At 67.9% G+C, this 230686-nt stretch carries 187 protein-coding genes, 5 pseudogenes and 1 riboswitch (1 of these 193 cut by a window edge); of the genes and pseudogenes, 92 read left to right on the plus strand and 100 right to left on the minus strand.

The window, feature by feature from the left end; genetic code table 11:
- Positions 1-761, minus strand: a 761-nt coding sequence (locus ACN9M6_RS03820) for an FAD-binding protein (RefSeq protein ID WP_419161603.1), incomplete at its 3' end; no start/stop codon positions are given.
- A 25-nt stretch (positions 762-786) separates the two neighbouring features.
- A complete protein-coding gene (locus ACN9M6_RS03825; protein WP_419161604.1) occupies positions 787-2490 on the minus strand; it encodes a DUF885 domain-containing protein in 1704 nt (567 codons plus the stop codon).
- A gap of 263 nt (positions 2491-2753) precedes the next feature.
- Between ACN9M6_RS03825 and ACN9M6_RS03830 the strand changes: the two genes are divergently transcribed.
- Together ACN9M6_RS03830 and ACN9M6_RS03835 are read left to right on the plus strand one after the other, a co-directional pair.
- A complete protein-coding gene (locus ACN9M6_RS03830; protein WP_419161605.1) occupies positions 2754-2942 on the plus strand; it encodes a hypothetical protein in 189 nt (62 codons plus the stop codon).
- Positions 2943-3224 carry an OsmC family protein gene (locus ACN9M6_RS03835; protein WP_419161606.1) on the plus strand — a complete coding sequence of 94 codons (282 nt, stop codon included), beginning with the start codon at positions 2943-2945 and terminating at the stop codon, positions 3222-3224.
- 41 nt (positions 3225-3265) lie between these two features.
- On the opposite strand, the gene ACN9M6_RS03840 is transcribed toward ACN9M6_RS03835, so the two are convergent.
- Together ACN9M6_RS03840 and ACN9M6_RS03845 are read right to left on the minus strand one after the other, a co-directional pair.
- Positions 3266-3469: an HNH endonuclease gene (locus ACN9M6_RS03840; protein WP_419162244.1), complete on the minus strand. Its 204-nt coding sequence runs from the start codon at positions 3467-3469 to the stop codon at positions 3266-3268.
- 346 nt (positions 3470-3815) lie between these two features.
- Positions 3816-3962, minus strand: coding sequence for an SEC-C metal-binding domain-containing protein (locus ACN9M6_RS03845; RefSeq protein WP_419161607.1), 147 nt, complete (start codon positions 3960-3962; stop codon positions 3816-3818).
- Between ACN9M6_RS03845 and ACN9M6_RS03850 the strand changes: the two genes are divergently transcribed.
- Genes ACN9M6_RS03850 through ACN9M6_RS03860 form a run of 3 tightly spaced genes read left to right on the plus strand, consistent with a single transcriptional unit; the run spans position 3907 to position 6156 of the window.
- Positions 3907-4212 (plus strand): type II toxin-antitoxin system Phd/YefM family antitoxin, encoded by a 306-nt coding sequence (locus ACN9M6_RS03850; protein WP_419161608.1) that lies wholly within the window; start codon positions 3907-3909, stop codon positions 4210-4212. The two genes, ACN9M6_RS03845 and ACN9M6_RS03850, sit on opposite strands and share 56 nt — an antisense overlap.
- A 4-nt stretch (positions 4213-4216) precedes the next feature.
- On the plus strand, positions 4217-4630 hold the full coding sequence (locus ACN9M6_RS03855) for a type II toxin-antitoxin system VapC family toxin (protein ID WP_419161609.1): 414 nt from the start codon (positions 4217-4219) through the stop codon (positions 4628-4630).
- Positions 4627-6156, plus strand: a complete 1530-nt coding sequence (locus ACN9M6_RS03860) for a solute:sodium symporter family transporter (RefSeq protein WP_419161610.1) — start codon at positions 4627-4629, stop codon at positions 6154-6156. The genes ACN9M6_RS03855 and ACN9M6_RS03860 overlap by 4 nt, the downstream gene beginning before the upstream one ends.
- A gap of 95 nt (positions 6157-6251) precedes the next feature.
- On the opposite strand, the gene trxB is transcribed toward ACN9M6_RS03860, so the two are convergent.
- The 4 genes from trxB to ACN9M6_RS03880 form a co-directional block, all read right to left on the minus strand.
- On the minus strand, positions 6252-7217 hold the full coding sequence (gene trxB, locus ACN9M6_RS03865) for a thioredoxin-disulfide reductase (RefSeq protein WP_419161611.1): 966 nt from the start codon (positions 7215-7217) through the stop codon (positions 6252-6254).
- A 230-nt stretch (positions 7218-7447) separates the two neighbouring features.
- Positions 7448-8023 (minus strand): hypothetical protein, encoded by a 576-nt coding sequence (locus ACN9M6_RS03870; protein ID WP_419161612.1) that lies wholly within the window; start codon positions 8021-8023, stop codon positions 7448-7450.
- Positions 8024-8363: 340 nt separating this feature from the next.
- Positions 8364-8639: a hypothetical protein gene (locus ACN9M6_RS03875; protein WP_419161613.1), complete on the minus strand. Its 276-nt coding sequence runs from the start codon at positions 8637-8639 to the stop codon at positions 8364-8366.
- Positions 8636-9910: a helix-turn-helix domain-containing protein gene (locus tag ACN9M6_RS03880; RefSeq protein WP_419161614.1), complete on the minus strand. Its 1275-nt coding sequence runs from the start codon at positions 9908-9910 to the stop codon at positions 8636-8638. The genes ACN9M6_RS03875 and ACN9M6_RS03880 overlap by 4 nt, the downstream gene beginning before the upstream one ends.
- A gap of 211 nt (positions 9911-10121) precedes the next feature.
- On the opposite strand from ACN9M6_RS03880, the gene ACN9M6_RS03885 reads away from it, so the two are divergent.
- The 9 genes and pseudogenes from ACN9M6_RS03885 to ACN9M6_RS03925 all read left to right on the plus strand — a co-directional run bounded on the left by ACN9M6_RS03885 (position 10122) and on the right by ACN9M6_RS03925 (position 20844).
- Positions 10122-10772: a hypothetical protein gene (locus tag ACN9M6_RS03885; protein ID WP_419161615.1), complete on the plus strand. Its 651-nt coding sequence runs from the start codon at positions 10122-10124 to the stop codon at positions 10770-10772.
- Positions 10773-11013: 241 nt separating this feature from the next.
- Positions 11014-14028, plus strand: a complete 3015-nt coding sequence (locus tag ACN9M6_RS03890; protein ID WP_419161616.1) for a tetratricopeptide repeat protein — start codon at positions 11014-11016, stop codon at positions 14026-14028.
- The gene (locus ACN9M6_RS03895) at positions 14025-15839 is read left to right on the plus strand and encodes a CRTAC1 family protein (protein WP_419161617.1); all 1815 of its coding nucleotides are present in this window, start codon (positions 14025-14027) and stop codon (positions 15837-15839) included. Before ACN9M6_RS03890 ends, ACN9M6_RS03895 begins: the two co-directional genes overlap by 4 nt.
- Before the next feature lie 38 nt (positions 15840-15877).
- Positions 15878-16843 (plus strand): annotated as a pseudogene (locus ACN9M6_RS03900) (tetratricopeptide repeat protein); the annotation flags it as partial.
- A pseudogene (locus ACN9M6_RS03905) lies at positions 16831-17082 on the plus strand (hypothetical protein); the annotation flags it as partial. The pseudogenes ACN9M6_RS03900 and ACN9M6_RS03905, both read left to right, overlap by 13 nt.
- Before the next feature lie 54 nt (positions 17083-17136).
- On the plus strand, positions 17137-19374 hold the full coding sequence (locus ACN9M6_RS03910; protein ID WP_419162245.1) for a CRTAC1 family protein: 2238 nt from the start codon (positions 17137-17139) through the stop codon (positions 19372-19374).
- A gap of 9 nt (positions 19375-19383) precedes the next feature.
- A pseudogene (locus ACN9M6_RS03915) lies at positions 19384-19503 on the plus strand (cupin domain-containing protein); the annotation flags it as partial.
- A 71-nt stretch (positions 19504-19574) separates the two neighbouring features.
- Complete coding sequence (locus tag ACN9M6_RS03920; RefSeq protein ID WP_419161618.1) at positions 19575-19730, plus strand: hypothetical protein; 156 nt, start codon at positions 19575-19577, stop codon at positions 19728-19730.
- Positions 19731-20139: 409 nt separating this feature from the next.
- Complete coding sequence (locus ACN9M6_RS03925) at positions 20140-20844, plus strand: hypothetical protein (protein ID WP_419161619.1); 705 nt, start codon at positions 20140-20142, stop codon at positions 20842-20844.
- A gap of 467 nt (positions 20845-21311) precedes the next feature.
- On the opposite strand, the gene ACN9M6_RS03930 is transcribed toward ACN9M6_RS03925, so the two are convergent.
- Genes ACN9M6_RS03930 through ACN9M6_RS03940 form a run of 3 tightly spaced genes read right to left on the minus strand, consistent with a single transcriptional unit; the run spans position 21312 to position 23496 of the window.
- Complete coding sequence (locus ACN9M6_RS03930; RefSeq protein WP_419161620.1) at positions 21312-21566, minus strand: hypothetical protein; 255 nt, start codon at positions 21564-21566, stop codon at positions 21312-21314.
- A 42-nt stretch (positions 21567-21608) separates the two neighbouring features.
- On the minus strand, positions 21609-21875 hold the full coding sequence (locus ACN9M6_RS03935) for a hypothetical protein (protein WP_419161621.1): 267 nt from the start codon (positions 21873-21875) through the stop codon (positions 21609-21611).
- Positions 21876-21930: 55 nt separating this feature from the next.
- Positions 21931-23496, minus strand: a complete 1566-nt coding sequence (locus tag ACN9M6_RS03940; protein WP_419161622.1) for an AAA family ATPase — start codon at positions 23494-23496, stop codon at positions 21931-21933.
- A 427-nt stretch (positions 23497-23923) separates the two neighbouring features.
- Here ACN9M6_RS03940 and ACN9M6_RS03945 point away from each other — a divergent pair, with 427 nt between their 5' ends.
- The 5 genes from ACN9M6_RS03945 to ACN9M6_RS03965 all read left to right on the plus strand — a co-directional run bounded on the left by ACN9M6_RS03945 (position 23924) and on the right by ACN9M6_RS03965 (position 25861).
- Positions 23924-24127, plus strand: coding sequence for a hypothetical protein (locus ACN9M6_RS03945; protein WP_419161623.1), 204 nt, complete (start codon positions 23924-23926; stop codon positions 24125-24127).
- A 157-nt stretch (positions 24128-24284) separates the two neighbouring features.
- A complete protein-coding gene (locus tag ACN9M6_RS03950) occupies positions 24285-24635 on the plus strand; it encodes a cupin domain-containing protein (protein ID WP_419162246.1) in 351 nt (116 codons plus the stop codon).
- A gap of 69 nt (positions 24636-24704) precedes the next feature.
- A complete protein-coding gene (locus ACN9M6_RS03955; protein ID WP_419161624.1) occupies positions 24705-25076 on the plus strand; it encodes a helix-turn-helix domain-containing protein in 372 nt (123 codons plus the stop codon).
- Between the two features lie 6 nt (positions 25077-25082).
- The gene (locus tag ACN9M6_RS03960; protein ID WP_419161625.1) at positions 25083-25490 is read left to right on the plus strand and encodes a TipAS antibiotic-recognition domain-containing protein; all 408 of its coding nucleotides are present in this window, start codon (positions 25083-25085) and stop codon (positions 25488-25490) included.
- 5 nt (positions 25491-25495) lie between these two features.
- Complete coding sequence (locus ACN9M6_RS03965) at positions 25496-25861, plus strand: type II toxin-antitoxin system VapC family toxin (RefSeq protein ID WP_419161626.1); 366 nt, start codon at positions 25496-25498, stop codon at positions 25859-25861.
- A gap of 24 nt (positions 25862-25885) precedes the next feature.
- Here ACN9M6_RS03965 and ACN9M6_RS03970 read toward each other — a convergent pair whose 3' ends face one another.
- The 5 genes from ACN9M6_RS03970 to ACN9M6_RS03990 form a co-directional block, all read right to left on the minus strand.
- Positions 25886-26473 (minus strand): Uma2 family endonuclease, encoded by a 588-nt coding sequence (locus ACN9M6_RS03970; protein WP_419161627.1) that lies wholly within the window; start codon positions 26471-26473, stop codon positions 25886-25888.
- A 112-nt stretch (positions 26474-26585) separates the two neighbouring features.
- Positions 26586-27179: a Uma2 family endonuclease gene (locus ACN9M6_RS03975; RefSeq protein ID WP_419161628.1), complete on the minus strand. Its 594-nt coding sequence runs from the start codon at positions 27177-27179 to the stop codon at positions 26586-26588.
- A gap of 99 nt (positions 27180-27278) precedes the next feature.
- Positions 27279-27638: an excalibur calcium-binding domain-containing protein gene (locus tag ACN9M6_RS03980; protein ID WP_419161629.1), complete on the minus strand. Its 360-nt coding sequence runs from the start codon at positions 27636-27638 to the stop codon at positions 27279-27281.
- Between the two features lie 227 nt (positions 27639-27865).
- Positions 27866-28453, minus strand: coding sequence for a Uma2 family endonuclease (locus ACN9M6_RS03985; RefSeq protein WP_419161630.1), 588 nt, complete (start codon positions 28451-28453; stop codon positions 27866-27868).
- 64 nt (positions 28454-28517) lie between these two features.
- The gene (locus ACN9M6_RS03990; protein ID WP_419161631.1) at positions 28518-29096 is read right to left on the minus strand and encodes a Uma2 family endonuclease; all 579 of its coding nucleotides are present in this window, start codon (positions 29094-29096) and stop codon (positions 28518-28520) included.
- 149 nt (positions 29097-29245) lie between these two features.
- Between ACN9M6_RS03990 and ACN9M6_RS03995 the strand changes: the two genes are divergently transcribed.
- Together ACN9M6_RS03995 and ACN9M6_RS04000 are read left to right on the plus strand one after the other, a co-directional pair.
- Positions 29246-32482 (plus strand): sialidase, encoded by a 3237-nt coding sequence (locus tag ACN9M6_RS03995; protein ID WP_419161632.1) that lies wholly within the window; start codon positions 29246-29248, stop codon positions 32480-32482.
- A 91-nt stretch (positions 32483-32573) separates the two neighbouring features.
- Positions 32574-34214, plus strand: coding sequence for an amidase (locus ACN9M6_RS04000; RefSeq protein WP_419161633.1), 1641 nt, complete (start codon positions 32574-32576; stop codon positions 34212-34214).
- Here the strand turns inward: ACN9M6_RS04000 and ACN9M6_RS04005 are convergent.
- Genes ACN9M6_RS04005 through ACN9M6_RS04025 form a run of 5 tightly spaced genes read right to left on the minus strand, consistent with a single transcriptional unit; the run spans position 34201 to position 38211 of the window.
- Entirely contained in the window at positions 34201-35034 is an 834-nt protein-coding gene (locus ACN9M6_RS04005; RefSeq protein ID WP_419161634.1) for a hypothetical protein, read from the minus strand. The two genes, ACN9M6_RS04000 and ACN9M6_RS04005, sit on opposite strands and share 14 nt — an antisense overlap.
- 35 nt (positions 35035-35069) lie before the next feature.
- Complete coding sequence (locus tag ACN9M6_RS04010) at positions 35070-35918, minus strand: DUF4097 family beta strand repeat-containing protein (protein ID WP_419161635.1); 849 nt, start codon at positions 35916-35918, stop codon at positions 35070-35072.
- Positions 35918-36670, minus strand: coding sequence for a zf-HC2 domain-containing protein (locus tag ACN9M6_RS04015; protein WP_419161636.1), 753 nt, complete (start codon positions 36668-36670; stop codon positions 35918-35920). The genes ACN9M6_RS04010 and ACN9M6_RS04015 overlap by 1 nt, the downstream gene beginning before the upstream one ends.
- 22 nt (positions 36671-36692) lie before the next feature.
- A complete protein-coding gene (locus ACN9M6_RS04020; protein WP_419161637.1) occupies positions 36693-37274 on the minus strand; it encodes an RNA polymerase sigma factor in 582 nt (193 codons plus the stop codon).
- A gap of 40 nt (positions 37275-37314) precedes the next feature.
- Entirely contained in the window at positions 37315-38211 is an 897-nt protein-coding gene (locus ACN9M6_RS04025; protein WP_419161638.1) for an EamA family transporter, read from the minus strand.
- 67 nt (positions 38212-38278) lie between these two features.
- On the opposite strand from ACN9M6_RS04025, the gene ACN9M6_RS04030 reads away from it, so the two are divergent.
- The 3 genes from ACN9M6_RS04030 to ACN9M6_RS04040 all read left to right on the plus strand — a co-directional run bounded on the left by ACN9M6_RS04030 (position 38279) and on the right by ACN9M6_RS04040 (position 42029).
- Positions 38279-39163: a cyclase family protein gene (locus tag ACN9M6_RS04030; RefSeq protein ID WP_419161639.1), complete on the plus strand. Its 885-nt coding sequence runs from the start codon at positions 38279-38281 to the stop codon at positions 39161-39163.
- A 77-nt stretch (positions 39164-39240) separates the two neighbouring features.
- Positions 39241-40977, plus strand: coding sequence for a gamma-glutamyltransferase (gene ggt / locus ACN9M6_RS04035; RefSeq protein WP_419161640.1), 1737 nt, complete (start codon positions 39241-39243; stop codon positions 40975-40977).
- A gap of 8 nt (positions 40978-40985) precedes the next feature.
- Positions 40986-42029 (plus strand): Fic family protein, encoded by a 1044-nt coding sequence (locus ACN9M6_RS04040; protein WP_419161641.1) that lies wholly within the window; start codon positions 40986-40988, stop codon positions 42027-42029.
- On the opposite strand, the gene ACN9M6_RS04045 is transcribed toward ACN9M6_RS04040, so the two are convergent.
- The 3 genes from ACN9M6_RS04045 to ACN9M6_RS04055 all read right to left on the minus strand — a co-directional run bounded on the left by ACN9M6_RS04045 (position 41989) and on the right by ACN9M6_RS04055 (position 45029).
- Positions 41989-42798: a hypothetical protein gene (locus ACN9M6_RS04045; RefSeq protein WP_419161642.1), complete on the minus strand. Its 810-nt coding sequence runs from the start codon at positions 42796-42798 to the stop codon at positions 41989-41991. The two genes, ACN9M6_RS04040 and ACN9M6_RS04045, sit on opposite strands and share 41 nt — an antisense overlap.
- Positions 42735-43310, minus strand: a complete 576-nt coding sequence (locus ACN9M6_RS04050; RefSeq protein ID WP_419161643.1) for a PadR family transcriptional regulator — start codon at positions 43308-43310, stop codon at positions 42735-42737. Before ACN9M6_RS04050 ends, ACN9M6_RS04045 begins: the two co-directional genes overlap by 64 nt.
- Before the next feature lie 72 nt (positions 43311-43382).
- Complete coding sequence (locus tag ACN9M6_RS04055; RefSeq protein WP_419162247.1) at positions 43383-45029, minus strand: N-acyl-D-amino-acid deacylase family protein; 1647 nt, start codon at positions 45027-45029, stop codon at positions 43383-43385.
- Between the two features lie 246 nt (positions 45030-45275).
- Here ACN9M6_RS04055 and ACN9M6_RS04060 point away from each other — a divergent pair, with 246 nt between their 5' ends.
- Together ACN9M6_RS04060 and ACN9M6_RS04065 are read left to right on the plus strand one after the other, a co-directional pair.
- Positions 45276-46121: a prohibitin family protein gene (locus ACN9M6_RS04060; protein WP_419161644.1), complete on the plus strand. Its 846-nt coding sequence runs from the start codon at positions 45276-45278 to the stop codon at positions 46119-46121.
- Positions 46122-46220: 99 nt separating this feature from the next.
- Positions 46221-47171: a PDZ domain-containing protein gene (locus ACN9M6_RS04065; RefSeq protein ID WP_419161645.1), complete on the plus strand. Its 951-nt coding sequence runs from the start codon at positions 46221-46223 to the stop codon at positions 47169-47171.
- On the opposite strand, the gene ACN9M6_RS04070 is transcribed toward ACN9M6_RS04065, so the two are convergent.
- Positions 47168-48241 carry a PA0069 family radical SAM protein gene (locus tag ACN9M6_RS04070; RefSeq protein ID WP_419161646.1) on the minus strand — a complete coding sequence of 358 codons (1074 nt, stop codon included), beginning with the start codon at positions 48239-48241 and terminating at the stop codon, positions 47168-47170. The genes ACN9M6_RS04065 and ACN9M6_RS04070 overlap by 4 nt on opposite strands.
- A gap of 97 nt (positions 48242-48338) precedes the next feature.
- Positions 48339-48962 (minus strand): hypothetical protein, encoded by a 624-nt coding sequence (locus ACN9M6_RS04075; protein WP_419161647.1) that lies wholly within the window; start codon positions 48960-48962, stop codon positions 48339-48341.
- Between the two features lie 141 nt (positions 48963-49103).
- Here ACN9M6_RS04075 and ACN9M6_RS04080 point away from each other — a divergent pair, with 141 nt between their 5' ends.
- Positions 49104-50873, plus strand: a complete 1770-nt coding sequence (locus ACN9M6_RS04080; RefSeq protein WP_419161648.1) for an amidohydrolase — start codon at positions 49104-49106, stop codon at positions 50871-50873.
- A gap of 2 nt (positions 50874-50875) precedes the next feature.
- On the opposite strand, the gene ACN9M6_RS04085 is transcribed toward ACN9M6_RS04080, so the two are convergent.
- From ACN9M6_RS04085 to ACN9M6_RS04110, 6 genes are all read right to left on the minus strand, one after another.
- Positions 50876-51931, minus strand: a complete 1056-nt coding sequence (locus tag ACN9M6_RS04085; RefSeq protein ID WP_419161649.1) for a hypothetical protein — start codon at positions 51929-51931, stop codon at positions 50876-50878.
- 116 nt (positions 51932-52047) lie between these two features.
- Positions 52048-52593: a hypothetical protein gene (locus tag ACN9M6_RS04090; RefSeq protein ID WP_419161650.1), complete on the minus strand. Its 546-nt coding sequence runs from the start codon at positions 52591-52593 to the stop codon at positions 52048-52050.
- A gap of 120 nt (positions 52594-52713) precedes the next feature.
- On the minus strand, positions 52714-54561 hold the full coding sequence (locus ACN9M6_RS04095) for a DUF4153 domain-containing protein (protein WP_419161651.1): 1848 nt from the start codon (positions 54559-54561) through the stop codon (positions 52714-52716).
- Positions 54558-55724: a pyridoxal phosphate-dependent aminotransferase gene (locus ACN9M6_RS04100; protein ID WP_419161652.1), complete on the minus strand. Its 1167-nt coding sequence runs from the start codon at positions 55722-55724 to the stop codon at positions 54558-54560. Before ACN9M6_RS04100 ends, ACN9M6_RS04095 begins: the two co-directional genes overlap by 4 nt.
- Entirely contained in the window at positions 55721-57652 is a 1932-nt protein-coding gene (locus ACN9M6_RS04105; protein WP_419161653.1) for a cation:proton antiporter, read from the minus strand. The genes ACN9M6_RS04100 and ACN9M6_RS04105 overlap by 4 nt, the downstream gene beginning before the upstream one ends.
- Entirely contained in the window at positions 57652-58569 is a 918-nt protein-coding gene (locus ACN9M6_RS04110) for a DUF3810 family protein (RefSeq protein ID WP_419161654.1), read from the minus strand. Before ACN9M6_RS04110 ends, ACN9M6_RS04105 begins: the two co-directional genes overlap by 1 nt.
- A gap of 118 nt (positions 58570-58687) precedes the next feature.
- Between ACN9M6_RS04110 and ACN9M6_RS04115 the strand changes: the two genes are divergently transcribed.
- Positions 58688-59197, plus strand: coding sequence for a hypothetical protein (locus ACN9M6_RS04115; protein WP_419161655.1), 510 nt, complete (start codon positions 58688-58690; stop codon positions 59195-59197).
- Positions 59198-59204: 7 nt separating this feature from the next.
- Here ACN9M6_RS04115 and ACN9M6_RS04120 read toward each other — a convergent pair whose 3' ends face one another.
- The 5 genes from ACN9M6_RS04120 to ACN9M6_RS04140 are packed head-to-tail and all read right to left on the minus strand — an operon-like array spanning position 59205 to position 62555.
- Positions 59205-60854, minus strand: coding sequence for a hypothetical protein (locus ACN9M6_RS04120; protein ID WP_419161656.1), 1650 nt, complete (start codon positions 60852-60854; stop codon positions 59205-59207).
- 45 nt (positions 60855-60899) lie between these two features.
- Positions 60900-61403 (minus strand): 2-amino-4-hydroxy-6-hydroxymethyldihydropteridine diphosphokinase, encoded by a 504-nt coding sequence (gene folK, locus ACN9M6_RS04125; RefSeq protein WP_419161657.1) that lies wholly within the window; start codon positions 61401-61403, stop codon positions 60900-60902.
- Positions 61400-61771, minus strand: coding sequence for a dihydroneopterin aldolase (gene folB / locus ACN9M6_RS04130; RefSeq protein ID WP_419161658.1), 372 nt, complete (start codon positions 61769-61771; stop codon positions 61400-61402). Before folB ends, folK begins: the two co-directional genes overlap by 4 nt.
- Positions 61771-62400, minus strand: a complete 630-nt coding sequence (locus ACN9M6_RS04135; protein ID WP_419162248.1) for an SDR family NAD(P)-dependent oxidoreductase — start codon at positions 62398-62400, stop codon at positions 61771-61773. The genes folB and ACN9M6_RS04135 overlap by 1 nt, the downstream gene beginning before the upstream one ends.
- Positions 62349-62555, minus strand: coding sequence for a hypothetical protein (locus ACN9M6_RS04140; protein ID WP_419162273.1), 207 nt, complete (start codon positions 62553-62555; stop codon positions 62349-62351). Before ACN9M6_RS04140 ends, ACN9M6_RS04135 begins: the two co-directional genes overlap by 52 nt.
- Before the next feature lie 143 nt (positions 62556-62698).
- On the opposite strand from ACN9M6_RS04140, the gene ACN9M6_RS04145 reads away from it, so the two are divergent.
- A complete protein-coding gene (locus ACN9M6_RS04145; protein ID WP_419161659.1) occupies positions 62699-63685 on the plus strand; it encodes an NADPH:quinone reductase in 987 nt (328 codons plus the stop codon).
- Between the two features lie 15 nt (positions 63686-63700).
- On the opposite strand, the gene ACN9M6_RS04150 is transcribed toward ACN9M6_RS04145, so the two are convergent.
- The 5 genes from ACN9M6_RS04150 to ACN9M6_RS04170 form a co-directional block, all read right to left on the minus strand.
- Positions 63701-65371 (minus strand): serine hydrolase domain-containing protein, encoded by a 1671-nt coding sequence (locus ACN9M6_RS04150; protein WP_419161660.1) that lies wholly within the window; start codon positions 65369-65371, stop codon positions 63701-63703.
- A gap of 279 nt (positions 65372-65650) precedes the next feature.
- The gene (locus ACN9M6_RS04155) at positions 65651-66856 is read right to left on the minus strand and encodes a CapA family protein (RefSeq protein WP_419161661.1); all 1206 of its coding nucleotides are present in this window, start codon (positions 66854-66856) and stop codon (positions 65651-65653) included.
- Entirely contained in the window at positions 66853-68343 is a 1491-nt protein-coding gene (locus ACN9M6_RS04160) for an amidohydrolase family protein (RefSeq protein WP_419161662.1), read from the minus strand. Before ACN9M6_RS04160 ends, ACN9M6_RS04155 begins: the two co-directional genes overlap by 4 nt.
- 6 nt (positions 68344-68349) lie before the next feature.
- Positions 68350-69297, minus strand: coding sequence for a M55 family metallopeptidase (locus ACN9M6_RS04165; protein ID WP_419161663.1), 948 nt, complete (start codon positions 69295-69297; stop codon positions 68350-68352).
- A complete protein-coding gene (locus ACN9M6_RS04170) occupies positions 69294-69899 on the minus strand; it encodes a HEAT repeat domain-containing protein (RefSeq protein WP_419161664.1) in 606 nt (201 codons plus the stop codon). Before ACN9M6_RS04170 ends, ACN9M6_RS04165 begins: the two co-directional genes overlap by 4 nt.
- A gap of 97 nt (positions 69900-69996) precedes the next feature.
- On the opposite strand from ACN9M6_RS04170, the gene ACN9M6_RS04175 reads away from it, so the two are divergent.
- Positions 69997-73302 (plus strand): PD-(D/E)XK nuclease family protein, encoded by a 3306-nt coding sequence (locus ACN9M6_RS04175; protein ID WP_419161665.1) that lies wholly within the window; start codon positions 69997-69999, stop codon positions 73300-73302.
- Positions 73299-76880 carry a UvrD-helicase domain-containing protein gene (locus ACN9M6_RS04180; RefSeq protein ID WP_419161666.1) on the plus strand — a complete coding sequence of 1194 codons (3582 nt, stop codon included), beginning with the start codon at positions 73299-73301 and terminating at the stop codon, positions 76878-76880. Before ACN9M6_RS04175 ends, ACN9M6_RS04180 begins: the two co-directional genes overlap by 4 nt.
- Before the next feature lie 18 nt (positions 76881-76898).
- Here ACN9M6_RS04180 and ACN9M6_RS04185 read toward each other — a convergent pair whose 3' ends face one another.
- The gene (locus ACN9M6_RS04185) at positions 76899-77483 is read right to left on the minus strand and encodes a hypothetical protein (protein ID WP_419161667.1); all 585 of its coding nucleotides are present in this window, start codon (positions 77481-77483) and stop codon (positions 76899-76901) included.
- Between the two features lie 192 nt (positions 77484-77675).
- Between ACN9M6_RS04185 and ACN9M6_RS04190 the strand changes: the two genes are divergently transcribed.
- From ACN9M6_RS04190 to ACN9M6_RS04220, 7 genes are all read left to right on the plus strand, one after another.
- Positions 77676-78680, plus strand: coding sequence for a M14 family zinc carboxypeptidase (locus tag ACN9M6_RS04190; RefSeq protein WP_419161668.1), 1005 nt, complete (start codon positions 77676-77678; stop codon positions 78678-78680).
- Between the two features lies 1 nt (position 78681).
- Positions 78682-80502 carry a M66 family metalloprotease gene (locus tag ACN9M6_RS04195; RefSeq protein WP_419161669.1) on the plus strand — a complete coding sequence of 607 codons (1821 nt, stop codon included), beginning with the start codon at positions 78682-78684 and terminating at the stop codon, positions 80500-80502.
- Positions 80499-81059, plus strand: coding sequence for a hypothetical protein (locus tag ACN9M6_RS04200; RefSeq protein WP_419161670.1), 561 nt, complete (start codon positions 80499-80501; stop codon positions 81057-81059). The genes ACN9M6_RS04195 and ACN9M6_RS04200 overlap by 4 nt, the downstream gene beginning before the upstream one ends.
- Positions 81060-81109: 50 nt before the next feature.
- Positions 81110-83065: a prolyl oligopeptidase family serine peptidase gene (locus tag ACN9M6_RS04205; RefSeq protein WP_419161671.1), complete on the plus strand. Its 1956-nt coding sequence runs from the start codon at positions 81110-81112 to the stop codon at positions 83063-83065.
- Entirely contained in the window at positions 83062-84831 is a 1770-nt protein-coding gene (locus ACN9M6_RS04210; protein ID WP_419161672.1) for an N-acyl-D-amino-acid deacylase family protein, read from the plus strand. Before ACN9M6_RS04205 ends, ACN9M6_RS04210 begins: the two co-directional genes overlap by 4 nt.
- A 16-nt stretch (positions 84832-84847) precedes the next feature.
- Positions 84848-86785: a prolyl oligopeptidase family serine peptidase gene (locus ACN9M6_RS04215; protein ID WP_419161673.1), complete on the plus strand. Its 1938-nt coding sequence runs from the start codon at positions 84848-84850 to the stop codon at positions 86783-86785.
- A gap of 107 nt (positions 86786-86892) precedes the next feature.
- Positions 86893-87099, plus strand: a complete 207-nt coding sequence (locus tag ACN9M6_RS04220) for a DUF5683 domain-containing protein (protein WP_419161674.1) — start codon at positions 86893-86895, stop codon at positions 87097-87099.
- Between the two features lie 56 nt (positions 87100-87155).
- On the opposite strand, the gene ACN9M6_RS04225 is transcribed toward ACN9M6_RS04220, so the two are convergent.
- The 5 genes from ACN9M6_RS04225 to ACN9M6_RS04245 form a co-directional block, all read right to left on the minus strand.
- Positions 87156-88892, minus strand: coding sequence for a serine hydrolase (locus tag ACN9M6_RS04225; protein ID WP_419161675.1), 1737 nt, complete (start codon positions 88890-88892; stop codon positions 87156-87158).
- A 19-nt stretch (positions 88893-88911) separates the two neighbouring features.
- Positions 88912-90516, minus strand: a complete 1605-nt coding sequence (locus ACN9M6_RS04230) for a pyrroloquinoline quinone-dependent dehydrogenase (RefSeq protein WP_419161676.1) — start codon at positions 90514-90516, stop codon at positions 88912-88914.
- Entirely contained in the window at positions 90513-91331 is an 819-nt protein-coding gene (locus tag ACN9M6_RS04235) for a c-type cytochrome (RefSeq protein ID WP_419161677.1), read from the minus strand. The genes ACN9M6_RS04230 and ACN9M6_RS04235 overlap by 4 nt, the downstream gene beginning before the upstream one ends.
- 62 nt (positions 91332-91393) lie before the next feature.
- On the minus strand, positions 91394-93484 hold the full coding sequence (locus ACN9M6_RS04240) for a prolyl oligopeptidase family serine peptidase (protein WP_419161678.1): 2091 nt from the start codon (positions 93482-93484) through the stop codon (positions 91394-91396).
- Entirely contained in the window at positions 93485-94099 is a 615-nt protein-coding gene (locus ACN9M6_RS04245) for a DUF6962 family protein (protein WP_419161679.1), read from the minus strand.
- A 206-nt stretch (positions 94100-94305) separates the two neighbouring features.
- Here ACN9M6_RS04245 and ACN9M6_RS04250 point away from each other — a divergent pair, with 206 nt between their 5' ends.
- From ACN9M6_RS04250 to ACN9M6_RS04275, 6 genes are all read left to right on the plus strand, one after another.
- Positions 94306-96159, plus strand: coding sequence for a prolyl oligopeptidase family serine peptidase (locus tag ACN9M6_RS04250; RefSeq protein WP_419161680.1), 1854 nt, complete (start codon positions 94306-94308; stop codon positions 96157-96159).
- Positions 96160-96280: 121 nt separating this feature from the next.
- Positions 96281-99532: a leucine-rich repeat domain-containing protein gene (locus tag ACN9M6_RS04255; protein ID WP_419161681.1), complete on the plus strand. Its 3252-nt coding sequence runs from the start codon at positions 96281-96283 to the stop codon at positions 99530-99532.
- 268 nt (positions 99533-99800) lie between these two features.
- Positions 99801-102818: an Ig-like domain-containing protein gene (locus ACN9M6_RS04260; protein ID WP_419161682.1), complete on the plus strand. Its 3018-nt coding sequence runs from the start codon at positions 99801-99803 to the stop codon at positions 102816-102818.
- Between the two features lie 81 nt (positions 102819-102899).
- Positions 102900-103313, plus strand: coding sequence for a hypothetical protein (locus ACN9M6_RS04265; RefSeq protein ID WP_419161683.1), 414 nt, complete (start codon positions 102900-102902; stop codon positions 103311-103313).
- 116 nt (positions 103314-103429) lie between these two features.
- Positions 103430-105952 carry a CehA/McbA family metallohydrolase gene (locus ACN9M6_RS04270; RefSeq protein WP_419161684.1) on the plus strand — a complete coding sequence of 841 codons (2523 nt, stop codon included), beginning with the start codon at positions 103430-103432 and terminating at the stop codon, positions 105950-105952.
- On the plus strand, positions 105949-106446 hold the full coding sequence (locus ACN9M6_RS04275) for a DNA mismatch repair protein MutT (protein ID WP_419161685.1): 498 nt from the start codon (positions 105949-105951) through the stop codon (positions 106444-106446). The genes ACN9M6_RS04270 and ACN9M6_RS04275 overlap by 4 nt, the downstream gene beginning before the upstream one ends.
- Here ACN9M6_RS04275 and ACN9M6_RS04280 read toward each other — a convergent pair.
- Positions 106436-107884, minus strand: a complete 1449-nt coding sequence (locus ACN9M6_RS04280; protein ID WP_419161686.1) for a sodium:solute symporter family transporter — start codon at positions 107882-107884, stop codon at positions 106436-106438. The two genes, ACN9M6_RS04275 and ACN9M6_RS04280, sit on opposite strands and share 11 nt — an antisense overlap.
- A 207-nt stretch (positions 107885-108091) precedes the next feature.
- Between ACN9M6_RS04280 and ACN9M6_RS04285 the strand changes: the two genes are divergently transcribed.
- From ACN9M6_RS04285 to ACN9M6_RS04295, 3 genes are all read left to right on the plus strand, one after another.
- Positions 108092-108619: a hypothetical protein gene (locus ACN9M6_RS04285; protein ID WP_419161687.1), complete on the plus strand. Its 528-nt coding sequence runs from the start codon at positions 108092-108094 to the stop codon at positions 108617-108619.
- A gap of 31 nt (positions 108620-108650) precedes the next feature.
- Entirely contained in the window at positions 108651-109946 is a 1296-nt protein-coding gene (locus ACN9M6_RS04290; RefSeq protein WP_419161688.1) for a pyridoxal phosphate-dependent decarboxylase family protein, read from the plus strand.
- Between the two features lie 76 nt (positions 109947-110022).
- Positions 110023-110370, plus strand: a complete 348-nt coding sequence (locus tag ACN9M6_RS04295; RefSeq protein ID WP_419161689.1) for a hypothetical protein — start codon at positions 110023-110025, stop codon at positions 110368-110370.
- Positions 110371-110379: 9 nt separating this feature from the next.
- Here ACN9M6_RS04295 and ACN9M6_RS04300 read toward each other — a convergent pair whose 3' ends face one another.
- From ACN9M6_RS04300 to ACN9M6_RS04310, 3 genes are read right to left on the minus strand one after another with little or no spacing between them, the layout of a single operon-like run.
- On the minus strand, positions 110380-111291 hold the full coding sequence (locus ACN9M6_RS04300; RefSeq protein WP_419162249.1) for a Kdo hydroxylase family protein: 912 nt from the start codon (positions 111289-111291) through the stop codon (positions 110380-110382).
- Positions 111288-111734 carry a RidA family protein gene (locus ACN9M6_RS04305; protein ID WP_419161690.1) on the minus strand — a complete coding sequence of 149 codons (447 nt, stop codon included), beginning with the start codon at positions 111732-111734 and terminating at the stop codon, positions 111288-111290. Before ACN9M6_RS04305 ends, ACN9M6_RS04300 begins: the two co-directional genes overlap by 4 nt.
- Positions 111735-111773: 39 nt before the next feature.
- The gene (locus tag ACN9M6_RS04310) at positions 111774-113891 is read right to left on the minus strand and encodes a PQQ-dependent dehydrogenase, methanol/ethanol family (protein ID WP_419161691.1); all 2118 of its coding nucleotides are present in this window, start codon (positions 113889-113891) and stop codon (positions 111774-111776) included.
- 163 nt (positions 113892-114054) lie between these two features.
- Between ACN9M6_RS04310 and ACN9M6_RS04315 the strand changes: the two genes are divergently transcribed.
- Complete coding sequence (locus ACN9M6_RS04315; protein ID WP_419161692.1) at positions 114055-114309, plus strand: type II toxin-antitoxin system Phd/YefM family antitoxin; 255 nt, start codon at positions 114055-114057, stop codon at positions 114307-114309.
- The gene (locus ACN9M6_RS04320; protein WP_419161693.1) at positions 114290-114727 is read left to right on the plus strand and encodes a type II toxin-antitoxin system VapC family toxin; all 438 of its coding nucleotides are present in this window, start codon (positions 114290-114292) and stop codon (positions 114725-114727) included. Before ACN9M6_RS04315 ends, ACN9M6_RS04320 begins: the two co-directional genes overlap by 20 nt.
- Here ACN9M6_RS04320 and ACN9M6_RS04325 read toward each other — a convergent pair.
- Both ACN9M6_RS04325 and ACN9M6_RS04330 read right to left on the minus strand, forming a co-directional pair.
- Positions 114724-115110 (minus strand): amidohydrolase family protein, encoded by a 387-nt coding sequence (locus ACN9M6_RS04325; RefSeq protein ID WP_419161694.1) that lies wholly within the window; start codon positions 115108-115110, stop codon positions 114724-114726. The two genes, ACN9M6_RS04320 and ACN9M6_RS04325, sit on opposite strands and share 4 nt — an antisense overlap.
- A complete protein-coding gene (locus tag ACN9M6_RS04330; protein WP_419161695.1) occupies positions 115004-116491 on the minus strand; it encodes an N-acyl-D-amino-acid deacylase family protein in 1488 nt (495 codons plus the stop codon). Before ACN9M6_RS04330 ends, ACN9M6_RS04325 begins: the two co-directional genes overlap by 107 nt.
- Before the next feature lie 137 nt (positions 116492-116628).
- Here ACN9M6_RS04330 and ACN9M6_RS04335 point away from each other — a divergent pair, with 137 nt between their 5' ends.
- The 6 genes from ACN9M6_RS04335 (at position 116629) to ACN9M6_RS04360 (ending at position 127767) form a co-directional block, all read left to right on the plus strand.
- On the plus strand, positions 116629-118665 hold the full coding sequence (locus tag ACN9M6_RS04335) for a prolyl oligopeptidase family serine peptidase (protein WP_419161696.1): 2037 nt from the start codon (positions 116629-116631) through the stop codon (positions 118663-118665).
- Between the two features lie 198 nt (positions 118666-118863).
- Complete coding sequence (locus ACN9M6_RS04340) at positions 118864-119271, plus strand: hypothetical protein (RefSeq protein WP_419161697.1); 408 nt, start codon at positions 118864-118866, stop codon at positions 119269-119271.
- Positions 119272-119292: 21 nt separating this feature from the next.
- Positions 119293-120516: a CaiB/BaiF CoA transferase family protein gene (locus ACN9M6_RS04345; RefSeq protein WP_419161698.1), complete on the plus strand. Its 1224-nt coding sequence runs from the start codon at positions 119293-119295 to the stop codon at positions 120514-120516.
- A gap of 183 nt (positions 120517-120699) precedes the next feature.
- Positions 120700-122982, plus strand: coding sequence for a tetratricopeptide repeat protein (locus ACN9M6_RS04350; protein WP_419161699.1), 2283 nt, complete (start codon positions 120700-120702; stop codon positions 122980-122982).
- Between the two features lie 268 nt (positions 122983-123250).
- Positions 123251-126571 (plus strand): amidohydrolase family protein, encoded by a 3321-nt coding sequence (locus tag ACN9M6_RS04355; RefSeq protein WP_419161700.1) that lies wholly within the window; start codon positions 123251-123253, stop codon positions 126569-126571.
- A gap of 83 nt (positions 126572-126654) precedes the next feature.
- The gene (locus ACN9M6_RS04360; protein ID WP_419161701.1) at positions 126655-127767 is read left to right on the plus strand and encodes a hypothetical protein; all 1113 of its coding nucleotides are present in this window, start codon (positions 126655-126657) and stop codon (positions 127765-127767) included.
- Positions 127768-127787: 20 nt separating this feature from the next.
- Here the strand turns inward: ACN9M6_RS04360 and ACN9M6_RS04365 are convergent, their stop codons facing one another.
- The gene (locus ACN9M6_RS04365; RefSeq protein ID WP_419161702.1) at positions 127788-129218 is read right to left on the minus strand and encodes a M24 family metallopeptidase; all 1431 of its coding nucleotides are present in this window, start codon (positions 129216-129218) and stop codon (positions 127788-127790) included.
- A gap of 103 nt (positions 129219-129321) precedes the next feature.
- On the opposite strand from ACN9M6_RS04365, the gene ACN9M6_RS04370 reads away from it, so the two are divergent.
- Positions 129322-130743 carry an amidohydrolase family protein gene (locus tag ACN9M6_RS04370; RefSeq protein WP_419161703.1) on the plus strand — a complete coding sequence of 474 codons (1422 nt, stop codon included), beginning with the start codon at positions 129322-129324 and terminating at the stop codon, positions 130741-130743.
- 9 nt (positions 130744-130752) lie between these two features.
- Here ACN9M6_RS04370 and ACN9M6_RS04375 read toward each other — a convergent pair whose 3' ends face one another.
- The 4 genes from ACN9M6_RS04375 to ACN9M6_RS04390 form a co-directional block, all read right to left on the minus strand.
- A complete protein-coding gene (locus ACN9M6_RS04375) occupies positions 130753-135012 on the minus strand; it encodes a hypothetical protein (RefSeq protein ID WP_419161704.1) in 4260 nt (1419 codons plus the stop codon).
- On the minus strand, positions 135009-136286 hold the full coding sequence (locus ACN9M6_RS04380) for an ATP-binding protein (protein WP_419161705.1): 1278 nt from the start codon (positions 136284-136286) through the stop codon (positions 135009-135011). The genes ACN9M6_RS04375 and ACN9M6_RS04380 overlap by 4 nt, the downstream gene beginning before the upstream one ends.
- Positions 136287-136352: 66 nt before the next feature.
- Positions 136353-137378: a YpdA family putative bacillithiol disulfide reductase gene (locus ACN9M6_RS04385; protein ID WP_419161706.1), complete on the minus strand. Its 1026-nt coding sequence runs from the start codon at positions 137376-137378 to the stop codon at positions 136353-136355.
- A 73-nt stretch (positions 137379-137451) separates the two neighbouring features.
- Positions 137452-137853, minus strand: coding sequence for a hypothetical protein (locus tag ACN9M6_RS04390; RefSeq protein ID WP_419161707.1), 402 nt, complete (start codon positions 137851-137853; stop codon positions 137452-137454).
- A gap of 211 nt (positions 137854-138064) precedes the next feature.
- Here ACN9M6_RS04390 and ACN9M6_RS04395 point away from each other — a divergent pair, with 211 nt between their 5' ends.
- The 3 genes from ACN9M6_RS04395 to ACN9M6_RS04405 all read left to right on the plus strand — a co-directional run bounded on the left by ACN9M6_RS04395 (position 138065) and on the right by ACN9M6_RS04405 (position 139589).
- Positions 138065-138847, plus strand: a complete 783-nt coding sequence (locus ACN9M6_RS04395; protein ID WP_419161708.1) for a class II aldolase/adducin family protein — start codon at positions 138065-138067, stop codon at positions 138845-138847.
- A gap of 138 nt (positions 138848-138985) precedes the next feature.
- Positions 138986-139189 (plus strand): hypothetical protein, encoded by a 204-nt coding sequence (locus ACN9M6_RS04400; RefSeq protein ID WP_419161709.1) that lies wholly within the window; start codon positions 138986-138988, stop codon positions 139187-139189.
- Entirely contained in the window at positions 139173-139589 is a 417-nt protein-coding gene (locus tag ACN9M6_RS04405; protein ID WP_419162250.1) for a type II toxin-antitoxin system VapC family toxin, read from the plus strand. Before ACN9M6_RS04400 ends, ACN9M6_RS04405 begins: the two co-directional genes overlap by 17 nt.
- Before the next feature lie 100 nt (positions 139590-139689).
- On the opposite strand, the pseudogene lhgO reads toward ACN9M6_RS04405, so the two are convergent.
- The 3 genes and pseudogenes from lhgO to ACN9M6_RS04420 all read right to left on the minus strand — a co-directional run bounded on the left by lhgO (position 139690) and on the right by ACN9M6_RS04420 (position 142542).
- Positions 139690-140642 (minus strand): annotated as a pseudogene (lhgO, locus tag ACN9M6_RS04410) (L-2-hydroxyglutarate oxidase).
- Positions 140603-141460: a hypothetical protein gene (locus ACN9M6_RS04415; protein ID WP_419161710.1), complete on the minus strand. Its 858-nt coding sequence runs from the start codon at positions 141458-141460 to the stop codon at positions 140603-140605. The pseudogene lhgO and the gene ACN9M6_RS04415 overlap by 40 nt, the downstream one beginning before the upstream one ends.
- Positions 141457-142542, minus strand: coding sequence for a hypothetical protein (locus tag ACN9M6_RS04420; RefSeq protein ID WP_419161711.1), 1086 nt, complete (start codon positions 142540-142542; stop codon positions 141457-141459). Before ACN9M6_RS04420 ends, ACN9M6_RS04415 begins: the two co-directional genes overlap by 4 nt.
- Before the next feature lie 427 nt (positions 142543-142969).
- On the opposite strand from ACN9M6_RS04420, the gene ACN9M6_RS04425 reads away from it, so the two are divergent.
- Positions 142970-143647 (plus strand): mechanosensitive ion channel family protein, encoded by a 678-nt coding sequence (locus ACN9M6_RS04425; RefSeq protein ID WP_419161712.1) that lies wholly within the window; start codon positions 142970-142972, stop codon positions 143645-143647.
- 48 nt (positions 143648-143695) lie between these two features.
- Here the strand turns inward: ACN9M6_RS04425 and ACN9M6_RS04430 are convergent, their stop codons facing one another.
- Genes ACN9M6_RS04430 through ACN9M6_RS04440 form a run of 3 tightly spaced genes read right to left on the minus strand, consistent with a single transcriptional unit; the run spans position 143696 to position 147901 of the window.
- On the minus strand, positions 143696-144898 hold the full coding sequence (locus ACN9M6_RS04430; protein WP_419161713.1) for a winged helix-turn-helix domain-containing protein: 1203 nt from the start codon (positions 144896-144898) through the stop codon (positions 143696-143698).
- The gene (locus ACN9M6_RS04435) at positions 144895-145725 is read right to left on the minus strand and encodes a hypothetical protein (RefSeq protein WP_419161714.1); all 831 of its coding nucleotides are present in this window, start codon (positions 145723-145725) and stop codon (positions 144895-144897) included. The genes ACN9M6_RS04430 and ACN9M6_RS04435 overlap by 4 nt, the downstream gene beginning before the upstream one ends.
- Positions 145712-147901, minus strand: a complete 2190-nt coding sequence (locus ACN9M6_RS04440; RefSeq protein ID WP_419161715.1) for a prolyl oligopeptidase family serine peptidase — start codon at positions 147899-147901, stop codon at positions 145712-145714. The genes ACN9M6_RS04435 and ACN9M6_RS04440 overlap by 14 nt, the downstream gene beginning before the upstream one ends.
- A gap of 154 nt (positions 147902-148055) precedes the next feature.
- On the opposite strand from ACN9M6_RS04440, the gene ACN9M6_RS04445 reads away from it, so the two are divergent.
- From ACN9M6_RS04445 to ACN9M6_RS04470, 6 genes are read left to right on the plus strand one after another with little or no spacing between them, the layout of a single operon-like run.
- Positions 148056-150077: a M1 family metallopeptidase gene (locus ACN9M6_RS04445; protein ID WP_419161716.1), complete on the plus strand. Its 2022-nt coding sequence runs from the start codon at positions 148056-148058 to the stop codon at positions 150075-150077.
- Between the two features lie 34 nt (positions 150078-150111).
- The gene (locus ACN9M6_RS04450; protein WP_419161717.1) at positions 150112-150372 is read left to right on the plus strand and encodes a hypothetical protein; all 261 of its coding nucleotides are present in this window, start codon (positions 150112-150114) and stop codon (positions 150370-150372) included.
- A complete protein-coding gene (locus ACN9M6_RS04455) occupies positions 150372-151307 on the plus strand; it encodes an ABC transporter ATP-binding protein (protein WP_419161718.1) in 936 nt (311 codons plus the stop codon). The genes ACN9M6_RS04450 and ACN9M6_RS04455 overlap by 1 nt, the downstream gene beginning before the upstream one ends.
- Positions 151304-152137, plus strand: a complete 834-nt coding sequence (locus ACN9M6_RS04460; protein WP_419161719.1) for a hypothetical protein — start codon at positions 151304-151306, stop codon at positions 152135-152137. Before ACN9M6_RS04455 ends, ACN9M6_RS04460 begins: the two co-directional genes overlap by 4 nt.
- A 56-nt stretch (positions 152138-152193) precedes the next feature.
- Positions 152194-152445, plus strand: a complete 252-nt coding sequence (locus ACN9M6_RS04465) for a hypothetical protein (RefSeq protein ID WP_419161720.1) — start codon at positions 152194-152196, stop codon at positions 152443-152445.
- Positions 152446-152453: 8 nt separating this feature from the next.
- The gene (locus tag ACN9M6_RS04470) at positions 152454-154208 is read left to right on the plus strand and encodes a stage II sporulation protein M (protein ID WP_419161721.1); all 1755 of its coding nucleotides are present in this window, start codon (positions 152454-152456) and stop codon (positions 154206-154208) included.
- On the opposite strand, the gene ACN9M6_RS04475 is transcribed toward ACN9M6_RS04470, so the two are convergent.
- The 6 genes from ACN9M6_RS04475 to ACN9M6_RS04500 form a co-directional block, all read right to left on the minus strand.
- On the minus strand, positions 154186-155355 hold the full coding sequence (locus tag ACN9M6_RS04475) for a DUF58 domain-containing protein (RefSeq protein WP_419161722.1): 1170 nt from the start codon (positions 155353-155355) through the stop codon (positions 154186-154188). The genes ACN9M6_RS04470 and ACN9M6_RS04475 overlap by 23 nt on opposite strands.
- Before the next feature lie 149 nt (positions 155356-155504).
- Positions 155505-156452, minus strand: a complete 948-nt coding sequence (locus ACN9M6_RS04480; protein WP_419161723.1) for an AAA family ATPase — start codon at positions 156450-156452, stop codon at positions 155505-155507.
- The gene (locus ACN9M6_RS04485; protein ID WP_419161724.1) at positions 156449-157693 is read right to left on the minus strand and encodes a DUF4350 domain-containing protein; all 1245 of its coding nucleotides are present in this window, start codon (positions 157691-157693) and stop codon (positions 156449-156451) included. The genes ACN9M6_RS04480 and ACN9M6_RS04485 overlap by 4 nt, the downstream gene beginning before the upstream one ends.
- A complete protein-coding gene (locus tag ACN9M6_RS04490; RefSeq protein WP_419161725.1) occupies positions 157690-158382 on the minus strand; it encodes a DUF4129 domain-containing protein in 693 nt (230 codons plus the stop codon). Before ACN9M6_RS04490 ends, ACN9M6_RS04485 begins: the two co-directional genes overlap by 4 nt.
- The gene (locus tag ACN9M6_RS04495; RefSeq protein ID WP_419161726.1) at positions 158379-159281 is read right to left on the minus strand and encodes a hypothetical protein; all 903 of its coding nucleotides are present in this window, start codon (positions 159279-159281) and stop codon (positions 158379-158381) included. Before ACN9M6_RS04495 ends, ACN9M6_RS04490 begins: the two co-directional genes overlap by 4 nt.
- A gap of 31 nt (positions 159282-159312) precedes the next feature.
- Positions 159313-160581, minus strand: coding sequence for an ATP-binding protein (locus tag ACN9M6_RS04500; protein WP_419161727.1), 1269 nt, complete (start codon positions 160579-160581; stop codon positions 159313-159315).
- Positions 160582-160769: 188 nt separating this feature from the next.
- Here ACN9M6_RS04500 and ACN9M6_RS04505 point away from each other — a divergent pair, with 188 nt between their 5' ends.
- Positions 160770-161813 carry a hypothetical protein gene (locus tag ACN9M6_RS04505; RefSeq protein WP_419161728.1) on the plus strand — a complete coding sequence of 348 codons (1044 nt, stop codon included), beginning with the start codon at positions 160770-160772 and terminating at the stop codon, positions 161811-161813.
- Here the strand turns inward: ACN9M6_RS04505 and ACN9M6_RS04510 are convergent.
- The 6 genes and pseudogenes from ACN9M6_RS04510 to ACN9M6_RS04535 form a co-directional block, all read right to left on the minus strand.
- Positions 161788-162285, minus strand: a complete 498-nt coding sequence (locus ACN9M6_RS04510) for a DinB family protein (protein ID WP_419161729.1) — start codon at positions 162283-162285, stop codon at positions 161788-161790. The two genes, ACN9M6_RS04505 and ACN9M6_RS04510, sit on opposite strands and share 26 nt — an antisense overlap.
- A complete protein-coding gene (locus ACN9M6_RS04515; RefSeq protein ID WP_419161730.1) occupies positions 162282-163679 on the minus strand; it encodes a hypothetical protein in 1398 nt (465 codons plus the stop codon). The genes ACN9M6_RS04510 and ACN9M6_RS04515 overlap by 4 nt, the downstream gene beginning before the upstream one ends.
- A gap of 8 nt (positions 163680-163687) precedes the next feature.
- Positions 163688-165646, minus strand: a complete 1959-nt coding sequence (locus tag ACN9M6_RS04520) for an alpha-amylase/4-alpha-glucanotransferase domain-containing protein (RefSeq protein WP_419161731.1) — start codon at positions 165644-165646, stop codon at positions 163688-163690.
- The gene (locus ACN9M6_RS04525; RefSeq protein ID WP_419161732.1) at positions 165643-167058 is read right to left on the minus strand and encodes a DUF3536 domain-containing protein; all 1416 of its coding nucleotides are present in this window, start codon (positions 167056-167058) and stop codon (positions 165643-165645) included. The genes ACN9M6_RS04520 and ACN9M6_RS04525 overlap by 4 nt, the downstream gene beginning before the upstream one ends.
- A 16-nt stretch (positions 167059-167074) precedes the next feature.
- Positions 167075-168337 carry a glycogen synthase gene (locus ACN9M6_RS04530; protein WP_419161733.1) on the minus strand — a complete coding sequence of 421 codons (1263 nt, stop codon included), beginning with the start codon at positions 168335-168337 and terminating at the stop codon, positions 167075-167077.
- Positions 168338-168416: 79 nt separating this feature from the next.
- Positions 168417-168596, minus strand: a pseudogene (locus ACN9M6_RS04535) (hypothetical protein); the annotation flags it as partial.
- A gap of 19 nt (positions 168597-168615) precedes the next feature.
- Here ACN9M6_RS04535 and ACN9M6_RS04540 point away from each other — a divergent pair.
- A complete protein-coding gene (locus ACN9M6_RS04540; protein WP_419162251.1) occupies positions 168616-169476 on the plus strand; it encodes an alpha-amylase family glycosyl hydrolase in 861 nt (286 codons plus the stop codon).
- Positions 169445-170605, plus strand: coding sequence for an alpha amylase C-terminal domain-containing protein (locus tag ACN9M6_RS04545; RefSeq protein ID WP_419162252.1), 1161 nt, complete (start codon positions 169445-169447; stop codon positions 170603-170605). Before ACN9M6_RS04540 ends, ACN9M6_RS04545 begins: the two co-directional genes overlap by 32 nt.
- Positions 170606-170628: 23 nt before the next feature.
- On the opposite strand, the gene ACN9M6_RS04550 is transcribed toward ACN9M6_RS04545, so the two are convergent.
- From ACN9M6_RS04550 to ACN9M6_RS04560, 3 genes are all read right to left on the minus strand, one after another.
- Positions 170629-174453 (minus strand): M66 family metalloprotease, encoded by a 3825-nt coding sequence (locus ACN9M6_RS04550; RefSeq protein WP_419161734.1) that lies wholly within the window; start codon positions 174451-174453, stop codon positions 170629-170631.
- A 157-nt stretch (positions 174454-174610) separates the two neighbouring features.
- Positions 174611-175828 (minus strand): ATP-grasp domain-containing protein, encoded by a 1218-nt coding sequence (locus ACN9M6_RS04555; RefSeq protein ID WP_419161735.1) that lies wholly within the window; start codon positions 175826-175828, stop codon positions 174611-174613.
- On the minus strand, positions 175825-177054 hold the full coding sequence (locus ACN9M6_RS04560; RefSeq protein ID WP_419161736.1) for an ATP-grasp domain-containing protein: 1230 nt from the start codon (positions 177052-177054) through the stop codon (positions 175825-175827). Before ACN9M6_RS04560 ends, ACN9M6_RS04555 begins: the two co-directional genes overlap by 4 nt.
- Before the next feature lie 92 nt (positions 177055-177146).
- Between ACN9M6_RS04560 and ACN9M6_RS04565 the strand changes: the two genes are divergently transcribed.
- The 7 genes from ACN9M6_RS04565 (at position 177147) to ACN9M6_RS04595 (ending at position 183457) form a co-directional block, all read left to right on the plus strand.
- On the plus strand, positions 177147-178388 hold the full coding sequence (locus tag ACN9M6_RS04565; protein ID WP_419161737.1) for an ATP-grasp domain-containing protein: 1242 nt from the start codon (positions 177147-177149) through the stop codon (positions 178386-178388).
- 7 nt (positions 178389-178395) lie between these two features.
- Positions 178396-179382, plus strand: a complete 987-nt coding sequence (locus ACN9M6_RS04570; RefSeq protein WP_419161738.1) for a Type 1 glutamine amidotransferase-like domain-containing protein — start codon at positions 178396-178398, stop codon at positions 179380-179382.
- An 8-nt stretch (positions 179383-179390) separates the two neighbouring features.
- Entirely contained in the window at positions 179391-180578 is a 1188-nt protein-coding gene (locus tag ACN9M6_RS04575; protein WP_419161739.1) for an alpha/beta hydrolase, read from the plus strand.
- Positions 180575-181846: an ATP-grasp domain-containing protein gene (locus ACN9M6_RS04580; RefSeq protein ID WP_419161740.1), complete on the plus strand. Its 1272-nt coding sequence runs from the start codon at positions 180575-180577 to the stop codon at positions 181844-181846. The genes ACN9M6_RS04575 and ACN9M6_RS04580 overlap by 4 nt, the downstream gene beginning before the upstream one ends.
- Complete coding sequence (locus ACN9M6_RS04585; protein WP_419161741.1) at positions 181843-182595, plus strand: esterase family protein; 753 nt, start codon at positions 181843-181845, stop codon at positions 182593-182595. The genes ACN9M6_RS04580 and ACN9M6_RS04585 overlap by 4 nt, the downstream gene beginning before the upstream one ends.
- A 263-nt stretch (positions 182596-182858) precedes the next feature.
- On the plus strand, positions 182859-183161 hold the full coding sequence (locus ACN9M6_RS04590) for a hypothetical protein (protein ID WP_419161742.1): 303 nt from the start codon (positions 182859-182861) through the stop codon (positions 183159-183161).
- An 11-nt stretch (positions 183162-183172) separates the two neighbouring features.
- Positions 183173-183457, plus strand: coding sequence for a hypothetical protein (locus ACN9M6_RS04595; RefSeq protein WP_419161743.1), 285 nt, complete (start codon positions 183173-183175; stop codon positions 183455-183457).
- 1001 nt (positions 183458-184458) lie between these two features.
- Here ACN9M6_RS04595 and ACN9M6_RS04600 read toward each other — a convergent pair.
- Together ACN9M6_RS04600 and glgP are read right to left on the minus strand one after the other, a co-directional pair.
- The gene (locus ACN9M6_RS04600; RefSeq protein ID WP_419161744.1) at positions 184459-186486 is read right to left on the minus strand and encodes a hypothetical protein; all 2028 of its coding nucleotides are present in this window, start codon (positions 186484-186486) and stop codon (positions 184459-184461) included.
- Positions 186487-187301: 815 nt separating this feature from the next.
- The gene (gene glgP / locus ACN9M6_RS04605) at positions 187302-189518 is read right to left on the minus strand and encodes an alpha-glucan family phosphorylase (RefSeq protein WP_419161745.1); all 2217 of its coding nucleotides are present in this window, start codon (positions 189516-189518) and stop codon (positions 187302-187304) included.
- A gap of 216 nt (positions 189519-189734) precedes the next feature.
- On the opposite strand from glgP, the gene ACN9M6_RS04610 reads away from it, so the two are divergent.
- A complete protein-coding gene (locus tag ACN9M6_RS04610; protein ID WP_419161746.1) occupies positions 189735-191429 on the plus strand; it encodes an alanine/glycine:cation symporter family protein in 1695 nt (564 codons plus the stop codon).
- A 24-nt stretch (positions 191430-191453) separates the two neighbouring features.
- Here the strand turns inward: ACN9M6_RS04610 and ACN9M6_RS04615 are convergent, their stop codons facing one another.
- From ACN9M6_RS04615 to ACN9M6_RS04665, 11 genes are all read right to left on the minus strand, one after another.
- Positions 191454-192737, minus strand: a complete 1284-nt coding sequence (locus ACN9M6_RS04615; protein WP_419161747.1) for a hypothetical protein — start codon at positions 192735-192737, stop codon at positions 191454-191456.
- Between the two features lie 118 nt (positions 192738-192855).
- Positions 192856-193479 (minus strand): hypothetical protein, encoded by a 624-nt coding sequence (locus ACN9M6_RS04620; RefSeq protein WP_419161748.1) that lies wholly within the window; start codon positions 193477-193479, stop codon positions 192856-192858.
- Positions 193479-194615 carry a hypothetical protein gene (locus ACN9M6_RS04625; protein WP_419161749.1) on the minus strand — a complete coding sequence of 379 codons (1137 nt, stop codon included), beginning with the start codon at positions 194613-194615 and terminating at the stop codon, positions 193479-193481. The genes ACN9M6_RS04620 and ACN9M6_RS04625 overlap by 1 nt, the downstream gene beginning before the upstream one ends.
- 2 nt (positions 194616-194617) lie before the next feature.
- Positions 194618-194881, minus strand: a complete 264-nt coding sequence (locus ACN9M6_RS04630; RefSeq protein ID WP_419161750.1) for a hypothetical protein — start codon at positions 194879-194881, stop codon at positions 194618-194620.
- Between the two features lie 680 nt (positions 194882-195561).
- Positions 195562-196146: a helix-turn-helix transcriptional regulator gene (locus ACN9M6_RS04635; protein ID WP_419161751.1), complete on the minus strand. Its 585-nt coding sequence runs from the start codon at positions 196144-196146 to the stop codon at positions 195562-195564.
- Positions 196147-196261: 115 nt separating this feature from the next.
- Positions 196262-196816, minus strand: coding sequence for a VOC family protein (locus ACN9M6_RS04640; RefSeq protein WP_419161752.1), 555 nt, complete (start codon positions 196814-196816; stop codon positions 196262-196264).
- A 210-nt stretch (positions 196817-197026) separates the two neighbouring features.
- The gene (locus ACN9M6_RS04645) at positions 197027-197803 is read right to left on the minus strand and encodes an SDR family NAD(P)-dependent oxidoreductase (protein ID WP_419161753.1); all 777 of its coding nucleotides are present in this window, start codon (positions 197801-197803) and stop codon (positions 197027-197029) included.
- Positions 197800-199926, minus strand: a complete 2127-nt coding sequence (locus ACN9M6_RS04650) for a S9 family peptidase (RefSeq protein WP_419161754.1) — start codon at positions 199924-199926, stop codon at positions 197800-197802. The genes ACN9M6_RS04645 and ACN9M6_RS04650 overlap by 4 nt, the downstream gene beginning before the upstream one ends.
- A gap of 4 nt (positions 199927-199930) precedes the next feature.
- On the minus strand, positions 199931-200740 hold the full coding sequence (locus tag ACN9M6_RS04655; protein WP_419161755.1) for a GNAT family N-acetyltransferase: 810 nt from the start codon (positions 200738-200740) through the stop codon (positions 199931-199933).
- Positions 200737-201894 carry an o-succinylbenzoate synthase gene (gene menC / locus ACN9M6_RS04660; RefSeq protein ID WP_419161756.1) on the minus strand — a complete coding sequence of 386 codons (1158 nt, stop codon included), beginning with the start codon at positions 201892-201894 and terminating at the stop codon, positions 200737-200739. The genes ACN9M6_RS04655 and menC overlap by 4 nt, the downstream gene beginning before the upstream one ends.
- Before the next feature lie 285 nt (positions 201895-202179).
- Positions 202180-204978, minus strand: coding sequence for a DUF5916 domain-containing protein (locus ACN9M6_RS04665; protein WP_419161757.1), 2799 nt, complete (start codon positions 204976-204978; stop codon positions 202180-202182).
- A 95-nt stretch (positions 204979-205073) separates the two neighbouring features.
- Positions 205074-205147: riboswitch (SAM riboswitch) on the plus strand.
- A gap of 35 nt (positions 205148-205182) precedes the next feature.
- Between ACN9M6_RS04665 and metH the strand changes: the two genes are divergently transcribed.
- Genes metH through ACN9M6_RS04685 form a run of 4 tightly spaced genes read left to right on the plus strand, consistent with a single transcriptional unit; the run spans position 205183 to position 211478 of the window.
- Positions 205183-208917 carry a methionine synthase gene (gene metH, locus ACN9M6_RS04670; protein WP_419161758.1) on the plus strand — a complete coding sequence of 1245 codons (3735 nt, stop codon included), beginning with the start codon at positions 205183-205185 and terminating at the stop codon, positions 208915-208917.
- Entirely contained in the window at positions 208914-210794 is a 1881-nt protein-coding gene (locus ACN9M6_RS04675) for a bifunctional homocysteine S-methyltransferase/methylenetetrahydrofolate reductase (RefSeq protein WP_419161759.1), read from the plus strand. The genes metH and ACN9M6_RS04675 overlap by 4 nt, the downstream gene beginning before the upstream one ends.
- A gap of 39 nt (positions 210795-210833) precedes the next feature.
- Entirely contained in the window at positions 210834-211088 is a 255-nt protein-coding gene (locus ACN9M6_RS04680; protein WP_419161760.1) for a type II toxin-antitoxin system Phd/YefM family antitoxin, read from the plus strand.
- Between the two features lie 9 nt (positions 211089-211097).
- The gene (locus ACN9M6_RS04685; RefSeq protein ID WP_419161761.1) at positions 211098-211478 is read left to right on the plus strand and encodes a type II toxin-antitoxin system VapC family toxin; all 381 of its coding nucleotides are present in this window, start codon (positions 211098-211100) and stop codon (positions 211476-211478) included.
- A 110-nt stretch (positions 211479-211588) separates the two neighbouring features.
- On the opposite strand, the gene ACN9M6_RS04690 is transcribed toward ACN9M6_RS04685, so the two are convergent.
- The gene (locus tag ACN9M6_RS04690) at positions 211589-211714 is read right to left on the minus strand and encodes a hypothetical protein (RefSeq protein ID WP_419161762.1); all 126 of its coding nucleotides are present in this window, start codon (positions 211712-211714) and stop codon (positions 211589-211591) included.
- 62 nt (positions 211715-211776) lie between these two features.
- A complete protein-coding gene (locus tag ACN9M6_RS04695) occupies positions 211777-214071 on the minus strand; it encodes a tetratricopeptide repeat protein (RefSeq protein ID WP_419161763.1) in 2295 nt (764 codons plus the stop codon).
- A gap of 196 nt (positions 214072-214267) precedes the next feature.
- On the opposite strand from ACN9M6_RS04695, the gene ACN9M6_RS04700 reads away from it, so the two are divergent.
- A complete protein-coding gene (locus ACN9M6_RS04700) occupies positions 214268-215689 on the plus strand; it encodes an amidase (protein WP_419161764.1) in 1422 nt (473 codons plus the stop codon).
- Here ACN9M6_RS04700 and pheA read toward each other — a convergent pair.
- Positions 215659-216531 carry a prephenate dehydratase gene (gene pheA / locus ACN9M6_RS04705; protein ID WP_419161765.1) on the minus strand — a complete coding sequence of 291 codons (873 nt, stop codon included), beginning with the start codon at positions 216529-216531 and terminating at the stop codon, positions 215659-215661. The two genes, ACN9M6_RS04700 and pheA, sit on opposite strands and share 31 nt — an antisense overlap.
- Positions 216532-216644: 113 nt before the next feature.
- Between pheA and ACN9M6_RS04710 the strand changes: the two genes are divergently transcribed.
- The 5 genes from ACN9M6_RS04710 to ACN9M6_RS04730 all read left to right on the plus strand — a co-directional run bounded on the left by ACN9M6_RS04710 (position 216645) and on the right by ACN9M6_RS04730 (position 224452).
- Positions 216645-217829: a helix-turn-helix domain-containing protein gene (locus ACN9M6_RS04710; protein ID WP_419161766.1), complete on the plus strand. Its 1185-nt coding sequence runs from the start codon at positions 216645-216647 to the stop codon at positions 217827-217829.
- A gap of 240 nt (positions 217830-218069) precedes the next feature.
- Positions 218070-218351: a hypothetical protein gene (locus tag ACN9M6_RS04715; protein WP_419161767.1), complete on the plus strand. Its 282-nt coding sequence runs from the start codon at positions 218070-218072 to the stop codon at positions 218349-218351.
- A gap of 346 nt (positions 218352-218697) precedes the next feature.
- Entirely contained in the window at positions 218698-219852 is a 1155-nt protein-coding gene (locus tag ACN9M6_RS04720; RefSeq protein ID WP_419161768.1) for a 6-bladed beta-propeller, read from the plus strand.
- Between the two features lie 8 nt (positions 219853-219860).
- A complete protein-coding gene (locus ACN9M6_RS04725; RefSeq protein WP_419161769.1) occupies positions 219861-221090 on the plus strand; it encodes a hypothetical protein in 1230 nt (409 codons plus the stop codon).
- A gap of 110 nt (positions 221091-221200) precedes the next feature.
- Entirely contained in the window at positions 221201-224452 is a 3252-nt protein-coding gene (locus ACN9M6_RS04730) for a WD40/YVTN/BNR-like repeat-containing protein (protein WP_419161770.1), read from the plus strand.
- A gap of 55 nt (positions 224453-224507) precedes the next feature.
- Here ACN9M6_RS04730 and ACN9M6_RS04735 read toward each other — a convergent pair whose 3' ends face one another.
- On the minus strand, positions 224508-225461 hold the full coding sequence (locus tag ACN9M6_RS04735) for an aldo/keto reductase (RefSeq protein ID WP_419161771.1): 954 nt from the start codon (positions 225459-225461) through the stop codon (positions 224508-224510).
- A 180-nt stretch (positions 225462-225641) separates the two neighbouring features.
- Here ACN9M6_RS04735 and ACN9M6_RS04740 point away from each other — a divergent pair, with 180 nt between their 5' ends.
- Both ACN9M6_RS04740 and ACN9M6_RS04745 read left to right on the plus strand, forming a co-directional pair.
- Positions 225642-225926: a type II toxin-antitoxin system Phd/YefM family antitoxin gene (locus tag ACN9M6_RS04740; RefSeq protein ID WP_419161772.1), complete on the plus strand. Its 285-nt coding sequence runs from the start codon at positions 225642-225644 to the stop codon at positions 225924-225926.
- Positions 225887-226321 carry a type II toxin-antitoxin system VapC family toxin gene (locus ACN9M6_RS04745; RefSeq protein ID WP_419161773.1) on the plus strand — a complete coding sequence of 145 codons (435 nt, stop codon included), beginning with the start codon at positions 225887-225889 and terminating at the stop codon, positions 226319-226321. Before ACN9M6_RS04740 ends, ACN9M6_RS04745 begins: the two co-directional genes overlap by 40 nt.
- Before the next feature lie 24 nt (positions 226322-226345).
- Here ACN9M6_RS04745 and ACN9M6_RS04750 read toward each other — a convergent pair whose 3' ends face one another.
- Positions 226346-227257 carry a hypothetical protein gene (locus ACN9M6_RS04750; RefSeq protein ID WP_419161774.1) on the minus strand — a complete coding sequence of 304 codons (912 nt, stop codon included), beginning with the start codon at positions 227255-227257 and terminating at the stop codon, positions 226346-226348.
- A 148-nt stretch (positions 227258-227405) separates the two neighbouring features.
- On the opposite strand from ACN9M6_RS04750, the gene ACN9M6_RS04755 reads away from it, so the two are divergent.
- From ACN9M6_RS04755 to ACN9M6_RS04765, 3 genes are all read left to right on the plus strand, one after another.
- A complete protein-coding gene (locus ACN9M6_RS04755; RefSeq protein ID WP_419161775.1) occupies positions 227406-227960 on the plus strand; it encodes a DinB family protein in 555 nt (184 codons plus the stop codon).
- A 77-nt stretch (positions 227961-228037) separates the two neighbouring features.
- On the plus strand, positions 228038-228889 hold the full coding sequence (locus ACN9M6_RS04760; protein WP_419161776.1) for a RelA/SpoT domain-containing protein: 852 nt from the start codon (positions 228038-228040) through the stop codon (positions 228887-228889).
- A 23-nt stretch (positions 228890-228912) separates the two neighbouring features.
- Entirely contained in the window at positions 228913-229179 is a 267-nt protein-coding gene (locus ACN9M6_RS04765) for a hypothetical protein (RefSeq protein ID WP_419161777.1), read from the plus strand.
- Between the two features lie 71 nt (positions 229180-229250).
- Here ACN9M6_RS04765 and ACN9M6_RS04770 read toward each other — a convergent pair whose 3' ends face one another.
- Entirely contained in the window at positions 229251-229448 is a 198-nt protein-coding gene (locus tag ACN9M6_RS04770) for a hypothetical protein (protein ID WP_419161778.1), read from the minus strand.
- 1018 nt (positions 229449-230466) lie between these two features.
- Positions 230467-230686 carry the 3' portion of an S-methyl-5-thioribose-1-phosphate isomerase gene (gene mtnA, locus ACN9M6_RS04775; RefSeq protein WP_419161779.1) on the minus strand. Its footprint extends 881 nt past the window's final position, so 220 of the gene's 1101 nt are visible here — the last part of the coding sequence; the start codon falls outside the window, past its right edge — the gene reads right to left on this strand; it ends in the stop codon at positions 230467-230469.

Here is a 230686-nt window from a genome sequence, read left to right on the forward strand (position 1 = left end):
GCGGAGAACTTCAGTAACAGATGGAGGCGCACGTCGATCGTGGCCAGCCAGTACACACGGTAGAGGGCCGCGCCCCCTCGCCGACGGTTCTCATCGGCGACGCTCCGCTGGTGCGCCAGAACCCTCCACGCGTGCGGCATCAGATAGAATTGCTGCAACGGAGCGTCCCGTTCCTTCTCCAGCACCGCGTCCAGACTGGGGCTCCACGCGCACCTCTCGCGCACGTAGTACTGCGGCACGCAGGCCAGCGTGACCTCGAGGACGACGCCCAGCGCCCCAACGGAGCAGCGCGCCGCCCGCAGCATGGGTCCGGAATCGACCGTGAGCACCCTCGCATTCCCATTCGCCCCGTAGCACGCGATGCGCATGGACTGGACGTAGTGGGACATGGAGTGGCGCCCGGAGCCGTGCGTGCCGGTGGCGACGGCCCCCGCCACGGTCTGGCGATCGATCAGCCCGATCGACGGCAGCGTCAGTCCCCGGCGGGTGAGGTGTTTCAGAAGGGCGCCGATGCGGCACCCGGCCCCCACCGTCACGCGGGTGCGGCTGTCGTGTACTCGTACGTGCCGAAAGTGCCGCACGTCCACGAGCGCGTCCGGGGTCTCGATGCCCGGGTTCCACGAGTGCCGGGCGCCCACGACGCGGACTGTCCCGTCGCGGTGTTCGTTCAGGAGCTGTAGTACCTCGTCCTCGGTCTGCGGTTTGTACCGATGACGAGGGGTGAAGCGGATGTTTCTCCCGAAATTCGATACGGACCTCACGACGCTCTCGGTGCGACGCGAGGTCTCACTGCGGACTGCTGACCGGGAGTCTCGCGAGCCAGCTGTCGATCGCGTGGCCGAGGGCGGGAAGGCTCAGTGCGCCGTTCTCCAGCACCCGGTCGTGGAATTCGGCGATCGAGAACGCCTCACCGAGTTCCGCCTCGGCCTTCGCCCGCAGCCGGGAGATCTCGAGTTGCCCCAGCTTGTAGGCGAGCGCCTGGGCCGGCGAGGTGATGTAGCGGTCCACCTCGTTCTCGATGTTCACCTCGGCGAGCAGCGTGTTCTCGCGTACGAACTCGATTGCCTGTTCGCGCGTCCAGCCGAACGCGTGAATCCCCGTGTCGACGACGAGCCGACTCGCCCGCCACGCGTCGTAGGAGGCGAGGCCGATGCGGCTCAGGTCGTCCGCGTAGAGGCCCATCTCGTCAGCGAGTCGCTCCGCGTAGAGCGCCCAACCCTCGACGAAGGCGACGGAACCGAGGTGCTTCCGGAACTCCGGCAGGCCCGTCACTTCCTGGGCGATAGCCGTCTGCAGGTGATGGCCGGGGATCGCCTCGTGGAAGCTGAGGACGTCGGCCTGGTAGCGGGGGCGGATCTCCGGCCGGTAGGTGTTCACATAGTACGTGCCGGGGCGTGATCCATCGGGGGCCGGTTCCCGGTAGTAGGCGAGCACGCTCTGCGGCGCCTCGTAGAGCGGGATCGGCCGAATCACCATACCCGTCTGCGGAGGCGTCCCGAACCACTCGGGCATGACGGCGGTCGCCCGGGAGTACGCCTCCTCGGCCAGCCGTACGATCTCGCCGGGCCAACGGAAGAACATCTCCGGGTCCGAGCGCAGCCGCGCCTGCATCTCCGCCAGGTCGGTGGTGCCGAGCACCCTGGCACCCAGCGCCCGCAGTTCTTCGTGGATCCCCTCGAGTTCAGCGAGCCCCTGGTGGTGGATCTCATCCGGTGAGAGGTCGAGCGTCGTCAGGTCCCGGATCAGCGCCTCGTAGCAGGCTCGGCCGCCCGGCAGGCTGGAGAGTCCGATCTTCCCGCTCGTACGCGAATGGGGATACAGTTCGTCCCGCAGGAAGTCGCGCAGCCGGGCGTACGCGGGACGGATCCGGTCCGTCGCCGCCTCCCGGATTCCGGCCCGGAAGTCGTGTCGCGTCCCCTCCGGCCAGGCGTCGAGCCGCGTCCCCGCCGGCGCGTAGATCGGCCACTCCTCCACCGGCCGTTCGAGGAGCGCGTCGAGTTGGACGATCGTCCGGTTCACCGACGCGCGCGCGGCCACCCGTCCCGTCTCCAGCCCCGTTCGCAGGTTCGAGATGTAGTCGTCGATGTAGTCCGCGAACGCGTTCCAGCGCCGGATCATCCGCTCGCCGTCCACGGGCGTGTCGAGCGGCTGGGCGCCCACGATGTTGAGGAAGTCGAGTTGGAACCCCTCCCGGTGATCCACGACCCACACCTCGAGATCGCACGTCTGCTGGGCGATCTCTCCCTTGAGCTGGTGGTCGAGCGCGAGATGCGTCAGGCGCTCGTCCGGCGGCAGGGAGGAGAAGTCGACCGCGGCCAGCGCGTCCACGAGGGCCCGGACCTCGCGCCGCCGGTTGTTGCGTCCCGAAGGAGAGATGTCACGCACCCGGTCGTCGAGGCGGTGTGCGCCGAGGTAGGTCGCCTGCAACGGGTTCCAGGCGAGATACGCGTCCCAGAAGCGGTCGGAGAGCGCCGAGAGGTCGCTCTGCACGGGCGCTTCCGAGGTGTCGGCCGCCCCATCCCGACACGCCGTGACGCCAACCACCAGGACGAACCAGCATCGCGCAGCAGGCCCGGCAGTCCGCCCCGAAGCCGACCGATTTTGCGGGTTGACGTCATGCTGCCGGCTCTCGATCCTTGGGTTCGCTTGATCCTCGAGTCTCACGCCCGAGTCTCGCGTCCGGGCCCGACTCTCGCTGCCCGAAAATGCGACGGGGTGGGAGCGCCCGTAAAGGTGACAGAGAAGGAGAACCCGTGTCCGATCCGTTCTACACCGCCCGCGCCCGCGTCGAAAAGGTCGAAGGGGTACACCGGAGAGCCCGCCTCGAGCAGGGGACCGAGATCGACTTCGGCGTCCACGGCCCGATCAAGTCCCACTATCGGATCGACGCGAAGGACCTGCCGCTCCCCGTCGACTATCAGGTGGCCGCGACCGGCGCCTGAATGCTGGGCACGCTCAACGGCGCACTGGAAGTGCGCGGCATCCGCCTAGCCCCCGAAGACATCAGCGCCGAAGTGGAGGGAATCAACCGCCTCCGCGACCGCATGCCCACGCTGGAGGAGATCATCGTCCACTACCGGCTCCGCGTGCCCGCCGAGGCCCGGGAGACGGTGGACCGCGCGCTCGCCAGCCACGGCGACAAGTGCCCCACCGCCCGCTCCCTGGAGGGCGCGATCAAGGTCAGTTGGACGGCCGACATCGAGGAGACGCCCCCGGCCTCGTAAAACGCGGTGCCGGAACCAACGAGAGCGGTTCGCGGGCGCCGCTAGACGATTGAATCGCTCTTCTGTCGGTTACAGTCTGCGCAAAGGATCTGGATGTTGTCCATTGCGTTCCCGCCGCCCTTGGCGACGGGGATAATATGGTCGAACTGGAGGTCTTCCTCCGCCCCGCACCGAACGCACCTTCCCTGGTCCCGAGCGCCACACGAACGCCCGGACCTCGTCCGGTGTGGCGCGGCGCCGGGCAGGCGTCACCTCTTCGTCGCGCGCCCGTGATCTTCCGGAGCCGGTCGAGCTTCGCGTCGTGCTTTCGCGACCGGTCCCATACGAGAAGTTCGACATCTTCGGCGGCCAGATCGGGGTCCGCCCAGAAGAAGCCGTAGGAGGTCCACCACAGCGCGCGACCTCCATCGACACCGATCATGGCGACGGTCTGACTCCCGCGCCCGCAAGTATTGTCGGTTCGAAAGTTCGAAATATCCCTTCTTCGAGACGATGAAACGCCAGGCCGGGAAGAGCCAGCCGGATTTCTCGATCCGCACCCCGGCGACCTTTCTAAGGCTCACTCCTACCTCCTTCGATGGTGTCGCGCCGCTACAGGGCCCGGAGGCGGCCGCAGCATTTCTTGTACTTTCGGTCGCTGCCGCAATCGCACGGTTCATTGCGGCCGGGGCGGGGCACCCGCGTGGCTCGGCCGGGCAGGGTCGTGCTCCGGATCCCGCAACTCCTGGTGAACAACACCTGGCAGGTCCAAGAGGCGAAGGCACGCTTCAGCGCGCTCCTTGAGACCGCGTTGAAGCAGGGGCCGCAAGTTGTCACGAAACGGGGCGTCGAGACTGCCGTCCTGGTTCCCATTGACCACTGGCGCCGACTGGAGAAGATGGCCAAACCGAGCCTGAAGGAGTTGATGCTCGCGCCCGAGGCCCGAACCGACTCGCTCGTCCCGCCGCGCCGGGCAATCCCACAGCGAGAAACGCCGCAGTTCGACTAGAATCTTGTATCTCCTGGATACCAACGTCGTCTCGGAACTGAGGCGACCGAAGCCGCACGGCGGCGTTCTGGCGTGGTTTCGCGAGATTCCTGAAGCGGACCTGCGTCTCTCCGCGGTGACGATTGGTGAGATTCAGGCCGGGATCGAAATCACCCGGGAGCAGGACCCGGCCAAGGCCGTGGAACTGGAGACGTGGCTCAACGGAGTTCTGGGAACGTACGATGTGCTGCCGGTTGATGCCGCCGCCTTCAGGGAGTGGGCGAGGCTGATGCACCGACAGTCGGACACCTTGTTCCAGGACGCCATGATCGGCGCCGTCGCCACCGTGCACCGGCTGACTGTGGCGACTCGCAATGTCCGTGACTTCGAGCGACTCGGCGTGAAGACGGTCAACCCCTTCGAGTACCGGGACGGATGAGCTTCCAGCCGCTCGATGTCGCGGCGTTCGCGGGCTTTCTCCTGCTCGTCGTGGGCGTGTCGCTGTACGCCTCGCGCGGGAGCAAGAGCGCGGCCGGCTATTTCCTCGCGGGGCGCAGCCTGCCGTGGTGGCTGATCGGCTTCTCGCTCATCGCGTCGAACATCTCCACCGAACATTTCGTGGGCATGGCGGGGCGCGGCTACGACATCGGGCTCGCGATCGCGAGCTACGAGTGGATGGCGGCGGTGACCCTCGTCCTCGTCGGCCTCTTCTTCCTCCCCCGGTTCCTCGCGGCGGGGATCTACACCATCCCCGAGTACCTCGAGTTCCGCTACGACGTCCGCACGCGAACCCTGATGGCGGGCTTCATCCTCGCGGCGTACGTGCTGGTGGCCCTCTCCACCGTGCTGTACTCCGGCGCACTCGCCCTGGAGTCGATCTTCGGGCTCGACATGGGGACCGGCATCTGGCTCATCGGCCTGCTCGCGGGAGCCTACACGATCTACGGCGGGCTCAAGGCGGTCGTGTGGTCCGACCTCATCCAGGGGGTCGCGCTGCTCCTGGGCGGCGTGCTCGTCACGGTGCTCGGGTTCCGGGCCATGGGTGGTGTCGGTCCCTTCCTGGAGGCGGCGGACGGAAAGCTCCATACGGTCCTCCCCTGGAACCACCCGGAGATGCCGTGGATCGCCGTCTTCATCGGGGGACTGTGGATCCCCAACATCTTCTACTGGGGACTGAACCAGTTCATCACCCAGCGTACGCTGGCGGCGCGGAGCCTGGCGGACGGTCAGCGCGGGCTCTTCCTGGCGGGATTCATCAAGCTGTTCATCCCCTTCATCATCATCTTCCCCGGGATCATGGCCGCTGAACTGTTCGCGGATCAGGTGACGAACCCGGACCAGGCCTACCCGGTGATGATGCGGGAACTCCTTCCGGCGGGGCTGACGGGCCTCATGTTCGCCGCGCTGTTCGGGGCGGTGATGAGTTCGCTCGATTCGATGCTCAACTCGGCGGCGACGATCTTCAGCGTGGACCTCTACAAGCGCCACCTCAGGCCGGAGTCCTCGTCACGCCGGCTGATGTTGGTGGGGCGGGTGACGACCGGCGTGCTCGTGGTGGTCGCCTGCCTGTGGGCCCCGCTGGTGGCCCGGGCGCCGAGCGTGTTCGAGTACATCCAGATGTTCTGGGGGTTCATCTCCCCGGGCATCGTGGCGGCGTTCCTGTTCGGGATCTTTGCGCCGCGGACGCCGCCGCGGGCCGCCTTCGGGGGGATGGTGCTCGGGATCCCGGTCTACGGCCTGCTTCTCTGGCTGCTGCCGGATGTGGCGTTTCTGCACCACATGGCGATCACCTTCCTGGTGATCAGCGCCTACATCACGGTGGTCACGAGTGTTCGTCCGCTCGCGGCCCCGCGCCGACTGCCGCGCGCCGCGGACGGCGTGGATCTGACGCCGGCTGCCGGCGCCGGACTCTGGGCCGGCGGCGTGATCGCGGGGGCGGCCGTCCTCTACGCCATCTTCTGGTGAACCGATGATCCATTGTTATGCGCATGATCCATAACCGTTATGAATCATGATTCATTTCCCGGATCTCTCGGGTAGACGGCCCGGCGGCGTAAGGCTCAGCCGGCGGTGCCGTTGTGGGCCAGGAAGCGCTCGGCCTCCAGCGCGGCCATGCAGCCCGTACCGGCCGCCGACACCGCCTGCCGGTAGTAGTCGTCCATGACGTCGCCCGCCGCGTACACCCCCGGCACGTTGGTCTCCGTGCGCCACGCCGTCGGCAGCCGCACGTAGCCGTTGTCCTTGAGGTCGACCTGGCCCTGGAGGAAGCCCGTGTTTGGGATGTGGCCGATGGCCACGAACATGCCTCCCACCTCGATCTCCGACGTCTCGCCCGTCACGGTGTCGCGCAGCCGCAGGCCGGTGATCACGTCGTCGCCCAGCACTTCCTCGACCGTCCGGTTCCACAGGAAGCGCATCCTGTCGCTGGCGAAGGCCCGCTGCTGCATGATCTGCGAGGCCCGGAGTTCGTCCCGGCGGTGGATGAGCAGCACCTCGCCGGCGAACTTGGTCATGTAGAGCGCTTCCTCCATCGCGCTGTCCCCGCCTCCCACCACGGCGACGACCTGTCCCCGGAAGTGGGGCAGGGCGCCGTCGCACACCGCGCACGCGGACACGCCGCCGCCGCTCTGCGCGAGCCGTTCCTCACCCGGCACGCCCAGCCAGCGCGCGTTGGCGCCCGTCGCCACGATGACGGTCTCCGCGAGGACCTTCTGTCCCTCGGAGGCACGGAGGCGGAAGGGACGTCGGGAGAAGTCGACCTCGACGATGTCCTCGGTGACGACGCGGGTGTCGAAGCGTACGGCCTGCTTCTTGAAGTCCAACATCATGTCGATGCCGCTGACGCCGTCGGGGAAACCCGGGTAGTTCTCCACGTCGGTGGTGAACATGAGCTGCCCGCCGGGAATCATGGTGCGGCTGCCCGCGCCTTCGAACACGAGCGGGTTCAGGTTCGCCCGGGCCGCGTAGATGGCGGCCGTCCAGGCGGCGGGGCCCGAGCCGATGATGACGACAGTCTCGTTATTCATCGTTCCGTTATCGGTTGTTCGGTCTTCGCTCGGAAGGACCGGTCGTTATCGGTGGCGAGATCCATCCTGGAGGGAAGATACGCGGATCCGATCGGCGGCTCGATTTATATCGAAGTTAGCGAGTTTAGCGTCGGGAGATAACATCGCTAAACTGGCCATAAATTCCGACCGGCCCAACTTGCAAGGGTACCGCCAGCCGACCCGTATTCGACATGGCGAGCCATGCCGGATCAGTCTTCGGCGGCGGACGACGCGTTCTCCGTCCGCGCCGTCTCATCCTGGCGTTGCCGGACGGCCTTGGCGCGGGCCAAGGCGACCTCCTGCGCGCGGCGGAGGGCGATCATGACGTTCTCAACCGATGGCTCTCCCTCCGGGAACCTATCCGGGGTGCGCGTTACTTCCTTCGTCATGGCGCTTCTCCTTGCGGAATGGTCTTGGCGGTCCAACCCCGGCTGCACACCCGCGTCCGCTGCGGCCGGAACCTCGCGGACGCGCCATCCGGGCGGAGGCATCGGGAGCATGTCCGCGCGTTCCGACTTGGCGATGAGGATCGGGCGTAGGCTCGAAGTGTCGTAGACCTGCCATTCGTCGGCAACCGGTCGGTACAGGTCGACGAAGTGGTGCCAGCTTCGTTCGAATCGGCGGCGGGCGACCGGCTCGGGGATGTCGTGTCCCCCTTCGCGTACGCGCTGGGCCACCCTCCGAACAACATGGTGCGCCGATGGCAGCCGGAGGTAGATCATACCGATCCGGTAGCCGTGCTCACGCCACTTGACGAGGCGGCGCACGTAGGCACGGCCGCTCAACGTGGTTTCGAACGCGAAGTCCCTGCGGTCTGCCGCGTAAGACGCCATTTAGCGGAGCAAACGTCGTTTTACCGGCCCCGTTCGGACCTGCGATGACCAGAACTTTCATGGGTTTCCCCTCCGTCGCCTCGTCCACCACAGTCCCCGGTTATCGCTAACGCGGATCGGCAGGCTGAGAAAGGGGAACCTGTGCCCATGCAGTGCCGGGTTCCAACTCATTCGGACGCTTCCTGGTTCAATGGGACGCGGAACGAAGAGAATCGAAGCTGGAAGCTGTGGTTCGCTGCCCAATCGGCGAGCATGTCATCGGCTTCTTCAATCGTCAGGACCCCTCGTTGGATCAGTTCCAGGACGATGCCCGCCGTGCCGACGATGCGGAGTTCGTACCGGCGCAGTGAAGCTTCCCGAACCGCTCTTCGGCGACGTGGTCGGCACGGAGTGCCCGTTCGTAGCGCTCGCGCTGCGGAGCTTGAGCGATTTCGGCCGCGACATGGTCCGTCGCGACGAACGACCCGGGATGCGCACCGATCAGATCCATCCGATCGAGCCGGAGGAAGTTGATGAGAACCGATGTATCCGCGACGACACGCTCACCGGACCCGGATGCACGGCTCAATACGGACGCGCGGCCCAGGCCAGTTCGAGCAGCTCTTCCTCGTCGATGTCGAGCTTGCGGCCGATTTCCCGGAGGCGGCCCTGAGAGATGACCTCCTGGCGGAATGCCTCAATCGCGAGGCGTACGAGCCGACGGCGCAGCGCCCGGTCGTGATCGGTTTCCCACCCGCTAGCCTGACCGGAATCCCGCACGGGCATGCTCGCAGCGTCGGCGGGGGGGAGATTCCCGTCTGACACTCGAACATACCGGTCCGCGACCTCGCTCTGGGCCAGGAGGGCGGAGGATTCCGCCTTCGACGCATGCTTGAGACTCGCGAGACGCCACACCGCCGCCCTGAAGCCGATCTTGAAGTGGCGTGCGAGTTCGGCCACATCGGCATAGGTGATCCGCTGGGACCCCGAACGCTCCCGCACGACGGCTCCGGCGGCGGCGTCGTTGGCGACGTCGAGGAACGTCCGGGCATGCCGGCTGGGGTGGCCCTTGCCGACCCGCCCCAACTGGCGGGCGACACCCCCCGCCGGCATGAGGAATGCTGCCGCGAAGGCGTTCGCGCGGGTTTCGTTCCGCTCCGAGGCGTTGTCGCGCCGGGATGCGGTTACGGTTCGACCTCGATCGAACAGCGCGTGCGCGTACTCGTGGGCACAGGCGAAACGTCGCCGGACCGCCTCGTGACGCCGGTTGAGGAAGATGCCGAAGCCGATCGTCGCGTGGCTCACGAACACACCCGACAGATCCTCCGACAAGGGAGCGCCACTCACCCAGATCCCCTGGTTTCCGGCCAGATCCGCCATGCTCGAGATCGGGACATCGCCGAGCCCGAGCCTCCGGCGCTCTTCCGCGGCGATGTTCTCGCCCTGGCGGATCGCGTCGCTCGTTGACGACATGGGCGCGGAGTAGTCCGGGACGGTCGGTTGAACCCGGCGCCCCAGAAGCCTCCGCAGCGATGCCCCCTCCCGGTACAACGCCGCGCCGAACCGCAGGGCATCCCCCACCTCCGGATCCCGCGTCATTTCCGGAATGGCCCGCAACAGGAGCTGAACCACGCCCTCCGGCGGCGCGCCGTCGCCTTCGGCCAGGAAGTACGAGGCGGGAAACGCGTACAGATCGACGAGTCTCGTGAGTTCCAGCGTCGATACCGCTCGCGTACAGCTCTCGATCTTGCTCAGCGCCGTGCGGGGCACGCCCAGCGCGTCCGCCGCCTGTTGCTGGGTCACCCCGCACGCCTCGCGTGCCCCGCGGAGTCGCTCCGCCAACTGCGCCGCACTGGTCAAGGCATCACCTCCTCGCCCTCTTCTGATCTCATCGGTGGAGCCCATGGCGCTGCCCGCCAACTGAAGCTGAAAACGTAACGTTCTCTTATCGAACGTTCAAGGAAATAGAAGGCGAACAAGCGTTCCCCCTGCCGGCGGATCGCGGAACCCTTGGAGCGTTGTCCGGTAGCTGACATCGAAGAGGTCGGACCATTCCGGAGCAGGTCGTGCTGTGATACGCGGGAGGGCTCGCTGCCTGGGGCGATCCACCTTCGGGGGATCGATACTGCTGGTCTTCGTCTTGCTCCCGACGCCCATCGCCGCTCAGCGGTGTGCGCTCGACATGGCGTTGGGGACGGCGCTTCCCGCAGGCCGCGTGCCGAACGCCACGGAGGCGGACGCCCGGTTGTCCCCGGGATTCGGGGTGGGGTTGGGCCTTGAGTGCGGTTCCGCCGCAATCCGGTACGGCATCGACCTGGATTCGTATCGCCTCAACGCCCGCGACTTCATGTTCGGCCACGCCGTGGGCGTCGCCGGTCTCCTGGCCAGACTCGGATACGGGTTCGGGTTGGCGGAGGATCGCCAAGGGCCGTGGGTAGTCGTGGCGGTCCAGGCCGGCGTGGTTCGAGTTTCGCGAGTCCCCGGCTCCTACTTGGCCATCCTGTACGCTGGGCGGCAACTTGAGTTCGGTTCCGATATGGCGGTGGGGGGCAACGTCCGCCTCGGGTTCCCGGTTTCCTCGCGTTGGTCCGTGCTCCTGGATACTGCCGTCCGGACCCATTTCCTTTCCACGTTCGATCCGGCGCCGGGGGGGCTGCGGAGGCCCGGGCGGCGGACGTTGGTGACGATTCCGGTTCGCGTCGGGGTTCGGCTGACCCTCTGAATGCCTTGGTCTGGGCGGCTTGATTTGGATCAAAGTTAGCGAGTTTATCGCCACGAGATAACATGGCTAACTTGGCCATAAACTCCCGGCGGTCCCAGCCCCGGCGTCGACTCCCCGCGCCGATGACGGCTCAACCCGATTGTTCGTTCCGGTGCACGGATCCGCCCGGTGGGCCCGTGGGGGCGCGGCGACATCACGAGTCTCGGTTGCGCCCTCCGGCCCCGCGCGGTTTCGTTGACGCATGAGCGGACGAGGGCGGGAACAGGGGGACGACGCCGGAAACGGCGCCGACTCGGGGCGGGCGGGCGGCTCCGGGTCCGCGGCGCCGCGCGGACGGCCGGTGCTGCGCTCCATCCTCGGAATCGGGCTCCAGCGCTGGCTCCGGTTCGGTCTCGGGGTCGCCGTCTTCATGCTGGCGAACACCCTCTACCTGCTGGCGAACCGGCTCGCGGACGGGGTCGGGCTCGACTTCTTCGCGGTGGGGGAGAACTCGCTTCCCAAGCTGTTCCAGACGATGGTGCTCACGCACACCGGCGTGGGGCTCGTCCTGGCCGCGGTCATGTTCGGGTTCCTCGCCGCTCACCTCCCGACCGTGTGGAAGCGGAAGCACCGCGCCTCGATCCTGACGGGGATCGGGATGGGGCTCGTGGGTGGTGTCCTGGTCCTGACCGGGCTCTTCATCCTCACCGCGGCCGCGAGCCGGGAGAACAGCTGGGCGTGGTGGGCGCACGTGGGGAGCGCCCTCCTCATCGTCTCCGCCTACGCGGGGCACCGGCTGGTGAGCTACGCCCGCCCGCCGCGCGTCCGGGCCCGCCGCTTCGCCCTCGCGACCGGCGCCGTCGTCCTCGTCCTCGTCGCGGGGCACAGCCTCACACACCGCGGACTCCAGCTCACCCCGGAGGCCGAAGCCGCGCTCGCCCAGGGGCTCAACGAGGGGCCGGGGGGCCGGGACCGGGATGTGTCCCGCTTCGTCGAGGCCGACTTCGTGCCGCAGGGACTGGTCCCTCCGACGAGCCCGTTCTTCCCGGCGGCCACCACGACGAGCACCGGTACCTGGCTGCCCTCACGCATCATCACCCGCACGGAAGCGGGAGATCTCGCGGCGCAGGCGGCCCGGGAGCGCGCGGCGCGCGTCCGCTCCGAGGTCGAGCGGCGCGGGTTCGCAATGGACGAGCTGATTGGCGCCACCCAGTGCGTGCGCTGCCACCCCGATGTGACGGCCCAGTGGGCGACCTCGGCGCACCGCTTCGCCTCCTTCAACAACCCCTTCTATACGGCGACAATCGAGGACATGCGGGAGGGGTCGCTCGAGGCGGGGCCGGAGGTCATCGCGCACCTGCGGGAGTTCGGACTGGAGCCCGACGCGGCGGGGCGGGTCAAGAGCAAATGGTGCAGCGGGTGCCACGACCCCGCGCTCATGCTGGCGGGCGCGATGGACGCGCCGATCGACCCGGCCACCGTCGAGGCGCAGGCCGGGCTCACCTGTCTCGCCTGCCACGCGATCGACCGCATCCACGACAACACGGGCAACGGCAACTACAACATCGCCGACGAGCAGGAGGACCCGTACCTGTTCGCCGACGCCGAGGCGGGCACGCTGGGCGCGTACCTGCACGACGCGGCGCTCAAGGCCAAGCCGTCCGTCCATATGGGACAGCTCCTGAAGCCGGTGCATTCGACGTCGGAGTTCTGCGCCACCTGTCACAAGGTGAGTCTGACGGAGCCCGTGAATAACTACCGCTGGCTGCGCGGCCAGAACGAGTACGACGCCTGGCACGACAGCGGAGTGGCGCGGAACGCGTCCCGGACCTTCTACCTCCCTCCCGCGGCCCGGGTGTGCCAGGACTGTCACATGCCGTCGGAGGAGGCGCCGCTGGGCGACGTCTCCGCCGAGAACGGGCGCGTGCGCTCGCACCGGTTCCTCGCCGTCAACACCGCGCTGCCGTTTCTGAGAGGGGACACGGCCACGCTGCGCCGGATCGAGGCGTTCCTTCAGGATGAGAAGCTGCGCGTCGACATCTTCGCGATCCGGCGGGGCCCCGGCGACGAGCCCGAAATGGGGCTGGACCTCTCGCCCCCCAGCGTCTCTCCGGGCGAGACGATCACCTTCGAGGTCGTGGTCCGGAACCAGGGCGTGGGGCACACCTTCCCCGGCGGGACGAACGACTCCAACGAAGGCTGGCTCGAGTTCGAACTGGGGGATGACGGGGGACGGCGGATCGCGATCAGCGGCGAGATCGGGCCGGACGGTCACCTCGATCCCGACGCGCATGTGTTCAAGGCCGTGATCCTCGACCGCGAGGGGCGGCCGATCCGGAAGCGGAACGCGCAGGACATCCATGTGACGGCGGCCGTCAACGTGATCGGCCCCGGGAACGCGGATGTGGCCCACTTCCAGGTGACGCTGCCGCCCGATCTCCCGGTGGGCTCGCTGACGGCGAGGGCGCGTGTCCTGTGGCGGAAGTTCGACCGCGCCTACACCGAGTTCGCGTTCGGGGCCAACCCGGAGGGGTTCGCGGAGTTCGACGACGTCCCGGACCTGCCGGTGACGGAGATCGCCCGTGACGAGGTCGTCATCGGGGTCGGGGGCCGCGTGGATCCGGTCTCCGCGGACGACCAGGGCGAGGAAATCTGGGTCCGCTACAACGACTACGGGATCGCCCTCCTCAGGGAAGGGAACACCCGCCTCGCGGAGCGCCCGTTCCAGCGCGTGGGAGAACTCTTCCCCGGCCGGGTGGACGGGCCGCTGAACCTCGCGCGCATGGCGTTGCGCGCCGGCAACCTGGCGGACGCGTTCGACAACCTCGGGCGAGCCGAGACCATCAGCCCGGGAGACCCTCGCGTGGCGTGGGTGTGGGGCGGGGCGCACCAGGAGGATGGGGCGTACGATGCTTCAGAGGCGGCCTACCTTGCGGTGCTCGACGCGTTTCCGGAGGATCGCGAGGCTTGGTTCCAACTCGGGCGCACGCGATATCTTGCCCGCCGGTACGAGGCGGCGGTCGAGGCGTTGGACCGGACGCTGGCCATCGATCCCGAGCACCGGCAGGCGCACTACAACCGTATGCTCAGTCTGCGGGCGTCGGGGCGAGACGAGGAGGCGGCGCTGGCCGAAGCGGCGTTCGAGCGCTACCGGATCGACGAGGCGGCGCAGGCGATCACGAGGTCCTACAGGGCGGAGAACCCGGGCGTGAACCTCATGGCGCAGGACATCCACACGCATCAACTGCGGCCCGCGGGCGGCGGCGGAGGTCCATGAGCGCTCACAAGACCGTGCTCCTCGCTGCCGGTCTGCTCGCTCCGGCGGCGACTTCCTGCGATCCGGGCGGGGCGGAGCGCGAGGAGGCTCCGGCCTACACCGAGACGCGGCCGAGCTTCACCGAACGCACGGGGGCCGACGCGTCCTCCTCCATCCGGTTCACCGACGTCACCGCCGCGGCGGGCATCGACTTCGTCCACGCGACCGGCGCCTTCGGCGAGAAGTGGATGCCCGAGACGATGGGGAGCGGCGTCCTCGTCCTCGACTACGACGGAGACGGGTGGCCCGACCTCTTCTTCGTCAACAGCACCGGCTGGGAGGGGCACGCCGAAGACCGGGGCGCCACGTCCATGCTCTTCCGCCATCTCGGCGACGGAACGTTCCGGAACGTGACGGTAGAGGCCGGACTGGGGCGGCCCATCTACGGGATGGGAGGGTCGGCGGCCGACTACGACGCGGACGGGGACACGGACCTGTATGTGACGGCGGTCGGCGACAACCGGCTGTACCGGAACGATGGGGGACGCTTCACCGACGTGACCTCCGAGACGGGGACGGCGGGCAGCGCACCGGGCGCGGCGGATCCGGCGTGGTCGACCGCTTCGGCCTGGTTCGACGCGGACCGGGACGGCTGGCTCGACCTCCTCGTGTGCAACTATGTGGACTGGACCCCGGAGACCGACCTCTTCTTCAGTCGCGACGGCGTGAACAAGTCCTACGCGACCCCCGAGGAATACAACGGCGAGTCCTGCCGTCTCCTGAGAAACGAAGCCGGAGGGCAGTTCCGGGACGTGACGGCCGAGTCGGGTCTCGACAACCCCGACGGAAAGTCGCTCGGCATTGTGATCGACGACTTCACCGGGGACGGGCTGCCGGATATCGCGATCGCGAACGACACCTATCAGAACTTTCTGTACGAGAATCAGGGGGATGGGACGTTTGTCGACGTGGCGCTCGATGCGGGCGTGGCGTTCGACGAGTTCGGGCGGGCGCGCGCGGGGATGGGGGTGGACGTGGGGGACATCCTGAACCGCGGGCAACTCTCGATCGCGATCGGCAACTTCTCGAACGAGCCGGTGTCGCTGTTCACACAGATCCAGGAGGGGCTGTTCCAGGACCTGGCGGGGGCCGCGCGGCTCACGCGTTCCACGCTCCTGCCGCTGACCTTCGGGCTCCGCTTCGTGGACCTGGACCTGGACCGATACGTCGACCTCGTGCTGGGGAACGGCCATATCGAGCCGGAGATCGAGGCGATCCAGGGGGACGTGACGTTCGCACAGCCGCCGCAACTGTTCCGGAATGATGGACGCGGGGGCTTCGCCGACATCGGCAGGCTGGTGGGCGGCGGATTCGACCAACCGATCGTGGCGCGCGGGGTGGCGACGCTGGACTTCGACCGAGATGGGGACCTGGACCTGGTGATCTCGACGAACGGCGGGCCGGCGAAGCTGCTTCGAAACGACCTCGGGCCCGGGCCCGGCTGGGTGCGCGTGCGGCTGGCGGGGGCGGCGCCCAACCTCGGGGCGGTCGGTGCGACGGTACGGGTGTTCGTCGGGGATGCCGGGCAACGGTTCGTCGTGTCCACGGCATCGTCGTATCTGTCGCAGTCCGAGGCGAACCCGGTGCTGGCGGGCCTCGGCGGGGCGGGGCGCGCGGACAGCGTGGTCGTCGTGTGGCCGGCGGGGGGTCGTAGCGTGGCCGGGCCGGTCGAAGCCGGCCGGGAGATCGTGATCCACGAGGCGGCGATCGCGGCGGTCGCGGCGGTCGCCTCGGCTGAAGAGGGGAGAGAACCCTGGGAGCAGGAACCATGACGCGGGGTTTCCGCCGCTGGATGGGACTCAGCGCGACGATGGCCGGGCTGGTCGCGGGCTGCGGCGAGGCGGGGCCGTCGATTCCGGAGGCGTCGCTGGCGGACATCCTCGCCACGCGGGGAGCGGGAGACGCCGCGCTGCAGCAGGATCGCCTGGAGGATGCCCGCGACGAATACCAGCGGCTGGTTGAGATGACGCCGACGGAAGCGGCCGGATACGCGGGGCTCGGGCTCGCGGCGCTCAAGGCCGCGGACTACGAGACGGCCGAGGAGAACCTGCTCGAGGCGCTGGACCGGGCGCCCGAAGATCCGGAGCTGGTGCTGGCCCTGGCGACGCTCCGGATCGAGTCGGGCGACTTCGCAGGAGCTCGGGAGCTGCTGGACGGCACGCTCGCGGCCGACCCGGCCCACGCGCGGTCGCTGTGGGCGCGGGCCGACCTCGAAGCCCGGGCGGGCGGTTCCGCCTCCGACGACCGCGTGGCCTTCCTGGCGCGCCTCGTGGCGGCCGCGCCGGGCAATCTGGCCGCCCTCGCCGACCTTGCCGATGCGTATCTCGCGCGCGGTGAACTGGACGCCGCCCTCGGCACACTCGAGAGTTTGCGCCAGATCGCACCCGATTTCCGGGATCGTCCGCGCGCGGCCTTCGAGGCCGCCGAAGATGCGATCCGCCAGGCGGACGACCCGACGGCGATCAGCTTCTTCGCCGATTTCCGGGCGGCGTTCGAGGTGACCGCGCCCTATCAGGCGGGTCTGGAGGAGCTAAGATCCCCGGGCGGCCCCCTCGCCGGCGTCGCCACGCTCGACTTCAGCTTCCTGACCTCGCTCCGCATCCAGGAGCCGGAAGCCGTCCTGGCCGCCCTCCGCTACACCCACGCCTCGGAGCTGGCCGGCCTCGAGGCGCTCGACCCCGGGCCGCCCCCGTCCGCCGGCGCGGACCCGGCCGCCGCGGTCGCGGTGGGCGACTTCGACGGAGACGGCGACGAAGACCTGCTGTGGAGCGTCGGCGGGGAAGGGCGCTTCCTTCGCGTCGACCTCGGCCGCTATGTCGACGCCTCCGACGAACTCGGCACGATCGCCACCGGCGACGCGGCGACGCGGGTGGCGCGGGCGTCGCGGTATGGGGGGACATCGACGACGACCGCCGCCTGGACGTCTGGCTCACCGGGAACGGATCCCGCCTGTATCACAACGATCCGGCCGGGGGGTTCGAGGAGGTCGCGCTTCCGCCGTCGGCTGCCGGTGCGGGCACCGCGAACGACGCCTTCTTCGCCGACCTCGACCAGGACGGCGACCTCGACGTGCTGGAGGCCCGCAGCGGTCCGAACCGCCTCTACCGCAACAACGGTGACCGCACGTTCGCCGAGATGGCGTCCGACTTCGGGCTCGCCGGCCCCGCGGACGCCGACACGCGGGCCGCAGCGTTCGCCGACCTGGATGACGACCGCGATCTCGACATCGTGCTCGCGGAGGGCGCGGGCGGGCTCCGGCTCCTCGACAACGAGCGCGGCGGCACCTTCGCCGATCGGACCGACCGCCTCGCCGGCCCGGCCGCCGGCGCGGCCGCGGATGCGCAGGCCGTCGCGCTCGGCGACGTGAACGGGGACGGCTGGATCGACATCGCGGCCGCCGGCGCCGATGGCGTCCGCCTGCTGCACGGCTCTCCGTCCGACGCCTTCACGCTCGCCGCGTGGCTGCCGCTGGGCGGTCTGGCGCCGCGCGATCTGCTCCTCCTCGACTTCGACAACGACGGCTGGCTGGACCTCGCGGCCGCGGGAACCCCGCCGGGCGACTCCGCCGCCGGCCTGCGGCTGTTCCGCAACAGTGGAGACGGGCGCCTCGAGCCCGCCGACGGCTTCCTCCCCGAACTCCCGGTGCCGTTCCGGAGCGTTCATTCGTTCGACTACAACGAGGACGGTGACGCCGACCTCATCGCACTCGGAACCGACGGACGCCCGCGCCTGCTGCGCAACGACGGCGGCAACGCGAACCACTACCTCAGGCTCGACCTCGCGGGACTGGGCGAAGGGAGCCGCAAGAACAACCGCTTCGGGATCGGCGCGAGGGTCGAGGTCCGCGCCGGGGACCTCCTCCAGGTCCACACCGTGACCGACCCCACTACGCTGATCGGCCTCGACGGCCGCCTCAAGGCGGATGTCGTGCGCGTGTACTGGCCCAATGGGGTGCCGCAGGATCTCTACTTCCCGGGCACCGACCAGGATCTGATCGAGCAGCAGACGCTCAAGGGCTCTTGCCCCATGCTCTACGTGTGGGACGGCGACGGGTTCGAGTTCGTGGGCGACATGATGTGGAAGAGCGCGCTCGGCATGCCGCTCGGGATCCTCGGCGGCGGACAGCGGGCCTACGCCCCGGCCTTCCCATCGCAGGAATACCGGCGTCTCCCCGATGGCGTGCTCCAGCCGCGCGACGGCGAGTACGTGATGCAGATCACCGAGGAACTGTGGGAGACGATCTACGTGGACGGCGTGAACCTCGTCGCCGTCGACCACCCCTCCGACATCGATGTCTACGTGAACGAGGGGTTCATTCCACCCGCCCCGGTCGAACTGGAGCTGTGGCGTGTGGGTGAGCGCCACCAGCCGGTCTCCGCCGTGGATGAGGACGGACGGGACCAGAGCGAGATGCTGGCCGCGCGCGACTTCGACTATGTCTCGTCCTTCCGGCCCGGCCGCTTCCAGGGCATCGCCGAGCCGCACGAACTGGTCCTCGACCTCGGCCCGGCCGCCGCCTCGGGCGACGTGACGCTGTTCCTGACCGGGTGGATCTTTCCCACGGACGCGAGCATTAATGTGGCGCTGGGCCAGTCGGACGCGCTTCAGCCCCACTTTCCGGCGCTCGATGTGATCGGCCCCGACGGCGAGTGGCGACCGGCGATTCCCGGCCTCCCCTTCCCATCGGGCAAGGACAAGACGGTGGTCGCCGACCTCCGCGGCCTCTTCCCGACCGACGACCGGCGCGTGAGGGTCCGCACAAATCTGATGGTCTACTGGGACGAGGCTTTCTTCACGACCGGCCCCGCCCACCCCGCGACGGACGAGGTTCGCGTGACGTCGATCGCGCCCCGGAACGCCGACATTCACTATCGCGGCTTCGCGCGCGAATATCGAAAGGGCGGCCGCTACGGCCCGCACTGGTTCGACTATGATTCGGTCACCGTCGAGCCTCGGTGGCACGACCTGTTCGGTCTTTACACACGCTTCGGAGACGTGACCGACCTCGTAGGCGAGGGTGACGACCGATACGTGATCCAGAACGCCGGCGACGAGATCACGCTCCGTTTCGACGCCGAGGCACTCCCGGCGCTGCCGGACGGATGGAGGCGGACCTTCCTCATCTACTCGGACGGCTGGGTGAAGGACGGCGATCTCAACACCGCCACGGGGGATCGGGTCGTGCCGCTGCCGTATCGTGCGCTGCCGGGCTATCCGCCTCCCCCGCACGAAGGTCGCGCCGCGTCCCCCGACCCGGAACTCGCGGACTACCTCACCCGCGTGGTCCCACCCCCGGAGGAGCGATGAGCGTCGCAGGAGTTCGTGTGGCACGACCACGCGGACACGGACGAGGCGTTCTTCGTCCTCGAGGGGACGCTACGGATCGACCTCCCCGACCGCGCCGCCGAGATCGGTTCCGGCGACCTCTACGTCATCCTGTGAATCGTTTCTGTAAACCACCGTATGTCACTCATTCCCGTTACGGAGAGGAGCCGGCAGGCCCCAGCGTGCCTCACCCCGCGAGCCAACCCGACTGCTTGTTCGAGCGGCGCGGTCGGAAGCTGAGTCTGGACGATCTCCGCGTCGCCGCGCCGGTCATCGTGATCCACGGCCCGGCGTCCGAGGAGCCCGGCGCTGTGATCCAGGAGGCGACGCGACCGTGACCGAGACCTGGAAGGAGGCGGTGCTGCGGATCGTTCGTGCCCAGGACGGTGAGATCACGGTGCAGGAAATCTATCGGGAAATGGAGGGTCACCCGTTGGTCACACCTCGTCTAATGGAGATACGGTACGGTCGCCCCTACTACCATCATTATGTTCGCTCCGCGTTGGATAAGCTCAACAAACGAGGAGACATTCGGCGCGTTGGGCACGGACGTTACGTTCGAGGCAGGAAGCCGTGACCGGGATTCAACCTGCCGAGGTTCGCAACAGCACACCCGAGAAGACCCGGTACGGCTTTCGTGGAGACAAGCTCTACCAGCGAAGGGCGCGAAGGGCGCTGCCAATTCTGGTGAGGCAAGCGAACGCCAGACGCCGTATCGAATACGGAGCTTTAGCCGCCGAACTTGGGATGGAGAACCCTCGGAACCTGAACTACCCCTTGGGCGCCATCGGCAATGAATTGCTGAGGTTGGGGGAGACGTGGCAGAAGAAGATCCCGCCGATTGAGGTACTCGTCATCAACCGGTCGTCTCGGTTGCCGGGGGAGCTCGTCGGCCCAGGCGAGGCGGAATACGAGGATGCGGGCATGGCTGGCAAGCGTGCGATCGTAGCCCCGCTGTGGGAGGAGGTCTATTCGTTCGGACGCTGGGAGGACATCCTAAGTCACTTCGGCCTAGATCCGGCCGCGGCTCCGACGCTAGCGACCGGACGTGGGCTGAGCCTCCGCTCGGAGGGGGAATCTCGAGAGCACAAGGCCCTCAAGAGTTTCGTCGCCGATCATCCGGTGACAATAGGAGCACCGGACTCGACCGCTCCGGGGGAAACGGAGTTTCTATTCCGCTCCGGCGACCGGGCGGATGTCTTGTTTCGTGCGAGCCGAGAATGGACCGTCGCCGAAGTGAAGTCGGAGATTTCGACCCCGAGCGACGTCGAACGAGGGCTGTTTCAGTGTGTGAAATACAAGGCCCTCTTGGAGGCGACGTTGCACGCCGAACAACGGTGCGTGAGTGCGCGTACCGTCCTGGTCCTCGCGAATCCGCTCCCGAACGAACTGATTCCGTTGCGGAACACACTCGGCGTCGAAGTGGTTATTGTGGATCGCGGAGCCGCATGATCCGCAACCTGCAGGTCGCTGCGAATGATTGCGACGGTCTCGTTTTCAGGGAGGCACGTCACCATCGCCCAACCGCCGCCTCTTGATGAACGGTGGGGATTTCCCCCACACCCTCCTACGCTATCGGATCTCCATGCCGCAATCTGCCTCTGCGCCTCGGTCGCCTTCTCGAGCCGGTAGTAGCCACGACGCGGAGATGTGATGACGAAGCCACGGACAGGCTTCCCGTGCTTCGCCAGCCAGCGACACGCAAAGGAGATGGCAGAGCCTCCCCCGCCGCGCGGCCCGGCGTACCCGTGCTCGAGCTACATGGGCCACCACGTCGTGGAGTCGGACTTCTCTGATTCTGGCCATCCAAAGCGATCAGGCCCAGCACCAACGCATCGTCCCTGAAGAGCCCCCCGTAGCCCTCGGTGCCCGTCTCTACGCAGGTCGTCCGCGACGGCCGGTGAGAGGCGGGATGCGAGTCATCGCTCGGGTCCGTGCTGCTCAGTCGCGGCTGCGTGATGTCCTTGCGGCCGCCGCCTGCCGCGCCACGAAGGATGCACCAGGACGTGCCACTCGACCTCGGACGGAATGGCATCGCGGACTTGCCGAAACCGAGCCTTGTCGAAGTCCACGCCCTGGAACACGACGAGGTGCGGCGCGAGCAGGCGCACTTCCTCCAGGAACAGCACCTCTTTCGAGATGGGGGTCGACGAACGTGCAATCCTGCGCGCCACCCTTATTCCGTCGGCCTACCGTGACCCACTTGTAGAAGTTTGTCAGGGCGATGTAGGAAAGCGGATTGCTCCGAGTGAGTAGCCGTCTCTCAAGATGGCCTGGCAGGTCTGATCGCGGTCCTTGACCTGGTCCCACTCCTGAACCGGGCAGGCGTACTTCAATGCCGTGAAGTAGGTGCCCGCGATGTGAGGATTGAGCGAGGGTAAAGGCGTGCACTCGATCGCCCTGCGCCTTTCCTCGAAGTGCTGGAGTCGACCGGGCGTCTCGTCGGACCCGATGTCGCGTCCGACGACGAGCAGCCTCTTCACGTCCGGGTCCGCGCCGTACTTCGAGCCGATGTACGGGTAGGCCGCGAACTTCCAATCAGTTTGTAGCGGTGTTGTCCCCGTCTCCGGATCGATCCCCATGTCGCAAAAAAAGCGCCGGTAGAGGACTTCCACCCGCCCGCGGTATTGGACCGTCAAGGCGCGGCCTTCCTTCCGCCTCGAATCGATGAGAACTCTTCCACGCCTCGGCCGCTACGGCCGATCCGATGCGGTACACGAACTCGGCTTCCCCGGACAGCGGACGATCCTCGCCGGGAAGATCGATGACGGTCTGTGCGGCTGCCGGGCTCGAGAACGCGAGTACCGATGCCAACACTGCTTGCGTCTTCATCAACCTCTCTGTTGCGGCGGTCGCCCGATCACTCATCCAGGAATCCGCGGAGGACGAGGTTCCCGAACAGCGCGTCTTCAGCGGGGTGGTGAGGCCCTCCGCGATTTCGAGATCCTGAAACAGCCGCGCGTTGGCGTCGAAGCGCTGGATCTCGGTTCGGTGGTCCACGCGCCGGACGTTGAACAGCGAGATGTCATCGCTGTCCCTCGCGCGCGCCTCTCGCAGGATGGCGCTGCACAGGAGCAGCGAATGGGTGGTGACGATCACCTGACGCCCCTGGTCCAAGGCCAGCGAGGCGAGCAGGCGGGCGATCAGTTCCAACCGCCTGGGGTGTACGCCGTTCTCGGGTTCCTCCAGCGCGACGAGCGAACCGCCCCACGGATTCACGACGATGGCGCACGGGGCAATGACTCTTAGGGTGCCCTCGGAAATCAGGCGGGCCGAGTACGTAGCCTCGCCCTCCTGCGTCCACAGGTCGAGGGTGCCCTGCTGTTCGTTCAGCTGCACATGCAGCGCGTCGATGCCCGGTACGATCGACCGGAGCGCCCGGCCGACGGCGTCGAAGTGGTTCCGGGACTGGGCCCGGATCTTGTACAGGAACGACGCGATGCATTCGCCGTGCTTGCCGATGTCGAACACGTCCGCCGGAGACTGCTGCCTCCGCATCGCGGTCCGCGGTTCCAGGTAGTACGTGCGCCAGTTGAGGAGTTCGTTGCGGACATCCTCCAGCCACGGATATCCGTCGCCGGCCAGACTCCGGTCGGAGAGGAGGGCGTGATTCAGCCCCAGCGCCTCCTGGCGCGGGGAACCGGGCTTCCCCTTTCGCCGAACGCGAACGGTGTTCCGATGCCGCTCGATCACCGCCGTGGCGTTCTTCCGCTGGCGACCCGCCTTCGTGAGTTGAGTCAGATACTCGTCCCTGACGCGAAGTTCGCCCGACGTGAAGTCCATCTCCGGCTGCACGCGATACCGATAGTTGCCCCCTCCGTGCGTTGAGACATCGGCCTCCAGCGTGAAGGAGGCGGCTCCGTTCCGGAACAGCGCCGGCCATCCCCCGGCTCCGAACTGGAAGGTCTCAAGGGGGTATCCCCGCAGCGGCTCGAAGGCGTCGGCCAGCGTACGCTGGTTCCCGATCCACGAAAGCGCCTGGATGGCCTCGAGAAGATTGCTCTTCCCGGCCGCGTTGGTGCCGACCAGGACCGCGAGTCGCGGCAACTCGACCGTCACGTCGGCCAGAGACCTGAACCTCCGAACCGTGAGCCTCTTGAGCATCGGGCTTTCCTTGGTGGTCCGTCCTCCGTCACGGACGACAGAGCCGAAACGCGTCGACCGGTTCCGGTCAGGACGGAGAATAACGTACCCGTCATCCTCCGTCCCATCTTTGCGGTGCGGCGTCATGCTTTCGCCCATGGGCTGGCGGTCCTTCCCAGGGAGCGGGAAGCCGGTCTGCGGGTCAGGGAGACGGGATGATCGGAACGGACGAAGCGCGCCCCGGAGGCGTTATGATACAACAGCTTGGTGGGGAGCTGGGCCGAGATCCGCCGGTTGGCCGCGGAAGGGCCCCGGGACGAGCAGGCCGGGCTGCTCGGAGTCGACGGCGGAGGAGCAGCATCGTGAACATCGAAGCACCACGAGATCGGGATATGAGACAGCTTACCGTTACAGGCCTCGGGACGACTTGTCCCGGGCGATTCGCCGCTTGGCGAAACGTGACGGAACATCGCTCGACCGGGCCGCCGCCAAGCTGCTGCGCCGAGGGGCGGGGCTGGACGACGGACAGGTAATCGACACGGTCGGGTCGTCGCTGGACCACCTCATCGGCTCGTGGAGCGACGCGGAGGCGCACGAGATTGAACGGGCGCTCAAGCACTTTGAAACGATCGACGAGGCCGTGTGGGAGTGAGGGTGAGACGCGGCCGATCTGGCGTCGGCCGACCACCACTTCGAGCATGTGGAAGGAATCGCATGGGCTCGCCCTCAGGGATGATCGTGATGTCCGGGAGGCTCCGGTGACGACCGGCGAGAACCAGGAGGTGGAGGGTCGGGGATTGAAGAACGTCGTGAACCTGGAGAAAAAGTTCGGTCTGCTCACGGAGTACTGGCAGCCGCGGATCGTCGCGGAACTCAACGACTACCAGTTCAAGATCGCGCGCGTGAAGGGGGAGTTCGTGTGGCACGACCACGCGGACACGGACGAGGCGTTCTTTGTCCTCGAGGGCACGCTGCGGATCGACCTCCCCGATGGCGCCGTCGAGATCGGCCCCGGCGAACTATACGTCGTCCCGCGCGGCGTGCGGCACCGCCCCGTCGCCGAGGAGGAAGTGAAGCTGATGCTCGTCGAACCCCGCGGCGTCGTGAACACCGGCGACGAGCACGACGACCTCACCGCCGAGTCGGACGTCTGGATCTGAGAGGGCGGTTTGTGGGAACGCACGAGGACTACGACAAGATCGACGCAGCAGAGGTGTAGGAGGCGTACCATGACGATCCGACCCATCAGGAACGAGGCCGACTACGATGCGGCCCTCGCCGAGATCGATCGCTTGATGGGCGCTGCGCCCGGCACGCCGGAGGGCGATGCGCTCGAGGTTCTCGTGACGCTTGTCGAACGCTACGAGGCGGAGCATTGGGTTATCGACGCACCGGATCCGCTCGCCCTCATCGAACATGTGATGGAGGCGCGCGGTCTACGCCAGAAGGATCTCGCGACGGTGATTGGATCCCAGCCGCACGCCTCGGAGGTGCTGAACCGTCGCCGTCCTCTCTCTCTGGCCATGATTCGCGCCCTCGCCGCGGAGTGGAGCCTGCCCGCCGACGTGCTCGTTCGCGAGTACGAACTCGCGACGCCCTGAATCGCCTTGGTCGGCGGGGGCTCGCTCGCGGACGAGGCGCGGGAGCGCTGGGGGCACACGGACGCATGGCAAAAGTCCGTCCAGCGGACCCGGGGCTACACGGAGGACGACTGGGCCCGGATCCGGGCCCAGAGCGACGGGGTGTTCGAGCGCATGGCCGCGCTGATGGCCGACGGCGTGCGCCCGACGTCCGCGGCCGCCATGGACCTGGCCGAGGCGCACCGGCGCCACATCGACCGGTGGTTCTACGCCTGCACTCCCGACATGCACCGTGGGCTGGCCTCCATGTACACGGCGGATCCCCGCTTTACGGCGTACTTCGAGGAACGACACGCGGGCCTCGCGGCTTTCGTCGCGGATGCCATCCGGGCGAACGCGGCCCGTTTCCGGGCCCGGTCCGCACGAAACGGGTAGGCACGGTGACCCCGCAGATCGTCGGAACGTTCGCCCTGATCGCCCCCGAACTCATGGACGTGGAAGTGGTGTCAGCGCTGCGAAAGGCGGTGCTTCTGGGGCGTCTCGACGAGCCTCGGGCGCTGACGGCGGTCACGGATCTGAGCCGGTGGCCCGTCGACCGCATTTCCCACCGGGCGTTGGCACACGTGGCATGGCGATACCGCCACAGCGTGAGCGCGTACGACGCGTTCTACGTGGCGACCGCCCGTTCGCATGAAGTGCCCCTCCTGACCGGCGACGGCAAACTGGCCGGAGCATCCGGTCTCGACATTACGGTCCATCACATCTTCGGCAGTTCCGGGCACGTAATGGAGCGCGGCCTCGACTAGGGCTGCGGGACCCGGCCGGACCGGTCAGAAGTCCGGGGCGAACACGTCTTCCAGGTCGATCGAGCCGCCCGGCTCAACGCCGAGCCTGACCGGGAGGGTCGTCGTGAAACGCTCCCGCTCGGGCGCCTCCCCGAAGCACCACACGTCGACGGCCTCCTCGTCGGGGTCGACAATCCAGTACTCCCGCACCCCCTGCCTCCGGTAGAGCCGCAACTTGATCCCGCGGTCGCGGCTCGCGGTTGAAGGGGAGAGGATCTCGACCACGAGGTCGGGCGCTCCGAGGATCCCGGCTTCCCCCACCATCCCCCGACGTTCATTGGACACGAACATGAGATCCGGCTGGACGCCCTCTCCGGTCAGCGGGAACTGGACCCCGACTGGCGCCCAGAACAGCTCGCCGTGCCCCGGGTCGGGAAGGAGGGGCTTGAGGGCGTCATAGAGCCGCCTCGAGAGGCGGTGGTGACGAATCGATGGAGCGGGCGTCATGTACAGCTCGCCCTCGATCGCCTCGTAGCGATTGCCGTCGTCCGGCATCTGCTGGACATCCTGCCAGGTGATCGAGGGAAGTGGCATGGTCGACACATCATAGCTCCGGGCGGGAGTCCTCTCCAAGTCGGACTCCACGATCGCCGGGACTCTCAACGCGTGCTCAACTCGCGCGTGCCATGTACCCGAGGATTTGCTCGAACGCCTTCGGCCAGGTCTTGGCAGCTCTCGCCGAGATCTAGAGGTCGGGGGCGAACACGGCTTCCAGGTCGATCGAGCCTACCTGTTCGGTTCCAAGCCTGACCGGGAGCGTTCTCGTGACGCGCTCGTGCGCGGGTTCTTCCCCGAACCGCCACACGTCGACGACGTTCTCGCCGGGGTCGACGATCCAGTACTCGCGCACGCCCTGCCGCTCGTAGAGCCGGAGTTTGATACTGCGGTCGCGGCCCGCCGTCGACGGGGAAAGGATTTCCACCACGAGGTCGGAGGCGCCGAGGATTCCGGCCTCCGCGATGATACTCCTGCGATCGTTGGACACGAAGAGGATGTCCGGTTGGACGCCTTCCCCAGTGGCCGGGAACTCGACGCCGTAGGGGGCGACGAAGACCTCCCCCAGCCCGGGCCGTTCCAGAGTCCGGTCGAGGGCATACTGCAGTCGCTTGCCGACACGCGCATGGCGGGTGCCGGGTGCGGGTGCGGGGGTCACGTAGAGGTCGCCCTCGATCGCCTCGTAGCGATTGCCGTCGTCCGGCATCTGCTGGACGTCCCGCCAGGTGATCGAGGGAAGCGGCATGGTGGGCACATCATAGCTCCGGGCGGGCGTCGTCTCCAACTCGGACTCCAGGGTCGCGCGGACTCTCAACCCGGGTTCAACGCCCCGCAGCCGTCGGCCATGAGTGCGCCGGCACTCACGTATGCGCTTTGCCGGCATTCATTCGCAGGCGACCCCATCGCCGTCCCCGTCCCGCATGTACTCGTAGGCCGGGTGGCCCCGTGACACGGGAGCGATGCCGTGCGCCCGGGCCTCAGCGCAGGTTATCCGTCCGTTCCCGTTGTCGTCGTAGAGCGCGAGCGGCGAGCCTGGAGTCGCCACTTGAGGAGCGGGAGGCCGCGTGGCAGGCGGGATCGTGATAGGGCCGACCGGTGCGACGGGGCTCGTGATGCGCGGCGCAGCTTCGACCTGTGACGGATCGGATTGCGGTCCCGGCCCCGCGGTGAGGAGAACGGTAACGAGGGCCGCACTGGCGCCACCGGCGAGGAACCAGGGGAGGTTCGACTTCCAGTCGTTCATTGGTGCTCCTGTGCCCCCATCATGGGCGAATGCCGTTGATTGCATCGGGGACGGATCGTGGCGGCGAGCGACCGGGCTCCTCGTGAAGGTGGTCGAGCGAAGCGGCATGGTCGGCACATCATGGCTCCGGGCGGGAGTCGTCCCCAAGTCGGACTCCATTGTCGCCCGGACTCTCAACCCGTGCTCAACTCGCGCTTGCCGTCACCCGCTGATGGGCTCCAACCTGGCTAGAAGTCGGGGGCGAAGATGGCTTCCAGGTCGATCACGCCGACCTGTTCGGTTCCGAGGCGGGCGGGGAGGGTCGTTGTGAAGTGCTCTCGATCGGGCGCCTCGCCGAACCGCCACACATCGACGGCATTCTCGTCGGGGTCGACGATCCAGTACTCGCGCACGCCCTGCCGTTTATAGAGCCGGAGCTTGATGCTGCGGTCGCGGCCCGCCGTCGAAGGAGAGAGGATTTCGATGACGAGATCCGGAGCGCCAATCAGCGACGTGTGCTGAATAATGCCGCGCCGTTCGTTGGACACGAACAGGATGTCGGGCTGTACGCCTTCCCCGGTGGCCGGGAACTCGACGCCGACCGGAGCAACGAGGAGTACGCCGTGCCCGGCTTTGGACAGCAGCGGACGCAGGGCGTCGTACAGGCGCAGCAAGAGGATCTGGTGGCGCGGCGTGGGGGTAGGGGTCATGTACAGGTCGCCCTCGATCGCCTCGTAGCGATTGCCGTCGTCCGGCATCTGCTGGACGTCCTGCCAGGTGATCGAGGGGAGCGCCATGGTCGACACATCATAGCTCCGGGCGGGAGTCGTCTCCAAGTCGGACTCCAACGGTCGCCCGGACTCTCAACCGCTGCTCAACTCGCCCTTGTCAGCCCTCGGGTCATACGAACACCGCTTGGAGGTCGATCGAGCCGACCCGGTCGGCCCCGAGGCGGACGGGGAGGATCGTCGTGAAGCGCTCGTAGTCGGTCTCGTCCCCGAACCGCCACACATCGACGGCATTCTCGTCGGGGTCGACGATCCAGTACTCGCGCACGCCCTGCCGCTCGTAGAGCCGGAGCTTGATCGTGCGGTCGCGGCTTGACGTTGTCGGAGACAGGATCTCGACTACGAGGTCCGGGGCCCCCATGAGCCAAGCTTCCGCGATGATACTCTGACGTCCGCTGGAGACGAACAGAAGGTCGGGCTGCACCCCTTCGCCGGTGGCCGGAAACTCGACCCCGATGGGTGCATAGAACACCTCACCGTGCCCGGGCTGCTCGAGGATCCGGTCGAGCGCCAGATACAGTCGTTTGCTGATGCGCTGGTGGCGCGTGTTTGGGGCGGGGGTCACGCAAAGGTCGCCCTCGATCGCCTCGTAGCGATTGCCGTCGTCCGGCATCTGCTGGACGTCCTGCCAGGTGATCGAGGGGAGCGCCATGGTCGACACATCATAGCTCCGGGCGGGAGTCGTCTCCAAGTCCGACTCCACGGTCGCCGGCGTCATCATCCGGGGCTCAATGGGTGAGCGGATCCGCGACAGCGGTCTTGTCAGCCGGGCTGGGTCGGCGCACCGTGACCTACGGCGCAGTTCGAAGCCATTCCCCGAGTTCAACCCGCGAGGTTGCCATGCGCGTCCAACTCTCCCGAATCCACCCGTTCGTATCGGGCTTTGCCCTGCTCCTTGCGGCGTTTCCGGCCGTCACCCCTCTGGCGGCGCAGGAGAGTCCCGATCCGGCGTCATACGAGTCGCTCAGGTGGCGGAACATCGGCCCGGAGGGGAACCGCTTCAGCTCGGCGGCCGGGATCCCCGGCCAGCCGTACACCTACTACGTGGGCGCGGCTTCGGGCGGGATCTACAAGACGATCGACGGCGGGGTGAACTGGGACGAAATGTTCGACGACCAGCCGGTGCAGTCGATCGGGTCGCTCGCCGTCTCCGTGGCCGATCCCAACATCGTCTGGGCGGGGACTGGAGAGGGGAAGATCCGCAGCCACATCTCCGTCGGGCAGGGGGTCTACAAGTCGACGGACGCCGGCGAAACGTGGACCCTCATGGGGCTCGAGCCCACGGGACGGATCCCGCGTCTCGCCATCCATCCCTCGAACCCCGACATCGTCTATGCCTGCGCGCTGGGCCATTCATACGGGCCGCAGCCGGAGCGGGGCGTGTTCCGGACGATGGACGGGGGCGAGAGCTGGGAGCACGTCCTCTTCATCGATGAGGACACGGGGTGCTCGGACATCGCGATGGATCCGTCCAACCCGCGCGTCCTTTTCGCCGGCACCTGGCAGCTCGAGATCCACACCTGGGGCCGGACGAGCGGCGGGGCGGGCGGCGGACTGCACGTGTCGCGCGACGGCGGGGACACGTGGGAGAAGCTGAACGGGCCGGACAACATGATCGGCCTGCCGAAGAAGCCGGTCGGCAAGGTCGCCGTGGCGATCGCGCCCTCGAACCCGCGGCGGGTGTACGCGATGCTGGAGACGGGGGACGGGATCCCGTGGGAAGGCGAGCCCACCGAGAGCGGCCAGCTGTGGCGATCCGAGGACGGGGGGCGAAACTGGTCGCTCATCACCCGTAACCGGAATGCGATGGGACGTCCCCACTACTACTCCCGCGTCGTGATCTCGCCGGACGATGAGGACGAGGCCTATTTCCTCACCGCCTCCTTCACGGTGTCGACGGACGGCGGGCGCACGCTGGATGTGACGCCGCGGCCGCAGGCGCCGGGCGGCGACCACCACGACATGTGGATCGATCCCACGGACACGGACCGCATGATCGTGGCGCACGACCAGGGGCTTTCCATCTCCATCAACCGCGGGAAGACGTGGTTCCGGCAGCGCCTCACGAACGCGCAGATGTACCACGTGACGGTGGACAACGCGGTCCCCTACAACGTGCTCGGGAACAAGCAGGATGAGCCGACGTATCGGGGCCCCAGCAACAGCCGGATCCTCGGTACCCGGCGCATCAACCACATCCCGCGCGCCATGTGGCACCACGTCGGGGGCGGCGAGAGCGGCTGGGCCACGCCGGATCCGACGGACCCCGACATCGTCTGGTCCTCTGCCTCGGGATCGGGGATGGTGGGCGGCATCGTCGTCCGCTACGAGGAGGAGCGCCGGCAGTACCGGGCCGTCGAGGTGTGGCCCGAGCAGAGCCGGGGGGCGGCGTCGGGCGTCCGCTATCGCTTCGTGTGGGACGCGCCGATCCACATCTCCCCGCACGACAATGAGACGGTCTACGTGGGGAGCCAGCATGTGCACCGGACCCGGAACCGCGGGCAGAGCTGGGAGGCCATCAGCCCGGATCTGTCGATGAACGACCAGAGCCGCATGGGCCTCTCGGGCGGCCTCACGGGCGACAACATCGGGGTCGAGTACGCGGGCGTGGTGTTCGGGATCGCGGAGTCGCCGATCGAGCCGGGGCTCATCTGGGCGGGCACGAACGACGGCCGGCTTCACGTCACGCGTGACGACGGGGCGAACTGGACGGACGTGACCGGCAACATCGACGGGCTGCCGGAGTGGATCGCCGTGCGCAGCATCGCGGCCTCGCGCTACGACGTGGGCACGGCCTACATCGCGGCGGACGGGCACCAGGTGAACATCCGCGACCCGCACGTCTACCGGACGCGCGACTTCGGCGCTTCGTGGGAGAAGATCACCGACGGCATCCCGCCCAGCATGCTGAGCTACACGAAGGTGATCGCGGAAGACCCGGTGCGGCCGGGGCTCCTCTATGTGGGGACGGAGAACGCGATCTACGTCTCCTTCAACGACGGGGACGACTGGCAGCCGCTGCAGAACAACCTGCCGGCGGCGCCGGTGTCCGGGATCGTGGTCCAGGAGCACTTCAACGACCTCGTGGTCGGTACGTACGGGCGCGGGTTCTGGATCCTGGACGACCTGTCGCCGATCCAGCAGCTGACGCCGGAGGTGATGGCGTCGGCCTCGCACCTGTTCTCGCCCCGCGACGCCTACCGCTTCCGCCCCATCACGCCGCCGTCGATTCCGTATGACGATCCCACGATCGGAGAGGATCCGGAGTACGGGGCCTCGCTCAATTACTGGCTCGCGTCGGAGGCCTCGGAGGCGCCGGCGATCGAGATCCTGGACGGCTCGGGGACGGTCGTGCGTACGCTGGAGGGGACGAACCGGGCCGGAGTGAACCGGATTCACTGGGACCTGAGGGATGAGCCCAACGAGCCGATCCGGATGCTCACCCCGCCCATGTACGCGGAGCACATCGAGGTGGGGGAGGAGGGCAGGTCTGCGCCCGGCGGGCAGCGGATCTCGATTCTCATGCCCCCGGGACGGTACACGGTGCGCCTCACGGTCGACGGCGCCTCGCACGCGCAGCCGCTCACGGTGCTGAAGGATCCGCATTCCGCGGGGACGGAGGCGGACATCGCCGCGCAGGTGTCGTTCATCCGCGACGTGCGCGAAGACGTGGTGCAGGCAGGGGAGGCGGTCGAGCGGGTGGAGGCGATGCGGGTCCAGTTGCGGACGCTCGCCCGGTTCGTGGAAGACGAGGACGTCGCCGTCTCGGTGGAGGATCTGCGGCAGAAGCTGATCGACCTGCAGGAAACGATGGTCGACTTGCGCCTCACGGGTCAGGGTCAGGATGGGGTGCGGTTCGGGGCGCGGCTCCTGCAAAAGCTCGGCTACGTGATCGGCGGACTCTCGGTAGCGGACTTCCGGCCCACGGACCAGGAGATGGAGGTGAAGGTCATCCTCCGCGAGGCGCTGGAGGCGCACCTCGCCGAACTGGAGCAATTGGTGCAGACGGACGTGGCGGCGCTGAACGAGACGCTGCGCGGGCTGGGCATGCTCATCATCACGGACGACGCGTCGTGAGCGGCGCGGGACGTGCCCCGGACGTTCCCGCGGGAACGTCTTTCGGACCCGGACCCGAGCATCGAGGGCTGCTGAAGAGAGGAGGAGCGCTATGATCGACCGACGCAGCTTCATCGGAGCGAGCGTCGCGGGGGGGTTGGGGGCGGTGGCCGCCGCCTCGGGGTGCGCGTCCGAAGACGGACCAGGCGGTGCCGCGTCCGGGAGCGCGGATGACACCGCGGCCGTGCCGCCGTTCGAGCTGGACGAAGTGACGGTGGCCCAGCTCCAGGCGAGCATGGCGTCGGGCGAGCGGACGGCGCGCTCGATCGCGGAACTGTACCTCGAACGGATCGAGGCGCTGGACGGGCAGGGGCCGGAACTACGCTCGATCATCGAGACGAACCCCGACGCGCTCGAGATCGCCGATGAACTGGACGCGGAGCGGGCGGCCGGCAACGTCCGCGGGCCCCTGCACGGGATCCCGGTGGCGCTCAAGGACAACATCGATACGCACGACCGGATGACGACGACGGCAGGATCTCTCGCGCTGGAGGGGTCGATCCCGCCGCAGGATTCGGGCGTCGCCGCTCGGCTGCGCGAGGCCGGGGCCCTCATCCTCGCCAAGGCCAACCTGAGCGAGTGGGCCTACTTCCGCGGGGAGCGCGCGACCAGCGGCTGGAGCGCGCGCGGAGGCCAGTGCAGGAACCCCTACGCGCTCGACCGAAACCCGTGCGGCTCGAGTTCCGGGTCGGGCGTCGCGGCGTCGGCCAACCTCTGCGCCCTCACGGTCGGGACCGAGACGGGCGGCTCGATCATGTGCCCTTCGTCGAGCAACGGGATCGTCGGGATCAAGCCCACGGTGGGGCTGTGGAGCCGGGCCGGCGTCATCCCCATCTCGCACTCCCAGGATACCGCGGGGCCCATGTGCCGGACGGTGCGGGACGCGGCGGTTCTGCTCGGCGCCTGCATCGGCGTCGACCCGCGAGATCCCGCCACCGCCGCGAGCGAAGGGAACGCGCACGCCGACTATACACAGTTCCTGGACCCGGCCGGGCTCAGGGGCGCCCGGATCGGCGTCGTGCGCACGTTCCCCGGCTTCGACCCGCGCGTGCTCGCGTTGTTCGACGAGGCCATCGAGGCGATGCGGGCGGCGGGCGCCGTCATCATCGACCCCGCGAACATGGACGCGGCCGCCTGGAACGACCCCCTCTCGCTCGTGGTGCTCGAATTCGAGTTCAAGACCGACCTCAACGCCTACCTGGCCGGACGGGGGGAGGACGCCCCGGTGAAGAGTCTCGCCGAGGTGATCGAGTTCAACGAGCGAAACGCCGAGCGTGAGATGCCACATTTTGGGCAACAGCGGCTGATCGCTGCCGAAAGCAGAGGGCCGCTCACGGACCCGGAATACTTGAACGCGGTGGCCACGATCCAGCGCGCGAACCGGGAAGACGGCATCGATCGGCTCGCGCGCGAGCAAAACCTCGACGCGATCGTCGCGCCCACGCGCGATCTCCCGTGGCCGACGGACCACATCAAGGGCGACCGGCTCGACGGGGGGTCTTCCGCCGCGCCGGCCGCAATCGCCGGCTATCCGGACATCACGGTCCCGATGGGCTTCGTGCGCGGGCTGCCGACGGGGATCTCCTTCTTCGGTCCGGCATGGACGGAGCCCACGCTGCTGAGGATCGCCTACGCCTACGAACAGGCCACGCAGGAACGGCGCGCTCCGACGTTCGCCCCTACGCTGGGCTGAACGGACCCGGGGTCAGCCGCCGCGGACGAGGGCGATGCTGCCGTTGACGGTGCGGAGTTCGATGTCGGGGCCGCCGCCGCCGATCTCGCCGGAGGCCGATTTCGGTCCCCAGCGACCTCGGATCGTGAGCGGGAACTCCGTATCGATGGCGCCGTTGACCGTCGAGATGTCGACATCCGCATCGGTCCCGTCCGGCAGGACGAGCCGAATGCCGCCGTTCGTAGTCCTGAAGCGGAGGTCCTCGGTGGGTCCACTGGTCAGCCGCGCCTGCGATGTCCCCGTTAACCGTCTCCGTGGACACCGCTCCGGAACCGTCGACCGCGATGTCCCCGTTAACCGTCCTCGCCTCCACCCCGGCGGACATCCCCGCCGCCTCGATATCGCCGTTGATGGTGCGGGCCTCGAGTCCGACCCCGGCCGGGACCTCGATCGTGAAGTGCACCTTCACGTCGTTGTTGCGGACGCTCATCCTGTAGTCGTCGCCGCGCCCGCACCGGTTCGGGTCCCGTCCCCGGCGGGACGGGTAGACCGCGCAGATCAGGACTCCGCGCGCGTCCTCTACGACCTCGATCCGGACCGCGTCGGGATCGTCGTCATCCGCCTCCTTCCTCACCCGGACCCGGACCTGGCTCGCATTCGTCGCACGGGCCGTGATGGTGCCGTTCACGTTCCGGATCGTAACCGCGTCCCCGCGCTCCACGGCGACCTGCCACTCGACGTCCCTGGCCAGCCACTCCAAGTCCTGAGCCTGCGCCGCCGCCGTTCCCGAGATGACCAGTAGCGCCGCTGCAGCGGCGAGTCGTCGCACCGAATTTCGCATGGTCCCGCTCCCTTGGTTTCCTGTTCCCGGTTCCGCTAGTCGTCCCAATCCGGGACCCGCTCCCCGGGCCGGATGAGGAGGATGTCTCCGTCGAAGGATTTCAGCGCGATGGCGGCCGATCCATCCCCCACCGTGAACTCTCCGCCCCGCAGCCGCCCGCCCCGGAACTGCACGGGGAAGGAGGGGACCAACTCGCCATCGAATGTGGATACCGAAATGCGGGCGCCCACGCCCTCCGGGACAGCGAACGTCAGGTCCCCGTCGTGCGTGCTCAAGGAGTAGCTTCCCCCCTCGTGCACGGCCCCGTCGTACCAGAGGTTGCCGTCCACCGCGGTGACGGAGACGGCCCGGGCATCGGCGTTCGTGATAACGATATCCGCATCGATGCCGTGTACGGTCGCTTCGCCCCTGACCCGGTCGATCCACACATCGCCGTCCGCCACGTTGACCGCCGAGGGTCCCGTATTCGCGAGCCGCACGTTTCCGTCGAGCGCGGCGACGTCGACCCGCGCCGCGCCATCGATCTCCACGTCTCCGTCGGCCGTCCGCACTTCCACGGCGCCGCGCACGACGCCGACGACGGTGATGTCGCCCTCGCGTCCGGTCACGCTCACGTCGACATCCTCCGGAACCCAGACGAAGAGGTCCGCATCGTCTCCCCGATCGCGCGCGCCCAGGTGGATGGTCGCGCCATCGGACCGGACCCGGACTCCGTCTTCCTCGTCTTCCAGCAGGACTCGGACCTCACGGCCTCCGATCCCGGTCACGTGGACATCGCCCTCGCGGTGGGAAATGGCGATACGGACGCCCTCGGGTACCACGAACGTCGTATCGCGCGCGGAGGGCACGGTCGCGAGCGCCAGGACAAAAAGCGCGGCGGTCATCAGTCGCTCGCCGCGAGTTGCGCGGCCTGCGCGAGAAACTCGGACTTGCGCCGCATCGTGACCGTCATGTGCTGCTGGAGATAGGGATCGTCCGGGACCTCGCGGAGCGCCGCGTGCGCGTCCTCGATGGCCCGGTCGATCGTCACCAGAGCGCGTCGGATGCGCGCCACGGTCTGAGGCGGCAGCGGCCGCTCCGAGTCGAACAGCACCCGCTCGAGTTCGGCGATGAGGTCGGCGTATTCCTCCGCCGTCGCCTCCGCGTCGGTGCCGGTCGAGGCGGTGCGGGCGGCCGGGGGCAGCAGGGAGGGGAAGCCGATCCCCGGGACGGTTTCGTCGGCCAACCCGACCCGCTCGGCATCGCTCCGCGCCCCGGCCATCCACACGAGCGCCGCGGAGAGCCATACAAGCGCGACGCCCGCCGCGAGTTGAGGCGCAAACCTGGCGAGGCCGCGCGTGGCCGGCCGGCGCCGCGCCGGACGATGAGCGAGGTCCGTCTCGGCTTCGGACAGTTCGTCGCCGTCCGCCCCGATGCGGGCCGCGATTCCGGGCCACAGCTCCCCGGCCGGTTCGCGCCCGCCGACGTGGCCCGCCTGCTCCACCACGGCCTCCAGTTCGCCGAGCGTCCGGGCGCAGTCCTCGCAGCGCTCCAGGTGCCGCTCGAGCAGCGTCTCTTCCTCGGGTCCGAGTCCTCCGTCCAGATACTCGGACAGGCGGTCCCGAAACCGATCCTTGCGTCGTCCCCGATCCGTCATGCGTTCAACCCTCTCACCGTACTCATGAGTCGAGGTGCCGTCTCAGAATCATCCGCGCCCGGTGCAGCTGGGATTTGGACGTCCCGGTCGTGATCTCCAGCATCTCCGCGATCTCCCGGTGCTTGTATCCCTCGATGTCGTGCAGGACGAACACGTGTCGCGCTCCATCCGGCAGCCGTTCGATCGCGACCTCGAAATCGAGCCTGATCTCGATGCTGTCTCTCCGGGCCCGCGCCCTGAGCAGAGGGATCTCGCCCGCCGTTTCCCGCTCACGCAGCGTGCTGATGGCGCGCAATCGACTGTAGATCAGATTTATGGCCAGTCGATAAAGCCACGAACTGAACGCCGCCTCGCCCCGGAACGTCCCGAGCTTCTCCCAGACTCTCACGAACACATCCTGCGTGAGTTCGTCGGCGTGCTCGCTTCCGGCCATGCGGCATGCGAGCCCGAAGACGCGCGACACGTGGGCGCGATAGAGCCGCTCGAAGGCCTCGGCGTCGCCGAACGCCGCTGCGCGCACGTCGGCCGCAACATCGGTGGAGGCCTGCCGCCCCGCCGCCGCGTCCGACCCGTGCCCCTCCGATTTGCCGTTCGGTTCGATCACTTCATGACCCGCGTCATCATTTGATCTTGAGACGTACTCTCTAGCCGGAAGGTTGGAGCCCCGCCCCTTCCGGCTTCGGGCGGCGCTCCAGGCGCAGCCAGACCACCGCGCCGACGATGAGCAGCCCGCCCGCCCATTGAAGGATCGACAGGCGCTCGCCGAGCAGGAGGACCGCCAGCATGAGCGCGACGGCCGGTTCGGCGGTGGCCGCGATCGCCGCCCGGGCGGGGCCGATCCACTGAATTCCGATCAGGAAGGCCGACATGGGGATGGCGGTGGAGAAGAACCCGATGCCCGCGATGATCAGCAGGGGGCGCGGGGCGACCGGGACGCCGATCCCTCCTGTGAGGAGCCCCGCGGCCGTGATCGCGACCGCGCTCGCGGTGATCACGGCGGCCGTACTTGAAATGGGCGGCAGCCCGCTCATGGTCCCGTGACTCTGTACGATGAACGAGGCGATACACAGTGCCGCCAGCCCCATCAGGGCCACACCCAGGGCGTCGGCGGATCCGATTCCGGACCCGAGGGTGAGGCTGCAACCCGCGGTCGCGAGCAGGAGCGCGAGGATTCGGAGCCGAGTGAGACGTTCACGCCCCCGGATTCGCGCCAGGAGGACCGTCAGCGCCGGATAGCTGAAGAAGATGAGTGTCGCCAGCGAGGCGGGGAGTCGAGTGAGGCCCAGCATGTAGACGACGGACACGGCCGCGTAGAGTATCCCCAGCAGACATAGCGCGACGACCCGACGAGGCGGAGGGAGAGCCTGGCGGGTGGCGAAAACGAATGTCCAAACCAGCGCGCTGCCTATGATGAACCGCCACGAGAGGAGCGGCAGCACGCCGATTCCCTCCGCGAACGCCAGCTTGCCGAAGATCGGCAGCGCGCCGTAGCCCAGAGACGAAACGAAGACGGCGAGAAGGCCCCTCGTAATGTTCCGCATGCGACAAACTCGCTTCGCGCATCGGCAGTCGCCACTATCACGGAGAAGAAGGGAACGGAGGGAGACTATGCCGAAGTTGGAGTTGCGGTTTCTTGCCGCGAGCGTCCTGGTCGGGTGCGCCGCGCTGGCGGCCTGTTCGGTCTGGGTCGAGACGCCGGACGATAGAAGGCCCGGACCATCGGGGGCGGGGGATCCCGGGGTCGAACTGGACCTGACGACCTTCGAGATCGTCGATCTCACGCACGCTTTCGGCCCGGAGACGATCTACTGGCCCACCGACACCACCGGCTTCCTGCTCGAGCAGCTGGCGTTCGGCGAGACGGACGGCGGCTATTTCTATTCGGCCTACGCGCTGGCGACCGCCGAGCACGGCGGGACCCACATCGACGCGCCGATCCACTTCCACGAGGGTGGAGTCGACGCTGCCTCGATCCCGCTGAGGCGGCTGCTTGGGCCGGCGGTCGTCATCGACATCACGGCGCAGGCCGCGGGGGCCGTCGACTACCGCCTCACCCCCGCCGATGTCGAAGCTCACGAGGCGGAGCACGGGGAGATCCCTCCCGGAAGCCTGATTCTGCTTCGGACGGACTGGAGCGCGCGTTGGCCGGATGCGCTCGGCTATCTCGGCGACGACACCCCCGGAGATGCGTCCAGCCTCCACTTCCCGAGCTATGGTGACGAGGCCGCGCGCCTCCTCGTCGAAGAGCGGGGCGCGGCGGCCCTCGGCGCCGATGTCGCCTCGATCGACTACGGGCCCTCGACGGACTTCACCGTCCACCAGATCGCGGCGGCCGCGGGCGTTCCCAGCCTCGAGAACCTCACGAATCTGGACCAGCTGCCCGCGCGCGGCGCGACGGTGATCGCGCTGCCGATGAAGATCTCGGGTGGCTCGGGAGGCCCCCTGCGCGCAGTCGCGCTCGTCCCCGGGCCCGTCCTATCCGGCGAGCGCTGATCCCCTTTCCGTCCTCGCCGGGTCGCCCGACATTGCGCGCAACACAGGGTCTTCGCAGAGGAGGGGTCTTGATAGCCATGAAGCGCCTGTCGGCGTTCGCCGTCCGTACGTTCGCCCTGTCGGCCGTGGCCGGCTGGGTCGTTCTCTCGCCGCTGGCCGCGCAGTCCGGTCGCATGGCCGCGCCGTCGCGCGGCGGCATGGTCGTGAGCAGCCACTACCTCGCTTCGGAGGCGGGGGACGAGATCCTGCGGAAGGGGGGAAACGCGGTGGACGCCGCCGTGGCCACCGCCTTCGCGCTCGCCGTGACGCTGCCCTCTGCCGGTAACGTCGGGGGCGGCGGCTTCCTCGTGTATCACGGGGCCGACGGCGAGGTGACGACGTTCAACTTCCGCGAGAAGGCGGCGATCGCGGCGACCGAACGCATGTACCTGGACGAGAGCGGCGAGGTCCGGGACAACTCGAACCATATCGGACTGCTCGCGATCGGCGTTCCCGGCACCGTGGCCGGCATGTGGAAGGCGCACCAGCGTCTGGGCCGGCTTCCGTGGGAGGATCTGCTCGAACCGGCCATCCGCCTGGCGGCCGACGGGATGCCGTCCACGTGGGCGATGCAGAACTGGCTCCGCTCGCTGCCGGGCCGAGCCGGCCCACTGTACGACGCGACACGCGAGGCCTTCCTCAAGAACGGCGTCGGCATGTACGAGCCGGGCGAGGTGTTCAGACAGCCCGACCTCGCCGAGACGCTGCGCCGCATCCAGCGGGATGGGCACGACGGCTTCTACCGCGGCGAGACGGCGAAGCTTCTGGCCGACTTCATGGCGGCGCACGGCGGGCTCATCACCGAGGAGGACATGGCGCGCTACGAGGCGGACGAGCTGGTACCGATCCACGGGACGTACCGCGGCTACGACATCTACTCGATGCCGCCCCCCAGTTCCGGCGGGACCGGACTCGTCGAGATGCTGAATATCCTGGAGGGGTATGATCTCGTGGAGATCGGACACAACTCGGCGCTCTACCTCCACCTCCTCACCGAGTCGATGCGGCGCTCGTACGCTGATAGAGCACTTCATCTCGGAGACCCCAAGTTCAATCCGGACATGCCGATCGAACGCCTCACATCCAAGGCCTACGCGGACCGACTCCGGGCGACCATCGACGTGCAAGGCGCATCCCGAAGCGACTCGGCGACCTTCAACGGGGCGTTCCTGAACGAGAGCGAAGAGACGACGCACTACTCGGTGGTCGACGCCGACGGGAACACTGTCTCGGTCACTTACACGCTCGAATTCGGATACGGCTCCAGCATCGTCGTCCCGGGCGCCGGCTTCCTCCTCAACAACGAACTTGGCGACTTCAACGCGGTTCCGGGCCGGACGAATTCCCGCGGCACGATCGGGACCCTGCCCAACCTCGTGGCGTCGGAGAAGCGGCCGCTGTCGAGCATGACGCCGACGATCGTGGCGCGAGACGGGCGGCCGGTGCTCGCGATCGGGAGTCCGGGTGGACGTACCATCATCAACACCACGCTTCAGGTCGTGCTCAACGTCATCGATCACGGGATGACAGGGTCGCAGTTCGGGCGGGCCATCGAGTCGCCGCGCATCCACCACCAATGGCTGCCGGACAGGACCTCTTTCGAGGAGTGGGGCTTCTCACCCGACACCAGGCGTCTCTACGAGGGGATGGGGCACCGGATCTCGACCCGCGGTGGGCAGGGGAGCGCGATGGGGATCTACATCGACTGGGACACCGGGCTCCGCTGGGGAGCCGCCGACAGCCGCGCCTTCGATGGCGGCGCGCGCGGAAACTAGCGCGGGGCGTGCCCGTGGACGACTCCGGCTTCGACGGCGATGGCGGCTATGAGCCTCCCTATCGCGTCACGCCGGATATCGTGCGCCACGTGGCCGGCATCGGCGAGGCTATAGGCAGGATCGAGGCGGAAGGCGGCGAAGGCGTCCGGCCCGCGCTACGGCGCGCGAACCGTATCAGGGCCGTTCAGAGCACGGTCGAGATCGAAGGCAACACGCTAGGCGTCGAAGCAGTCGCCGCCGTACTTGACGGCAGGCCCGTCCTGGCGCCGCCCCGCGACCTGCTCGAGGTCCGCAACGCGTTCGCGGCATACGAGGCGATGTCGGAGTGGACGCCGCACTCGGTCGCGGACCTGCTGCGAGCGCATCGGGTAATGATGGACGGACTCATCGAGGCCTCCGGCCGCTCTCGAACCGGCGGTGCCGTCGTCGCGGGCCCGGAGGGCGTGGTCCACATCGCGCCTCCGGCCCCCCGTGTCGAGTCCCTGATGTCGGCCCTGCTGGGTTGGCTGGAGGAGACGGACGAGCATCCGCTGATCGCCGGTTCCGTGTTTCACTTTGAGTTCGAGTTCATTCACCCATTCGCGGACGGCAACGGCCGCATGGGCCGGCTTTGGCAGACCCTGATCCTCGCCCGCTGGAAGCCGCTCTTCGCCGCGCTGCCGGTCGAGAGCATGATTCGCGACCACCGGGCCGAGTACTACCAGGCGCTGCGCGAGAGCGGCCGGGCGGGGGAGTCCACGGCATTCGTGGAATACGCGTTGCGGATGATTCGCAAAGTCGTCGTCGAGCATCTGCGGACCGAACAAGTAACTGAACAAGTAACCGAACAAGTCCGCCGCCTTCTCGCAGTCATGGATGACAGCGCACTGTCCGCGAGGGAACTGATGTCGCGGCTGCAGCTGACGCATCGCCCGAATTTTCTCTACAACTACCTGCGGCCCGCATTGCGTCACGGTTTCATCGCGATGACCCGGCCGGACGCGCCGCGCGCCCGCAACCAGCGGTATCGCCTCACGCCGAGCGGGCGTCAGCGGGTCGCGCCACCGGGTTGAACTTCCGCCGGTAGTAGCGGGTCCAGACGACGATGGCCGGAATGCCGATGACCGTCGGCAGGATCCACGGCACGACGGCGAGCGGACCTGCGGTCTCGTAGGCCCAGAGGCGCGGCGCCCCGAAGACGGAGAACGCGGTGTGGAACGCGATGCCGCCCCCGAGCATCGACCCCATGTGGCTGTAGAACCACCCCATGCGCTCCGACCCGGGGTTGCGCATGAGCCGCAGCATGCCCCTCCCCGTGAAGAGGCCGATCGGACTCAGCCCCAGCAGGATCGGCGAGATGTCGGACCACACCCCCAGCGCGAACGCGATGACGGTGGCGCTGCCGGCGATGGACGCCCAACCGAGTGCTTCGTGGAGCGGGGTCCGCAGCGTCTCCGGCGCCCGGCGCGTGGCCACGACCCGCAGCGCCTGGCGCACCATGGCGAACGTCGTCACCCCGAGGTAGCCGAGGAACAAGGGGAAGCCGTAGAGGTCGGGCCGGTCCGCCACGCCGATGCCCTGGCTCAGATAGGTGACGATGCGTCCCGCCGAGGCGGTGACCGCCGACAGCGTCACGACGTAGGCGCAGTAGGTGTAGACGCGGCCCGCCCGCACGTGCGCCCGGCCGCCCTTGCGGGCAAACACCGGGATCCAGAACGCCACGAGACCGATGAACCCGGTCGCGACGTGCGCCCAGATGAGGACATCGAAGAGGAAGGTCACGATGCGGGGCCGGGCGGGGAGGCGAGCCGCCGGTCGATCGCGGCCAGCGTCAGGTCGCACCAGGTCACCTTCGACCCGATGGAGTGGATGCCCATGCGCAGCGTCACGAAGCGATGGAATCCTGCATCGCTGTAGCGCTCCGGCGCATCGCCGTGAGCGGCGATGATCTCCCGTTCGATCGCCCGTAGTTGGGCGAGCCGGTTCGCCAGGTGGTCGCGCAGGGCCGTCATGAACGCACGGGTCTGCTCAAGGTCGTCGATCGCGTCCATGAAGTAGAGCTGGGCGAGGTACTCGAACCGTTCCGTGCCGACCGCCGGGCCGTTGCGCACCCAGCGGCGGAGCTCTGCCTGGCCCTCCCCCGTCAACGCGTAGACCCGGCGATCCGGCCCCTTCGGGGACGGCTCCAGTCGGCTCCGGAGCAGCCCCCTCTCCTCAAGACGCTTGAGGGTCGGGTAAATCTGGCTGAGCTCGGCCGACCAGAAGTGCGCGACGCTCCCGCTGAACGCGTTCCTGAGGTCGTACCCGCTCGCCGGCTCCCGCAGCAGACCGAGAAGGATGTGATCGAGACTCATCGGCTATATCAACCCAGGTATATCAGTAACGATATACCGACTATATAAACTCAGCTATAGCCTGTCAAGGCGTCAGCGGGCGACGCCCTCCCAGCCGGGTCCCCGCACGACCTGTCCCGGCGTCGCACCCGTCGGTTCTCCCTCCGCCAGGACCTGCTCGCCGTTCACGAATACGTCGCGCACGCCGGTCGCGAGCTGGTGCGGCTCCTCGAACGTCGCGTGATCGCCGATCGTCCCCGGATCGAAGACCACCACGTCGGCGAAGTACCCGGGCGCGATTCGCCCGCGCCCCTCCAGCCGCAGATTGGCGGCGGGTAGCGATGTGAGCTTCCGGATCGCCTCCTCCAACGGGATCACCTGCTCGTCGCGCACATACCGCCCCAGGAGCCGCGAGAAGTTGCCGTACGCGCGGGGGTGTGTACTGGAGAGGATGAACGGTTCCTCGGGAGCGAGGGATCCGGCGTCGGAGCCGAAGCTCACCCAGGGCAGCGCGATCTGACGGCGGACGTTGTCCTCGGACATCATGAAGTAGACCGTGCCCACGCGGCTGTCGTCCTGCACGACGAGGTCCATGGCCGTCTCCTCGATCCCGGTGCCGCGGGCGGCGGCGACCTCGGCCAGCGTCCGGCCCGTCAGATACTTGAGCGAGTCCTGCCGGAAGCCCACGAGCAGTGCACGGTCGGGCGAACCTGCGGCGAGCAGGAGGTTCTCCCACTCGTCCGTCGGCGTCCGCATCTCGACTGCGATCCGCTCCCGCGTCGCGGGCTCGCGCAGTCGCTCGATCATCGCGTCGTGGCCGCCCTCGTGGATCCAGGGCGGCATCGCCGCATCGAGCCCTGTCGATCCGGCGGTGTAGGTGTACATGTCTGCGGTGATCTCCAGCCCTTCGGCGCGGGCCGCCTCCACACGTTCGATGACCCGGTCGAGCTTGTCCCAATTCTCGCTGCCGGCCGCCTTGAGATGGTAGATCTCGGCGCGGACGCCGGCTTCCCGCGCGATCGTGATGAGTTCGTCGACCGCTTCGAGGAGGCGGTTCCCCTCGCTCCGCATGTGGGAGATGTACCCGCCGCCGAACTCGCCGGCCGCGCTCGCGAGCGCGATGAGTTCGTCGGTGCCGGCGTAGAACGCGGGCGCGTATATGAGCGACGAGCCGACCCCCAGGGCGCCCTCGCGCATGGCGTCCCGCACGAGGTCCTGCATGCGGCCCAGTTCTTCCGGTGTCGGCGGGCGGTCCTCGTAGCCGATCTCGTGCACGCGCACGGTCGTGGCCCCGATGTAGGAGGCCACGTTCGTCGCCACGCCGCGCGCCGCGAGGTGGTCGAGGTATTCGCCGAGCGAGGTCCACGGGACCTCGAAGCGGAGGTCGCCCTGCCGCTCGGCCATATCCCGCTTCATCTCCGGGTTGAGCGGTCCCATGGACGAGCCTTCACCGAACACTTCCAGGGTGACGCCCTGGCGTACGTCGCTCAGCGATCGCCCGTCGACGATCAGCGACTCGGTCGCCCACGAGAGCATGTTGATGAAGCCGGGCGACACGGCGTGCCCGGTCGCGTCGATCGTCGTCGTGGCGGAGGCGGCGGCGAAGTCGCCGATGCCCGCGATCGTGTCGCCGGCGATGGCCACGTCCGCGACGCGCGGCGGATCGCCGGACCCGTCGTAGACGGTCCCGCCCCTGATGACGACATCGTAGTCGGCGCCGGGGGCCGCACAGGCAACCATGGCGGCCAGCGTGGCCAGCGCGGCGGGTAGCCGACCCCGCAGGCTCACGGCCGCGATGCCGTACCTTCGAGTCGCTCGAACCATGAATGCTTACTCCCGCGAGGGGGTACAGTTTGGCCAGGTGGATCATACCGGCCCGGTGGGGCCGGTGCGACCGCCCGGTTATGTTGCCAAAGGGCTCTTGCACCAGCCCACCCGCAGCTCCGCAACGGGGTAGCGGAAACTTCCAGTCTCGGGAGACGAGAAATGTCCAAATCCGTAAAATCGCTGCGCCTCGGCACGCTGGCCGCGGGCGTCGCGGCCTTCTTCGTACTGCTCGTGTTCGTGTTCGGCTTCAACCGTGTCGATGAGTACGAAGTCGCGGTCAAGCGGAATCCGGTGACCGGCGCGGTCGCATCGCGGCCCTACACGCAGGGTCTGTACCATTCGATACTGCGGTCGTGGACGAACTACCCGCTGCGCGAAGTCCAGTATCCTGCGGGAGGGCAGGCCGAGCGCCTGGACGCCCTCACGTCGGACCAGCTTCAGATCGCGGTCGATGCGGCCTACCGGTATCGCCTCAATCCGGACAGCGCCGTCCATCTCTACCTGACCGTGGGGAACGAGAACGCCGTCTCCTCGTTCGTCTACAACACCTACCGCTCGGCCATCCGGGACGCGATCGCCGAGATCGAAGCCTCCGACATCCTGTCCACGGAACGGACCGGGATCTCCGCCCGCATCGAGGCTCTGATGACGAGCCGCCTGAGTCCGCGCGGGGTCGAGATCACCGACTTCTTCGTGCGCGAGGTCGTGCCGCCCCAGACGATCCGGGAGGCGATCGAAGCCAAGCTGGCGCGCGAACAGCAGGTGCAGTCCGAGGAGTACCAGACCCAGGTCGTGGTCGAGCAGGCGAACCAGCAGCGCGCGGAGGCCGAGGGGATCCGCGACGCGCAGGACATCATCGCCCAGAGCCTCGCGGGCGTGTCGGGCGAGCGCTACCTGCACTGGCGCTACCTGGAGATGCTCGGGAAGATCGGTGAGGGGACGAACAACATGGTTATCGCGCCGACCGAAGGCGGGGTCCCCCTCTTCTTCGCTCCGGCTCGCTGATCCGCCCCGCGCGGCTCTCCGCGCGGGCAACCGATCGTCCTCGCGGCGGTGTCCCACCGGAAAGACAAGGGAGATCGTGGCCATCGCGAAGGGGGATCAATGAAACGGGACTCGAGGAAGTCGCTCGCCGTCGGACTCGGAATGGCGCTGTTCGCAGGGCTGTGGGCCGTTGTCGGGCCGGCCGCGGCCCAGGAAGAAGAAGACGACCGAAGCGAGCGCGTGCGGCTGACGTTCGCCGCTGGCGGCGGATACCTGGGCGTCGGAATCGCGGATGTCGACGATGAGCGCGCTTCGGAGTTGGGGATGTCGCGGCCCTACGGCGTGTACATCAGCGATGTCGTCGAGGATGGCCCGGCGGCCGAAGCCGGTGTGGAAGAAGGGGACGTAATTCTGCGCTGGAACGGCGACCGGCTCGAGAGTGTCGCCCAACTGCAGCGGCTGGCTCGCGAGACGCCCCCGGGCCGCGTCACGGAGCTTACGGTCCTTCGCGACGGCGCCGAACGTGAGCTGTCGGTCGAACTCGGTTACCCGTGGGGCGGCGTGGGGTCTGCCGCGGCTGGCCGCCGACTGCAGTTCGTGGCTCCGCAGATCGACCTGTCACGGCAGAGGATCGAGGCCACACGGGAAAGGGTCGAGGCCGCACGGGATCTGGTCGAGGCTGCATGGGACAGGGGACGGCCCTACGATCTCACGCGTCAGAGGTTTGCGATCGCGATGCGGCCGCGGCTCGGCGTCAGCATCCAGAGTCTCGGTGAGCAACTCGCGGAGTACTTCGGCGTGGAGGGCGGCGCGCTCGTGATGTCCGTCTCCGAGGATTCTCCGGCCGCGGAAGGCGGGTTGCAGGCCGGCGACGTGATCGTGGGGATCGGGGACGAGGACATTGCCGACCCGGGAGACTTGCGCGAGACCCTCTCCGAGCTTGAGCCGGGCGACGTGTTGCTTCGCGTCATCCGTGACGGTGAGGAACACACGCTTACCGTCCGGCTGGAGGAGCGGGACCGAGGCTTCTTCGAGCCTGGAGCCTGGGACTTCTTCCAGATCCGGATCTAGTCGAACAGGCCGAGCTGCGGGCCGGCCCGTGGCGGCCGAAAATGATCCGTCGACAGGTCGTAGTCGCGCGGCTCGATCCCGTGCTTCGCACTCGCGATGGAAAAGAGCCGCGCGACCTGATCTGCGAACGGACCCCGGCCTCTCATGCGCTCGCCGAACGACGACGCGTAGAGACTCCCGCCCCTGAGTTGCCGCATGCGATTCAGAACCTTCTTCGCACGGTCCGGGTAGTTCCGCTCCAGCCAGTCCTCGAATAGGCCGGCGACCCCAAAGGGCAGCCTCAGCATGATGTAGATGGCTCTGTCCGCCCCCGCCTTCGCCGCAGCCTCGACGATGGCGGGAATCTCGTGATCCGTGAGCCCGGGGATCACCGGGGCCACGTTGACGCCTACGGGAATCCCGGCATCCGCCAGCCGCGCGATCGCGTCGAGCCGCCGCTCCGGCGTGGATCCGCGCGGCTCCATCTTCCGCTGCAGCGATCGATCGAGGGTCGTCACGGAGAGTTGAACCTGGACCGCGCCGTACCGCGCGAGTTCCCGCAGAAGGTCGATGTCCCTCGTCACCCTGTGGTGTTTGGTCACGATCCCCACCGGGTTCCGCGCCTCGACAAGCACTTCGAGACAGCGGCGTGTGATGCCCAGCCGTCGCTCCAGTGGCTGATAGGGATCTGTCACCCCGCTCAGCACGAGCACCTGCGGCTCCCAGCGCGGCGAAGCGAGCGCCTCCCTCAGCAGTTCCGGCGCTTCCGGCTTCACCAGGATCCTGCTCTCGAAGTCGAGACCCGCCGACAGCCCGAGGTATTCGTGCGTCGGCCTCGCGTAGCAGTAGGCACAGCCCGTCTCGCAGCCACGGTACGGGTTCAGGCTGGCGTCGAACCCCAGATCGGGACTGTTATTGTAGGAGATGACGGATCGGGAGCGGTCCTCCAGGATCTCCGTCTTCGGACCCGGGTCGGACGCGAGGGTCCAGGCCTCCCGTTCCACTGCAAGAGGGAGGAACCGGTTCTGCGGGTTGTGCGCGCTTCCGCGCCCCCTGATGGACGACCGTCTTCCCGAGACTCCAGGCGACATATCCCGCATGCTCTGTCAGTTCTGTATTCGGTATTTGTTCGGCTATTGGGAGGATAGTGGCAGATCGCGGGCGCGAAGTCAAACCGCCTGACAGCTGTTAGAAGCTGACGCCGAGACGCAGGGTAAGGGTGTCGAGTCGGGGGCTTCCCTCGCCCCGGAGCACGCTCGAGCCGACAGGAACCTCGGACTCCATCAGCGACGTGATCCCCAGCCCGTAGCGCACTTCGGGCCAAAGCCGGAAACCCAGATCGATCTCGAAGCCGACCCCGACCTCCGCGCGAACCGGGCGGGCGGTGAGCAGGTCGTCGACGCCCGAGAACGTGCTCGAGGGGAAGGTGAGCACGGGCCCCGCCAGCACATAGGGCCGAACCCGCGGGAAGGGGAGCCGGATCCGGAAGTCCAGCGGGATTTCCACCAGTTCGACATCGAACTTGACGAGCTCCTCGCCGGCCTGGGCCACGAGGTCCGGCACACGGTGGTACACGATCGCCGGCCGCACGGCGAAGGTCCCAAGATTGAAGTTGATGAAGACCCCGATATGGAATCCGTCGGTCAGATCGGTGAGATCGAAGCCGTTCTCCGGGAGGAACTCGCTGATCGAGTCTCGATTGTACCCCGCGAGGATGCCCATCTGGGCCTTCGCGGAAGCCGGCAGTGCGCAGGCGAGACTCACGGTGAGCCACATCCACCGCCATCGTGCGTTTCGCTTTTTCCCCGTCACCTCGCCCCCTCCGCGATCGGTTGCTCCGAAGAACGTATCTGTGGGCCCATCACCCCGTAAGGTAGCCGTGACCTTCGGTGCGTGGCCTGCAGTCGGCCGCTATCATCAGCCGACACGTTCACACTTGAGGCCAGGGACGCCATGATTCGACGCAACGAGACCCGAACCCGTCACCTCATGCCGCTCTTGCTGCTCGGTCTCGCCGCGTGCGCGACCGATGCCGCGGAGAGTCCGGATGCCGCTCCCGGCGACGCGCCGCTCCCGGAGGGCGTCGCCGAACTCGTGCTGACCAATGGCAGGATCGTCACGCTCGACGGAACGAACGCGGCGGTCAGCGGGCTTGCCGCGAAGGATGGCCGCATCGCGGCGCTCGGCGCCGACGAAGACGTAACGGGATGGGTCGGCGAGGGGACCCGGGTGATCGACCTCGGCGGGCGGCTCGCGATTCCGGGCTTCATCGAAGGCCACGGTCACTTCATGGGCCTCGGAAACGCGCAGATGATCCTCGATCTGACGACTGCGGCCACCTGGGACGACATCGTCGATATGGTGGCGGAGGCGGCGGCGAACGCCGAGTCCGGGGTCTGGATCAGCGGTCGGGGCTGGCACCAGGAGAAGTGGAGCACCCCTCCGGATCCGATGGTCGAAGGCCAGCCGGTGCACGACGGCCTCAGCGCGGTGAGTCCCGGGAATCCGGTGATTCTGACGCATGCGAGCGGGCACGCTTCCTTCGTGAACGGCAGGGCGCTCGAGCTGGCGGGGATCGACGCCGAAACGCCCAACCCTCCGGGAGGAGAGATCGTCCACGATGCGGAGGGACGCCCCACGGGTGTCCTGCGGGAGACGGCGCAGGGGTTGGCGCGGCGGGTCTTCAACGAAGAGGAGGCGAGCCGCTCGAGAGCCGAGCGCGAGTCGTCGGCGCGCGAGCAGGTGCGGCTGGCGAACGAAGACCTGCTACGAAAGGGGATCACCAGCTTCCAGGACGCCGGGTCCGGCTTCGGGACCGTGGATCTGCTGAAGACGCTGGCCGATGAAGGCCGGTTGCCGGTGCGGCTGTATGTGATGCTGAGGGGCGGGGTCGAGGACCTCGAGGGACGGCTCGACGAATACCGCATGATCGGGTACGGGGACGACCGGCTCACGGTGCGGTCGATCAAGCAGGTCGTGGACGGCGCGCTTGGCTCGCACGGCGCGTGGCTGCTCCAGCCCTACGCGGACATGCCCTCGTCGACGGGCCTGGCCACCACACCGCCCGCGGAGATCGCACGCGTCGCGCGGCTGGCGATCGCTCACGACTACCAGGTGAACACGCACGCGATCGGGGACCGCGGCAATCGCGAGGTGCTCGACCTGTATGAGCGGACCTTCGCGGACCACGCCGACCTCGACGATCTGCGCTGGAGGATCGAGCACGCGCAGCACATCGACCCTGCGGACATCCCGCGCTTTGCCCAGCTGGGCGTGATCGCATCCATGCAGGGGATCCACGCCTGCTCCGACGGACCCTGGGTCATGCTCCGCCTGGGCGAGGGCCGCGCGCGGTCCGGCGCCTACGTGTGGCAGGACCTGATGAAGGCTGGAGCGGTCGTGACGAACGGGACGGACGTACCCGTCGAGGACGCCGACCCGCTGGCGAGCTTCCACTGCACCGTCACCCGTCTCATCGAGGGTGGGTCGACGTTCTTCGAGGGTCAGGGAATGACGCGCGAGGAGGCGCTGCACTCCTATACGCGGGCGAACGCCTACGCGGCGTTCGAAGAGGATCTCAAGGGTACGCTGGAGGTCGGGAAGCTGGCCGACATCACGGTGCTCTCGCGGGACATCCTCACGATCCCGGCGGACGAGATCCTGGAGACCGAAGTGGACTACACGATCGTGGGCGGCCGCGTGGAGTACAGCCGGGAGAACTGAGCTCAGCGGCGGGCCGGACTCGAGCCTTGTGCGGGGTCGGGCCCCTCGTGCGCGGCCCCGTGCGCTACCTGGCTGCGGATGACCCAGTCGTAGTCGGCGGCGAAGAGCGCCTCGCGGGGATTTGAGGCCGGCCAGCGCTCCAGCGGAATGAAGGCTCCGCCGACCGCTCCCATGCCCCCGTTCTCGATCACCGTGTCGAACGGGTTCAGGTATTCGGCGGTGATGCGGTAGGTGTGGCCCGGGACGACGAGCACCCCCACGCCGCGCCCCTGATGGGTGAGCATCGGGATGTCGACGATCTGTCCGTTTTCGTCCAGTTCCGGCCGCACGTCGTACAACAGTTCTCCCGCGGTCAGATTTCTGAACGTGAGGCGGGATGCGTACGCGTGCAGGTGGCCGCCCAACCCGATCACGAGCCCGCGGATGGCCGGGCTGGCTTCCCAGGACTTTGTCGAGAGCCCCGGCGGCAGATCCCACGACTTGGTGGCGGAGACCTCCGGATACATCGCGTCGACATGGAACGGTACCACGGGATACACCGGTAGCGGCTCGTTGCGCTCGTATTCGAGCGTCAGGTGCACCGTGACCCCCTCGTAGCTCACCTCTGTCGGGTTGTGCAGCATGGTCAGCGCGAGAAAGGTCGAGCCGCTCCTCATCGGGATGCCGAACAGCCACCCCGGCAAGCGGATCGGCGGCGTCTCATGGCTCGCCGCGAGTACGCGCAGCATGATCGGCAGAAACAGCTCGCGTCGTCCTGGGTCGAGCAGGTTCATGTGGTGCAGGACGGCGCGCGGCACGGGGTTTCCATCCCTGTCGATGATGTGAGTCCGGTAGCCCCGGATCGTCATGTCGAACGGAACGGTGCCTTCCTGAACGGGAAGCTGTTCCATGTGATGAGAAGAGAAGGCGGGAAGGTCGATCGGACCCAGGACGACGGCGAGTTCCTTGCGACCCGGGTCGTCGACGATCCGGATGCTCCTTGTGGAGGTGGTCGGCCGGGCGTCCTCCTCCGCCATGACATGGCCCGCGTGCGCGTCCTGCCCTGCAGCGGCAGGCACCAGGCACGGCTGTGAGACCGCCGACAATATGCCGGCGGCGACCGCCGGAAATCGGCGGCCACGGGATCTCCGAGGCGTGGCACGAATGCCTGTCGAGTGCGGCACGGGTCGGCAGGTCAGCGGCCGTCTTCGGACTTCTCCAGGTCCTCGAGCAAGTCGAGCAGCTTCTCGAGCCGCTCCCGGAGCTTGTCCCGGTCGAGGCTGGCGTCCGACTCGAGCTTCAACACCATCGCGCCGAGCTCCAACTCCAACTCCGTGGCCTCCAGCGCCAGCGAAAGGCTCTGTTCTTCGTGCTCGATGGTCACATGGACGTCTGGAACTCGTATCCGGCGCTCATGGGCCCGCACCAGATGATCGACGTGGAGGTGCGCCCGGTCATGCCCGAGCCGGTCCAGGAACTCGCCGGTGGAACGCTCGACCGCGCCGTGAACGCTCTCGGCCGTATGGGCCGTTCGCCGAATCTGTGCGGCCGCGAAGCGTTGCGGCGCTCCCACCGCGTTCGGCGGATCAAGGAGTTCGAGAGCGTCGGCCAACAGGCCCAGCGTCGCTGCACTGGCGCGCGCCGGTCCCGGCACGCCCGAAAGGTGAGAGAGTCCGGCCCAGGCATAGGTCACGAGGGCCCAAAGGGCGAAGGCGCCGGCGGCTTGTCGGATCAGCTTCACGTCGTTTACTCCACGGCGGCAGCGGGGGCCGTATGACCCCGTGAGATACGAGTCGGCGGCATGCCGGGTTTCACCTGCTCTTGGGACAGAACTCCCGGCCCAATGGTTGTTCCGACGCTGCTAGGGCTCGGTGTCGTCGTCGCGCCTGAGCCGGAGGTCGCGCCTGAGCAGGACGGTGCCGGACGCGCGGACCGGTTTCAGGGCGCCGTTCTCCGTCTGCTGAAGTCGCAACCCCGTGACGTGGATCCTGACCGTGAAGTCCGCCCCCGAGAGTTCGAGCCGTAGCGAGTCGGGTGGCAGTTGTGCCCTTCCCGATGCGGTCGGCGTGCCGGACCGCTCCGCGCGCGCGATGAGTTCGTTGAAGAGAGCGGTCCCGATTTCCATCTCTCCGAGGCGGAGTGTCGTGCCGAGGCTGTCCGTCGTGGCGGCAAACTCGAGCGTGTCCCCTTCGAGGACGCGCTGGTCCTCGAACAGGTCTACGCCGAAGACCGCATGATCGAAGCCCGATACCGGGACCGCGGCATCGCGACCATCAGAAGGCGAGACATCCACGAAGCCGCGGGGGCCCAGGAGCAACCCGCCGGCCGGGACGAGGCCGAGGTGATCGCCGATGAGGGTCGCGCGGCTCAGGACTTCGGCCCCGGGAGACGGCCCGGTCCATTCGACGAGGGGGTCGACCGCGGCCAGGCCTCCCTCGAACCAGGCGTCGATGCCCGCCGTCCCGTGCCATTCCACCAGATAGCGGAGGACGTCATTGATCTGGCGCCAGTCCTCATTCGGCACCTCGATCGCCGCCGGGAAGATCCGGCCCTCCCGCAGCACTCCGTGAGCGGAGAGCAGACTCTCGAGCCGCCCCACCTGGCTGCGTTCCGCGACATCAAAGGCGGACCACGGACCGACGTAGGTGACGAGGCCGATCACGGCGAGGCTGAGGGGAATTCCCTTGATCTCCCGCGACCGCGACACGGTGTAGAACAGCGCGGTGCCGGCGAGCCAGATGGCGAGTACGAGGAGCATGTACCGCGGTTCCGTGATCCCGTATTGGCCGATCCGCTGACCGATGGCGAGCAGCAGCATGGCCACCGAAGGAAGGATCACGATCCAGAAGACCCGGGCGTACGTGTCGATCCAGGCGTGATCCTCCTGGCCACGCCGGGGGTGGACGAGGAGGAGCGAGAAGATGCCGAAAGCCGCGAGGGCGGATACCAGATAGCCGATCCACCCGCTCGGCCACGTCGTGGTAATGACGACACGGCCGAGATAGGCGGTGAGAATCGTCAGATATACGGCAACCAGCGGGAGCAGAACGTACTGCGCGAACACGCGAAGGCCGGCCGGATAATCGTCGCGCCGATCCAGTCGCTCGAAATCCCGCGGGACACCGGAGAGAACGAACCAGGTCTGAAAGACGAAACCGAGGAGGAACAACAGTTGCGGATAGCTTTCCTCGTCTATGTCCATGCCGAACAGGTTGTCTACGCCGAGCATGGCAATCGAAAGCCCGCCCCACAGGACGTATGTGTATATGACGCCGAGACCGAACCTGAAGAAGAGCGTGCGGTTGAACTGCCAGAAGCCGTTCGACTCGCGGACCCCGAGGTAGGCGATGAAGGCGACGAAGAGGTGCAGCGTGGCGCTGAGCTGAAAGTAGCGAAGCCCCGTGGCGGATTCGCTCCAGTTCGGCCAGCGCCAGTAGAACAGGGCCAGCACGGCCACACCCAACGCTTGCAGGACCCACCGTTGCCACGCCCCCAACCTCCGTCTCTCCGCGAACAGCGTGAAGCCCGTGAGCAGGGGCAGTCCGAGGCTCGCCGCGGCGACGATGCGCAGATCGTCGAGCGTTCCTTCCCCCTCGATGGCCCTCATGGCGCCGACCGCCGCGACGATGGCGCACACGAGGACGACCGGGAACCGCTGCGCCGTGGCCCACGCCGCGACGGCGAGGCGCTGGATCGAGGGCAGCTTCATACGCGGGCCCGCACCGTCACGAGACGCTCGGCGGCGCGTTCGAGTACCTCCTCGGTCTTGCAGAAGGCGAACCGGACCAGCCGTCGTCCATCCACAGGATCGTGAAAGAAGCTGGAACCGGGAACCGGAGCGACCCCGATCTCGCGCGTGAGCCAGAACGCGAACTCGTCGTCGGGCAGATCGGAGAGGTCCGAGAAATCCGCCAGAACGTAGTACGCTCCCTCCGGCTTGCTGCAGCGGAAGCCGGCCTCCACCAGCGCGGGGTAGAAGAGGTCGCGCTTCGCACCGTAGAGGCCGGCAAGCCCTTCATAGTAGGAAGCGGGAAGCATCTCGAGTCCCGCGGCGACTCCCTCCTGAAGCGGCGCCGCGGCCCCGACCGTAAGAAAGTCGTGCACCTTCCGAATCGCGTCCGACAACTCCGGGTGCGCGACGATCGTCCCGAGCCGCCACCCCGTGACCGCAAACGTTTTCGACGCCGCGCTGATCGTGATCGTCCGGTCGCGCATCCCCGGCAGCGTCGCCATCGGGATGTGCTGCGCGCCGTCGTAGATGATGTGCTCATATACCTCGTCCGTGATCGCGTAGGCGTCGAACTCCTGGCACAGCGCCCCGATCTTCTCCAGTTCTTCCCGGCTGAAGACCCGGCCCGTCGGATTGTTCGGCGTGTTGACGATGATGGCGCGGGTCCGGCCGCTGAATGCGGCCCTCAGGACGTTGAAGTCGATACGCCAGTCGCTGGTCAGCCGAACGAAGACGGGGGTCGCGTCGCAGAGCGTGGTGTCGGGCCCGTAGTTCTCGTAGAAGGGCTCGAATACGATGACCTCTTCGCCAGGATCCACCACGGCCAGCAGCACGGACATCATCGCCTCGGTCGCGCCGCAGGTCACCGTAAGGTGCTTCTCCGGATCGATGTCGAGACCGTACCAATCCCGGTAGCTGGCGGCGAGCGCGTCGCGGTACCGCTTCGCGCCCCAGGTGATCGCGTACTGGTTGATGTCGTCGTAGATGGCGCGTGCCGCCCCGATCTTGAGCGTGTCGGGCGACTCGAAGTCGGGGAAGCCCTGCGAGAGGTTGATCGCACCGTGCTCGTTCGAGAGCCGGGTCATCATGCGGATCACGGATTCGGTGAACCCGTGCGTGCGTCGCGCGGTATGGATCTTCATCGGCTCGAATCTGTGTCTCCGGTCGATTCCGGGCCAGCGCCGGTGTCCGGAGCCTCCGGCGCTGCGTCTTCCGGCCGGCGGAACCCGGCGCCCGCGAGACGCGGCTCGACCAGCTCCCCATGATCTCTGAGCCAGCCGAACCAGACGACATCGCCGGTCCTGAGGCTCGTCTCGTTCGACACAGGCTGTTCGCGCCTTCCGCGCCGATGCACGAGGGCAAGGGCGGGGAACTGGCGGTCGGCCAGCGCGTCGAGCTGCGTCACGCGCAGGCCCGGAGTTCCCCCGAAGATCAGAGGTTCGATCGCGACCCGATCGCGGCGGAAGTGGTGAGCCCAGCGCTCGTAGTCGATGCCGCCCCCGAACAGCACCGCTGCACCGCTCTCGTCCACCTGCTCCGGGCCGACGCCGGGAGTCAGCGGATCGATGGCCACCAGCCGCCGAACGCCGGGGCACGTTTCCCCCACGTGTTTGGCGATCAGCAGGTTGACGCCCTCGTTGGGCGTGAGGGCCACGAGGGCACGGCGCGATTCGACTCCGGCCTTCAGGAGGGCGCGCTGTTCGTTCGCGTTGCCGAGTATCACGCGGAAGCCCTCGCCCTCCGCGGCTCCCGCCTCCGTCGGATTGGTGTCGATGAGGACGATCGGCGCGTCACCGGTGCGTGCGGCCCGGAGCGTGCGGGCGAGCGCGCGCCCGACCGGGTTGGCTCCGACCACCGCGAACCCGTAGTTGGACGGCTTGCGGACGCGCAGCAGCCGGGCCATGAGCCCGCTCGTGCCGCCCAGCACGACCACAGTGACAGCGATGACGAGGAAGACCATGGCGCGGAGCTGGCTTCCCTCCAACTCCATCCCGTTGTGCGCGAGTTCGGCCGCGAAGAGCGAGGAGACCGCAAAGGCCACGATCCCGCGGGGTGCCAGCCAGGCGAGGAAGGCCTGCTCGTTGCGCTCGAGTCCCGCCCCGCGCGTACAGAGCAGGACGCCGAGCGGACGTACGAGGACGACGAGGACGACGACGGTGATGATGCCTCCGGCACCCAGCGCGCGCACTTCGGAGAGATCGACGGCAGCCGACAGCAATACGAACAGGAGGCCTACCAGCAGGTAGGTGAGCTGCTCCTTGAACTCGACCAGTTGGCGGGCGTGCCGAGGGCCCATGTTTCCGACCACCAGCCCCGCGATCGCGACCGTCATGATGCCGCTCTCGGGCAGGATGGCGTGTGACGCCTGGTACAGGGCGAGCACGCTCGCCAGGGTGAAGATGTTCCGGAGGTCGGACGGGATCGCCCGGCGGAGCCTCAGCAGGCCTCCGATCGCGAATCCGCCCGTGATCCCGATGACGAAACCGAGCCCGAGCCGCCGGGGCAGGCCGAGGACGCCCGCTCCCACATCCCCGGCCGTCGAGGCCAGTGCGACCTCGAGCGCGACCACCGCGAGGATGGCGCCGACGGGATCGATCAGGACCCCCTCGGCCTCGAGGATCGTACGCAGGTTGTTCCGGAGCCGGATCCGCCGCGTGAGCGGGTTGATCACGGTGGGGCCCGTGACCGAGACGAGCGCGCCGAACAGCAGCGCGACCTTGAAGCTCCAGCCCAGAGCGAGCATGGCGGTGACCGTGGCCCCGGCGATCGTGATCAGCGTCCCGATCGTGATGAGCCGGCGGATGGTCACCGCTTCGCGCCGCAGCCGACCCATGTTGAGCTGCAGAGCGCCCTCGAACAGGATCACGGCGACCGCGAGTCCGACGATCGGATTGAGGCCTTCGCCCAGCGTCTCCGGCCGAACGATGTTCGCGAACTCGGGCCCCAGGAGGATTCCCGTCGCGAGCAGAAAGAGGATGCCGGGTACCTTGAGGTGCCGCGCCACGGACTGCGCGACCACGCCGGCGGTGATCGCGAGCGCGAAGGTGAGTGCGGGATCCTGGAAGTCCATCAGGTCGCTTCTGCGGGCTCCCGCTCGATGGCGAGGAGGAAGTTGGTGAACCCCTCGTCGTAGTCGGAGAGACCGTTCTGGCCGGTGAGCTTCATGCGTGCGTTGTAGGCGTTCTTCATGAGAGGGCCGACGACGCCGGAGAGCGTATCCTCCGCCGGGTGACGCAGCGTGAACGCGGATCGCAGCTCCTCCCGGAGTCCCGATTCGGCGAGGAGTGCGTTGTACGTGCCGGCGTCCCGGTCGGCCAGAACCCAGAGCTGGCGGTCGAGGCGTTCACAGTGGGCCGATTGCTCGAGTACGGCCTCGCCGGAATCCACCAGGGAGAGGTAGCCGAGGATCTGCGCCTCGACCTCCTTCAGGTATCCCTTCCGATGACAGAACTCATGCGCGATCACATGGGGCTCGAACACGCCCGTGCTCTTGAAGATCGCGACGTCTCCGGTCAGAGGGTCCGCGGCCCCGAGCGCGAACGGGAACACGATCTGCGCGAGCATGAAGTCCCGGATCTGGGCGCTCGTCTCGAGTCGCTGCCCCGTGAGTTCGGCGAGGAAATCCGTCAGGTGCAGGTCGACCTGCTCCGCCAGTTCCTTCCGGGGCGTCTCCATCGGGACGCATATCTGGTTCAACTTCCGCACGAGGCGCCCGACATCCTCCCGCCGTTCCTCCTCGGAGGCCGGGGGCGGGGCGAGCGGGTCGAACCCGAACGTGTCCTCGAAGTCCACGCGCCGCGCGTCCGCGCGGATGGCCCAGTCGATGGCTGCGCTGCCGGCGTATACGCCCAGCGCTGCGGCCTGGATGACCCGGCCCGCGGGGCTCGCGCCGAACAGGATCCTCGCCGCGATGGGGGCCGCGAGGAGCAGATCGGACGGTGCGACGGGGAGGTAGGTCGCTATGTTGGGGATTCGGAGTCTGTCCATGAGACCTCGCGCGCGAGTCGGTGGACGAAACTCCGGAATCGGCCGGCGCGGTGCAACCGTCCGGCCTCGGCCAACGTCCCAGAGCAGTGGCCTGTCGAGAAGACGAAGGGAGGGGAGCATGCGTCGAAGCAGATGGGGTTCACTCGCGGTCGCGCTGGGGTTGGCTCTGGGCGCCGTCCCGCTCGCGGCGCAGAGCATCAAGGTCGGCGGCCAGGCCAGCTTCGGGGATGACTCCGATTTCGGACTCGGCCCACGCGCGCAGGTGACTCTGCCCTGGATCGCTCCCGGGCTGTGGCTCGCGGGTTCCTTCGACTATTTCTTCCCCGATTCAGGCCTCACCGACCTGAGGGGCGACTACGACTACCGTGAACTGAACGTCAACGTCCTCGGGGACATCTCGATCGCCAGCGTGACGAACTTCACGCCCTATGTCGGCGGCGGAGTGAACGTGACCTGGCAAACGGTCCCGTCGGAAGGGGAGGAGGGGACGCCCGAACGCCTGTTCGGGTTGAACCTCGTCGGCGGGCTCCGGTTTCCGCTCGTCGGATTCAACCCCTTCGTCGAGGCGAGGTACGAACTGCAGGGGGGGGAACAACTCGTCATCGCCGGCGGCATCCTCCTGCCCTAACAGGCTGCTAAAACCTTAAGCCGCCGCCGGCGCTGAAGGCCCATCTCGATGTGTCGGAGTCGCGGATACCCCCGCCGAACCGGTAGCCGACATTGAAGTTCGTCACCTGCGCGAACGATGACAGGGGGGAGCCTCCGAAGATGGTGACGCCGACGTTGCCCCCGAGCCTCGTGTCCTGGTCGGGATACCACGCCCCTCCGTAATCGACGAACGCGCCCACGCCGAGTCCGAACAGATTGGCGAAGTTGTCGACGAGATAGGAGCGATGTTCGAGCGTCGCCTGGAGCGTCCGGGTACCCACGAAGGCATGCGGTCCCCACAGGCGCGGGAGGATCTGGAAGCCGATGTCGTGCTCGGACCCTGGCCGCGGCGATTCCTGAACCCCTCCGATAGCCCGCAGGAAGGTGGTGTTGCGAGCGGTGGAGCGCACCGCCGCCGTTCCGGAGCCGTAGACGTAGCCCGAATCGAGCCCCGCCGAGTTGAACAGGCCGCCACCGTCCAGCAGACCCTTGAGGAGCGCCGATCCAGCGCGCGTGCCCGAGGAAAGACGGAGGCGGGCTCCCACGCCCGTCGACTCGTAGCCCAGGGCTTCATGTGCGAGCTTGGCCGAGAAGTGCACCGAGTGACTCAGGTCCTGGTCCTCGTCCGCGAAGCCGTTGAAGCGTTCGACGCGTTCGAAGCGGGCACGCCGCCACTCCACGAACGCGCCGACCAGGCCGTAGACCGAGTCCGGAACCGTCGCATAGAGGCTGTCCACATCGACGTCAGGGTTCTCCAGCCGCATGTGCTCCTCGTGGCGGACCTCCAGCGTGGCCCCCACGCGCAGGAACCCGCGTGGGCTGGCGATCGGGGCGAGCGCGCCCGTGAAACGGTTGATCAGCGCGCGTCGCCGCCACTCGATCGTCTGGAGTTCGTCCGGGTGGTCTCGAATGTACTGCGGGATCCGCCCCTGGAAGCTGCGCCCTTCGTAGTGGAACGCGGAGCGGCCCGAGAGGGAACGCCAGGGGCTCGATACCCTCCACACGACGACGTCGCGATCCGACAGGTTGAGCCAGGTTCCGCTCGCCGACAGCTGCGTCGACCCCACCCGGTTCGACGTGAGCCGGAGGTCCATGCCGTCGCGGTCGGTCTCCCTCACGTACCACGCCCGCATCGAGTTGCCGGTACCCGCGAGGTTGACCTCGGTGACCCCGAACGTGCCGGTCAGCGTGCCATCCGAAGCGAGGCGTCCCGTGAAGCGCGGCTGCAGACTCCACGCCTCCCGTGTCCTGACGTTCAGGGCGAGCTTGCCGTCCACCCGTACCGAATCCACGCGGACGCGGCGAAAGAGGCCGAGACGGCGGAGGTTGCGCTCGCTCTCGGCAGCGAGCAGGGAGTCGTACGGCATCCCGGGTTCCAGGAGCAGTTCGCGGCGGATCACCCAGGCCTGCGTGGTCGCGTGCAAACCATTGCCCAGCCGGTAGATGATGTTGCCGGCCGCGGCGTCGGGGGGGAAAACGTCCTGCCGGCTGATAACGACCGTGTCGATGATCGCGCCGCCGGCCTGGGCGGAAGGCGACACCTGCGCCCACGCAGGCGACACGCCGAAAAGGCCCAGCAGAGGGAGAATTCGGGCGACGTTCCTGCCCCGCGCGGGTGCGGGATGAATACCCCTCACCGGGGGGCCTCGGACGGGATCATGGGGCCGGAAAGTACCGCGGCTCTAGAATCGCGGCCACCACACATCATCGCGTCTCGCAATTCCTCGTTCGGGCCGGAAACGGGCGGCGATTTCATCCAGCGTCAACCCCTCGGTCGGGTGCCGGAATCCCGGCGCCACATCCGCGAGCGGCAACGCCAGATGGGCCCGCGTCAGGATCTCCGGATCTGGCAGGCGCAGGTCATCCTCATCGATGACGAGCCCCTCTACCGCCACGATGTCGATGTCGATCGTGCGGGGAGCGTTTCGGTCGGATGTGCGGACTCTGCCCAGGCGCCGCTCCAGCGGGCGGATCACGCCGAACTTCAGGTCGCTTGGGGAGCGCTCGGTCGTGAGGCGCACGGCGGCGTTCAGAAAGCGGGGCGTCTCGGTGCTTCCGACCGCGTCGGCCTCGTAGATCGGCGACAGCGCCTCGATGCCGAGCAACGCGTCGAGCGCGTCGAGGGCTTCGACCATATGGCGCTCCGGATCGATGTTCGAGCCCAGAGCGAGGAGGACGGTCTTCACGCGTAGTCCACCGCCGAACGCTCGATCTCGATCCCCACCGAGCGGGCGTATCGCAGGGCGCCGGGCTTCTCCACGCGCACCTTCGCGCGTCCGGCGCCGAAGTCGACGATCGCGATCCGCGCCAACTGGTGTGCGAGAGCCTCCACCAGATACGGCTCGGCCGTCTCGATGTGGGAGATCACGCGCTTCGTGAGCGTTCGGTAGTTGAGCACGTGCTCGACGTCGTCGGACTCGCCGGCGGTCCGGGCATCCACGGACAGCGACATGTTGATCACGATGTCCTGTTTCTTCTCGCGTTCCCAGTCGTTGACTCCGATGATCCCCCTGACGAGAAGATCCCGGATGATGATGGTGTCGGACGCCGTCATCAGCCCCTCCCTCCCGGCAGCAGGTGCTCGCCGCCATCCACATGGATCGTCGCTCCCGTCACGTAGTCGTTCTCGGCCAGAAACACCGCTGTGTGCACGACATCCGCCGCATCGCCCGTGCGCCCCAGAGGGACCCGGAGACCCTTCTGCCGCCACCCCGGATCGTCCGCCGTTTCACCCGCAGGCGGCAGGATCGGGCCGGGTACAATGACGTTTACGCGCACGTCGGGGCCGAGTTCCCTCGCGGTCGTCGCCGTCAGGTGGACGAGCCCCGCCTTGCTCACGCCGTGAGGGGTGAAGCCTTTCCAGGCGGCGACGCCAGCCATGTCCGACATGTTGAGTATGACGCCGGGCGCCCGAGGTTCCCTTCGGCTACCAGGGCGATCGGCGACCGCACGCATGCGCACGGCGGCGCGCTGCGACATGAGAAAGGGGGCGCGAAGGTTCAGCGCCTGCACGGCATCCCAGTCCGCCGCCGTCGTTTCGTCGAACGGGGTGCGCTCGAAGCTGGCTGCCGAGTTCACCAGGATGTCCAGGCGCCCGAAGGCTGCGTCGAACGCTTCGAACAGGCGGTCGATCAGTGCCGGGTCGGTGAGATCTGCGGCGGCGGTCGAGGCCCGGCGGCCCAGGGATCGTACTTCGCCTGCCGTGCGCCGGGCGGCCTCTGCCGAGTGCCGTAGTGGATGAAGACATCGCAGCCCGCCTCCGCCAGGCCCAGCGTCAGCGCGCGTCCCAACCGGCGTGCGCCACCCGTCACGAGCGCGACGGTACCCTCGAGCTTCACGTCGTTTCTCTCCCTCTCTCTCTCTCCGAATGAACATCGGTGCACCATGAACTCCGCCGGGAATGTACACGGTCGCCGCGCCGACGGGGCCCATTGCACCCGGACGCCGCGGGCGCCCCATTGCGGCGACGCGGAGGTGACGGGTGAAAGCGATCTGGTACGAAACGACGGGTCCCGCGCGAGCGGTGCTGCGGTTCGGGGAACTGGAGGCCCCGCGGCCGGGACCGGGCGAGGTCCGCGTGCGTGTGGCGGCTTCCGGCGTCAATCCTTCCGACACCAAGCGGCGGGGCGGCTGGATCGGGCTCTCCATGGGCCACCCGCGCGTCATCCCCCACTCCGACGGAGCCGGTACGATCGAAGCGGTGGGGCAGGGAGTCGACCCGGCCCGAATCGGCGAGCGCGTATGGTTGTGGAACGCGCAGGGGGGCGGGCGCCCGTTCGGGACGGCGGCGGACTGCGCGACCGTTCCCGCGGAGCGTGCCGCGACCCTGCCGGAGTGCGCGTCGTTCACGGAGGGGGCGGGACTCGGCGTACCGGGCTGTACGGCCCACTACGCCGTGTATGGCGACGGCCCGGTCGGGGGGAAGCGAATTCTGGTGCGGGGCGGCGCCGGGGCCGTGGGCCATCTGGCTGTCCAGCTCGCCACCCTGGGCGGAGCGGAAGTGATCGCGACCGTCAGCGGCCGGGCGAAGGGAGATGTCGCACGCGCCGCCGGCGCCCGGCACGTCATCAACTACCGGGAAGAGGACGTGCCGGCCCGAATCCGGGATCTCACCGGCGGCGCAGGTGTGGAACGCGTGATCGAGGTGGACCTCGCCGCGAACCTGGAAACCGACGTGGCCGTGCTGCGCCCTAACGGCGCCATCGCCTCCTATTCGTCGACCTCCGGTCCCGCACTCTCCCTCGCCTATTACCCGCTCGCCTTCAAGGACCTGCGGATCCATTTCCTCCAGGGCTACCTGCTACCCCCCGTTGCCCGGCGTGCCGCGATCAGAGACCTCACGACCTGGCTGGCGGCCGGGCAGTTGGAGGTACGGATCGCGAACACATTCCCGCTCGCGGACACAGCCGCGGCGCACGAACTGCTCGAGTCCGGCCGCGCCGATGGGAAGGTCGTCGTCGAGATCTGACGAACGCGCCCCCTGTTACTGGACCCGGTCGAAGCGCAGATCCCAGACCCGTCCCTGGCTGAGACTCGCCTCGGTGACGCGTCCCCCGTCGCCCCGGTGGAAGATGTAGGTGGTCCCCCCCTGGGTGAACGCGTCGGGGTAGACGGGGTCGAGCGCCTCGCCGTCGCCATAGCGGTCCTTGAGCACCAGGCTCCCGTCCTCCACCTCGACCCAGTACGTGACCTCGGCCTCGTCACTGCGGTAGGCCCCGACGTAGTCGGCGAGGTCGGCCGCCGTCGGCGAGAACTCACCGACCGGTTCGATGCGCACGTCCACGGCCACGGGTGTGTTCATGATCGCGGCGGGCCGTCCTCCCTCCGCGGCCGCTTCGAAGGCGATGGATATGCCGTCTGGAGAACCGAACTCGGTCTCGCTCATGGCCGCGAGCTGAAACCCCTGCATCCCGCCCACGCGCAGCGACGAACCGTCCGCCGCCAGCTCCATGAACTGTCCCGTGCGGGTGTCCCGGTATCCGCCGGCGAGGGCCGCGACGCGGGCCGGATCGACCTCCACACCCGCCGGATCGTCGTCGGCGGACTCCTCGCTGATGGCGTCGCCCAGGTAGAGCTCGGCCACTCCACGGGCGAGCCCTCCGGGATTGGCCTCCCCCACATTGCACATCACGGAGACGGCCACGCCGTGGTCGGGGAAGCGCGTAAGGAACCCGCGGTAGGCCGCGGTACCGCCGGAGTGCTGGACTTCGCGCACGCCCCTGTACTCGCCGACGAAGAGCCCGCCGGCATAACTGATCTGCCGTCCCGAGGTGAGCGTTCCCTGCTCATGCATGAGACGGATGAACTCGGGCCCTCCGACCTCGCCCGTGTCGAGATTGCGCGTGAACCTGAGCAGGTCCCCCACGGTCGTGAGCAGGCCGCCGTTTCCGTGCACGTTCTCGAACGGCATCAGCATGTGCCACTCGCCGTCCGCCCCGCGCCGGTACCCCACCGAGCGTTCCTCCACGATCTCGGTGAAGTCGTCCCGCCACTGCGTCTTCGTCATCCCGAGGGGTCCGAAGATCCGCTCCTGCGAGAATTCGTCGAAGGTCTGTCCCGTTACGCGTTCGACGAGCATCGCCTGGAGGTTGTATCCCGTGTTCGTGTAGGAGTAGTAGAGGCCCGGCTCGTAGTTCAGCGCCTGCTGTCGGCTGGCGATGTCGAGCGCGTGCTTGTGCGTGTGGATCCGCGTCGTGCGCGCCCAGCCCTCGATCCCCGCGACCGAGCCCCAGTCGCGGAGCCCGCTCGTATGGTGGACCAGCATGCGCACCGTGATCGGCTCGCCGTAGTCCGGCATCTCCGGGAAATACTCCCGGATGTCGTCGTCCAGATCGATACGTCCGTCGAGCGCCAGAAGGATCGTGGCCGCCGCGGTGAACTGCTTCGAGACCGATCCTGGTTCGAACACCGTCTCGGGCGTGTTCGGAATGTCCCACTCGAGGTTCGCCATGCCGTATGCGCGCGCCATGACCTGCTGCCCGTCCCTGGAGACGGCGAAGGCGCACCCCGGTCCATCCGGGTCGCTGAAGTCCGAGAACACGGCGTCGAGAGAGGCGAGGTCGACCGTGCCTTCCGGCGCGTCGCCGGAGTTGGCCTGCGAGCAGGCGAGGCCCGCTGCGAGGGGAAGGATGAGCGCCCAGAGCCGTGTCTTCATCGTCTTCCTCCTGACTGAATTGCGGAACGTGCGGCCTCGTGAACGGCTGTAGCCGTCGGATCGGACAACGATGCAATGTCGGTGCCCGCGCGCGCCGCGTCGAGATCTGACGCCCGGGGGGGCATCCATGGGACGCGGTCGAAGCGGAGGTCCCAGACCCGTCCCTGGCTGAGACTCGCCTGGGTGACGCGTCCCCCGTCGCCCCGGTGGAAGATGTAGGTGGTCCCATGTCTTCATCTTTCTGCTCCCTGATGAGGTCCCGCAAAGGAGCGCCGGGTATCAGCGCACGATATCGATGACCCCGGCGTTTGCTTCGATACGGAGCGTGGTGCCGAACTCGGCCGAACGCGTGCGAATGTCCTCGAGCAGGGTGCGGGCGGCTTCACCCTCGAGGAGATAGGGTTGTGAGAGGGCGTCTCCCCGCCCGGCGATGGGGAGGACGTCGACCCGCGTGACGCCTTCGGATCCGATGTGCAGGCGAACGGCTATGTTGTCCATCCAGTAGTCGTGTCCGTGCCCGAAGATGAAGTTCCCCATGGAATAGACGATGGGTTTGCCGCCGCGAACTTCGATGCCCCTGGGCACGTGGGGATGGTGTCCCAGGATGACGTCGGCTCCCGCGTCCAGAACCTCGTGCGCGAACGCCCGCATTCCGGGGTGGACGTCCTGGCTGTTCTCGATCCCCCAATGGAAACTGAGTACGACGAAATCGACCTGGTCGCGGATCCGGGCGATATCTTCCCGGATCAGCAGCGGGTCGAGCGGGACGACGCCGGACTGGCTCGGCGTGGCGAACGAGGAGCCCCCGTCATTCACGAATTGGGCGTAGGCGAGGAAGGCGACGCGGATGCCGCCGCGCTCGATGACGTACGGGCGGCGCGCGTCGGCGAGGTCGCGCCCCGTCCCGGCGTGTCCGACTCCCGCCCGGCGCAGGTGATCGACCGTGTCCAGCAGGCCCTCGCCTTCGGCATCGAGCGCGTGGTTGTTCGCCGTGGCCACGATGTCGATGCCCGCCCAGGCGAGGGCGCCGGCGAAGGCGGACGGGGTACGGAACGCGCCGCTCCAGCGCGCCCGGTCCGAGAGCGGCGTCTCCAGGTTGGCGAAGGCGATGTCCGCCTCCCGCAGGAGGTCCGCTGACCGGCGCAACGGATAGCGCGCCTCTTCCCGGCCGTCGTCGAACTCCAGACCGTAGTGATGTGCCCTCAGGTAGTGCGCGTCCGCCGAGACCAGGCTGGTGTCGAGCGCCGCCTCGAGGTGGCTGCGGGAAGCGGGGCTCGCGGCGTAGGGCACGCGAATCCAGCCGTCGCCCCGGTGCCACAGGATGCCTCCGCCGGCCTGCGGTGCGTCGTAGTACATGGACGGCGCCCTGGTCGTCCGAGACCACTCGATATCTCCGACCGCGAGGAGCGTGATTTCCTGGCCGTCGACCGCGCGGGGCGCCGCACCGAGGGTCAGGAGGGCGGCGATCGCCGCGAGCCGCGTCATCCGGCCGGCGCCGCGGAAAGGATGCGTGCGGGGTCGAGCGGGCGTCCGGCGCGGACGACCGTCCGGATACGCCGTGTGTTCCTGATGTCCGCGAGAGGGTCCGCATCCAGGAGTACGAGATCGGCGGCCCGCCCCGGTTCGATGGAGCCGAGATTCTCATCCTCCTTCAGGATCCGCGCGTTCTCGAGCGTCGCGGCGGTCAGGACGTCTGCGGCCGACATCCCGGATTCGACGAGAAACTCCATCTCATGATGCAGGGAAGCGCCCGGCGCGACCTGCGGCTCCGGAGCGTCCGTCCCCACGAGCAGTTGCACCCCGGCGTCGTGGAGCATGCCGGTGAGGCGCAGGTATTTCTCCCACGTCCCCTGGCGCACGGAGACGGGAGCCGCGCCCCAGTCGAGGGCGCGCCGCTCACGGTCCCGGTCCCAGAAGGCCTTGAGGCGGGTCGGCATGGGGTCGTGGTCCGGGTGTCCGTAGACCTCGGGCAGATCCATGAACAGAAGTGTTCCCCAGAAGACCATGAGTGTTGGATCGACGCGGGTGCCGTGCTCCGCGATCACGTCGATGAGTCGTCGCGCCTCGTCCGAGTCGAGGTTGATGGAGTGGCGGTCGTCGGGATCGTCGAGAAGGAAATTCGACACTGTGTAGATGTGCTCGATGCAGTCGAGCCCGTCGCGGACGGCGTCCGCCGTGTGGTAGTCGAGGAGGTGTCCGCTCACGACGAGTCCGTGCTCGTGGCCGGCCTCGATCACACGCCGCCCGACCTCGGGACCGGTGCCGACGTAGATCTTGAGCGTCTTCACGCCCCAGCCCGCCATGTCCGCGACGAAGGGGTCGACTTCGTCGGGGGACCTCAGCGTCCAGCCGACGTCGGGGTGCCAGGGTGGGTCGCCGTCGATCAGGAAGCTGCAGCGGAACACGTTCGGCGAGGTATCCGGGTGGTCCTCCGCATAGCGCTCGACGAGGCGCTGGGCCGGGACGTTGTCGCCCGTGCTCCGGATCGAGGTGACGCCGTGGCCGAGATAGAACGGAAGGACCTCGTCGCCCGTCATGTGCGACTGGTAGAGGATGTGAGTGACGTGCACGTGCGCGTCGATGAGTCCGGGGAGGACGAACAGGCCGGACCCGTCGAGGCGCGTGGCGCCGGCGGCCGCGTCGGAGGTTGGACCGAGTTCGGCGGCAGGAGCCACGGCCTCGATCCGGCCGGCCCGGACGAGCACGCTTGTGTCGGTGCGCATGGTGCCGGCTCGGACATCGAACACGTTGGCCCGGTCGATGAGCAGCGGGGGAACCGGCGCGCCGGCCGCGCCCTCCGTGGCGGTGCCGTCGCCGCGCTGCGGGTCGACATCGCAGCCGAGAGTCAGCCCCGCGCCGGCCAGAGCGGCGCCGCGCAGGAAGTCGCGCCGCTCGATGGGGCGCCCACTCCCGGCGACCGAAGCGTTCGGCCGGCATGTATCGGCGCTCGAAGGCAGTCGGGGTTTTGCCATGGGCCGCTAGGCGTTGATGAAGCGGTAGAAGAGCCGAATGAGCGCATAGGCCCTCCGGATGTCGTCCGACTGAAAGCGCAGCGTGGTGGGCGAGACCCGTTCGACGCCGGGCACCGCCATCGACACGTCGATGCGCGTCGTACTCCCCAGAGTCAGCTCAACGGTGTAGGGTGCGTCGAGCAGCCAGGGCTCGCGGTCCTCGAGCGTGAGCATCGCCTGGCGGGCCTTCTCCGTCAGTTCCCGCCGGACGTCGTCGATCGGACGCAGGTGTGCGGCACGGGCGGTGATGGCGGTCTTCGACATGACGGTCTCGGCGGTGCGCGCGTACGTCTCCCGAGCTTGCGCCACGTAGTCGCGATCGCCGTGCACGAGTACGACGGGCACGCCGTGGGCGCCCGCGAAGGCCGCATTCATCTCGCCCTCGCCGCTCGGGATTCCGTTGATCTCGAGGTGCTGCACGAGCCCCGAGCCTGTGTGGGCAAGAAAGCCCATCGTCCCTGCGCGCGAGTGATATCCGATGTACATCGCCGCGTCGAAGGTCTCGTCGAGTCCGGCCACCATGCCCAGCGGCTTGAGGCTTCCCTGTACGTACTCGACGCCGGGCGCCAGCAGCTCGACGTAGGCATTCGCATGGTCGCCGTGGGAATCGTTGACCACGATCCGGACGCGCTCGATGCCGCGCTGCGCGGCCGCGGCCCGGATCCCCGCGATGGCCGCGTTGATGTCCTGAGTCTGCATGGCCCGGCCGACCTCGTAGTCCTTGCCGCCGTTGCTGGTCATCGCGGGCGTGCCGACGCCGGTCAGCCCCTCCATGTCGGCGGAGATATAGACCGACCAGGTTTCGGACTGGCCCGCCAGCGGCACACAGACGAGGGGAGTCGCCGCCCAACAGACGGCGAAGCACACGATGACGCAGATGCTGGAGCGGACGGTGCCTCGGATCTCGGGTCTCATGACCGTGCTTCTCCCGTTGCGGCTCCGTACCGCTTCAGTCCGTCCGCGGCGTGCAGCCGCAGCTTCCGGTCCTCCTCCTCCTTCAGGATCTTCCGGAAGACCGAGGTCACGCGCGGGTCCGGAGCGAGGTGATGTGCGAGCATGGCGACCGCCTGGCGGCGCACCCTGAGGCTGCCGTCCGTCTCGATCCTCTCGAGCAACAGAGGGATGGGGTCGATCGGGTTCGGGCCATCCTTGCACACCTCGCAGGCGAGCGAATGGACGGCCCATAGCCGAACCTTGCTCCTGGGGTCGCGGAGGAGCGGAACGAGCGCGCGAAGCGTCTCGGCATCCGCGAAGTTGTCGGCAAACAGCGCGCACCAGCGGCGCACCTGCCAGTCGGGGTGCCGCAGGCCCGCCCGGATATGGGGGAGGACCTCGTCGCCGCGCTCGTAGAGGGCGAGGAAGGCGGGCATGCGGTGTTCGGGATCCGTGAACTCCTCCACGAGTTCCGCCGGCGTCGCCCCCGGGCGGAACCGCGGGGCGGCCGCGATCATTCGGCGAATCGTCGCGGCGTGCGCCGACTCGCCGGGGGGAATGCCGCAGCACGCGTCTTCTGTCATGCGCTGAGGATCGCCGAACGCCCTCGACGCCGTCAAGCAGGCGGGGCACGACGCCCGGGTTAATGGCGGGTTGCGTCTGCGGCGCTACGTTGTGTCCATGTCCGCATCTTCCGCCGAGTTCATCGTCTCCCCGACCTCTGCCGTGCGCCTCGCCGCCGCGCGTAGCTGGCTCGAGTCGCGGTCGCCGACCGCCGGGGTCACGGTCATCGGCGAGACGCTGGTGGGCCCTCACGAACTCCTGTTGCGAGGGGCGCGCGCGGCTGGCGCGACGATGGGGTGGCGCCGTACGACGCTGGTGCGCCTCGCCCGCGACCTCGCCCTTGCTCCCCTCGCCGCCCGGGGGAAAGCGGTCGGAGACGCGACGGCGCGCGACGCGATCGTGGCCCGGGCCTCAATGAAGCTGGATCCGCCGAGCGTGGGCCGACTCGCCGGCGTCGCCGACACACCCGGGTTCATCCGCGCCATGGGCGGCGCGCTGGATGCGCTCCGCATGGCGGGCGTCGCGCCCTCCCACGTCTCTGCAATCGACCCGGATCTGGCCACCTTCGCGGAGGCGGTGCAGGAGGAATGGCGGGCGGCGGGGCTGACGGATCGTGCCGGTCTGTTCGAGACGGCGACCGAGGTTCTTCGTGATCCGCACCTCCCGCACCCGGGCATGGAGTGCCCCCTTCTCATCCTGGACGCCCGGATATGGACCGAGCTGGAGCAACGGTTCGTGGCGGCCCTCATCGAGCGTAGTTCCGAGACGCTGGCCACGGTGACGGAGGGCGACCCGCGCACGATCGATGCGCTCCGGCGTGCCGGCGCGCACCCGCGGGGCGGATCAGCGGTGCCTCCCGCCCCGAACGGCGCCATCGGTCGCCTGCACGCCCACCTCTTCGGGTCGCCTCCTTCTCCGTGCGCTCCGGACGACGCGATCACGGTGTTCTCGGCGCCCGGGGAAGGTCGGGAAGCCGTCGAGATCGCCAGGCGACTCATCGCCCTTGCCGAGGCCGGAACCCCCTTCGACCGGTGTGCGATCCTTCTCCGCCAACCCGAGGACTACCGCCCCTATCTGGCGGAGGCTCTGGAGCGAGCGAAGATCCCTGCCTGGCTCGCGTCCGGCGTGCGGCGACCCGATCCCGCGGGCCGGGCCTTTATCGCGCTCCTGCGCTGCCGGGCGGAGGACTACTCGGCGCTCCGTTTCGCGGAATACCTGTCGATCGGAGAGGTGCCCGACGCGACGGAGGGTGGGGCTCCTCCGGGACCGCCCGCGGAGGACGAGCGGTGGGTCGCACCCCACGACGAGGACGGCGCCGGGGGGCTCCCGGAGTCGCCGCCGACGGGGGCGCCGCCGCGTAGAGGGGCGACGGAGCCGGGTCCTCCCGCCGCCGAGGACCCGGTGCCGGGACGCTCGCTTCGAGTGCCGCGGCGCTGGGAACAACTGCTCGTCGAGGCCTCGGTCGTGGGTGGCCTCGACCGATGGGAGCGGCGACTCGACGGTCTCGCGTCGGAACTCGAGCTCAAGCGGTCGGCGCTGCAGGCCGAAGACCCGGACCATGCCCGCATCGAACGCGTCGACCAGACGCTCGCCAACCTGGCCTGCCTTCGGGGCTACGCGCTGCCTCTCCTGTCCGATCTGTCCGAGCTGCCCGCCGAGGCGCGATGGGGTGACTGGCTGACCGCGCTGACCGGGCTTGCGACCCGGTCGCTCCGGCACCCCGGGAACGTGCTCGCGGCGCTCTCCGCACTGGGGCCGATGGGGCCGGTCGGTCCCGTGACGCTGGACGAGGTGCTGCGCGTTCTCGGGCCCCGGCTGGCGGAGATCACGGGGCCGTCGCCGCCTCACCGCTACGGCCGCGTCTTCGTGGGACCCATCGACGCGGCGCGCGGGCTGGCGTTCGATGTAGTGTTCGTGCCCGGTATGGCCGAACGGTTGTTCCCGCCCAAGATCGCCGAAGACCCGATCCTCCTGGACGTGGCGCGACGCGCGCTCGCGCCCGGCCGACTCGCGACGAACGCCGACCGCCTGAAGCACGAGCGGCTGGGGTTCAAGCTCGCGGTCGGTGCGGCGCGTGAGCAGGTCGTCCTCTCCTATCCCCGGATCGACGCGATGAAGGCGAGACCCAGGGTCCCCTCCTTCTACGCGCTTGAGGCGGTTCGCGCGTCGGAAGGACGGCTGCCGGGCTTCGAGGAGCTGGCCAAACAGGCCGAGGCGGTGTCCGACGCCAGGATCGGCTGGCCAGCGCCCAAGTCGCGGACGCGGGCCATCGACGAAGCGGAGTACGACCTCGCGGTGCTCGACGATCTGGGCCTCCGCGGCGACCGGGCGGTGAAGGCCGCCGGGCACTTGCTCAACTCGAACCCGCACCTCGCGAGGGCCCTCCGTTTTCGCGCCTACCGCTGGGAGGTGTCCGGCTGGACGTGGGCGGATGGGCTGGTTCAGCTCACGGAGGGGGCGGCCGTCGCCCTGGCCAACCGGTCGCCCGCCATGCGCCCCTACTCGGTCACCGCGCTGCAGCACTTCGCTGCGTGCCCGTACCGGTTCTATCTGCAGGCCATCCAGGGCCTGCGTCCGCGCGAGGACCCCATCGGAATCGACGCCCTCGACCCGCTGCAGCGTGGCTCGCTCGTGCATCAGATCCAGTTCGAACTCCTCACCAGACTGCAGGCCGAGAGTACGGAGGACCGGCCGCTGCTCCCCGTGGGGCCGGACAACCTCTCGCACGCGCTCGATCGGCTGCAGGAAGTGCTCGCCAAGGTGGCCGCAGACTTCAGGGACCGCCTCGTTCCGGCGATCGACCGGGTCTGGGACGACGGCATCGAGGCCATCCGTCAGGACCTGCGGGAATGGCTGCATCGCGAGAGTCGAGGCGACACCCCGTTCGAGCCGTGGCGGTTCGAACTCTCCTTCGGACTTCCCCGCGATGCGGACCGGGATATGCGCTCCGTCCTCGAACCCGTCGACCTGGAGATCGGCTTGAAGATGCGCGGCGCCATCGACCTGATCGAGCGCACGCCGGGCGGCGTCCTCCGCGTGACGGACTACAAGACGGGACGCCACCGCGCGAAACCGGGGGCGACGATCCAGGGGGGCGAACTTCTGCAGCCCGTGTTGTATGGACTCGTCGTCCAGACGCTGTTCCCCGAATACCGGGTGGAATCCGGGCGGCTGTACTACTGCACGACGGATGGCGAGTTCCGTGATCATGTGGTGCCGCTGGACGGCCGGGCGGTCGAGGCCGCGACGATCCTGAGCGAGGTCGTGCGGGGCGCCTTCGAGGCCGGCCGTTTCCCGGCGCTGCCGCGCGAGGGGGCCTGCCGCTGGTGTGACTACCGGCAGGTGTGTGGACCCGACGAAGAACGGCGCGTGAGGAGAAAGCCCCCGCCCGTCGAACTGCGGCGACTGCGGGAATATCCGTGAGCGGCCGCGAACGCCTCGCTGACCAGGACGCGCGAGATGCGATCCTTACCGACCTCGACGACACGCTGTTCGTCGAAGCGGCCGCCGGGACCGGCAAGACCACCGCGCTCGTCGGCCGGATCGTGGAGGTATTGAGGCGCGGGCGCGGCACGCTCGAGGACATCGTTGCCGTCACCTTCACCGAGAAGGCGGCGGGAGAGATGAAGCTCCGGCTGCGGGGCGAAATCGAAGCGTCGCGGTCGCGCGCGGAGGCCGGGGAAGGGCGGGAACATCTCTCGCGTGCGCTGGAACAGCTGGAACTCGCCCACATCGGGACCATCCACGGCTTCTGTACCGACCTGTTGCGGGAACGGCCGGTCGAGGCCGGCGTGGATCCGGCGTTCCGGGTCGCCGCGGAGGACGAGGCGGGTCGCATCCTCGAAGCCGCCTTCGAGCGCTGGTTCCAGGGGGCTCTGGCCGATCCGCCGCGGGGCGTGCGGAGGGCGCTGCGCCGCGGCTATGCCCGGAATTCCGGCGGGCCCCGCGCCGCGTTGCGCCGCGCGGCCGGCAGCCTCGTGGAACAGCGCGACTTCGACGCCGCCTGGTCGAGGCCGGAGTGGGATCGCGCGGCCGAGCTCGACCGCGCCATCGACCTCCTCCGGGAACTCGCAGCTTTTGCCCCGCGGGCCGCCCGCCAGGACGACTATCTCACGAAGAACCTGCGCCATATCGAAAGTCGCGTGCGCGAACTCGACCTCCGCGAGGTCGTGCTCGGCCGGGACTACGACCATCTGGAAGCATGGCTTCGCACCTTCGTGCGCGAACGGTGGCGCGGCTGGTCATGGCGGGGTTTCCGCTCCCGGGACTTCGGAGGAGGACTCGCCAAGGCCGACGTTCTCGCGCGCCGGGATGGGGTCAGAGCCGAACTGCAGGGAATCCTCGACACCGCGGATGCCGATCTGGCGGCGGACCTCCGGGACGAACTGTGGCCGGTGACGCACGCCTACGAGGAAGCGAAGCGGCGAGAGGGTCGGCTCGATTTCGTGGACCTGCTGATCCGGGCCCGCGACCTGCTGCGGGATGACTGGGAGATCCGCGCGCACTGCCAGCGCCGGTTCACGCATTTCTTCGTGGACGAGTTTCAGGACACCGACCCGCTGCAGGTCGAGATCCTCCTCCTCCTGTGCAGCGACGATCCGGATGAGATCCGGCCGGAGTTTCTCGCACCCGCCAGGGGCAAGCTGTTCGTCGTCGGCGACCCGAAGCAGTCGATCTACCGTTTCCGCCGGGCGGACGTGATGCTGTACGAGCGGACAAAGCGCCGCCTGGCCGGGGCCGACGCCCGGGTGCTGCAGTTGTCCACGAGCTTCCGATCCCAGCCGCGGTTGCAGGCCGCGGTGAACGGAGCCTTCCAGCAGCGGATGAGGGCGAGCGAGGACGGCAGCCAGGCCGAGTATGTGCCGCTCGCCCCTTATCGGGAGGACCTCGAGGCCCAGCCCGCCGTCATCGCGCTGCCGGTCCCAAGGCCCTACGGCCGCTACGGCTCCATCTGGAAGAGGGCCATCGAAGAGTCGCTCCCCGTCGCGGTGGGGGCGTTCGTCGACTGGCTGGTCCGCGAGTCGGGGTGGGTCGTGACGGATCGGGAACACCCGGAGGTTCCCGTACCGATCGAGGCGCGGCACGTCTGTCTCCTCTTCCGCCGCTTTCAGACGTGGGGGGACGACGTCACGAGACCGTACGTGCGCGCGCTCGAAGCCAGGGCGATCCCGCACGTGCTGGTCGGCGGGCGCTCGTACTACGACCGGGAGGAGGTGCTGGCCGTCCGCAACGCGCTTACAGCCATCGAGTGGCCGGACGACCGGTTGTCGGTGTACGCGGCGCTGCGCGGCCCGCTGTTCTCGCTCGGCGACCGGGCGCTGTTCGAGTTCGGTGTCGAGGTAGGCCCGCTGCACCCGCTCGCCGGATGGGGAACGGAGGAGAGGGCTGAACAGGTGGCGGCTCTGAAGCCTGAACTAGAGGCCGTGGCCCAGGTCCTGAAACTCATCGGAGACCTGCATCGCGCCCGGAACCGGCGTCCGCTGCCGGAGACGATTCTCGGCCTGCTCTCGGCCGTCCGAGCCCACGCCGGCATCGCCATCTGGCCGACCGGAGAACAGGCGCTCGCGAATGTGCTCCGGCTCGTGGACCGGGCGCGTGCGTTCGAGCGCACGGGGGCTCCCTCGTTTCGGGCGTTCCTCGACCGCCTCGAGGACGAGGCGGAGCGCGGCCAGGCCGAGGAGGCGCCAATCGTGGAGGAAGGGACCGAGGGTGTGCGGATGATGACCGTGCACAAGGCGAAGGGGCTCGAGTTTCCCGTCGTCATCCTAACGGACATGACGTGCGGTGCGACGTTCGAGACCCCGACGCGCCACGTCGATGCGGCCAAGGGGTTGTGGGCTCAAGCCCTGTGCGGCGCGACACCGCTCGATGTGCTGGAGAACTCGGAGCTCGAGCGGGAACGGGAGAGGGCCGAGGCCGACCGGGTCGCCTACGTGGCGTCGACGCGAGCCCGCGATCTGCTGGTGGTCCCGGCTCTGGGGGACGGTCGTGACGGCCAGGGCGGGAGTCCCGCAGGAGATGACGAGTGGTGGCTCGATTCCCTGAACGCCGCGGTGTGTCCGCCACCGGCTGCCCGGCGCGCGCCGACCTCCGCCAAGGGGTTGGGAGCCCCGGCCTTCAAGGACGAATCGGTGCTCGATCGTCCCGATCGGCAGGGGGACCAGCGGCCCACCCCGGCCGGCTCGGTGGCGCCCGGCCTCCACACCGCCGAGGCCGGGACGCCCGTGGTCTGGTGGGATCCCGCCGCGCTGGACCTCGCGGTCGACCCGCTCGCCGGAGAGCGCCAGCAGCGGCTGCTCGAGGTCGAGGGTGACGAGCAGCCCACGTTCGACGTAGAAGCGGGGCGCCGGGCTCACGAGGAATGGCAGGCGGCCCGCGCGGCAAGTCTCAGGGAGGGACGGCAGGAGACGATGACGGTGACCACGGCCCGGGCTGTGGCGAAGGCCGCCGCGGAGGCCGGGGTTCCGGGCGTACCCGACGTGGAGGTCGAGTGGGTCGTCGTGCCCCGGCCACGGATCGAGGAGGTGGATGGGAGTGAGCGCCCCGGCGGCGAGCGGTTCGGTACTCTGGTGCACGGGGTCCTCGCGGAGACGACCCTGGATGCGGATGCCGAAACGGTGCGGCGGCTGGCAGACGCTCTGGGCCGAACGCTGGGCTGTCCTGCCGCCGAGGTCGCGGCGGCGGGGGCCCTGGCGGCGCGCGCGCTCGGACACGAAGTGCTCGGGCGGGCTCGGGCCGCCGCGGCATTCGATCCCGGCTCTGTCCGGCGGGAGGTCACGGTCTTCCACGCGGGGAGAGCCGCATCCGTGGTCGAGGGCGTCGCCGACCTTGCCTTTCGCGAGGTCACCGGCTCGGGGCCCCGGTGGACGGTCATCGACTACAAGACGGATCGACATCCGACGCGGGCGCGGGCAGAATACGAAGCACAGGTCGCCTGCTACGCAGCGGCCGTCCGGGAGGCGAGCGGAGAGCCGGCCCGGGGAATCGTGCTCGCGCTCTGACCGCTGGGGTCAGGGCTGCTAGCCGTACTTCCGGCGATGAAGTTCGGCCGCGCGGGCCGACCACTCCTCGAGGCGGATCCGGGCCCCCAGGCCCTCGCCGAGCGCATCGAGGTCCTCCGCGCTCCATCCGGCGAGATCTCGATACGTCGTGTATCCCAATGCGTGCAGCCGCGACTCGAAGGCGGGCCCGATCCCCTTGATCAGCTTGAGGTCATCCGGCTCGCCGGGCATCCGGCCGGCTGACGCCTCGGTGGAGCCGGGACGCGGCTTGCGGGGGCGACGGCCGCGTTGCCCGACGGCGGTCCCGGCTGCCATCGGATCGACAGTCAGGCCCCCCGCCGGATCGACTTTCGAGAGGCGGGTGTACAACCTGTCTCGCTCGGTCTGGAGCCTGCGCAGCTTCGCCTCCGCCTCGGTTCGCGCACGTTCGAGGGCGCGCTTCGCATCCTCGTCAACGGCGGACAACTGATTGTCGTACTGCCGCTTCAGAGTCAGCTCCCGCCCCGAGATCCTCCGGCCACGTATCACCCACCCGAGAAGGAAACCGGCCAACGTGCCGAGAACCAGCCACACAAACATGGACGGGACTACCTGTACGATCATCTTCAGGTGGACTCCGGGTCCGAAAGCATCGTCCTTCCTCGCCGATCTGACGAGGAAGGGGCCCGGAATGTAGGGTTCCCCAGGACGGAGCCCAACCCCGACAACAACGAAGGGAAGTTTCCGATCGAAGACTGGTTGAGGAGACGCTTCAGCGGAATCATGAAGGCCCCGGACGTTCCGGGGAGTCGGGGCTTGCGACTCGGTGAATCGGGCGAGGGACGACCCATCGGGGGTTTCCGTTTCGGGACGGGGCGCGAGGCTGTGAGCCTCATCGGCGGCTGCCACGCGGATGAACCTGTGGGGCCTCGCCTCCTGCGTCGCCTCGCGGGCTACCTGGAAGGGATCGAGACGGATGATCCCATGCTCACTCGATATCAGTGGTGGATCATCCCGCATATCAACCCCGACGGGGAGGTCCGCAACGCGACGTGGCAGGATCCGGACGCGACCGCCTACGACCTGGGCCGGTACCTGCAGGGCGCCGTGAGGGAGCTTCCCGGCGATGACATCGAGTTCGGGTTCCCGCGTCACCGCGCCGATCCGGGAGCGCGGCCCGAAAACCGTGCGGCGTACGACTGGTGGCACAGCTGCGACCGCCCGTTCGTGCTTCACGCGTCGCTGCACAGCACCGGCTTTGCCGCGGGGCCGTTCTTCCTTATCGATCGGGCGTGGGAGCATTGCTGCGAAGAGCTGAAGGCCGCCTGCCGGGCGCGGGTGGCGGAGCTTGGATACCTGCTCCATGATGTCGAGCGGCGGGGTGAGAAGGGCTTCTTCCGCTTCGAGCGCGGGTTCGCGTCACGACCCGACTCCGAATCCATGGCCGCGCACTTCGAGGGGCTCGGCGATCCCGAGACCGCGTCGCGGTTCTGGCCGAGTTCCATGGAGACCGTGCGCTCGCGGGGGTACGATACACTCACGATCGTTTCCGAGATGCCGCTCTTCATCCTGCCCGGTGTGGGAGAGAAGCTGGGCCCGCCGGATCCGGTCATGGAACGATGGAGGTCGAAGCTCGCCGGGTGGAGGGCGGAACTGTCCGCCGGATGCTGTCCGGGCGCGGTCACTCGGGCCGCCGCGGCGCAGGGGCTGTTTGCCATGCCGGTGGGGGATCAGCTGGTGCTCCAGTGGACGTTCATCGCCGCGGCGCTGCGTCAAACAGGGGCTCCGGGTTGCCCGCCATCTGAAGGCGGGACAACGTGAAATGATGAAAGCCGAAGCCAGGGTGGTCCGGACGGTTGCCGCGGTGCTGGTGTTGACCGCGTGCGGTGATCTCGCGTCCCAGCCGGATCGCGTCCCCCGGAGGCTGGAGATCCTGCCCGCCGACACCAGCGTCCTCGAGGGCGACGCCGTCTCCTATCAGCTGCGAGTGCTGGACGAGAGCGGCGCGGAGTTCCGCGATGTCCCGTCCTGGGCGGCGCCGGAGTGGTCCGTCTCCGACCCGGTCGTCGCCTCCCTCGGGCCGGCCGGACAGGTCACGGGCCGGGAGGGTGGCCGAGACGTGCGCGTGCTGGCGGGCTTTGCGGGGCTGCTTGCCGGGGCCCGGCTGCGCGTGAACCCTCGCATCCTGAAGATCGACGCCCCTGCCGTTCATCTGACGCAGGCGGTGCAGACGCTCGGCGGCGCGGTGCCGCTGATCGCGGGCCGTCCGGCGCTCCTGCGGGTCTTCCTCACGGGTGATCGGCCCAGCTTCTTCCGGCCGAGCCCCCTGGCCACGTTCTACGAGAACGGGGCGCCGATCCACAGCATGCGACTGGACCCGGCGCTGGATCGAATACCGCTGGCGGTCGACGAGGGAGATCTCGACCGATCGTTCAACGGGCAGGTTCCCGGGTGGGTCCTGCAGCCCGGTGTCGGGATGGTGGTCGAACTCGATCCGGACGGCATCGTCCCCGCGACCTCCGGGAGCGCCCGGCGTGTGCCTGCCGAGGGGTGGATGGCCCTTGATGTCCGCGTCCTCCCGACCATGGATCTGACCGTCGTGCCGGTGCATCAGGGCGCGGACAGCCGGCCGGTACTGACCTGGGTCGAGGGGATGACCGCCACGAGCCGCAAGATGAGGTTCTTCCGGTCCGTGCTGCCGATCGGCGAGTTGAACCTCACGATTCGCGAGCCCTGGCGCACGTCCGCGAACCTCGCAAGCCCCGCTGGCTGGTTCGAGCTTCTGCGGGAGATTGACCTGCTTCGCATTACGGAGGCACCGGGCTCCTACCACTACGGTGCATTCGCGGTCCCCCCGGAGTCCCCGTGGCGGGGATTGGGCTACATCGGCCGACCGCTCAGCGTGGGCAACATCAATCACGAAACCTTCGCCCATGAACTGGGTCACAACATGGGGTTGAGGCACGCGCCCTGCGGCGTGGCGCTGAGTCCCGACCCGAACTTCCCCTACGAGGACGGGTCGATCGGCGTGTTCGGATACGAGGCCCGCGGCGGGTTCACGCAAATGGCGGATCCGTCCGAGTACTGGGATCTGATGACGTATTGCGACCCCAGCTGGATCAGCGACTACCACTTTGTGAAGGCCATGAAGTTCCGCCAGGAGCGGGAGACCCTCACCGTGATCGACCGTCGGCAGGAGACGCTGCTGCTCTGGGGGAACGCCGGCGGGGGGGAACTCCTGCTCGATCCCGCATTCGTCATCGACGCCACTCCGAGATTGCCGATCGAAGCAGGGCCCTATCGGCTGGAGGGTTTCGACGCCGGGGGTCGAAGCCTGTTCTCCCTCGCGTTTTCCCCGGACGAACTCGAGTTCGGCGCGGGGCCGTTCGTGTTCGCGATCCCGTACGACGCTGCCTGGGAGGGCCCGCGGGGGCTCGATCACGTCCGGCTCTCGGGTCCGGAGGGTTCGGTGGCGCTGCCCCGATCGGGAGGCCGTCAGGTGGCGCTCGTCACGGACCCCGCGACAGGTCGCCTCCGCGGCATGCTGCGAGATGGAGCGGGGGTGCCCGCGTGGGCGGTCGGGCTGGACATCGTGGTGAGCGACGGCCTGCCGGGCAGCGGGATATCGGGGCCGCGCGAATGAGAGCGCGAGGACGAAGGGTGGGACTGGCGGTCTCCCTGGGCGTAGCCGGATCGGTCCTTGCCTGCGGTGTAGCCGCCGCTCAGATGTCTGCGGAGGTGAGGGGCGGGTTGATGGTGGGGAACCACACCTCCACGGCGGCGGGTCTCGACTGGGTGCCGGAGTTGTCATACGAAATCCGCGTTGCGAGACAACTGCGGCCGGAAGTCGCCCTCACGGCCGGGTTTGTTCGGACGGCATTCGGCTGTGAGGAGGGGTTCTGTCGCGGGAGCGAACCGACTGTGACGGGAAACCATGCCACGCTTGGCGCCGAGTGGTCATGGGCTTGGCTCTGGGGGCGGGCCGGTGCCCTTTACGGCACGACGCGGGTCGGCACCGCAGGGGAGGCGCCGGAGGCCGGCTTCGGGCTTGAGGCCGGCGCCGGGATCCGCATTCGCTTCGGTCGCCTGCGAGTCCGGCCGGGGGTGTCCTGGCGACGTTTGTCCGCAGACACGCCCTCGCGTGCCGATCACGCCGTTGCGGTGGGGGTCGATCTGGGTATCGGACTCGAGTTCGACTAGCAGGCGAGGTTGCCACGGGACTGCCAGGCTTCAGAATCACGGAGGATCGGATGAAACTGCTACACTGCCCACCCCGAGCTGCTCTCCTCCTCCATGCGATGGCGGCAGTCGCGGTCCTGTCCGCCGGTCCGGCCCTCGCGCAATCGCTCGACGACTGGTTGAGCGTGTCCCGGGTCGGAGAATTCGTCTGGTCTCCCGATGGCGACGACCTCTACTACACCTCGAACGCCGACGAGTCCGGCACGCGCGCGATCTTCCGGGTCGCGTCGAGGGGTGGCGCCCCGACGCGACTCGCCTGGCCGCCGCCGGGCAACCGTCCGGAGCCGGCCCAGAACCTGCGGATGTCGCCCGCCGGCGACGAACTCGTCTTCGTTTCCGCCCGCTACTACCAGGGTTACGACAATCTGTGGCGCATCCCGACGTCCCCGGGATCCGGCGGGCCGATGCCCGTCACGTTCAACGACGCGGTGATTGAGACGGCCCCGACGCTCTCGACGGACGGCAGCACGCTCGCGTACCAGGTCCGCACCCCGGCCGGCCCGCGGATCTTCCTGCGGGATCTCGCCGATCCCCGCGCATGGCCCCGTCTCTTCACGGCCGGCGATGCGAACGAGACCGGGCCCCTCTTCTCTCCGGACGGTCGATCCATCGCCTACTCCAGCGGCGGTGACATCCGGGTCCGGACCCTTGGCGGTGCCGAGAGCCGCGCGGTCGTCGACCCCGCGGCCGGAGGCGGCAACGGCAGCTTCACATGGTCCCCGGACGGGACGCGGCTCGCGTTCATCAACCGGCGGAGCGGATGGGCCCAGGTCGCGGTCGCGCACATCGAGACCGGCGAAGTGACGCCGATCACGTACGATGAGCGCGAGCACGGCGACATCTCCTGGTCCCCGCGAGGGGGCTGGCTCGTCTTCACCCGCTCCGACGAGTCGGGCTTCTCGAATCAGGTCGCGGTCGCGCCGGCGGATGGGACGGGGACGCCGGGCGAGATCACCAGCGGAAAGGGCCGGCGCTCCCAGCCTCGCTTCTCACCCGATGGAGACGAACTCGCCTGGATCGAGCAGACGGACACGCGCACCGCGGACATCTGGAAGACCGCCTGGAACGACGGGGACCGGAGCGAGAGTCCGGCTCAGGTCACGCACTCGATGGGACGGATCGACCCGGATCGCTTGAGCGAGGCGGAGGAGGTCTACTACCCCGGGCCCGACAACCTGCCGATCCCGACGCTCCTCTACAGACCGCGCGACTTCGATCCGTCCCGCAGATATCCGGCCATCGTCCGCCTTCACGGCCACCCCGGCCAGTGGAACCACTCGTTCGAGCTGATGCGGCAATACTGGGTCCAGCGCGGGTTCGTGGTGGTGGCGCCCAACCCGCGAGGCAGCCGCGGCTTCGGCCAGGGGTTCCACGATCTCCACATCGCCGACTACGGCGGGGTCGAGTTCCGGGACGTGATGAACGTCCTGCCCTTCCTCGAGGGGCTCGGTTACGTGGACATGACGCGAAAGGCGACGTGGGGCGGATCGGGCGGCGGCTACATGAGCCTCGTCATCGCCACGGAGGCCCCGGAGGCGTTTCAGGCGCAGGTGATCCGGGCGCCGGTGTCGGACTGGCGACTGCTCGCGAATGACCGGTTCGCCGCGTCGGGACGCCACTGGACGGCGGGCCGCACCCCGCGTCGGGAGCGCTCCGAGTTCGGCGGCCCCTACGCCGAGATTCCGGAGGAATACGACCGCCGCTCTCCGGTCAACTTCGCCGAAAACGTCGAGGTCCCGCAGCTGCTCCTGCAGGGACTGAGAGATGCCGCCGTGCCTCCACGCCAGTCGCAGGTCTGGGCGGAGCGGATGCGAGGAGCGGGGAAGGGTGACCTCCTTACGTACATCGAATACCCCGATGAGGACCACAGCCTGCGTCGTTACAAGGCGACGGTGCGCGACATCCTCGAGCGCATGGACGCGTTCCTGACCCTCAATCTGCGACTGCGGGAAGAGACATCCCCATGAGAGTTCGTGCGCTGGCCCACCGAGGCGTGGCCGTGCTCGCCCTGGCCTCCTGCGTCGCGGCTGTCCCTCTGACGGCCCAGTCGTTCGATGTCGTGATCCGCAACGGCCGCATCCTCGATGGTTCGGGGAACCCGTACTTCTTCGCCGATGTCGGCATCCGCGGGGATGAGATCACCGCCATTGGCGACCTTTCCGGAGCGTCGGCGGGCCGGGTCGTGGACGCGGCGGGGAAGTACGTGACGCCCGGGTTCATCGCCCTCCACGAGCACATCGAGCCGGACATCCTCGATGGCTACGGTACGCTGCCCAACTATACGACCCAGGGGTTCACGACCGCCGTCATCAACACCGACGGCTACAACTTCGGTGCCGACGAGCCCCTGTGGCCGCTCGAGCGGGAGCGGGAACTGCTGGAGGCCGCCGGCTCCGCGCTCAACCTGGCGCTCCTCGTCCCGCACGGGATCATCCGCAACATGGTCATGGAGACGGCTCCGGAAGAGGTCATGCGTTACGCGACGCCTGCGGAACTTGACGAGATGCGGGCGCTCGTCCGTCAGGGTATGGAGGCGGGCGCCTTCGGGCTCTCCACCGGACTCGAGTACAACCCGATGCGCTATTCCTCCGAACAGGAAGTGCTGGAGCTGGCGAAGGAGGTGGCTCCCTACGGCGGGCATTTCCAGGCCCACATGCGCAGCCAGGGCCGCTATCCGAAGTGGCAGCTGCCCAGTCACATGAATCACCCGACGCAACGTCACGTGACCTGGATGGACGCGATCATGGAGATCCTCACCATCGGGCGCGAGGCGGGGATTCCGGTGATGATCGATCACATCCATCCCAAGGGTCCACGGGAATGGGGCATGAGCAGGGTCACGACCCAGCTCATCGACCGGATGTGGGAAGAGGGCCATCCGGTCTACCTCAACATGCACTCCTACGAAGGATACTCGGCCTACATCACGCTGATGCCGCGCTGGGCGCTCATAGAGGGAGAAGTCGCGGGGCAGAGCATGGCGGACGACTTCCCGCCCGTCGAATACGGGGACATGCGCGCCAACCTCCGGGCCCGCCTGGCGGATCCGGCCACGCGGGCGATGATCCGCCGTGACGCGGAGTACGAGATGATTCGGCAGGGGGGAGCCGAGAACCTCCTCATCACCGACTTTCCGGATCGATCCCTGGTCGGGAAGACGCTGTACGAGCTGTCGGCCGAGCGCGGTGAGACGCCGTTCGAGACGGCGATCTGGCTGCAGATGAACGGGTTCGACCGGCCGGGCGGCGTCCTCTGGATGGCCCAGGCGGTCGGGACGGAGGACATCGTCGAGTGGATGGTGCAGGACTACACGGCGGTGACGCTCGACCGGGGCGGGGATCGGCCGGACATCCGGGACAACCCGGCCGTGCATCCGGGCCAGTACGGCACCTCCGGCCGCCTGATCCGGGAGCATGTGATGTCGCGCGGGACGATCACGCTTCCGCACGCCATCCGTTCGCTGACCGGCCTCGCCGCCCGGATTCTGCGCCTGCCGGACCGCGGTCGCCTCGATGTCGGCATGAAGGCGGACGTCGTCGTGTTCGACCCGGAGACGATCCGCACCGGAGCGACGTACCTGAACCCGTTCGTCTTCCAGGAGGGCATGACGCACGTCCTCGTCAACGGCGCTTTCGTCGTGGACGAGGGTGCGCCGACGGACGCGCTCCCGGGGGAGGTGTTGAGCCGTCCGGGATCGAAGACGGCGACGACCAGCGAACAGATGCCGGACTGACCGGTCAGGAGGCAGCGTGTTTCGCGTGAATCGGATTCTGACAGCCTCGCTGATCCTGGCGCCGCTGGCGTGCTCTGGGCCCGGCGCCTCCAGTCCCGGCGCCGCGGCAGTCGCGGCACTCGATCTCACGCTGGAGAACATCCACGGAAACAGTTCCGGCGTCCGGGGGGTGTCGCTCTCGCCGGATGGCCGACGCCTCGTGATCTTGGGTTCCGGGCCCGAGGGGGCGGGTCTGTATCTCGCGGAGCGGGGCGAGGCGGACGACTTCGGGGCGCCGCGACTCTGGCTTCAGGGATCGAATCCCTCCTGGGATCCGGACGGCGACCGGGTCGCCTTCGCGCGGGGCGGGGAAATCCGGATTGCGGACGTTGGCGAGGCAGAAGCGCGGCCGGTCGCGGACGACATGGAGGGGGCGAGGGCCCCCGTGTTCTCACCCGACGGGCGGACCATCGCCTTCTATTCCACAAAGAGCGGCCACCAGGACATCTGGCTGGTTCCGGCAGACGGCTCGACTTCTCCGCGCCAGCTGACGGATGCCGCGATGGCGCTGGACGATCCTCGGTTCGTGCCGGCCTGGTCACCGGACGGGCGTGAGATCGCCTACGTCTCGAACGCCTCGGACTACTGGCACGACGACATCTGGATCGTCGACGTCGAGACCGGCGACCGCCGGCAGATCACTCGGACGCTCATGGCGATGTCGTCGCCCGTATGGTCGCCGGAAGGCGACCGCCTCGCCGTGTTCGGGACCGCCAAGGACGAATACTGGTACGAGGACCTCGCCTACATCTACATGATCGAGAATCTGGAGGAGTCCGGGGTCGCGGGCGCCAGCCCCTTGGAGCGGATCGTGGACATGCAGGTCTACGCGACGGACTCGGCCATGCGACACGCGCCGTCGTGGTCGGTGGACGGGCGGTTCATCTACTTCCCCTACCTCGAACGCGGCACGGTGAACGTGTGGGCGGTTCCGGCGTCCGGCGGCGTCGCAACCCGCGTCACGCACATGGGCGGGACGATCTCCGCGCTCAGCCATGTTGCAGGCGCCGAGAGGCTCGCCTTCGCCCACTCGACACCGACGCGCGGAGGCGAAGCGTACACGGTCGAACTGGGAGGCGGCGTCCCCCGCCGGGTGACCTCGTTCTCCCCGGCCTGGCGGTCTGTCGAGGCGCCGCTGGAGGTGTCTTTTTCCAGCTTTGATGGACTGCGGATCCAGGGCTTCCTCTACCGTCCGCCGCAACTCGGAGATGGGGTCGGTTGCCCGGCTCTGGTCCAGGTCCACGGGGGCGGTACGAACTCCTATCAGCAGGGGCTGAATCTCACCGAGCAGTACCTGGCTTCGAGAGGGTTCGTCGTGCTTGCGATCAACTACCGGGGCGGGTCGGGGTTCGGGCGCGAGTTCCAGGACATGTCCGTCGAAGACTGGTTGTGGGACCAGGCGCGAGATGCGGGGGCGGCGGCCGATTACCTGCGCACGCTCCCCTATGTGAATGGCAAGGTCGGGATCTACGGAGGCAGCTACGGCGGGAGCATGTCGCTGTCGGCGGTCAGCCTGACACCGGACAAGTTCGACGCCGCCGTTCCGATGCGAGGCGCCTACTCGAAGCTGAACACGCTCGAGTACACGGATCGGCTGGGCAAGATCTTCTCCGTCACCGGGCACGGGGGAACCCCTGAAGAGAGGCCCGACACGTACGCGAAGAGCAATGTCGTCTCACGTATCGCCGAGATCACGGCCCCGGTGCTCCTGATGCACGGCGAACTCGACCGACGGGTCCCGATCCAGAACTTCGAGAACGCCGTGGCCGAATTCGAGCGACTCGGCAAGCGGGTCGAAGTGAAGACGTATCCGGAGGAAGGCCACGGCTTCCGCAACCCTGACAACCGTATCGACATGTACTCGCGGCTCGAGGCATTCTTCACGCGTCATCTCGACGGCTGCGCCCCGGCCTGAATCCCTCTCCAGCTCGGAAACCGCGAGTGGCGGCCCCTCGTACGAGAGCACCATGAGGGCGGACACGCGCCCATCGACGATCCCGAAGATGTATCGAGAGGATAGAGGTGAGGAACCCATCGACTGCGGCGATCCTGAGTCTGTTCGTGCCGGGCCTGGGGCAGTTCTACAATGGGAAGATCCTGCGCGGGCTGTTCTGGCTGGTCGTGACCCCCGGCCTTTGGATCGGGACCGGCGGCCTATGGGGCTGGGTCTGCCATCTGGTCTCGGCGCTGACGGCGTACGGCTACGCAAAGAGGTTTTCCGCCCGTTGACCTGAACCCGGGTCGACCGGGCGGCCGTCGGTTCGGCCACCCGGTCACAGGGTCCATCAGGGGACGCGTTCGAAGCGGCCGTAGTAGTCCATCTCGACGCCGGTCACGCGGGCCATGTCGTCCAGAATAAATGAAACGCCGATGCGAACGTCGCCGAACCACGCGTCGAATCGGTCGACATGCCAATGCTCGAGCGGCATCCGGATTGGCCTCTCCCGGCCATCGAACTCGGCGACCAGCCGGAGTTCACCCGTGGGCTCCCCGGCCGAGCCCGCGGGCCCATTCGCCGACCCACTACCGTCGGTGCCGGCCGAGGCGTCAGCCGCAGGACGCTCGTGCAGCCCCGGCGTCCCGTCCCAACGGCCCAGGCGGCCCTCCGCGGGCATGAGGGGCGGAACGGGTGCGTCCGTCAGGCGAACCCGCAACTCACCTGCATAGCCGTTCCGATAGGTCCCGACGTATGTCTCGAGAGGGACGGACGGGCCCCGGTCGAGCCGGGCAGCCCGGCGCGCCATCTGTGCGTCAAGGACCCGACGGTTCCCGTCGGCGACTTGCCGCTCGTGTTCCGCGTGCCAGTCGCGGCCCCGCAGTTCCTCGTCACCCAGGAACCGCGCCAGCGCCCACTTCGTGAGCACCCAGGGCAACTCGGAGTTCCGGTTGGTCGTCGCCCACACGCCGAACCCGTGTTCGGGTGCCAGCGCGATCGAGCAGTTGAAGCCCAGGGCGTTCCCCCCGTGGCCCACGGCAGTGATGTTCCCGAACCTCCCCGTGGACCAGCCCATCGCATACGCCCCAGGCCCTTCGAACGGCATCCAGCTGCTCGGGTTCCGGATCACGGTGTGCGGCGTATGCATGAGGGCCACGGATGATGCGGACAGCGGCGGATTCGGGTGGGTACCGACGTGGAGCCGCATCCATTCCGTGATTTCGTCCGCCGACGTGATCACACCGCCGGAAGGCACAGTGACGTCTTCGGCGTACTGCCAGGGCACGGGCTCCAGCGGCATTCCCGTGGTCGCCGCGTCCCCCTCGAACCTCCGTTGGACGATCGCGTGCGGCTCGGCGTGGTTGGGACTCGCGTTGGCGGGCCCCATGCGCGCCGTTGTCGTCGTCATGCCCAGCGGATTCCAGAGCCTCTCTCGCGCGTAGGAATCCCAGTCCGTTCCCGAAACGGTTTCTACGAGATGGCCCGTCAGAACGAGCATGTCGTTCGTATAGCCGTAGTGATCCCGGAACTGATGGGCGGGCTCGATGTACGGGAGGCGCTTCAGATAGTCGCGCCGGTCCACGACGAGCGGCCGCAGCGGCTGGTTGCTCCCGGTCCCGACGCGGTGCGTGACGATGTCACGGATGCGAATCTCACGAGTGGTCCAGGGGTCATGCAGGCGGAACCACGGGACGTGGTCCGTGATGCGGTCGTCCCATGACAGGCGGCCGTCCTCGACCAGGGCGGCCAACGTCGCCGCGCCGAAGGCCTTTGAGCACGAGCCGATGCTGAACAGCGTCCCTCCATCGACTCGCTCGGGCTTCCCCAGTTCGCGGACTCCGTAGCCGGTGGCGAGGAAACTCTCACCCTTGTGTACGATGGCCAGCCCCATCCCGGGTACCTCCCACCGCGTCATCGCGTCCTCGACCCAGGCGTCGATCTCCTCCACTGCGGGAGGAGCCGGGGGCCAGGATTGTGCTCCGACGGCGGGCACGGCGAGCAGGATGGCCGCCCCGACGATGCCGGCGGTGAATCCGCCGCTCCGGTGCGGTCGGCGTCTGGCAAGACGGTTGAGCGACGTCATCATGACCTCCTTCTCAAGTTCGCTACGGGAGCCCGAACACCCAGAGGACGCTGCCCGCAGCCGTTACGATGCGTTGTTCGCCGTCCACCTCGAACGACATCGGGTTCGTGCGGACGGCCGCCCCGGCCTGGAAGTCCCACAGAGCTTCCCCCGTCTCCGCGTCGAGCGCGAAGATGTTTCCTTCGTTGCTTCCGCCGAATACGAGGCCGCCCCGCGTGGCCATCACCCCGGCCCACGGAGGGGAGAGCAGGGGGAACTCCCACTCGAGCTCTCCCGTGAGCACGTCCAGTGCCTTGACCGCTCCGCTCGCGTCGTCGCCCGACAAGGCCTGCTCGCCGCCGCCGAGGAAAGGCTGCCCCGGCTCGTACTCGACCTCCGACTTGTAGTAGACAGCGCCCATGATCCGCGTCGCCTGATAGAAGAGCCCCGTATCCGGGCTGTACGACGGACTGAACCAGTTCGCGGTGCCTTGCAGGCTGGGCCACACGAGATTCCCCTCTTCCGTCGGCTCCGTGCCCGGGATCACGATCGGCCGGCCGTTCTCGTCGAGGCCTTCCGCCCACGTCTGCTTCGAATACGGAACCCCGTGCAGAAACTCTCCGGTCTCGCGGTCGAGCACGTAGTAGAAGGCGTTCCGGTTCGCCGTCACGAGCAGCTTGCGGGGCGCACCTTCCCACTCGGCGTCGACCAGCACCTGAATCTCCGTCGCGTCCCAGTCGTGCGTGTCGTGGGGCGTGTACTGGAAGTACCACTGGATCTCCCCGGTGTCCGGGTCGAGGGCGAGGATACAGTTGGTGTAGAGGTTGTCTCCCGGTCGCGCATCCCCATTCCAGTCGGGCGCCGGGTTACCCGTGGGCCAGTAGAGCAGGTCGAGTTCGGGGTCGTACGAGCCCGTCAGCCACGTCGACCCGCCGCCGTGCTCCCAACTGTCGCCACCCCACGTTTCGCTGCCCGGCTCACCGGGGCCGGGGATGGTGTAGGTGCGCCACACGAGTTCCCCGGTCGCCGCGTCGTACGCGTCGATGAACCCGTTCGCGCCGGCCTCGGCGCCGGACATGCCGACGATGACCTTCCCGTCGAGCGCGAGCGGCGCCAGGGTGATCGAGAAGCCGAGGTCGTTGTCCGCGACCTCCACCTCCCAGCGGACCGCGCCCGAACGCGCATCCAGCGCCACGAGCCGCGCGTCGAGCGTTCCCACATAAAGGGTCTCGTCGAGGATCGCCACGCCGCGGTTCACGCGCGGAAAGCCGATGTTCTTCGTCGCGGCCGGTACATCGGCAGACCAGTACCACAGGCGGCGACCGGTACGCGCGTCGAGCGCACTCACGTTGCTGGGCGGCTCCGTCACGTACATGACCCCGTCCACCACGACCGGCGTCGTCTCGATGAGTCCGCCGCTCATCTGGTAGGCCCAGATGACCTTGAGGTCGCCGACGTTCCCCCGCTGGACCTGGTCGAGCGCCGAGAAACGGTGAGACGCGTAGTTGCCCGAGTACGTGAGCCAGTTGTGTGGCTCGGCGTCCGCGTTCAGGAGGCGCTCGAACGGGACCTGGGCGACCGCTCCCGAGGCGGCGCCGCTCCACAGCAGAGCCCCCATCGCGAGTGCGGCAGTCGCGGAAGCCATCATGATCCATCTCCGAGGCCTGCGAGGTAGGCGACGAGATCGTCGACATCCGCTTCCGTCATGTTGTCCACAGCGGGCATCAGCGAGTGATCGAACTGCTTTTCGAGTTCCACGAGATCGTCCTTGCGCAGCGAAACCGTGCGGCCCGAGATGGACCGCAACTGGATCGTGAACGCGTCCTCGTTCACGCGCATGCCCGTGATGACGCGGCCCTCGCGCGTAACCGCGCGGACGGGCAGGTATCCCCTGAATCCTCGCAGGAGGCCCTGCCTCGAGACCGGCAACTCGGCTTCGGGCGATCGCAGGGACGCATAGAGGTATTCGACCCCGCGGCGCACACCGATGCCCGTGAGTTCGGGTCCGATGCCCGTCCCCTGGCCCTCGATGACGTGGCAGGAGTAGCAGTCCCCGGCGGTCGCGAACACCTCGCCTCCCCGGCGGGCGTCTCCCGCGACCTCCACAACGGCGTCCTCGCCCAGCGTAAGGACGTACGCCGCGACGAGATCGGCCTCGAGATCGGGAATAAGGTTGCCCCGCGTTCCAGGCATTCCCGTGCCCGGTATCCCGCGACGGATCACCTGGACAAGGGAGGCATGGTCCGGAGCGCGGGGCAGGGTGGGGCGCGCCAGGCTTGGCCCTTCACCGCCCCGGCCCAGCATTCCGTGGCACCGACCACAGTGGGCCTGGTAGAACACCTCGCCACGGGCGAGGCCCGCCTCCGTCACCTCCAGCGGGTCCTGGGCCATGGCCGGACCCGCCAGCGCGAGCGTACTCGCCGCCAGCGCCGAAAGGCACAGACTCAGACGGAGACATCGCATGACCATCCTCCTCCGTTGGCGTCCTCTCATGCCGCAAACCAACGTAGCGATCCAGCCGGCCGTCACGGAACCAGCGCCTCCGCCTCCAGGATCCAGCGCGTGAGCCACGCCACGTTTCTGGACATGAGATCTCGCTGTAGACGGGGCGACCTTACTCCATGTGGCTGATCAGGATACAGGACAAGCGTCGTCGGTGCCTTGCCGATCGCGCGAACCGCCTCGAAGAACTGGATGCTCTGTTCCGCCGGAACCCTCTCATCCTTCTCACCCACCTGAATCAGGAGCGGTGTCGTCACGTTCTCCACATGACGGTACGCGGAGCGCTCCTCGTAGAGGTCCCAGTCTTCCCAGGGCCTCGGACCGAGATACGTGTGGTAGAACTCGGGGATGTCCGTCTGGGAATACATCGAGATCAGGTCGTTCGCTCCCGCCCCCGCGCTCGCCGCCTTGAAGCGATCCGTCTGTGTGATGCCCCAGTAGGTGTGGTGCCCCCCGAAGCTCCACCCGCTCACCGCGAGCCGGTCGGGGTCGGCGATCCCGCGGTCGATCATCGCGTCGACTCCGGAGTCGATGTCGACCCAGTCACGGCCCGAGATGTCTCCGCGGTTGAGGCCGCGAAAACGCTCCCCGTAACCGCTCGATCCCCGGTAGTTCGGTTGCAGGACCGCGAACCCCATCCCCGCGTAGACCTGCACCGGGTAGGCGCCGCGTGTCGCGTTGAAGCGATCCGAGGAGATGCCCGACGGGCCGCCGTGGATCACGAGGACCATCGGCACCCGGTCACCGTCCTCGTACCCGACGGGCAGCGTGAGCACGCCCTCGATCTCCTCGCCTCCGGCCCGTGACGGCCAACGTTCGACCCGCTGCTCGCCCAGGGCGAGATCCGCGAACTGCGGGTTGATTGCAGTCTTTCTCTCGGGCCGGAATTCGCGGGTCGGGGTCACGAAGACATCGGGCGGCGCGGCTCCGTCCTCCGCCGTCAGCGCCAGAACGCTCCCATCCTCGGATGCGGAGACGCCCGAGTAGTAGTGCCGGCCGTCGGTGAGATCGACAGGAGACCCCGCCGCGGCTCCGTCCTCGAGGTCGATCCGGTACAGCGTCGCGCCCGTACGCCGAGCCGCGGCGACGATCAATTGCGAACCGTCGACATGCACGAGGTTCGCGTTCGCGTCCAGCGCGGCCGTGAGGGAGACCGCCTCCAAAGCCGTGCCGTCTTCCGCGAACGGCACCCGCCACAGCTGCCGATTGAACGTACCGAGCAGATGCCCGGAGCCGGACACGATGAGGCCAGCCTCGTCGTCCCACGCGACCGGGTTCTCTCCGCCCGGCATCGAGGTGACGCTGCGGGCCTCGGTCTCCGCCCCCGACTGCACGTAGGTCGCCCCGTAGTAGTTGGTTCGCAGCACGGGGGACGAACGCGCGCCGAACGCTACGGCTCGCGAATCGGGGGACCACACGAAGGCCTGCACATGGAGGCCGTCCGGCGACCACTTCACCGCCTCGCCCGCCACGTCGTCCTCGAGTTCGGCGACGTAGAGTTGCGACCACTGCTCCGTGTAGACCGAGTCCCAGACGATGGGACGGCCACGGATCTCCTCGAGTTCGCGGTCCGCCTCGGTGGGCGAGGGACTCGCCACGAATCCCAGCCGCCGGCCGTTGGGCCCGAAGCGGAAGCTCCCGACCGATGTCTCGTGAGACGTCACCTGCCACGCCTCGCCGCCGTCGGGCCGGATCCCGTAGATCTGCCGCTCCCCCTCGCGGTCCGACGAGAACGCGAGCCAGCCCCCCGACGGGTGCCAGACAGGCGAGTCGTCGGAACCCGGCCGGAAGGTGAGCTGGCGCACATCCGGGGGGCCCCCCGCCGCCGGGACGACCCACACGTCGGTCTCCTGGCGGTCCTCCTGCATGTCCCGTTCGGTAACGACGTACGCCACCCAGCGGCCGTCCGGGCTGATCGCGACCTGCGACAGGTTTCTCACCGCGAGGACATCCTCGACGGTCATCGGCCGGGCATCCTGGGCCGATAACCCATCAGCCCGGCCGATGTCCGACACGACGATGCAGGAGAGAGCGAGACCGACTGCAGTGGGACGGGAGCCCGGGAAGATGACCCTGCGCATGGCACACACCTGAAGTTGAAGAATTCGTTTCACCTATTCGCCGCTCAAGCCCTTGTAGAGCATGATGAACGCCGCGGCCTGCACGGCGTGGTACAGCGCGTTGTGATCGAACCACACTGGATGGATGGAAATCTGAAGCTGCTGGATCGCGGCCGCCGCGTAGGTAAGGCCGAACCCGATCAGCCCTGCCTTCCGGCTCGCCGTGCGGCGGCGGGCATACGCGCTCGCGAATCGCACGGTCAGGTAGATCACGGCGGGCAGGTAGAAGGCGATCGCGAGGACGAAGGCGTGCAGGCCCGTGAGCACGAGCACGACATAGATGACGAAGGCAACCGCCGCGATACGCGTCACCCATTGCGCACCCGCACTCCGCGTGCCCACATGGGCGCCGAGCCCCCAGGCCGCCAGGCCGGCCGCGCCAACGGAGAGCAGCGTCGCCGGCCAAAGCGCGCGGTATCCGACGGTCATCGGTTCGGGGAAGAAGCCGTGCACCGTACCACCGAACAGTGCCGCCGCGCCCGAGCCGACGAACAGCGCCGCGGTCCATGGGCGGAGGTCGGCCCTCACCGTCGAACGCGCGCGCCACGCAAGCACCGCGCACAGAAGCGTCAGCCCGTAGTCGGTCAGCGTTACAGCCGGCTCGTTCAAGGTCCCGCCCCTCCGGTTGGAGCATCAACCGCCCTCTGATCGGTATTGTCCGACGGTAGCCGCGGGCAATACTCATGCCAGGAGGAGCCGTGTCTCGATCGATCCTTTTTCCGTGCAAGTCTCTGTGCCAGCGACCGCGAATGCGTCTCCGTCTCCCGGCGGTCCTCGGATTTCTGGCCACCGGCTGTTCAGTTCCGGAGACGAGAGTGGAGCACGACCGGATCCCCCTGACGCTCACGGAGATCTTCACAGCGAGCGGCGGGGCGGGACGGGCCGTCCTCTCGCCGGATGGGGAGACCATCGCGGTCTCCGGGCCGGCACCTGGCGGCGGAAGCGGGATCCACCTGCTGACGGGCACTTCAGGGGCGGACGGGCCCCCCACCTTCCGGACCTCCGGCGGTTCGCAGGTCTGGTCCCCCGATGGGAAGCTCCTGGCGTACATCGCCGGGGGCGCACTCCACGTCGCGACTCCCGGAGAGGCGGGCCGGACGCTCGTCGAGGGAGTCGAGGGCCTTCGGACGCCCGCCTGGTCCCCGGACGGCGGGACCCTTGCGTACTACTCCAGGGAGTCCGGCTATCAGGACATCTGGCTTGTCGCCGCCGATGGAGAGTCGGCGCCCATGCCGTTGACGCGAGAAGGCGCGGAGGCTGACGACAGCCGCTTCTCTCCCATGTGGTCGCCGGAGGGTCGCTGGATCGCCTACATCTCCAACCGCGCCGACTGGTGGCACGACGATGTCTGGCTCGTCGAGGTGGCCACGGGACAGGCCCACCAGGTGTCGACCTCGCTCATGGCCTCGTCAAGTCCCGTGTGGTCGCCGGACGGGTCGCGCCTCGTCCTCATGGGCACGGCAAAGGACGAGTACTGGTACGAGGATCTCGCCTATCTGTATCTCATCGATCTGGACCTGTCGGGATCCGTCCCCCGGGTCGTGCGCGAGGCGCCGATCGAGATGCAGGTCCATGCGACCGACGCGATCATGCGGTTCGATCCCTTCTGGTCCGGGGACGGGGAGCGCGTCTACTTCCCGTACCAGCAGCGCGGCGCCTTCGACCTGTGGTCGGTGCCCGCGTCGGGCGGCGTGGCGACGCGGGTCACGAACGTCGGGGGCGCCTGGTCCTCGTTGCACGCGACACCGGACGGCCGGCGCGCCGTCTTCACGCGGGATGCCGCCGGCGAGGGCAGGGAAGTCTGGCTACTGGACCTCCAGGGCGGGGTACCCGCGCGGCTCACGAGCCTCTCCCCTGAGTTCGCGGGCATCCAGCGGCCAACCGAGATCTCGTTCCGGACCTTCGACGGCCTGTACATTCAGGGGTTCCTCTACCTCCCGCCCGTGATCCGAACCGCGCTCGCAGACGGCTCCGAAGCGCCGAGTTGTCCGGCGCTCGTGCAGGTGCACGGCGGAGGGACGAACTCCTACACGCAGGGGACGAACCTCATCGAGCAGTACCTCGCCAGCGAAGGGTTCGTCGTCCTGGCCATCAACTATCGCGGGGGGTCCGGTTTCGGGCGCGAGTTCCAGGATCTGTCCGTTGAGGACTGGCTCAACGACCAGTCGAAGGACCCCGGCGCGGCGGCGGACTGGCTGCGCGCCCAGCCCTATGTGAACGAGCGAGTGGGCATCTACGGCGGGAGCTACGGGGGGATGCAGTCCATGTCCGCGATCACGCGCACGCCCGACAAGTTCGACGCGGCGGTGCCGATGCGCGGCATCTACTCCGAGTCCCTCACGCTGCCGTACGCGGATCGCCTCGGGAAGATCTTCACGATCACGGGTCACGGCGGGACCCCCGAAGAGCGCCCCGAGATCTACGCCAAGAGCGAGACGCTGGACCGCATGGACCGCATTACCGCGCCCGTTCTCATCATGCACGGCGAACATGACGTGCGGGCGCCGTTCGAGAACTTCACCCTCGCGGTCGAGCGGCTCGAGACGCTCGGCAAGGAGTTCGAATCGAAGACATACCCGGAGGGACACGGTTTCCGCGATCCCGCGAACTCGATCGACATGTACGCGCGGCTCCAGGCCTTCTTCACCCGACACCTGGGAACCTGCTGATCCGGATCGCCCTTATCCACCCTGAATTGGGGGTGAGTGGTGGTAATGCAGCGGTAGTATACAGTATGCATTATCATATGCATCGAGTCGAAGATGGTCTCCCACAACCCTTGGACACACCATGAGACACGCCACCGGGAACCCGGACGAACGCACGACCCGCACGCATCGAAACATCCTGATGTCGACTGTCCTCCTCGGCGCGCTCTTCGGGCTCCTTTCCTGCGGTGGCGACGACACGGCGGGTCCGCGGCCCGGGCCGCCTCCGCCGCCCCCAACAGCGACCATTCCGGCGAGAGTTACGCTGGACCCGGAGACGGTCGCCGTCGTGGCGGGGGACACGGTGCGTGTGACGGCGCGCGTCCTCAACGATCGGGCGCAGCCGATCTCCGACGCGGTGGTGACGTGGACGAGCAGTGATCCCACAATCGCCACGGTCGATGCGACGGGACTCGTGAGCGGCCTGAAGGAAGGAAACGCGAGCCTCACCGCCACCTCGGGGCCCGTCACGGCTTCCGCGCCTGTCGCGGTGCACAGCGTCGACCGCGCGATACTCATGGACCTCTACGTCGGCACGTTCGGCTCCGACTGGACCAACAGCGAGAACTGGACGTCCGACGCGCCGGTCGGAAGTTGGTACGGCGTGACGGCGAACGAGCAATCCCGCGTGACCGCGATCAACCTGAGCGAGAATGGGCTGAGCGGCCAGCTTCCCGAGGACCTCGGCGATCTGGCCCTCCTCACCGAACTGCAGGTAGGCGGGAACGAGGGGCTCTCCGGTCCGATCCCGTTCTCTCTCTCGGAACTGGGCATACAGACGCTCAACTACGGCGGCACGATGCTGTGCACGGTGCGAGACGAGGGGTTCCAGGCGTGGCTGAACGCCGTTCCGACGCGCGACGGCGAGTTCCTCGCCTGTAACGAGGAACGGTCGGACCTCATAAAGCTCTATGAAGCCATGGGTGGAGAGAGCTGGACTGACAACACCAACTGGCTCACCGACGCGCCGCTCGAGAACTGGTACGGCATCGCGGTCGATTCGGCGACGGGGCGGGTCCGTCAGATCGACCTGAACCGCAACAACCTGTCGGGAGAAATCCCCACCGAGATCAAATATTTTCCGCACCTGCGATTGCTCCGACTGGACTACAACCGTCTCGAGGGCGAGATCCCGCCGGAGATCGGCCAACTCACCGAGTTGCGGCGGATGGACATCGACGGCAACGAGTTCAAGGGGAGCATCCCTCCGGAGATCGGGAAGCTCGAGAAGCTCAGAGAACTCTGGATGGGCGGGAACGAGATGACCGGCCCCATCCCGCCCGAGATGGGCAACCTCGCCAGCCTCGAGGAAGTCCACCTGTACGAAGCCCGGTTCGAAGGTTCGATTCCCGAGGAGTTCGGAAAGCTCACCGAACTGCAGATCCTGCGTATTACGGAAACCCAGATCGAGGGCGGCTTGCCCGAGGGCCTGGGAGCACTCGCGAAGCTCCGTGCGATCCGCGTCTACAGCAACAGGCTGTCGGAACCCCTGCCCGCCTCGCTTGGCCAACTCGACAGCCTGTTTTCACTCTGGATCGCCGACAACATGATCGAGGGACCACTTCCCGCGGAATTGGGACAGATCGACAGCCTGAGGTTCCTCCTGGCGGATAACAACAACTTGTCCGGCCCACTGCCGCCGGGACTCGGCGATGCCGGCGCGCTCTATCGCGTTTGGCTCCAGGGTAATGCCGATCTGTCCGGTCCCCTGCCCGAGAGCATGACCCAGCTCGACGAAATCTTCGAACTGCGTGCGGATGGCACCGGGCTGTGCATGCCCCGGACGCCCGCCTTCCGCACCTGGCTGGAATCGGCGCTGCCGAAGTACCGGATCCGGTCATGCGGAGCGGAGGCCCACGCCGAGGCCTACCTGATGCAGGCGGCGCAGTCGCGCGAGTTTCCCGTCCCGCTGGTCGCCGGAGAGGACGCACTCCTGCGCGTCTTCGTGATGACCGAAGAGGAGACCACGGAGGTGATCCCGCCTGTCCGCGCCAGGTTCTTCGTGGACGGCGCGGAGGTACATGTGGAGGACATTCCGGCCGGTTCGTCCGTGATCCCGACGGAAGTGCAGGAGGGCGAACTCGATCTTTCGGCTAACGCCGTGATCCCCGCCGAGGTGATCCAGCCCGGGCTGGAGATGGTCGTCGAGGTCGATCCGGACGGCACGCTCGATCCGAATCTGGGGGTGTCGAAGCGCATCCCCGAGACCGGCCGCACGGCGTTGGATGTGAGGGCCGTGCCCCCCCTGCATCTGACGCTGATCCCGTTCGTGTGGACCGGGGACAACGACCGCGGCGCCGCGGCACTCGTCGCGAGCGCCGACCCCGATGACGAGATATTCTGGCAGACGAACAACTATCTTCCCGTTGGGGACTTTGAGATCAACCAGCATGAAAGCGTGACGGTCGACTCGAACGACATCTTTGAACTTCTGGCCGATGTCGGGAGGATCCGGATCATGGAGGACGGGTTCGGACACTGGATGGGTCTCATCCCGGATCCTGAGGGTGCCAGGGGCGTCGCGTACTTCCCGTTCTATACTGACAGCCTGGCATATCGCGGAAAGACCGCCGTCTCGCTGTTGGACGCGGAGACGATCGCACACGAACTCGGACATAACATGAGCCTGCAGCATGCGCTCTGCAGGGGGGACGAAGGAGGCCCGGATCCGGGCTTCCCCTACGACAACGGGCAGAGCGGCATCTGGGGTTACGATCCGCGCGATGGGTCGCTGGTGCCTCCGGATCGTTCGGATTTCATGACCTACTGCGACCCCACATGGGTCAGCGACTACTACTTTGCGAACGCGCTGCGCTTCCGGCTCCAGGATACGCTCGAGGTGGGGGAGGCCCCGGCCGCCACCCGGACTCTCCTGGTGTCCGGCGGGGCCGCCGCGGACGGGGCGATCCACCTCGATCCCGCCTTCGTAGTCGATGCGCGGCCGCTCATCCCGCCTGCAGTCGGGTCGTATACGTTGACGGGAAGCCGCGCCGATGGGAGCGAGCTCTTCTCGATCAGATTCGAAATGGAGGAAATCTGGGACGGAGATGGAAGTTCCGGTTTCACCTTCGCTCTTCCGGTCCAGGCCGAGTGGGAGTCGGAGCTGGCGGGCCTCGCGCTGACCGGGCCAGGGGGCACCGTCGAGATGCGGGAGGGGAGTGAACCGCCGATGGCGATCATGCGCGACCCTGTGACGGGCCACGTGCGGGCCATCCTGCGCGACCTGCCGGCCGGCTCCATGGGGCCCGGTGCCCTCGATGCGCTGGCCCCCGCGCGTGGGCTGGACATCATGGTCAGCGGCGGGCTTCCCGGCTCGGCGGCCTGGAGGCGCTGAGACCGGCTCAGGCGCCTCTGGAGCGTCCTCGTCGAACCGGCCTGCAGCTGGCCGCGCGCCCGTCCTGCGGGACGGAGCGCGCGGCCCGGCGCGCCGTAGTACGTTGCGATTGATGGCCCGTTGACGACGCGCCTGCCCGGGAGGCGGATCCATCGCAAGGCGAGTTAACACGACTATCGACCGGGTGCGCCGGACCACACGCGGCGGTGTGCCACTTCGTGCCGCAGCCCTCGGCGTTTTCCCGGCGCTCCTCTCATGCGGCGAGGGCGTGACGCCGCCTCCCCCGCCTCCCCCGGCGGAAGCGCCGCGGCCGACGACGGTCACGCTCGAACCGGATCCGGCCGTCGTCGTGGCGGGCGAAACGGTCCAGTTGACGGCGCGCGTCCTCGACCAGCGGGCACGGATCATCTCCAGCGCCCCGGTGGCGTGGGAGAGCAGTGATCCCGCGGTCGCGACGGTCGATGGTTCGGGACTCGTAACGGGACTGAAGGAGGGACAGGCGAGCGTGACCGCCACCTCCGGGGCCGCCACCGCGAGCGTTCCCCTCGCCGTGCAGAGCCAGGATCGGGCGACGCTCCTGGACCTCTACGACGCGGCGTCCGGGGCGGACTGGACTCGCAGGGAGGATTGGACGACGGAAGCGCCGATCGGGAGCTGGTACGGCGTCGAAGCGAACTCCAAAGGGCGGGTACTCGCGCTGCGCCTGAGCGACAACGGGCTAAGGGGCCAGCTTCCGCAGAGCCTGGGACAACTGGCCTTCCTGACCGACCTGAGAGTGGACGGAAACGCGCTCACGGGCCCCCTGCCGATCTCCCTCGCCGGGCTCGGCCTCGAAGCACTCCACTACGGCGACACGACGCTTTGTACGCCGAGCGACGGAGCCTTCCGGGAATGGCTGGGTGCCATCCCGTCTCGCGATGGCGCGCTCCTGGAGTGCAACGAGGAACGGGCGGACCTCGAGACGCTCTACGAAGCCATGGACGGACCAAACTGGCGGAACTCCGTGAACTGGCTGACCGAGGCGCCGCTCTCGAGTTGGTACGGCATCCGGGTCGATGAGACCGGGAGGGTCACGGAAATCAATCTGAACAACAACCGCCTGTCAGGATGGATTCCTTCAAAAATAGGCAGATTCCCGCGCCTCAGACTCCTGCGCCTGGACGGCAACCGCCTTACGGGCCCCATACCGCCGGAACTGGGCGGCCTCAGCGAACTGGGGACGTTGCATCTCGCGGGGAACGACCTGCGGGGCCAACTGCCGCTGGAACTGGGGAATGCCACGCGACTGGTCCAATTGTCTCTGAACGACAACCAGCTGAGCGGCCCAGTCCCGTCGGAGTTGGGCAACCTCGTCTACCTTCGACAGCTGTACCTGAACGACAACTTGCTCACGGGCTCAATCCCGCTGGAATTCGGAACATTCTCCGACCTTGGGCGACTGAGGCTATCCGGCAACCGGCTGGAGGGACCGGTGCCTCCGGAACTGGGAGAGTTGGGGAGCCTGCAATGGCTCGACCTGGGCGGAAATAACCTCTCGGGTCCCCTGCCCGCAGAACTGGGCCAGCTCGATCGCCTGCAAGCGCTGTGGCTGGGGGACAACATGTTTTCCGGCTCAGTGCCACCCGCGTTCGGCGATTTGGGGGCGCTGGAGCAATTGCACCTTCAGAGCAACGAAGAGCTGTCGGGTCCGCTCCCGGAGAGCCTGACTTCGGTGGGTCTCGAGGAACTGCTCGCGGGCGGCACGGCGCTGTGCGTGCCCGACCAACCCGCCTTTCGGGCCTGGGTCGAAGCGATCCTGAAGCGCCGTATCCGGCCGTGCCGGGCGGAGGGAGAGTCGGACGCCTATCTGACTCAGGCCGTACAATCGCGCGACTACCCCGTCCCGCTTGTCGCAGGTGAGCAGGCGCTCCTTCGCGTCTTCGTCACGTCCGAGCAGGAGACCGCCGAGACGATGCCGCCGGTTCGCGCCACGTTCTTCGTGGACGGAATGGAGGCGCGAGTGGTGGACATCCCCGCCGGATCGTCGCCGATCCCTATGGAAGTGGAAGAGGGCGAACTCGACCTCTCGGCGAACGTCGAAGTCCCCGGAGAAGTGATTCAGCCCGGGCTGGAGATGGTCGTCGAGATCGACCCCGCAGGAACCCTCGATCCGGGGCTCGGCGTGATGAAGCGAATCCCGGCGAGCGGAAGGACGGCGGTGGATGTGAGGGTCATGCCCACGTTGAATCTCACCCTGATCCCGTTCATCTGGACCGGGGACAACGATCCGGCGGCGGTGACGCTCGTCAACGAAATCCACCGGGGCCACGACATACTCTGGCAGACGAACAACCTGCTGCCGGTCGGCGCCTTCGAAATCAACAGGCACGCCAGCGTGACCATCGGCTCCAACAGCGCCTTCAATGTCCTGTACGAGACAGGCAGGATTCGGACGGTGGAGGGGGGGACCGGACACTTCATGGGTCTCCTGAACGAGCCCGAGGGTGCCGCGGGCGTCGCCCACATCGGTCAGAAGGTGGCCGTGTCGAATCTGACCGAGTCCACGATCGCGCACGAACTGGGTCATAACCTGAACCTGCGCCATGCGGATTGCGGCGCCCCTGCGAACCCGGATCCCACGTTCCCCTGGCCAAACGCGGCGATCGGGGCCTGGGGCTACGATCCCCGCGACGGGGGGTCGCTCGTGCCTCCCGACTGGGCGGATCTGATGAGCTATTGTCCGCCCGAATGGATCAGCGACTACTACTTCACGAACTCGATGCGCTACCGGCTCGTGGACGAGGGCGCGCCGTCCCGAGTTCCCGCCGCGGCAGCCCGCACGCTCCTCGTGTCGGGCCGAGTCGGCGAGGACGGCGTACCGGTGCTGGAACCGGCCTTCGTTACGGACGCACCACCAGTCCTGCCTGATTCCGATGGACCTTACCAGCTGGCGGGTCGGCGGGCGGACGGAGGCGAACTGTTCTCGCTCGGGTTCAGCATGCCGGAGGTCGGCGACGGAGACGGGCGTACGGGCTTCGTCTTTGCGCTGCCCGTGGAGCCGGGATGGGACATGGAGCTGGCGAGCCTTCTGCTCACGGGGCCGGGCGGCACCGTCGAGATGAGCGAGGGGAGCGAGCCGCCGCAGGCGATCCTGCGCGATCCGCGGACCGGCCAGGTGCGAGCGATTCTCCGTGACCTGCCGGCGGGCACGCTGGCGAGCAGCGATCTCGACGCGCTCGCCCCCGAGCCGGGCCTCGATGTGATGATCAGCAGCGGGCTTCCAGACGCGGCGGCCTGGCGGCGCTGACCCGTCGGAAGGTGCCGAGCCGGACGGGCCCCCCGAGTTGACGGTTTGCCCCGGTCGAGATCAGTAAATCATACTCATGACATGAGTAAGAGTTTGCAGGTCGTAGTTTCCGGTGCCGAGTACGACGAGATTCGGGATGCCGCGCGGCGCAACCGGGAGACGGTTTCCGTCTGGGTCCGGCGCGAGTTGCGGCAAGCCCGGGCCCTTGAACTCCAGGGTCGCGCCACGGTCGTCCCGGAGACTCGCCCCATGTACGGGGAAGCAGAGCCGTCCCTGTCCGGGAGGGTGCGTGTCGAGTTGACCGTGACTGCGCGCCTGCTGGACACGATTCGCGAGCGATACGGTTTTGCGGATCGGTCCGCCGCCGCCGAATTCGCGCTTCGGCGGATCGCGGTGGTGCCGATGACCAGGGAGGAAGCGCTCGCCATGCAGGGCACCGGATGGGGCGGCGACCTCGATGAACTGCGGTCCGGCGATCCGGGGGATCGCTGGTGATCGCAGACACGTCGACTACGATATGATCGCCCGCCACTTCGAACTGGACCTGGTGAGGCCTTGAATCTCGTGCCCCGCCCAACTATTCCGGTATCTCAACTCGACAGGTAATCGCCATGCGACCGCGTCCGGCCGTCATCCCTTCCTTCGCCCACCCCTCCGTCCGGGGCCTCTCGCTCCCGGGTCTCGCTGTCTGGGGCCTGGCTGCTCTCGGCCTGGGCTTCGCCCCGGCTTCCGCGGCCGGACAGTGGACCCATCGATACCCCAAGGTCGCCGGGTACAACCACCACGTGTACCTCGAGGGCTACGAGCTTCCGATGCTCACCAGCGGACCGATCGATCCCGCCCCGTCGCCGGGCGGTGGGGAGGTGGCATTCGCGTCGAGAGGCTGGATCTGGGTCATGGATCTGTCGAGCGGGGTCGCTCGCCGTCTGACCTTGGGTGGCGAGATCGATGCACGCCCGGCATGGTCGCCCGACGGGCAGGTCATCGCGTTCGTTCGCGATGACACCCACGACACGGAAATCGTGTGGGTCGCCGCGGCGACCGGGGCGGAACTGGGCCGGGTCGACAGTCCGGGGATCGAACTCGACCCCGCGTTCTCCGCCGATGGCACGAAGCTCTTCTACTCGTCCGCCGAGGCCGAGGCCGGGACGCTGGATCTATGGGCCGTAGACATCGCGAGCGGCGTGAGGCGGCCGGTCACCGACGCGCCCGGGATAGAACTCAAACCCCAGCCCGGCGAGAGCTCTCTCGTGTACCTCGCAAAGGGCGGCGGACGCGACCGCGTGGTCGTGCGCTCGGGCGATTCCCCGGAGTCGCGCACACTCATCGAGGGCAACATCGCTTCCATGACCCGGCCCGCCCTGAGTCCCGACGGGTCCACCGTCGCCGTCAACTGGCCCACCCAGGAGGGCTGGGACCTCCGCCTTCTGAACGTGGACGACCCCGGGCCCTCGATCCTCCTCGCGTCGGGCGGGCTGCCGCTGACCCCTGCCTGGGATCCGTCCGGCGAGTGGGTGTACTTCTCGGAGGCTGACGATCGGGAACGGCTGCGACTCAAGCGCGTCCGCGCCGCGGGCGGACCGGTGGACGAGGTCGACGTGGTCGGCTGGGACTGGGGCGCGCCGACGGCCACCATCCGGATACGGACGATGCGGGAGGCAGGCGGTCCCCCGGTCGCGGCCCGGCTCGAGGTCGTGGACGGGTCCGGCCATCCCGCGGTCCCCGACGCGTCCGCAGTGCGCTTCGACGGCCAGAGCGGGCGCGTCTTCTTCTATTCGCCAGGCGTGATCGAAGTCACCGTTCCGGCCGGCGAGGTCACGGTCTCGGCAGTCCAGGGCCTCGCGACGCCGGAAGCGTCCGCGACCGTTCAGGCGGGGGCCGAGGCCGGGATCGCCGAGGTGGAGGTCGTGCTGCCCTCCGTGTGGGACGCGCGCGCCGGAGGCTGGAGTTCGGGCGAGCACCACTTCCATCTCAACTACGGGGGCCTGTACGACCTCTCCCCGGCCGACCTGATGCCCATGATGCGGGGCGAGGCGCTCGACTTCGCCACCCCGCTCCTGGCGAACCTGCACAACCGGTTCGAGGATCAGGACCTCTGGGCCTGGGGCGAGCCCGGCGGCCCCCCGTTCGTCCGGTTCGGGCAGGAGGTCCGGTCCCACTTCCTCGGCCACCTCGGGCTCATCGGGATCGACGACCTGTTCTGGCCGTGGGTTTGGGGGCCCGGCTACCAGGTCTACGGGTCGGACGACCGGCGGAACGCGGACGCCCTTGGGCACGCGCGCGCGCAGGGAGGGTTGGCGTACTACGTGCATCCGGTCAGCTCGCGGGGCGCCGAGCGCGCGACGCCGTGGGCCGAACTGCCGGTCGCCGAGCTTCACGGGAGCGTCCCGGTCGAACTCGTCGCGGACGCGGTCCTGGGCGACCTCGACGCGCTCGAGATCGTCTGCCTGTGGAGTGACGAGATACTGACGTCCCAGATCTGGCACCTGCTGCTCAACGCCGGGATCCCGGTCGCCCCGTCGGCGGGCACCGACGTGATGACCGATTTCTACCGGACGATGGCCGTGGGTACGGCGCGCGTGTACGCGCAGACCAGCGGGGCCCGGAACTGGCCCGCCTACATCGATGCGCTGCGGAACGGCCGGACGTTCGTCACGAACGGGCCATTCCTCGACTTCCGTCTGGACGGCGCCGGTCCCGGGGAGGTCGTCCCCGCCGGCGAGGCCTCATGGTCTCTCGCCGTCTCCACGGCGACCGAAGTCGATCGGGTCGAGGTCCTGGTCAATGGAGAAGTGGTGTGGACAGAGGGCGGACTCGGCGCGCCCGGCACGCGTCGCTACGACGGCAACCTGACGCTGCCGGAGGGGGGCTGGGTCGCCGCGCGCGCCGTCGGCGGTGAGGCGCGGTGGCCGATGATGGCCAACTATCCCTTCGCCCACACGGCCCCGGTGTGGATCGGGAGCGTCGGCAGTTCCGATCCCTCGGCCAGGGCAGCGGCGGCCGCGGACCTCCTCGGCATCCTCGGCGCGGCGCGCGAGCGGCTGGTCGCGGGCTACGGAGACGCGGACATCCCCAACCTGCTCGGCCGCTTCGAAGCCGCGCACGAGCGGCTGGAGGCGCTGGCCGCGCGATGACGCCGGACGACCGGGCCGACCCCCGGAGCGCGCCGACCCGCCGCGCGATCGCCTTGATCATCGAGCGGCCCAGGCGGCCCGGGGCGCCGGAAGCCACGGGCGGGGGACCGCGCTGGCTCACCGTCCGGCGCCCCGATGACGATCTCGACCTGCCCGGCGTGTGGGGTCTCCCGGCCGGATCCCACGCCGAAGGGGAGACCGACGACGCCTTGGTCCGGCGCATCGGGCGCGAGAAGCTGGGCGTGGAGACCGCCGACCTCGGCCCCCTGAGCGATGGGTGCGTCGACCGCGACGGCTACCGGCTCTCGATGCGGCTGCACACCGCCCGGATCGTGTCGGGCGACCCCCGGGTGCCGCAACCGGTCCCCGGCGTAACGCAGTACTCGGCTTGGCGTTGGCAGGCCTCAACCGCGCTCCGGGACGGCGCGGAACGCGGGTCCCTTTGCTGCCGTCTCGCCCTGGACACGGCCGCGGAGCCGAACCCTAGAGCTTGATGTCGAGCCCCTTCGCCGCCTCGAGGGGGGGGGCCGCGAGTCCGAAGCCCACATAGGCGGCCAGTGAGAGCGCCATCGCGGGGAACACCTCGTGCACGGCCTCGGAGAACGGGACCCAGTCCCAGCACAGGAGCACGATGAACCCGGTGAGGAGCGAGGCGATCGCCCCCGCCCCCGTGCCGCGCCGCCACAGCAGCCCGAGCACCACCGCCGGAAAGAAGCACGCGGCGTAGAGGCCGCCGGAGAACGCGGTCAGGGTCACGATACTCCCGGGCGGGTTGAGCGCGAGCCACGCGGTGATGATCGCAAACAGGGCGACCCAGAATCGCGTCTGGGCCACCGCGCGCCCCTCCTCCACATGGCGCACGAAGGAGATCACGTCCCGCTCCCAGGTCGAGGCCATGACGAGGAGCACGCTGTCCAGCGACGACATGGCGGCCGCCAGCATGGCCACGAGGATGAACGCCGCCGGAAGCGCCGGCAGGATCCCCGCGTCACCGAGCAGCGTCGGCACGACCAGATCCGATTCGGCCAGCCCGCTCCCGATCACCGCATGCGCGTACAGCCCGATCGGGAGCAGGAGCGTGTACACGCCCAGAAAGGCGATCGTCGAGACGATCAATCCGCGCCGGACCGCGGTCGGGTCCGCGAGCGCGTAGAAGCGGGAGAGCTGTCGCGGATCGACGATGAACTTCAGCGTTCCCGCCACGATGATCCCGATGAGGACGGGGAAGGGCATCGCCGCGTCCCAGCGGAAGAGCCCCTCGGTGGCCGGTGCCGCGCGGATCGCGTCGAGGGCTCCCAGGCCACCGGCGCTGCGCAGCGTCCCCCAGAACAGGAGCACCGCCGCGATCGACATCACGACCCCCTGCACGGCGTCCGTCTTCACGACCGAGATGAACCCTCCCACCGCCGTATAGAAGACGACGACGAGGAACACGAACCCGATCGCGGCCGCGTAGGGGATGTCGAGGAAAATCTCGAGCAGGTTCCCGATCCCCTTGAACACGGCGATCATGTAGAGGAAACTGGCGAAGATCACGATGACCGCCGCCAGGAGGCGGGCTGCCCGGCTCTCGAAGCGAAAGCCCACGTAGTCCGCAAGCGTCACCGAGTCCACCGTCCCCGTGAACGCGCGCAGACGCGGCGCGACCCAGACCCACGCGGAGAGCGAGAAGATGACGACGGCGGGCGCGACGAGCAGCCACGCCGCCCCGTACGTGTACGCCTGCCCGGAGAAGCCGATGAAGCTGTTCGTGCTCGAGTAGGTCGCGAAGAAGGAGAGGCCGAGCACCACGCCTCCCATCGACCGACCGCCCACATAGTAGTCCGTCCGCCCCTTCGTCCCGCGCCGGCCCTCGATCGCGTGCCGCACGAGGAGGGCGCCATACACGACGAGGAGAGCGACCGCGATCCAGTGCGTCTGCAGCCAGGTCATGCGCTTGTTGGGGCCTTTGATTCCGGGATCCAGGACTTGCGCGAACCCGGTATCTGACCGGAAACCGGATCGCCTGACAAGGGTACAGAGCGAGGGGTCGCGCGGCGCCCGCGATCTTCGCCGCGGGGCAGCCCCCAAGCCGACGCACGTTGCTCGGCCGATGTCACGCTACAAGTATCATTCCGAGGAGCACTCCAGGCGCGCCGCATGGCGCCCGGCACGCCTGAAGTCAAGACCGGCGCACCAAAGGAGGCAGCCGTGCGTCCCATTCTTGAAGATCGACCGGCCTGGATCAGAACCATCGTCGGAGCCGTGGCCGGCTACCTCGTCATCCTCGTTTCCTCGTTTCTCGTCGGGGCGATCGCCTCGATCTTCTTGTCCTTTTCGTCTCTCCGGTTGGGTGGAGTGGGTTGGTGGCTGGCAATACCGATCCTTTTGCTGGGTCTGGCACTTCATTTCGCCGGCGGCTTCATCTCCTCCCGCCTCGCGGGGAGTCGCGCGGCCGCCTGGATCCTGATCGCGCTGCTCGTCGTTCCCGGCTTGGTGCAGATGGGTGTGCCGATCTCGTTCGGCAATGCGTCCACGCCCGGCGGGTTGGGGTGGGCCGGAATCGTGGCCCTCCCGGCGTTGTTGTTTGGGGGGACCGCGATGATCTTGTTATACGCAGGCCTGGTCGCACTCCCGGTGCTGATTGGAGCCCGATACGAGGAGCAGCGCCGCTGGGCCTCGAGATAGTCCACCGACACAAATCAAGGGGGCAGTCGACGTGGCACAGGCAACGAGTACCCTGAGTCGCGAAGTCCGGACACGGAAGCAGCTCCCCGAGCAGGGGATCGACTGGGAGACGCTGAGGGGCGAGTTACTCCGCCGAAAGGGCGCGGACTACGACTGGAAGAACGGCCGCGTCCCGTACCTCGTCTACTACGTGGACGAGGCCGTGAAGCGTGTCCAGGACGCGTCGCACGCGATCTACTCGGTCGAGAACGCGCTCTCGGGCCAGGGTTCATTCCCCAGCGTCGGGACGATGGAGGACGAGGTCATCCAGATGGGCCTCGAACTCTTCAACGCGCCGGAGGACGCGGGAGGACAGTTCACCTCCGGCGGCACGGAGAGCATCTTCCAGGCCGTGAAAGTCGCGCGCGATATGAAGCGGGAAGCGCGCCCCGGCCTGGGGCGCCTCAATATCGTCGCCGCCTACAGTCGCCATCCCTCGGTGGACAAGGCTGCGCAGATCCTCGACCTCGACATGAAGTATGTGGACTGCCGGGCGGACTATCGGGCGGATGTGGACGCGATCCGCGACGCCATGGATGAGGCGTCCATGTTCATATACGCGGGCGCCCCCACGATCTACTACGGCCTCATGGACCCGATGCGGGAACTGGGAGAACTGGCCCTCGAGACGGGGGTCCGTCTACACTCGGATGCCTGCTACGGCGGCTTCATCTCGCCGTTTGCGCGGGAACTCGGCTATCCGGTCCCGGATTTCGACCTCTCGGTGCCGGGGGTCTCCAGCCTGTCGGCCGACCTCCACAAGTTCGGCTTTGCGCAGAAGAGCGCCTCGCTCGTCCTGTTCGCGGATGGCAGCGACCTCGAGTACGCGAGGTACGTCGTCCGAGACCTCGTCGGCGGTTCCTACGCTTCTGCCACGGCCCAGGGATCTCGTCCGGGGGGCGCCGTTGCGTGCGCGTGGACCATGCTTCAGCATCTGGGCCGGGAGGGGTACCGCGGGGTCGTGCGGGGGATCATGGAGACGACGCACGCGGCGATCGACGGAGTGAGGGCGATCGATGGCCTGTACGTGTTCGAGCCGGAGGGCGACACGAACCTCTTCCGGTACGACGTCGAGCCGGGCGAGCCGTTCAACATCTTCGCGGTCGCGAAGCTCATGAACCAGCGCGGCTGGATGATGGGGCAGCACCGCGAGCCGCCGGCCATCCACCAGCCGATCACGTCCGTGCACACGCCGGTGCTCGACGAGTATCTCTCCGACCTCGCGGAGTGCGTGGCCATCGCCCGGCGCGACCGCCTCCAGGGAACCTTCCTCGACGGGACGTACTGAATCGTTGAGGCGTCGTTGACGCCCGACAACTAACTCAACGAGGGGTTAGGTTGAGTGCGCTCGAAGAGGAGACGAGATGACGCCTGAGATGTGGACGATCATCGGAGTGGGTATCGTCCTGGCCGCTGCCGTGCTGCCGGGGCAGCGGGCGATGCGGAAGGATTTGGCGGTGCTGACGGCAGACGTAAGCAACCTCCGTGGCGAATTTGGCGAATTCCGCGAGCGCATGACACGCGACATGGGCGAACTGCGCGAGCAGGTGGCTCGGGAGATCGGCGAACTACGGGCCCACGTGGCTCGGGAGATCGGTGGGCTGCGCGAACAAATGGCGCGGGAGATGGGTGAACTCCGGGAGCGCCTCACCCACCAGGAGGGCCTGTTCGAGGGGTTCACGCGCCGCAGGAAGGACCCGAAGACCGTCTGAACCGGACTCTCAGCCGGGCGGCCCGCGCAGGATGTTGATGGGGGCGAGTTCCGGGCGCCGGCAGGCGGCCAGGCGGAGGATGTACGTGTCGACGAGGGCGTGCTGCCCGGACACGCTCGCATGGCTCACCATGTCGGTGAGCACCATCCAGGCCGAGAAGGGCGGGAAGCGGATCTCCCGGTAGCTCTCGTCCCGTTCCTGAAAGGACGGCGTGTCCTTCATGTAGTTGTGGAAGCGCCGCATGAGGCGATCGTACGGACTGGAGTCCGCCAGTACCGCCTCCGCCAGCCCCAGTTTCGCGATCCCTCGCAACAGATGTCCCCGGAGTCGGTCCACGGCCCCCCGGTCCAGCGACCCCCCGCCGGCCAGGCCCGCCTCGGCGCCATGCCGTGCGAACACTTCCGGGAACGTCCCCTTCGTACTCCACACACGGTCCTCGTGCGGATTCACGTTGACGAAGAAACGGAGGATCCGGTCGCCGTCCGTCGCGCCGTAGGCACCGGCATCGAAATGGATCAGTTCATTGCTCGCGTGCGAGGACAGGCCCCGGCCTCGTTCCTGGATCGGGCGGAAACTCGTCGTCCCCACGGTCCCCCCGCGCGTGAGCGAAGGCATGGTTTCTCTCAGGAAAGCGCGGACGCGGGCGCCGTGCGCCGTGAGCGTGCCCAGAACCGCGTCCCGCAGCCCTCCGCGCCCCTTCACGCCGCGCAGGCGGCCGCTCTCCGGGTGGTAGCTGACGTTCTTCGCTCTCAGTTGGCGCGGCAGCTCCTCCCGCAGCCGCTCGAGGTCATGTTCGGCCGGCAGCTCCACCGGACAGACGGGAAAGAACACGATCTCCCCTCGTTCCAGCGCCTCGGCGAGATCGGGCCGCTCCCCCTCTCCGGGGCCCGCCTCGCTGACCAGATTCGAGGCTCGGCTCAGTTGCGGGAGCCGATCGCCATCACCTCGAACCGCGCCCCGAACAGAAGGGGGCCGGAGCCGAGAAAGGCGCGCGCCGGGAAGTTCTCCGTGAAGTACGTCCGGTACACCTTGTTGAACACGTCGTAGAGGTCGACGTCGGAGCAGAATACCTGAACCGAGACGAGGTCGTCCATCGTCAGGCCGGCCTCCTCCACCGTGTTCTTGATGGACTCCATCACGAGCCGGGCCTCCTCCTCGGCATCGTTGGGCGGACGGCCGTCCACGAGGCCGAGCGACCCCGACACGAACAGCAGGTCCCCCGCCCACACGGCGCCGCTGAAGGGGAGGACGCCTTCTTCGCTCGCGTGCCGCGGGTTGATGTAGCTGCGCTGGGCCGAAAGATCAGGAGCCATGGCGACGAACCCTCCGGCGGCAAGCAGTGAGACCAGGATGAAGCGCTTCATTGGATTGTTCCTCTCGTTCTCGATGGTGGAATCTGAAGTTCACTCTCCGCCGCCCGACGCCTCTTCGTCGGCCGCGCGTGTCTCCCTCGCCTGAGACACGATGTAGGCCTGGATCAGCCTTACCTGCTCGGAGTCGAGGAGCCCTTCGTACGACGGCATCCCCTGAGGCTCCCGGCTCCCGCCGAGGACGATGTCCTCGAAGTTCCGGTGTACGATGTCCGTCGCCCGCTGCAGGTTAGGCATCGAACCCTCCGAACCGCCCTCCGCTCCGTGACAGTGCCGGCAATATTGCACGTAGACCTCGCCGCCGCGCTCGAGCGACGCCGCGTCCGCGGGCAGGTCGAGCGTCGGTACGTTGACCGGCCGCTTCCGCTGCGGCATCGGCATGGGCTCGGTGCCGCCGAGCACGAAGGTGAAGATCCGCCCCTGCTGCTCGTAGTTCGCGGCTTCGCCGTACGGGGCGCCGCTGCGGCCCCGTGAGCCGCCCCAGCCGGCCGCCACACTCACATGCTGCTGTCCGTCCACGAGATAGGTCACCGGACCGCCAAGGATGCCGAGGTTGGTCGAGACCTCCCACAACTGGTCCCCGGTCTCGGCGTCGTAGGCGACGAAGCGGCCGTCCCCGCCGCCCTGGAATACGAGCGCGGTCGTCGTGGTCATGGTGCCGCCGTTCCAGTAGCCGAGGAGCGGCACCGTCCAGCGGGCCTCCTGAGCCTTCGGATCCCACGCGACGAGGAAGCCCGCGTCGTCCCGGGCACCGTAGCGGCTCTGGTGCCCCACGTTGTTCACCCTTGGCCCGAAGCTGTGGTCTTCGATCTCGAGGTCGGTATACACCCAGTCCGGCGGCTCGCTGCGCTCCACCCACCCCTCCTGGATCGGGAGGTACATGAGCCCCGTCTCCGGGTTGAAGGACTGCGGTTGCCAGTTGTGGCCCCCAAGCGCGGCCGGCGTGATGAGGGTCCACACCTCGGCATGTACGGCTTCCGGCCGATCCGTCGGCCGGCCTGTCTCGAGGTTGAGTCCCTCGGCCCAGTTCTGAACGATGTACTCCTGGCCCGAGAGGAACTCGCCGGTCTCCGCGTCGAGGACGTAGAAGAACCCGTTCTTGGGCGCCTGCATGATCACGCGCCTCATCCGCCCGTCGAACTCCAGATCCGCGAGCGTCATCGGCTGGACGGCCGTGTAGTCCCAGTGATCGCCGGGCGTCGTCTGGAAATGCCACACGTATTCGCCGGTCTGCGGGCGGAGCGCGAGGATCGAGGCGAGGAAGAGATTGTCGCCGCCCCCGGGGCTCCGGAGGTTGCGGGACCATGGAGAACCGTTTCCGGTTCCGATGAAGAGGAGGTCGAGGTCCGGGTCGTAGATGATCGAGTCCCACGCGGTTCCGCCCCCGCCCGCGATCCACCACTCACCGCTCCACGTCTCGGCCGCCATCGCCATGGCCTCCGACTCGAACCCGTCCGCCGGGTTCCCGGGCACCGTGTACGTGCGCCAGACGAGTTCGCCGTCGTCCGCATCGTAAGCCGAGACATAGCCGCGCACCCCGTACTCGGCCCCGCCGTTGCCGATGATCGCGAGCCCCTGCACCACGCGCACCGCGCCGGTGATCGTATAGGCCTCGTTCGGGTCGATCGTGAGCGCCTCCCAGACCACGTCCCCCGTCTCCGCATCGAGTGCGATGAGGCGGCCGTCGATCGTGCCCACGATCACCTTGCCCTCGTAGAGCGCCACCCCGCGGTTGACCACGTCGCAGCAGGCGAGGCGGCCGCGGATACGCGGGACTCCGGGGTCGTGGCGCCACAGACGCTCTCCCGTGCGCGTGTCGATGGCGTGGACCACACTCCAGGGCGAGCTGATGTACATGACGCCGCCCACGACGAGGGGCGTGGCCTCGACCCCGCCGCGGAGCTCGATGTCGTACGTCCAGGCCAGGCCGAGCTGGTCGACGTTGTCGCGCGTGACGTCGTCCAGCGTACTGAAACGGTCCTCGGCGTAGTTGCCGCCGTACGTAAGCCAGTTGGCGTCAGGTCCCGCGGCCTCGAGCACCGCGTCGGTCACATCGCGTGCGCTCTCGACGCGATCCGGCGCGGGCGCCATGTCGGACGTGCAGGCAGCGGCGGGAACGAGAAGCAGCAGGGCGTGGAGTCGCGTGCGCATGGGTTCTCCCGAATCTGGCGGTTGCCGAAATGAAGCTCGAACAATAGCTGGAAAACCCGCGACCGCGACACGGGGCGGAATGATCCCGGGCTTCCGTTGGCTTGAGATCTGCCCAAAGATTATCTTGAGTTTATCTTTGTGGGCGCAGACCGGAGAAGCCACGATGTCGAGCACGATCAACGTGAAGACGCTCAGGCACGAGATGGGACGGATCATCGAGCGCGTGAGGAAGGGGGAGGACTTCACGGTCCTCTACCGTAGCCGGCCCGCATTCCGGATCGTCCCCGTGGACGGCCGATTCGATTCGGGCTCCGGTGAGGAAGATTCGCTCTACGGAGCCGCGGCCATCGGAAGCTCGACAGACGGGCTTGCCGCCCAGGACCACGACCGGATTCTCTATGGCGCAACCGACGGGTGAGACGGCGCTGTTCGTCGACACGGCGGGCTGGATGGCCATGGCCGACGCCGCGGATCCGAAGCACGCGACCAGTCGGCGCGAGCGCGACGCCTGCCTGAGGCGCGGGGGTTTCCTCGTTTCCACCGACTACGTCGTCGACGAGACCCTGACGTTGATCCGCGCGCGGTTGGGGTTGCGCGCCGCCGCCGAGTGGTGGGCACAGATCGACGCCAGCTCGCGTCTCAGGTGGGAATGGATCGACCCGCTGCGTGCCGAGAAGGCGCGGAGGTGGTTCTTCGAATGGAATGACCAGGACTTCTCATTCACGGATTGCACGAGCTTCGTCGTGATGAAGGAACTGTGCATCCGGAGAGCGCTTACGACGGATCGCCATTTCTCGCAGGCCGGGTTCGAGACGCTGCCCGGCTCGGACCGTTAGCGGCCGGAGCGCCCCGGCCGGAGGATGACCTCGCCGGGTAGCTCGTCCGTGAACTCCCCGCCGTCCACGGTGAAGACCCCGTTGACCATCACGTAGTCGACCCCCTCGCTGAAGCGATCCGGTTCCAGCACGGTGGCCCGGTCTTGCAGACGCGCCAGATCGAAGATCACCAGATCCGCCTTGTACCCCTCGCGCAGGAATCCCCGGTCCTCCAGACCCACGATCCGCGCCGGCAGCCCGGTCATGGAGCGGACCGCGAAGGGCAGGGAAATCGCCTTAAGGTCTTTCACATAGCGGGAGATCTTGCGCGTGAACGCGCCGAAATGGCGGGGGTGGGCGCCCGGCCGCGAGGCGAATTCGGGCACGCCCTCGACCCCGCTCACGGCGGCGTCGGACGCCGTAGCCGTGTAGTCCTGCTGGTAGTAGTTGACGATGTCCGCGTCGTGGATCCCGTACCCGCGGGTCCAGGCGCCGCCCAGCACGTCGGGGTATCCGTTGAGCGCCATGTGGACGACGACCCCCTGGTAGGTGACGTTCCATCTCGCGGGCCAGTTCGTCCAGCGTCCGGCCGACGTAGGTCGAGTCCGGATAGCCTACGACGACCACGCGGTCCGGGCCTCCGTTGTGGTCGACGATCCACGCGATGTCCCTCGCGATGAGGGCCCGCAACTCGGGGTCGGCCCAGCGGCGCTCCAGATGCGAGCGCGCGTCGTCGAGAATCCCCGGTGCGCTATAGACGGGGCTGTCCCTCCCTCCGCTCGTATCCAGGGTGTCGTGCACCAGACTCCAGCGGGGAATCATGGGACGGGGGCCTCCGCCGAAGGTCTCGTAGGGATAGACGTCCAGATAGACCTCGAGCCCCTCCTCCCGGGCCCGGTTCACGACCAGCGTGTCCTGCCCCGAGCGCCCGAAGCTCGACCGGCCCCGGGCCTTGTGGTGGCTCGCCACGACCCGGATGCCGGCCTCCCGGGCGATGTTCACCGTCTCCTCCAGCCCCTGAAGCCCGTCCACGGGCCAGTTGTCGACGTTGCTCGGGAGCTGCCACAACGGCATGGCGGCCTCGCTCCGCTGGTGGGCGATGTAGAAGCCGTCATACGGCGCGACAGCTCCGGCGAGGGCAATCACCTCTTCCGGCTCGCTGAAGCGTGCCGGCCGGTACTCGACCCCGGCCCCCAGTCCCCAGGCTCCCGCCTCCATGCCCTCGCCGACGAGCGCGCTCATACGGGCGATCTCCTCGGGCGTGGCGGGCCGCTCGTAGTCGTCGCCCATCACCTCCCGGCGCACCGTGCTGTGGCCCACCATGGGGACGAAGTTCATGGCGTGGCCCAGTTCCCGGAGAGACGCGATCTCGTCGTCCAGCGGCCAGGCCGTGGTGCGCCCGTCCGCGCCGCCGAGGACCGTCGTGAGCCCCTGGCTGTTCAGGCTCTTCGCGCGCCGGGCCTCGAGGTGCTCTGAGGTCATCGCCCGGTCGGCGTGCGAGTGGAGGTCGATGAAGCCCGGCGTGACGTACATGCCCGTCGCGTCCACGACCCGCCCGGCGGTCGCCTCTCCGAGATTCCCGATCCGCACGATCCGGTCTCCGACGATGCCAATGTCCGCCGCGAACCACGGGTTCCCGGTCCCGTCGATCAGGCGTCCGCCGCGGATGATGAGGTCGTATTCCTGCGCGGAGAGCCGCGCCGTCGGGGCGGTCGAGCCGAGGCCGGCGAGGAAGACGATCGCCCACACGCGAAGGGCCCGGTACGGTGCCGGAAACGGAATCATGTCATTCACTCTTGGGTCACGGGAAGCTGCGACGGACGCGAACAGTAACGCGGTGGTTGCCGGCCGGTCGAATCCGGGGGATGTTTCCGGGCATGTCCCCGGTTCGAGGCCGGGAGATCCGAACCCTGGAGCCGAAGATGCGTGACAAGAATCGAATGAAGGCGATCGCTCTGGTGCTGTTCGTCATGTCCGGCGCCGCCGTCGCCGAGCCGGCGGTCGCACAGGACCACTTCCAGCCGATGGACGTGTTCGAACTCGAATACGCCGCCGACCCCAGGATCTCGCCCGACGGCAGTCAGGTCGTCTACGTCCGCACCTCGATGGACATCATGCGCGACGGGAAGCGGTCGGAGCTGTGGATCGTGAACGCCGATGGCTCGGACCACCGCCGACTCGACGTGGGCGGGTCCCCGCGCTGGTCGCCGGACGGGACGCGGATCGCCTACACGGCGGAAGGCCAGATCCACGTCCGGTGGATGGACACCGGCGAGCAGGCCACGCTCACTCAGCTGCTCGAGTCGCCCCGCGGGCTCCGCTGGTCGCCGGACGGGCGCTACCTGGCGTTCAACAAGCTGTCCCCCTACGCGCCGCCCAGCCTCGCCCCACCTCCGAAGCCGCCCGCCGGGGCCGAGTGGGCCGATCCCCCCATCATGGAGGATCGCTTCAAGAACCGTCAGGACGGGGTCGGCTACCTGGACTTCGGCTTCGATCACCTCTTCATCATCCCCGTCGAGGGCGGGACGCCGATCCAGGTCACCTCGGGCGACTTCCAGCACCAGAGCGCGGCCGCCTGGACACCGGATGGCGAGAGCCTCGTCTTCTCGTCGAACCGGAACGAAGACTGGGTACACGACTATCGCAACTCCGAGCTCTATGTCGTGTCGATCGCGGACGGGCAGGTTCGCGAGCTCACCGATCGCCCCGGGCCCGACCACACTCCCGCCGTGTCTCCCGATGGCACGCAGATCGCCTTCGTGGGCTACGAAGACCGCACGCGCACCTACCAGGTCAGCCAGCTGCAGGTCATGAACCTGGACGGAAGCGGGGCACGCGTCCTCACGGGCGGACTGGACCGAAGCGTCTCCAACCCGCTGTGGGCCTCGGATGGAAGCGGCCTCTACTTCCAGTATGATGACGAGGGGAACTCGAAGGTCGCCTTCGTCACGCTCGACGGTGAGATCGAGGTACTGGCGGAGGATCTGGGAGGCACGTCCTACGGGCGGCCCTACGGCGGCGGGTCGTTCAGCGTGGCGGGAGACGGGAGCTTCGCCCTCAACCAGACGCGTCCCGAATTCCCGGGCGATGTCGCTGTGGGCGCGAGAGGTCGCGGTGTGCGCCGCATCACCTCGCTCAACGAGGACCTGCTCGCCAACCGGCAGTTGGGCGAGGTCGAGGAGATCCGGTGGGAGTCCTCCTTCGACGACCGTCCCGTCCAGGGGTGGATCGTCAAGCCCCCCGACTTCGATCCCGGCCGGCGCTATCCCCTCATCCTCGAGATCCACGGGGGACCCGTCTCCAACTATGGCGATCGCTTCTCGGCCGAGATGCAGCTTCTCGCCGCGGCCGGCTACGTCGTCCTCTATGCAAACCCGCGGGGGAGCACGAGCTACGGGGAGGAGTTCGCGGATCTCCTCTATCACAACTATCCCGGCCAGGACTATGACGATCTCATCTCGGGTGTCGACGCCGTGATCGAGCGCGGCTACATCGACGAGGACAACCTGTTCGTGACGGGGGGCAGCGCGGGCGGGATCATGACCGCCTGGATCGTCGGCAAGACGGACCGCTTCCGGGCCGCGGTGTCGCAGAAACCCGTCGTCAACTGGATCAGCAAGACACTGACCGCGGACAACTGGTACGGCTACTACTTCAGTCGATATGAAGGGCTGCCGTGGGAGAACCCGGAGGCGTACTGGGAGTTCTCGCCCCTGTCGCTGGTGGGGAACGTGAACACGCCCACGCTCATCATCACGGGCGAGGAGGATCTGCGGACGCCGCTGTCGGAGTCGTACCAGATGTTCCACGCGCTCAAGCTGCGGGGGATCGACACTGCGGTGATCCGGCTTCCGGGCGCCTCGCACGACATGAGCCGCCGCCCGAGCCAGCTCATGGCGAAGATCGCGAACATCGTGGCGTGGTTCGACAAGTACCGGACGATGCCCACGACGAGCTGAGCCGATGCTGCGTCGTCAGATGCCGGCTCCCGACGCGCCACCGAAGGCCGTCGGCGGTCGCTCCTTGGGTCGAGGTGCGGATGATACTAGGTTGAGTTCCGCACGGAAGTTGGAGTGTATGTCCGGCCATCGGGGCTTCGGGCCCCGGGCCGCACTCGAACCTTCGGCGGGAGCTTCGACATCATCATGGGATCGGACGTGATCACGATCATCAGCGCGTTGGCGACTATCGTGGGTGCGGTGGGGGGGATGTCCCTCATTCTTCTACCGCAGATCCGCAAGCTCGAGGGCGAAATCACCCGTACGCGCGACGAGTTGAAGGCCGACATCGCCGGCGTCCGCGATGAGTTGAAGGCCGACATCGCCGGTGTCCGCACCGAGTTGAAGGCCGAAATCGCCACCGTTCGCACCGAACTGAAGGCCGAAATCGCCACCGTTCGCACCGAACTGAAGGCCGAAATCGCCACCGTTCACACCGAACTGAAGGCCGAAATCGGCGGCGTTCGCGACGAGCAGGTCGCGACGCGGCTGGCGATGACCGACCGCGTGGCACGGGTCGAGGGCCGGGTGTTCGGCCTGCCCCTTCCCGAGGCCGACACGGCCTAAGCGGCCTGTGGAAACCCCGGCGTGAACCGCTCGGCGCGGCTGTTGGCGGGCGTCCGCGTTCTCGCGCCCGAGCAATACATGTCCGCCCCCTACTGCACGCTGCTGCTGGCGGATGCGGGGGCCGAAGTCATCAAGATCGAACGGCCGGGGGTTGGAGACCCGCGCCGCTCCATCCCCCCGTTTGTCGAGCGGAACGGCGTCCGCATGGGCGTCGGCTTCATGGCCTACAACCGGAACAAGAAGTCCCTCGCGCTCAACCTGAAGAGTGAGGCAGGGCGCGATCTCTATCGGTCCCTGGTCGCGGAGTCCGATGTCGTGGTGGAAAACCTGCGGCCGGGGTCGGTGGATCGCATGGGACTCGGCTACGAGTCGCTGTCGGAGCTGAACCCGGGCCTCATCTACGCGGCGGTGTCGGGGTTCGGCCGCCTGCCCGGGCGCGAGGGTCCGTACGGCGATTGGCCCTCGTTCGACGTGGTGGCGGAGGCGATGGGAGGCGTCATGCACATGATCGGCTTTGCCGACAAGCCGCCGTCCCCCTCGATCTACGGGATGCCGGACCTCTATGCGGGGATGGCCGCCGCGCACGGCGTCTCGATGGCGCTCTACCGGCGCAGCGTGACAGGGCGGGGCCAGTTCGTGGACTCCGCCATGTATGACGGCGTGCTGTCGCTGAACGAGCGCATGATCTCGCTGGCCGCCAACACCGGGGCGCGGCCGGCGCGCGGCGATGCGCCGGGCTTCTACCCGCGCGGCCCGGTGCCGGTCAGCGATGGCTACGTCGCCCTCACGATCCCCGACGACATCATGTGGCGCCGATTCTGCCGCATGCTGGACCGACCCGACCTGCTGGACGATCCTCGCTGCGATTCCCCCGCGGCCCGCACCGAGAACCGCGCGTTTCTCGACGAAGTCGTCGGGCCCGTGTTCGCGAAACTCACCCGGGACGAGGCGGTGCAACGGCTCCTCGAGGTGGGCGTCCCCGCGGGGCCGGTACAGACCTCCGACGACCTGCTCGACTGTCCGCAACTGGAAGCGCGCGGGGTCCGCGTTTCGGTCGACTACGACGGGCTCGGAGAGCTCCAGTTCGTCCGCAGCCCGCTCCTCACCTCCGACGCTCCGGATGTGCCGGTGAACCCCGCCCCGACTCTGGGCCGGGACACCCGACAGGTCCTGACCGACGTGCTCCACCTATCCGATGCGGAGGTCTCCCGTCTAGCGGCGGAGGCAGTCATCGGTACGGACTAGCGCCAAACCGCTTCATCAGGCTCTTGTCCGGTCTCTGGAGCCCGTGGTACTCGAAGCGGACCGGGTGCGGCGGACGAAGGCGCAGGCTTGCCATGGGTCGTTCAGCGGACCTAACCTGCGGACATGGACACGCCGCAAAGTCCTCCCTCCTCCCACCCGTCACGGGTGAGCCTGGCGCGTGAGTTGATCCATCGGCGCGTTCCTCACGTCCTGGCCATCTACGCCGGGGCATCATGGGGTCTGGTCGAGTTCACGAGCTTCGCCGCGGACGAGTTTCTGCTCTCGCCGCACTGGGCGCGAATGGTGCTGGTCACGCTGTTCGTGCTGCTGCCGAGTATTCTCATGTTTGCCTGGTTTCACGGAAAGCCGGGGCGGGACAGAGACTCGCTGGCCCGGACGGAGAAGATCGGTATTCCCGCCAATCTTGTGCTGTGCGTGGTCGTGCTGTGGGCGCTCTTCGGGGGAGAGGAACTGGGCTCGGTCACGACCTCGCTCACAGTGGAGACGGAGGACGGCGAGACCATCGAACGAGAGGTGCCCAAGTCCGGGTTCAGGAAGACCATGGCACTCTTCCCCCTGGATCCTGGACCCGGGATCGCGGAGGACGAGTCGTGGATCTCCTACGCGGTTCCCGAGGCGCTGGTGCTTGACCTCATGCCGGACGATTTCTTCGCGCCAATCCGCTTCTACCGGTATGGGTCGTACGCGCGGGAGCGTGGGTTCGACAGCTTCGCGGCAGCGCCCCTGGCGCTCAAGCGCGAACTGGCACAGGAGTCGTACGCGGAGTTCATGGCGACCGGCGAGATCGACCGGGTGGACGACCTCCTCCGCGTCACTCTCAGGCTGTATGGAGTGGGCGACGGATCGCTCGCGGGAGAGGCCGTCTACAAAGGGATCGACCTACTCGCACTCGTTGACGAGATGTCGGGCCCGGTGAAGGCCGCGCTGGAGATTCCGGCCCGTGAAGGCATCGAGGACCTGCCCGTGCGGGGACGGCTCTCCGAGAACGCCGCCGCTGTGGAGGCGTTCTTCAAGGGTATCTTCCGCCACTACGCCCACCGGGATGCCGAAGGGGCCATCGAATACCTGACCACCGCCACTACGCTCGATCCCAGTTTCACCGTCGCCCAGTACACCTTGTACCAGGTGCTGCAAACGCTTGCGGAGGGCGAGACCGTCGCCGCGGCTCCCTTGGTGGCAGCCATGGAGAACCTGTACCGCATGCCTGAGCGCTACGGCTTCCAGGTGAAGGCGGACTACTACAGGCTCACCGGGGAGATGGACAGAGCGGCGGTCCTGACGCAGATGTGGATCGAACTGTACCCCAACGATCTGAACGCGCTGCGCAGCCAGGCGGAGCTGCAGATATCCAGGGGCGATTGGGAGGATCTACTGGCGACCTTCGCCGCGATCCGCCGCCTCGATCCCCTGGACGGCGGACCGATCCTGGGGATGGCGCAGACGCACGAGCAGCTAGGCAATCATGACCGCGCTCTGTCCTTGCTGACCGAGTATGTGGAGCGGTTCCCGGGAGAGGCGTTCGCGCACTCGCGGCTGGCCGATTTCCATCGGCGGCGCGGGCGGTATCGCGACGCGCGCGAAGCGATGGAGCGGGCCATCGTACTGGAGCCCCTGGCACCGGACCTCGCGCGGGGACTCGCGGAACTTGACCTGGACATCGGGCGATTGGACGAAGCCCGCGCCGGGTACGAGCGTTCGTTGGCGCTGGCCCGTACTCCGCACCAGAGGGTCCAGGCGCTCTCGGGGCTCACACACTATCACCGCCGCCGGGGGGAGATGGCCGACGCGATCCAGGCGATCGAAGCAAGGCTGCAGGAGGAATCAGGCCTCCAGACGCCGCTCGGTATGGCTTTCGGGCGCGCCGGGGACATCTTCGTCTACCTTGACGCGGGCCGCGTCGACGAGGCGGGCGCCCTCCTGGAGGAATTGCAGGCACAGTTACCGGCATCGCTGTCCACCTACCTCCCGCGCCTGGCAGTGCACGTCGCTCTGGAGGCGGAGGGCCTTGACGCCGCTCTGGAGGCGCAGCGGCAGGCATCGGAGGTAGTGGAGGCTGGGGGCTTGGAGGGACTCCGGCCCGTCCTCCTGGGGGATCTTGGTTTGATTCGGGACCGCCAAGGGGACTACGCAGGGGCGGCGGAGAGCTTTAGAGCGGCGATCGCGCTATCGCCGGAGGGGAGATTCTACCGTGGAGCGGGACGTGCGCTGCGCAGGGCGGGCCTTCTCGACCAAGCGGAGGCCGAGCTGCGGGAAGCGTTGCGTCTCGTTCCAGCCGATCCTCACGCGCACGTGGAGATGGGGTTGCTGACGGAGGCACTGGGGGATGTTGAAGCGGCAGTGGAGCACCTGATGAGCGCGCTCGCCGTGTGGGAGAATGCCGACGAGGACTTCGAGCCGGCGCGGGAGACGCGCGCGAAGCTGGCGGAGTTGGGGGGGGGGGGGTGAGGAGTCCGGCCCCCCCTGACGAGCAGCGTCGCGCTCAAGACGAGGTCGTCCGACCCGTGTTCGCCGAGCGCGTCACCGTGGACTACGACGGACTCGGAGAACTCCGGTTCGTTCGAACCCCGCTGCTCAGACCGAAGTGCTCGAACTCTCCGACGCGGCGGTCTCCCGCCTGGCGGCGGAGGCCGTGATCGGTACGGAGTAGGGGACACGCAGTACAGATTCGGGACGTTCCCGCGGGAACGCCTTTCCCACTGCAGGGAGGATGTCGATGCGCAGTCATCCGATGATCTCGCTTTCGCTCGCGGGCTGCCTCGTTCTCGGAGCGGACGCGGAGGCGCAGGAGACGGCGGACGACGTCGGCGGGCTCGCGACGGAGGGACTCCCGCTCGAGCCCACGCGGGAGATCCGCTTCCGGACGGACCGCGGTTCGTGGATGTCGGTCGACGTGAGCCCGGACGGCGCGACGCTCGCCTTCGATATGCTCGGCGATCTGTACACGCTGCCCATCGAGGGGGGCACGGCCACGCCACTGCTGACCGGTCCCGCCTTCGAGAGCCAGCCGCGCTTCAGCCCCGACGGCTCCGACCTCGTGTTCGTCTCAGACCGGAGCGGAGGACAGAACCTCTGGATCCTCAGCCTCGACGGGACCGACACGACACAGGTCACCCGCGGCAAAGACAACCTCTACACGTCGCCCGAGTGGTCGCCTGACGGCGATTACCTCGTGGCCTCGCGCACCTACAGCCCGCTCGGCGGGGCCGCCAAACCCTGGCTCTTCCACCGCGACGGCGGAAGCGGCATCGCGCTCATCGATGAACCCGACAACCTGAAGGCAATCGGGGCCGCCTTCGATCCCACCGGCCGGTACGTCTATCTCGCCCAGGGAACCGGCGACTGGACGTACGACGCGGCTTTCCCGAAGTACCAACTCACCCGATACGACCGCGAGACCGGTCGTCGCGCGACCCTCACGAGCCGGTACGGATCCGGCGTCCGGCCCGCGGTTTCCCCCGATGGCGGCACGCTCGTGTACGGCACGCGCCACGAGGATGCGACGGGCCTCCGCGCCCGCGACGTCGCGACGGGAGAAGAGCGTTGGCTCGCCTACCCGGTGCAGCGCGACGACATGGAGAGCCGCGCCACGCTCGACCTTCTCCCCGGCTATGCCTTCACGCCCGGCGGGGAGGCGATCATCCTCTCACACGGCGGCCGGCTGTGGCGGGTTCCGGTGGACGGGACACGAGAAACGGACGGAGCCGAAGCGACCGAGATCCCGTTCCAGGTCGACGTGACGCTCCACGTGGGGCCGCGCCTCGACTTCGACTATCCGATCGAAGACACGCCGACCTTCCAGGTGCGTCAGATCCGGGACGTCGCCCTCTCGCCCGCCGGGGACGAGGTCGCCTTCACGGCGCTGGGACGCCTCTATGTGATGGGAGCGGACGGCGGGGTCCCGAGGCGGGTCGGAGAGGAGATCGAGGGCGGGCTGGCGGAGCCGTCCTGGTCGCCGGACGGGGAGACGCTGGCGGTCGTAAGCTGGGACGAGCCGGAGGGAGGCTACCTGTGGACCGTCTCTCTCGATGACGGCGAGGCGGGCCGGGTCTCCGACCTCGCGCGCTTCATGCGGTCTCCCGCCTGGTCGCCGGATGGACGGCGTATCGTCGTGCTTCAGGCACCCGCGCGGGCGCGGCTGACGGGCGGGGCGGGGAGCCAGACCGATATCGCGTGGTACGAAGCGGAGGGTGGTGCCGCCACGGTGGTGGCCGAGGCGCTGGGACGCTCGGGACCCCATTATCGGCGCGATCAGCCGAATCGGATCTACCTGCACGCGGGTTCGCGTGGCCTCGTCTCGGTGCGCTGGGACGGCACCAACGAGAGGGAGCACCTCAAGGTGACCGGTTTCTCGGCCACGCGCGGGGGCTCGCCCGCGGACGCCTCGTTCATCGAAGTCTCGCCCACCGGTGACCGCGCGCTGGCCAAGGTAGGCAACGATCTATACGTGGTGACTGTGCCGCAGGTGGGCGCCGAAGCGCCGACGATCTCGGTGCGAGACCCGGACGGGGCGGCGGTTCCCGTCACCCGCGTGACGGAATTCGGCGGGGAGTTCCCGTCCTGGAGCGCCGATGGCGGGACGGTGGTGTGGGCGCTGGGAAACGCCTACTTGCGCTACGACCTGGCCCGGGCGCGCGCGGTCAACGACAGCCTGGCGGCGCTGGAGGCGGAAGAGGATGCGGCGGACGCGGAGGCCGAGGCGCGCTACCGCCCCGTCGAAGTGCGGGTCGACCTGCAGGCGGACCGCGACCTGCCCGTCGGCCGTCTCCTGCTCAGCGGCGCCCGGATCATCACCATGCGGGGCGACGAAGTGATCGAGCGCGGCGACGTGCTCATCGACGGAAACCGCATCGCCGCCGTGGGGCCTTCCGGCACTCTCGCCGTCCCCGACGACGCGGAGACCCACGACGTGAGCGGCATGACCATCATGCCCGGCTTCGTGGACACCCACGCGCACCTGCGCCCACCCCGCGATATCCACACGACACAGCCCTGGGGCTACCTCGCGAACCTCGCGTTCGGAGTTACGACGACGCGCGACCCCCAGACCGGCGTGTCCGACGTCCTCACCTACGCGGACCGCGTGCGCTCCGGAGACATCCTCGGGCCCCGCATCTATTCCACCGGCCCCGGCGTGTTCGGCAACTATCAGCCCGGGGAGCCGATCCGCGACCTCGACCACGCACGGGATATTCTCACCCGCTACTCGGACTACTACGACACGAAGACGTTCAAGATGTACCTGGCCGGCAACCGCCAGCAGCGACAGTGGCTCGTCATGGCCGCCCGCGAACTGGAACTCATGCCGACGACCGAGGCCGGACTGGACCTGCAGCTCGATCTCACGCACGCGATGGACGGCTACCCCGGAATCGAACACAATCTGCCCGTCTATCCGCTGCACAGGGACGTCGTCCGACTGTTCTCGGAGACCAAAGTCGTGAATACGCCCACGCTCGTCGTCTCGTTCGGCGGACCGATGGGAGAGATCTACTGGTTCACCCGCGAGAACGTCCACGACGACCCCCGTCTCGCGCGGTTTACGCCGCACGAGACGCTGGATGCCCGTACGCGCCGCCGCGCCGGAGCCTCCGGAGCGGTGGGCTGGGCCGTACCGGAGGAGTTCGTGTTCGAGGAGCACGCCGCCTTCCTGGCCGAGGTCGTCGCCGCAGGCGGGTTCGCTGGCGTCGGCAGCCACGGCCAGCTCCAGGGCCTGGCGTACCACTGGGAGCTGTGGATGGTCGCCTCGGGAGGTATGTCGAACCACGACGCACTGAAGGCCGCGACCGTCTTCGGCGCGAACGGCATCGGCCTCGAGCGCGAACTCGGCTCCGTCGAGCCCGGAAAACTGGCCGATCTGCTCGTCCTGTCGCAGAACCCGCTCGAGGATCTGCGCAACTCTCTGGCGATCGAGCGGGTCATGATCAACGGACGCCTGTTCGAAGCCGAGACGCTCGACGAGGTCTGGCCCCGCCAGCGCCCCCTGGGCTACCGAGGCTTCGTCGCCGACGAACCCGACACAGGGAGCCGTGAGTGAACATCGATCGACGGGCAACCTCTCGACGTACGGCACGGTCAATTGCGTGGGGCTGCTGTGGTTCCGTTCTCGCATGTGGCGACGTGAACGTCGATCCCTCGCTCGTCACGCAGCGGGACAGCGCCGACGTCCAGATCGTGGAGGCGTTCCGCCCCGCCTGGGACGATTCGAGCGGCTGGACCGTCGACTTTGAGCCCATCCTGGACCTGACGCGGTCCGGCCAGGGCGAGGACCACGAATTCTACCGGGTCGGCGACATGACCCGTCTCTCCGAAGGCCGTGTGGTGGTCTCGGGTCAGCAGGAGATCCGCCTCTATTCCGCAGCAGGCGAATTCCTCGGGTCGTTCGGACGGGAGGGGGAAGGGCCTGGCGAGTTCCGACGGATCTGGGGCATGGAACGAATTTCCGGCGACACCCTCCTCCTGCTCGACTACGACGAGCGCGTCACTGTGGTCGCCCCCGACCTGACCCTTTCCCGCACGTTCACCCTGCCGTTGTTCACGGATGCGATCTACGACCTCGGCGGCGGCACGCTCCTGGTGGAACTCGGTTACGGCAGCATGCGGACGTACGAAGGCACCGGCGGGCTACGCCGGGAGCCGTGGTCGCTGTGGCGATTCGACCTGCACGGGACCCGGATCGACAGCATCGGCGAGTCGGCGGGGTTCGAGGAGCTGATGATCACACGGGGCGAGAGTCTGCTCAGCACGGTCCCCTTCTTCGCTCGCGTCAGCCAGGTCGCCACCCGCGGAGGCACGATTCTGCGCGGTTCGGCCGATGCCATGGAGGTGGAGGAACTCGCGGCGACCGGGGAACTGATCCGCATCATCAGGATCCCCGACTATCCGCTTGAACTGACGCCGGATGAGATCGACGCCGCCCGGGAGTCGCTCGGCGAGAACCCCGGATCCGTTACGATGCAGATGTTCGAGGCGATGTCGGGGATGCGGCCCGCCTACGCCGACATCATGGTCGACCCGTCGGGAGCCATCTGGCTGGAGCGGTACCGGGCACGCCACGAACGGGAGTCGCCACAGAACTGGCTGGTCCTCGACCACGATGGCACATGGCTCGGCCAGCTCGTGATGCCCGCCGGATTCAGCCTCCACGAAATCCAGACGGACGCACTCCTCGGAGTCTGGACCGACGCCCTCGACGTCGAACACCCGCAGCTCCTGCGCCTCCGCCGGAACTGAGCCCCCGACGCCGCAGCCAGCTACCGGATCAGGTGCAGTTCGGTCTGACGCCTTAGCACCCAGCGGATCTCGCCATCGAGCGTGACCTCGGCCTCCTCCTCCTGGGCCATCCGCACCGGCTGCCCATCCCATTCGGGAACCGGGGTCGTCACCTGGAGTTCAGTCGAAAACCACATGCCGGGAATCACCGGAGGGTCGCCGCGGCCGGGGACGCCCGTTTGATAGTCCCACAGCCCGATCAGGGGACCCGCGCCGTGTCCGTGGTCCCCGATGGGGTGCGTGTACATCGTCCCGTTCAGGCCCTCCGCCCGCATCTTCTCCAGCACCGACGCCAGGATCTCGTTTCCGGTGCGGCCGACCTTCGTCTCTTCGAGGAGGATGTCCTGCAGGCGATTCGAGTTCGCCAGCGCCCGCTGAAGACCCTCCGGCGCCTCCGTCTCGCCCTCCCGGAGGACGTAGGCCATGTGCTGCGTGTCGGTCGCGAGTCCGAACGCGACCAGTCCGAAGTCGCAGTGGAGCACGTCCCCCCGCTCGATCACCGGCGCCGTCACGCCGCCCATGTCGACCCCCCGCCGCTGCACGGACACCGAGGGCTGAAACCAGGAATCGAGCCCCAGGTCGTGGACCCGCTGGCGCATCCACCACACGACATCGGCGGTGGTCGTCCGGCCGGGGACGATCACGACCTCGGAGAACGCCGTGCCGATGATCTCGTGCACGACCGCCTGCATCCGGCGGTAGACCGGAGTCATGGCGGGCACCCGCATGGCCAGGTATTCGATCGCCAGCAGCGGCTCACGCACCACGCGGCCCGCGAGATCGGGCGCGAGCGCCGCCTCCATCTGCTCCCACTCACCCGCCGTGAGTCCGTCGGCGAAGTTGTGATCCCGGGAGATGTTGACCGCGATCCGCCGCGGATCGCGCTCGCGCACCATGTCGGCGAAGAGATTCCACTGGTCCTCGCCCCACAGTTCCGCCGCCCTGCCGTCCGGGGCGGTAGTCGTGGCCCTCACCGCCTCGTACACGCCTCCCTGCGACGAGCCCCCCAGAGCCAGGCGCTCGACGCCGTGCTCCGGCCCCCGGTCGTGGAAGATGTAGATCGTCCGACGCCGCGCCGCGAAGGTCGTGGGGGAGACCAGGGCGGGGAAGACGGGATCCTCGTTGTACTCCCGCATCGCCAGGACCCACATGTCCACGCCGTGCCTGCGCATCAGCATGGGCAGGTTCTTCTCGAGTCTCTCCTCGAGCCACGCCTGCTGCGTCCGCGCCTGCTCCCGCAGCGTGCCGAACGGCCGCTCCGGCCGATAGTCGCGAGCCTGAGCCTCCAGCCTGGCCCCGGAGGAGGGCAACGTCGCGACCATCGACAGCGCTATGGCCGTAAGAACTCGGCCTCCCCGCGGGGTTCGTGGACGGACGACGGTTCCCATGGCTCGTCGTGCGATCATCGTCATCTCTGACCTCCCATAGATCGGAGTGAGGAGTATACGTCGCGTTGCCTCTGGCGGTCATGGCCGTCACTCTGATGGTGGAACCCATGCGGGAGAGGAGAAAGAGATGATGGTGGGACTGAAATGCGCCATTTTGGCCTTGGTGCTATCCGGGACGATCGCTCCCATTGGCGCGGCAGCGCAGACCTTGGCGGTCACCGGGGCCACCGTCATCGACCCCTTGGCCGACGCGCCTCTGACAAACGGCGTGGTCGTGATGCAGGACGGGCGGATCACCGCGGTGGGAGCGGCGGACGCCGTGGACGTTCCCGCGGGAACGGAAATCATCGACGCGCGGGGCAAGTACGTCATCCCCGGGCTGATGGACGCCAACCTTCATCTCTACCTGAACCTCGATCTCGAGACCCTCATCAAGTACGAGGGCCGCTATCACGAGATCGTGCTGGAGGCGGCGCAACTCACGCTCAAGACCGGACAGACCACCGTCTTCGACACCTGGGGCCCGCTGGGCGCCCTGGCGAAGGCGCGGGACATGATCGACGCGGGAGAGGCGCCGGGTAGCCGCATCTACTTCGCCGGCAACATCATCGGCTTCGACGGGCCGCTCTCGCGCGACTTCCGCGGTGAGGCGGCGGCGCATGTGAGCAAGGCCTTCACGAACCGCACCAACGAGGCATGGGAGAACGGGACGGGCCGCGACCTCATGTGGATGACGCCGGATTCCGTGCGCGCCGAGATCCGCGAGTACACGGGCACGGGGGTCGACTTCCTCAAGTACGGGTCGAGCAGCCACGTGGAGATGTACTTCATCTCCTTCTCGGAGCGCGTCCAGCACGTAATCGTGGAGGAAGGCCACCGCGCCGTAATGACGGTCCAGACCCATACGACCTCGGTCGAGAGCCTCGACATGGCGATCGAGGCCGGCGTCGACATCATCACGCACGGCGACATTTCCGGCCCCGTGGTCCCCATCCCGATGGAGACGATCCGGAAGCTGGTGGAGCGGGATATCGCCGTCTCCGTTCTCCCGATCACGCAGCGGCGGCTCGAAGCATTACAGGAGCACAACCCCGACGGCACCCTCACGCCCTACATGGCCATCGGCCGCGAGAATCAGGCGCGGATGATCGAGGCGGGGGTCTCGATGCTCCTCTCGACGGACGCCGGCATCAAGCACCCGGTGCTGCTGGCGGAGTCACCCACGATCGCCTCCGACACGGTGGATCAGCGGACAAAGCTGGGCGAAGGCCACTTCAACGCGCTGGCGGCGCTGGAGGAACTGGGGATGGCGCCGATGGAGATCCTGAGATCGGCCACCAGCCACATCGCACGTGCCTACGAGATGGAGGACGACATCGGCTCGCTGCAGCCGGGGATGGTCGCGGACCTCGTCATCCTCGACGCCAATCCGCTGGAGACGGCCCGCCACTACCGGTCGATCCACGCCGTGATCAAGGACGGCCGGCAGGTCGATCTCGACGCCCTGCCGGTGGCCCCGATCATCAGCGTCCTGAAACCGGAGGGCTGAACGAACGAATCAGGCCGAAGCCTGCTTCGCAGTGTCCCCGGCGTAACTGCTGGATGGGCTGACGTCGATCACAGTGATGCTGATCTTCGCCTGCTGCGCGGGAGCGAGTTGCTCCTCGAGTCGCTCCCGCAACTCGGCCGGTGTCCCCGGCAGGTGGCCCTGGGGCGGCATCACCTTCATATGGTCCGGCCCGAACCAGAACACAAGAAAGATCCCGTAGCCGTCCGACTCCGGTGCCCGCGTGTACTTCGCCACGAGCTGTTCGTCCACGGCGCGCCACACGTCGCGGTGCAGGTTCTTCTTGATCTCTATCGGGATGGCGAGGTGCGAGCCGAGCGCCACTCGGATATCCGCCCGCTTGTCGTCGGCGTACTGCCCCTCCTTTTGCGCGTCCACGCCGTATGGTCCGAGGGTTAGCTGCAAGTCGGAGAGAAGCGCGTTCCGGCAGTCGTTCTCGTGTTGCGGTCGCAGAGGTCGCCGCGACTTCGGATCCAAGTGCCAATACTGCCGCCAGTCCGTCGTGGAGTCGTCTCGGATGCGTGCGGCGAGCTGTTCCACGGCATCGAGCACGAGCGCGGCCAGATCCGCCGCGCTCACCGGCCGTCCCCCCCTGAGCGACTCCTGGATCGCGGCGAGCCCCGGCGTTTCGTGCTTAGCCGCGCGGAGTCTCTCGGCTTGAACGTCGCGCGCCCGCGAGAGTACCGCGGTCCATTCGTTTAGGCCGGGATCGGAGGCGAGCGATTCCAGCGCGGCGGCGGCCTTGTCGTCGTCGCGGCCCGCAAGCGAATCGATGAACCTTCTAATCAGCGGTCCTGCCCTGAACCGCGCCAGCGCCTCGTCGCCGAGCATGCCTACGCCGTCCGGCGGTTCGTATCGTTGCAGGCGCCCGCCGAGCGCCCGCAGGAGCACGGCGAGTTCCTCAGCCTCCCAGTCGTCAAGGGAGAGGTCCCCTCGCAGCTTGTGGTCGAATGACATAAAGAAGTCGACGAGGTGGTGTACGTGCGCGTCGCTTCCCCGGGCCAGATAGTCGATGAGTTCGGGGAGGCGGTTCGCTCTGGCTACGAACAAGCCGGCGCACATCCACTGAACCCGCTGCGCCACGTCCATGCCCCGGCGTCCGAGCCGCTTACGCACCAGATCGGCCAGTTCAGCCGGTGCCATATTCCATGGGTCGAGGGCGGCCCACAGCACTAGGCGCAGGGTCTCGACCTGTGGTTTGGTGCAGCGGCTGGGAAAGACCCCGAACATCCGCTTCACGGCGAGTGGCGCCACGCGCGCGTACACCGGATCCTGGCTCATGTTGTGGAGGTGTCGGTCGGGCCCCGCCTTCGTCCGCACCCGGGCTCGATGGACGGCGACCAACGCGTCCGCCACGCCCTCCGGATTCGATTCAAGGGCGCGGTGATACCAGCGGAGACCCGGCGTCGCCTCCTCTTGCCCGTCGGCATCGCCCGAAGCCGCAAACAGCGATGTCTGCGGCCCCGATACGAAGTAATACCCCAGCGCCCTCCGCAGCCCTTTGTCGTCGAGACACTCCAGAGGATCGCCGCCTGCGCGCTCCTCCTCCGCCAGCCCCGCGAGGAAGGGAAGGTCGAGGTAGGAAAACCGCCCCTTCTCGTGCAGTTGGGCAGTCCCGGCCAGGTCGGGCAGGTCGTCACGCGCCAGCAGCCGCCGAAACCCCGCCAAGGTTGCCCCCACGAGTGCTTCGTCACCGTCGAGTCGTTGCAGCAGCGGCGCTGCGGGGTCGCCACCGGCTCGGTCTTCGTCCAGTCCATCAAAGTAGATCTGCGCGAGTTCATGCAGGAGGGCCGGGCGACAGCGCCCTTCCGCCAGTTCCTGCGCGTGCTCGCGGACCGACGCTGCGTACGCCCGTTGCCGTTCCCGGACGAGGCTCAGGAAGCCGCTGTCGCGCTTCTTCCTCTCGGCGTCCTCCCGTTCCCGACGCGCCTTGGCACTCAGGCGCCCGGCGTTCCACTCCAGAAGCGTCGGCGCGTCCGATACGGCGCAGGCTACTTTGTCGTCGGGCAGCGGCGGGCCCCAATCGCCCCTCTCTCGGATGGACCACCAGGCGAGTTCCTCCGCGATCTTCGGCCGCGTCTCCGCCAGTTCCGTCGCCCGCGTGAGACACCATTGGCGGAACCCTACGGGTGCCTCTTCTCCCAGGAGTTTTCTGCCGATGGATTGGTCGAGCGCCTTGCGTCCAACCTCGTCCTCCCGTTCGCCAAGGTCGAGTTCAATGAGCTCATACTGGATGGGTTGGTGCGACCTCAGCCATGAGTGGATCCGGTCGGAAAGTTCGGGGAAGAAGTCGACTGCCACGACCGGACCGCAGTGGGCCGGGACCAATCCTGGCCGGTTCGGGGCGGCTTCAACGAGCCCGAACCAGGCGTGCCGCTGCGCCGTTGTCAGCGCGTCGCCGAACAGTTCCAGCCCCCGCGCCAGGAGTTCCAGCACAATGGATCCGAACCCGTCATCCGCCAACGCCGGAAGGATCTCGGGAGCGCGATCACAAAGCGAGTAGATCAGCTGCTGGATCCGCTGCGGATCCGATCCGTCGATGAGGCTGCCCCAGAACATGCTATAGGACGTGGCACCCGGGAGGCGCGGTCGCGTGGCCAAGTGATTCCAGATCTCGGCGGGAGGCAGATCCCGCGGATACATCCGGGCGAGCAGGGTCCCCAGCAGTTCATTGTGCTCATCCGGCAAGCGGCCCGCTTCGATGTCGTAGAGAACTCCGCACAGTGTGGAAGACCGGTCGGGGCTGTCGGAGAGGAGGAGGTCGACGGCCTTGAGGGCTTCGCACCGAACATAGTCATGCCAACTATCGTCGTTAACGATCCGGAGCAGTGAGCGGCGCTCCAGGTCGTAGTCGGCCGTCGATGCCAGGCTGCGGTCGGCGGTCGACGAGCGAAGTCTGCGCGTGAAGCCGGCGAGCAGCCGTGCGACGAGCGTCTGTCCGGCGTCGGTTCGGTCCGGAGAGGAGGTCCGCTCCCAGAGCAGGGATCGGTCGCGACCTCCGGCCAGGGCTCCGAGCGCGACCGAAGACGGCCACACAAGGGGGAGATGGGGGCTGTTCTCGAGCTGCGCGAACAATTCCTGTCGCTCTCCCGCCGTGAAGTCGGTCGCGTCGCCGCCGAACGCCACGGCAATCGGATCTGCGCGGATCAGGATGGCCCGCGCGGCCGGATTCTGAGACGCAAGCCACGCGGAGAGGCCTCGGAGGTCCGGCAGCGGGATTCCGTCATGTCCCAACAAGAGCGACAGCGCTCGCCGTACAGTAGTTCCGTGGGGCGTGCGGATCCTTCCGTCCAGATACCTGCCACCCAGGAACTCCGCCACGAGCCGATGGACAGGCGTTCGACACGCGGCGGAGCCCCTGAACAACCCCGATTCCAGGGCGGCGAGCAGCGCGTCCCGATCCCCGCCGTCCAACTCGTCCTCCACGTCGCGCAAGGAGAGGGTGTCGGGATCGTTCGTGTCGGTCGCTGTCCAACCTGCCTTTCCGGTGAGCAGCAGGAGGGCAGACAGCTGTCCGGCCGCGCATAAAACCGCGTCCCGGGGAGGCTGACCCTTCCCGCGACGGGCGTCCCGGTGTTCGGGATTCCGCTCTTTCGAGAGTTCGCGGCACGCGTTCTCAAACGCGGCCCGAGGGCTGTCGGGCCAGCCCTCCGCCTCAACTGCGTCGAGGAGTACGCCGAGCAGCTGCGGATTCTCCAGAAACGCATCGAGCCCGTGCTCGGACGCCTCGAACATGAACTCCTCGGCATCGCGTCTTCGATGGGAAACGATCTGGCGAACGTCGTTGCGGGCCAGTGGGTTCAGCCTCAGAACCCGAATTGGTCCGGCACTTGGAGGAGAAGAGAACTCCCGTTGATCTCCGGGCTCCAGCCAGCTCCCGGCACGGCAAGACAGGCGGAACGGCGGATGACCGAGATCTTTCAACCGGTCCAGAATCTCGTCCAGCGGCACTCTGGGATCCCCGCCGCCGGTGCGCACCTCATCCAGTCCGTCGATGAAGACCGGCGGTCCTCCGCGTTCGGCGTGGCCATCGAAGCGACCCCGCTTGAATCGGCGTGCAGTGACCGGACAACAGGCCTCTACACGCCGCGCTTCTTCTTTGAACGCCTCGGTCTTGCCCAGTCCCGGCTCGCCCAGCAGGACATAGCCGTAGTCCGAGCGAAAATCGGCCAGCGACAGGCCGACCCGACCGAAGCGCCGGTCGTCTCGCGGCGAGATCAGGCTGACGGTGCGGCGTACGAGCGGGCTCATGTCTCTTCCAGCCACTCGTCGGCGCTCAGCGACAGGAATTCGTTGAGGGGAACGCCGCCCGTGCCCACCAGCATCGTTCCGGCGCCGGGGAAACGGTCCGCGAAGACGTCCAGTCCACCAGTCCGCCCCCGCGTTCGTCCGCTCTTGACCTCGATCCCGAGCAGATGGGGACCGCGTGCGACGACGAAGTCGACCTCGTGCGGAGGGTCGCGCCAGAAATGGAGCCGGGTCGCCGTGGCGCGAGTGTTATGCAGGTGCGCGCCTACTGCGCTCTCCACGAGTCGGCCCCAGTAGGACCGATCAACCCGCGCCTCCTCGAACGTGTAGCCCGACGGCGCCGTCATCAGCGCCGTGTTGAGCACGTTGAGCTTCGGAGACGACGCCCTCCCCAAGTGCGGAGCTGGTGTGTAACGGGATAGCCCGGTCACCAGTCCGGCGTCGGAAAGAAGATCGAGGTAGCGCGCGATGGTTGTCGTGTTGCCGGCGTCTTGAAGCTGACCGAGCAGCTTGTTGTAGGACATGAGCTGGCCGGAATACCGTGGAGCCAGATCCATCAACTGGCGCATCAAGGCCGGTTTCGTCACCCGTGTCAGGCCGAAGATGTCCCGCTCGATGGCCGGCGCGACGATGGCACGCGCGATGTGATTCCGCCAAGCCTCGAGTCGTTCGGTGCCTTCCTCAGGAGACAGCGACCCGGGGTAACCGCCGAAGAAGACGTATTCGTCCATGGTGAGGTCGAACGCACGCGCCATCTCCCCGAGCAACCAGTGCGTGGTCGGCATGGGGGTGAAACGCCCCGCGAGACTCTCGTTCAGTCCAGTCAGCATCTGCCACGGGGCCGATCCCAGGATGACGACCCGCAGCTTGCGTTCCGCCCGGCGGTCTCCGTCCCAGAGTCCCTTGACGACGTTGGACCATCGAGCAACATGCTGGATTTCATCAAGAACCAGGACGAGGCCCCGGTCCAGACGTTCCGCCGCGCGACGGGCTCGTTCCCAGGTCCCGACCAGCCACTGCTCGTCCCGGGCACTGTCGGCCGGGATCGCATCCACCCCGGCCAACAGTCCCGGCGCTTCGGACTCGTTCGGCGTCGGGTCATCGAGCGGCACGTACCAGCACATCCGCCCGGCCGCCTCCAACCGGCTTCGTCCTTGGCGGGCGATCGTCGTCTTGCCGGTCTGGCGCGGTCCCGTGATCGCCACGATCCGCATCGTCCTGTCGTCATCCAGCAACCGCAGAAGTCGGTCGACGTGAGGGCGTTCGTAGGCATCCATGCGGGATAAGATACGGTCTTGAGTAAATTTACTCAAATACGTATCTGGCGAGCTACACGGCCGGGGTCAGCGGGGCGTGTTCACCAGATGGGCAGCGATCAGCGCGCCGTGCTCGCGACCGTTCTCGATGAAGATCTTGTTGGCGTTGTAGCCGGCGGCGATCACCCCGGCGATGTAGACGCCCGGGATGGTCGTCGCCATGGTGGTCGGGTCGTGCGCGGGGATGCCCGTCTCGGGATCCGTGGGGACGCCCAGGCCGGTGAGCAGGGCGGCGTCCGGCCGCCATCCCGTCATCGCGAGCACCCAGTCGTTCGGGACCTCGGTCTCTTCTCCCGTCCCCTCCCGAAGGATGGTCGCCGTCCCCGGCCCGAGGCGCGCGACGCGGGACCTCCAGTGCATCGGGATCTCCGTGCCCGCGATCCGGTTCTCGATGTCGGGGCGCACCCACGGCTTGACGCCGCGGTCGAGTACGTCGGCGAAGTGCACCATCCGGACGCGGACGCCGTTGCGGTACAGCTCCAGCGCCGCTTCCACGGCGGAGTTCCCGGCGCCGACGACGATCACGTCCTGATCGAAGAACGGATACGGTTCCTTGTAGTAGTGGATGACGCGGTCGTCCGGCTCGCCGTCCTCAAGTCCCAGCCGGTTCGGCTCCCCGAAGCCTCCGGTGGCGATGACCACCGCCCTCGCGGCGATCAGGCTCTCCCGTCCGTCCCAGGTGCGGGTGACGAGCGTGAAAGCGCCTTCCCCCCGCTCGATGCCCGTCACCTCCTCGTACTGGCGGACCTCGAGGCCGTGGTGGGCGACGACATGCCGGTAGTAGGCGAGGGCGTCGCGGCGGGTGGGCTTGGGCTCGGGAATCGTGAAGGGCACGCCCCCGATCTGCAGCCGTTCCGCCGTGGAGAAGAACGTCATGTAGGACGGATAGTGGGTGAGTGACTCGGTGATGCACCCGCGGTCCACGATGGCGTAACTCGACCCGCGCTCCTGCAAGGCGATCGCCACGGCCAGGCCGCAGGGGCCGGCCCCGACGATGGCCACGTCAAGCGGTTCCGAAACCGATTCCGACTCGGCGATGGAGTCCGGGGTCACCCGCACCTCTCCGGAGAATTCGTGAGCGCGGGATGGTAATCACTGAGACGGGTGCGGGGAACCGCAGGGAGCGTCAGCCGCCTTCCGAACCGGCCGCGGACCGTTGCTCCCGCGCCGCGGCCCTGAACAGCAGGGCCGAGCCGACCCACAGCGCGACGAAGAACGCGTTTGAGCCCAGGATCTCGAACACGGACGTCACCGGGGAGTGGTGCTCCCCGGCCATCAGCGCGATCACGGCGACCGACGCCTGCGTGATCGCCGTGGCGAGCAATGTGCGCGCCATTCCCCGTGGCCGGAGACGGGCGACGATGGCGCCGACGATTCCAACGGCGAGCACTCCGGCGTAGATGAGGTCGGCGGAGTCTCCCTCGGCCCCGATGAGGCCGACGGCTCCGATCACCCATACCAGGATGAAGGCCGTCGCGAGTGCGGCGACGATGGCGAATCGGTATGCCGACGTTGCTCTCATTCTCATTCGCTTCTCTCCTCGCCGCCGCGCCGCGTTTCGTGTCGCGGCTGTTTTGGACTTCCGCTGGCGGGACCTCGATGCATGAGACATCCACTCAGTTCTGGAATGTTGCACACGGAAGGCAATCCCGGCGCTGTCGGGAGCGGACGCCGCTTGATCCCTCGGGTCCCGCGGGTGAGTTTCGGGGGAGACTCCCAACGCCCGAAGGAGGCAGGTGATGAGCATGGTCGAGACCGCTTTCGCTCCCACGCCGTCCCCGACGGAGGTCGGCATGGACGCCGCCGCGATCCGGCGCGCGCGCGTCGACTTCGCGGCGGTACACCGGATCATCGTACACGAGAACATGCACGAAGGCACCTGGAACCACTTCAGTTGCAAGGTGCCGGGGAGGCCCGGTCACCTGCTCATCACGCCCGGGCAGATGCACTTCTCCCGCGTAACGGCGAGCAACCTCGTCGAGGTGGGTCCGGATGGGGGTCCGGTGGGCGGAGAGGGACGGCTGAACGTGAGCGCGTGGGCGATCCACGCGCCCATCCAGCGCGCCCGTCCCGACATCATGTGCGCGCTCCACATCCACGCCCCCTACAGTACGGCGCTCGTATCCATCGACGGCTGGAGACTGGACGAGCGGGGGAGTCAGAACGCGGCGGTCTTCTGCGGAAACTGCGCGTACTTCGGTTACGAGGGGATCGTCACCGAGGCGGATGAGGGCGACCGCATGGTCGAGGCCCTCGGCGACAAGCGGGCGCTCTTCCTCGCGAACCACGGCGTGCTCGTCGTCGGCGATACGATCGAGAAGACGATGCTGTGGCTGTACCAGCTCGAGCGCGCCTGCATGAACGAGATGTTGGTCCTCCAGACGGGCCGCAGCCTGCGGCGGATCCCGGTCGAGGCCGCGCAGCAAAACGCCGACATGTCCGTCGAGTCGGGCGGCGAGGCGGGCTACCTGGAGGGCATGAAGGAAGTGCTGGACGCCGAAGGCCAGGACTACGCCACCTGACCCGCCGCGTCCTCCGGGAGGAGGATGCCGGGGCTTGCACAGCGTGGGTAAGTCGTCCATCTTACCCTCATGCGAACCATTATCTCCACAAGGGGGCAGCTCGTACTCCCGGCTGAGCTTCGGCGGCGAGACGGCGTCGTGCCCGGCCAGGAATTCGAGATCAAGCGGCTCGGGCGAGGAGTCTACCGACTCGCGCGCGCCCCGGCGGCGGTGAACGAGGGTCTCGTCGACCACCTTCTGGCCTGTCCCGCGAAGGGCTGGTTCGTACCGGTTCCGTCTGATTCGACCGCCGACCTGCCCGCTCCGGGAATCGAGGAGCCGGCCGATTCGATACCTCGTTGACGCGAACGTCCTTTCCGAGGCGACCAGGACGAGACCTGATCCGCGCGTCGTCACATGGTTGCGGAACCACGAACCGCAGATCGTCGTCAATCCGGTCGTACTCGGAGAAATCTGGTACGGAATAAGATTGGTGGCGCCCGGGAAGGGTCGCGAGGCTCTCGAGTCGTGGTTCGAGGAGGCCGTTCGCAGGATTCAATGCGTCCCGCTGGATGCGAACACGGGGCTCCGCTGGGCGGAACTCCTGGCGCGTCTCCGTTCCCGGGGACGGCCGATGCCCGTCAAGGACAGTTTGATCGCGGCGACCGCCCTCGCCCGCGGGCTGGTTGTGGTCACGCGGAACCGAAAGGACTTCGAGCCCGCGGGAGTCGAGATCCTCGACCCATTCGAAGGTGGCGATTAGCCCCGTCACGACCTGGCCAACTGTCCGAGAACCCGGCTTGCGATGTGTTCGCCGATCGCCAGGCAGGCGGTCGCGGCGGGGGAGGGCGCGTTGAGCACATTCACGACGCCAGGCGCCGAAAGCCTCGGTAGCTCAGCGCTTCCAGCGCGTCCGGCACCCGCCCGGAGAACCGGCCGTAGGCCTCTCGGCCCCAGGCCCACACTGCGTTCGGGCCGAGTTCGACGCGCCCGGTCACGTTGCGCGTGAAGTGAACGCCCAGATGGGGCAGGCGGGGGTCCGGAACTGGGTAGATATGGCCGCGCACGCGGTCGGCCGCGGCTCCGGAGAGGCCCCAGTACTCTCCGCGGAACGGGAGCACGCGCAGGCCGGGTTCATGTCCGAGGATTCGCATCACCCGGTCGACGTGCAGCCCGGCGCAGTTGACGACGGTTCTGGCCGTCACGCCGCCCGGGGGGGCCTCGAGGCGGATCCCGGCGGGCGTGCGATCGGCTTCACGGACCTCGAAGCCGGTGCGGATCTCGTGGCCGGCGCGGGCCAGGTCCGCCGCGAGGGCACGCGCCACGTCGCCGAAGTCGACCGCCCCGGTGGCGGGTACGTGGAGCGCCTCGATGCCGCCCGCGTGCGGTTCGCGCTCCGCGATTCCGTCCGCGCCGATCCGCTCCATGGCCACGCCGTTGGCCGTGCCGCGCCGTTCGAGTTCATCGAGGGCCGGGAGCTGATCGCGCGACGTCGCGACCACGATCTTGCCGGTGCGCGTGGTCGCGATGCCTCGTTCGGCGCAATACCGGAACAGCCGGGCGCTCCCTTCGGTGCAGAGCCGCGCCTTTAGCGACCCGGGCGCGTAGTACGACCGGCGTGGATGACGCCGCTGTTCCGGTCGGTCTGGTGTGCCGCGACCTCCGGTTCCTTCTCGAGCACCGTCAGCGAGAGATCCCCGCGCGTGCGCCGGATCGCGTGCGCCGTGGCGAGCCCGACGATGCCGCCTCCGACGACGGCGATGTCGAGCGGTTTCGTCATCCGCCTCCCGCGCCAGCCCTCGTTCCGACGATGCATTCGGGGGTCTCGCCGCGGACCCAGGCGGCGAGCATCCGCCACTCCGGATCGTCCATCGAGGCCCAGCGCCGGGGGCCGCCGTGGAAGTAGTCCCCGCCCGCGTCGGGAGCGAGGGGATGCGTCAGGAGCCGGCTCATCATCGGCTCGCCCGGCTCCACGTAGCGGCGGGTGATCGCGAAGTTGCCGCGGGATTCCTGCTGGTCCCAGAAATCGCGACCCTCGGGGATGTGGCGGGCGAAGCCGCGGGCGCCGGATTCGTGACAGTGGATGCACTCGACGTCACCCGGGCGCTTGTCGAGGAAGACGCGCTGTACGCAGTCCCGGAAGAAGTCGAAGTCGAGTCGGGGCGGGGCAGGGCGCTCCACCGGATCGGCGGCCGCCACCCAGTCGGCCATCGTCTGCCATTCCGGGTCGGACTTCGATTCGAAGAACTTCCCCCCCACATGAGACGGAGCGCCTCCGGCCGCTACCGTGAGCGCCTTTCTCAGAAGTCGGCTGCCGTCCGGGTCCCCCGGCGTGACGAGCCGCGACACGACCTCGAAGTTCCGGCGGGAATCCTCCTCCGACCAGAACACGTCCTCCTCTGCCGTCTCACGGAGCCGCTGGAGACGCAGCGGCGTACCCTGCTCGGCGTGGCAGGTGACACAGGGCGCGCGTCCGGGTCCCCACCCCCCGCGGTCCGCAAGGAAGATGGGTTCCACGGTCTCGCGGTAGCGCTCGAAGCTCAGGGGTTCCTGGCTCCTGACCTCGCTCGCGCCGGGGGCTGACGCCATCAGCGCGACAGCGAGCGCGAGAGCCGGCCGCCGCGTCGAACTCACGGGAACACCACGGTCCGGTTCCGCTTCGGCGTCTGGCCCACGGGGATGCGGGCGATCTCCTTCATCTCCTTCGTATCGACGACCGACACGTCGTTCGACCCCGCATTCGCCACGTACAGGTAGCGGCTGTCCGGGGTCATCGTGAGCCAGTCGGGAATGTGGCCCACCTCGACGCCGCCGAGGTATTCGAGGTCGGGGAGCGACCACGCATAGACATGCCCGTTGGGCTTGCTCGTCGACCACAGCTGCCGTCCATCCGGCGACACGGCGAGTCCGTGACCCGGCGATCCCTGCAGCGCATCGTTCGTTACGCGAGAGATCGGCAGGCTTGGCATATCCAGTTTCTGCAATACTTTACGTTGTTCGAAGTCAACCACATACACACCATGGTAATTCGAGATCTGGACGAACAGTCGCTTCGTGGACCCGTCCGGATGCGCTTCGAATGCCATGGGACGCACGCCCCCATCTGCGTAGCCACCCGTCGAGCGCCCGCTGAAGTGGAGCGACCAGATCGCCTCGTCGGTGCCCGTGTCGATGATCGTCAGCGTTCGCGCGCCGATCATCCCCGCCGCGACGTGCCGCCCATCGGGCGACATGAACACGTTGTGGACCGTCCCCAGGGTGGGGATCGACTTGACGACTTCGCCCTTATCGAGGTCCACGACATCGACGCAACTGCAATCCTGGATAATCGCGACGTATATCTTCCGGCCGTCGTTGCTGATTGCGACGTTGTGCGGCCGCCCCGAGAGCGGGATGCGCTCCGCGACCTTCATCGCGTCCGTGGGGACGATCTCCAGCGTGCGGTGGATCTCGTTGCTGAAGTAGAGCGTGCTCCCGTCCGGCGCCGCCGCGACGCCGTGCGCCTTGGGGATCCCCTCGATCACCTGCACGACCTGGTTCGTTACCGGGTCGATGATATGGACGTTGTCTCCAGCCGAGTTCGTCTGGACGATCCGCACCGTGCCCGACTGCGCCGCGGCGGCGGAACTCGCGAGGGCCAGCTCCGCCACGGCGAACAGGCCCACCCGAAACCGTCTGGCGGCGATGCTCGAGCTTGTTCTGCGCCGGTGTCTCACGCGATCACCTCTCCGCCATGCGTTCCCGCCTTCGCCGCGCGCTTGCGCAGCCCGGTCGATTCACTACTGATCGTTCTGGTAGCATACAGAATGCACCCGTCCGAAACCATCGCATGGGTGACTTCTGCTTTAGTGCGGCAGGCTCCCGGCGACGGGCACATCTGCGTGGGCGCCACGCCGAATACAACAGCCGAACAAAGGTCGGCAGGGTCGCTCTCCACCAGCTCCCGCCGCTCTCACCGGGGGTCAGAGCAAGCTGGCGGGCATGGTCTCCCGCGCCATATAGTTGCAGTCCAGCTTCCCGGATGGCCCGCAGCGGCGGGGCCGCCCGAAACCGAGCTCCCCTCGTAGCGTCATGAACAAGTCGGGCTGACTGTCACGAGGCGGCGGTTATTGGGAAGGTTCGTTCTACGAAGGGGGTCGTGAAATGGAGACGGACTGGGACGCAATCCTCCTCGACCCGATCCGCGCTTTTTTTGGCCAACTGGGTAGCTTCTTGCCCAACTTGTTGGCCGTATTGGCGATTGCGGTCGGTGGCTGGATCGTCGCCAAGGTGATCCAGGCGGTGCTCGTTCGGTTTCTCAAGGCGGTCAAGGCAGACAGTCTGGCGGAGAGAATTCAGCTCGCGGAGATGTTGGCCAGAGGAGGCATCCAGCGCACCTTCTCCCAGCTGGTAGGAGTCATTTCGTATTGGCTCGTCATGCTCGTGGTGCTGGTGGCGGCCCTCAACGCCCTCCAGCTCACTGCCACCGCCGAACTGCTGCAACGGTTCGTTGGCTTCCTGCCCGCCGTTGTGACGGCGATCCTCATCTTGATTCTGGGGATCCTGGCGGCCGCCTTTCTGGCAGCGACGGTCCGCGCCGTAGCCAGCAACGCCGGCATCGCTCAGGCCCAGGTTCTGGGGCAGTTCGTGCAGTCCATCGTCATCATCTTCGCCGTGGTGGTGGCCCTGCAGCAGCTCGGGGTCCAGTTCGTGGGCGACGCCTTCCTGATCATCCTCGGAGCCATCAGCTTCGGGTGCGCCCTGGCCTTCGGGCTGGGCTGCAAGGATCTGGCGGGCCGCTGGGTGAGTGGCCTGGTCGATCGCTTCTCGCCCCGGGGCTAAACCGGGGAGAGTGCTGTCCGGGCTGGCTTCGGTCAGGAGAGGGGCCGCTCATAGACCGAGAATTCTGGTGACCCCAAGGAAGTCGGCGAGGTCCACGAGCGTATCGCCGAGTGCGGTTCTGAAGGTCGGCGTCGGGGCGAACCCCGGCTCGAAGTGCAGGGAGCGGATCTCGAGCACGCCCCGGTCCCGGTGCAGCTTCGGGTCGAGCCGGCCCACGAGTCGGCCGTCGTGGAGGATGGGCAGGACGTAATAGCCGTACTTCCGCTTCGCTGCGGGGACGTAGATCTCGACGGTGTAGTGGAAGTCGAGGAGTTCCGCCGCGCGCTTCCGCTGCCAGAGCAGGGAATCGAAGGGACAGATCAGCGTGGTTCCGGTCGGTTCGGGCAGCTCGTCGATCGTCTCGAGGTGCTCGGGCAGGGCGTAGCAGGGACCGCGGAGACCCTCCACTTCGACCTCGACGATCCGCTTCTTCCGCAGGTTGCGGGCGATGACCCTCCGCCGCTCGGCCGCGTTGAGTTCGGGTCCCGTAAAGTAGTTGACGAGGTGCCTTTCCGGGGCGATGCCGCAGCCGGAGAGCGCGATGATGAGCCAACTGTCGTGGTACTCGGTGAGCGACGCGGCGGGCCCCTCGGGGTACACGCGCTCCGCCACGTCGTACACGCATCGGAAGTGGCGTCGGCCGCTCACGGCGACCCGGCCGTCGTGCCACAGGAGCTTGAGCGAACGCTTGTCCTCGTGCAGGCGCCACGCGAGCGACTCCGTCTTCTCGCCCCGTTCCGCTGGCCGCGGGGCGAAGTCGACGCTTTCCAGCGGGCCCTCGGCACGCAGCCGGCGCAGCACTCGCCGCTTCGACGCGGTCGAGGTCGCGTAGCGGCTCCACCATTTCCGGCCCGACCAGCTGGGGGGCGGGAACCGGCGCATGCGCCGGCGGCCCAGCGGCAGATGGGAGATGGGGAGGATCGAGGCTTCGTGTCCCCAGTACTCGTAGGCCACGCGCTCCCCGTACACCCAGCCGTCCACGCGCGTACGGTCGTACGGCCCGAAACGGCTCCACAGGGTCACATAGTGGGCGCGGTCCACGACGTTCACGCTATCGAGCTGCAGCGCCCCCGTCCGCTCGAGGTGGTCGACGAAGGCGCCATGGTCGAGGGGGGTGGACCCCCGGGGCCGGTCGAGACCCTGGCGATGCAGCCAGAGCCTGACCACGGCTTCCCGCGTGAAATTCGGCGGCCCGCGGCGCGCCGCCGTCACGCGCGCCCCCGGCCCCGGGCCGGCTCGGGTTCCGCGAGGCGGAGCTCGCCGAGCGGAACGTAGTACCTCGCGTAGCGGCGCCCGTCGGACCAGCGCTCGCCCCGTGCGTCCTCGACCAGCACCGTGGCGCGCTTCGTGATCCGGTTGACGCGGCCGGTCAGGCGCCGACCCCGGAATCCGAACGTCACGCGGGAGCCGACCCCGACCCCGACACGGGCCGCGCGCTCGGAACGGGTGATGAGTTGGTGCCTATGGGCCCGGTGCAGGAACAGACGTTGCGCAATCCCCTGGAAGCGCGAACGGCCGCAATGGCTCTCGTCCCAGCCCAGCCACTCGGCCAGATGCACGAGTTCGTGCTCGAAGATTCGCTGCAACGCCTCCAGCCGGTTCGCGCACGCCCGCCCGCACACCGTGACCTCGGGATCATCTCCCCCGAATCCGTCGAACAGGATCGACGTCGCGACCGCGATCTCGAAGCGCCGAGCACCACCGGAGCGCTCGAAGCGCGTCGTCTTGCCGCCCGCGCGCGTCATCCGGCCGGAAAGGCGGAAGGTGAGGCGGTCCGGGCCGAGGATCCCTCCGCAGAGGCCGTTCAGGAAGCGGTCGTCGTAGGCTGCGAACAGAAACGCGAGGTCGTCTCCGTGGATCCGCGTGAAGTTCGGCTCGCGGACGTGCGGGGATCGGGTCAGAAGGTCCCCGCCGATGCCACGCGTCCAGCCGTCGATGCTGACGGCCCCCGGATCCCGGGTGAGCAGGATCCGGGCAAGCCTCTGCGCCAGGAGGTCGGCGCCGGCGACCGGCCTCCCGCGCGGGTCAGCGGCCCCCATCCGCGGCGGTGACCGCATCCGAGTCCAGGTGCTTCCGGAACCAGGCCAGGATCCGCTCGGAGACATCCATGACGAACTTCGGCTCGCGCGGCCCGTGCGGTGTGCGCGGATACACGACCATCTCCGTGGGCACGCCGCGCCGGTCGAGGGCGCGGTAGAATTCCTGCCCCTGCGTGAACGGGACGCGCAGGTCCTCCGCTCCGTGAATCACCTGCGTCGGCGTCACCACGTTCGCGATGTGGTACATCGCCGAGTGCCGCTCGTAGCGCTCGTAGTCGTCCCAGAACTCCACTCCCATGTGGCCGACGAGGTAGTCCTGGATGTCCGTCGTCGTCGTCATGGAGATGAGGTTGGGGAGTCCGGCCCCCATGCTCGCGGCCACGAAGCGGTCCGTCTGGGTGACGGCCCACGAGGTCATGTATCCGCCGTAGCTCCAGCCCATGAGCAGGAGACGGTCCGGGTCCGCCACGCCCATCTCGATCACATGGTCGACGCCCGACATCAGATCCCGGAAGTCGCCGTATCCCCAGTCCTGGAAGTTGGCGTAGCGGAAATCCTTGCCGTAGCCGGTGGACCCGCGCGGGTTCGGGCGCAGGATCGCGAACCCCTCCTGGGCGAAGTACTGCAGCATGTACGCGGCGGGGGCCCCGGTGAAACTCTGGCTGAACACGCCGCCGGGACCGCCATGCACGTTCAGGATGAGCGGCACGCGTTCCCCCTCCTCATAGCCCACCGGGTAGGTGAGGAGCCCCTCGATCTGGAACCCTTCCGTCGATGTCCAGGAGACGAGGCTTGTGCGGCCCATCTGCGGCATCGGCACGTCCGCGTGCAAGTCACTGACCCGGCTGGGTGCGTACCCGTTGGTGGGCGAGACGAACACATCCCACGGCTCTTCGGGCGTCTGGTAGGTGAAGGCCATGCCGCTCGCGTCGTCCGTGAGCGAGACTGAACCGACCACGCCGTCTCCGTACGAGATGAACCGGGTCTCGCCTCCATCCACCGGGACGGCCAGGACGTGCCGCCGGGTCCCGAGCGACTCAAGCAGGAGCAGTTCGGAGGAATCGCCCGACCAGCCCAGGACGGACGCGCTCCGGTTGGGCGTCTCGAGGCGCCTGGCCTCGCCCCCTGCGGCGGGCATGACGTAGATGTCGGCCAGCCCGATCGGCTCCGGCTGGTTCCCTGTCGAGACGTACGCGATCCGCTCCCCGTCCGGCGACCAGTGGGGGCTGCGCTCGATCCCCGCCCCGATCACGAGCGGCGCGACCTCCCCGACCGCCGCGGGGTCGTCCTCCTCCTCCTCGGCATCCCCGGCGTCGTCGCGGGCGGCGAGGATTTCGGCGATCTCCGCCGCGTCCGGCACCGAGGTCGTCGAGACGTCGCCGCTGAGTCGGCCCGTGTTGATGCGGGGGTCCGCCTGGTGCGAGAAGGCGATCTTCTCTCCGTCCGGCGCCCAGCTGAACCCCGTGATATGGAAGTCGCCGGCTGTGAGCCGCACCGGCGCGGCGGGCCCGTCGGATTCGGGGTCGATCGCGGCCACGTACAGGTGCGAGAACTTGTAGTTCCGGTCCACGAGGATGACGTCCCGCTTCTCCTCCGTAGCTTTCTTCTCCTCCGCGGTCGCGGGATCCCGCATGAGGAAGGCGATCCGCGTTCCGTCCGGCGACCAGCGGTACGTCCCCACCGAGCCCTCCGCCTCCGTGAGTTGGCGGGCCTCGCCTCCCGCCAGCGGCAGCGCCCATACCTGGCCCCCGTTCTCCCCCTCGCCGTCGCGGCTTGTAGTGAAGCTGAGCCAGGCCCCGTCGGGCGAGAACTGCGGCGACCCCGCCGAGGCATCGCCCCGTGTCCACTGCGTGGGGCGTGACCCGTCGGCGTCCGTCATCCAGATGTGACTCAGATACTCCGACTGCGGTCCTTCCATAAGCGGCTCGCGCACCACGAAGGCGACGCGCGACCCGTCGGGCGAGATCGCGGTCCCCGACACCGCGCGGTAGCGCATACTCAGTTCCGGAGACCACCCCGCGTCCTCCTGGGCAGTGGCCCCCTGCGGTGGGACGGCCATCAGCGCGAGGAGCGCCGCCACACCGAGGGTGCGACCGAGAGAGCGGAGGGAGCAGCCGAGAGAGCAACGGGTCAGGCGGAGCGGGGTGTCCGAAGTTGTGAACATCCTCGTAACCATCGGGGAGCCTCCTGCGAGTGACGTGGCCGGTCCCGGCATGATGTCCCCCGCACCCGATCCGATTCAAGAGGCGGGTGACCCTCGAGGGGCCATCCGGGTATGTTGGGGCCGGCGATCGGGACCGGCGAAAACAGTTCAAGGCGAAGGATTTCGGATGCGACGGACCATGGCGGCGTTCTGCGCGCTGCTCATCCTGCCGGCCGGCGGTCTGGCGGCGCAAGAACAGGAAGAGAGCAGCGAGCAGCGGGAAGCGGCGGAAGCGGCCGAACTCGCGCGCCGCGACTCGCTGCGGCGGATCTTCGATCCGGCGAGCGCCTTCGCGCCGCTCGATCTCCCCGAGCCCGGACCGTTCCGCGACGCCGCCGGCGCACCGGGCGCCGAATACTGGCAGCAGCGCGCCGATTATCAGATCAAGGCGACCCTCGCCGGCGACCGGATCGAGGGCACCGAGCGCATCATCTACACGAACAACAGTCCCGATTCCCTCACGAGCCTCTGGGTTCAGCTCGACCAGAACCTCTTCCGCGAGAACAGCTACGGAGCGCAGAGGGCGGCCGAACTCGACGGAGATGTCCGCCACGGCGGGTTCTTCAGGGACGGCGGCTTCGTCATCTCGGGCGTGCGGATCGACTTCGAGGGCGAGATGACCGTCCCGGAGTACCGGACCGAGGACACGATGATGGAGATCCTCCTCGACCAGCCGCTGCGTCCGGGCGGAGGCCGGGCCTCGGTCGACATCGATTTCTCGTTCGAGATCCCCGAGAGCGGCGGCGACCGCATGGGGCAGCTCGATATCGGCGGCGGGATCATCTACCAGCTCGCGCAGTGGTATCCCCGCGTTTTCACGTACGACGACGTGAACGGCTGGAACCAGTCCCCCTTCCTGGGGCAGGGCGAGTGGTATCTGGAGTACGGCGACTTCGACGTGGAGCTGACGGTCCCGCGCGACTTCGTCGTCGTCGCCACCGGGGAACTGCTGAATCCCGAGGATGTCCTCACCCGCACGCAACTGGACCGGCTGGCGGAGGCGCGGGCCTCGGAGGAGGCCGTACACATCATCGAGCCGGAGGAGGCGGGCGACGACGAGACGCGGCCACCCGGCGAGACCCCGCTCACGTGGCGCTTCCGGGCCGAGAACGTGCGCGACTTCGCGTGGGCCGCGTCGGACCGCTTCGTATGGGACGCGGCGGGCTGGGAGGATGTCCTCATCATGTCCGTCTATCCCGAGGAGAGCATCGGCGGGCGCGGCGTCAGCGGCTGGGAGCGTTCGACGGAGTATCTCCGCCACAGCGTCGAGTACTATTCGGAAGAATGGTTCCGCTATCCGTACCCCGTGGCGATCAACGTCGCCGGGCTCGCGCTGGGGATGGAATATCCCATGGTCATCTTCTGCTCATGGCGGTCCCGCGGCGCCTTCCTCTTCTCCGTCACCGACCACGAGATCGGGCACACCTGGTTCCCCATGCTCGTCGGCTCCGACGAGCGGCGATTCGCGTGGATGGACGAAGGGTTCAACACCTTCATCAACTACTACTCGGGCATCGAGTTCGCGGGGGGAGAGCCGATCCTGGGCGAGTTCATGTCGCCGGGCCAGATCGCGCTGGACAGCCGGGAGCCGGGCCAGGCGATCTACACGCCGGCCGACAGCATCTCCGAGGATGACATCGGGGTCCTGGCCTACAACAAGCCCGCCGCGGTTCTCGTTCTGCTGCGCGAGGAAGTGCTGGGGCCCGACGTGTTCGACGAGGGGTTCCGGGAGTACATCCGGCGCTGGGCGTGGAAACACCCGCAGCCGGCCGATTTCATCCGCACGATGGAGGACGTGTCGGGGGAGGACCTCGACTGGTTCTTCAGGGGCTGGATCTACGAGGACGCGCTCCTCGACCAGGCGATCGCCTCCGTGGAGAGGCTGGGGGACACGACCACGGTGAAGATCGAGAACCGTGGCGGGATCCCGATGCCGCTCGAGGTGCGGATCCTGTATCGGGACGGAGGGGAAGAGCGGCACGAGGTCCCGGTCGAGGCGTGGGAGGTGGACGGCACCTACGTGCTCCAGGTGGTGGACGGGTTCGTGCGCAACGTGCAGCTCGATCCGGACGGGGTCCTGCCCGACGTGAACCGCGGAAACAACGTGTGGGGCCGGGGAATCGTCGGCCGGCGTCCTCCCGGGTCGTGAAACCGCGGCGTCACGCTGCCCGTTCGGACTTCCCATGGAGCTGATCATCCCCCTGTTCGCCATCTTCTTCGTCATCGGCGTGCCTGTCCTTACCCTGGCGACGCGCTTCGCGTTGCGCCCGCTCGTGCGCGATGTGACACAGGCGCTCGGGCCCCGGCGGGAGGATCGAGACACGATCGCCCGCCTGGCGGACCGGATCTCCCAGCTCGAGGACGAAGCCCGCGCGAGGGACGCGCTGGTGGACCGACTCGCCGACGCGGAGCTGTTTCGGCGACAACTCGAAGAGCGCACCTGATGTCCATCATAGAGATAGAAGGGCTGTCCAAGCGCTATGCGGCCCTGCGCGGCGAAGGCACGCTCGCCGTCGACCGGCTTTCCGTCCAGGTGGAGGCCGGCCAGGTCTACGGCTTCCTGGGTCCGAACGGGAGCGGCAAGACGACGACGATCGGGATGCTGCTCGGAATCATTACTCCGACCGGCGGCTCCTTCCGACTGTTCGGCGGCTCGTCTCCCGCGGAACTCCACGCCGCGCGCCAGCGCATCGGGGCCACGCTCGAGTATCCAAACTTCTACCCGTACCTCAGCTGCCGGGACAACCTCAAGCTCGTCTCGAGGGTGAAGGGGAGGGATGAGACGGACGTCGCGGAAGCACTCGAAGTGGTGGGGCTCGCCGCGCGCCAGAAGACGAAATTCAAGGCGTGCTCGTTGGGGATGAAGCAGCGGCTCGCGCTCGCGGCGACGATGATCGGCGACCCGGAGCTCATCATCCTCGACGAGCCGGCCAACGGTCTCGATCCGGCGGGGCAGCGGGAAATCCGCGGCATCATCCGCGAACTCGCCCGGCGCGGGAAGACGATCTTCCTCTCGAGTCACGTGCTCCACGAGGTGGAGCGCACCTGTACGCACGTCGCGATCATCGAGAGCGGCCGGCTCGTACGCGAGGGGAGCGTGAGCGAGATCACCTCCGCCCGGACGGTGGCCGCGGTGGGCGCCGACATGGATCTGGAGGCGCTGCGGCTCGCGGTGGCGGAGTTCGAGGGCGCGAGCAACGCCCGGGCCGAGGATGGGCGAGTACTGGTGCACCTCGCGGTGGGAGGGCTCTCGGAGCTGAACCGCTTCCTCGCCGAGCGAGGGATCTACGCTTCGCACCTGTCCCTGGAACGGCAGTCGCTGGAGGACGCGTTCATGGAGATCACCGGCGGGGCGAACGGGTTCGGAGAAGTGCAATGAACGGCGGACGCGTGTTCGGCGTGTTGCTGCGCAACGAGTGGTTCAAGGCGAGGAAGCGGATCGCCTTCTGGATGGCACTCGGCTTCTTCACGTTCGGCACCGTCGGGACCCACGCGTACCCGTTCTTCCAACGGAGCGAGGGGTTCAATCTCCCGGGTGCCTGGGGGAGCGTGTTCGGGGGTGATTCGGGCACCCTCCTGATCTTTTCCGCGCTCACGCTGCTGCTGATTGCGACGACGGAGTTCACATGGAGGACGGCCCGTCAGAACGTGATCGACGGCCTGTCGAAATCCCAGTGGTTTTGGGGCAAGTCGCTGTTGCTGCCCATCCTCGGGTTCGCCTTCATAGGTGTACAGATCTCGATCCCCGCCGTGCTCGCGCTGATTCGAACGGACTTCGGGGCTGTCGACGGACCGCTGGTCCCGGCGTCGGTCTTCGCCGCGACCGGCGGCCTCGTGCTCGCCTTCCTGAGCGTGGCAGCTCTCGCCTTCTTCCTGTCGCTGGCGATCCGCAAGACCGGTGCGGCGCTGGGGGTGTGGGTCCTCTGGGTCGGCCCGGTCGAGTTCGGCACGATTAGCCCGCTCGTCGGCCGCTACCTGCCCGACTATGCCGATTGGCTCGACTACATGCCGTGGAGGAACGCGCTCCAGTTGCTGGACTTCCGGAGCTACGACGCTCCGACGTTCGAGCGGTTCGTCGCCGCCGCGGAGGCGGCCGGACGGTCGGCACCATCGGCCTTCGACCCCACGTGGCACCTGGTCGCGGCCGCGGCCTGGACCGCGATCTTCATCGGCACGGCCTTCATCTGGTTCCGCCGCCGCGACCTGTAGTCCGGACGTGTCTTGCGCTCCGGCGATTTCGGTCTAGCGTGGACCGTGGAGGTGCCATGAAGCTCAAGCCTGTCTACAAGTGGAAGCGCTACCGGGGCCTGACACGGCGCGGGATGTTCGTCTTCCACGGGCTCAACCTCGGCGCCGTCATGTTCGCGGTGTGGTTTTGGGTGCGGTCGATCGACGAGACCGGATTCCTGCTGTTCCTTCTCGCCGGGGTCGTGACCGCCTGGGCGTTCCTCTTCTGCGCGCTCGAGCTGGTTCTGTTTCTCTTCCCCGGCCTGCGGGACCCGGCGCGCGAGACGTGAGCCAGGCGATGACCCCCGGGGCGGGGGTCGGCTCCAAAGGCGCGCTGCATCGCCGGATCGCGGTGGAAACGCCGGAGCACGTTCGCCTCGAGTATCAGCTCGCCGATCTGGGGTCGCGGGCGGCCGCGCTCCTCATCGATCTGGCCATCATCACGTCGGCGCTCCTCTTGCTGGTCCTCGTCCTGAGGGTCACGGGGGGCTTCGGGCGAGCGGTTCTCTTCATCGCCATCTTCTTCGCGACCTGGTGCTATTTCCTCTTCTTCGAAGCCATTTGGGACGGGCGTACGCCGGGAAAACGGGCGCTGGGGCTGAGGGTGCTGCACGATGGCGGGGAACCGCTCTCCTTCCGGGGGTCGGTGCTCCGCAACCTCATCCGCATTGTGGATCTCCAGCCGGGCCTGACGGGGCTGGCCGGAGCCACAACGATCCTTGTCAACCGTCGGGCGCAGAGGCTGGGCGACCTCGTGGCGGGCACCATCGTCGTCAGGGACGCCGGTGGCGGCGAGATGTTTGGGGATGAGCCGTCGGTGAGCGGGCGGCCGGGTCGTCCGGTCCTCTCTTCCGAGCAGTTCGCGCTGCTGGCGGGATACGTTGCGCGACGAGGGAGCCTGAAGCCGGGGGTCCGGAAACGGGTGGCGGCCTCCGTGTGGGAGGCGCTCCGCTCCGCGGCGGGCGGGGAGGGGGGGGACGCGGAGGCTGAGCCCGATGGGAGTCTCGTGCGGCTCCACGAGCAGGAGGCGCCCCGGCACGCGGCCCGCAGGGGAGGCGCGAGTCTCCAGGCGGCGGCGATGGCCGAGGAACGGCGAGAGGCCTGGGCCGCGTATACGGAACTGGTCGAGAAGGGCCGAAATCGCGGTCTGGATGCACTGACGGAAGCGGAGGTGCGGGCGTTCGGGCGTCTGTACCGGGGGGTGACGGCGGATCTGGCCCGTGCGCGGACGTACGGGGCTTCACCCGGGCTGCTGGGCGCGGTGGAACGGTGGGCGGGGGCGGGCCACAACCTCCTGTATCGTGCGAAGGGCCGGGCGGCGATCCCGCTCGGCCGCTGGCTCGCTTCGGAACTGCCCAGGGCTGTGCGGCGCGACCACCGACCCGTACTTCTCGCCGCCTTCCTCCTCTTCGGCCCCATGCTGGCCTCGTACGGCGCCGTCCGCGATGTCCCGGCGCGGGCACGCGCGATCATGTCGCCGGGAATGCTGGCGCGGGTCGAGAACACCGTGCGGGGTGACATCAATACACCCTACATCGACGTGGAAGGCGCCGAGCGGCCGGCACTCTCGTCCGGTCTCATGACGAACAACATAGGCGTCAGCTTCACCGCCTTCGCGGGCGGCCTCCTGGCCGGGGTGGGTACGGTGCTGATCCTCGTCTTCAACGGGGTGCTGCTGGGAGCGGCGTTCGGGCTGTACGCGAACAACGGAGTGCTCGCGGTGATCCTCGCCTTCGTCTTTCCGCACGGGGTCATGGAACTCACAGCCATCTGTCTGGCCGGCGGCGCCGGGCTGGGTCTGGGCTCGGCGCTCCTGGTCCCGGGTCGGCGCACGCGGCGCGAGGCGCTCAGGGAGCGGGGGCGTGCCTTCCTCTCCCTGGTGGGCGGCGCCGTGGCGCTGCTGGTGGTGGCGGGGCTGGTGGAGGGGTTCTATTCGCCCGCCGGGCTTCCGGCCATTGCGAAATTCGCCTTCGGCGGCGCCACGGCGATCTTTCTTGCCATCTACTTCGGTTTCGCCGGCCGGCGTGCGGTCAGAGCAGCCCCCGCTCCTTGATCTCCACGTACTTGTCCAGTGTGCGGACGAGGGCGTCGCCGGGGGGCGTGTCCACGACGAGGATCCCGGACTGGCGCATGACCTTCAGCGTCATGGCCCGCGCCTGCACGAGTTCCTCGGCGGCCGCGCGGTGAAACGCCTCGGTGGGCGTCGACGCCGGATGGGTCGCGACCGCCTCCAGCGCGGGGTTGCGGATGGCGACGGCCAGGGGAAGGTGGGCGCGTCCGATCCTCGCCAGTGAGGTCACGAGCGCCTTCGAGACCACGTCATCGATTACGTCGCAGAAGAGGATGACGAGCGACCGTTTGCGGAAGGTCCGCGCCAGAGTGGCGAGCGCCAGCGGGTAATTGGGCTCGACGGGCCGGGTTTCGACGCCGGCGAAGATCCGGGCCAGCGCAGGCGGATCGGCGCGGCGCGGAGCCGACACATGCCGGATGCGGTCGTCGAACACCATCGTGCCAATGCGGTCGCCGAAGCTCTGGGCCCGGCCCGCCAGCAGCATGCCCGCCGCGAGCGCGAAGTCCACCCGCTCCCGGTCCTCCAGCCGCTCGCGCATGTGGCGGCCGGCATCGATCGCGAGCACGACGTTCTGGCTGCGCTCCGCCTCGTAGTTGCGCACGACGAAGCGCCGGCGCTTGGCCGATGCCTTCCAGTCGATGATACGGGGATCGTCGCCTTCGGCGTAGTCGCGCAGGCTCTCGAACTCGCGACCGTCGCCCCACTGCCGGCTGCGGCGTGACCCCGCCGTGCGCAGCCCGCGCCGCAGCGCATGTCCGCTCCGGTCACGCAGGAGACTCCGGATCCCCGGCTGTACCTGCAGCGTGTCCGCGGTCTCCACGGTGGAACGGCGCCACGCGAAGCCCCACGGTGACTGCGTACGCAGGTGGATGGCGCCCAGAGCGAGGAATCCGCGAGTTCGGGGCCTTGCCTCGTACCGGCAGCGGACTGTCCCCGCCGGGGGGAGGTTCACCCGCAGCCCCATCTCCCATTCTTCGTTTCCGTCGGGGCCGGGGAGGCGGCGAAGACAGGGGTCGAGGTCGTCCGTCAGCCGAAGCGAGAGCGCCCGGCGGGTCGGGTTGACGACGTCGATCGTGACCTCCGTGACTTCTCCGAGCGCGGCAATACGCGGGGCGCGGCGGGAGGCCAATGGAGACGGGGTCCGCCGTCCATCGATCCAGGCCACGAGCAGGATGATGGCGTCCGCCGTCAGCGCGCCCGTCGCGGAGAACAGGAACAGGAACGACGTCAGGCCCAGCAGCCACAGCGTGCGGGCGCCGGGGATCAGCGCGAAGCGCGCTATCGGGGCGCCTCGAGCGTCTCGAGCAGCGCCTGCAGCTCGTCGTCCGAGGAGCGCCCCTCGACCTCTGCCTCCGCCGTGAGTACGACGCGGTGCCGGAGTACGGGGAAGGAGAGCGACTTCACGTCGTCCGGCGTGACGAAGTCCCGCCCGTAGAGGTACGCCTCGGCCCGGGCGGCCTGGAACAGCGCGACGCCTGCTCGCGGGCTGGCCCCCAGCGCGAAGGCCGCGTCATCTCGCGTCGCCCGCACGATGTCGGTCACATAGCGCCGAACGCGCTCGTCCATGTGGACCCGGTCCACCGCGTCGCGGGCCGCCAGCAGTGCCTCGCGCGTCAGCAGATCGCCCATCGGATACGTCGACTCGTCGTCCGCCCGGAATCCTTCTTCATGGCGATCGAGGATCGCGCGTTCCGCCTCCTCCGGCGGGTAGTCGATCACGATCTTCATCAGAAACCTGTCCACCTGCGCTTCGGGGAGGGGGTACGTCCCCTCGTACTCCACCGGGTTCTGGGTCGCGAACACCGTGAATGGCGCGGGCAGCGGGCGGGTCGTGCCATCGACGGTGACCTGCCGCTCCTCCATCGCCTCGAGCAGGGCCGCCTGCGTCTTGGGTGGCGCCCGGTTGATCTCGTCTGCCAGGAGGAGGTCGGTGAACACGGGCCCCGGACGGTAGCGGAAGTTCCCGCGCGCCTCGTCGAGCACGCTCACGCCGACCAGATCGGTGGGCATGAGGTCGGGGGTGAACTGGACCCGTCCGAAATCGAGCCCGAGCCCTCGGGCCAGCGCGCGCACGGAAAGGGTCTTGGCGGTTCCCGGCACGCCCTCGAGAAGCGCGTGGCCCCGGGCGAGGAGCGTGATCATGAGCTGTCTCAGCACGACCTGCTGGCCGAGGATCACCTGCTCCATGTCGCTCAGCAGGCGCAGCGCCGCGTCGGGTGTCGTCATAGGCTGGATCTCGTTGCGAGGTGGTCGTCAATTCCGGCGGCGACCATCGTCAGGTCCACCGGATTGGCGCGCAAGCCGCCGCGGATGCGCGCCAGCGAAGGCTCATCTCCGCGCCGGGCCTCCAGCTCCCGGATCAGCGCCTCGGCCTCCGGGAGGTCTCGGGGCGGCGGGCGGCGCGCGGCGCGCGCCAGTCGGGCCAGGAGGAGGAGCGCTGCCGAGCGCGTGGCGCCGGCCCTCTCGTACAGATCGCCGAGCGCCGACACGTGTTCGAGCGGAGAGCGTCGCTCCAGGTCGGGAGGTGCCACCCGCATCATCGGGGCCCCGAAGCGGAGCCCGGCGCAGACGAGGGCCAGGAAGGCGGCGGCGAGCAGATGGAGCAGGGTCCGTCCCCCGGCGGTACCGAAGAGGAAGCCGGCCCAGCGTCGCGCCGTGCTGTCGTAGCCGCGGATCCCCTGGTGGAACTCATCGAAGTATACCGTGTCGGCCGGAGTTGTATGGGCCAGCAGGGCGCGGACAACGAGCAGCGCCAGAGGATCTTCCGCGGCGCGCCCGTTGGAGAGCGACTCGTCGTCGCTCAGCACCACGACGCGTCCCTCTCCCAGCGGGATGAGGCCGGCGCCGGTCCACCTCCGATCTTCTCCACCTTCCCACGTGAGAAGGTGCTCCAGCGGTGGGAGCGAACGTTCCGCGGCGGCGTCCGGCCGCCGTGTCTCCCCGCGTTCCGTCACGCGGCGCAGCACGCGGCGGAGAGGGCCGGGGGCGGGCAGCCCCTCCGTGAGCGGATGCGAGATCCATTCCGGATTCTCGACGTCACCCGACCGGGGCTGACGGAAGGCGATGCCCAGGGAGTCCATGAGCGGGGTGACCCGCAGCGTGCCGTAGAAGGTCGGGAAGAGGAGCGGCGCGTACACAAGCGTGCCCCCTGCACGCACCCGTTCGAGGAGCGCGCGTACCTCGGCGGGGCTGGGAACGACCTGCGGCGAGAGGAGGACGAGAGCGCCCGGCACCGGATCCGCGTCGGCGAGCGGTGTAATGCGGGGCGCCGTGGGGCGGCCGAAACGGCCGAGGCCCCGGGCGAGCCCGGCCACGCCGTCGGGCGTCGTTCGGAAGAAGCTGCGCTTCACATCGGTCGCGGCGCTTCCCTCGGGACGGGCGAGGTAGGCGGCGGCTCCCGCGGCCAGCGCGATCGCGGCGACCCAGAACAAGGTCCTGCCCTTGCCCGACGCGGCAGTCGGCGTCACGGCGCGTCGGCCTCGGCGGGGCCGGCCGGATCCGGACACCCGGCGTCACGCGCCAGCGCCTCCAGATCCGCGTACAGCCCGGGGGTCGGCGCCTCCTGACCAAAGGAGAAGCGCTGGAATGAGCCGAGGAATCTGCCTCCGGCCCCGACATCGTCAATCTCGGCGGCGTAGTCTCCGGGCGTCTTCGAGGGGTGGAACGCGACCGTCCCCCTCTGTTCCAGCGTCAGGAGGAAGCCCTGATAAAGGGCGCTTGCGGCGGGTCGGAAGTCTCCCTCGCCGGCCCGTGCCCGCGCGAGACGCAACCACTCCCGGGCCGAGACCGAAGGGCGGCCGGCACCCGCTGCCTCGTCGCCCTCCCTGGACGCTCCTCCCACCCAGGCCGGCACATGACGGAACGCCACGGCTCCCAGAGCCACGAGAGCGGCCAGCGGGACGAGTATCGCCAGGACCATCAGGAGACCGCTCCCGTCGTCGAACACCTGCGCGCGCAACCACTCCCACGCGTTGGAGAGCGCTTCGCTGATCCACTGGAGGATCCGCTGCCGCAGCGGCAGCGCCGCCGTCACGAAGTCCGGCTCCGCCAGGATCTCCCGCATCACGCTGGACATCTCCTCGGGCGAGGGGAGCGGCCCGGTGGCGGGCGGCTCCTGTCCGGCCGAGAGCGAGGTGGAGTGGGCGAGCCGGATCAAGGCCCGTCGAGGGTCATCGCGGCGGCGGTGGTTTCGAGATCGGACGCCTCCAGTCGTACCCTCCGGTCGTGGTAGAGGAAGAAGACGGTGGCCACCAGAAACGGTCCGGTGAGGGATCCGATCAACAGATCCAGCGTGTTCTGCAGAGCCATCCACCCGCCCCCTACGGTCCCTACGGTCGCGGGCGATGTGAACATGTCCAAGCCTCCCGAGAACGTGAAGAGGCCGAAGGAAACCGCGTTCTGGATGGCGAATACCACGAGCATGATTCCGAGGACCCGGAGCCGCGCGCCACGGGTGAGTTCGAACGACCGCTTGATCGCCGCCCCGGCGGACCGGCCCTCCAGCAGGACGGCAGGGAGGATCGCGAACGTGCTTGAGAACCACAGGGCCAGCACCAGGAGCGCGGCCACGAGGCTCAGCGGCACGAGGACCACCAGCGCCAGGACAAAGCTGCCGGCCGCGCCCAGCCCCAAAGCGAGGATCATCACGAGTATCACTAGAGCGACGCCGACGATGCCGGTGAGCAGGATGGCCAGCAGATGAGCGCCGATGGCGCTCGGGAAGGGACGGAGGACCCCGCGGTACGCGCTCTCCAGAGAGGCCGGGCCGCCCTCCAGGCGGGCGCGCATGGCGACGGCCACGGCAAGCGTCCCGACCCACGAGACGGCCACTGCGAGGAGGACCACCAGACCGTCGAATCCGACCCCTCCGAAGTCCGGATTCCCGGAGGCGTCGATGCCGGGGCTGGGTGTGCCCATGGCGAGCACCATCGCGTACCCCGGCAGCGCACCCACGAGCGCGATGAGGAAATAGAGACCGAAGTCACGCCGGTAGAACTGGATGGCGCCGTCGAGAATCTCGCCGAATCCCAGCGGTCTCTGCGGTATGACAGTCATTCCCGTAGGCTCCCTTGGTCGGATTGCCTGCTCAGATTGCCTGGTGCCACGGAAGCGCCAGCGCGCGCTCCGTGAGCCAGTACGTGTCCCGGCCCCCGTGGATGATGACCCCTGCGGGAACCGCCTCGCCATAGTCTCGCATGAAGCTGACGAGGTGACGCGCATCCGACACGCGGAGCGCCCGGCGGCTCTTCACCTCCACCGGAATCAGCGTCCGGGGCGTCTCGATGACGAAATCCACTTCGGCCCCCTTGCTGGTGCGCCAGAAGAGGATGTTGGGCCGGTACAACCGAGTCTCTCTCCACGCGAAGAGATCACATGCGACGAGATTCTCGAGATGGGCCCCCGTCGGCTCGATGCCGCCCGCGAGGTGGAGCGCGAGCCCGGGATCGCTCCAGTACAGTCTCGGCTGCTTCACGAGCCGCTTGTTCCGATTGACGGCATAGGACTCGACCCTCAGCAACTGGTACGAGACCTCCAGAAGGTCGAGGTAGCGCTGCGCCGTCGTCGGAGGGATCCCTGCATCTCTCGCCAGACTGGCCTGGTTCGACAGGCCGCCGAGCCGAAGGGCGGCCGCGCGCGCGAGCCGCTGGAATCCAAGGAGGTTCTCGATCGCCGCCAGTTGCCGCAGATCACGCTCGAGGTAGGTGCGCAGGTAGGCCTCGAACCAGGCGGCCCGGTCCGCTTCGGAGGCGAGGTTCAGCGCCGGAAACGGGTATCCGCCGCGACGGACCAGGTCCTTCCACCTCTCCGGATTTCGCGTAGTCGAGTCTCCGGCGGGAGGACCATCGGGCGTCGGAGCGTCGCCACCAGCCAAGGCGTCGATCCAGTGCCGCGGTGGCTCGTCGAGGAAGACGTCCCAGCGTCCCGCCGAGCCGCCGCCTGCGGCCTCGCCCCGTGTCATCGGCCAGAGGGTGACGTACACGGCTCGGCCCGCGAGCGTCTCCGACACGCCCTTCATCAGGTCGAGGTTCGCAGACCCGGTGAGGAGGAAACGACCCGGTGCCCGGTCCGTGTCGACGGCCCGCTTGATCGCGAGCAGCAGTTCCGGAGCCCGCTGGATCTCGTCGAGCGTCACGTGGGGACCGCGCGCCAGAAGCGCGTCGGGCTCGCGCTCTGCCTGGTCCAGCACGCCGTAGTCGTCCAGGGTCAGGTACGCTCGCCGATGACCCTCCAATTCCCGGGCAAGGGTACTCTTCCCGGTCTGTCGCGCTCCGGTCACGACGACCACCGGGAAGGCTTCCAGCCTTGCCCGCAGCGTGGCCTCGAGAATGCGCGGCAGATATGGAGCGGGTCTCACGGGATTCACCATCCCTCTCGGGTATATCGCCCAGAACGTGGGCTATTATAACCCGGATAATGGGTTATTTGTGCCTCTCATGCAAGAATCGGAGCTGCGGTCCGTTGGTCCTCGTCAGCCCGCGTTCTCGTGGCGCCCGGCGCCGCTTCACCACACGTTGACGTGGGCGCGAATCACCAGGAGGGGCCGTGTACCGGACGTGCATGTTCTGCAAGAAACCGCTGGGGTCCAACGAGGTCGTCGAGACCTTCCCCGTGGGACGCAGACTCGCCTTCGACGCGGCGAAGGGCCGGCTGTGGGTGGTGTGCCGGAAATGCCTGCGTTGGAACCTGACGCCGCTGGAGGAACGCTGGGAGGCCGTAGAAACGTGCGAACGCCTCTTCCGCGCCACGCCGCTTCGTGCTTCCACCGACAACATCGGGCTCGCTCGCCATCGCGAGGGTCTGGAGTTGGTCCGCATCGGCAAGCCACCGCGCGGAGAGTTCGCCGCGTGGCGCTACGGCGACCAGTTCCGGCGCAGGGTGCGGAACCTCGGGTTCGCCCTTGCCGGCGGTGTGGCCGCCAACTTCGTGTTCGCGAGTGTGCCGGGCGCCCTGTTCACCGGCGGCGTCTGTGTCCTCCTTCTCTGGTCCACGACCCGCACTGTGGCGAAGGTCCGGGTCGACGGCGAATCAGCGACTGGCCAGGAACCGGTCGAACAGGGGACGGTCGTCAAGTTCAAGCACACGAATATTCGCTCGATCCGGATGCTCCCCGCCGAACACGAACCCGGGTTCACAGTCGACATCCACCAGGGGATAGAGGGGATCCAGAGGATACGGACCGCGTCGTTCGCCGGCCAAGACGCTCACCGGGTCGCGGCGGCCGTGTTGCCGATACTTAACGCGAATGGCGGCATGCGACGGACCGTCCAGGCCGCCGTTGCCGAGATCGAGGCTCAGGGCCATCCGAGCCGCTACGTCGCCCGGGCCGTGAGAGGCAACCCTGATGTCGACCGGGAAAGCCCCCCGGGGTTCGTCACGAACATGCGCAAGCCGACGCGGCTCGCGCTGGAGATGGCGCTGCACGAGGAGCAGGAACGGCGCGCGCTCGAAGGCGAGCTATGGGTGCTCGAGCAGGCGTGGCGCGAGGCCGAGGAGATCGCTGCGATCGCGGACAAGCTGCTCCTCCCGGCCGGGACCGACGACTTCTTCGAGAAGTACGGGGCTACTCCAGAATCCGGTCGCCGATGAGGTAGGTCGCGGCCTCCCACTCGTCCAGCGGCGCGGCCCAGTCGCGGTCGCGGATGCGGCGCAGGTAGGTGATCTGGGCCAGGTGGTAGAGATAGTGTTGGGCGATGTGGATCACGGTGTCGCCCATGCGTGACGTCGCGTCGCCGTCCAGCGACGTGCGCTCGGTGAAGAGGTCGTCGTCTTCGTCGCAGGCGTTCAGTTCGGTGATGATCTGTTCCTGGATCCTGCGCATCCGCGCGCCGATCTCCTCGGCTGAACCGGGGCCATCCTCCTCGATCACGGGCACGATGCCTAGCCGCTTCAGGAACCAGATGTCGACCCGGTACATGTGGCGGCAGATCTTTCCGATCCCGCGCATCCCGTCTACGGGCTGCCAGTCGAGGTCCTCGCGCGAGATCCCGTCGAGGACGGCGAACAGCGGCCGCCGCGCGGCTTTGAAGATCTCGATCGTCTGTGCGATCTTCTGTTTCATCTGTTTGCGGCTCCTCCGGGAGGCAGGCTCTTTGAGATGAACTCGACGGCGCGCGGGATGGCGCCGGTCAGAGAGAGAAAGTCGTGTCCGCCCCCCTCGTAGATGAACGCCTCGAAGTCGGGCGACGCACGTCCCAGGGCCTCCATGGTCCGGATCAGGGACTCGGCCTGGGTGACGGGAACGGTGAAGTCCGCGGTCCCGTGGTGCAGCTGTACCGCGGGGAGGTCGGCGGCAAAGAGGACGGACGATCGCCGGACAAGCCCGAGACGCGCCTCGGGAATCGTGATTCCGCCCCGGACGAGGGGTTTGATGAGGGTGGAATCGAGATGGATGAGGCCGGGCAGGTCCCAGGGGCCGTCCAGCGCCGTCTTCCAGGCGATCGCGCGGATCCACGCGTCGAAGAAGTCCGTCGGACCGAAGAACGCGACGACGCGCTCGACCCGTTCGTCGCGGATCGCGGCCAGGAGCGCGACCCCGGCTCCGCGGCTGCCGCCGAGGATGCTGAACGTGCCCGGTCTGGCCTCCGGCGTGGACTCGAAGGCGACGTTCACGAGCGCAAGGGCATCGTCCACGTCGTAGTCCCAGTGCCCGGAGGGGCCCTCTGAGACCCACGCCCGGTCGCCGTATCGCAGCGGTTCGCTGCGGAACGAGGGGATCACGTATGCGAAGCGGGCGCTGAGGTCGCCCAGCGCCAGCGCGACGACCTGCAGATCATCGACCGAGACGCCCCCGTCGCCCCCGTGAGCATACATGAGCACGGGCAGGCTCTCGGGCTCCGCGCCGGCGGGCACGATGATCGCCCCGAAGTGGCGTGCACCCGTCACCACATGAGAGATGATCCGGAGCGTGGCGGTGGACGTTCCGAGCGTCATCTCCTCGGAGAGTTCGACCGACACTCCAGCCGCCGACACGTCGCGCTGGGCCCAATCTTCGCGTACCGCCCCCACCTCCGCCGCCGAGGCCGGTGCGAAGAGGGCGTCCAGCTCGGCGTCCAGGTCGATCGTCTCGGCGCCGACCATGGCGGTAGCGGCGCCGGCGGACACCGTGAGCGTCTGGCGTCCGGGGGCGGACCCCAGCGTCCACGTCGTCACGGCTTCGCCGTCGCCGGCGGAGGCGGTCGAACTCGGATCCGCACTTCCGTTCCCGGTTGCCGGTGTGAACGAGACGGTGACACCCGAGGCAGGGCGTCCAGCCGCATCGAGCACCCGGACCACGATAGGCTCCGCCGCCGGGCGGCCTCCGACCCCGCGCTGGTCTCCACCCGACACGAGGACGACGCTAGCGGAACCGCCGCCGGCGGGCGTGACCGGGTCGGCGTCCCCGCCCCCGCATCCGACCACAGCGGCGAGGACCCCGAGAGCCGCGCGTCGGCACAGCCATCGCCGCCGGTGCATGCCGGCGTTCATCTCCGGTTCCCCACGGATCCGGATCCGCCGCCCGGGGTCAATCGGACGTGCGCGCCGCCGGCCGACGCCGGCCACGCGAGTTCGATGATCTCTCCCTGATCGATCCACTCGAAACCTCGTTCGGACCGGGCCAGTGTGACGATGCGCTCCGTCGACTCGGCGGCGGCGGGCATCGCTTCCACACATGCCGGGTGCGCGAGCGGCAGGCGGCAGGCGAGCACCCCGCCCGCGGGAACGCCGGAACTGCTCCAGTCGAGGCTCGCTTCGATGCGACCGTCGTCGTGGATGTCGAGCGTCTTCTCGAGGCGCGCCGGGCCCGGCGCGGATGCGAGGCGGAAGCGGATCCTCCGCGGCTCGACCTCCGGCGGGGCGGCGAGTCGGAACGCGTGCAGGCGCCAGTCCGCAACGACGGCCGGGTCGGAGGACTCCGCATCACGGGCCCCGTCGAGCGCGATCTCCTGCATGAGTGCGAGAGGCACCGGATCCGGGGAAGGGGGCACGGGCGCTTCGGGCTGTCGATCGTGGACCGACGTAATGCCCCCTGCGGCCGATGCATCGCCGGGGTGTCCCGGCGTGGGGCCGGTGGACGTCGCGGTCCCGTCGTGGGGATCGCGATGGTAGGCCTCCAGCCGGCGCGCCAGCACATCGGCGTAGTTGGCTGCGTCCGCAAAGACCGTGAGCATCTCGATCGCTCCTCCCCTCGCGGGACTGATGACGACGGAACAGCGGGAGGAATGGACCCAGATCTCCTCATGGCCGTCAAAGTCGAAGTCGACCAGTTCGTACGCGATGTCCTCACCCTCCCTCAGGTAGCGTTCGGCAGCAGCAAGCTCGCGCCAGATCGCCTGTCGCAGGTGGGGAAGGTAGACGCCGCCGAACACCCCATGCCAATAGGCGTCGTTGCACTGCGCGCGAGCGATGGCCCGGCGGGCCTCGCGGGGGTCGCCGCGCTGACGGCACAGCCGGGAGAGCCTCAGCGCCGCTTTGTGCATGCGGTTCGACTCAGGGTATTTGCGCAGAAACCCCTTCCAGTGACCGCCGCGCACGAGCGGACCATGGTCCGTTTCGGCGAGTCGTCCGAGGCGAAGCGCGGCGGGGCGGGGAAGCGTCCACTCCTCCATTTCGCGGTACGATCCGGCGGCGGGATAGGCGAGCCCGCCGCTCGGTCCGGCCGCCGCCTCGCCCGTCGTGACCAGTTCCAGTTCATCCCGTCCCCGCATGTCCTCGAGCGCATCCAGGAACGCGTCGAGCCACCCGCCGTCGTACACCCACGCGCGGGTGCCCGGCCACCCTCCGAACTTCTCGCCGTCATCGCCGAGAACGAGCTGGTGGCGGCCGGCCCTCCTGCGCTCCCCGAAGAAATCAACGATCTCCTCGACCGGCCGAAACGGGATCAGATACCGGAGTTCCTCATCGATGGGGAGCAGCCGGAGCGGGTGTCCGTCGCTCTCCGTCGTATAGACGCGGTCCAGCTCCGTGCGCTCGAGTCCGCACGCGAGGAAGTGCCGGTCGTCGAGGAGGGTGTATTTGATTCCCGTGCGCGCCACATCGGCAGCCAGGTCGGGCTCCCACACTCGTTCGGTCAGCCAGAGCCCGGTGGGCTCCACGCCGAAGCGGGCCGCGAGGTCCGCGCACATCCACTCGATCTGCTCGAGGCGATCGCGCGGCGGGAGCGCCGCCAGGATCGGCTCGTACCGTCCGGACGCGAGCAACTCGATCCGCCCGTCCGACACGGGAGCCCCGAGGTGATCCAGGAAATCCGGAGCCTGGTCCTCGAGCCAGTCGAGCAAGGGTCCCGAGACGTGCAACGTGATCGGATACGCCCCCCGAGCATGGATCGCATCGAGCAAGGGCCGGTACACGCCCGCCAGGTGGTCCGCAAACACGTGGTCGAAGTTGCCCACCGGCTGGTGGAGGTGGATCGCAAACGCGAACCGGAGCGGGGGTCCGCTCATTCGCGCCGCCCGCGAAACTCACGCTGATAGATGGCGGCGGCGCTCCCGACTTCGGGGTCGTTGGTCGGCGCCGAAGCCAGCCCCTCGACGAACGAGCGCTCGAGTTCCGCCGCGCGGGCCGGCGCGAGTCCCCCGAGCCGGTCCAGCGCGTGCGCGGCGTAGCCCAGGACCTGGGTCGTCTCGATCCCCGCCACATCGTCGAAGAACCAGGCACACGACGTGAACATTGCGGCCCGGTCCCTCATCATCTCGGCGAGTGCGAGCGTGTCTTCCCCGGCCCCCTCCTCGGCGACCTCCCGGGCCAGTTCGGCCAGGCCCGCGGGCGCGCCCAGACCTTCGCCCAGCTGAAGCAACGTCCGCCGGGGCTCCGACACGCGCCCCGGGGCGAGGGTCTCGTAGGCATCATCGAGTCCGGCCGCCAGCGACTCGAGCGCGGTGCGGAGGGGAGCGCGCCACCGCTGCTGGGAATCGAGGTGAGGAGCCAGCCGGCAGCCGCAGTCCGCGCGCCAGCGTTCGACGCCGTGCGCACAACTCCAGGAGCTGGGTTCGCGCAGCGTCACCTGGGGAGGGGCGCCGGCGCGGGCCAGCACCGAAGCGAAGTTCTCGAGCCTCAACTCCCGATGCGTGCGGACGCGAGAGATGACTCGCATCAGCGTGCGGTCGGCGCCCCGATGATGGTGCCCGAACGTCTCACCGTCCGTCGCCAGCGCGATCAGGGACGCGCCACCGTGGGCCGAAGCCTGAAGTCCGTCGATCCAGGTGTCGCGGCCTTCGAGCAGCGCCCCGAACGCGACACCGTGCGACAGACCGCCATCGTACACGAAGACGGAGATCTCGCGCCCTCCGCCGAGCCTGATCCGCCCGACTCCGCCCGGCGGCGGCTCGGCGATCTGGTGCGGCGCGAGGATCGTGAACGCGACGCCCTCCGCCGCCAGTACCTCGAGCGTAGCCATGTCGACTGCCGTCTCCGGCAGCCACAGACCCTCCGGCGGCCGCCCGAAACGCCGTTCGAAATCGCGCAGCCCCCAGCGCACCTCCGTCTGCTTCTCGCGGCGCGATGCGAGCGGGAGGATGATGTGGTGATAGGGCTGGGCGACCGCGTTCCCCTGACCCAGCCGCGCGCGGCTCGCGCGGTCTCCGCGGACGAAGCCGTCGTGGACGTTCGGGTGTTCGCGCTCGAGCCACCGCGCGAGGGTCGGACCGAGGTCGAAACTCAGCCACTCGAAGGCGCCCGCCTCGGCGAGCGGCGCGTAGCACTCGGCGGCGATGCGCTCGTTCCAGTTGTCGAACGGGGCCGCGGTCGGCTCGCGGCGGATGCGGTCCGTCCACGGGTCTTCACGAGGAGGCTGATAGAAATGGCCGTGGATGACGACCGCCGCCGGGCTGGGTGGCGACGCGGACGTTCCCGTCACAATACCGCTGAGCGGTTCAGGCGTCCGGGGCATGCGCCGCGAGTGCGCGACGGTACACGTCCAGGTAGCGCTGGGCGCTGTTCGCCCAGCCGAAGTCACGCGACATCGCCTCGATCATGTGCTCGGCCCACGCCTCCGGGCTCCCGCCATAGAGCGCCGTGGCCCGGCCCAGCGCGACCTCGAGATCCTCCGAGGTATAGCCGTCGAACAGGAAGCCCGTCACCTGATCCTCGATGGTGTCGGCCAGTCCCCCCACGCGGCGGGCCACCGGAAGCGCCCCGTACCGCTGGGCTCGCATCTGCGTGAGTCCGCAGGGTTCGTAGAGCGACGGCATCAGCAGGAGGTCGGCGCCCGCCAGCAGCCGATGCTCCTTGGGCTCGCTGAAGTCGGTGTCGAGGGCGACGCGGTCGGGATGGCGTGCCGCGATGTCGCGGAGCGCCGTCTCATACCGATCCTCTCCCGCACCGAGGAAGATGAACTGGCCTTCGGCCCGCTCCAGCAGGCCGCCGTCCAGCAGCAGGTCGAGTCCCTTCTGGCCGACGAGCCGCGCCGTCATCCCGTACAACGGTTCGCGAGGGGCCTCGGGAAGGGAGTATTCCCGCTGCAGCGCTCCCTTGCACAGCGCCTTCCCGGCGAGATCGGACCGCGAGAACGTTGCCTCGATCTCCCGGTCTGTCGCGGGATCCCAGACATCGAGGTCGATCCCGTTCAGAATCCCCAGAAAGCGGTCGCCGAGCTCGATGAACGAGCCGTGGAGCCCGAAGCCCCCGGCCGTCGTGCGGAGTTCGTGCGCATGGGTCGGACTCACCGTGGTCGCGTAGTCCGCAAACACGAGGCCGCCCTTGAGCAGGTTCAGATGGCCGTAGAACTCCATCCGTCTCCAGTGGAAGAGTTCCCGCGGGAGCCCGAGTTCCTGAAGGACTTCGCGCCCCTGAAGCCCCTGGTAGCCCGCGTTGTGGATCGAGAACACGGTCGCCATGCGGTCGTGCACCTCCCGGCCCGCGAACCTCGTCCTCAGAAACACAGGCGCCAGCGCCGCATGCCAGTCGTGCGCGTGCACGACGACCGGCACGTTGGCCAGTTCGGGAAGTATCTTGAGCGCAGCGAGATTGTAGAACGCGAACCGGATCGGGTTGTCCTCGTAATCCGCCCCGTCCTCGCCGTAGATCCCCCCACGGTCGAAGAATCCGGGATGGTCGATGAACAGGACCCTCGGGTTCCGGCGCGGACCCGGATGCTGGAGGATTCGCGCTTCCTCCACGCGCGATCCCACGCGCACGCGGAATGCGTCCGCTGATCGGCTCCAGGTCGGGATAGGCCTCGCGCACCGCCCGGTACAGCGGCATGAACACGGTGACCGGCGTGCCCTGGGCGGCCTGGAAGGTCGCGATGCCCCGCACGGCCTCGGCGAGACCGCCCGTGCGCGCGTACGGCCAGTATTCGGTGACGAGGTGCACGGCCGCGAGTTCCTCGGCGGGGCGTACCCCGCGGCGCGCGCTCTCGGTCATCGGCTTGGCGATCGTAGGCATCCGGCTCATACTTGGGGAAGATCCCGCGATGAGGTGGCAGATCGAACACGAAAAAACTAGCGGCCCGCCCGGACCTCTCAAAACCCCGGCGCGCGACCCTTCGTTCCCCCTCTCGGCCGCCGACCTGGAGCCGTTCCGCGCGGGCCGGGAATCCGCGCTGTACGACCTGCTCGGCGCGCACCCCTGCGAGCGCGATGGCGCAGCGGGCACCCGGTTCGCCGTGTGGGCGCCGCGAGCGGAGGCCGTGAGCGTCGTGGGCGCCTTCAACGCCTGGGAGGCGGGGCGGGATCCGATGTCCCCGGTTGGCGACGCCGGCGTGTGGGAACTCTTCCTCCCGGGTGTGGGGCCGGGCGACCTCTACAAGTACCATGTACGCTCCGGGGCGGACGGAACGCCCCGCGACGTCAACAAGGCGGATCCCGTGGGCCGGGCCATGGAGGTGAGGCCCGGCACCGCGTCGCGCGTCGTCGCCGGAGACCCATACCCCTGGATGGACAGGACGTGGCTGGAGGGCAGGCGGCAGCGTTCGGCCCCCACCGCGCCGGTCTCCATCTATGAAGTCCACCTCGGCTCCTGGCGTCGGCATGCGGACGGCTCCTGGCTCGGCTACCGGGCCCTGGCCCGCGAGCTGCTGCCCTATGTGGCCGATCTCGGGTTCACACACGTCGAGCTTCTGCCCGTCACGGAGCACCCGTACGACGCGAGCTGGGGATACCAGACGGTCGGATACTTCGCCCCCACTTCCCGCTACGGGACTCCCGACGACTTCGCCTATTTCGTGGACAAGGCACACCGCCTCGGGCTGGCGCGTCGTCCTCGACTGGGTCCCGGGTCACTTCGGGCCCGACCTCCATGGCCTGAGGACGTTCGACGGCGCGCCACTCTATGAGATGGGAGAAGAGACGAGGGCGGTCCATCCCGACTGGGGCACGCTCGTGTTCGACTTCGGACGACCCGAAGTCGTCTCCTTCCTCCTTTCGAGCGCCCGCTACTGGATCGAGCGCTACCACGTCGACGGCCTGCGCGTCGATGCCGTGGCTTCCATGCTCCATCTCGACTATTCCCGCGAGGCGGGGCAGTGGGAACCGAACGAACTCGGCGGCCGGGAGAATCTCGGCGCGATCGCCTTCCTCAAGACGCTCGCGAAGACGGTCCGCGAGCGCTTCCCCGGCGTCCTCCTGTTCGCGGAGGAGAGCAGCGCGTGGCCGGGAATCACCGCGTCCCCGGACGAAGGGGGACTCGGGTTCGACTTCAAGTGGAACATGGGGTGGATGAACGACACGCTCCGGGTCCTCGGTACCGCGCCGGGGCGGCGGCCGCGGCTACACACCCGGCTGACGTTCTCTCTCCACTACGCGCACCAGGAACGGCACCTGCTTCCCCTGTCGCACGACGAAGTCGTCCATCTCAAGCGCCCTCTGCTCGAGAAAATGCCGGGACCGGACGAAGAGAAGTTCGCGACCCTTCGCCTCCTGCTCGGCTACATGTGGACCCATCCGGGCGCGAAGCTCCTCTTCATGGGTGGCGAACTCGGCCAGCGGCGGGAGTGGGACGAGGAGGGGTCGATCGACTGGGAGCTGCTCGATGACCCGTCACACCGCGGGATCCGGCGCTGGGTGCGCGCCCTGAACGAAGTCTATGTCCGCGAACCGGCACTCCACGCGCTCGACCACAAGCCGGAAGGGTTCGAGTGGCTGGATGTGCACGACGCCCGGCACAGCGTGCTGAGCTACGTACGCTGGCGCCCTGACTGGGAGGACTTCGTCGTCGCGGTGGCCAATTTCTCGCCGACGGCCTGGCCGGAGTACCGGGTCGCCCTGCCCGCCGCCGGCACCTATCAGGTGCTCCTCGACAGCGGCGACCCCGCGTTCGGAGGAGGCGGCCGCACGCAGCTGCCCGAGTCTGCGGAGGAGGTCGATTACCTGAAGCGCCCGGCCGCGCTCACAGTCGACCTGCCGCCGCTCGGCTTCCTCGTCCTCCAGCGGACCGAGAGGTACAGCGCAACGGGCACGGGCTGAACGCCCCGCCGCCCGCTGCTCGATTAGCGCCGCCACGCCTCGCCGTCCGGTATCCCCCGGCTGAACAGTACTTCGAGGCCCGGGTCGGGCGAGGCGGCGGCGACCGCGTCTGCCCGGGTCACGGTCGTCGGCGGCAAATCGTGCAGGATGCCACGCACCGTCCCCGTTCGCGGGTCGCGGAGGATCGCCGCCGGCCGGTCGGTTTCCCCATCGAGCGTAACCGATCCGCCGGGTCCCGAAAGCGTGATGCTCGCCAGGTCGCGCTCCCACCCCGGTCGCACGGGGAGCACGAAGGCGAAGCCGGAACTGCCGTCGCCGTCGGCCACCTCGGGCATGTCGAATCCGAAAGAGAACAGCTCGTCGCCGGCGGCGGAGTGTCCGGAGAGCCGGTACGCACCGCCCGAGCGTGGCAAGTCCGGCGGTGCATCGACCAGGAAGGCCGGTTCGAGGAACGGCACGTTGTCCGCGCCCACACCGCCCCAAAGGAGGAGCGCCTTTGTCCGCCGAGCGCGATCCGGGAGCCCCACGCTGTCCGCTTCGCTCAGACGGAAGCGGAGCGCGTTGGTGAAGTGGTAGTCGCTGATCCCGTCGGGCGGGCCACAGTAGGACATGAAATCCGGCGTGGAGGGCCACACCGGTCGGCCGCGCCGGAAGTCGTACCCCCAGGTCCCGATGGATCCGTCGGAGTACGGGAAGGAAGGGTCGGGGCCGCCGGCTCCACCACATGGCGCGTGGCGGAGACTCAGGTTGTGACCGAGCTCGTGCGCTATGACATCGGGTTCGGGGAGCGAGAAGCTGGACCGGCCGGGGAGCTTGGCCACTCCCCTCCCGGATGCCGTCAAGGGGCGCATCATCATCCCCTTGTAGTGGCCGGTCCCGCCTTCCACGGCCCGAATGACGGAAGTCTGGTTGAGTACAGTTCTCGCGCGGTTGGTCGAGGTCAGCACGGGCTCGTGCGCCGTGACGGCCAGATCACCGATCGGCAGCAGCGCGCGCGCGTCCGCGAACAACTCGTGGTTATCCGGATCCGCCGCCATTCCCCTGACGAGGTCCACGATCGACGAGTCCTGGGTCCGGCTCCAGATGAACGGGATCAGCGTCAGGTCGAACAGCGGCATGGTGCGGACCTCGACCGTCAGCCGCCCTGTGTCCGGGATTCGGGTCACGACCCCCAGGCCCGGATCCAGCGTCCCGTCCGGGTCGACCTCGATCACCATCTCGAGCCCCGGCTGAATGATGTGCCCCGGGATATCGGCGTTGGCCGACTTCGACAGATTGCTCTCATCAACGCTGGTCGGGATCGCCACGGATGTCCCCGGGATGGCCTCGACGTGCGTCTCCCTGCCGTCGACGTAGAACCGGGCCCGGACCGCCGGGATACCCTCGCTCGTGGCTTGGTTGGCCGTCGGAAACACGCGCAGAAGTGCCCTCCGGCCGGCCACCAGCGGGACGGAGAGCTCACGCGACTGCACCGCTTGGGCCAGGTACGCGGCCGGCAGGTCTCTCTCGACGCAGGAGGCGACCCGGCGCTTGTAAATCCCGGTCAGCCACGCCTGGAACCCGGGGTCTGACGGCGCGCACAGGCGCGTGCCCCCCGCCAGGAGCACGTCGAGGCGGTGAAGCGCCGTCATGCCGGCTGGTAGCGGCCCCGCCATGGCGGGGTTGTTCGAGAGGGACAGTTCCTGCAGGCTCGCCATGCGGCCGAACGCGAGGGGCACCGGGCCCGTCAGTTCGTTGTTGTCCAGGACCAGGCTCTCCAGCATCGGAAGGTCGCCGAGCCACTGCGGGAGTGGGCCAATCAGATTGTTGCCGCCGAGCGCCAGATGCGTAAGCGAGGAGAGGTTGCCGAATTCGCCGGGGATCGCGCCGGACAGATCGTTGTCGCGCAGGGATAGAACCTTCAGGGTGGTGAGTTCGCCGAATTCAGGCGGGATCGGCCCCGTCAGGCGGTTGCCATGGAGGAAGAGTCGGGCGATGCTCGAGAGATGGCCGAGGTCGGAGGGGACCGGACCGCTCAGATCATTCGCGTGCAGCTCGAGCCACGTCAGGCTGGAGAGACTCCCCAGTTCGGGCGGTATCCTTCCGCTCAGGTCGTTGTAGGAAAGATACAGTCGCTGCAGGCCGGACAGGTTGCCGATTTCGGCAGGGATCCGGCCCTCGAGGTCGTTGAAGCGGAGCGCCAGCAGCTCCAGGCTTCGGAGGCTGCCGAGTTCGGATGGGATCGCCCCCGTCAGATCGTTTCGATCGAGGTCCAGCGATGTGAGCCTTGTGAGGCCGCCGAGTTCCGCGGGGGCCGGGCCCGAAAGTTCGTTTTCCGAGAGGTCGAGTCGCGCAAGGTTGGCGAGGCCGCCCAGTTCGGGCGGGATCCCGCCCTCGAGATGGTTTGACTGAAGCCCCAGCCCCACCACCCGGCCGTCGCCATCGACCTCTACCCCGTACCAATCCGCGAGCGGCGCATCCGTCAGCCAGCCTTCGCTCCTGGCCCACGTCGGTCCTCCCGTCGCCCCATGCAGTATCTCAAGGATGCCGCGGTCCGAGAGGGGCTGGCACTCGATTCCCGTCCCCTCGTGCGACGGAATGCCGTTGAGCCATGCCTGGAATACCGTCTCTGTCGGGGCGCACAGTGCGGTGTCCGCGTAGCCAAGCTCGCGCAGCGGAAGTCGCCTCATCGAAAGGGGCAGTCGACCTGAAAGAGCGTTGCCGCCAATGCGCAATACGGTCATCCGGGCCAGTGCCCCCAGTTGCGCGGGAAGTCGGCCGGTCAATCCGTTGCGGGCGAGATCGAGTTCCGTCACGCGGCCGACGCCATCGGCGGTAACGCCGTGCCAGTTGGCAACACCCTCCTCGCCCAACCAGCCGCCGGACTCCGTCCAGCCCATGCCGCCCGCAGCTTCGTACAGCGATTCGAGTGCGGCCACGTCGCTTGCGTTGCAGTAGGACGCCGCTCCCGCGTCGCGGTTCTCGATTCCTTCCAGCCACGCGGCGAAAGCGGAGGTGCCGGGCACGCAAACGCTGTTTCGCGAGACATAGAAGTAGCGGAGCTGATCGAGTTGCACGAAACTCGGCGGGATGGAGCCTGTGAACTCATTCCCCCATAGGTAGAGCGAGGTCAGCTTGGCGAGGCTGCCGAGTCCCGCCGGGATCGGGCCGGTCAGGTTGTTGGACCAAAGGTGCAGGTGCGTCAGACCGAGGCCGCCGAGTTCGGGCGGTATCGGGCCAGTGAGTTCGTTCCTGCTGAGGCTCAGCCTCCTCAGGTGGGTGAGGCGGCCGAGTTCCGCCGGGACCGGGCCAGTGAGGTTGTTGGACCAAAGGTGCAGCTGCGTCAGATTGGCGAGGCCGCCGAGTACGGGCGGGATCGGACCCGAGAGTTCGTTCTGGGCAATGGACAGGTACGTCAGGTTGGCGAGGCCGCCGAGTTTCGCCGGAATCGGGCCCGTCAGTTTGTTCCGGCTGAGGTCCAGGCTCGTAAGGTTGGCGAGGTCTGCCAGTACGGGCGGGATCGGACCCGAGAGTCCGTGTGGTCTCCATTGCCTGGTCCGAGGATCCGACCGGCCGGACAGATCAAGACGCGACACGCGCCCGTCACGGTCGGTGCCCACCCCGTACCACCCTCCCAGCGGCGCGTCGGTGAGCCAGTTCTCGTTGTTGACCCAGTTCGGCCCGTCAGTCGACTCGTAGAGCGCCACCAGCGCCGCCCGGTCCGAGTCGACGGACGTCGGTAACGGAGGGGGCGGCGCTGGCCCAGTTGGGTCGTCGACGCAGGAGAGGAACCCCAGCGCGGCGAGCCACCCCGCCGCCGGCCACCACCGCCCGCCCCGACGACGGGCGCAACTCGCTGGTTTGTCCATCACACTCGCCTCGCGAGGGTCGCGGGCCGTCACATGTAACCGAATCTCCTAGGGCCCCGGACAAGACGCCCCCTGCCGTATGGATTGGATTATGACGAGTTCGGCGTCGGGTGGACACCAGAGACGGCGGCGACCACGCCTTGACGGCGGCGGCGGGTCAGGCGGCGTAGAGCTGAAGCCTCGTCACGAACTCCCCGGCGATCGCTTCCAGCGCCGCCATGTCGGGATGCCGGAGGAAGATCATCCCGTCGGACACGAGCGTCGCCCGCCAGTTGCGGCGGGGCGCGCCGATCGGGAGGAGATCGAGGCTGCACACCCGGTCGCCGTATTCCTGCAGCAGGGGGCCGAGCCCCTCGATGCGTTCGATCCGGCCGTGTCCCCGTGCGCGCTTCACGATCCAGCAGGCGTTGTACTTCCTCTCCACCGGCTGTGACCACGTCGCGTGGACGACCCCCTCGGCCCAGCCCCGGTAGGTGTCGATGTCGCTCGCGTAGTTGATGAGATCGACGGTCCGCACTCCCGGGGGGCGTGCGGCAATCTCCCCGAACACGGCTTCTCCGTCCGCCGTCCGGTACCACTCCATATGCGTGTACCCGGTCTCGAACCCGAGCGCGGCCAGGACGGCGAATCCCATCTCGCGGCCGGCGGCGACGTCCTCCGCCTCCACGTCTCGCAGCGCGTAGGTAATCGGGCTCAGCCACTCGTGCGTCTTGGACTCGAGCGCCCGCGGCCAGTACCGGCAGATGTTGTAGTGGGCGACCACGCCACCGACCGTTACGGTGTCGAAGGTCATGTCCTCGCCCTCGATGAACTCCTCCACCGTGACCTGGGGGACGTGCCGCAGGGCGGGGAACACCTGCTCGAGTTCATCCTCGGAGCCGACGCGGTAGGTGTCGGCCGAGCCGGCCCCGGCCACCGGCTTCACGATGAGCGGGAACCCCACCCGCTCGGTCACGTCGCGGCACTCGGCGATACTCGTGGCCCTCCCGTGGCGCGGCGTCCGGATGCCGGCGGCGTCGAGTACGTCCTTCATGATCTCCTTGTCGCGGAAGGGCAGCGTCTGCTCGACCGTCGGCCCCGGGAGTTCCAGCATCTCCCGGAGCCTGGCCGCGAGGATCATGTAGGGCTCCCACAGGCACTCCACGCGGTCGAGGCGAGTCTTCGCGGCCAGAGCCGCCACCTGCCGCATGACGTCGGCTTCGTCGGCCAGCGACCGCACCTGCAGGTGCGTCGCCACGCTCGTCCGGGCGATCTCGGGCAATGCCGACCGGGGCTGGTCTCCGAGCCCGATGACCGTCGCACCCACCTCCGCGAGACTGCGGGTGAAGTACGGCATCTCGGCCGGATACCCCGGTGAAATCATCAGTACATTCATGACGTTGTCGCGAGTTCCACCCGAACCCGGGTGATGATCCTTCCCAGCGCCTCCTCGACGACCTCGGTCTCCGGGTGGCGTACGATGATGTAACCTTCCCCTTCGTAGGACGCGCTCTGGGCCTGTCCCTCACGCGGAAGCCGCCACTCGACGCAGAGCGGCCCCAGCTCACGCGCGATCTCCTCGAGTCCCGCGACGCGCCGCACCGGTCCCCGCCCCTGACCCCGGAGATACGCCGCGCCCGCCGCGTAGGGCCGGTCCGGCGGATCGAAGTCGTCGAAGACCATCAGCCGCGCCCACGCCCGGTAGAGATCGAAATCGTGCGCGTGAGAGATCAGGGTGACGAACTGGGCTCCCGGCGGTCGGGCGCCGACCTCGGAGATCGCCACCGTCCCATCCGGTCGGTGAAACCATTCCATGTGGCTGAGTCCGGTATCCATCCCCAAAGCGTCGAGGGCCGGCGGGGCCACGCGGCGGATCTCGTCGTAGCGCGGCGAGTCGACTTCGCGCGGAAGGAGCACGCACCACTGGATCCAGGGCTCCCGGAGCACCTCGAGCGGAGAAGGCAGGTAGTGGTTGATCGAGTGCCACATGAGGCGCCCCCCGATCGACACCGCGTCGAATGAATGTTCCTCGCCCGCCACGAACTCTTCTATCAGCGTGGGCCGGTCCGCGCTGGGACGGGACATGGCGACGGCGGCGCGCAACTGGGCGGGGGTCTCGACGCGGAAGGTGCCGCGGGCGCCCGAGCCGGCTGGCGGCTTCACGATGAGGGGGAACCCGGTCTCGGCCGAGAACGCCGTCGCTTCGCCCTCGTCCCGGATGAGCGCATGCCGGGCACAGGGCAGGCCGTGCGCGCGAAGCACGTCCTTCATGCGCGACTTGTCGCGGAAATTGCGTGCGGCCTCCGCGCCCATGCCCGGGAGCCCGAGTGTGTCACGCAGCTCTCCGAGTGGCACCTGGAGGTCTTCGAGCGCCCCGAGGAGTCGGTCGACGGAGCCGAGGTCACTCGCGAGTTGCCGGAGCCCGACGTGGATGCCCTCCGCCGATAGCGCGTCATCGACCCGCGCATACGCGGTGATCCGCTGGCGGAGCGACGCCGGCGCCTTCTCGATGGGTTCCTGCGTCACGACCCCCAGACGCACGTCGGCGAGCCCCGCCGCAGCTTCCAGAAAGCGCAGCGTGGTAGGGAGATAGAACGGAGCGACGAACGCGACGTTGGGCATGGACCTTCCAGGTCTTCCGACATCGGCGGGCCGGATCCGGGCCGCCGGGCTGGCGTTTGAGAGGAAGGACTGTACAATGCCGAGCCCTCAAAGTGAAGGTTGGACCCCTGATGCACGTCGTATTCGTCGAACCCCGATTCCCAGGGAACCAGAAGGACTTCGTCCGTGGTCTGCACGAAGTCGGCGCCGAAGTGTCGGCGGTCGGCGAAGCGCCGCTCGACGCGCTGGGCTCCGACCTGCATGCGTGGCTCACGTGCTACGAGCAGGTCGGCTCGGTCTGCGACGAACCCGCGCTCGCCCGGGCTGTGCAGGCGATCCATCGGCAGCGGCCGGTCGATCGCCTCGAGGCCACGGTCGAGGCGCACATCCTTCCGGTCGCCCGCGTGCGGGCAGCGGCGGGGCTGGCCGGCACATCGGTCCGTACGGCGCACCTGTGCCGCGACAAGCCGGTCATGAAGGACGCGCTGCGCGAGGCGGGCGTGGCCACCGCGCAGTCGATGGGCGGGGGCGATGCGAGCGAGATCCTGAAGTTCGGTCGCCGGGTGGGCTATCCCCTCATCGTCAAGCCTCGCGCCGGGGCCGGCGCCTCGGGCACCTATCGCGTGGAGGACGAGTCGCAGCTCGCGGAGTTGCTCCCGACACTCGGAGTGGGCGTGGGTGCCGAAGTTGCGGTAGAGGAGTTCGTCGACGGACACGAGGCGTTCTACGACACGCTCACCGTCGGCGGCGTGGTCGTCCACGACTTCATGACCCACTACTACCCAAACGTGCTCGAGGCGATGCGGACGCGAGAGGTCTCGCCGCAGTTCATCACGACGAACCGGATCGACACGGCCGCCCCCTACGCCGAGGTCCGGGACCTGGGGAAGAGGGTCATCGATGCGCTCGAGATCGGGACCTCGGCGACTCACATGGAATGGTTCTTCGGGGACAAGGGGCTCAAGTTTTCCGAGATCGGCTGTCGGCCGCCCGGCGTGAGAGCCTGGGATCTGTACTGCGCCGCCAACGAAATGGACGTGTATCGGGAATGGGCCGCCTGCATCGTCCACGGCCGCAAGGCGCAGGAGGCCTCTCGCCGATACTCCGCGGGAATCGTCACGCTGCGCCCCGAGTCCGATGGGCGGATTGCGGGGTATGACGGTCTGGACAGAGTCGAAGCACGTTTCGGAGAGTCGGTCATCGACGTGCATCTTCCGCCCCCGGGCACCCCGACCCAGCCGGTGGAGGCTGGCTACATGGCGAACGCGTGGGTCCGCATGCGGCATCCGGATTACGACGAACTGCGCAATATGCTCGACGCGGTGGGCCGGTGGGTCAGGGTTCGCGCCACATGAGCGCCACATGAGCGCCAGGCGGGGTCGCTCGACTCCGGCGCCCGCGCCGTCCGTCGTCCTGCAGGGGCCGCGCGACGGTCGGAACACGCTGTCGAACGTGATCGAAGAGCTGGAAGCCGCGGGCGCGGTGTCACCGGATTCGCGCATCGCGGCCGTCACGGCCGGGTGGCGGGAACGGGAAGCGCAGGTCGGCCTCTTCGATCCCCGCCTCGCGGCGCGCGTGGTCGATCTCGAGTTGTACCGGCGCTCGGCCCGGGTCGCCGACGCGGATCCGGAGTTGGCCCGCGCGCACCGGGAGGCGCAGGACCGGCTCGATCTGCTGCGCCGAGCCTACAACGTGCGGCTCGCCGGCCGCATCGACGCCTACGTCCGCCTGGTAGACCTGCGGGGGGACGCGTCGGTTCTCGCGGAGGAGAGGGCCGAGGCGCTCGAAGCGATCCGGCGGCTCGATGAGCGGCAGCTCGCCCGGGTGGCCGAGATCCGGTCCGAGTTCGAGCGTGCCTACACCCCCGAGGCGCGAGACCCGGTACGGGCGCAGCGGCGCGAAGTCGAGCGGTTGCTCGAAGACGCGGAAGCCGTGGTCATCGCCGGCGGACACGTCGGTCTGCTGCTGAGTCGTCTGCGTCTGTTCGGCGGCCGGGAACTCCTGGGCGAGCGGGCCGTGATCGGCCGTTCGGCGGGCGCCATGGTGCTCACGGACCGTGTCGTGCTCTTTCACGATCGGCCGCCCTGGGGCGCGGGAAACCCCGAGGTCTTCGACGCGGGCCTCGGCCTGGCCGAGGGCATCGTGGCGCTGCCTCACGCCTCCGCTCGTCTCGTCCTGGACGACCGCGACCGCACGTCGCGGCTCGCGGCGCGCTTCGCCCCCGCGGCCTGCGTGCTCCTCGCCCCCGGTCAGAGGGTCGACCGCGCCCCGGCCGGCTGGAGCGGCCACGGCGGAGTCGAACGCATCGACCGGGCGGGCCGTTGCGTCCGCCTCAGCGACGCCGCGTAACCGGGCCGATGACCTTCGACGCCCACACGCGGGCGCACGGGCCCGCCACGCCCATGCCGCGATCGGCCCTCATCGCTGCCCTGGAGGAGCGGCTGGCGTCCGATCCCGAAGCGCTGGACGCGTTTCTCGCCGCCCACGAGTTCCCGCTCGCGGAGCCCCCCCTCTACACCTTCGTCTACCGAGGCCCCGCCGAGGGCGTGAGGCTTCGACACTGGGTGCACGGACTACAGACATCGGCGCCGTTTCGCCGCATTGCCGGGACCGATCTCTGGTGCTACACGGTCGAGTTGCCGGACGAATCCCGGGTCGAATACAAGATCGAGGTGCTGAGGCACGGCCGGGCCGAGTGGGTCCAGGATCCCCTGAATCCGCTCCACGCGCGCGACCCGTTCGGTGCCAACTCCGTCGTGCAGGCGCGCGGATACGAGATCCCCGACTGGACCCGCGAGGACGCCGAGGCGCCCGCCGGCGTCCTGGATGAACTCGTCGTCGAGAGCGAGGTGCTCCGTTCGGCCCGGCACGCGAGCGTGTACCGGCCGCCGGAGTTTCGCGCCGCGCGGAGCTACCCGCTGCTCATCGTCCACGACGGCGCGGACTACGTGGAATACGCCAGCCTGCGCCAGGTGCTCGATCAGCTGATCCGGCGGTTCGAGATTCCCGAGATTGTCGTGGCTCTGCTGCACCCCGGCGACCGGATGGCCGAATACGCGGCGGACCCCGGACACGCCCGGTTCGTGGTCGAGGAGTTGCTGCCGCGGCTCGAGCGCGACTATCCGCTGCTCCCCGGGGCCGAGTCGCGCGGTCTCATGGGGGCCAGCCTCGGGGCGGTCGCCTCCTTCCATGCGGCGCTTCGCTACCCGGGCCGCTTCGGCCGCCTGCTCCTCCAGTCAGGCTCTTTCGTGTTCACCGACATCGGCGACAACGAGCGCGGGCCCGTGTTCGACCGGACCGTCGCCATGATGAATGCGTACCGGGCCGAGCCCGCCCCGCTGGCAGAGAAGGCGTTCGTCTCCGTGGGCGTCTACGAGGCGCTCGTCTCCGAGAATCGTGCGCTCATCCCCGTGCTGCGCCGGGGCGGCGTGGACGTGCGATTCGTCGAAACACGCGACGGGCACAACTGGGAGAACTGGCGCGACCGGCTTCGCGAGGGCCTCTCGTGGCTCTTCCCGGGCCCGCTCTGGATGGTGTACGAATGACCGCGGCGGCGCCCGAGGTTACGCGCCGTATCGGCCTCTCGCTGGGGGCGGACCTCTGCTGGCCCATCGCCTATCGCAAGATTCTCGAGCGGCTGGATCTCCGGATCCCCGCCGCGGACGGCACCGTGCGCTTCCAGGTCGAGGACGTCACGATCGAACCCTTCGACCTGCAGAAGCGGGTCGGCTACGACCTCGTCATCGACCGCCTGACGCACTGGTACTTCCCGACGCGCGAGTGGATCAAGAAGTCCGTGATCATGGACGACCTCTACGTGTTCAACAATCCGTGGAGCGTCCAGTCGATGGAGAAACACAGCACCTACTGCGCGATGATGAAGCTGGGTCTCCCCGTCCCCCGGACGTGGCTGCTCCCACCCAAGTCGTACGAGCCCAGGGACGACCTCGCCGTCACCCTCCGCCGCTACGCGCGGCTGTTCGATCTCGCGGACGTGGCGCGCGACCTCGGCTACCCCCTCTTCATGAAGCCCTATGACGGGGGCGGCTGGCGCGGCGTGTCACGGATCGAGGACGATGACTCGCTGCGGGCTGCGTACGACGGGAGCGGCAAGTTCGTGATGCACCTGCAGCAGGGAGTGGAAGCGCACGACCGCTTCGTCCGCTGCGTGGGGCTCGGCCCCCAGACGCGCGCCGTCCTCTACGACCCCGGCGCGCCGTCCCACGACCGATACACCGTCGAGCGGGATTTCGTGGACGCGGGCGACGCCCGCACCATTCGCGACACGACGCTCACGATCAACGCCTTCTTCGGTTGGGACTTCAACTCCTGCGAGGTGCTGCGGAGCGGGGGACAGTGGGTGCCGATCGACTTCGCCAATCCGTGTCCCGATTCGCAGGTCACGTCGCTCCACTATCATTTTCCCTGGCTCATCAAGGCCAACATCCGCTGGTCCATCTTCTGCGCGGCGACCCGGAGGAAGATGCGTGTCAACCTCGACTGGCAGCCCTTCTTCGACGCGTGCCGGCCCGGCATGACACCTGAAGAGAAGATCCGGGCCTGCGGGGCGATCGCGGAGGCGCGCTTCGAGACCGATCGTTTCGTCGAGTTCTGCGATGCGCACCTCGCCGACCTCGACCAGGTGGCCGACGACTTCTTCGGCAGCCAGGCCGCCCGCGAAGCGGTCCACGCCAAGGTGGCGTCGCTGTACCCCGATCCTGAAATCGAGGAGTTCACACACTTGTTCTTCGACCGCATACAGGCGGCCCGCCGGCAGGAGCCGCCCGGCAGTGTGCCGATTCTCGCGTCATGAAGCTCATGACGAGCTGGTGGTCCGATGGCCTCGACCAGGAAGTCAACGTCGTCCGCTGGGGCGAGGTCGGCGTCCCCCTCCTCATGTTCCCGACGGCGGGGGGCGATGCGGAGGAGATCGAACGCTTCCTCGTCATCGACACGGTGGCGGACTTTCTGACGGATGGGAGGATCAAGGTCTACTCGTGCGACAGCGTGGCGGGCCGCGTGATGCTAGGGCAGGAGGGGACCCCCGAGCACCGCATGCGGGTGCTCAACGCGTTCCAGAACTTCGTCTACTACGAGCTTGTGCCCATGATCCGGGACGACTGCAACGATCCGTCCATCGAGGTGATGGCGGCGGGTTCCTCGATCGGCGCGTTCAACGCCCTGGCCATGCTGTGCCGCTTCCCCGACGTGTTCTCGCACGCGCTCTGCATGAGCGGCACGTACGATCTGCTGCGATTCCTGAAGCACGAAACGGGGATCGAAGCCGGGATCACCGGGGATTTCTACTACTCGTCGCCTCTCCACTACCTGCCGGATCTGACGGGCGAGACGCTCGACCTGCTGCGGGAACGGTTCGTCCTCCTCGCGTCGGGGCGCGGCCGGGCCGAGGACATCGACGAATCGTGGCGGATGGCGTCGCTGCTGGGCCGCAAGGGAGTGCCGAACCGCATGGACGATTGGGGTGAAACCTGGCACCACGACTGGCCCACGTGGCGCAACATGCTCGTGCAGTACCTCGACGAACTCCTGCCGCCTCGCTGAACGCGCGACCCCGCGCCCTCGTGCCGGGTGGAGTTCATCGCGGAGTATCGGTGGGAGGGTTAGACTTGGAGGGGCAGCGAGCTGTCGCCGCGGGGGAGTTGCGGTGGAGGCGTTGAACCGTACGCCGGGGCCAGACCGGCGTACGGGATCCTCGCGAAGAGATCGCCCAGCGGGTGGGAGAGGTGGCGTTCAGGATGAAGAGATTGATCGTACGGTCCGAGAAGCAACGTGGTAGGCCTGCCGCCTCCGTTCAGAGCGACGGCATGTCGGCCATCCGCGATGACGAACGGCGGGATAGCGACGCTCGGCCTGACGGCGTGACCATAATGGGTGAGCGTTTTGTGATCGAGGTGGAGCCTGGCGAGGGGGGTGATATCGTTTGTCTGGTGCATCCCGGGTGGAGCGTGATGGGTTCGGGGCGCACCGTTGAGGAAGCCGAGCGCGATCTACGCGCCGAGGCACGAGAGCTTGGACAGATCTTGGCGGAGAAGGGCCCGGACCGATTCACTCGCGGCGGGCGGGAGATGCGCGACTTCGTGATGAAGTTTCTGGCCGCACCGGCCTAACCGCCGTCGTCGTGCCCGTTCGGAGTAAACGCCAGATTGATCGTGCCCTGCGGAAGAAGGGATTCGAGCGCAGCGACAGACACCACGTCTTCTACTGCCTCATGATCAACGGCGACAGGACCGAGATCTTCACCAAGATGTCCCACGGCCGAGCAGAAATCGGCGTAGACCTCATCGCCCGCATGGCGAGGCAGTGCCGACTCTCCAAGGACGAGTTCCTCCGACTGATCGACTGCCCCATGACCGAGAGCGAGTATGTTGAGACGCTCGAGTCGCGGGGACATCTAATACGATAGGCCCTTACCGCCCCGCACCCTGCCTGCCAGCCATGAGCGACCACGAGTCCTCGAATGCGCTCTTGAAGTATACGAAAAACCTGCCGACCTGACCGCCGTGCACGAAGTCACAAAGCCGTCCGTACGTCACCGCCCCGCCGCATCATGACGAGCCGCCACTCGTTCGACGAGGTCTCGAAGTTGGTCAATCGGGCAGAAGGCGTCGGGGGCAATTGGTAGCGTATCGATGTAACGCATTGGGACGTCGCGGTTCGTGACAAACAGCGGTGTCAAGGCTAGATTTCCCCGTTCATGCGATAGGTATCGGTCCAACGATTGACGATTGTCCGTCAACCACTGTACGCGCGAAAGGTGTCTCCCAAGTCGATCGGACGCCTCGCCCCGAAAAGCCAGCAGCTCCTCCACCAACTCGTAGGTGTTACCACGTGGTATCAGCGATTTGCATTCAATGATGAGCACTCGAGGTGCAGTGCGATGCCAAGCGAGCACGTCGATGTCTCCCAACTCTTCGGGTGCTCCCAACGACGACATCTGGATGCCGACGTCCGTCAGCCACCCGAGTTCTCTCAACAGTTCAGAGACGTTCTGAGCAAAGGTGTGTCCTTCACGATGCCTAGTCTCACCCACGTAGCGTCGCATGACATCACTGGAAAAATGTTCCGCGGGAAAATATCCCTTCTCGAGTCCCTCCAGGCGATAGGATACGCTCGTTACGAGTTGATTCGCACCAAAGACGACCCCATCTCGCGGCTCTGCTCCTAACGCGATAGACAACCAACGGAGTCATTGCGATAGACAACCGTCGACGGAAACGCCAGGGATACCAGTCCTTATTCTCATAGCCATCAGGCGCAGAGTCCCATCGATCACGGCTCGGAAGAGTGAGAAACTGCAGCACCTTCGCCACTTCGCATGGAGACAGATCGCGCGCTGCTGCCACCCGCTCTTGCAGCACAATCCTTGGGAGCCCTACCACCAGAGAGCCCTCGGCTCCGGCGACATCAACGAGTCCTCCAACTACCGGCCCCTTGCAGTAGGCTCTCGATGGATATACTAAACTCGGTCTCGAACGCGGCGAGAAACGGCTCGGTAAGCCATGTTGAACCCTCGTCGTTCTTCGGAGAGCCTCGGTGCTCTTCGTAAATTGCGGCATCGTGCAGATAGGCGTGATCGTGTCGACGTCGAAAATATGGTCTCATCAGTCCCTCGACGTATCCGCGATCAACGACAACGGTCCCGACTGGCGTTACCTGGACCTCAGGGTCAGCAAGGCCACCTCGAATGGCGTCCGAATGTGACGCGAGCTCTATGATCTCGCCAATCCGGGCAGCAAGGTGGTCCAGTTGAGCCCACGAGGCCGGTCGCCCTGTGGCCGGTTTGGCGGTCGATGCGGCCATTTCGCTCAGAACTCGGAAGGATACTGCTGCTGCGGTGCGCTGCATTTCGCGGGTGGCGACGAGGCCAAGGGCGCTGTCCTCGTCCGGGGCTAAGGCCAGAACCGCTCTTGCCGTGGCTCGCCACTGGCGCCGCTCTCGCCACATGGCTTCGATGTTGCCCATCGACAGGGATACCACGTGTCGCCGATCAAGGGTACCAAGTTGTCGTCGAATGCTGCGCCACAATGCGTCGACGCAGCCGTGCAGCAGCTTCTGGGCAGCTTCCTGCCGCACGATCCGCCCCGTGGGCGTCGGCGAAAGACATTTCCACCCAAGGCCGAGACGCGTGAGCGACACGTCTTCCGGTTGAAGGAGTCGTGGTACGGGCCCCGGGGGCTCAGGGAGATGGTCGGTGGGCCCCCTTGACCGGAGCAAATGAATCTCTCGTGCATCTCTGCCTGGCATCACCTTCTGCACGATCTCGGCCGCGCGCACTTGTGCAGCATCGTTCGGCCCGCCGGCCGGAGATAGCAGACATTCGACGACGGATCCAAGGAGAGCGCGTTCCGCGTCGTTGTCGGACCGATCAAGGAGCCGGACGAACCCTGGCGGCACCCGCAGCGTGACTACGGCACCATGACGACTTGCTCGGGGTGTCACCGGCTCAAGGTCGGGACCGTCGGATAACTGTTGAGCCCAGCGGGTGGGTTCCTGCAACTCGACGCGGACAACGAATGGTTCCATCTGCGGAGTGTTCGGTGCCAGCCATTCTCGGGCGCGATCAAGCCATTTTAGCAGCGCGTACCAGATCCGATATGCCTGGTCCCGAGCGAGCGGCGGAAGTCCGCCGCTACTCGCCAACACCCAAACAGTCGTAGACGACCCTTCCACGACGCCCGCCAACTGTCCGGCGAGCAACGCTTCCCGGGATGCGTACACCGGTCGGTGCGCTTCTGACGGGAATGTTGCGTGCGGGGTTAGCCGCTCAACCACAACGACTTCCTCAGTCCCGCTGGGCGCGCGCACCGCATGCCGATCAAGGTTGGTCCGCTCTCGTATCCGAACGTCGCGCAAACAGTCATGTGGAATTACCAATGGAGTGTTGGGGTGAGGAAGGTGCAGGTCATCCGGCACGAGGGCATACCCTCTGGCCTCCCAGAAAGCGAAGAGGTTCAATATGCCGCTCATGTTCACAATCGTCACACCTTGGGTCCTCATGGCGTCTTCGTGCTGAGCGAGCTTTACGAGGCGCAGGAGGCTGGCGTCCTCCTGCGAGGAGAAGACGTGAAGGTCGGGCAAACTGATGACAGGAAGCTTTGAGGATTGAGGGAGCTGGGAGACATCGAGAGAAACGCCCCGCCCGAGGCCAGCGACGACGACGCATCCAAACACGGTCTCATGTTGCCGGGACAGCGTCTCGATCCGCCGAAGAAACGCCCGCCAAGCTTCGGGCGAGAGTTCCATTGCAGAGTCGAAACCATTCTCCAATATCCCGGAACAAGAGTGTTTCTTGAAGAACGCGAAGTTGGGCCGCAAGACCGCGCCCGCGTTCAACTCCGCCAAGCGGCCGCGCCGCGCCGCGGCTGCTAAGATGTAGTGACGGGCGGCGATACTAATGGCGCTAGGTAGTATGCAGATCACTGTGTCGTTCATGCGAAGCAGTGGTCGTCTCACGAGGTCTGATTCAACGATTGGAGCGGTTTGAATCGTGGACCAAGCCTTGCGGGGAAGAATAAAGGGATCCAAGTGGGTCGGTTGGATGTCGAGTGACCGCAGATCATCAATACTGAAGGAAACCCGATGTCCGGCAGATTCGAGGTCTGGAAGAGAACCGAACGTGCCGGACGGAGGTGGATCCGCAGGAGGTGTCCAGCGGGAGAACTCGGATCGCTGAGCGATCGTATCACTGAGACGGAGAAGCCGCTGGACTGGTTTCGTAATGCTGCCCCAAGACTGCGGATCAGGGGGGAGTAGTAGGCAGTCTAGCAGTTGCTGGAGATGAGCGTGAGCGGAGTCCCATGGACCGTCGAACAACCGGTAGTTTCCGGATGCCGTGTGGACGTTCGCAACGAATACATCCTCAGGCAGCTCTTCCATCTGGACGACGGTGGAATGAGTCAGGGTACCGTCAAGCCAGTGAAGTGCACGTTGAGGAGTGAGAGGCTGGTTCCCTCGGGCGTATGCAACCGTGAGGTGCGCAAGGGCTTCGAGCCGGAAATCGTAGGCGGCGAAGCGAGGGACGGTGAGGAGACCTCCGATGGCAGCGGCGCACGAGGCGGCATCGGTTTGACGCAGTTCGCGTTTGAGTTGACGCCACGTCGCTTGGGGTAGGTTGAATTGGTGTTTCAGCAAGGCGAGGGCCTAAGTGTGTTGGTTCACAGCGTGAGCACGCCTCGGGTGGAGCCTAAGGCGCGTTTCAAGAGAGGGCTAGTAACGGGTGTGGAGAGAGGCTGCATGCCTCAGGTGGCCTACTCGCCAGATCGGGTCGAGGTTGGCGGATCGTCGCCGTCGGTGCTCCCGCGCAGAGCCGGCACGTAGTAGTCGCTGACGTATTCCCGCACCATCCGCCCGGCTGTGAACCGGGCTCCGGCGACTTCGACCGCACGCCGGGCCCGCTCGAGCCACCCGGCCGGAGGACCGTCCCAGGGACCCTCGTCGGGCCGGTCGTAGTAGAGGGGGACGACCTCGTCTTCGAGAAGCCGGAACAGGTGTTCGTGGTCGTGCCGGTCCACCTCTTCCTCGGACGAACCGTCCGGCGCACGAGGGATGGTCCACCCGTTGTCTCCTTCGAACCCCTCCTCCCACCACCCGTCCGTCGTCGCGAGCTGCGGCACACCGTTGAGTGCGGCCTTCATCCCGCTCGTCCCGCACGCCTCCAGCGGAACCCGCGGCAGATTGAGCCACAGGTCGACGCCCTCGACGAGACAGTGGGCGGTGTGGAGTCCGTAGTTCTCGATGAAGGCGATCCGCCCCTCGAATCCCGGGTCGCGCGTGTGCTCGTACACGCGTTGCAGCACTCGCTTGCCCTCCTCGTCCCTCGGGTGCGCCTTGCCGGCGAAGACGAGTTGCACGGGTCGGCCGGGTCCGGACAGCAGCGCGAGGAGCCGGTCGCGGTCGCGAAAGACGAGGTCCGCCCGCTTGTAGGCGGCGAAGCGCCGCGCGAACCCGATCGTCAGCGGGTACGGACTCATGAGCATCCCGGCTCCGATCAGGTGGGCCGCTTCCGGCCAGTGTTCCCGCCACCGGCGCCGGGCCTCCTCGCGCATCAGGTCGAGGAGCCGGAGCTTGAGCCGGTGGCGCACCCGCCACAGCGCTTCCGCCGGTAGCTCGCGTACCCCACGCCACACCGCTTTATCGTGGGGCCGGTCCTGCCAATCCGGCGGCAGACAGGCGTCAAGCAGGCCGACGATCTCCTCGTTCATCCACGTCTCGAGATGCACCCCGTTGGTCACGTGCCCGATCGGCACCTCCCGGGCCGGCCGGCTGCCCCAGAGTCCGCGCCAGATCTCCCGACTCACGTGGCCGTGACGCTCGGAGACGCCGTTCACTCGCCGCGCCAGCCGGATCGCCGCGGCGGTCATGTGAAAGCGGTCCCTCCCTTCATCCTGCGGGTGCAGTCCCAGCCCCAGGAGTTCATCCCGCTGGTGGATCTCCTCCCAGAACTTCTCGCCGGTCCAGTCACGCATCTGTTCGTGCGAGAACACATCGTGTCCGGCGGGGACAGGGGTATGCGTCGTGAATACGGTCGAGGCGCGGACGCGGGCCACGGCGTCGGGGAAGGAGAGGCCGTCTCGAATCAGGTTTCTCACGCGCTCGACCATCATGAACGCGGCGTGGCCCTCATTCGCGTGCCACGCCTTCGGCTCGATCCCCAGCGCCGACAGCACCCGTACGCCGCCGGCGCCCAGGAGCGCCTCCTGGCGCAGCCGGTGATCGACGCCCCCCGCGTACAGCTGGTGCGAGAGGCCGCGGTCCGCAGGGTCGTTCTCATCGAGGTCGGTGTCGAGGAGGTAGAGCGAGACGCGGCCGACCCGGACCCTCCACGCCCCGATGTAGATGCGGCGACCGGATCCGTAGATCCAGGTGAGCCACGGGACCCCGTCCGCGGCCCTCAGGCGCTCGAGCGGCGTCAGGCCGGGATCGAGCGGGTTGTCCGCGTCTTCCTGCCAGCCGTCGGGTCCCAGCGTCTGGTCGAAGTAGCCGTGCGCGTACATCAACCCGACCCCCACGAGAGGGATGCCGAGGTCCGAGGCCGCCTTGAGGTGGTCTCCGGCCAGCACGCCGAGTCCCCCGGAATAGATGGGGATGGACTCGTGCAGGGCGAACTCGGCGCAAAAATACGCCACCGGGCTGTCGGCGAACTCGGGGTGCCGCCGCCCGAACCAGGTCGACTCGGAGGCCGCCGCGTCGTCCAGAGTCTCGCACAGCGCGTCGTACCGCTGCAGGAAGGCCCGGTTGCGCGTCAGAGCCTGCAGGCGCTCGTCGCCTATCCCCCGCAGCAGCGCGACCGGGTTGTTGCGGGTCTGGCGCCATATGGGCAGGTCGATGCTGCGGAAGATGGCGCGCGCTTCCCGGTTCCACGTCCAGGAGATGTCGGTCGCGAACTCCCACAGCCGCCCGATCCGGTCGGGCAGGCCGGGTGGTCGGCGGTCATCCACCGTGATCGCTTCGCCGTCTGGACCCACGCTCCCCCTTCTGCGTTACGTGTCTCTTCCGGGTGTCGTCTCCCGGCCGGGGTGCCGAGTGGCCGTGAGCGCGAACGAACTTACCGATCCGGGCATGCTGCGACAGGTCTGCCGGACCCCATGCCGGCAGCCTCCGGGGCCTCCCGGTTGCAGCCTCAGCGGCCGCGGGCCAAACTCAGCGCTACTCCTGCCACGGCTCCGAAACGGGGAAACCGCATGGACTTCGCCACAATCGTCGACTGGCTCGACCGGAACATCGCGCAGTTCGGGATCACGATCGGGGGAGAGCGCCTGACGCTTCAGGTCCTCCTCCTCCTCGGCATCGGGACCTACCTCACGCTCAAGCTGGGCCTGCCGCAGATCCGCAAGTTCGCGCATGGCGTCCTTGTGGCCACCGGCCGCTACGACGACCCGGACGACCCGGGCGACGTGTCGCACTTCCAGGCGCTCACCACCGCCCTCAGTGCCACGGTCGGCATCGGGAACATTGCCGGCGCCGCCATCGCCATTCACCTCGGCGGTCCGGGCGCGCTGTTCTGGATGTGGATGACGGCTTTCCTCGGCATGGCGACGAAGTACAGCGAGGTCACGCTGGCGCAGAAGTACCGGGACGTGGACGAGTCCTCGGCCGAGTACAGCGGGACGGTGTCCGGCGGACCGATGTACTACATCGAGAAGGGACTCGGCCCGCGCTGGAAGCCCGTGGCGGCCTTCTTCGCGGTCATGCTGGGGCTGACGGCCTTCCTCACGGGGAACGCCAACCAGGCCAACACGGTCGCGGACGCCATGCTGGCCGAATTCGGCGTCGCCAAGTGGACGACCGGCCTCATCACTTCGTGCATTGTGGCGGCGGTGATCCTGGGCGGCATCAAGCGCATCGGCCGCGTGACGAGCATCCTCGCTCCGGCCATGGCGATCGTGTACGTGAGCGGCGCCATGATCATCATCATCCTCAATCTCGACCAGGTGCCGGCCACCTTCGCGCTCATCTTCAGTGAAGCGTTCAATCCGACCGCCGGGGTGGCGGGCACCGGCGTCGGGGCGTTTCTCGTCACGCTGATGTGGGGCGTGCGGCGGGGGCTGTTCTCGAACGAGGCAGGGCAGGGCTCGGCGCCCATCGCGCACGCGGCGGCGAAGACCGACGAGCCGGTCTCAGAGGGGGTCGTCGCCCTGCTGGAGCCGTTCATCGATACGATCGTGATCGTGACGATGACCGCGCTCGTCGTGATCATGACCGGGGCCTGGAATGAACAGGTCGACACCGAGATCGCGCTCGAGGGCGGGGATCTGAGCTACGTCGTCCTCGACGAAGGCGGCTCCTCGGTGCCCACGGACCCGACCGGGACGATCCGCTACACGCTGGGGCGGCCGGGCGTGACGAGCGAGCCGCACGTGGCGTGGCACGAGGTCTCGGTGCCGCAGCTGTTCGAGGATGAGGCGCACGACCAGCCGTTCAGCGGCGCTGTGGACCCGGCGCGCGCGGTTGCGATCACCGACGATGGGCAGGAGCTGACGGTGCTCTACGGGCAGGCCTACGAGACGGGCGCGCCCCTGACCCAGATGGGGTTCCAGCGCGGACTCGCGCCGCTAGGCGACTGGGGCCACTACATCGTGATCTTCTGCGTCTTCCTGTTCGCGATCTCGACGGCGATTTCGTGGAGCTATTACGGCGACCGCTGTGCGAACTACCTGTTCGGGCCGCGTGCGATCATCCCGTACAAGCTCGTGTTCGTCGCGATGCACTTCATCGGTGCGGTCCTGCCGCTGGCCGTGGTGTGGGCGCTGGGAGACGTGTTCCTGGCCATCGTCATCATCCCGAACCTGATCGCGCTCATATTCCTGGCGCCGCAGATCAAGGCGATGACGGAGTCCTACTTCACCCGGAGCCCATGGCACCGGCACGTGAGGTGAGCCAATCAGGAGGGCCGGCGCCGGTCACCCGCCCGGGCGCATGTATCTGAACTGGATCATCGCTCCCGTCGCGCCGCCCACGGTGACGTAGGTATCATCGCGGATCGCGCCGATGATCGACAGCGTGTCGCTTATCATCGCACCCTGGCCGGTGGCCGAGTGGAGCAGGTAGGTGCGCGTCTCGACGCCTGCCTCCGGCTCGGTGTGTGAGCGTGTGTAGACGGCGACGAGAAACTCTGGAGAGACGGGAAGCAGGCGGGCCAACCGCTCGCGCGGATAGTTCACCGGACTCGTGATCCCGTGCCTTGGCCGCACTTGCTCCACGAACACTCCTTGCGTGTAATCCGTGACCCCCGCCGTCCAGATCCGCTCGCCCGAACCGGCCTCATAGGCGTCCAGCCTGGGGATGGCCCGAAACCCGAACACGACGCGGGCGGGGTCCTCCAGGCAGGCGAGGATTCCCTCCGATAGTGCGTTCCGGGCCAGACCCGATCCGTGTTCGTAGACCGATCCGAACGAGCGCCCCTGGCGCCGGGGACCCGACTCCAGTTCGTGGATCGCCCGCGGGCTCCGGCGCTGCGTGACGTAGATTCGGCCCTGCTCGCCGCAGATGTCCGACGCCGGGAGGTTCACCGGGCGGCCCGCATCCAACACGAAGCCGTCCTCGGTGCGCGAGAAGACGGCCACGTCCCCGTATTGCTGAACCACCGCGAGACGGCTGTCATCGAGAAGCGCCATCGCGCGAGGTACCCGAAGCCCTTGCCCCGCGTCGCCCTCCCGGTCGACTTGCCCGACGAGGCGGCCCGACGAGTCGTAGGCTTCAACCCGCCGGATCGGGGAGCGTCGCGGATGGGTGTGGAGGACATAGACTGTGCCGGCGTGGTCCAACTCCACGTCGAGGATGCGGCGAGACGTGCTGCGTCCGGCTCCTCCGGCCAGATCGATGGAGGCGCCCGGCTCAGCTCCGGTGATTGCGTCCCGCAGCGATCGCCAGCGAGATGAGAGGCTGGAACTCCACGATGCGGGAGGGACCGTGTCCGTCCCCAGCTTGGGATCAGTCTCCCCCGGCAGCGAGGCGAACAGCGGGTGCTCCACGGGATCCGCGACATCGGGCGCGGGCGGATCGGCCAGAAATGGACGGCCCCTCGCCGGCCTCGCATCCTCGCACAGATATGTCGTGCACGAGCCGCGCCCCATGTCGGAGCTAGTGCCCGATCCTCCCGCATCCGCGCCCCACTGTTCGCCCGCGTCGAATCCGAGCACGGGGAGCGTCTCGCACGTGTCGTCCTCGCAATATCCGGTCGACACTGGCGCCCGCGCATCCGCGGATCCAACTATGCTTCCAGCGAAGACTCCGACGAGCAGAAGGACGGAACCAGCCGCCAGCCGCCCGTTCACTTGAATTCCCGAAGACACGTGTGCTCCACTATTCTGGTAGGGGTGCCCCGGCATCGACCCAGTTCACAATAGCGTCGGAGCCAAGCTTGCGGGTCAACACGATCCGCTCCGCCATCCGCCGTTCACCGGCTTGGAATGATACTCGTTGCGTCATAATGACGAGTTGGGGGGTGATCGCGGGCCCGGCGAAATCGCCGTAGATGAACTCCATGACGCCGGAGTTGTACCACCCCCTTCCGGCCCTGACCTCGTCGAACAAACCGTGCTTCCGGAGATGCGCGATTCCCGCCTCCGCCGACAAGTCCCGGGCGACGCCTACGGCCGCGAACCCGATTCCCTCCTCCTCCGCGCGTCGCGACAGCAGCAGCTTGGCCTCCCTGATTGCGCGCTTGACCTCCGGCAGGTTCGACCAATAACAGTTGGACGACACAATCGCGGTCAACACGAGTTCATCGCCCTCGTCGATACGCCGGGCGGGTTGATACTCCAACTCGCCCGCAGATCGCGTCCGCCACCGAACCGAGAACTCGGGGGTCGGGAGAAGACCGCTTAGGCCGAGGAGGAAACCGGCCAGCAGAATACCGATTGCTGCCGGCGTTCCGACGCGACGGAGGTGGAACCGGCTGTCGAAGCTTGAGATGCGTGGTGGCATCAGCCCGGCGAACCCGCGTGCATGTGCCAGACTCGAAGCCTCGGGTAGAGCCCGTCCAGCACCGTCACATAGAGACCTCGACCAATGGCGGCCACGCGCCCCTCCATGGTGCCAATCAGGGCGCCCCACCCGGTTGCCGCGTCAATCAGGTACGCCCTTGGCACCGCCTCCGCGGTCTCCGACATCTGGCGCCGATACACGGCCACAATGTAGTCGTCGGAAGCCGCACTTAGACCGACCAGCCACTCGCTGGGGAAACCCCCTGTGGTTACTACGGGTCTGCCGTCATCGCGAGTGTCCTCCACGGTCCAGCCCTGCACGTAGTCCGCGACACCCGCGGTCCAGATGTAATCTCCCTCGGCTGAATAGAGATCCAGGCGTGGTTGTGCGCGGAACCCGAACGCCACTCTCGCGGGGTTGGCCAGACACGCGAGGGAGCCCTGGTTCATCTGCATGCGCGTCATCTCTGAACCGTAGCTGTACTCGTCCCCGAAGGACCGCAGAGGCTCCTCCGGGCCGTCAGCGGCGTACTCGGCGAGCAGCCCCTCGTACAACCCGAACCCCGATTCCGCGAAAATCCGGTTTCCAACCACGCACATTGCCCGGGCCAAGCCCCCGATCGGGGTGCGAGCCAGAAACGCGAACCCGTCCTCTTCGCGCTCGAACCTCTTGAGTGCCCCCCCAAGTTCCTCCACGACCAGAGTGCCATCCTCCAGCAGACCGAGCACGATGGGAAGGCGGAATTCAAGCGGGCCCTCGCCCTCGCCCCCGAACCCGGCCAGGACGGTGCCGACGGAATCGAAAACGGTGATCGCCGAGTTGAGTCGATCAAGGACGTAGATCTGTCCGCGCTCGTCGATCTTGACGTCCGTTACGGCCCCGAACATGGAAGAACCGCCGCCCTCCAGAGTGCCGATGACCGCCCCCGGCCGAGCGTCGAGGATCGCTCGGCGCACGGCGGCCCAACGCGCCGCCGCCTCCGAGTTGAGCGCCGCCGGGGGAAGAGTGTCGTGCGCCAGCATCGGACCTGCGGGGTCGGGCATCGCCTCTCGGACGGGGTGGCGGACCCCCTCGTCGGCGCAAGCGACCCCAACCACGAGAATGGCCAGCGCCGCGATCTCGCCGAGGCGCGGCACTGCTAGCAGGGCGTCATCTCGCAAAAGCTACCCACATAATTGCAGTTTGCGCTGAAGGGCGGTTTGCCGAAATCAACGCACTCACCTTCGTCAATCCAGTTGAAGCAGAGGTCGAACTCGCACTGCGAGGCCGAAAGCGGACTCGGCGAGATCAATCGACCGGCGAACTCTCCGGCGACAGCGGCCGCGCCGAACAAGAGCACCGTGAGCAGAACCTTGGGGAAGGAGCGCCGCAACGAATTCATGAGGACCTCCCGGGTGTGCATGTCACCTCCCGTGTGACTCGCTCCCGGAACTCCCTCCCAAGGTCGAGCTCGGTGATTCTCGATGCCAGATACAATATCGGTGGAATTTGTGACGAAATCGGTGCTTCCCGAACAAAAAATGTCCTCCCCTAACCGGCGGTAGAGTTGGGGGTGAGGGAGGCTTCTCGCTTGAGACGGGCGTCCCTGCGACCTGCGGTGCGTACCTCGGTCCGCTGGTCGGCAGCGAACACGTTCTTGTTGCGGAAGGGACCGGGGGTGGGTGGCGTTCGGAGCCTGCGGGCCACCTCGACGTATTCCTCGAGGCTGATCCGTCCATCCAGATAGCGGCGCTGGAGCCGCGCGAACGCGGGGTCTGACGCGTCTGATATCGCTCCATCACCCCGGTGTACCCGGCCCCGCGCCGGCCGAGATGTCCGGTTCCGGACGCTTCGTCGGAGTCGAGCACGGGCTTCAGGGCCGATAACCGCTAGCATATCCTCTCCCAGGTTCTTCAAATCGGCCGCGCATTGCGCCATCAGGCCTGGTCCCGCCTGCCGACCGGAGACGACCCCGCGTCGCAGCCGTCGTTCCAGTTTGGTCAGGGCCCGCCACAGATCGGCCCGGCTCCATCCCCGCGACCGCGTGAGACGACGGTAGAACGCCACGGCTATGACTCCCAGGAACGCGAGTTCGAACATCGTTCACACCTCCCGGGAGGCTGCGGATCCGGGTTCCGGCCACGCGGTCTCGATTTCGCGGGCGGCGCGGTCGAGAATCGCCTTGACTCTCGCCAGCGTCTCGGGATCACCCTGCCCACCCGTCGCCCGTTCGAAGCTGACCTGGGCGAGGTGGATGAAGGAGCGCGTGACCTCGCGCATTGCCGACCCGGTGAACCGTTCGCCCATGTTCACGAAACGGCCGAAGATGTCGCGCGTTCTGGAGCCGTGTTCGTCGAGAAAGGCGCGACCCTCGGCCGTAAGCCGATAGACGCGCTTGCCGTCCTCCTGGGTCGAGGTCACGTAGCCCTGGTCCTCGAGCAGCTGCAGGGTGGGGTAGACGGAGCCCGGGCTCGGTGTATAGAGCCCGCCCGACTCCTCCTCCAGCCTCCGCATGAGTTCGTAGCCGTGCATGGGCTCGTCGGACAGGTATCTGAGCAGGACGAACTTCAACTCGCCCTTCCGAACGATGCGCCGTTTGGGGCCGAACCCGCTGGCGCCCCTGAAGCGGAAGACGCCGGGCCCGCAGCAGTTCGCCCATGCGCCGAAACCGTCCCGATTCGTAAACATCACCCTCTCCTCGTTCCGACTGATCTCGATATATCGAAACATACTACGATATATCGGAACGAGTCAAGGTTCGGTGACGCGAACCCGGGAGCGGGGCGCCAGGCCCGGAACGGCGTCAGCTCCCGGGCGGAGCGGGCTCCCAGAGTTCGACCCGGGCGCCGACGGGGTCGACGATCCAGGCGAACTTTCCGTAGTCGTAGGACTCGAGGTTCGGATCGACCCACACACCTGCCGTGCGCAGTCCCTCCACCAGTCCGTCGAGATCCGCCACTCGCAGGTTGAGCATGTAGGGGTGCGGGCTGGGCTCCCCCCGGGAGTCAAAGTAGATGGTGTCCGAAGGGAAGATCTCCCAGGCCGTGAACGTCTCGCTCCCGTCTGGCGAACTGGCCGGGAAGGTAACGTATCCGTCAGGCCCCGGACGGATCCCGAGCTTCGCGTACCACGTCTTCGGCGAGGCCGGGTCGGGCGAGCGAAAGAAGACGCCCCCGATGCCCTGCACCCGCCCGTGGTCGACGGAACGTCCCGGCGGTTCGTCCGCCTCCAGGAGTTCCACCCGCTGGCCGTCCGGATCGATGATCCACCCGACCCGACCGTGCCGAATCGTCAGGTCGCCGCCTGCGCGCAGTGTATCGGCCAGTGACCCGAGGTCGCGAACGCGGTAGCGAACCATGACCGGCTGTGTACCGGGGTGGAAGGACGCGGTGGTCTCGTGGAGGAAATCGAGCTGGCTGACGGCGAGTCTTCCGCTGTCGGGCTCACGCCAGAAGAAACCTGCGCCCTCCCCCTCGGAGAAGCGGAGCCCGAGATGCCGGCCATACCAATCGCGGACGCGCGCGGGATACCAGACACGCGATGAAGAGTCCAGCGATCCCTGCGACGCTCATCCGTCGCGGTGGATGTGGTGTATGCTGCCCTGGCTGTTCGAGAGGACGATGACGTCGGCCACGTTGATGCGGGGTGGGGCGTTGAGCACGAAGGAGACTACCTCCGCCACGTCCTCCGGCCGCAGGGGATGCGTGCCCTCGTACACCGCCCGGGCGCGCACATCGTCGCCGCCGAAGCGGACGAGGGAGAACTCGGTCTCGACCATGCCGGGGTTGACCCCCGACACGCGAACCCCCGTACCCAGGACATCGAGGTTCGACCCCTCGGTGAGCGCCTGCACAGCGTACTTCGAGGCGCAGTACACACTCCCGCGCGGGTAGACCTGCCGACCCGCGATGCTCCCGATATTGACCACATGACCCGAGTCCCGCGCGACCATGGCCGGCAGGAAGGCGCGTGTCACGAACAGCAGCCCCTTCACGTTCGTGTCGATCATGCGGTTCCAGTCGTCGACATCGGCGTCCTGAACGAGCGCCATGCCTGCGGCGAGCCCGGCGTTGTTGATGACGATGTCGGGTGCCCCGGTCACGGCCATGAGCCGGTCCGCCTCGGCCACCACGGCCTCATGGTCGCGGACGTCGACGACACCGGTCCGCACGTTCACCCCGGTGGTCGAGGCGATCTCCTCCGCCAGCTGAGCGAGCCGGTCGGACCGCCGGGCCCAAAGCACGAGGTTCGCGCCGTCGCGGGCCAGGTGGCGTGCGATGGCCTCGCCGATGCCCGCGCTGGCGCCCGTCACGAGCGCGAGCTGTCCGGCGATGCGGGCTGTCACGGCTTCAGGCCTCCCGCAGCCGCCACGGCGCCGAGTTGCGTGTCCATGAACCCGGCGGCGCGCTCGAAGGCCTGGACCCAGTTCCGGTGCAGCAAAAAGCCGTGCACCTCATCCGGAAAGACGAGTTGCTCGACAAGGACCCCGCGCTTCCTGAGCGACTCCACCAGATCCACGGATTCGGAGAACGGCACGTTGCGGTCGTCGTCGCCGTGGATCAGGAGTACGGGAGACCGCCAGCCGTCGATCCAGGCCATGGGGGACGACTCGAAGGCGAGCCGGGCGAAGGACTCGCGCATCTCGGGCCGGTAGGACGGGACGAAATTACGGATGACGATATTCCAGTCGTGTACACCGTGAATGTCGACCCCGGCCGCGAACATGTCCGAATTCCGGGCGAGTCCGAGCGCGGTCAGGTAGCCGCCGTACGAACCTCCCCAGAGTGCGATCCGGGCGGCATCCACGTCGTCTCGGTCGGCTAGGAAACGGCCCGCCGCGATGACATCCCGGTATTCACTGGCGCCGCGCGCCCCGTAGTTCAGCGCTTCCCTGAACTCGAGCCCGTAGCCGACGCCGCTGCGGTAGTTCACCGACAGGACGACGTAGCCGCGGCTCGCCAGGTACTGGTTCAGGGCGTACGTGTTGTGGTAGTACCGCATGTAGTGCCAGCCGAGCAGCATCTGCCGCCTCGACCCGCCATGGAAGAAGATGGCGGCGGGACGGCGCGCTCCATCAGCCGACTCCGGCGGGAGGAACAACTGCCCGTGGATCAGGATGCCGTCCTCGGATCGGAACGTTACCTGCCGCGGCTCTACAAGCTCCCCGAACGGAAAGGCGTCGGGCATGTACCCGTCGACCAGCGGTCGCCCCTCGGCCCCCGTCCGGACCTCGGCATGGGCAGGCGCCCGCGCGTCGGAAGCCAGATACGCCAGCACGCCGTCGCCCGTCACGGCGGGACTCCATTCGATGCCCGTCCCCGAGGTCAGCGCCTCGGGCGCACCGGTCGCCGCCACTCGCCACAGGTGCCGCCGATCGATGTCCCCCTCGTTGGATGAGAAATAGACGGATTCCCGGTCGGGCGCCGGCAGAACGTACTCGACCTCGAACTCACCCGAGGTGAGCTGGGTGGCAGGGCCGCCCGCGACCGGGACCGCATACAGGTGCCGCCATCCCTCGCGCTCCCAGGGAAACACGAGTTGGTCCGAGGCGAGCCAGGTCAGCGCGGGCCCCGTCACGCCCTGGAAGGCGCTGCCCGGACCGGGCAGCGCGCGCCACACCTCGCGCGACGCTCCCGTGGCGGGGTCGGCGACGCGGATCGACCACGGCAGGGCCGAGCGGATCGGGGAGAACGGAAGTTGCCCTCCCTCCCCGGGGACACGGACAAAGGCGAGGGCGCTCCCATCGGGAGACCACGCGGGGTTGCCGTCCCGGTCCAGGCTCGGGTCCAGATATCGGATCGACCGGTCACCCAGGCTGAACACCCCGACGAACGCGTGATCGCCGCGGTTGCTGACGAAGGCGAGTCGGCCTCCATCGGGAGACCACGCGATCGAGCCCGCGCTGCCGCGGATGCGCAGCAGGGGGCCCGCGGACGCCGATCCATCGAGCGTCCGCGTGTAGATCTGGCCGCGATTCAGGAACGCGACGGTCCCGCCATCGGGCGCGATGGCCGGGGACGTCCCTTCGGCCAGCGGCCGGCCGGTCCCGTCGAGCGGCGCGACCCACACCATCTGGTTCGCGGGCTCAGGCTCGGAACGCGGGTTCGGTATTTCGCCGGCGCGGTTGGGTCCCCCGCCGCGCACGAAGACGACCTGACGTCCGTCCGGCGTAAACCTCAGCTGCGACAGATCCTGTCCGTCGTCCTCCGTCCAGTCTGTGAGCTGGCGGCCGACGAAGTCGGGTCCATCGGCGACCCAGATGTTGCGAACGCCGCGGTCGTATCGGACCCAGGCGAACACGGAACCCGAAGGGGCGGCGACAAGATCGGTGGCGAAGGGGGCGGCGAGGATGTCCTCGACGGAGTAGGGCGCCTGCTGCGCCGCGGTCCCGGCCGGGAGCAGGGAAGCGAGGAGCACCCACGCCCCGGCCGCGGCCTTTCCGATTCGTTCAGTGCGCGGCAGTCCCACCGCGTCAGTTCCGGCGCAGGACATAGAAGCAGCGATCCGCCTCGAACTCCCTGACAAGGCTCTGCACCGCATATCCCCTCCTGAGATAGGTCAAGACTGCGCCTCGCACGGTCTCACGCCAGCGTACAAGAGACCCGTGTGGGGGCAGTGATTCGACGTCCGCCGGAATCTCGACGAACACCTCGTCTCCCCCGGGCAGCCCCTCGGCCGCCGTGTTCCCCTCCGGCCCGGCCACCACGCAGGCCGGGTCCGGGCCGCGCACGGCAAGCCGGTCGGCCGACCGCGCGGACCCCTCTTCGAGCGCCCGGAGCGTCTCCGGGCCATCGAGGTCCCACCGCACGATGAACCGGTCGGTATCACCGCCGGCATGCAAGGGGCTCCCCGTATCCGAGCCGTACATGTTCGGCACGTAGCGAAGCACCCTCGCGCCGAGCCGGTTGAGGTTCAGGTGGCCGTTGCGCGCCACCATCGGGTCATATGTCCAGAAGATGCTGGAGATCCCGCTCGATCGGACAGCCTCTCGCTGAAACAGCTTCAACTCCCGGCCCAGCCCGCGTCCCCGCGCGGAAGGATGGACGGCCAGCATGTGCGACCAGTGCGAGAGGACGCCCTCGAAGCGTCCGAACAGCGAGTAGACGAAACCGATCAAACGGTCATTCTCGAACGCCCCACCCGCAAATCCCCCGATCTTCCGGGATACCTGCAGCACCGAGGCGGGGACGATATCCGAGAATCCCTCGCCCCAGGTCCTCTTCTGGAGGCGCACGCACGCCCGCAATTCGTCGAGCGTCTCCACAGCGCGGAACTCGGTCACGCCGGGGTGCGCGCGGCTGGCGCGGCGAACGTCTCGACACGGCGGGTCAGCGCTTCGACCCGTTCGGTATCCACTACCACGCCCAGGCCCGGCCGCTCGCGCGGCACCGTGACGAATCCGTCTCCGCTCATCGTCCACTCGGGTGTCACGATGTCGCGTGCCCAGTAGCGCGCGCTCGGCGACAGGTCGCCCGGAAGCTCGAAATTGGGCATCGATGCGAGGGCGACGTTGTAGGCCCGGCCGATCCCGCTCTCCAGCATGCCGCCGCACCAGACCGGGACACCGGCCCCTTCGGAGATGTCGTGGATCCGGCGCGCGTTGCGGAACCCCCCGACGCGTCCCGGTTTAATGTTGACGATCCGGCCGCTCCCCAGCGCGAGCATGTCCTCGCAGGTGGCCGGGTCGACAATGGATTCGTCGAGACAGATGGGGGTGGCGAGCCGCTCCTGGAGCCGCGCGTGGCGCACGAGGTCGCCGGCTGCGAGCGGCTGCTCGATCATGATGAGGCCGAACTCGTCGAGTCTCGCCAGGTGATCCGCGTCTTCCAGCGTGTAGGCCGCGTTCGCGTCGACGGCGAGGTGTCGGTCGGGCCCCAGGGCCTCGCGGACGGCGGCGACGTACTCGATGTCCTTCTCGCGACTGATCTTGAGCTTGACCTTCCGGTAGCCGTCCTCAACCGCCTGCAGAGCCTTCGCGACGAGCTCCGCGGGCGAAGCCTGGAGCCCGAGAGAGATACCCGTGGGGACCCGGCTCCGTGTTCCGCCTACGAGCCGGGACAGCGAGACGCCCATCGTTTCCGCGGCCAGTCCCCACATGCCCATCTCGATCGCCGCCTTGGCCATGGGGTGCCCCTGAACGCCGTCGTCGAGCAAGCTCCCGACGCTCTCGGGACCTTCGATCTCCCGCCCCAGGAGCCGGGGCAGCAGCCAGCGCCCGAGGGCGAGCCACGCCGTATCCACGGTCTCGGGAGAGTAGTTGGGACGGTCACCGCAGACGCATTCGGACCAGGCCGTGACGCCGCTCTCGTCGCGAAGCTCGAGCAGGAGGATGCGGCGGTTTTCCATCCATCCGGACGAGATCACGAACCGCTCCCGTAGAGGGAGTTCGATCTCCCGCAGAGTCACTCCGACCAGGCTCAGGGGGCTCGTCGACAAGGAGTTCGTCTCCGGGTGGGGGCGGATCGTCAGCGGCGGAACAACCGACCCAACAACCTGCAACCCGACAGCCCGTGACAAAACCCCGCGTCAGCGCCGAGAGCGGTGAGGCGCGCGCCTGACAAGGCGCGACGAGGGAGCATGGCAGCGCCATGTAACCGAGGAGCAACGCAGAGCGCAGCGGTTCAGGCGGGATGCATCGCCGCTCGAACGCAGTGGGGCGTTTGTCATGGGCTGTTGGCCCGTGACAAAACCCCGCGTCAGCGTCCGGAGGCCTGCCGGAGGTCAGATGGAGAGGTAGTGGCTCACCTTGACGATCAGGATGTTCTCGGCGGGCGTCGAGAAGAGTCCCCGGAAATCCCGATTCAAGTCGAAGTCTCCGAATGCCGCGCTCTCGCGCCGCGCGTGCTGCCACACGAGGAAGAGTTCCGACCCCGGGCGATACTCCCAGCGGAACACCGCGTTGCCGCGCAGCGAGCGGATGTTGAAGTCGCGGTCTCGAGTGGAGAAGTCCTGCGCGCCGTCACCGTCGATATCGAAGTAGCGCGTGCTGTCCCAGACGCAGGTCGTCCCGTCCGCGCATCCCATCACCGCCCCGTTCACGCGGAGGATCCGTCCCTCCGTGTAGTCGAGGAAATCGAACGATTCGGCCGCCCCGAGCTGTCGGTAGCCGAGATAGTCCCCCGATGAGAGCAGCGGCTGGGCGAAGAGCTGGAGGCTGAGGTCGGGCGTGAAGGACACGTTGAGCCGTGTGTCCATCGAAAACCGCGTCCGCTGGAGGTCGCCGAACACATACCGCGGGCCGTAGGTCGGCGCGTACCGCGACACGGTCGTGTTCGTCACGTACTGGGCCCCGTCCCGTGTGCTTGAATAGGTCGGGTTCACGGAAAACCGCCAGTTCGGGACGGGCCGGAAAGAGATGTTCAAGCCGGTGCTCATGTCGTGTCCGCGCCCGCGTCCCGCGATGCGGTAGGAGAAGCGGGGCGACACGTGGAACGCCCGGCTCCGGTCCGAGTTGGCGTCCAGACGGAAGTTCAACTCCGCCGGGTCCATCATGAGCGGCCCACCCCGCGTCTGCGTATCGGACTGGCCCTCGGGCGAGTACGAGACGTTCAGGTTCAGGCCCCAGTTGTTCAGAAAGGTGAACCGTCCGCTGAGCCACGCGGCCCCCGCGTCGTACGCACGGCGCCAGTTGGATCGAACGCGGATGTCGTCGAGAACGGAATGACGGAAATTGTGGTAGGTGAAAAGGCTTATATTATAGTTACGAAACAGGTTACCGGGTCTGATGTCCCGGTATCCGACGCGCGCGCCCACGTCGAGCCGTTCCCCCGAGGTCAGGAAACCGAAGTCGTTGACCTCGAAGCCGGGGGTCTGCTGGCCTGCCCAGGTGCCCCAGGTCCAATGCTCGCCCTCTTTCTCGAGCTGGACTCGCCAGTCGCTCCCGAACATCGACGTGGCGGTGGAGTCGATGGCGAGGTAGTCGGCGTCGGGACGCTGAAAGTAGTGGATCGGGTTGCGCTGCAGCCGGAGGAGCGCCGCGCTGGACCCCTGAACGAGGCTGCTTGAGTAGAAGCCCCACAGGCGAAAGTCGCGGCCACGGGATCCGCCCCACTGGTGCTCGAAGTCGACGCCGAAGCTGTAGGCATTCGAAGCGAGGAACTCGAAGGTCCCGTCGCCCGGCAGTTCCCGCCTGAGCCCGGTGCCCATGACGCCGATCTTGCTGGCGCCTCCGCGGAAGTCCTGTTGCAGTCTCACCACGGCATGCTCGGCCTGCGGCTCGGCCACGAACGCTCCCAGGGAATCGCTCTCCGCGAAGTACGCCTGTCCCGATTCTCGACCGGTCACGGCCGCCATCGCTCCGACGGAGAGACCGGCGTTCGTGCGGCCGGTCAGCTTCGCCGCCCCCAGGATCGAGGTGAGGTTGGGGGTCTCGCGATAGTCCGCGTCGTAGGGACCGTTGCCCCGCGGCTCTCGTCCGATCCGCCGGCTGAAGAAGAGCGCCTTGCCGCCGCCCATCCGACCGCCTCGCGAACCGGCGAAGGTGAAGATCTGGGCGTCGCGGACGAAGAAGGGGCGCTTCTCCGGGAAGAACGTCTCGAAAGCGGTGAGGTTGATGACCTCGGGATCCACTTCGACCTGTCCGAAGTCCGGGTAGACCGTCGCGTCGAGACTGAAGGCGGAACCGATCCCCATGCTCACGTCCACCCCGCCGCGCGGCTCCAGTTCGGTACCGTCGAAGAACGGGTTCCCGTTCTCCGCGGGGGCGGTGTGGTACTGTGAGACGGCAAACGGCCGGACCTCGACGCGACGGCTCGCACGCGTGAGCTGCAGCCCGTCGATCGTGCCGAACTGGCTCACCCGCCCGCGAGCGGTACGCGACTGAAGGGCGAAATAGTCGGTCTCGTTCGTCTCCAGGCGCCGGCGCTCGAAGTTGATGCCCCAGGTCTGCACGTCGGATCGGGCTTCGTAGCGGATCTGCGACAACGGAATCCGCAGCTCGACCGTCCACCCGAGGGCGTCGATCTCGACCGCCGAATCCCAGATCGCGTCCCAGTTTCCGTCCTCCTGGGTATCGCCGAAGAGGTACTTGTCGGTCTCCGCGCCCGCGGCACTGACCTCGAATTCGTAACCGGTCAGGCCGTCGCGGTTCGGATCGAGCGAGAGCTTGAACGAATCGAACGAGCCGCGCTCGTCGCGCCGCGTGAGACGCGCCCGGATCACGCTCGGGTCCGCTTCGTACATTCGGGCGGCGACGTAGATGGCGCGGTCGTCGAACACGACGCGGACTTCGGTGGGTTCCGAGGGTTCGGCACCCTCGAGGGGCACCCCCTGAACGAAGTCGGTGATGATGGGAGCGGGCTGCCACGCCGGATCGTCGAGCCGGCCGTCGATCGACAACGCGCCGGCCCGGCGCACGGCCTCGACGGCCGCCGGCGCCACGCCGCCCCTGAAGACGGTCGTAGCGGACACCGTGGACGGCGAGAGCGCGGATTCCTGCGCGGAAAGCCCCCACCCCGCCCCACTTATCACGAGAGCCGCGAGGGCGAACGCCGCGCGGCCCGCTCCGTATTCAGTCTGCATGTAAAGCCAAACACCGCCCTTCGCCGCGTTGTTTAACCGCCGCCGTTTTCGGTTTCGTCAGGGTCGCGGCGACGCTAGGTTTTGGGCGGCCGGGAGAATCCGGACGTGGTGATTTGAGGCGGATTGCAGCCACGATAAACAATCGCTAAAGAGCCACGCCCCGGCGCGATCTTTGGCGACAGGGCTTTTTTTGGAGTGAAGATCGTGTCCGAACGTCGTGAGACGCGCATCGCGCAGATCCAGGAGGCGCTCAAGGGGCGCATCCTGGTCATGGACGGCGGTACGGGCACGATGATCCAGAGCCTCGGCCTCGACGAGGCGGCCTACCATGCCGGTCCCCTGGCGGCCCACGACCGGCCCCTGTTCGGCAATCACGACGCGCTGTGCCTGACCCGGCCGGACGCCGTAGCGTCGCTTCACCGCGCGTACCTGGAGGCGGGCGCCGACTTCATCACGACGAACACCTTCAACGCGCAGGCCATCTCGCAGGCGGATTACGGCATTTCTCCCGAGCACGGCAACGCCTGCCTCATCCGGGAGATCAACGTCGCGGCGGCGAGGATCGCCCGTCGGGAAGCCGACGCGGCGACGCGGGCCGACCCCTCCCGGCCGCGGTTCGTGCTCGGGAGCATGGGGCCGACGAACCGGACGGCCTCGCTGTCGCCCGATGTGGAGAACCCGGCCTTCCGCGCCGTCTCCTTCGACGAACTGTCCTGCGCCTACCGGCAGCAGGCGGAGGGACTCCTCGAGGGGGGCGCGGATGTACTGCTGGTCGAGACTGTGTTCGACACGCTGAACGCCAAGGCCGCCATCTTCGGCATCCTGGAACTCGCCGCGGAGCGGAGCGAGACCGTCCCCATCGCCGTCTCCGGTACGATCACGGATCTGTCGGGACGCACGCTCTCCGGCCAGACGGTCGAAGCCTTCTGGCTCTCCATCCGGCACGCCGATCCGATCTTCGTCGGCCTCAACTGCGCGCTCGGGGCGGTGGAACTCGAACCGTACGTGGCGGAACTGGCCAGGGTCGCCGACGTGCCGGTGAGCTGCCATCCGAACGCCGGCCTTCCGAACGAATTCGGCGGCTACGACGATACTCCCGAGAACATGTCCGATTTGCTGGGCGACTTCGCGGACCGCGGGCTGCTCAACGTCGTCGGCGGGTGCTGCGGCACCGGCCCTGAGCATATCCGGGCCATCGCCGACCGAATGGAGGCGGCGCCCGCACGACGGATCCCTACGCCCGAACCGCTGCCCCGCTTTTCGGGTCTCGAGCCGCTGGTGATCCGGCCCGACACCCTGTTCGTCAACATCGGCGAACGCACGAACGTGACGGGTTCGGCCCGCTTCAGGCGCCTGATTCGGGACGACGCGTTCGACGAGGCGGTGGAGGTGGCGCGCGACCAGGTCCGCAACGGCGCGCAGCTGCTCGACGTGAACATGGACGAAGGGCTGCTCGACTCCGAAGCCGCCATGACCCGGTTCCTCAACCTGATCGCGGTGGAGCCGGACATCGCTCGCGTGCCGACGGTCATCGACTCCTCGCGCTGGGAGGTGATCGAAGCCGGACTCAAGTGCACGCAGGGCAAGGCCATCGTCAACTCGATCTCCCTCAAGGAGGGGGAAACGGTCTTTCTGGAGCAGGCGGCCCTGATCCGGCGCTACGGGGCGGGGGTCATCGTCATGGCCTTCGACGAGCAGGGGCAGGCCGATACGGTCGAGCGCAAGCTGGAGACCTGCCACCGGGCCTGGAACCTCCTGCTCGGCGCCGGCTTCCGGCCGGAAGAGATCATCTTCGATCCCAACGTGTTCGCCGTCGGCACCGGAATGGCGGAGCACGACGAGTATGGACTCGCCTTCATCGAGGCCGTTCGCCGGATCAAACAGGAGCTCCCCGGAGCGTCCACCAGCGGCGGAATCAGCAACATCTCCTTCTCCTGGCGGGGGAACGACGCGGTGCGCGAGGCGGTGCACACCGCTTTCCTGTACCACGCGATCGCGGCCGGCCTCGATATGGGGATCGTGAACGCCGGCCGGCTCCCGCTGTACGACGACATCGCACCCGAGCTTCTCGAGGCAGTGGAAGATGTGCTGCTCGCCCGGCGTCCCGACGCGACCGAGCGGCTGACGGATCTCGCCGGGCGGATCGGCGAACAGGGGGTGCGGACTCGCGTGGACGACGCCTGGCGGTCCCGGGGGGTCGAAGAGCGGCTCGAGCACGCGCTCGTGGAAGGGATCGTCGAATACATAGAGGAGGACGCCGAAGAAGCCCGTCTCGGGTACGCCCGCGCGCTCGAGGTCATCGAAGGGCCGCTGATGGCCGGAATGAACCGGGTCGGCGACCTGTTCGGCAGCGGCCGCATGTTCCTGCCGCAGGTGGTGAAATCAGCGCGCGTCATGAAGCGGGCCGTCGCGTTTCTCGTCCCGCACCTCGAGGCCGAGAAAGAGGCCGCCGGCGGCGCCGCGGCTCGCGGGCGGGGGAAGGGGACGATCCTCCTCGCCACGGTCAAGGGAGATGTGCACGACATCGGGAAGAACATCGTCGGCGTGGTGCTCGAGTGTAACGGCTACGACACCCTGGACCTCGGTGTCATGGCGCCCCCGGAGCGGATCCTCTCGGAGGCCCGGGCACATAGCGTGGACATTATCGGCCTGAGCGGTCTCATCACGCCGTCGCTGGACGAAATGGTGCGCGTGGCGAGCGAGATGGAGCGGCAGGGGTTCGAGGTGCCGCTGCTGATCGGGGGGGCCACGACCTCCCGGAAGCACACCGCCGTGAAGATCGAGGAGCGGTACTCGGGCGCGACGGTGCACGTGCTCGACGCGTCGAGGGCTGTCGGAGTGGTGGGGAAGCTGCTGAGCGATGACCGGCGGCCGGGGTTCATCGAGGAAACGCGCGCCGAATACCGGCGCGTACGCGAGGACTTCCGGGGCCGTCAGCGACCGCTCGCCTCGCTCGCGGGGGCGAGAGCGAACCGGCTTTCGATCGACGCGCGCCGGCCCGTCGTGACGCCTCGCGAGCCGGGGGTCCGCGTCTACGACCCGTTCCCGCTCGAGGAACTGGTCGACTACATCGATTGGACGCCTTTCTTCCAGGCCTGGGAGATGAAGGGGCGCTTCCCGGGTCTGCTCGATCATCCGGTGCGCGGCGAGGCGGCGCGTACGCTCTACGACGACGCCCGGCGGCTCCTCGACGGCATCATCCACGAGGGCACGCTGACGGCGCGCGCGATCGCGGGGCTGTATCCGGCGAATGCGCGCGGGGACGACATCGTCCTGTTCTCGCCCGAGAGCGGGCGCGAGCTGCTGACCGTGCCCCATCTCAGGCAGCAGATGGACCGGTCGTCGGGCCCCAACGTCTGTCTCGCGGATTTCGTCGCGCAGGAATCGAGTGGTGTCGCAGACTGGAGCGGAGGGTTCGCGGTCACGGCCGGGATCGGGCTCGAGCGGCTATGCGCGCGCTTCGAGGCCGAGTTGGACGACTACCAGAGCCTCCTGGCCAAATCACTCGCCGACCGGCTGGCGGAGGCGCTGGCCGAGCGCCTGCACGAGATCGTGCGGAGCGAACTGTGGGGGTACGCGCCCGACGAGAAGCTGGGCAACGAGGAACGGATCGCCGAGAAGTACGTCGGGATCCGGCCCGCGCCCGGTTATCCCGCCTGCCCCGACCATTCACAGAAAGCGCTGCTGTTCGACCTGCTCGACGTGGAGCGGCGTCTCGGAATCTCGCTCACGGAGAACTACGCCATGCTGCCGACCGCCTCGGTGAGCGGGTGGTACTTCGCGCGACCGGAAGCGCGGTACTTCGGTCTGGGCCGCATCGGCCGCGACCAGGTGGAGGACTACGCGGCGCGGAGCGGGATCTCGCTCGAAGAGGCGGAGGCACGGCTGTCGCCGAACCTGGCGTACGACCGCGCTGTCGTGCTGGAGGCAGCGGGATGAGCGTTCGGCTGCGGGGATGGATCGAGGGAGATGCCGTCCATGTCATCGACGGCGCGATGGGTACGGTGCTCTATCAGCGCGGCGTGTTCGTCAACCAGTGCTACGACGAACTCAATCTGACGCAGCCCGACCTGGTCCTCGGGGTCCACGCCGACTATGTGCGCGCCGGGGCGCAGTTGATCGAGACGAACACGTTCGGGGCGAACCCGGTCAAGCTCGAGGCGTTCGGTCTGGACGGCTCCACCGGCGAAATCAACGTGGCGGCCGCGCGGCTGGCGCGGCAGGCGGCGGGTGAGCGGGCGGAGGTGCTGGGGGCGATCGGACCGCTCGGCATCCGGATCGAGCCGTGGGGCCCTACTTCAGTCGACGAGGCCGCGGCGCTGTTCGAACGGCAGGTGACCGGCCTCGCGGAGGGCGGGGTCGATGGCTTCATGCTCGAGACGTTCTCCGATGTCGACGAACTGCTTCAGGCGCTGCGGGCGGTACGGCGCGTGGCCGGCGACGCACCCGTCTTCGCGCAGATGACGTTCGGCGAGGAGGGCTACACGGCGTACGGCGCGCCGGTCGAGGCGGCGGCGCGAGCGCTGGACGAAGCCGGGGCGGACGTGATCGGGCTCAACTGCTCGGTGGGGCCGTCGGCCATGCTGTTCGGGATCGAACGCATGGTGGCGGCCGCGGAACGTCCCGTCTCGGCGCTGCCCAACGCGGGGCTGCCGCGCGACATCGGCGACCGGAAGATCTACCTCGCAAGCCCGGAGTACATGGCCCGGTACGCGCGGCGCATGGCCGAGGCCGGGGCCCGCTTCGTGGGGGGCTGCTGTGGCACGGGGCCCGAGCATACGCGTCTGACGGCGACGCTGCTCGGGACGAACTCGCACGAGCCGGTGCGAGTGGCGGTCGCCCAGCCGGCCGAACCGGGCGGCGACCCCGCCCCCGAGCCGCCACCGCTTGCCGACCGCTCGGCCCTCGGACGGAGATTGGCCGCGGGTCGTTTCGTCCGCGCCGTCGAGGTCACGCCGCCGCACGGGTGGGATCCGAGCGAGCTGCTGGCGGGCGCCCGCCGCCTCCGCGACGCGGGCGTGCACACCGTCCACATCGTCGACGGTCTCGCCCACCGGAGCCGGATCGCATCACTGCCCGCCGCCATCGTCATCGAACGCGAGCTGGGCATCGAGACGGTCCCACACTACAGCTGCCGCGACCGCAACATGCTCGGCATGCTGAGCGATCTCCTCGGCGCCGCGGCTGCCGGTCTCCGCAACCTGCTGCTCATCACCGGCGATCCGCCCCGCGGCGGCCCCTACGACACCGGGGGCGTGTACGACATCGACAGCATCGGCCTCACGAACGTCGTCCGGCAGTTGAACCTCGGGCTCGACCCAGGCGGCAGTTCGATCGGCTCCCCCACCTCGTTCGTGAAGGGTGTGGCCGTGAACCCCGGCGCTCTCGATCCGGAAGAGGAGATCCGCCGCCTGGCCTGGAAAGCCGAGGCGGGAGCGGATTTTGCGGTCACGCAGCCGGCTTTCGATCCCGAGGCGTTCCTCGCCTTCGCCCGCACGATCGAGGAGTTCGGCGTGCCGATCCTCGTCGGCCTGTGGCCCCCGCTCTCACTGGAGAACGCGGAGTTCCTGGCCCATGAGGTGCCCGGCGTCGACGTTCCGACCGCCGTTCTGGACCGCATGGCCGCAGCCCAGAACCGGGGAGGGGAGGCGGCCGCTCGCGAGGGCATCGCCATCGCCCGCGAGATGCTGGACGCCGTACGCGCCCACGTGGCCGGCGCTCTCGTCAGCAGCCCCGGCGACCAGGTCGACCGCGCCGCCGCCGTGTTGATTGATGGTGAGCTTGATACCGGCGAGGACCTTGACACGACCCTCTGATCGGATGAGACTTAGTCGGACTTAGCCAAGGCGGGCTCGATGGTGAAAGTGAACATGCACGAAGCCAAGTCACAGCTCTCTCGCCTCGGCAGGCTGGCTTGGGCGGGCGAGGAGATCGTCATCGCGAGAGCCGGTGAGCCGTACCTGCGGCTGGAGCCGTACCGGGAGCCTGTGCGGGAACGGAAGCTTGGTGGGCTGGAGGGACAGATCCGGCTGTCCGAAGACTTCGACGAACCCGATCAGGAACTCATGGTGCTGATGGAAAGCTCGAAGATCTTCCCGGACGAGGACTAGCGGCCGCCTGTGAGCCGTCTCCTTCTGGACACGCATGTGTTCCTGTGGTGTCTGTCCGATGTCGCGCGGATTTCGGATCTTGCCCGCTCCGCGATCGTCGATCCCCGCAACCAAGTCTTTGTCAGCGCGATCACGGGGTGGGAAATCCAGGCCAAGAGAGCGAAGGGACGCCTCGACGCCCCCGAAGGCCTGTCCACGCTGGTAAAGAAGAGAGGATTCACGCATCTACCGCTGGAGTTCCGGCATGCCGAAGAGGCGGCCCGGCTCCCGGTTTTGCACCGCGATCCGTTTGATCGGTTCCTGGTCGCCCAGGCTCGCGTGGAGGGGCTGACGCTCGTGACGAGGGACCGCCGCGTTCTCCAATACGACGTCCCCACGATGGCCATTTGAGGAGCCACGCAGTTGTAAAGTAATCCTTGACCACTCGCGCCGCGCGATGTGCCAACGTGTAAGCAATGCTTACAGGTTCGAACCGCCCCTCAGGCGCCCCCGCGCCAAGGTCAGGCGATCCGGCCGGAGTGCAGCGGGAGCGCCTCGGCCGCACCAACGAAGAATGCTACGTGGCCCTCCTCGTGGTCGTCGAGAAGCTTTGAGGGAATGTCGGGGTCGTTCTTGAGAAATTGCATTGTCTCCGAATCGGCTGTGGTTCCTGGGCTGATTGAGGCGGCCAGTGCCTGGCCCGTCGGCCTCAGTTGTCGAGTTCGGCGAGCAAGGCGCGGGCCTCGCGGGCGGGCTCGAACGCTTCGTCGGCGGACTCCCACGCAGCGAGTGCGCTCCGCAGGTGCTCCACCGCGCCAGAGGCGTCACCTCGGGCTTCCAGCACCAGGGCCATCTCCAGGTGCGCCCGCGGATCGGCCGGTCTGAGGCGCAGCGCTTCCCTCAACTCCTCTTCGGCTTCGTCCGGACGGCCCGCCTTCCGCAGCGCCCGTCCGGTTCGGCGGTGTAAGTTGCGGCCGGGATCCTGCGCCATCGCATCCCGGTAGTTCGCGACGGCCGCGTCGTAGTTCCCGTCGAGTTCTTCGATCCGCCCCAGGTCGCCGGTCAGGGCGGGGCGCAGCACGCCGAAATCCGCCGCTTCCATCGCGTCGAGCGCGGCGTGGTGAGCGCCTCGGGCCGCGTCGATGTCCTCCGCCCCGAGGGCGATATGAACCTGCCAGTGGGGGACGTGGTACTCGCTCAACGGCGGCTGAAGCTGAGAACGCAGCTCTTCGAACAGGGCGACGGCGTCATCGTACCGGCCCGCATCGAGATAAAGGTCGATGTCGGAGAACCGGCGCTGAACGACCTGCATCGGCGTCTCCGCCGCGGAGATCTCGTCGAACCAGGCGTCGGCCATCCCGATCGCTTCTTCCATCTGTCCACGCAACCTGTAGTACTCCCGCAGACCCTCCAGGGCGGCGGCCCTCTGCACCGGCGTGCGAGCCGCCTCCAGCGCCCCCTCATACCCCGAGAGAGCGCTCTCGAACTCCCCCACACCAAGGTCCAGCGAAGCGAGTTCGCCCAGCAGTTCCGGCATCCGGGGCTCCATGATGATGGCCCGGTCCAGATAGTCGCGCGCGCTGTCGTGATCACCGCGCCTCCGCTGAATCCGGGCCAGGTCCAGGTAGCCGCTGTAGTCCTCCGGAAACCTCTCCACGTATTGCCCGAGCGCCTCCAGCGCCCGGTCGATGTCCCCGAGTTCCACGTGCGCCTGGGCCAGAGCCCTGAGCAGAGAATGTTCGGTCGGATTCAGCCGGTACAGCGTCCCGAGTGTCCCGACCATTTCCTTCCAATCTCCCCTCAGCAGCTGCACCCCGATGTATTTTCGGAGGGCCGCCGGATCCTCGGGATGGAGTTCGGCCCACATCTCGAGGACGGCCCACGCCTTCTCCGGCTGCTGCATCATGAAGTAGTAGTCCGACTTGATCCCGAAGCGCATGCGTTCCGGGAGCCGGTAGAGGTGGTCCATAGCCGCCTGAATCGGGGCGACGGCTTCCCCCGGCCGGTTGGCGGCGAGCAGCCCCACCGACAACTGGTATTGCGCCATGGTAAAGGTGGGATCGAGGGCAGTCGCAGCGCGCAGCCCCTCTAGGCCGGCCTCCAGATCCGGCGGATCGGCGAGCAGCTTCGCATAACTCTGACCGACGAGTTCCCACGCCGCGTCATTCCCGGTCAGCCGTTCCCGAACCGGGAGGTCTTCGATGTCGTCGCGGTCGGGGATCTCCAGCGCGTCCGCGAGCGTCTCCGACATCTCGTCGACGAGCGCCAGAAAGTCAGGTCCCTCGTGGACCGTTTCGCTGGCGGGCGACCCGCTCCCCGTCTCGTAGAGGGAGAGCGTCACGCGGTACCGGCCTTCCACCCTGTCGACTGTGCCGGCGGCTATGAACGCGGCGTGAAAGTCCTCAGCGACTTCGCGCTTCAGCGCCAGGGGGACGTCGAGCAGGGCGGGAAACCCGAGTTCCATCAGGCGCTGGCGGAACGCGTTGAAAGAGAGCGGCTCGAAGAAGTCGTCCGCGGCGAGATCCAACTCGAGCACCGTCGGCGTCATGTACGTGAGCCAGGCCTCGTCCTCGCCCAGGCCTGGTCCCGCGTCGAACGGGAAGAGGGCCGTCCGCTTGCGGAACTCCGGCTTCGGCACGACGCGCTCGACGGTCTCGCCGTCCTCCGTCTCGACGGAGACGGAGGTGGTCGCCGCGCCGAGGTCCGAGCCACCGAAGAGGAGGAAGAGGGCCCCCACCGCGACGACGAGGTTCGCCGGAATCCCGATCTTTTCGGCCAGCGGCACCTCGTCCCGCCCCTGCCGGCCGTGGAACCAGGCGATCATGACCACGGTAGGCACGAGCAACAGGAGCACGGTCATGACCACTCGCGTCCAGTGAGGAGAGAGGAGAAAGTCCTCGACGATGAAGTTGACGAACTCGACCATTCCCCACGACGCGCCTGCGTAGATGGCGAGCACCTGTGGAACGCGGCGCTCGAACAGTTGCCTGGCCAGACCCACCATCAGGAAAACTCCTTTACGAATGCGACGAACACGAACAATCTACACGCGCGGCGTCGCGGCGCATCGCGGCCGCCGATATCGACCGACCAATGGGGGAAATCATGGATAGATGCGGATCGAATTCCGCCAGAAACCTCACCGCGGCGGCCCTGCTGGGGGCGGCCGTTCTGGCCGGAGCTACATCAACTCTCACGCGATGAGACGGCCGTCGATTCGGCAGGTGGCGTCGGATGTCCGGCACGGGCGTGACGCAGCCCGCCGGGAGGTCGAGGCGGCGATTCGGCGCCGCGAGGCCAGCGATCTGGGCGCGTACATCGTCTTCGACGCCGAGGCGGCCCGGCGGCAGGCCGACGCGGTCGACCGGACGGCTTCCCTCGGCGAGGATCCGGGTCCCCTCGCGGGCATCACGGTCTCGGTCAAGGACCTTTACGCCCTCGACGGCTATCCCCTGCGCGCGGGGACAAAGCGGCCGCTCCCGGCCTGGCCCGAGGGCTTCCTCGTGCGGGCGCTGCGCCGGCTGGGCGCCGTGATCACCGGGAAGACGCACACCGTCGAGTTCGCGTTCGGAGCGGTCGGGCTCAACCCTAACACGGGAACCCCCGTCAACCCGTGGGATCCCGTCGAGCACCGGGCCCCCGGCGGCTCATCCGCGGGTGCGGGCGTAAGCCTGTGGGAAGGATCGGCGCGGATCGCGCTCGGCTCCGACACGGGGGGCTCGATCCGCATCCCCGCGTCCGCGACCGGCGTGGTGGGCCTGCGCCCCACGACGGGCCGCTGGCCGACGACGGGCGTGGTCCCCCTCAGCACGACGCTCGACACGGTGGGACTGCTCGCCCACACGGTGGAGGACCTGCGCTACGCCTTCCGCGCCATAGACCCGCTCGCCGGAGGCAACCGCGAAGGCGCGGATTCGGCTCTGGAGGAGGTGTCGGGACTGCGGATCGGGGTCCCCGCGTCCCGTTTGTGGACGGATGCGGACTCCGGGATCGCGGCCGTAGTCGAGCGCGCCGTGGCCGAACTCGGTGAGGCGGGCGCCACGGTTCTCGAGATCGACGTGCCCGAACTCGACGAGGCCGGAGAGCGCTACTTCGCCGGCGAGATCGTGCAGCCGGAGTTTCTGGAGTTCCTCGAGCGCGAACTGCCGGAGTGGATTCCGCTTCTGCACGCGATCGTCGGAAAGCGGCTGGGAGCGGCGGGCAAGGTGCGGGCGCTCGACTATGTAGCCGCCCTCCAGCAGCGCCGCCGTCTCTCGGCCAGCGTCCACGCCCGAATGGCCTCGGAGCGCATCGACTGTCTCGCTACGCCTACCCTGCCCATCGCGCCGCCGCCGCTCGCGGTCCTCGCCCGACTCGCGGCCTACCGTGACGCCAACCGCGCCATGCTCTCCGGGACGTGTCCCGCCAGCATGTTGGACCTGTGCGCCATCACGCTTCCCGCCGGGCTGGACGATGAGGGGATGCCCGTTGGACTCCAGCTGATGGGCCCCGCCGGAGGGGACCTGGCCCTCCTCGCGCAGGCAGCCGCCGTGGAAGCGGTGCTGGGTACGAACCTGTCGCGGCTCGGTACCCCACCGCGGCTCTCGGAGCGTTACGACTCCGGACCGAAGGCCCGCGGGTAGGAACCGAGGATCTTGAAGGAGGACGTGCGGACGCGGATGCTCTCGAGGGCCTCCGCCACAACGGGATCTTCGCGGTGTCCCGCCATGTCGATGAGAAAGATGTACTGTCCGAGACTGCTCCTCGCGGGTCGCGACTCGATCTTGAACATGTTGATCCGCCGGTCCGCCAACTCTCCGAGTACGCCGTGGAGCGTGCCCGGGCCGTCGGCCGAAAAGTCGAAGCAGATCGAGGTCTTGTCCCTCCCCGTCGCCTCGTGATCCTCGCGCCCCAGCACGACGAACCGAGTGCGGTTGCCGGAGATGTCCTCGATGCGGGACGCCCGGACGACGGCCCCGAGGACGTGTGCGGCACGGTGGCTCGATATGGCGGCCGCGGTCCTCCCCCCGGCCTTCATGTCCCGAACGGCGCTCACCGTGCTCAGCGAAGCCATCGGTTCCGCCCGAGGAAGGTGCCGCCCGAGGTAGCCCCGGCACTGGGCGATCGCCTGCGGGTGGGAATAGACGACCCGCACCTCTTCCAGCGGGACATCTTGCGCCGTGAGCAGGCAGTGGTGGATCGGGAGAACCAATTCCCGCCGGATCTTGAGGTCCGTGTGATGCACGAGAAGGTCGGTCGTCAGCGTGACGGCGCCTTCCGTGCTGTTCTCGAGCGGGACGATCGCTTCGTCGACCTCGCCGGCCCCCGCCGCCCGCACGACCCCGGAGATGTCGCCGAACGCGACGTGCACCGCGGCGGGATCATACTCCACCGCAGCCTGCTCGCTGAACGTCCCCGGCGGCCCGAGATAGCCGACCCTGATCCGCGCGGCCCCGCTCCGCCGGCCGGCTTCTATCGCCGGCATGTTCGCCGATTCTCGGTATCCCGCATCCACAGAAGATACGGCAACGGCGGGGAGGCGGTGCAAGCCGCTTTCGGTCGGCGGGCGGGGGATCCGCGCGAGTCCGACGCAGGCGGTTGCTTGCGAAGATGCATTTGCATAAACTTCTTGCTATTCACAGAACGCAAGACACACAGCACTTCGACCAAGGTATCGTGACGGCCACTCTGGTTGGTGCCCGGATCAGGGCCCTGCGCAAGAAGAATCAGCTTAGCCAGGACGATCTCGCCCGCCTGCTGGGCTTCAAGGACCGGCAGACCATCTCGGCCATTGAGACCGGGGTGCGGCGCGTGACGGCCGAAGAGTTGGTGCAGGTAGCGGAGAAGCTGGGCGCACCGCTCGACTACTTCACAGATCCCTTTCGGCTCGTCGCCGAAGGCCGCTTTTCGTGGCGGCACGAGGGCGCGGATACCCACCAACTCGAAGAGTACGAGCGCCGGGCCGGACGCTGGATCGCCGCGTTCCGCAACCTTGCGCCACGGGTCGAGCGGAGGACTCCGCTACTTCGCCGCACCCTGGGGCTCACTCGTCGTTCCAGCTATGAGACGGCGATGGAGGCAGGCGCACGTTTCGCCGCCGACTTCGAGCTGGGTTCCGTGCCCGCAACGCGCCTGGCCAGCGTCATGGAGCGTGACCTCGGCATCCTCGTCCTCATGGTGGACGCCCGTCGAGGCATTTCAGGCGCAGCCTGCCGCCTTCCCGAGCTGGACGTGGTGTTGATCGCGCGCCACGAGGTTGTGGGCCGTCGCAGTTTCGACCTCGCGCACGAACTGTTTCACCTTCTCACGTGGGATACGATGCCGCCCGAACACCTGGAAGAGGCCCTGGAGACGGGTGGCCGCCGCGTCGAGCAGCTCGCGAACAACTTCGCGGGGGCGGTCCTCATGCCGACGACGGCGCTGGACCGCTTTGGCGATTGGCGGCACTTGAGCGAGCAGGAACTGGTCGCTCGCCTGAATGCGGCCGGAGACGAACTGCACGTGACCGCCTCGGCTCTGATGTGGCGACTGGTGGCGCTTCGCCGGTTGACGAAGTCGGCAGCGCTTGCGCTGCCCCCGGAGAGACTGCGAAACAACAGACGCGAATTCGCCGACGATGTCGCGCCCGCTCTGTTTTCGAAGCCCTTCGCCGAAGTCGCGGGCCTGGCCGTCGACCGAGGCCATGTCTCCATGCGGCGCATGGCCGGTGTGCTTGACCTCCCTGTGGAAGGTGTGATGGAGTTGTTCGCGGCGCACGGCGTCCCGGCACCTGTCGAGCTGTGAGGGAGCGTGGTGCGCCACGGTGGCACGGTACTCGTCGACACGAACGTCATTATAGAATCGCACCGTGTTAGGGCATGGCGCGCGCTCGCCGGCGGATATCGGGTCGAAACCGTCGAGGATTGCGTCGCGGAGACTCAGCCAGGGTTCCAACTTCGACGGCCCGAGCAGCAAATCGATGAGGGACAGCTATGCGAATCTCTCGCGGTCGTTCACTACGTAGGAAACAACGAGCGCGCGGAGTTGACCCTGCGACTGGACGATATCTCGCTCGATCTCGGAGAGGCAGCTCTATGGGCTCACGCCTCGAACCGAACCGACGCATGGGTCCTGTGCGGTCCGGATAAGGCCAGCCTCCGTTTCGGCATCCGCGCCGGCTTTCGCGAGCGGCTTGTGTCGCTGGAACGTCTTCTCGATGACGTGGGCCATCGGCCACGCATCCCCCTGAGAGAGGCCTACACGAAGCGGTGGCTGCGTGGAACGCTCGGCAGCATGATCCTCGATGAGCACCGGGTGAGCGACTGACCTGTGCTTCTCGCAAAGCCACCGCCTTCTCGTCTCGCCGCTGGCGCTCTTCATCTTCCTGAGTCCCGGCGACCCCCGCCCGCTGGGAGCGCAGGAGGTCGCCTCCGGAGCGGTCACGCTGGACTCCGCCTTTTTCTGGCGGGATAGACGAGGCTCCAGAGGCAGCCGAGGCGACCGGAGTGTTGTGTCGACACCCATCGCATCTGATCGTTCAGAAACGGACAGAGGGAGGCCGAAGATGATGAAACTTGCCGGAACGCGCCGGGCAAGGTGGCCCCTCGCCGTCGCGGTCGGAGCTTTCGCGTTCGGACTCAGTCCGCGTGAGGCAGCGGCTCAGAGTAGTGCGGTGGTGGACAGCGCCGGCGTCGTGATCGTCACGAGTGATCCGCTCAATTCGGATCGCCGCTGCAAGGTCGGCGAGGAGCCGTTCTTCGCGGTAGGCGACGCGTTCGGCGACGCGCGTTATGAGTTCTACACTCTTCGCGGCATGGCCCGGCTCTCGGACGGATCGGTCGCCATCGTCGACAAGCGCAACCAGGACGTCCGAATCTTCAGCGCAACCGGCGAATTCGTGCGTTCGATGGGTGGGCGCGGCGATGGGCCGGGCGAGTTCCGGAACCTCTGGTTCATGTGGGCCCTTTCCGGAGATACGCTGTGGGTAGGTGACTATCGGCCACAGCGGTTCCAGGTCTTTTCTCCCGACGGGGAATTTATTCGGCTGGTCACGCTGGATCCCCTCTATCTGAATCCGAGCCACGGCGGCGGCGTGCTGTCGAACGGATACTCGATCAACCAGCGGGACGACGATGGGGACCGCGATGATTTCCGCACGCCGCGAGAATATGTCATCGAGGCGCATCGGCCGGATGGAGCCCTCTCCAGCCACCTCATGACCCTCCCGGGACGGCGTTTCGGTTACATGGATGAGGCGCCCAACCTCAGGCTTGGCCCCATGTTCGATGGGGAGCCTTCTGTCGATGCTGAAGGCACGACAATCGCCGTCACGACCGGACGCGATCCGGAAGTCCGCGTCCTGGACGAACAGTTTCGTCTGCACCGCATCATCCGTTGGCTCGATGAGGACAGGGACGTGACCCGCGCGGATGTGCGGGCGTGGCGCGAAGAGTACGTGAGACAACAGCGCGACTGGGGCAGCTTCGAGGGAACGCGCCGCTCGCAGGACGCTGTCCGCCTGAGCGACGAGCGCCCGGTCGCGGATCGTTTCCCCGCCGCCTCTTCCGTCCGAGTGGGCCGCGACGGCCGCATCTGGGTGCGGCGCTACCCGAGGCCACGAGAGACCACGGGATGGCTCGCCTTCGAACCGGACGGTGGCTTCTTCTGCCACCCGGATCCGGTGCCGGGATTGCAGGTCTACGAAATAGGAGCCGACTACATCCTCGGGTCGCGCCGGGACGAGTTGGAACATCGAGTCGGTCGTCATGTACAAAATCACTCCGCCGGATCCCCCGGGGCCGAGCCCCGAAGGAGGCTGACGTCTTGAGACTACGCGTGAACCGCAGGGCACCCGCGCTCGGCGTGGTCGCCATCGCCGTCGCCGCCTCGGGCTGCGGTCGAGAGGAGCCCAGGGCACGGCAGACCGTGGTTGTGGACAGTTCCGACGTCGCCATCGTGACGAGCGACCCGCTCAATTCGGACCGGCGATGCACGGTCAGCCAGGAGCCGACCTTCGCGGTCGGAGAGATCTCCGGCGACGAGCGCTACGAGTTCTTTCAGGTCCGCGGTGCGGGTCGGCTCTCGGACGGCTCGGTCGCGGTCGCCGAGAGAGCGACGGCGGACGTCCGCATCTTCAGCCCATCGGGTCAGCATGTGCGCTCCATGGGCGGTGAAGGGGAGGGCCCCGGAGAGTTCCGCAACCCATACGTCCTGTGGGTGCTCCCGGGAGATACGCTCTGGATCGGCGACTACAGGCCGCCGCGCTACAACGTGTTCACCGCGGAGGGCGAGTTCGTTCGGAGCGTGCAGCTGCACCCCCTGTACGCGAACCCGAGCCGCGGCGGCGGTGTGCTGTCGAATGGGTACTCGGTCAACGTGCGCTCGGAGGGTAGAGCGAGCGACTACCGTACTCCACGCGACGTGATCGTCGAAGTACATGGGCCGGATGGTATCCTCAACGAGACGCTCAGGGTCCTCGAGGGGCGACGTTACGGACCCCCGACCGGGTCCATGAACCTGACGCTCGACCCTCTCTTCGAAGCAGGGCCGTCCGTCGATGCGGCGGGTACCACGATCGCCATCAGCACCGGACGGGATCCGGAAGTCCAGCTTGTGGACGAGCAGCTGCGTCTCTACCGAATCGTGCGCTGGCTCGACCCGGAAAGGGATGTGACATCGGCCCACGTGCGGGCGTGGCGCGAGGAGTATCTGGAGAGCCGCGAGGGGGCAGAGGGGATGGCGGCGGAGTTCACCGAGCTCACGGCGGGTGAGGACCGCCCCATCGCAGACCGTTTTCCGACCGTCTCTTCGCTGGCGGTGGGGCGGGACGGCCGCATCTGGGTGCGGCGCTACCCGAGGCCTCGAGAGTCCGGGGGGTGGATGGTGTTCGAACCGGACGGAGAGTTCCTCTGCCATCTCGGGCCGGTCCCCGGTCTCGGCGTCTACGAGTTCGGAGCCGACTACCTGCTCGGGACACGCCGGGACTCGCTCGATGTGGAGTCCGTCGTGATGTTCGATCTGCATCCGCCGCCCGACCCGGTTTCGGAGCTTCCTGGAGGGAGCTGACGCCTCCCTCCGCGGGGCGGCGGCCCCTCGCCTTCCGCCGCCCCGGAATCCGGGCCTATCTTGCGCGGAAGAGTTCGCGGTTGCCGACCGTCCACCCACGGAGCCTCGCCATGAACCGCACCCCGCGTCATCTCGTTTACCTGCTGGCGCCCTTCATCTTCCTGAGTTCCAGCGACCCCGGCCCGCTGCGGGCGCAAGACGTCGCCTCCGCGGCGGTAACGCTCGACTCGGCTTTTCTGGCGGGATACCGCTGGCGGAACCTCGGGCCCGACAGGGGAGGCCGATCCATCGCCGTGAGCGGCGTCGTGGGCCGGCCGCAGGAAGGGTACTTCGGCGCCACCGGGGGCGGGTTGTGGAAGACGACGGACGGGGGCGAGAACTGGGGGCCCGTCACCGACTTCAAGATCGGCTCGGCTTCGGTGGGGGCGGTCGCCGTCTCCGAGACCGACCCGGATCTCGTCTTCATCGGCACCGGCGAGACCTGCATCCGCGGCAACATCATGCCGGGCGACGGCGTCTACCGCAGCCGCGATGGCGGCGAGACGTGGGAGCACGTCGGGTTCTCCGAATCTCACGGGATCGCCAAGATCCGCATCCATCCGACCGACCCGAGCATCGTCTACGTCGCGTCTTTCGGTAAGTACGGCGTCCCGAGCGAGGAACGGGGCCTCTACAGGAGCACGGATGGCGGCGACAGTTGGGAGCGGGTCCTGTTCCGTGACGAGCGCACGGGTGCCGTCGACATCGCGCTGGACCGGAACGATCCGGATGTGATCTACGCGGCGCTGTGGGAGGCGTTCCGCAAGGAATACACGATGTCGTCCGGCGGTCCCGGGAGCGGGATGTTCAAGAGCACGGACGGGGGTGACACGTGGACGGAGATCACGCGAAACCACGGCATGCCGCCCGAGGGCGTCGTGGGGCGGATCGGGCTCGCGGTCTCAAGCGCGAACTCCGGGCGGGTGTTCGCCCTCTTCGAGCACGCGGACGGGGGACTGTTCCGCAGCGACGACGGCGGTGAGACATGGGAACTGGTCAACGATGAGCGGCGCATCCGGCAGCGCGCCTTCTACTACACGCACGTCTTCGCGGACCACCACGATCCCGATGTCGTGTACGTACAGAACACCTCGCTCTTCCACTCCACGGATGGGGGCGTCACGTACGAGGTCATCAACAACGGGACGCACGGGGACTTCCACGACTTCTGGATCAGCCCGGAGGACCCCGCCCACCTGATCGTGGCCAACGACGGCGGTGGGGCGGTGAGCTTCGACACGGGGCAGCGCTGGACGGACCAGGAGTTCTCGACCGCGCAGTTCTACCACGGGGTGACCACGGCCCACGTCCCGTTCCACGTCTGCGGCTCGCAGCAGGACAACAGCACGTTGTGCCTGCCGTCGGCCTGGAACGCGAGCCGCCTCGGGCTCGGCCAGGCGCCGGGGTTCGGCGGCGGGCAGCCCGCGAGCATCACCGAGGGTTCGATGGAGGTCGCGTACCGCGCCGGGGGCGGGGAACCGGGCTACATCGCGCCGGACCCGAAGGACCTCGACGTCTTCTTCTCGGGGACGAACAACGGGCGCTACATCGACCGCTTCAACCGGCGGCTGGGCATCTCGCGCGAGGTGAATCCGTATCCCTGGTTCTATTCCGGCGAGCCCGCCAGCGAGATGGTGGAGCGCTGGCAGTGGACCTTCCCCATCATCTTCTCGCCCCTCGACCCGAACGTCCTCTACGCGTCCTCGAACCGGCTCTGGAAGACGACGAACGCGGGGGACGACTGGGAGGCGATCAGCCACGACCTGACGCGCGCCGACCCCATGACGCTGGGCCATTCCGGCGGGCCGATCACCGGGGATATGAACGGGCCCGAGGTCTACGCCACGATCTTCTCGGTCGGGCCCGGGAAGGTGGACATCGACGTGATCTGGACAGGGTCGGACGACGGACTCGTTCACGTGACGCGCGACGGCGGCGAGACCTGGACGGACGTGACGCCGCCGGACATGCCGGAGTTCGGGCGGGTGAGCCAGATCGACGCCTCGGTGTTCGAGGCCGGGCGGGCCTACGTCTCCGTGCGCAAGCCGCTCCTGAACGATCTCTCTCCCTACGTCTGGAAGACGGACGACTACGGCGCGACCTGGACGAAGATCGTGCACGGGATCCGGGGGGACGCCTACGTGCACGCGGTGCGCGAAGACCCGAGCCGGGCGGGGCTGCTCTACGCCGGGACGCAGCATGGCATGTACGTGTCGTACGACGACGGGGCGAACTGGCAGGAATTGAATCCGGGGTTCCCCGACATTCCGGTGTCGGACGTGATCGTGGAGCACAACGAACTCGCGATCGCGAGCCACGGCCGCGGCTTCTGGGTGCTGGACAACCTGGCGCCGCTGCGGCAGGCCCGGGGCGGCATGACCGGGGAGGCGGTCGTACTGTTCGATCCGGCGACAGCCTACCGCTCGGCGAACGGGGCGACGCTCTCGTGGTGGCTTGGAGACGCGCCTGAAGAGGCGAGGCTGGAGATCCTCGACGCGCCAGGCGTGGTGCTGCGCACATACGAGCCCGCGGCGCCGGTGGAGCCGGCCGCGGAGGACTCGGCGGCGGTCGCGGAGGATTCGGCGGCGGTCGCGGAGGCGGAGGCCGTGCCGCCGGCCCGTGACCGCTGGGCCGGGCCCGCTCTGCCCACCGAAGCCGGCCTCAACATGCTGCAGTGGGATCTGCGTACCGATCCGGCCGCGACCTTCCCCGGCATGATCCTGTGGGGCGTGCGGGCGATGGCGCCGACCGTGCCGCCGGGGACGTACACGGTGCGTTTGACCGCCGACGGCGAAGTGCGGACGACCGAGGTGGAGGTCGCCCGTCACCCCTGGATCGCAGGCGTGACGGACGCGGATCTCCAGGAGCAGTTCGAGTTCGGGATGCGGATCCGGGCGCGCGTGGACGAGGCCAACTCGGCGGTGATCGCGATCCGCCGCGTGAAGGCACAGCTCGATGACCGGTTGGAGGCCTCGGATGACGCCGCGCTGGCGGACGCCGCCGGGGCGCTGACGGCAGCGGCTTCGGAGGTCGAGGGCAACATCTACCAGGTGCGGAACCGCAGCAATCAGGATCCGCTCAACTTCCCGATCCGGGTCAACAACCGCCTCGCGAACCTGCTGTCGATGTCGGAGCGGGGCGACGGGCGGCCAGGGAGCGGGATGTACGAGGTGTTCGAGATCATGGTCGCCGAACTCGAGGGCTACGCAGGCCGCCTGCAGGAGGTGTGGGCGAACGAACTCGCGGCGGTGAACCGCGAACTCGGGCGCCTGGGGCTGGAGGCGGTGGACCCCGCCGACGAAACCGTCGAACTCGTGTCCTGAGCGGCGGACAGCCCGGCGGCGACGTTCCCGCGGGAACGCGCCGCCGCGGCTCTGCTCAGCCGGCTTCCGGGAGCTGGCTCACGTACTCGATCATGCGGGCCTGCTGATCCTCGTCGGGGAGCCGTCCCATGCCGCCGCCGAGGTTGTCGACCATGTGCTCCGCCCTGCTCGTCGCCGGCGTCACCACCGTCACGGCGGGGTGCGCCGCCGCGAACTTGATGAAGAACTGGGCCCACGAATGGGCGTCGAACTCGCTCGCCCACTCCGGTACCTCGCGGTCTCCCACCCGCGCCCAGAGCCGCGTGCGCCCGAACGGCACGTACACGAGCACGCCGATCTTCCGTTCCGCGGCGAGCGGGAGGATCTCCTCGGCCGCACTCACATTGTCGACCGCGTAGTCGATCCCGATGAAATCGAGGGTATAGTCCTGCATCACCTGCGCAAGCGTCGGGTACCGGCGTTCGCTCGTGCTCGTGATCCCGATGTAGCGGACGCGCCCCGCGGCCTTCAGTTCCTCCAGGATCCCCACCTGCACCGGCGGGTCTCCGAGGTTGTGGACCTGGATGAGGTCGATCACGGGGACCCCGAAGTACTCGAAGGAGCGCTCGATCTGGGCTCTCGCCGCGTCCGGGTCCGCGGAGCCTCCGCCCCGCCCGGCCACGTTCACCTTCGTCGCCCAGAAGATTCGTTCGGAGATCCCGAGGTCCTGACAGATGGCCCCCGCCACCTCCTCCGAGGAGCCGTAGCCGGGGGCGGTGTCGAACACCGTACCGCCGCCGTCCACCAGCGCCTGCATCACCCCCTCGAGCTGCGTAACGTCGTCGCCGCGCGCCACGCGCTGGAAGGTCGCGGAACTGCCAAGGCCCACGATCGGCAGCTCCTCACCGGTGGAGGGGACGGGCCGCGTGATCATCTCCTGGCTCGCGAGGGCGCGCAGGATGCGGGGGTTGAGGGAGAGGGCCGCGCCCGCGGCGGTGGTGGAACGGAGCCAGTCGCGTCGTGTGACCATCGTCGGATCTTCCTCGTGCTGGGGTTGAACCGGACTCATCAGACCGGACAGGGCCGACGAGGAGCTAACACTTCATGCGGCCCGGCCGCTGCACAATCTCGCGTCAGGATTTGACCATGGTCATGACCATGGTTCTATTGATGGTGCGTTGACGGCGTTGCACACACTCGGAGCGGACGGATGGAAGCAGAGCACGAGGGGCCCGCGGGCGTCCCACGGACCATTAAGGCGTCGGAGTTCAAGGCGAAATGTCTCAAGCTCATGGATGAGGTCGCGGCGACCGGCGAGGAGATCGTGATCACGAAGAACGGCCGCCCCGTGTCGAAGCTCGTGCCCTGTAGCGAGAAGCCGGAGACCTTGTTCGGACGGTATCGTGACGTCATCCGGATTCATGGCGATATCGTGGGGCCCATGCCCCGGGAGTGGTGGGATCAGGGGGAGGACGACGGAGAGGATCTGTTTTGATCCTGCTCGACACGCATGTCCTGCTATGGCACGGGCGTGGAGACCGTCGTCTCGGGGGGCGCGCGCGCCGGATGGTCGAGCGTGCATTACCCCGGAGACGCGCGGCGATCTCGGCCATATCCTTCTGGGAGGTCGCCATGCGCGTCCACAGTGGGCGCCTCGACCTCCTCGTGGACCCCGAGGCCTTGCGTCGCGACCTTCTCACCCAGGGACTTGTCGAAATCCCGGTCAGCGGTCTGATTGGCGTACGGGCTGGACTGCTTCCGGACCTGCGTGGGGATCCCGCCGACCGGCTGATCGTCGCCACGGCCCTCGAAGGGCATGAACTGCTCACCGCCGACCGGTGCATCCTCGACTGGCCCGGCAAGCTGAACCGACTCGACGCGACCGAATAGTGGCTCGGCGGGGTGCCCCTCGCATCAGCCGGAGCCGGTCTCGAGCGCGTCGACCTCGGACATGATCCGATCGAACTGGGTGGCTGCGCGGCGCGGGGCGAGGTTGCACAGATAGACGTGCGCGACCCCCAGCCGCCGGAGCGCGACGATCGTCTCCGCACAGTGCCGTTCGGGCGTCATCCCTGCCTCGAACGCGGTGGCCACCGCCTCCACCGGAACGGGGAAGTACCGGGACAGGTGTTCCAGCACGCCCCGTCGGCCGTTCCGGTAGTAGAAGACGCCGAACGAACCGGGGATCGCCAGACCCTCCCGCTCTGCGCCCCCCAGCCATCGCTCCACGCGCGCCAGGTCGTGGTGCGAGACGACCTGCGTGAGGTAGTAGTCCGCCTCGTACTCCGGGCCCGTAGCGAAGCCGATCTGTTCGGCGATCGGGCGGTGGAGGTTGACCCAGCCGCCGAGCGACAGCTCCGGCGCCCGCTCGCGCAACTGCTGTCGAAGCATGTATCCGTGGGGCACGCAGCGCGCCGCGCCGCGGACGCGGTCACCCCCGGTCACGGTGAGACTCTCCACGCCGCGCGCACGCGCCCGGTCTCCGTAGCGGAGGCAGTAGTCGAGTGGGTGGAGGCAGGTCAGGAAGGGAATGACGCGCCACGGCTCGACTTCGTTGGCCAGGTTTGCCGTGAGGTGCTGCAGGTTCTCCTCTTCCTCCTCTCCCACGGCGCTGTCGGTGAGCATGAGGAACGCGTCACGCGCCGCGAGTCCCCGGATCGCGTGTGAGAGGTCGATCCACATGTCCATCGCCCCGCCCCGCGTGAGTTCACTCCGCGGGGGACGCAATTCCACTGTGGCCGTCGGCGCATCGCCGCGCAGGCGCTCCACGAACCGGGCGAGGCCCGGTTCCCGGGATGTGTGCCGGGGGCCTGTTGTGTCGCTCACGGCGGAAGATCTCGCCTCGCGTGTAGGGTGGTCCCGCTGGCGGCCGGCTGCTCGGATGGCAGGAGGATGCGGCTCCGAAGCCCTGTTGCAAAGGCGGGGTGACCACGTTCGGTTTCGGCCCGCGTCCTTTTCGGCGGAGAGGTGCCAGATGGCGGACGACGTGCTTGTGGGAGATGACATGCTGTCGGAGGACATCATCACCCTCCTCACGCGGACCCCGGGGACCGTGCGCGTTCTGCTCCAGGACCTGCCTCCCGACCTCCTGCGCGCGGATGAGGGTGAGGGGACGTTCAGCCCGTTCAGCGTGCTCGGGCATCTGATCCAGGGCGAGATCGACGACTGGATTCCACGGGCGCGCTGGATCCTCGAGCACGGCCGGGAGCGTGCATTCCCTCCGTTTGATCGCTTCGCACACATCGAGCGGACCCGCGACCGCTCGCTCGGCGAACTGCTGGACGAGTTCGAGACCCTTCGTGAGACCGGCCTTTCGGCGCTGCGAGAGGTGATCGCGGGCGGGGCGGATCTCGACGCCGGGGGCCTTCACCCGGAACTGGGCGAGGTCACGCTGCGGCAACTCCTGGCCACCTGGGCCGTCCATGACCTGAACCACATCGCCCAGATCACACGCGTCGTCGCCCACCAGTTCGACGACGAGGTGGGCCCCTGGAAGGCCTACCTGCCGATCCTGCACCACGAACCGTAGAACACGTCTCCAATCCCGTCCTGAGATGTCGCCATCTGGTGGCGGCGGCAGAAACGCGAGGATAGCGTTCCACCACCATGGACTGGATTCCACCGCTCTATTCGCGAGGTGAGGTCGACCGCGCCGGGAAGAAGCTCGCTATCACCGGTTGGGTCGGGAACGGGCGGGGCGAGCCGGACACCCGCCATGAACTCGCGATCCTGAACAACTGGCGTGCGGCGCACAGCTTTCCGCTCAACACGATGCAGATGGGGCTGCGGCGGCGGGCGAGGAGCATCGAGCCCGACGCCATCGTCTCACAGCGCCTGAAGCGGGCACCGGCCACGATCGCCAAGTTGCGTCGGTTCCCCGACATGAAGTTGTCGCAGATGCAGGACATCGCTGGTTGCCGTGCGATCCTCGGCAGCCCTGCTGCGGTTCGGGAACTGTGGAGTGCGCATCGTCGCTCGAGAATGAAGCATCAGCTCATCCGCGAGGTGGACTACATCCAGTGGCCCAAGCTATCCGGCTACCGGGGTGTTCACCTCGTGTACCGCTATCGAAGCGACAGGAACGATACATACAACGGGCTCCGGATCGAGATACAGCTGCGCTCGAAGCTCCAACACGCCTGGGCGACCGCTGTCGAGACGGCCGGGGCGATCAAGGACCAGGCCCTCAAGTCCAGCGAGGGGAATTCGGACTGGCTGCGGTTCTTCGCTCTGGCCGGGTCTTGGCTCGCCATAAAGGAGCGCTCGCCCGTGGTTCCGGAGACCCCTTCCGATCCGGTTGAGCTACGGGACTCGTTGGTGGGGCTCGCGAACGAACTCAATGTAGTCGGCACGCTGGATGACTATCGGACGTTCATCAGCTATGTACCGGAGCGGCTCCCGTCCTACTGCCACTATTTTCTCCTCGAGCGCAGGCCCGATGAGCGCTCCATAGCGTAAGAGGTTTCAGGAAGTCGGAACTCATGGGGGCGGCACGATTCTACGAAGAGAGAGAAGAAGAAATCCGCGGGATTGATGGCGCCGAGGTCGTTCTCGTGGCAAGTCGGACTCATGGGGGCGTGGCGAAGAGAGAGAAGAAATCCGCGGGATTGATGGCGCCGAGGTCGTTCTCGTGGCTGCGAGCGGCTTACCCGAACTACCTGTTCGACACCGATCTGTTCATCGAGGAGCTTGATCTTGCCACGCGGAGACAGGTACACCTGCCTGGGCACCCTCTACACCGGCGCTAGCCAGATCACTGCCTGGATGCGTTCGATCCATCAGCCCCGGCACCACGAACGGTAGTCGCGGGGACCAGCGGCTATTGGCCTCCCGGGTCGATCCGCCAGACATCGACATGGTCCAGATCGAGGCTGTCGCGCCGGATCGTGACCATGTGCTCCGGACCGAACGCGGGAGCGGCGTGCTCCCTCTGCGGGCGGACGGGGAGACTGGCGAGGAGTCGGCCCTCGGCGTCGAACAACTCCCAGCGGTTGCCGGCCGTTCGGACGACCTCCACCCAGAGTCTGCCGCGGGCGCGACGAACAGTGCGGCGATAAATGGCTTGCCGTCCGGGCGGTCGGGACGTCGCGGATCGCAGGAAGCATTCGGATAATCGGCGCGGAACGCCTCGAACGCCTGATTGGCGGCCGCCCACTCCTCGTCGGATACCGGCTCGGCCGGTAGTGCGCGTTCGATCACCCTCAGGGTATCGGCGTCCCCGCGAATCACCGCGATCCTGTAGGCGTCGGACAGCGCCACGTACATTACGCCGCCGGGGCCGGGATGCTGGACGAGGCGTGCCCGGAAGGGAACGTCGAAGAAACTCATCCCTCCGTCGTACCGGCAGATGATCGTGGAGCCGGCGCTCGCGGGCGACCGTACATATGTCAGCGTGTCACCTGTAACGCCGCGGCTATCGTGGCCTACGAACACGGACTCCAGGCCCGCCGGGCCCGTCCGCAAGCCGGCCGCGAAGGCCTCATCCGCGCTCACGGGGAAGAAGCGAAGCTGCGCCGGTGAACCAGTGAGGCCACCGGGCACCTCCCGTTGGCCGAGCCACGCTCCTTCGGCGGAAAACTCCCCGATCCGTCCAACCCCGAAGTCGAGCGTCAGGAGTCGATCTCCGACCCACGCCACGGAATACAGACCGCTGAACTCGCCCGGGCCCTCGCCGAATCGACCGAAGGTGCGCCTGTGGGCCCCGTCCAGACCGAACACTCGGACTTCGTGGTTAAGGTTGTCGGCGACGAACAGGGCGCCATTCGGCCCGAGGGCGGCGCTGGGGACAGATCCGAACTCGTCCGGTGAGGCGGCGTCCGTAAGGGACTTCGGACCGATGGATACGACTGGGGTAAGTTGCCATTCGGGCGGTGTCCCGGTGTTGGTCAGCCGGATGACGCCCCCGATCGAGTCCACCGCGGTTGTCAGATCGCCTCCGCCCGACGGTGAGCCCGAATCGCAACCCCCCGCGAGGGCAGCCACGAGCAAGAGCGGCAAAGCGGGACCGGACACAGGCAGCCTGGGTGTGCGGATCGTCACTGAGCCCCCTGCGACTGGCGATCAGCTTCCGCCTCGGCGACCGCGGCGGCCAGCGAATCGATGTACGGCGGGCGGTGGATTCCCCGTTCCGTGACGATGCCGGCCACGAGGTCGTGCGGCGTGACGTCGAAGGCGGGGCTGTAGACGCCGGCCTCCTCGGGGGCGAGGAGGGGGCCGAAGCCTCGGCGGACTTCATCCGGGTCCCGATGTTCGATC

The organism is Candidatus Palauibacter sp., from assembly GCF_965197445.1.
Lineage (GTDB): Bacteria > Gemmatimonadota > Gemmatimonadetes > Palauibacterales > Palauibacteraceae > Palauibacter.

Coding starts and splice junctions, on each gene's coding strand:
- ACN9M6_RS03835 (WP_419161606.1), top strand. CDS start 2,943: ATGCTGGGCACGCTCAACGGCGCACTGGAAGTGCGCGGCATCCGCCTA.
- ACN9M6_RS03860 (WP_419161610.1), top strand. CDS start 4,627: ATGAGCTTCCAGCCGCTCGATGTCGCGGCGTTCGCGGGCTTTCTCCTG.
- trxB (WP_419161611.1), bottom strand. CDS start 7,217: ATGAATAACGAGACTGTCGTCATCATCGGCTCGGGCCCCGCCGCCTGG.
- ACN9M6_RS03890 (WP_419161616.1), top strand. CDS start 11,014: ATGAGCGGACGAGGGCGGGAACAGGGGGACGACGCCGGAAACGGCGCC.
- ACN9M6_RS03895 (WP_419161617.1), top strand. CDS start 14,025: ATGAGCGCTCACAAGACCGTGCTCCTCGCTGCCGGTCTGCTCGCTCCG.
- ACN9M6_RS03925 (WP_419161619.1), top strand. CDS start 20,140: ATGGAGAACCCTCGGAACCTGAACTACCCCTTGGGCGCCATCGGCAAT.
- ACN9M6_RS03940 (WP_419161622.1), bottom strand. CDS start 23,496: ATGCTCAAGAGGCTCACGGTTCGGAGGTTCAGGTCTCTGGCCGACGTG.
- ACN9M6_RS03955 (WP_419161624.1), top strand. CDS start 24,705: ATGACGATCCGACCCATCAGGAACGAGGCCGACTACGATGCGGCCCTC.
- ACN9M6_RS03980 (WP_419161629.1), bottom strand. CDS start 27,638: ATGAACGACTGGAAGTCGAACCTCCCCTGGTTCCTCGCCGGTGGCGCC.
- ACN9M6_RS03995 (WP_419161632.1), top strand. CDS start 29,246: ATGCGCGTCCAACTCTCCCGAATCCACCCGTTCGTATCGGGCTTTGCC.
- ACN9M6_RS04000 (WP_419161633.1), top strand. CDS start 32,574: ATGATCGACCGACGCAGCTTCATCGGAGCGAGCGTCGCGGGGGGGTTG.
- ACN9M6_RS04005 (WP_419161634.1), bottom strand. CDS start 35,034: ATGCGAAATTCGGTGCGACGACTCGCCGCTGCAGCGGCGCTACTGGTC.
- ACN9M6_RS04010 (WP_419161635.1), bottom strand. CDS start 35,918: ATGACCGCCGCGCTTTTTGTCCTGGCGCTCGCGACCGTGCCCTCCGCG.
- ACN9M6_RS04015 (WP_419161636.1), bottom strand. CDS start 36,670: ATGACGGATCGGGGACGACGCAAGGATCGGTTTCGGGACCGCCTGTCC.
- ACN9M6_RS04025 (WP_419161638.1), bottom strand. CDS start 38,211: ATGCGGAACATTACGAGGGGCCTTCTCGCCGTCTTCGTTTCGTCTCTG.
- ACN9M6_RS04030 (WP_419161639.1), top strand. CDS start 38,279: ATGCCGAAGTTGGAGTTGCGGTTTCTTGCCGCGAGCGTCCTGGTCGGG.
- ggt (WP_419161640.1), top strand. CDS start 39,241: ATGAAGCGCCTGTCGGCGTTCGCCGTCCGTACGTTCGCCCTGTCGGCC.
- ACN9M6_RS04050 (WP_419161643.1), bottom strand. CDS start 43,310: ATGAGTCTCGATCACATCCTTCTCGGTCTGCTGCGGGAGCCGGCGAGC.
- ACN9M6_RS04055 (WP_419162247.1), bottom strand. CDS start 45,029: ATGGTTGCCTGTGCGGCCCCCGGCGCCGACTACGATGTCGTCATCAGG.
- ACN9M6_RS04060 (WP_419161644.1), top strand. CDS start 45,276: ATGTCCAAATCCGTAAAATCGCTGCGCCTCGGCACGCTGGCCGCGGGC.
- ACN9M6_RS04065 (WP_419161645.1), top strand. CDS start 46,221: ATGAAACGGGACTCGAGGAAGTCGCTCGCCGTCGGACTCGGAATGGCG.
- ACN9M6_RS04070 (WP_419161646.1), bottom strand. CDS start 48,241: ATGTCGCCTGGAGTCTCGGGAAGACGGTCGTCCATCAGGGGGCGCGGA.
- ACN9M6_RS04080 (WP_419161648.1), top strand. CDS start 49,104: ATGATTCGACGCAACGAGACCCGAACCCGTCACCTCATGCCGCTCTTG.
- ACN9M6_RS04095 (WP_419161651.1), bottom strand. CDS start 54,561: ATGAAGCTGCCCTCGATCCAGCGCCTCGCCGTCGCGGCGTGGGCCACG.
- ACN9M6_RS04100 (WP_419161652.1), bottom strand. CDS start 55,724: ATGAAGATCCATACCGCGCGACGCACGCACGGGTTCACCGAATCCGTG.
- ACN9M6_RS04105 (WP_419161653.1), bottom strand. CDS start 57,652: ATGGACTTCCAGGATCCCGCACTCACCTTCGCGCTCGCGATCACCGCC.
- ACN9M6_RS04110 (WP_419161654.1), bottom strand. CDS start 58,569: ATGGACAGACTCCGAATCCCCAACATAGCGACCTACCTCCCCGTCGCA.
- ACN9M6_RS04115 (WP_419161655.1), top strand. CDS start 58,688: ATGCGTCGAAGCAGATGGGGTTCACTCGCGGTCGCGCTGGGGTTGGCT.
- folB (WP_419161658.1), bottom strand. CDS start 61,771: ATGACGGCGTCCGACACCATCATCATCCGGGATCTTCTCGTCAGGGGG.
- ACN9M6_RS04150 (WP_419161660.1), bottom strand. CDS start 65,371: ATGAAGACACGGCTCTGGGCGCTCATCCTTCCCCTCGCAGCGGGCCTC.
- ACN9M6_RS04155 (WP_419161661.1), bottom strand. CDS start 66,856: ATGACGCGGCTCGCGGCGATCGCCGCCCTCCTGACCCTCGGTGCGGCG.
- ACN9M6_RS04160 (WP_419161662.1), bottom strand. CDS start 68,343: ATGGCAAAACCCCGACTGCCTTCGAGCGCCGATACATGCCGGCCGAAC.
- ACN9M6_RS04165 (WP_419161663.1), bottom strand. CDS start 69,297: ATGAGACCCGAGATCCGAGGCACCGTCCGCTCCAGCATCTGCGTCATC.
- ACN9M6_RS04170 (WP_419161664.1), bottom strand. CDS start 69,899: ATGACAGAAGACGCGTGCTGCGGCATTCCCCCCGGCGAGTCGGCGCAC.
- ACN9M6_RS04175 (WP_419161665.1), top strand. CDS start 69,997: ATGTCCGCATCTTCCGCCGAGTTCATCGTCTCCCCGACCTCTGCCGTG.
- ACN9M6_RS04185 (WP_419161667.1), bottom strand. CDS start 77,483: ATGATCGTACAGGTAGTCCCGTCCATGTTTGTGTGGCTGGTTCTCGGC.
- ACN9M6_RS04195 (WP_419161669.1), top strand. CDS start 78,682: ATGATGAAAGCCGAAGCCAGGGTGGTCCGGACGGTTGCCGCGGTGCTG.
- ACN9M6_RS04200 (WP_419161670.1), top strand. CDS start 80,499: ATGAGAGCGCGAGGACGAAGGGTGGGACTGGCGGTCTCCCTGGGCGTA.
- ACN9M6_RS04205 (WP_419161671.1), top strand. CDS start 81,110: ATGAAACTGCTACACTGCCCACCCCGAGCTGCTCTCCTCCTCCATGCG.
- ACN9M6_RS04210 (WP_419161672.1), top strand. CDS start 83,062: ATGAGAGTTCGTGCGCTGGCCCACCGAGGCGTGGCCGTGCTCGCCCTG.
- ACN9M6_RS04225 (WP_419161675.1), bottom strand. CDS start 88,892: ATGATGACGTCGCTCAACCGTCTTGCCAGACGCCGACCGCACCGGAGC.
- ACN9M6_RS04230 (WP_419161676.1), bottom strand. CDS start 90,516: ATGATGGCTTCCGCGACTGCCGCACTCGCGATGGGGGCTCTGCTGTGG.
- ACN9M6_RS04235 (WP_419161677.1), bottom strand. CDS start 91,331: ATGCGATGTCTCCGTCTGAGTCTGTGCCTTTCGGCGCTGGCGGCGAGT.
- ACN9M6_RS04255 (WP_419161681.1), top strand. CDS start 96,281: ATGAGACACGCCACCGGGAACCCGGACGAACGCACGACCCGCACGCAT.
- ACN9M6_RS04265 (WP_419161683.1), top strand. CDS start 102,900: ATGAGTAAGAGTTTGCAGGTCGTAGTTTCCGGTGCCGAGTACGACGAG.
- ACN9M6_RS04270 (WP_419161684.1), top strand. CDS start 103,430: ATGCGACCGCGTCCGGCCGTCATCCCTTCCTTCGCCCACCCCTCCGTC.
- ACN9M6_RS04275 (WP_419161685.1), top strand. CDS start 105,949: ATGACGCCGGACGACCGGGCCGACCCCCGGAGCGCGCCGACCCGCCGC.
- ACN9M6_RS04280 (WP_419161686.1), bottom strand. CDS start 107,884: ATGACCTGGCTGCAGACGCACTGGATCGCGGTCGCTCTCCTCGTCGTG.
- ACN9M6_RS04285 (WP_419161687.1), top strand. CDS start 108,092: ATGGCGCCCGGCACGCCTGAAGTCAAGACCGGCGCACCAAAGGAGGCA.
- ACN9M6_RS04295 (WP_419161689.1), top strand. CDS start 110,023: ATGACGCCTGAGATGTGGACGATCATCGGAGTGGGTATCGTCCTGGCC.
- ACN9M6_RS04305 (WP_419161690.1), bottom strand. CDS start 111,734: ATGAAGCGCTTCATCCTGGTCTCACTGCTTGCCGCCGGAGGGTTCGTC.
- ACN9M6_RS04310 (WP_419161691.1), bottom strand. CDS start 113,891: ATGCGCACGCGACTCCACGCCCTGCTGCTTCTCGTTCCCGCCGCTGCC.
- ACN9M6_RS04315 (WP_419161692.1), top strand. CDS start 114,055: ATGTCGAGCACGATCAACGTGAAGACGCTCAGGCACGAGATGGGACGG.
- ACN9M6_RS04320 (WP_419161693.1), top strand. CDS start 114,290: ATGGCGCAACCGACGGGTGAGACGGCGCTGTTCGTCGACACGGCGGGC.
- ACN9M6_RS04330 (WP_419161695.1), bottom strand. CDS start 116,491: ATGATTCCGTTTCCGGCACCGTACCGGGCCCTTCGCGTGTGGGCGATC.
- ACN9M6_RS04335 (WP_419161696.1), top strand. CDS start 116,629: ATGCGTGACAAGAATCGAATGAAGGCGATCGCTCTGGTGCTGTTCGTC.
- ACN9M6_RS04355 (WP_419161700.1), top strand. CDS start 123,251: ATGCGCAGTCATCCGATGATCTCGCTTTCGCTCGCGGGCTGCCTCGTT.
- ACN9M6_RS04365 (WP_419161702.1), bottom strand. CDS start 129,218: ATGACGATGATCGCACGACGAGCCATGGGAACCGTCGTCCGTCCACGA.
- ACN9M6_RS04370 (WP_419161703.1), top strand. CDS start 129,322: ATGATGGTGGGACTGAAATGCGCCATTTTGGCCTTGGTGCTATCCGGG.
- ACN9M6_RS04375 (WP_419161704.1), bottom strand. CDS start 135,012: ATGAGCCCGCTCGTACGCCGCACCGTCAGCCTGATCTCGCCGCGAGAC.
- ACN9M6_RS04380 (WP_419161705.1), bottom strand. CDS start 136,286: ATGGATGCCTACGAACGCCCTCACGTCGACCGACTTCTGCGGTTGCTG.
- ACN9M6_RS04390 (WP_419161707.1), bottom strand. CDS start 137,853: ATGAGAATGAGAGCAACGTCGGCATACCGATTCGCCATCGTCGCCGCA.
- ACN9M6_RS04395 (WP_419161708.1), top strand. CDS start 138,065: ATGAGCATGGTCGAGACCGCTTTCGCTCCCACGCCGTCCCCGACGGAG.
- ACN9M6_RS04425 (WP_419161712.1), top strand. CDS start 142,970: ATGGAGACGGACTGGGACGCAATCCTCCTCGACCCGATCCGCGCTTTT.
- ACN9M6_RS04435 (WP_419161714.1), bottom strand. CDS start 145,725: ATGGGGGCCGCTGACCCGCGCGGGAGGCCGGTCGCCGGCGCCGACCTC.
- ACN9M6_RS04440 (WP_419161715.1), bottom strand. CDS start 147,901: ATGGTTACGAGGATGTTCACAACTTCGGACACCCCGCTCCGCCTGACC.
- ACN9M6_RS04445 (WP_419161716.1), top strand. CDS start 148,056: ATGCGACGGACCATGGCGGCGTTCTGCGCGCTGCTCATCCTGCCGGCC.
- ACN9M6_RS04450 (WP_419161717.1), top strand. CDS start 150,112: ATGGAGCTGATCATCCCCCTGTTCGCCATCTTCTTCGTCATCGGCGTG.
- ACN9M6_RS04455 (WP_419161718.1), top strand. CDS start 150,372: ATGTCCATCATAGAGATAGAAGGGCTGTCCAAGCGCTATGCGGCCCTG.
- ACN9M6_RS04460 (WP_419161719.1), top strand. CDS start 151,304: ATGAACGGCGGACGCGTGTTCGGCGTGTTGCTGCGCAACGAGTGGTTC.
- ACN9M6_RS04465 (WP_419161720.1), top strand. CDS start 152,194: ATGAAGCTCAAGCCTGTCTACAAGTGGAAGCGCTACCGGGGCCTGACA.
- ACN9M6_RS04470 (WP_419161721.1), top strand. CDS start 152,454: ATGACCCCCGGGGCGGGGGTCGGCTCCAAAGGCGCGCTGCATCGCCGG.
- ACN9M6_RS04480 (WP_419161723.1), bottom strand. CDS start 156,452: ATGACGACACCCGACGCGGCGCTGCGCCTGCTGAGCGACATGGAGCAG.
- ACN9M6_RS04495 (WP_419161726.1), bottom strand. CDS start 159,281: ATGACTGTCATACCGCAGAGACCGCTGGGATTCGGCGAGATTCTCGAC.
- ACN9M6_RS04510 (WP_419161729.1), bottom strand. CDS start 162,285: ATGAAACAGAAGATCGCACAGACGATCGAGATCTTCAAAGCCGCGCGG.
- ACN9M6_RS04515 (WP_419161730.1), bottom strand. CDS start 163,679: ATGCACCGGCGGCGATGGCTGTGCCGACGCGCGGCTCTCGGGGTCCTC.
- ACN9M6_RS04520 (WP_419161731.1), bottom strand. CDS start 165,646: ATGAGCGGACCCCCGCTCCGGTTCGCGTTTGCGATCCACCTCCACCAG.
- ACN9M6_RS04540 (WP_419162251.1), top strand. CDS start 168,616: ATGAGGTGGCAGATCGAACACGAAAAAACTAGCGGCCCGCCCGGACCT.
- ACN9M6_RS04550 (WP_419161734.1), bottom strand. CDS start 174,453: ATGGACAAACCAGCGAGTTGCGCCCGTCGTCGGGGCGGGCGGTGGTGG.
- ACN9M6_RS04555 (WP_419161735.1), bottom strand. CDS start 175,828: ATGAATGTACTGATGATTTCACCGGGGTATCCGGCCGAGATGCCGTAC.
- ACN9M6_RS04560 (WP_419161736.1), bottom strand. CDS start 177,054: ATGCCCAACGTCGCGTTCGTCGCTCCGTTCTATCTCCCTACCACGCTG.
- ACN9M6_RS04570 (WP_419161738.1), top strand. CDS start 178,396: ATGAGCGCCAGGCGGGGTCGCTCGACTCCGGCGCCCGCGCCGTCCGTC.
- ACN9M6_RS04575 (WP_419161739.1), top strand. CDS start 179,391: ATGACCTTCGACGCCCACACGCGGGCGCACGGGCCCGCCACGCCCATG.
- ACN9M6_RS04580 (WP_419161740.1), top strand. CDS start 180,575: ATGACCGCGGCGGCGCCCGAGGTTACGCGCCGTATCGGCCTCTCGCTG.
- ACN9M6_RS04585 (WP_419161741.1), top strand. CDS start 181,843: ATGAAGCTCATGACGAGCTGGTGGTCCGATGGCCTCGACCAGGAAGTC.
- ACN9M6_RS04590 (WP_419161742.1), top strand. CDS start 182,859: ATGTCGGCCATCCGCGATGACGAACGGCGGGATAGCGACGCTCGGCCT.
- ACN9M6_RS04600 (WP_419161744.1), bottom strand. CDS start 186,486: ATGAACGACACAGTGATCTGCATACTACCTAGCGCCATTAGTATCGCC.
- ACN9M6_RS04610 (WP_419161746.1), top strand. CDS start 189,735: ATGGACTTCGCCACAATCGTCGACTGGCTCGACCGGAACATCGCGCAG.
- ACN9M6_RS04620 (WP_419161748.1), bottom strand. CDS start 193,479: ATGCCACCACGCATCTCAAGCTTCGACAGCCGGTTCCACCTCCGTCGC.
- ACN9M6_RS04630 (WP_419161750.1), bottom strand. CDS start 194,881: ATGCACACCCGGGAGGTCCTCATGAATTCGTTGCGGCGCTCCTTCCCC.
- ACN9M6_RS04635 (WP_419161751.1), bottom strand. CDS start 196,146: ATGTTTACGAATCGGGACGGTTTCGGCGCATGGGCGAACTGCTGCGGG.
- ACN9M6_RS04640 (WP_419161752.1), bottom strand. CDS start 196,816: ATGGTTCGCTACCGCGTTCGCGACCTCGGGTCACTGGCCGATACACTG.
- ACN9M6_RS04665 (WP_419161757.1), bottom strand. CDS start 204,978: ATGCAGACTGAATACGGAGCGGGCCGCGCGGCGTTCGCCCTCGCGGCT.
- ACN9M6_RS04675 (WP_419161759.1), top strand. CDS start 208,914: ATGAGCGTTCGGCTGCGGGGATGGATCGAGGGAGATGCCGTCCATGTC.
- ACN9M6_RS04680 (WP_419161760.1), top strand. CDS start 210,834: ATGGTGAAAGTGAACATGCACGAAGCCAAGTCACAGCTCTCTCGCCTC.
- ACN9M6_RS04690 (WP_419161762.1), bottom strand. CDS start 211,714: ATGCAATTTCTCAAGAACGACCCCGACATTCCCTCAAAGCTTCTCGAC.
- ACN9M6_RS04695 (WP_419161763.1), bottom strand. CDS start 214,071: ATGGTGGGTCTGGCCAGGCAACTGTTCGAGCGCCGCGTTCCACAGGTG.
- ACN9M6_RS04700 (WP_419161764.1), top strand. CDS start 214,268: ATGAGACGGCCGTCGATTCGGCAGGTGGCGTCGGATGTCCGGCACGGG.
- pheA (WP_419161765.1), bottom strand. CDS start 216,531: ATGCCGGCGATAGAAGCCGGCCGGCGGAGCGGGGCCGCGCGGATCAGG.
- ACN9M6_RS04730 (WP_419161770.1), top strand. CDS start 221,201: ATGAACCGCACCCCGCGTCATCTCGTTTACCTGCTGGCGCCCTTCATC.
- ACN9M6_RS04735 (WP_419161771.1), bottom strand. CDS start 225,461: ATGGTCACACGACGCGACTGGCTCCGTTCCACCACCGCCGCGGGCGCG.
- ACN9M6_RS04740 (WP_419161772.1), top strand. CDS start 225,642: ATGGAAGCAGAGCACGAGGGGCCCGCGGGCGTCCCACGGACCATTAAG.
- ACN9M6_RS04755 (WP_419161775.1), top strand. CDS start 227,406: ATGGCGGACGACGTGCTTGTGGGAGATGACATGCTGTCGGAGGACATC.
- ACN9M6_RS04760 (WP_419161776.1), top strand. CDS start 228,038: ATGGACTGGATTCCACCGCTCTATTCGCGAGGTGAGGTCGACCGCGCC.
- ACN9M6_RS04765 (WP_419161777.1), top strand. CDS start 228,913: ATGGGGGCGGCACGATTCTACGAAGAGAGAGAAGAAGAAATCCGCGGG.